The 164,675-nt window shown below is 40.2% G+C and carries 160 protein-coding genes, 5 tRNA genes and 1 pseudogene; 114 read left to right on the top strand and 52 right to left on the bottom strand.

Features of this window, described 5'->3' with window-relative positions; all coding sequences use genetic code 11:
• The coding region (locus ORQ98_RS10555) for a group II intron maturase-specific domain-containing protein (protein WP_274688761.1) at positions 1 to 727 on the top strand (727 nt) is incomplete at its 5' end.
• A 126-nt stretch (positions 728 to 853) separates the two neighbouring features.
• On the opposite strand, the gene ORQ98_RS10550 is transcribed toward ORQ98_RS10555, so the two are convergent.
• Positions 854 to 1,300 (bottom strand): phnA protein, encoded by a 447-nt coding sequence (locus ORQ98_RS10550; protein WP_274688760.1) that lies wholly within the window; start codon positions 1,298 to 1,300, stop codon positions 854 to 856.
• 9 nt (positions 1,301 to 1,309) lie between these two features.
• Positions 1,310 to 2,383: an ABC transporter ATP-binding protein gene (locus ORQ98_RS10545; protein WP_274688759.1), complete on the bottom strand. Its 1,074-nt coding sequence runs from the start codon at positions 2,381 to 2,383 to the stop codon at positions 1,310 to 1,312.
• A 14-nt stretch (positions 2,384 to 2,397) separates the two neighbouring features.
• On the opposite strand from ORQ98_RS10545, the gene ORQ98_RS10540 reads away from it, so the two are divergent.
• The 12 genes from ORQ98_RS10540 (at position 2,398) to ORQ98_RS10485 (ending at position 16,471) form a co-directional block, all read left to right on the top strand.
• Complete coding sequence (locus tag ORQ98_RS10540; RefSeq protein ID WP_274688758.1) at positions 2,398 to 4,038, top strand: hydantoinase B/oxoprolinase family protein; 1,641 nt, start codon at positions 2,398 to 2,400, stop codon at positions 4,036 to 4,038.
• A gap of 102 nt (positions 4,039 to 4,140) precedes the next feature.
• Positions 4,141 to 4,488, top strand: coding sequence for a Grx4 family monothiol glutaredoxin (gene grxD, locus ORQ98_RS10535; RefSeq protein ID WP_274688757.1), 348 nt, complete (start codon positions 4,141 to 4,143; stop codon positions 4,486 to 4,488).
• A 201-nt stretch (positions 4,489 to 4,689) separates the two neighbouring features.
• Positions 4,690 to 5,517 (top strand): SDR family oxidoreductase, encoded by an 828-nt coding sequence (locus tag ORQ98_RS10530; protein ID WP_274688756.1) that lies wholly within the window; start codon positions 4,690 to 4,692, stop codon positions 5,515 to 5,517.
• A gap of 225 nt (positions 5,518 to 5,742) precedes the next feature.
• Positions 5,743 to 6,621, top strand: a complete 879-nt coding sequence (locus tag ORQ98_RS10525) for an SDR family oxidoreductase (RefSeq protein ID WP_274688755.1) — start codon at positions 5,743 to 5,745, stop codon at positions 6,619 to 6,621.
• 5 nt (positions 6,622 to 6,626) lie between these two features.
• Positions 6,627 to 8,243 (top strand): acyl-CoA carboxylase subunit beta, encoded by a 1,617-nt coding sequence (locus ORQ98_RS10520; protein ID WP_274688754.1) that lies wholly within the window; start codon positions 6,627 to 6,629, stop codon positions 8,241 to 8,243.
• 241 nt (positions 8,244 to 8,484) lie between these two features.
• Positions 8,485 to 9,639 (top strand): acyl-CoA dehydrogenase family protein, encoded by a 1,155-nt coding sequence (locus ORQ98_RS10515; protein ID WP_274688753.1) that lies wholly within the window; start codon positions 8,485 to 8,487, stop codon positions 9,637 to 9,639.
• A gap of 5 nt (positions 9,640 to 9,644) precedes the next feature.
• Positions 9,645 to 11,618 carry an acetyl/propionyl/methylcrotonyl-CoA carboxylase subunit alpha gene (locus ORQ98_RS10510; protein ID WP_274688752.1) on the top strand — a complete coding sequence of 658 codons (1,974 nt, stop codon included), beginning with the start codon at positions 9,645 to 9,647 and terminating at the stop codon, positions 11,616 to 11,618.
• 255 nt (positions 11,619 to 11,873) lie between these two features.
• Positions 11,874 to 12,743: a beta-keto acid cleavage family enzyme gene (locus ORQ98_RS10505; protein WP_274688751.1), complete on the top strand. Its 870-nt coding sequence runs from the start codon at positions 11,874 to 11,876 to the stop codon at positions 12,741 to 12,743.
• Between the two features lie 172 nt (positions 12,744 to 12,915).
• On the top strand, positions 12,916 to 13,314 hold the full coding sequence (locus tag ORQ98_RS10500; protein ID WP_342455195.1) for a transporter substrate-binding domain-containing protein: 399 nt from the start codon (positions 12,916 to 12,918) through the stop codon (positions 13,312 to 13,314).
• Between the two features lie 42 nt (positions 13,315 to 13,356).
• Positions 13,357 to 14,112 carry a substrate-binding periplasmic protein gene (locus tag ORQ98_RS10495; protein ID WP_274688750.1) on the top strand — a complete coding sequence of 252 codons (756 nt, stop codon included), beginning with the start codon at positions 13,357 to 13,359 and terminating at the stop codon, positions 14,110 to 14,112.
• A gap of 481 nt (positions 14,113 to 14,593) precedes the next feature.
• A complete protein-coding gene (locus tag ORQ98_RS10490) occupies positions 14,594 to 15,634 on the top strand; it encodes a beta/gamma crystallin family protein (RefSeq protein ID WP_274688749.1) in 1,041 nt (346 codons plus the stop codon).
• A 516-nt stretch (positions 15,635 to 16,150) separates the two neighbouring features.
• Positions 16,151 to 16,471 carry a hypothetical protein gene (locus ORQ98_RS10485; RefSeq protein WP_274688748.1) on the top strand — a complete coding sequence of 107 codons (321 nt, stop codon included), beginning with the start codon at positions 16,151 to 16,153 and terminating at the stop codon, positions 16,469 to 16,471.
• Between the two features lie 156 nt (positions 16,472 to 16,627).
• Here ORQ98_RS10485 and ORQ98_RS10480 read toward each other — a convergent pair whose 3' ends face one another.
• The 4 genes from ORQ98_RS10480 to ORQ98_RS10465 all read right to left on the bottom strand — a co-directional run bounded on the left by ORQ98_RS10480 (position 16,628) and on the right by ORQ98_RS10465 (position 20,109).
• A complete protein-coding gene (locus tag ORQ98_RS10480; protein WP_274688747.1) occupies positions 16,628 to 17,539 on the bottom strand; it encodes a LysR family transcriptional regulator in 912 nt (303 codons plus the stop codon).
• Positions 17,540 to 17,856: 317 nt separating this feature from the next.
• The gene (locus ORQ98_RS10475) at positions 17,857 to 18,495 is read right to left on the bottom strand and encodes a response regulator transcription factor (protein ID WP_274688746.1); all 639 of its coding nucleotides are present in this window, start codon (positions 18,493 to 18,495) and stop codon (positions 17,857 to 17,859) included.
• A gap of 561 nt (positions 18,496 to 19,056) precedes the next feature.
• Positions 19,057 to 19,539, bottom strand: a complete 483-nt coding sequence (gene bfr, locus ORQ98_RS10470) for a bacterioferritin (protein WP_274688745.1) — start codon at positions 19,537 to 19,539, stop codon at positions 19,057 to 19,059.
• Between the two features lie 366 nt (positions 19,540 to 19,905).
• Positions 19,906 to 20,109, bottom strand: coding sequence for a bacterioferritin-associated ferredoxin (locus tag ORQ98_RS10465; protein WP_274688744.1), 204 nt, complete (start codon positions 20,107 to 20,109; stop codon positions 19,906 to 19,908).
• Positions 20,110 to 20,670: 561 nt separating this feature from the next.
• On the opposite strand from ORQ98_RS10465, the gene ORQ98_RS10460 reads away from it, so the two are divergent.
• The gene (locus ORQ98_RS10460; protein WP_274688743.1) at positions 20,671 to 21,273 is read left to right on the top strand and encodes a peroxiredoxin; all 603 of its coding nucleotides are present in this window, start codon (positions 20,671 to 20,673) and stop codon (positions 21,271 to 21,273) included.
• A gap of 57 nt (positions 21,274 to 21,330) precedes the next feature.
• Here the strand turns inward: ORQ98_RS10460 and rnt are convergent, their stop codons facing one another.
• Together rnt and pyrC are read right to left on the bottom strand one after the other, a co-directional pair.
• Positions 21,331 to 21,969 carry a ribonuclease T gene (gene rnt / locus ORQ98_RS10455; protein WP_274688768.1) on the bottom strand — a complete coding sequence of 213 codons (639 nt, stop codon included), beginning with the start codon at positions 21,967 to 21,969 and terminating at the stop codon, positions 21,331 to 21,333.
• Positions 21,970 to 22,018: 49 nt separating this feature from the next.
• A complete protein-coding gene (pyrC, locus tag ORQ98_RS10450) occupies positions 22,019 to 23,059 on the bottom strand; it encodes a dihydroorotase (protein ID WP_274688742.1) in 1,041 nt (346 codons plus the stop codon).
• A 188-nt stretch (positions 23,060 to 23,247) separates the two neighbouring features.
• Between pyrC and ORQ98_RS10445 the strand changes: the two genes are divergently transcribed.
• Positions 23,248 to 24,210: a flagellar protein MotY gene (locus ORQ98_RS10445; protein WP_274688741.1), complete on the top strand. Its 963-nt coding sequence runs from the start codon at positions 23,248 to 23,250 to the stop codon at positions 24,208 to 24,210.
• A gap of 51 nt (positions 24,211 to 24,261) precedes the next feature.
• Here the strand turns inward: ORQ98_RS10445 and ORQ98_RS10440 are convergent, their stop codons facing one another.
• Positions 24,262 to 24,708, bottom strand: coding sequence for a hypothetical protein (locus ORQ98_RS10440; protein WP_274688740.1), 447 nt, complete (start codon positions 24,706 to 24,708; stop codon positions 24,262 to 24,264).
• A gap of 448 nt (positions 24,709 to 25,156) precedes the next feature.
• On the opposite strand from ORQ98_RS10440, the gene ORQ98_RS10435 reads away from it, so the two are divergent.
• The gene (locus tag ORQ98_RS10435; protein ID WP_274688739.1) at positions 25,157 to 26,371 is read left to right on the top strand and encodes an argininosuccinate synthase; all 1,215 of its coding nucleotides are present in this window, start codon (positions 25,157 to 25,159) and stop codon (positions 26,369 to 26,371) included.
• A 48-nt stretch (positions 26,372 to 26,419) separates the two neighbouring features.
• Here the strand turns inward: ORQ98_RS10435 and gloA are convergent, their stop codons facing one another.
• The 5 genes from gloA to purM all read right to left on the bottom strand — a co-directional run bounded on the left by gloA (position 26,420) and on the right by purM (position 30,622).
• Entirely contained in the window at positions 26,420 to 26,827 is a 408-nt protein-coding gene (gloA, locus tag ORQ98_RS10430) for a lactoylglutathione lyase (protein ID WP_274688738.1), read from the bottom strand.
• Between the two features lie 24 nt (positions 26,828 to 26,851).
• Positions 26,852 to 27,736 carry a protease HtpX gene (gene htpX / locus ORQ98_RS10425; protein WP_274688737.1) on the bottom strand — a complete coding sequence of 295 codons (885 nt, stop codon included), beginning with the start codon at positions 27,734 to 27,736 and terminating at the stop codon, positions 26,852 to 26,854.
• A gap of 268 nt (positions 27,737 to 28,004) precedes the next feature.
• Positions 28,005 to 28,733, bottom strand: a complete 729-nt coding sequence (locus ORQ98_RS10420; protein WP_274688736.1) for a DUF3108 domain-containing protein — start codon at positions 28,731 to 28,733, stop codon at positions 28,005 to 28,007.
• A gap of 17 nt (positions 28,734 to 28,750) precedes the next feature.
• Positions 28,751 to 29,431 (bottom strand): phosphoribosylglycinamide formyltransferase, encoded by a 681-nt coding sequence (gene purN / locus ORQ98_RS10415; protein ID WP_274688735.1) that lies wholly within the window; start codon positions 29,429 to 29,431, stop codon positions 28,751 to 28,753.
• Between the two features lie 132 nt (positions 29,432 to 29,563).
• A complete protein-coding gene (gene purM / locus ORQ98_RS10410; protein ID WP_274688734.1) occupies positions 29,564 to 30,622 on the bottom strand; it encodes a phosphoribosylformylglycinamidine cyclo-ligase in 1,059 nt (352 codons plus the stop codon).
• Positions 30,623 to 30,944: 322 nt separating this feature from the next.
• On the opposite strand from purM, the gene ORQ98_RS10405 reads away from it, so the two are divergent.
• From ORQ98_RS10405 to hda, 4 genes are all read left to right on the top strand, one after another.
• Positions 30,945 to 32,042 carry a DUF2066 domain-containing protein gene (locus ORQ98_RS10405; RefSeq protein ID WP_274688733.1) on the top strand — a complete coding sequence of 366 codons (1,098 nt, stop codon included), beginning with the start codon at positions 30,945 to 30,947 and terminating at the stop codon, positions 32,040 to 32,042.
• 231 nt (positions 32,043 to 32,273) lie between these two features.
• The gene (locus ORQ98_RS10400; RefSeq protein ID WP_274688732.1) at positions 32,274 to 32,843 is read left to right on the top strand and encodes a CDP-alcohol phosphatidyltransferase family protein; all 570 of its coding nucleotides are present in this window, start codon (positions 32,274 to 32,276) and stop codon (positions 32,841 to 32,843) included.
• Positions 32,840 to 33,922, top strand: coding sequence for an AI-2E family transporter (locus ORQ98_RS10395; protein ID WP_342455194.1), 1,083 nt, complete (start codon positions 32,840 to 32,842; stop codon positions 33,920 to 33,922). The genes ORQ98_RS10400 and ORQ98_RS10395 overlap by 4 nt, the downstream gene beginning before the upstream one ends.
• A gap of 8 nt (positions 33,923 to 33,930) precedes the next feature.
• Positions 33,931 to 34,635 carry a DnaA regulatory inactivator Hda gene (gene hda / locus ORQ98_RS10390; RefSeq protein WP_274688731.1) on the top strand — a complete coding sequence of 235 codons (705 nt, stop codon included), beginning with the start codon at positions 33,931 to 33,933 and terminating at the stop codon, positions 34,633 to 34,635.
• Between the two features lie 128 nt (positions 34,636 to 34,763).
• Here the strand turns inward: hda and ORQ98_RS10385 are convergent, their stop codons facing one another.
• The 7 genes from ORQ98_RS10385 to arsC form a co-directional block, all read right to left on the bottom strand.
• Positions 34,764 to 35,435 (bottom strand): DUF3299 domain-containing protein, encoded by a 672-nt coding sequence (locus ORQ98_RS10385; RefSeq protein WP_274688730.1) that lies wholly within the window; start codon positions 35,433 to 35,435, stop codon positions 34,764 to 34,766.
• Between the two features lies 1 nt (position 35,436).
• Positions 35,437 to 36,699, bottom strand: coding sequence for an ABC transporter permease (locus ORQ98_RS10380; RefSeq protein ID WP_274688729.1), 1,263 nt, complete (start codon positions 36,697 to 36,699; stop codon positions 35,437 to 35,439).
• Positions 36,700 to 36,701: 2 nt separating this feature from the next.
• Positions 36,702 to 37,415, bottom strand: a complete 714-nt coding sequence (locus ORQ98_RS10375; protein WP_274688728.1) for an ATP-binding cassette domain-containing protein — start codon at positions 37,413 to 37,415, stop codon at positions 36,702 to 36,704.
• A gap of 97 nt (positions 37,416 to 37,512) precedes the next feature.
• Complete coding sequence (gene zrgA / locus ORQ98_RS10370; RefSeq protein WP_274688727.1) at positions 37,513 to 38,142, bottom strand: zinc uptake protein ZrgA; 630 nt, start codon at positions 38,140 to 38,142, stop codon at positions 37,513 to 37,515.
• A gap of 434 nt (positions 38,143 to 38,576) precedes the next feature.
• Positions 38,577 to 38,951 carry a DUF2069 domain-containing protein gene (locus tag ORQ98_RS10365; RefSeq protein WP_274688726.1) on the bottom strand — a complete coding sequence of 125 codons (375 nt, stop codon included), beginning with the start codon at positions 38,949 to 38,951 and terminating at the stop codon, positions 38,577 to 38,579.
• A gap of 54 nt (positions 38,952 to 39,005) precedes the next feature.
• On the bottom strand, positions 39,006 to 39,614 hold the full coding sequence (gene wrbA / locus ORQ98_RS10360) for an NAD(P)H:quinone oxidoreductase (RefSeq protein ID WP_274688725.1): 609 nt from the start codon (positions 39,612 to 39,614) through the stop codon (positions 39,006 to 39,008).
• A 2-nt stretch (positions 39,615 to 39,616) separates the two neighbouring features.
• Entirely contained in the window at positions 39,617 to 39,967 is a 351-nt protein-coding gene (gene arsC, locus ORQ98_RS10355) for an arsenate reductase (glutaredoxin) (RefSeq protein ID WP_274688724.1), read from the bottom strand.
• 61 nt (positions 39,968 to 40,028) lie between these two features.
• Between arsC and ORQ98_RS10350 the strand changes: the two genes are divergently transcribed.
• Positions 40,029 to 41,288 carry a virulence factor BrkB family protein gene (locus ORQ98_RS10350; protein ID WP_274688723.1) on the top strand — a complete coding sequence of 420 codons (1,260 nt, stop codon included), beginning with the start codon at positions 40,029 to 40,031 and terminating at the stop codon, positions 41,286 to 41,288.
• On the opposite strand, the gene ORQ98_RS10345 is transcribed toward ORQ98_RS10350, so the two are convergent.
• Positions 41,269 to 42,804, bottom strand: coding sequence for a hypothetical protein (locus tag ORQ98_RS10345; RefSeq protein ID WP_274688722.1), 1,536 nt, complete (start codon positions 42,802 to 42,804; stop codon positions 41,269 to 41,271). The genes ORQ98_RS10350 and ORQ98_RS10345 overlap by 20 nt on opposite strands.
• Positions 42,805 to 43,000: 196 nt before the next feature.
• On the opposite strand from ORQ98_RS10345, the gene ORQ98_RS10340 reads away from it, so the two are divergent.
• Together ORQ98_RS10340 and ORQ98_RS10335 are read left to right on the top strand one after the other, a co-directional pair.
• Positions 43,001 to 43,444, top strand: coding sequence for a TlpA family protein disulfide reductase (locus ORQ98_RS10340; protein WP_274688721.1), 444 nt, complete (start codon positions 43,001 to 43,003; stop codon positions 43,442 to 43,444).
• Positions 43,445 to 43,484: 40 nt separating this feature from the next.
• Positions 43,485 to 43,757: an acylphosphatase gene (locus tag ORQ98_RS10335; RefSeq protein WP_274688720.1), complete on the top strand. Its 273-nt coding sequence runs from the start codon at positions 43,485 to 43,487 to the stop codon at positions 43,755 to 43,757.
• Positions 43,758 to 43,795: 38 nt separating this feature from the next.
• On the opposite strand, the gene ORQ98_RS10330 is transcribed toward ORQ98_RS10335, so the two are convergent.
• Together ORQ98_RS10330 and ORQ98_RS10325 are read right to left on the bottom strand one after the other, a co-directional pair.
• Positions 43,796 to 44,416, bottom strand: a complete 621-nt coding sequence (locus tag ORQ98_RS10330; RefSeq protein ID WP_274688719.1) for a lytic transglycosylase domain-containing protein — start codon at positions 44,414 to 44,416, stop codon at positions 43,796 to 43,798.
• A 52-nt stretch (positions 44,417 to 44,468) separates the two neighbouring features.
• A complete protein-coding gene (locus ORQ98_RS10325) occupies positions 44,469 to 46,202 on the bottom strand; it encodes a proline--tRNA ligase (RefSeq protein WP_274688718.1) in 1,734 nt (577 codons plus the stop codon).
• Between the two features lie 261 nt (positions 46,203 to 46,463).
• On the opposite strand from ORQ98_RS10325, the gene ORQ98_RS10320 reads away from it, so the two are divergent.
• Both ORQ98_RS10320 and ORQ98_RS10315 read left to right on the top strand, forming a co-directional pair.
• Complete coding sequence (locus tag ORQ98_RS10320) at positions 46,464 to 46,895, top strand: HIT domain-containing protein (RefSeq protein WP_274688717.1); 432 nt, start codon at positions 46,464 to 46,466, stop codon at positions 46,893 to 46,895.
• Entirely contained in the window at positions 46,888 to 47,106 is a 219-nt protein-coding gene (locus ORQ98_RS10315; protein ID WP_274688716.1) for a SlyX family protein, read from the top strand. Before ORQ98_RS10320 ends, ORQ98_RS10315 begins: the two co-directional genes overlap by 8 nt.
• Positions 47,107 to 47,116: 10 nt before the next feature.
• Here ORQ98_RS10315 and ORQ98_RS10310 read toward each other — a convergent pair whose 3' ends face one another.
• Complete coding sequence (locus ORQ98_RS10310) at positions 47,117 to 47,758, bottom strand: cold-shock protein (protein WP_274688715.1); 642 nt, start codon at positions 47,756 to 47,758, stop codon at positions 47,117 to 47,119.
• Between the two features lie 845 nt (positions 47,759 to 48,603).
• On the opposite strand from ORQ98_RS10310, the gene ORQ98_RS10305 reads away from it, so the two are divergent.
• Positions 48,604 to 48,939 (top strand): HU family DNA-binding protein, encoded by a 336-nt coding sequence (locus ORQ98_RS10305; RefSeq protein WP_274688714.1) that lies wholly within the window; start codon positions 48,604 to 48,606, stop codon positions 48,937 to 48,939.
• A gap of 113 nt (positions 48,940 to 49,052) precedes the next feature.
• On the opposite strand, the gene ORQ98_RS10300 is transcribed toward ORQ98_RS10305, so the two are convergent.
• The 3 genes from ORQ98_RS10300 to ORQ98_RS10290 form a co-directional block, all read right to left on the bottom strand.
• Positions 49,053 to 50,333, bottom strand: coding sequence for an OprD family outer membrane porin (locus ORQ98_RS10300; protein ID WP_274688713.1), 1,281 nt, complete (start codon positions 50,331 to 50,333; stop codon positions 49,053 to 49,055).
• 267 nt (positions 50,334 to 50,600) lie between these two features.
• Positions 50,601 to 51,884 (bottom strand): OprD family outer membrane porin, encoded by a 1,284-nt coding sequence (locus ORQ98_RS10295; RefSeq protein ID WP_274688712.1) that lies wholly within the window; start codon positions 51,882 to 51,884, stop codon positions 50,601 to 50,603.
• Between the two features lie 884 nt (positions 51,885 to 52,768).
• Entirely contained in the window at positions 52,769 to 54,028 is a 1,260-nt protein-coding gene (locus tag ORQ98_RS10290) for an OprD family outer membrane porin (RefSeq protein ID WP_274688711.1), read from the bottom strand.
• A 704-nt stretch (positions 54,029 to 54,732) separates the two neighbouring features.
• Between ORQ98_RS10290 and ORQ98_RS10285 the strand changes: the two genes are divergently transcribed.
• From ORQ98_RS10285 to ORQ98_RS10275, 3 genes are all read left to right on the top strand, one after another.
• Positions 54,733 to 55,011, top strand: coding sequence for an FmdB family zinc ribbon protein (locus tag ORQ98_RS10285; protein ID WP_274688710.1), 279 nt, complete (start codon positions 54,733 to 54,735; stop codon positions 55,009 to 55,011).
• Between the two features lie 149 nt (positions 55,012 to 55,160).
• A complete protein-coding gene (gene aspS / locus ORQ98_RS10280; protein ID WP_274688766.1) occupies positions 55,161 to 56,933 on the top strand; it encodes an aspartate--tRNA ligase in 1,773 nt (590 codons plus the stop codon).
• A 134-nt stretch (positions 56,934 to 57,067) separates the two neighbouring features.
• Positions 57,068 to 57,805, top strand: coding sequence for a YebC/PmpR family DNA-binding transcriptional regulator (locus tag ORQ98_RS10275; protein WP_274688709.1), 738 nt, complete (start codon positions 57,068 to 57,070; stop codon positions 57,803 to 57,805).
• 118 nt (positions 57,806 to 57,923) lie between these two features.
• Here ORQ98_RS10275 and ORQ98_RS10270 read toward each other — a convergent pair whose 3' ends face one another.
• Entirely contained in the window at positions 57,924 to 58,199 is a 276-nt protein-coding gene (locus ORQ98_RS10270; protein ID WP_274688708.1) for a hypothetical protein, read from the bottom strand.
• Positions 58,200 to 58,249: 50 nt separating this feature from the next.
• On the opposite strand from ORQ98_RS10270, the gene ruvC reads away from it, so the two are divergent.
• The 14 genes from ruvC to nadA all read left to right on the top strand — a co-directional run bounded on the left by ruvC (position 58,250) and on the right by nadA (position 69,489).
• On the top strand, positions 58,250 to 58,768 hold the full coding sequence (gene ruvC / locus ORQ98_RS10265; protein WP_274688707.1) for a crossover junction endodeoxyribonuclease RuvC: 519 nt from the start codon (positions 58,250 to 58,252) through the stop codon (positions 58,766 to 58,768).
• Between the two features lie 56 nt (positions 58,769 to 58,824).
• Positions 58,825 to 59,427, top strand: a complete 603-nt coding sequence (gene ruvA / locus ORQ98_RS10260) for a Holliday junction branch migration protein RuvA (protein WP_274688706.1) — start codon at positions 58,825 to 58,827, stop codon at positions 59,425 to 59,427.
• 135 nt (positions 59,428 to 59,562) lie between these two features.
• Positions 59,563 to 60,570 carry a Holliday junction branch migration DNA helicase RuvB gene (ruvB, locus tag ORQ98_RS10255; protein WP_274688705.1) on the top strand — a complete coding sequence of 336 codons (1,008 nt, stop codon included), beginning with the start codon at positions 59,563 to 59,565 and terminating at the stop codon, positions 60,568 to 60,570.
• A gap of 88 nt (positions 60,571 to 60,658) precedes the next feature.
• Positions 60,659 to 61,063 carry a tol-pal system-associated acyl-CoA thioesterase gene (ybgC, locus tag ORQ98_RS10250; protein ID WP_274688704.1) on the top strand — a complete coding sequence of 135 codons (405 nt, stop codon included), beginning with the start codon at positions 60,659 to 60,661 and terminating at the stop codon, positions 61,061 to 61,063.
• A gap of 158 nt (positions 61,064 to 61,221) precedes the next feature.
• Positions 61,222 to 61,899: a protein TolQ gene (tolQ, locus tag ORQ98_RS10245; protein WP_274688765.1), complete on the top strand. Its 678-nt coding sequence runs from the start codon at positions 61,222 to 61,224 to the stop codon at positions 61,897 to 61,899.
• A gap of 5 nt (positions 61,900 to 61,904) precedes the next feature.
• Positions 61,905 to 62,339, top strand: coding sequence for a protein TolR (tolR, locus tag ORQ98_RS10240; RefSeq protein WP_274688703.1), 435 nt, complete (start codon positions 61,905 to 61,907; stop codon positions 62,337 to 62,339).
• A gap of 15 nt (positions 62,340 to 62,354) precedes the next feature.
• Positions 62,355 to 63,287, top strand: coding sequence for a cell envelope integrity protein TolA (gene tolA / locus ORQ98_RS10235; RefSeq protein WP_274688702.1), 933 nt, complete (start codon positions 62,355 to 62,357; stop codon positions 63,285 to 63,287).
• Positions 63,284 to 64,576 carry a Tol-Pal system beta propeller repeat protein TolB gene (tolB, locus tag ORQ98_RS10230; protein WP_274688701.1) on the top strand — a complete coding sequence of 431 codons (1,293 nt, stop codon included), beginning with the start codon at positions 63,284 to 63,286 and terminating at the stop codon, positions 64,574 to 64,576. Before tolA ends, tolB begins: the two co-directional genes overlap by 4 nt.
• 67 nt (positions 64,577 to 64,643) lie before the next feature.
• The gene (gene pal, locus ORQ98_RS10225) at positions 64,644 to 65,153 is read left to right on the top strand and encodes a peptidoglycan-associated lipoprotein Pal (RefSeq protein WP_274688700.1); all 510 of its coding nucleotides are present in this window, start codon (positions 64,644 to 64,646) and stop codon (positions 65,151 to 65,153) included.
• Between the two features lie 287 nt (positions 65,154 to 65,440).
• Positions 65,441 to 66,223: a tol-pal system protein YbgF gene (ybgF, locus tag ORQ98_RS10220; RefSeq protein ID WP_274688699.1), complete on the top strand. Its 783-nt coding sequence runs from the start codon at positions 65,441 to 65,443 to the stop codon at positions 66,221 to 66,223.
• A gap of 332 nt (positions 66,224 to 66,555) precedes the next feature.
• Positions 66,556 to 67,206, top strand: coding sequence for a 7-carboxy-7-deazaguanine synthase QueE (gene queE / locus ORQ98_RS10215; protein ID WP_274688698.1), 651 nt, complete (start codon positions 66,556 to 66,558; stop codon positions 67,204 to 67,206).
• Positions 67,207 to 67,433: 227 nt separating this feature from the next.
• The gene (queC, locus tag ORQ98_RS10210; RefSeq protein WP_274688697.1) at positions 67,434 to 68,147 is read left to right on the top strand and encodes a 7-cyano-7-deazaguanine synthase QueC; all 714 of its coding nucleotides are present in this window, start codon (positions 67,434 to 67,436) and stop codon (positions 68,145 to 68,147) included.
• An 82-nt stretch (positions 68,148 to 68,229) separates the two neighbouring features.
• Positions 68,230 to 68,305 (top strand) — tRNA-Lys (locus ORQ98_RS10205).
• A gap of 122 nt (positions 68,306 to 68,427) precedes the next feature.
• Positions 68,428 to 69,489 (top strand): quinolinate synthase NadA, encoded by a 1,062-nt coding sequence (gene nadA, locus ORQ98_RS10200; protein ID WP_274688696.1) that lies wholly within the window; start codon positions 68,428 to 68,430, stop codon positions 69,487 to 69,489.
• A gap of 93 nt (positions 69,490 to 69,582) precedes the next feature.
• Here the strand turns inward: nadA and ORQ98_RS10195 are convergent, their stop codons facing one another.
• Complete coding sequence (locus tag ORQ98_RS10195; protein WP_274688695.1) at positions 69,583 to 71,034, bottom strand: M48 family metalloprotease; 1,452 nt, start codon at positions 71,032 to 71,034, stop codon at positions 69,583 to 69,585.
• Positions 71,035 to 71,657: 623 nt separating this feature from the next.
• Here ORQ98_RS10195 and ORQ98_RS10190 point away from each other — a divergent pair.
• On the top strand, positions 71,658 to 71,888 hold the full coding sequence (locus ORQ98_RS10190; RefSeq protein WP_274688694.1) for a sulfurtransferase TusA family protein: 231 nt from the start codon (positions 71,658 to 71,660) through the stop codon (positions 71,886 to 71,888).
• A 9-nt stretch (positions 71,889 to 71,897) separates the two neighbouring features.
• Positions 71,898 to 72,986: an AI-2E family transporter gene (locus tag ORQ98_RS10185; protein WP_274688693.1), complete on the top strand. Its 1,089-nt coding sequence runs from the start codon at positions 71,898 to 71,900 to the stop codon at positions 72,984 to 72,986.
• Positions 72,987 to 73,112: 126 nt separating this feature from the next.
• Here the strand turns inward: ORQ98_RS10185 and ORQ98_RS10180 are convergent, their stop codons facing one another.
• Positions 73,113 to 73,592 (bottom strand): peroxiredoxin, encoded by a 480-nt coding sequence (locus ORQ98_RS10180; protein WP_274688692.1) that lies wholly within the window; start codon positions 73,590 to 73,592, stop codon positions 73,113 to 73,115.
• A 333-nt stretch (positions 73,593 to 73,925) separates the two neighbouring features.
• Between ORQ98_RS10180 and dapA the strand changes: the two genes are divergently transcribed.
• From dapA to ORQ98_RS10160, 4 genes are all read left to right on the top strand, one after another.
• Positions 73,926 to 74,816 carry a 4-hydroxy-tetrahydrodipicolinate synthase gene (gene dapA / locus ORQ98_RS10175; RefSeq protein WP_274688691.1) on the top strand — a complete coding sequence of 297 codons (891 nt, stop codon included), beginning with the start codon at positions 73,926 to 73,928 and terminating at the stop codon, positions 74,814 to 74,816.
• A 17-nt stretch (positions 74,817 to 74,833) separates the two neighbouring features.
• Entirely contained in the window at positions 74,834 to 75,976 is a 1,143-nt protein-coding gene (gene bamC, locus ORQ98_RS10170; RefSeq protein WP_274688690.1) for an outer membrane protein assembly factor BamC, read from the top strand.
• Between the two features lie 160 nt (positions 75,977 to 76,136).
• Positions 76,137 to 76,850 carry a phosphoribosylaminoimidazolesuccinocarboxamide synthase gene (purC, locus tag ORQ98_RS10165; RefSeq protein ID WP_274688689.1) on the top strand — a complete coding sequence of 238 codons (714 nt, stop codon included), beginning with the start codon at positions 76,137 to 76,139 and terminating at the stop codon, positions 76,848 to 76,850.
• Between the two features lie 466 nt (positions 76,851 to 77,316).
• A complete protein-coding gene (locus tag ORQ98_RS10160) occupies positions 77,317 to 78,171 on the top strand; it encodes a tetratricopeptide repeat protein (RefSeq protein ID WP_274688688.1) in 855 nt (284 codons plus the stop codon).
• Positions 78,172 to 78,235: 64 nt separating this feature from the next.
• On the opposite strand, the gene rdgC is transcribed toward ORQ98_RS10160, so the two are convergent.
• The gene (rdgC, locus tag ORQ98_RS10155) at positions 78,236 to 79,165 is read right to left on the bottom strand and encodes a recombination-associated protein RdgC (protein WP_274688687.1); all 930 of its coding nucleotides are present in this window, start codon (positions 79,163 to 79,165) and stop codon (positions 78,236 to 78,238) included.
• A 207-nt stretch (positions 79,166 to 79,372) separates the two neighbouring features.
• Here rdgC and ORQ98_RS10150 point away from each other — a divergent pair.
• Together ORQ98_RS10150 and ORQ98_RS10145 are read left to right on the top strand one after the other, a co-directional pair.
• Positions 79,373 to 79,448 (top strand) — tRNA-Val (locus ORQ98_RS10150).
• 59 nt (positions 79,449 to 79,507) lie between these two features.
• Positions 79,508 to 79,584 (top strand) — tRNA-Asp (locus ORQ98_RS10145).
• A gap of 101 nt (positions 79,585 to 79,685) precedes the next feature.
• Here the strand turns inward: ORQ98_RS10145 and ORQ98_RS10140 are convergent.
• Positions 79,686 to 79,907, bottom strand: coding sequence for a hypothetical protein (locus ORQ98_RS10140; RefSeq protein WP_274688686.1), 222 nt, complete (start codon positions 79,905 to 79,907; stop codon positions 79,686 to 79,688).
• Positions 79,908 to 80,042: 135 nt separating this feature from the next.
• Here ORQ98_RS10140 and ORQ98_RS10135 point away from each other — a divergent pair.
• The 3 genes from ORQ98_RS10135 (at position 80,043) to ORQ98_RS10125 (ending at position 81,127) form a co-directional block, all read left to right on the top strand.
• Positions 80,043 to 80,118 (top strand) — tRNA-Val (locus tag ORQ98_RS10135).
• A gap of 59 nt (positions 80,119 to 80,177) precedes the next feature.
• Positions 80,178 to 80,254: transfer RNA gene (locus ORQ98_RS10130), tRNA-Asp, on the top strand.
• A gap of 81 nt (positions 80,255 to 80,335) precedes the next feature.
• The gene (locus tag ORQ98_RS10125; RefSeq protein WP_274688685.1) at positions 80,336 to 81,127 is read left to right on the top strand and encodes a 5'-3' exonuclease H3TH domain-containing protein; all 792 of its coding nucleotides are present in this window, start codon (positions 80,336 to 80,338) and stop codon (positions 81,125 to 81,127) included.
• A gap of 67 nt (positions 81,128 to 81,194) precedes the next feature.
• On the opposite strand, the gene ORQ98_RS10120 is transcribed toward ORQ98_RS10125, so the two are convergent.
• From ORQ98_RS10120 to minC, 7 genes are all read right to left on the bottom strand, one after another.
• The gene (locus ORQ98_RS10120; RefSeq protein WP_274688684.1) at positions 81,195 to 83,303 is read right to left on the bottom strand and encodes a carboxy terminal-processing peptidase; all 2,109 of its coding nucleotides are present in this window, start codon (positions 83,301 to 83,303) and stop codon (positions 81,195 to 81,197) included.
• Positions 83,304 to 83,568: 265 nt separating this feature from the next.
• Entirely contained in the window at positions 83,569 to 83,736 is a 168-nt protein-coding gene (locus tag ORQ98_RS10115) for a hypothetical protein (RefSeq protein WP_180569591.1), read from the bottom strand.
• A 426-nt stretch (positions 83,737 to 84,162) separates the two neighbouring features.
• On the bottom strand, positions 84,163 to 85,473 hold the full coding sequence (locus ORQ98_RS10110) for a M18 family aminopeptidase (RefSeq protein ID WP_342455193.1): 1,311 nt from the start codon (positions 85,471 to 85,473) through the stop codon (positions 84,163 to 84,165).
• A gap of 77 nt (positions 85,474 to 85,550) precedes the next feature.
• Positions 85,551 to 86,177, bottom strand: a complete 627-nt coding sequence (locus ORQ98_RS10105) for a pseudouridine synthase (RefSeq protein ID WP_274688683.1) — start codon at positions 86,175 to 86,177, stop codon at positions 85,551 to 85,553.
• 104 nt (positions 86,178 to 86,281) lie between these two features.
• The gene (gene minE / locus ORQ98_RS10100; RefSeq protein ID WP_180569660.1) at positions 86,282 to 86,530 is read right to left on the bottom strand and encodes a cell division topological specificity factor MinE; all 249 of its coding nucleotides are present in this window, start codon (positions 86,528 to 86,530) and stop codon (positions 86,282 to 86,284) included.
• A gap of 5 nt (positions 86,531 to 86,535) precedes the next feature.
• Positions 86,536 to 87,345 carry a septum site-determining protein MinD gene (gene minD, locus ORQ98_RS10095; protein ID WP_274688682.1) on the bottom strand — a complete coding sequence of 270 codons (810 nt, stop codon included), beginning with the start codon at positions 87,343 to 87,345 and terminating at the stop codon, positions 86,536 to 86,538.
• A 70-nt stretch (positions 87,346 to 87,415) separates the two neighbouring features.
• Positions 87,416 to 88,210, bottom strand: a complete 795-nt coding sequence (minC, locus tag ORQ98_RS10090; RefSeq protein WP_274688681.1) for a septum site-determining protein MinC — start codon at positions 88,208 to 88,210, stop codon at positions 87,416 to 87,418.
• A gap of 358 nt (positions 88,211 to 88,568) precedes the next feature.
• On the opposite strand from minC, the gene lpxL reads away from it, so the two are divergent.
• Positions 88,569 to 89,486: an LpxL/LpxP family Kdo(2)-lipid IV(A) lauroyl/palmitoleoyl acyltransferase gene (gene lpxL, locus ORQ98_RS10085; RefSeq protein ID WP_274688680.1), complete on the top strand. Its 918-nt coding sequence runs from the start codon at positions 88,569 to 88,571 to the stop codon at positions 89,484 to 89,486.
• 58 nt (positions 89,487 to 89,544) lie between these two features.
• On the opposite strand, the gene rapA is transcribed toward lpxL, so the two are convergent.
• A complete protein-coding gene (rapA, locus tag ORQ98_RS10080) occupies positions 89,545 to 92,424 on the bottom strand; it encodes an RNA polymerase-associated protein RapA (RefSeq protein ID WP_274688679.1) in 2,880 nt (959 codons plus the stop codon).
• 273 nt (positions 92,425 to 92,697) lie between these two features.
• Positions 92,698 to 92,985, bottom strand: a complete 288-nt coding sequence (locus tag ORQ98_RS10075) for a YebG family protein (RefSeq protein ID WP_274688678.1) — start codon at positions 92,983 to 92,985, stop codon at positions 92,698 to 92,700.
• A 373-nt stretch (positions 92,986 to 93,358) separates the two neighbouring features.
• Here ORQ98_RS10075 and ccoM point away from each other — a divergent pair, with 373 nt between their 5' ends.
• From ccoM to ORQ98_RS10055, 5 genes are all read left to right on the top strand, one after another.
• Positions 93,359 to 93,469, top strand: coding sequence for a cytochrome c oxidase subunit CcoM (gene ccoM, locus ORQ98_RS29585; protein ID WP_425347679.1), 111 nt, complete (start codon positions 93,359 to 93,361; stop codon positions 93,467 to 93,469).
• 339 nt (positions 93,470 to 93,808) lie between these two features.
• The gene (locus ORQ98_RS10070; RefSeq protein WP_274688677.1) at positions 93,809 to 94,117 is read left to right on the top strand and encodes a BolA family protein; all 309 of its coding nucleotides are present in this window, start codon (positions 93,809 to 93,811) and stop codon (positions 94,115 to 94,117) included.
• Between the two features lie 12 nt (positions 94,118 to 94,129).
• Positions 94,130 to 94,600: a hypothetical protein gene (locus ORQ98_RS10065; protein ID WP_274688676.1), complete on the top strand. Its 471-nt coding sequence runs from the start codon at positions 94,130 to 94,132 to the stop codon at positions 94,598 to 94,600.
• Between the two features lie 111 nt (positions 94,601 to 94,711).
• A complete protein-coding gene (trhO, locus tag ORQ98_RS10060) occupies positions 94,712 to 95,635 on the top strand; it encodes an oxygen-dependent tRNA uridine(34) hydroxylase TrhO (protein ID WP_274688675.1) in 924 nt (307 codons plus the stop codon).
• 12 nt (positions 95,636 to 95,647) lie between these two features.
• Positions 95,648 to 96,259 (top strand): DsbA family protein, encoded by a 612-nt coding sequence (locus ORQ98_RS10055; RefSeq protein ID WP_274688674.1) that lies wholly within the window; start codon positions 95,648 to 95,650, stop codon positions 96,257 to 96,259.
• A gap of 113 nt (positions 96,260 to 96,372) precedes the next feature.
• On the opposite strand, the gene ORQ98_RS10050 is transcribed toward ORQ98_RS10055, so the two are convergent.
• Positions 96,373 to 96,774 (bottom strand): YbaN family protein, encoded by a 402-nt coding sequence (locus ORQ98_RS10050; RefSeq protein WP_274688673.1) that lies wholly within the window; start codon positions 96,772 to 96,774, stop codon positions 96,373 to 96,375.
• Positions 96,775 to 96,866: 92 nt separating this feature from the next.
• Here ORQ98_RS10050 and ORQ98_RS10045 point away from each other — a divergent pair, with 92 nt between their 5' ends.
• Entirely contained in the window at positions 96,867 to 97,892 is a 1,026-nt protein-coding gene (locus ORQ98_RS10045; protein WP_274688672.1) for a DUF2804 domain-containing protein, read from the top strand.
• Positions 97,893 to 97,930: 38 nt separating this feature from the next.
• Complete coding sequence (locus ORQ98_RS10040; protein WP_274688671.1) at positions 97,931 to 98,590, top strand: ion channel; 660 nt, start codon at positions 97,931 to 97,933, stop codon at positions 98,588 to 98,590.
• A gap of 13 nt (positions 98,591 to 98,603) precedes the next feature.
• Here ORQ98_RS10040 and ORQ98_RS10035 read toward each other — a convergent pair whose 3' ends face one another.
• The gene (locus ORQ98_RS10035; RefSeq protein WP_342455192.1) at positions 98,604 to 99,248 is read right to left on the bottom strand and encodes an O-methyltransferase; all 645 of its coding nucleotides are present in this window, start codon (positions 99,246 to 99,248) and stop codon (positions 98,604 to 98,606) included.
• 120 nt (positions 99,249 to 99,368) lie between these two features.
• On the opposite strand from ORQ98_RS10035, the gene ORQ98_RS10030 reads away from it, so the two are divergent.
• The gene (locus tag ORQ98_RS10030) at positions 99,369 to 99,644 is read left to right on the top strand and encodes an Rdx family protein (protein WP_274688670.1); all 276 of its coding nucleotides are present in this window, start codon (positions 99,369 to 99,371) and stop codon (positions 99,642 to 99,644) included.
• An 8-nt stretch (positions 99,645 to 99,652) separates the two neighbouring features.
• On the opposite strand, the gene ORQ98_RS10025 is transcribed toward ORQ98_RS10030, so the two are convergent.
• The gene (locus ORQ98_RS10025; protein WP_274688669.1) at positions 99,653 to 99,955 is read right to left on the bottom strand and encodes a YciI family protein; all 303 of its coding nucleotides are present in this window, start codon (positions 99,953 to 99,955) and stop codon (positions 99,653 to 99,655) included.
• Positions 99,956 to 99,979: 24 nt separating this feature from the next.
• Positions 99,980 to 100,576 carry a septation protein A gene (locus tag ORQ98_RS10020; RefSeq protein WP_274688668.1) on the bottom strand — a complete coding sequence of 199 codons (597 nt, stop codon included), beginning with the start codon at positions 100,574 to 100,576 and terminating at the stop codon, positions 99,980 to 99,982.
• 298 nt (positions 100,577 to 100,874) lie between these two features.
• Here ORQ98_RS10020 and ORQ98_RS10015 point away from each other — a divergent pair, with 298 nt between their 5' ends.
• The 5 genes from ORQ98_RS10015 (at position 100,875) to rluB (ending at position 106,058) form a co-directional block, all read left to right on the top strand.
• Positions 100,875 to 101,747: a PHP domain-containing protein gene (locus ORQ98_RS10015; protein ID WP_274688667.1), complete on the top strand. Its 873-nt coding sequence runs from the start codon at positions 100,875 to 100,877 to the stop codon at positions 101,745 to 101,747.
• Between the two features lie 105 nt (positions 101,748 to 101,852).
• Entirely contained in the window at positions 101,853 to 102,488 is a 636-nt protein-coding gene (locus ORQ98_RS10010; RefSeq protein ID WP_274688666.1) for an L-threonylcarbamoyladenylate synthase, read from the top strand.
• Between the two features lie 137 nt (positions 102,489 to 102,625).
• Positions 102,626 to 103,600 (top strand): segregation and condensation protein A, encoded by a 975-nt coding sequence (locus ORQ98_RS10005; RefSeq protein ID WP_274688665.1) that lies wholly within the window; start codon positions 102,626 to 102,628, stop codon positions 103,598 to 103,600.
• On the top strand, positions 103,575 to 105,137 hold the full coding sequence (gene scpB / locus ORQ98_RS10000; protein WP_274688664.1) for an SMC-Scp complex subunit ScpB: 1,563 nt from the start codon (positions 103,575 to 103,577) through the stop codon (positions 105,135 to 105,137). The genes ORQ98_RS10005 and scpB overlap by 26 nt, the downstream gene beginning before the upstream one ends.
• Before the next feature lie 21 nt (positions 105,138 to 105,158).
• Entirely contained in the window at positions 105,159 to 106,058 is a 900-nt protein-coding gene (rluB, locus tag ORQ98_RS09995) for a 23S rRNA pseudouridine(2605) synthase RluB (RefSeq protein WP_274688663.1), read from the top strand.
• 58 nt (positions 106,059 to 106,116) lie between these two features.
• Here the strand turns inward: rluB and ORQ98_RS09990 are convergent, their stop codons facing one another.
• The 5 genes from ORQ98_RS09990 to ORQ98_RS09970 all read right to left on the bottom strand — a co-directional run bounded on the left by ORQ98_RS09990 (position 106,117) and on the right by ORQ98_RS09970 (position 111,010).
• Positions 106,117 to 107,040: a GGDEF domain-containing protein gene (locus tag ORQ98_RS09990; RefSeq protein WP_274688662.1), complete on the bottom strand. Its 924-nt coding sequence runs from the start codon at positions 107,038 to 107,040 to the stop codon at positions 106,117 to 106,119.
• 410 nt (positions 107,041 to 107,450) lie between these two features.
• On the bottom strand, positions 107,451 to 108,191 hold the full coding sequence (locus tag ORQ98_RS09985; protein WP_274688661.1) for a YciK family oxidoreductase: 741 nt from the start codon (positions 108,189 to 108,191) through the stop codon (positions 107,451 to 107,453).
• A gap of 8 nt (positions 108,192 to 108,199) precedes the next feature.
• Positions 108,200 to 108,889 carry an HAD-IA family hydrolase gene (locus ORQ98_RS09980; protein ID WP_274688660.1) on the bottom strand — a complete coding sequence of 230 codons (690 nt, stop codon included), beginning with the start codon at positions 108,887 to 108,889 and terminating at the stop codon, positions 108,200 to 108,202.
• Between the two features lie 48 nt (positions 108,890 to 108,937).
• Positions 108,938 to 109,651, bottom strand: a complete 714-nt coding sequence (gene ubiG / locus ORQ98_RS09975; RefSeq protein WP_274688659.1) for a bifunctional 2-polyprenyl-6-hydroxyphenol methylase/3-demethylubiquinol 3-O-methyltransferase UbiG — start codon at positions 109,649 to 109,651, stop codon at positions 108,938 to 108,940.
• A 24-nt stretch (positions 109,652 to 109,675) separates the two neighbouring features.
• Positions 109,676 to 111,010, bottom strand: coding sequence for a TRZ/ATZ family hydrolase (locus ORQ98_RS09970; protein ID WP_274688658.1), 1,335 nt, complete (start codon positions 111,008 to 111,010; stop codon positions 109,676 to 109,678).
• A 145-nt stretch (positions 111,011 to 111,155) separates the two neighbouring features.
• On the opposite strand from ORQ98_RS09970, the gene mtnA reads away from it, so the two are divergent.
• From mtnA to ORQ98_RS09760, 43 genes and pseudogenes are all read left to right on the top strand, one after another.
• Positions 111,156 to 112,181: an S-methyl-5-thioribose-1-phosphate isomerase gene (gene mtnA / locus ORQ98_RS09965; protein WP_274688657.1), complete on the top strand. Its 1,026-nt coding sequence runs from the start codon at positions 111,156 to 111,158 to the stop codon at positions 112,179 to 112,181.
• A 261-nt stretch (positions 112,182 to 112,442) separates the two neighbouring features.
• A complete protein-coding gene (gene gyrA / locus ORQ98_RS09960; protein WP_274688656.1) occupies positions 112,443 to 115,073 on the top strand; it encodes a DNA gyrase subunit A in 2,631 nt (876 codons plus the stop codon).
• 123 nt (positions 115,074 to 115,196) lie between these two features.
• The gene (gene serC, locus ORQ98_RS09955) at positions 115,197 to 116,279 is read left to right on the top strand and encodes a 3-phosphoserine/phosphohydroxythreonine transaminase (protein ID WP_274688655.1); all 1,083 of its coding nucleotides are present in this window, start codon (positions 115,197 to 115,199) and stop codon (positions 116,277 to 116,279) included.
• A gap of 5 nt (positions 116,280 to 116,284) precedes the next feature.
• Positions 116,285 to 117,379: a prephenate dehydratase gene (gene pheA / locus ORQ98_RS09950; RefSeq protein WP_274688654.1), complete on the top strand. Its 1,095-nt coding sequence runs from the start codon at positions 116,285 to 116,287 to the stop codon at positions 117,377 to 117,379.
• A gap of 51 nt (positions 117,380 to 117,430) precedes the next feature.
• A complete protein-coding gene (gene hisC / locus ORQ98_RS09945) occupies positions 117,431 to 118,540 on the top strand; it encodes a histidinol-phosphate transaminase (protein ID WP_274688653.1) in 1,110 nt (369 codons plus the stop codon).
• A gap of 84 nt (positions 118,541 to 118,624) precedes the next feature.
• A complete protein-coding gene (locus tag ORQ98_RS09940; protein ID WP_274688652.1) occupies positions 118,625 to 120,847 on the top strand; it encodes a bifunctional prephenate dehydrogenase/3-phosphoshikimate 1-carboxyvinyltransferase in 2,223 nt (740 codons plus the stop codon).
• 3 nt (positions 120,848 to 120,850) lie between these two features.
• Positions 120,851 to 121,546: a (d)CMP kinase gene (gene cmk / locus ORQ98_RS09935; protein WP_274688651.1), complete on the top strand. Its 696-nt coding sequence runs from the start codon at positions 120,851 to 120,853 to the stop codon at positions 121,544 to 121,546.
• Between the two features lie 181 nt (positions 121,547 to 121,727).
• On the top strand, positions 121,728 to 123,410 hold the full coding sequence (rpsA, locus tag ORQ98_RS09930; protein WP_274688650.1) for a 30S ribosomal protein S1: 1,683 nt from the start codon (positions 121,728 to 121,730) through the stop codon (positions 123,408 to 123,410).
• Between the two features lie 299 nt (positions 123,411 to 123,709).
• Positions 123,710 to 124,018, top strand: a complete 309-nt coding sequence (locus ORQ98_RS09925) for a LapA family protein (protein ID WP_274688649.1) — start codon at positions 123,710 to 123,712, stop codon at positions 124,016 to 124,018.
• Positions 124,019 to 124,028: 10 nt separating this feature from the next.
• Positions 124,029 to 125,216 carry a lipopolysaccharide assembly protein LapB gene (gene lapB / locus ORQ98_RS09920; protein ID WP_274688648.1) on the top strand — a complete coding sequence of 396 codons (1,188 nt, stop codon included), beginning with the start codon at positions 124,029 to 124,031 and terminating at the stop codon, positions 125,214 to 125,216.
• A 373-nt stretch (positions 125,217 to 125,589) separates the two neighbouring features.
• Entirely contained in the window at positions 125,590 to 126,651 is a 1,062-nt protein-coding gene (locus ORQ98_RS09915; RefSeq protein WP_274688647.1) for a Wzz/FepE/Etk N-terminal domain-containing protein, read from the top strand.
• A 50-nt stretch (positions 126,652 to 126,701) separates the two neighbouring features.
• Positions 126,702 to 127,706: a UDP-N-acetylglucosamine 4,6-dehydratase (inverting) gene (gene pseB / locus ORQ98_RS09910; RefSeq protein WP_274688646.1), complete on the top strand. Its 1,005-nt coding sequence runs from the start codon at positions 126,702 to 126,704 to the stop codon at positions 127,704 to 127,706.
• A gap of 27 nt (positions 127,707 to 127,733) precedes the next feature.
• Positions 127,734 to 128,891 (top strand): UDP-4-amino-4,6-dideoxy-N-acetyl-beta-L-altrosamine transaminase, encoded by a 1,158-nt coding sequence (gene pseC, locus ORQ98_RS09905; RefSeq protein ID WP_274688645.1) that lies wholly within the window; start codon positions 127,734 to 127,736, stop codon positions 128,889 to 128,891.
• Positions 128,888 to 129,577 (top strand): pseudaminic acid cytidylyltransferase, encoded by a 690-nt coding sequence (pseF, locus tag ORQ98_RS09900; protein ID WP_274688644.1) that lies wholly within the window; start codon positions 128,888 to 128,890, stop codon positions 129,575 to 129,577. The genes pseC and pseF overlap by 4 nt, the downstream gene beginning before the upstream one ends.
• Positions 129,578 to 129,599: 22 nt before the next feature.
• A complete protein-coding gene (locus ORQ98_RS09895) occupies positions 129,600 to 130,226 on the top strand; it encodes a pseudaminic acid biosynthesis-associated methylase (protein WP_274688643.1) in 627 nt (208 codons plus the stop codon).
• 2 nt (positions 130,227 to 130,228) lie between these two features.
• Complete coding sequence (locus ORQ98_RS09890; RefSeq protein ID WP_274688762.1) at positions 130,229 to 131,371, top strand: N-acetyl sugar amidotransferase; 1,143 nt, start codon at positions 130,229 to 130,231, stop codon at positions 131,369 to 131,371.
• Positions 131,368 to 131,994, top strand: coding sequence for an imidazole glycerol phosphate synthase subunit HisH (hisH, locus tag ORQ98_RS09885; RefSeq protein WP_274688642.1), 627 nt, complete (start codon positions 131,368 to 131,370; stop codon positions 131,992 to 131,994). The genes ORQ98_RS09890 and hisH overlap by 4 nt, the downstream gene beginning before the upstream one ends.
• A 3-nt stretch (positions 131,995 to 131,997) precedes the next feature.
• The gene (gene hisF / locus ORQ98_RS09880) at positions 131,998 to 132,753 is read left to right on the top strand and encodes an imidazole glycerol phosphate synthase subunit HisF (protein WP_274688641.1); all 756 of its coding nucleotides are present in this window, start codon (positions 131,998 to 132,000) and stop codon (positions 132,751 to 132,753) included.
• The gene (gene pseG / locus ORQ98_RS09875; protein WP_274688640.1) at positions 132,750 to 134,354 is read left to right on the top strand and encodes a UDP-2,4-diacetamido-2,4,6-trideoxy-beta-L-altropyranose hydrolase; all 1,605 of its coding nucleotides are present in this window, start codon (positions 132,750 to 132,752) and stop codon (positions 134,352 to 134,354) included. The genes hisF and pseG overlap by 4 nt, the downstream gene beginning before the upstream one ends.
• 10 nt (positions 134,355 to 134,364) lie before the next feature.
• Positions 134,365 to 135,429 carry a pseudaminic acid synthase gene (gene pseI, locus ORQ98_RS09870; RefSeq protein ID WP_274688639.1) on the top strand — a complete coding sequence of 355 codons (1,065 nt, stop codon included), beginning with the start codon at positions 134,365 to 134,367 and terminating at the stop codon, positions 135,427 to 135,429.
• A gap of 368 nt (positions 135,430 to 135,797) precedes the next feature.
• On the top strand, positions 135,798 to 136,616 hold the full coding sequence (locus ORQ98_RS09865; RefSeq protein ID WP_274688638.1) for a hypothetical protein: 819 nt from the start codon (positions 135,798 to 135,800) through the stop codon (positions 136,614 to 136,616).
• A gap of 399 nt (positions 136,617 to 137,015) precedes the next feature.
• Positions 137,016 to 137,285: a radical SAM protein gene (locus ORQ98_RS09860; protein WP_274688637.1), complete on the top strand. Its 270-nt coding sequence runs from the start codon at positions 137,016 to 137,018 to the stop codon at positions 137,283 to 137,285.
• 339 nt (positions 137,286 to 137,624) lie between these two features.
• On the top strand, positions 137,625 to 137,786 hold the full coding sequence (locus tag ORQ98_RS29580) for an SPASM domain-containing protein (RefSeq protein WP_425347680.1): 162 nt from the start codon (positions 137,625 to 137,627) through the stop codon (positions 137,784 to 137,786).
• A gap of 316 nt (positions 137,787 to 138,102) precedes the next feature.
• Entirely contained in the window at positions 138,103 to 139,281 is a 1,179-nt protein-coding gene (locus tag ORQ98_RS09855) for a hypothetical protein (protein ID WP_274688636.1), read from the top strand.
• 176 nt (positions 139,282 to 139,457) lie between these two features.
• Positions 139,458 to 140,219, top strand: a complete 762-nt coding sequence (locus ORQ98_RS09850) for a phytanoyl-CoA dioxygenase family protein (protein WP_274688635.1) — start codon at positions 139,458 to 139,460, stop codon at positions 140,217 to 140,219.
• A 21-nt stretch (positions 140,220 to 140,240) separates the two neighbouring features.
• A pseudogene (locus tag ORQ98_RS09845) lies at positions 140,241 to 140,378 on the top strand (IS481 family transposase); the annotation flags it as partial.
• 59 nt (positions 140,379 to 140,437) lie between these two features.
• Positions 140,438 to 141,670: a hypothetical protein gene (locus ORQ98_RS09840; RefSeq protein ID WP_274688634.1), complete on the top strand. Its 1,233-nt coding sequence runs from the start codon at positions 140,438 to 140,440 to the stop codon at positions 141,668 to 141,670.
• Complete coding sequence (locus ORQ98_RS09835; RefSeq protein WP_274688633.1) at positions 141,667 to 142,278, top strand: class I SAM-dependent methyltransferase; 612 nt, start codon at positions 141,667 to 141,669, stop codon at positions 142,276 to 142,278. The genes ORQ98_RS09840 and ORQ98_RS09835 overlap by 4 nt, the downstream gene beginning before the upstream one ends.
• Before the next feature lie 112 nt (positions 142,279 to 142,390).
• Complete coding sequence (locus tag ORQ98_RS09830; protein ID WP_274688632.1) at positions 142,391 to 143,416, top strand: hypothetical protein; 1,026 nt, start codon at positions 142,391 to 142,393, stop codon at positions 143,414 to 143,416.
• A gap of 42 nt (positions 143,417 to 143,458) precedes the next feature.
• Positions 143,459 to 144,460, top strand: a complete 1,002-nt coding sequence (locus ORQ98_RS09825; RefSeq protein WP_274688631.1) for a glycosyltransferase family 2 protein — start codon at positions 143,459 to 143,461, stop codon at positions 144,458 to 144,460.
• Between the two features lie 12 nt (positions 144,461 to 144,472).
• Complete coding sequence (locus tag ORQ98_RS09820; RefSeq protein ID WP_274688630.1) at positions 144,473 to 145,192, top strand: class I SAM-dependent methyltransferase; 720 nt, start codon at positions 144,473 to 144,475, stop codon at positions 145,190 to 145,192.
• 34 nt (positions 145,193 to 145,226) lie between these two features.
• Positions 145,227 to 145,997 carry a glucose-1-phosphate cytidylyltransferase gene (gene rfbF, locus ORQ98_RS09815; protein ID WP_274688629.1) on the top strand — a complete coding sequence of 257 codons (771 nt, stop codon included), beginning with the start codon at positions 145,227 to 145,229 and terminating at the stop codon, positions 145,995 to 145,997.
• Positions 145,982 to 147,061, top strand: a complete 1,080-nt coding sequence (gene rfbG / locus ORQ98_RS09810; protein WP_274688628.1) for a CDP-glucose 4,6-dehydratase — start codon at positions 145,982 to 145,984, stop codon at positions 147,059 to 147,061. Before rfbF ends, rfbG begins: the two co-directional genes overlap by 16 nt.
• A 9-nt stretch (positions 147,062 to 147,070) precedes the next feature.
• The gene (locus ORQ98_RS09805; RefSeq protein ID WP_274688627.1) at positions 147,071 to 148,306 is read left to right on the top strand and encodes a class I SAM-dependent methyltransferase; all 1,236 of its coding nucleotides are present in this window, start codon (positions 147,071 to 147,073) and stop codon (positions 148,304 to 148,306) included.
• Positions 148,307 to 148,315: 9 nt separating this feature from the next.
• Positions 148,316 to 149,512 (top strand): Gfo/Idh/MocA family oxidoreductase, encoded by a 1,197-nt coding sequence (locus tag ORQ98_RS09800; protein WP_274688626.1) that lies wholly within the window; start codon positions 148,316 to 148,318, stop codon positions 149,510 to 149,512.
• Between the two features lie 20 nt (positions 149,513 to 149,532).
• On the top strand, positions 149,533 to 149,913 hold the full coding sequence (locus tag ORQ98_RS09795; RefSeq protein ID WP_274688625.1) for a GtrA family protein: 381 nt from the start codon (positions 149,533 to 149,535) through the stop codon (positions 149,911 to 149,913).
• 69 nt (positions 149,914 to 149,982) lie between these two features.
• Positions 149,983 to 151,992 carry a hypothetical protein gene (locus ORQ98_RS09790; RefSeq protein WP_274688624.1) on the top strand — a complete coding sequence of 670 codons (2,010 nt, stop codon included), beginning with the start codon at positions 149,983 to 149,985 and terminating at the stop codon, positions 151,990 to 151,992.
• A gap of 124 nt (positions 151,993 to 152,116) precedes the next feature.
• Positions 152,117 to 154,186 (top strand): hypothetical protein, encoded by a 2,070-nt coding sequence (locus ORQ98_RS09785; protein WP_274688623.1) that lies wholly within the window; start codon positions 152,117 to 152,119, stop codon positions 154,184 to 154,186.
• 49 nt (positions 154,187 to 154,235) lie between these two features.
• Positions 154,236 to 156,545, top strand: a complete 2,310-nt coding sequence (locus ORQ98_RS09780) for a hypothetical protein (protein WP_274688622.1) — start codon at positions 154,236 to 154,238, stop codon at positions 156,543 to 156,545.
• Between the two features lie 74 nt (positions 156,546 to 156,619).
• Positions 156,620 to 157,852, top strand: a complete 1,233-nt coding sequence (locus ORQ98_RS09775) for a glycosyltransferase family 4 protein (protein ID WP_274688621.1) — start codon at positions 156,620 to 156,622, stop codon at positions 157,850 to 157,852.
• Entirely contained in the window at positions 157,836 to 158,426 is a 591-nt protein-coding gene (locus tag ORQ98_RS09770; RefSeq protein WP_274688620.1) for a sugar transferase, read from the top strand. Before ORQ98_RS09775 ends, ORQ98_RS09770 begins: the two co-directional genes overlap by 17 nt.
• On the top strand, positions 158,427 to 159,050 hold the full coding sequence (locus tag ORQ98_RS09765; RefSeq protein ID WP_274688619.1) for a NeuD/PglB/VioB family sugar acetyltransferase: 624 nt from the start codon (positions 158,427 to 158,429) through the stop codon (positions 159,048 to 159,050).
• A 22-nt stretch (positions 159,051 to 159,072) separates the two neighbouring features.
• The gene (locus ORQ98_RS09760) at positions 159,073 to 160,248 is read left to right on the top strand and encodes a DegT/DnrJ/EryC1/StrS family aminotransferase (protein WP_274688618.1); all 1,176 of its coding nucleotides are present in this window, start codon (positions 159,073 to 159,075) and stop codon (positions 160,246 to 160,248) included.
• Between the two features lie 2 nt (positions 160,249 to 160,250).
• Here the strand turns inward: ORQ98_RS09760 and ORQ98_RS09755 are convergent, their stop codons facing one another.
• A complete protein-coding gene (locus ORQ98_RS09755; protein ID WP_274688617.1) occupies positions 160,251 to 160,856 on the bottom strand; it encodes a sugar transferase in 606 nt (201 codons plus the stop codon).
• Between the two features lie 902 nt (positions 160,857 to 161,758).
• On the opposite strand from ORQ98_RS09755, the gene rfbB reads away from it, so the two are divergent.
• From rfbB to rfbD, 3 genes are read left to right on the top strand one after another with little or no spacing between them, the layout of a single operon-like run.
• Positions 161,759 to 162,826, top strand: a complete 1,068-nt coding sequence (rfbB, locus tag ORQ98_RS09750) for a dTDP-glucose 4,6-dehydratase (protein WP_274688616.1) — start codon at positions 161,759 to 161,761, stop codon at positions 162,824 to 162,826.
• 3 nt (positions 162,827 to 162,829) lie between these two features.
• A complete protein-coding gene (gene rfbA / locus ORQ98_RS09745; RefSeq protein WP_274688615.1) occupies positions 162,830 to 163,693 on the top strand; it encodes a glucose-1-phosphate thymidylyltransferase RfbA in 864 nt (287 codons plus the stop codon).
• Between the two features lie 22 nt (positions 163,694 to 163,715).
• Positions 163,716 to 164,594, top strand: a complete 879-nt coding sequence (rfbD, locus tag ORQ98_RS09740; protein ID WP_274688614.1) for a dTDP-4-dehydrorhamnose reductase — start codon at positions 163,716 to 163,718, stop codon at positions 164,592 to 164,594.
• The last annotated feature ends 81 nt before the right edge of the window (positions 164,595 to 164,675 follow it).

Here is a 164,675-nt window from a genome sequence, read left to right as displayed (position 1 = left end):
ACTGGAAAAGCAAGTTAAACAAGCTGCTCCGAAGAAAGCTGACAAAATCAACTTTATTTCCTATGCAGATGATTTTGTCATTACTGGTGCCTCACAAGAGTTGCTAGAAAGCAAGATAAAACCACTAGTAAGGGAGTTTCTCAAGGAACGGGGGTTAGAGCTTTCGGAAGAGAAAACGAAAATAACTCACATCGGAACAGGGTTTGATTTCCTGGGTTTTAATATTAGAAAGTACAAAGAAAAGCTGCTGATTAAACCAGCGAAGCAAAATGTACTCTCGTTTGTGAACAATATTAAAGCCATTATTAAGAAGCATCCCACTATGGCAGCAGGTGATTTAATTAGAATCCTCAACCCGAAAATAATTGGCTGGGGAAACTATTACAAACACGCTGTTGCCAAACGAACCTTTGGATATATCGACAACCAAATTTTCAAGTCGCTGTATAAATGGTCCAAGAGAAGACACCCAAATAAAAACACCGAATGGATAATACGGAAATATTATGGTGTTCAAGGTTATCCTAAATGGATATTTCAAGGAAAGACGTTAATAAATAACCAAATAACGTGTCTCTATTTGGCCAAAATGTCCAAAATCCCAATTAAACGCCACATCAAAATTAAGGGAAACGCTAATCCATTTGATCCTGTTTATGCAGAAAGGCGTAGTAACAGGAAAAACTGGAGAAATACATGGGCTAAAATGCCCATGGCAGCGCTTTAAGGAGAAGTAGCCGGGTAACACGGAATGCCTTTGAGAGGCTTGAGCTGTATGCAGTGAAAGTTGCACGTACAGTTCTTAGGAGGGCGGCAGCTGGTAACAGGTGCCGCCTATCCGACTTGTGCTAGCTTACTTTTTCTCATTAATTGAGGCCTGGTCAACCTGTTCTGCTATTTCTGGCTCCAGATAAGCTTGTTCTAGTAGTTCTGCAGCCCAATCAGCTCGCTCGGCTAAGAACTTTAACATTCTAATGGCAATAATTTGGGCTGCAGGCAAACTGCTCCACATGGTTTTAGTGAGACAGCGCCAGTGATCAACTTGAATAGACTTGGGTCGATTTAGCTGCTCAAAACAGGTTTGACAAAGTAGCAGACATTGATCAACTTCAGGCTCAATAGGAACAGGTGGTACTTCATAAATAGTTAACTTTACACCACTTGCTTCGCATAGTTCGCAGCAAGATTTTGCACGACGGGTAAGGTTTTTCCCTAGTAAGTTAAGATCGCTTAAGCGAGCATGATAGTTGTCGTATCCTTTGGCCATTTTCTCACCTGATAGAGTTGACGTTGCTTCCACTAATACACTTTATAGTGGTACTGATGGGTTGTTGCCATCAGTTGGGGATGAAAAGGCAACTAAATGATCTGCTTCTACTTTAATACCAATTTGCTCACCCACTTCATAGTTGTGGTGGCTGGGAATTAATGACTCAACAATGCTGCCAGTAGGCAAACGTAAATGATAGTGGGTCATGGCACCTTTAAATATTTTTTGTACAACTTCTGCTTTGATCGGGCTATTTGGTGCTTCGATTACATCATCTGGGCGCAGCAATACTTCAATGGGGGTGCCAACCACCCAGTTGTAAGAACGGTTGCCTGTTAACTCACCCAGTTCCGTTGCGACACTTTCCGGGCTAATGGCATTGCCACGAATAAAATGCCCCTGGCCAATAAAGTTAGCAACAAAGTGTGAGCGTGGCTCGTGATATAAATTGTAAGGAGTATCCCATTGAAGTAACTTGCCGTCTTTCATGACACCAACTTTGTCAGAAAAGCTAAATGCTTCTTCCTGGTCGTGGGTTACTAAAATAGCGCTGATACCTTGGCTTTTTAGTATCTCTCGCACTTCTTCGCTAAGGCGACGGCGCAGGTCAACATCCAGGTTTGAAAAAGGCTCATCCATTAATAACAGCTTGGGGGCTGGAGCTAGTGCACGAGCCAGGGCAATCCGCTGTTGTTGACCACCAGATAGCTCGTGGGGGTAGCGTTCTTCATAACCAGTTAAATTAACCAGTTTTAGTAGTTTTTCAATGGTTGCTGCTTTATTTGCCTGTTTAGGTAGCCCAAAGGCGATATTTTTAGCAACGGTTAAGTGGGGAAACAAGGCATAGTCTTGAAACACCATACCAATTTTACGCTGCTCTGGTGGTATGCTTTTTTTAGGGCTTGATAGTAGGGTGTCCGCTAATGTAATCGAACCCTGGCTCACGGATTCAAAGCCTGCAATTGCTCTTAGGGTAGTGGTTTTTCCGCAACCACTAGGACCTAACAGACTACAAATGTCGCCCGAATTAATATGAAAGCTAATCTGGTGAACTATGGTATGGTGATTATAGCCACTGTGGACATCATCTAATGCAAGTAATGGTGGTTCCATCTTTAAAGATATAAATGCTTAAGTGTCGTGGGTTGGAGTTGAGTTATGGTAGAGCTGATCAGGCTACGTTTGCAACTGAAAAAGGTAAATTAATGAATGCAGTAGAGCTGGGTGTATTTGCCAATCGTTTGAGTGCTGTTTGTGATGAGATGGGAGCTGTTTTAAAGCGCTCTGCGTTTTCGCCTAATATTAAAGATCGATTGGACTTCTCTTGTGCTGTTTTTTCTAAGGCAGGTGAGTTGGCTGCTCAAGCTGCTCATATTCCTGTGCACTTGGGGAGTATGGCGTATGCTATGCAACAAATTGTAGAGTCTGTCCAGTGGTTGCCTGGTGATATGGTGGTTGTCAATGATCCTTTCTTGGGGGGAACCCACTTGCCAGATGTAACGATCATAACACCAGTATTTATTAATAATCAGCTTGCAGCATTTGTTGCTAATCGGGCTCATCACGCCAATATCGGTGCTGCTACCCCAGGCTCAATGCCTGTTTCTTCTCGGTTGGAAGAAGAGGGTGAAGTGATTCCTCCTACTAAAATTTATCAACAAGGAAACTTGGTGAAGCCGGTGTTTTCACGCCTAGCCAAATCAGATCAGGTGGAGCAGGCAGGTGATTTTTATGCGCAAATCAGTGCTTGTCAGCTAGGTAGTGAGCGGCTAATGGCACTGTTAAGTCATTATGGATTGGACACCTTTGATAGCTTATTACAATCGTTAAATGATTATGGTGAGCGTCTGGCACGTCAAACCATTCAGCAAATACCCGATGGGACTTATTGCTTTGACGATGTCATGGATGATGATGGGCAGGGGAACAGTGATATTGTCATTAATATGAGTCTGCACATTAGAGGGGACTCAGTACAGGTTGATTTTACCGGTACGGCCCAACAGGTTGCGGGGAATATCAATTGTCCTTTATCGGTTACTGCCGCTGCTGTTTATTATGGTTTTCGGTGTTTGATGCCAGATGTAACACCGGCCTGTGCCGGTAGTTTTAAGCCTATTCAATTGCAGGCACCACTGGGTAGCCTGGTTAATGCCCAGCGGCCTGCTGCAGTAGCTGCTGGTAATGTAGAAACTTCATCACGCATTGTTGATGTAGTGTTAGGCGCTTTAGCCAAAGCCATTCCGGAGAGAATTCCTGCCGCTAGCCAAGGTACTATGAATAATATTGCAATGGGCTGGCCTGCAGAGGGTAGTCGGCCTGGTTGGGATTATTATGAAACTATTGCTGGTGGTATGGGGGCGAGTCAGGCTGGCCCAGGTTTGACAGCGGTGCATAGTCACATGACAAATACCTTGAATACACCTGTCGAAAGTTTAGAAATGCACTATCCGCTACGGATAAAGCGGTATGCCATTCGTTATGGCTCTGGTGGGCAAGGAAAAAACCCTGGCGGAGACGGAGTTGTCAGAGAGTTTGAGTTTTTACAACCGACGCAAGTCACGCTGCTTACTGAACGACGAGTCAATGAGCCTTGGGGAGTAGCAGCAGGTGGAAATGGCATGGCAGGGTTGAATGGTCTGAATTATCGAGATATTGGTGGTAAGTGCAGCTTTATTGCCAAACCTGGGGATGTACTTACAATTAATACCCCAGGCGGTGGTGGTTATGGAAATGGCGTAAGGATTCCTCAGGTATTACGGACATAGCTTAGACACACAACTACAAAGAAATTTATAGAAGCAATTTTGTTAGGGCTTAGGTAAAATAGTGGCAGTGTTTAATGAGCTGATATGTGATGAGGTAATCGAATGGACATCATGGCGCAGATTGAAGAGCAAATAAAATCCAACCCAATTTTGTTGTATATGAAAGGGTCTCCTAAGTTGCCTCAATGTGGCTTTTCTTCTCGTGCAGCACAAGTGATGATGGCTTGTGGCGAAAAGTTTGCTTATGTTGATATCTTGCAAAACCCTGAAATTCGTGCCAGCCTGCCTCAATATGCTAACTGGCCAACGTTTCCTCAATTGTGGGTTAATGGTGAGTTGGTGGGTGGAAGTGACATCTTGATGGAGATGTATGAAAGTGGCGAACTGCAAAAGCTGGTAAAAGCTGCTGTGGCAGACGTTACCCAAGAAGACGAGAAACCAGCTGAATAGTTAACACGGCTATTGGCGTTTGATCGTCTTGTTTGAAAAGGTCGCGTAAGCGGCCTTTTTTATAGTCTTAATAAAAACACAAATACATGGCTAAAGGGCACCCTAAAGACTAAATAGTCGGACATTTTTATTTTATTTAGGGTTAAGATCGATTTACCTTCAAGGAAGAATCATTCAATTGAAGAGTAAAAGGAATAGGCTGTGAGCTTATCAGGTAGAACCCTTTTTATTTCTGGTGCGAGTCGTGGAATCGGTAAAGCCATTGCGCTAAGAGCGGCTCGAGATGGTGCCAATATTGTGATTGCTGCCAAAACAGCAGAGCCTCATCCCAAACTGCCGGGTACTATTTATACGGCAGCTGAAGAAATTGAGGCAGCAGGAGGTAAAGCACTCCCTTGTATTGTTGATATTCGTTTTGAAGATCAAGTGGAAAGTGCGGTAAAAAAAGCAGCGCAAACCTTTGGTGGTATTGATATCTTAGTCAATAACGCTTCAGCTATTAGCCTAACCAAAACCACTGATACTGAAATGAAGCGTTATGATTTAATGCATCAGATTAACACTCGCGGCACATTTCTTTGTTCAAAAACCTGTATTCCTTTTTTAAAAGAAAGTGATAACCCTCATGTGCTTAATTTATCACCACCATTAAATATGGAACCCCGTTGGTTTGGCCCGCATGTAGCGTATACCATGGCTAAATATGGGATGAGTATGTGTGTGTTAGGTATGGCGGAAGAATTTAAAAAAGAAGGCATTGCTTTTAACGCGCTATGGCCAAAAACAGTTATTGAAACGGCTGCAGTGCGTAATTTATTGGGGGGAGAGGCTGTTTGCTCGAAAGCCAGAACACCAGAGATTATGGCTGATGCAGCTTATGCCATTTTAAATAAAAATTGTCGGGAATATACCGGTAATTTTTTTATTGATGAAGACGTATTGAGGGAGTCAGGGGTTACTGATTTTTCACAGTATAAGGTTAATCCAGAGTTGTCAGATAAAGAGTTATTGCCGGACTTTTTTATTTAATACGTTTTAATGGCTGAAAAAATACTAATAACTTCTGTCTTCTTTTGAGAAAAAATTAGAACATATAACCAAAGTCCCTTTTTGCATGAAAGGGAGGATTAGAATTCTAGCACTATCCAACCTCCCCCTTTAGAGGGTGTCGCAAAAGCACCACAAATCAAGTCCCTTCTCCCCTGTGGGGGAGAAGGTTACTGACTACAAAAAACAAAACTAAGAATAATAACAATGCCATATCAATCAGTATTTCGACCTAATTTATTTCAAAATAAAACCATGGTGGTGACGGGGGGCGGTAGTGGTATTGGTCGTTGTACTGCTCATGAGTTAGCTGCGTTGGGTGCTACGGTTGTGCTTATTGGACGAAATGAAGATAAGCTAACAAAAACGGTTGATGAAATTCAAACTGATGGTGGCACTGCTAATTATTTTTGTTGCGATATAAGACAAGAAGCGTCCGTTAAAGAGACAGTTGAAAATATCGTTAAACAACATACTGTCATTGATGGGTTGGTGAATAATGCTGGAGGGCAGTTTCCAGCGCCTTTATCGCAGATCTCACAAAAGGGGTTTGAAACCGTTGTTAGGACCAACTTGGTGGGTGGCTTTTTAATGGCCCGTGAGGTGTTCACCCAATCAATGGCTAAAAAGGGCGGCGCTATTGTTAATATTGTCGCTGATATGTGGAAAGGGATGCCAATAATGGGGCATTCGGGGGCAGCTCGGGCTGGCATGGTGAACTTGACAAAAACCGCTGCAGTCGAGTGGGCTAGGTCTGGTGTCAGAGTGAATGCGGTAGCTCCAGGCTGGATTGCCTCTAGTGGATTTGATCACTATGAGAATAGCTTTAAAACATTATTACCTAAATTGAGTCAGGCAGTGCCGTTACAGCGATTTGGTACGGAATCTGAAGTGAGTGCCGCTATTGTATTTTTGCTGAGTGATGCGGCGGCTTTTATTAACGGTGAAACAATCCAGGTAGATGGTGCCGCACCTTTGTCTACAGTGATGTGGCCTATGCATGGCCATCAACGGTCAACGCCATATAATGGTTTTCATCGGGCAAAACTGCCTGAAGTATTAATGCCTCAGGATGAGGCGGAATAATCAATATGCCAGTGATTGAAACGGCTGTTAATTGTGATACACCGGAATTCAAAACGCACTATCAGCAAAATGAAACACTCATTACAGCCTTTCGTGCTATCGAAAATAAAATTCGGCAAAACTCGCAAAAACGCGAAACGGTATTTCGGCGACGTAATCAATTATTACCAAGAGAACGATTAGATTATTTATTAGACCCGGCAAGTCCTTTTATTGAACTGTCCACTTTGGCTGGTTATCAGATGCATGATGATGACGGTGATGAAAATGCAGCGGGAGGGGGTGTGATTACTGGCATTGGCTGGGTGTCAGGCGTGCGTTGTGTCGTATTTGTCCATGACTCGGCCATTAAGGGCGGTGCGGTGGCGCCAATGGGGCTGCAAAAAAGCCTGAGAGCACAGGAAATCGCCTTGCGACATAAACTGCCGATGGTGATTTTGGCAGAAAGTGCTGGGGCAAACTTGTTGTATCAAGCCGAAATTTTTGTTGATGGTGGGCGTTTATTTGCCAATATGGCTCGTTTATCAGCAGCGGGTATTCCACAGATTACCGTAGTACATGGCTCTTCTACGGCAGGAGGCGCCTACTTACCAGGTATGTCAGATTATGTGGTGATGGTGCGTGATAAAAGTAAAGTGTTTTTGGCTGGCCCGCCGTTGGTGAAAGCTGCATTAGGTGAAGAGGCTACCGATGAAGAATTAGGTGGGGCTGTTATGCATGTGACTTGTGCTGGTACCGCAGAATATTTAGCTGAGGATGACCAGCACGGGATTCAAATTGCACGGGATTTACTGGCGAAGCTTCCCTGGCAGACAAGTGAATATTATCAAGCAACGAGAGTTTTGGAACCCCATTATCCTATAGATGACCTGTTAGGTATTGTTCCTCCTGATTATAAAACCCCTTATGATGTACGAGAGGTAATTAGTCGGTTAGTCGATGACTCTGATTTTTTACAGTTTAAACCTTTATTTGGTAAAGAGCTGATATGTGGTCATGCCAAAATGAGCGGGTTTGCCTGTGGCATTATCGGCAATAATGGGCCTATCTATCCAGAAGGTTCTATGAAGGCAGCTCAATTTATTCAGTTGTGTTGTCAAAGCGCCGTGCCGTTGATTTTTTTACACAACACCACCGGATATATGGTAGGAAAGCAGGCTGAAGCCATGGGGGCAATTAAACATGGCTCTAAAATGATTCAAGCAGTCACTAATGCGGATGTACCTAAAATATCGTTAATGATTGGAGGCTCTTTTGGGGCTGGAAACTATGGGATGTGTGGTCGGGCGTTTGATCCGAATTTTTGTTTTAGCTGGCCTAATAGCCAAATTTCAGTGATGGGGGGTGCACAAGCGGCAAAAGTAATGGAGCTAGTGACCATTGAAAAATACAAAAAACAGGGTAAACCGATTCCCGCTGAAGTATTGGCTGGTATGACAGATAAAATTAAGCAGCAGTTTAAAGAACAATCAACAGCTTTATATGCCACTGCCAGGCTTTGGGATGATGGCATTATCGATCCTAGGGATAGCCGACGAGTGCTGTCTGAATGCTTAGCCATCTGTGCAGAGGCAGAAAAACGACAGTTAAAGTTAAATAGTTTTGGTGTAGCAAGAATGTGATTTTTTGCTTCAGTGGTTTTCGCAAAAGTTAGTGGATGTGGGGTAACAGGGTATTCTGTAGCGGCGACATGGATGTCGCTTTAGTTCTTGATGGGCCAAGGATGGCACTTCAAGAGCGGTGGAAGAATATTCTGTTGCTCCATATCGAACATAAGTTAATTGGTATTTCCTTTTAGTTGTAGCTTTAAATAGGTTTTAAAGCTTAGGGTATATTTAGCGCTAAATATAATAAGGACAAGGAATGTTATTTACAGAACAGCACATAATCCTGCGGGATCAAGTACGTAAATTTATCGAAAATGAAATTAATCCTTTTGTTGATGAGTGGGAAGAAAAAGAACAGTTTCCTGCTCATGAACTGTTTGCAAAGGCGGGTAAATTGGGATTTTTAGGCGTCAATAAACCTGAGCAATATGGTGGCATGGGGTTGGATTACTCCTATGCATTGCTGATGGCTGAGGAATGGGGACGAATCAACTGTGGTGGCGTGCCCATGGCAATAGGCGTACAAAGTGATATGTGTATGCCTGCTCTGGCACGATTTGGTTCAGAAGAATTAAAACGTAATTTTTTGGCCCCTTCTATTCAAGGTGAATTAGTGGGTTGTATTGGCGTGAGTGAGCCCTCGGCAGGTTCTGATGTGGCTTCGGTTAAAACCACTGCCCGTAAAGTGGGTGATGATTATGTCATTAATGGCACAAAAATGTGGATTACCAACGGGTTGCAAGCAGACTGGATGTGTTGTTTGGCTAATACTGGTGATGGGCCTGTCCATAAAAATAAATCACTCATTGTAGTGCCACTGCATGAAAAAGGGATTACTCGCCAAAAACTAAAAAAATTGGGGATGGCTTCTTCAGATACCGCACAATTATTTTTTGATGATGTGAAAGTACCTCAGCGTTATGTTATCGGAGCAGAAAATCAAGGCTTTACCCTACAAATGATGCAGTTTCAAGAAGAACGTATGTGGGGAGCTGCCAATGTGCTAACAATGCTGGAAAGCGCTATTAAGGATACGATCGAATACACTCAAACCCGCCAAACCTTTGGTAAACCGATTATTGATAATCAATATGTGCACTTTACCTTAGGTGAGTTAGCCACGGAGGTAGAAGCGTTAAGAGCGTTAGTATACCGAGCAGCGCAAGATTATATTGATGGGCAGGATGTAACACGCCTAGCCAGTATGGCGAAATTAAAAGCCGGGCGGCTATGCCGAGAAGTGGTAGATAAATGTCTGCAGTTTTGGGGAGGCATGGGGTATATGTGGGAGACCCGAATTTCTCGTCAGTTTAGAGATGGCAGGCTAATGTCGATAGGGGCTGGGGCTGATGAAATTATGCTAGGGATTATTTGTAAATTAAATGGTATTTACCCCTCAAAACAGAAATAAGTCAGATGATGAATAAAATACTGGTTGCCAACCGAGGTGAAATTGCGGTTCGAGTGATTAACGCAGCCCATCAGTTAGGCTATCAAACAGTTGCAGTATTTAGTGAAGCAGACCGGGCTGCATTACATGTTTCACTGGCTGACCAAGCGGTATTTATTGGTGCTGCAAATAGCAGGGATTCGTATTTGAATATTTCTGTTGTGATCAATGCAGCCAAAAAAGTAGAGGCTGATGCAATTCACCCTGGCTATGGTTTTTTAGCAGAAAATGCTGACTTTGCGAAAGCCTGTGAAGAGGCGGGTTTAATTTTTATTGGTCCTTCCTCTGAAGCCATTCACATGATGGGGAATAAAGCACAGGCAAAAGATTGTATGGAAGTGGCTGGTGTGCCTTGCATTCCCGGCTACCGTGGTAATGACCAGCAGCTGAGTACTCTCCAGCAACAAGCAGCAGCTATTGGTTTTCCTGTTTATATCAAAGCGGCTTTAGGGGGCGGTGGCAGGGGAATGCGGCAAGTGATGTTTACAGAAGAGCTGCCTGCTGCTATTGAGTCTGCAAAATCAGAAGCCAAGTCAGCCGTTGGCGATGATCAACTGATTCTGGAAAAAGCCATTACTAATGGCCGTCATATAGAGTTTCAAGTTTTAGCTGATCGGCAGGGGCATACTATCCACTTGGGAGAGCGTGATTGCTCATTACAGCGACGTCATCAAAAAGTGATAGAAGAAACTCCTTCACCTGCGGTGAATGACATATTGCGCCAGCGAATGGGTAAAGTCGCTGTAGAAGCTGCAAAGGCCATTGGTTACATAGGTGCTGGAACTGTCGAATTTTTATTGGCAGAAAGTGGTGAGTTTTATTTTCTGGAAATGAATACTCGGTTGCAGGTTGAACACCCGGTTACGGAAATGGTAACGGGAATCGATCTGGTTAAGTGGCAATTAAAAATAGCTGATGGTCAATCATTAACTATTCAACAGCAAGATATCCTCATGACAGGTCATGCGATTGAAGCGCGATTGTATGCTGAAGACCCTGACCAACAATTTTTACCTCAAACCGGTGATATTAAACTCTGCCAATTTCCTAAAATTGAAGGGGTGCGGTACGATCGAGGAGTGAAAACGGGGCAAACAGTATCCGCGTATTATGATCCAATGCTGGCCAAAATCATTGGTACAGGCGAGACGCGAGAAGAAGCCAGGCGTCGTTTAATACGTGCCTTACAACAGACAGTATTATTAGGTCCTATCACCAACCGACAATTTTTAGTTGAATTGTTGCAGTCATCTGTATTCATTGCAGGTAAGGCTCATTGTCAATTTATTGAGCAGCAATTTTTTAATAAAACTGAGCCGGTTAGTGAAAGAGATAAAATAGGTAATAGTCAACTCATTGCGTTAGCGGCTATCAGCGTGACCTTGTTAATGAATAATAACTATTCTCATCAGCATCAGGGGTGGCGTAATAGTGGACTGGCTAGTGGGTATTGTCGTTTGAAAGCAGATAATAACAGCGTGTTTAGTTGCAAATTGCAGAAACTATCTCACCCGTTTTACCAAGTGGTTATTGATGATATGCCAGCCATTGATTTGAACATTGTGAGTATTGATGATCATCAATGGCGTTACAGTATTGAAGGAATTGTTAATACGGCTTATGTTTTGGTTGAGCAAGGTCAGGTTTTTATTTCTAATCAAGCTCAGCAGATTCGTTTGACACAACTAGGTTTTGAATCAGTTCAGGAGTTAGAACAAGCTCATAATAATGTATCAGCACCTATTTCTGGCTGTGTGGTAAAAGTGTTAGTTGATACGAATCAAACAGTGGCTAAAGGCGATAAGTTAGTTGTTATAGAAGCAATGAAAATGGAGCACGTGGTTGTTGCTCCTCTTTCGGGTACTATTGATAAGGTGTATGTTGCATCAGGGCAGCAGGTGTCGGCAGGTACCTTATTAATTGATATACACCCATCATGATATACCCTTCACGAATGACTTCTAGGTTTTGTTATGACCACTATGGAGGGTGGGAATGCAGTTTATGCATAGTGGTATGGGTACCACTAATTAGAGCAATGCAGGAGCAATTGCCGAGGAGCATTTAACTGTCTTCATTCCTCGCCTCAATCACCTATTATTATAGGCTCATGGGGCCATCGTCACTTGATGGCCGCACCTAAAAACCATTCGTATTGGGTATAAAAAAATTATAAGAGTTTAAGGGCTTAAGTAATGGATAAAGCAATTATTACCTGTGCGGTTACTGGTGTATTAACCGATCCTCAAAAATACCCTGTGCCAGTTACCGTAGAGGAAATGGCTGAAGCTTGTAAAGGTGCCCATAATGCCGGTGCTGCTATTATGCATGTACACTTTCGTTGTCAGCAATCAGGTAAAGGCCATCTACCTAGTTGGGAGCCTGAAGTGGCTGCAGATATTGTTGCGGCTATTCGCCAAGCTTGCCCTGAAGTGATTATTAATATGAGTACAGGTGTCGTGGGTAGTGATGTGAGTGGCCCTATTAATTGTTTAAAAAAAGTAAAACCAGAAATTGCAGCATGTAATGCAGGTACCTTAAATTATCTAAAAACCCGCAAAGATGGTAGCTGGGCCTGGCCACCAATGGTATTTGATAACCCAGTGAAAAAGGTTCAGCAAATGCTAGTGGCAATGGCTGAAACGAATACCATACCTGAGTTTGAGTGCTTTGATGTGGGTATTGTTCGGTCTATTGGTTTATATGTCGAAAATGGAATGGCACCTGCCAAGCCTGATTATAATTTTGTTATGGGGGTTGCGTCTGGAATGCCGACGGACCCTGAACTATTGCAATTATTAGTGAAGTATCGAATTCCAGATACATGTTGGCAGGTTACGGCAATTGGGCGGAAAGAGGTATGGCCTCTTCATCAACGGGCAGCTGAGTTAGGGGGAGCATTAAGAACAGGGCTTGAGGATACGTTCTATTTACCTAATGGGGAAAAAGCACGGAGTAATGCAGAATTAATTGAGAAGTTAGTTACTTGCGCTCGGTTAGCAGGCAGAGACATTGCTTCACCAACGGAAGTGCGTGAAATGATGAAGTTAACGGCTTTTGATTAATCAGTTTCTTTCTCGTTGCTTAAATTCGATCTAGCTATCGGTTTCACTGTTATACTTTAGGGCACCTCTAATAGTTGTTCAAGACCCCATCAGCTTGCGCGGAGGCCATAAGTAATTATTAGAAGTACCCTAAAGTTCAAATCTACTTATATTTCATATAGCTGGGTAGTAAATGATGAAATATAAATGTATCCAGATATTTCTCATAGCAATTTACACTATACTGTTACCTCGTGAAAGCCCCTTTGTCTGTGCTAAAGATAATTATATTGTGGGATATGGTGAATTTTTCCCCTTTATGTATACAGGTAAAAATGCTGAAGCAGTAGGGTTAGATATTCAGTTAGTTAAAACGGTTTTTGAGCAAGCGGGTTGTACGGTCCATTTCGTTGATATGCCTTGGTCAAGAATGGTTAAAGGAATGAAGCATGGGATGCCTGTTATGTTTAGTAAAAAAACAACGCCAAGAGAAGATTTAGCCATGATTAATCAAAAACTTCAGGCATTTAAGAAAACAGAATTATACCGGACATTGTATGGGGGAATGAAGTTTCATATTCGTGAAGATTAATAAACATGCAGTTTAGTTAAATCTTTCACGTGTGGTATTGCTATGAAAAATTTTATAAGTGGGTGTTGGTTTATTGTTCTATGCTTTGCTGCTGGAGTAGCACTAGCTGATATTAATAACCGTAAAATTATTTTTAATATGGGAGATAAAGAATACCCACCCTATATGTTGTTTGATGAAAATGGCGAGGCAAAAGGGATTATGTATGATGTTTTACAGGAAATTGCTAATAAGCAAGGTTATAAGGTGGTTGCTGTTAAAATGTCAAAAAAACGGGTTAGGGTTAGTTTAGAACATGGTAAGTTGGATGCAACACCTAGAGCAATAGAATGGGAAGCTAACCCTAATCGCTATGTATTTACCAGTCCCATTATACTGCAAAGAGATGTTCTTTTTTCACTGTTATCACAACCTATTGAATTCAACCGGATTGAGGAGCTGAAAATACATGCTGTTATTTTACGTAAAGGCTATGTTTATCCAACCTTAGCTGGTTTAATTGATAATAAATTAATACAGGTTGTGTATACTAATAGCGAAGAGAATATGCTGAATATGTTGCGTTATAGAAGAGCTGAGGCCGCTGTTATTTCAGAGTTTGTTGGCTTATGGCTTATCAAACAGCAAAAAGCGAAGGGTATATTCTATGTTTCAAAAGGTGCTATTGATGAGGTGGCGTATCGGATAATGTTTACAAAGCCTTGGGCTGGGTTTGTTCAATTGTTTAATAATGAACTGACAGTTATGAAAAAGACTGGGGCAATTAAAGATATAGTAAATAAGTATATAGAAAACTAATAGCTGTATTATAGAAAGAGGTATTTTGTAATTCATAAGCTGGTTTCAAATAAAAATCGACATTATAGACGGCAATAAAAAAATTCTTTAAATAAGTCAATAATAATTTGTTTAAAATATCTATAACTAATACGAATGGCTTTTAAGTGCGGCCATCGAGTGACGAGGAATGAAGACAGTTAAATGCTCCTCGGCAATTGCTCCTGCATTGCTCTAATTAGTGGTATCCATACTACCATGCATAAACTGCATTCCCACCCTCCATGTTAGTCATAACAAAATCTAGAAATCATTCGTGAAGGGTATATAAGTGTAAACCCTTAATCAGGGGAGATAGTAATGTTATGCTTGATATAAATTTTTGAGCGTATCTAACTTAAGTGAATAGAATTGGTTTGTAAAGTTTACACTATTATGACAATTAGTTTGTTGGTGTTTGTTAGCATGTTGGGCCATTTCATTTGGATAATGAAGGCAGTACATGAAAAGTTTATTCATATCATTTAGCACAACTATATTGTTGATTTCTTTTGCCGCTAAGGCTTCTGCATTTGACTGTAATCGATCACTTGCCTCCATTATTGATGAAGGTAGTATTAGCGATTATAGAGCTCAGTTACAGCAGGGCTACTTTAGCGGCTTAAGTAGTGAGTGTAAAGCAAATACGAGATTGTTTCTTTCTGAGTTTGGTTTCAGTAATAAACAGGAAGTAAATAAGTCTTTAAATTTCCTCCGCTATATCTATTTGAACGATAGAAGCCAAGCTGGCTTTTTTAAAGAAATGTTAATTTCGCTAAAAGAAAAGGTACGGCGTTCTAGTGCCTATGATAAAGAGACTAGTTTAAGATATATTGATAAAGAATTATCGACTCATAATTTTTCGAGTAATAGTAGATCTCCAAAGAGGAGTTTAAGTAATAAACAGAGTATTAATCAAGCTACTACTAATGTCAGGTATATAAAAGATAAAATTGAGCAATTTGAGAGAAATATTAATATATATGATAAATATAATGGTAATGAAATTAATCGTTATATTAGCCTTTTGGCAGATCTGTATGTAAAAGATAAAAGCCAATATGGGTATGTAGTAGGTAAACTACAAAATTTAAAAAATGAGATGCAATATTCTAACTCATATAGCAAAAATGTCATCCTAAATAAGGTTGACTTGACCTTATCTCTTTTGGAGCCAGAAAAAGAAAGAGATGACTATAAAAGCTATATGTGGGGTAAGTCTAGAAAAAATAACTACACGAGCAATGCAGCAGTAGTTTATCAGCACTGTAACTATGATGGTTATTCCGTAAGCTTAGAACCCGGTTATTACAAGCTATATCAGCTAAGAGAGCTTGGAGTAAAAAATGATGATTTATCATCAGTTAAAGTGCCCGCTGGTTTAACGGTTACGCTTTATGAACATGATAATTTTGGTGGACGTTCCTGGTTGCTTAATTCAAATGAAAGCTGTTTAGTTAGAAGAGGGGCTAATGACCAAGTATCATCGATTGTGGTTAAATAAATTGGTGGCGGCTGATATCTATAGATGAAAGCATCAATCAGTACACTTTTAATAAATATAGTACGAATGTTTTAATTACTGTCTTGAGTTTTGCCTAGCAAGGTACCATCGTGTTTAAGGAAACTAAACCTTGGTACTATTATTACTTGCCTATGTGTTGCTTTTCTCACAAAAGTGTAAAATTTGTTGGGCATTTTATGGCGTAAGGGCAATTTATAGGATACCCTTTGCTAGTGATTTTTAGGGCTTGTAATCGTTATCCTTCTCACTCTAATGACGTTATTATTTATCGTATTATTGAGGTAAAGTCTGATACTGTATAATTTGCAACCGTCACTTTATTCTATATAAGAATGTTTGTTGGAATCTACTGCTCACGGCTGATTTAATATTTTTTATTACGTTGGTGCTATTAGCGCAGATTTTACAGTAGTACTGCTAGCCTCTAAAAAATCACCAATATTGGATATGTAGTTGTATCTGCTTTTTTTGGTTTTTATTGAAAGGAACTGTTAGGTGCAGTCTAAATTGTTTGTTTGTAAGCTTGCTGCCTGTGTTTTAAGTACTATAGTTATGGGGTGTAAAAAACAGGAGCTAATTACAGTTTTTCCTGAAGCAAGGAATATTAAGGCTGTTTTTAAAAAGCCAGATTGTACTTTTATTGATAGTCACATAATTACTGATGCTCATCCAGATAATATAGCGCGTGAACTTAAAAATATTGCATATCAAAAAGGTGCAAATAGATACTATATCTCAAAAGTATTATCTGATACTGACAAACCAAGGCCTACTTCAGTAATGGCCCAACTATATCGCTGTGATGAACATGAATAAAGGATTAACCCCCTAATACCCAGTATACCTTTAGTGAAAGCGCTTTAAGGCCTCTTATTATTTGAATAAATAAATTCATTATTTTACTGTCAGGGAAGACGCACAGATAACTTTTACTGGAAAACTATCTGTGTTTGGAGCAATTCCTATATAACATTAAGCCCATGGAATAGGCGTAAGCTCATTGCGCAAAAATTGTAGAAACTTCATTGTACGTGCACATCGTGTCGTTTGATCAGAGTTGAGTAGCGCAACAATATCTGCATTAGGTAAATTATAGTCCTCTAATGCTGTTTCTAAGAGCCCTTTATTAATTTCTTGAATAACGTCCCACTCTGATCTAACTATGAGGCCATGGCCTTCAAGTGCCCATTGTTTAACGACTTGAGCTGTATTACTGATTAGATGGGGGGTTATTCTAATCGACTCAACATTATCATTTTGCTTTGATCTGAAGCGCCACATTGTGACATCTTCAAGGTTTTCTTTTAGAACAATGCAGTCATGGTTACGAATGTCTGATGGGCAGGTGGGCTTGCCATGTGTTTTGAAATACTTAGGTGAGGCACAAAGAATTCTTCGGTTTGGTGCAAGCACAGCCAGCTTCATAGAGGTATCTGATAATTCGCCTATATGAATGATGATATCCCAGCTTTTGCGTGCTGTTTTCTGAGCCGGTTTGTCTGATAGCATCAGGTCGATTTCTAATCCAGGGTATTTCCACTTAAACTTTGAGGCGATAGGAGCAATGTATTCACTGCCAAAACCAAATGGAGCTAATATTTTTAACTTGCCTCGAACATCATTTTTACAGTTTAAGATGTTTTCTTCTAAGGCATTTAGTTGCTCTAAAACGGTTTTTGCTCCTTCTGATAAGAGTTTACCCTCATCCGTTAACATAATTGCCCGCGGGTGGCGATTGACTAATTTAACCTTGAGTTTATTCTCTATTGCCTGCAAGCGTTGGGTGACAGTTGGAGGAGTGACATTCAGTTCTCTAGAGGCTGCTGCTAAAGATGAGCTATTGGTAATAACTAGAAAAAAGCGTAAGTCATCATTAGATAGCACTATTCAACCCTCTTATCTGTACTTATAAGTATGAACATGATGATAGCAGGCTTCTATCACACAGGGTTGATTTTAATCAACTCTCTCTATTTAGTTTAATACTTTATAGCTAATAATTTGAAATTTTACATGACAGTGACATTTCCGCTTAAATAAAAGCGTAAGGGTGAGTTAGAAAGAGTGGAGAATTAGGCTGGTATAGCTTATGTTAGCTTTATGGTTGGTCAGTATAAGATTGAGCCTGATATTTTTTATGAGAGGTGGTTCTATAAAATATTGAATAAAAATTATATGTTTTTTGGCTAGATAATGTTGTGCTACTTTATTAGTTTATATCCTCCGCCTCTTATGGTTTCTATTTGAAGTACAGGTATTTTTTTGCGTAAGCTGAGAATATGGTTGTCAACTGTTCTTGTTGAAGGTAATGATTTATATCCCCATACCTTTTTTAATATTTCATCCCTACTACATAGACGGTTCGGATGACTGACAAAAAATGCTAATAGTTTTATTTCTTTTTGAGATAGATTAATTTTTTCCTCTAAATAAAATGCTGTGTTGCTAGAAAGGCTTATTTTTATATCACCATAAATGATCTCACTTTCACCAAGGGGGCGAAGTTGAGCAGCTATTCTTACAAGTAGCTCATTTTCGCAGAATGGTTTAGCCAGATAATCTCTAATACCTGCACGATAGCTGGCAATGCGATCTTCAACACTGTTTTTATGGGAGGTTATTATAATTGGGATCGCTTTGGTGCTAAGTAGACGAGGAATTAGCCCTAAACTGTCTTCTTCAGGTAAATCTCGACTGATTACAGCAATATCCGTATCTAACCACTGTTTTTCAATAGCAATAAGGCTATTTGTATAGGTGCAGATATAATTGTTTTGGTTTAAAAAACTATATAGCTTTCTCCCTAAGTTTTTATTGCTTTCAACTAATAATACCTTCATATGTTTTATCGGTTAGTGTGTTTTTGAGTCAACTTATCTATCACTTGATTTTATAAGTTGTACCTTTTTACTTGAAGGTCCTGGAATGGGGTATGTATATACAAATCGCTTAATGATTAAGAGACTATAGATATGTGAACCTTCAATTAAAGCCGAGGTATTAAACAACAGTTTTAATTGAAGTTAAATTTATTTTATCTAACTGTGTAATTAGATTGTCACCTAATGTTATAACTTGATTTCAAATACTAAATAGCCACAAGTTATATTGCTGTGTAGAGTGATAGGAATAGTTTGGTTTTGAGGTTCTAGTACTTTTGTCCAGCTATTTGTAGAAGAGATATTTGTGGTGGAGAGTCTTTAACGAGGCAATTATCCATAAAAACACTGGTCTTGTTTGTTATGTTATATTATTGCATAAAATAGAATTAATGGCTTACGAAACAATATTATTATAATGTCGTAATAATAGAAAAGTGATTTTACAAACTTGTCAAACTTATATAGCTACGTAATAAAGCCACACCCTTGCTTAAGCAGGTAAGGGTGTGGAAAAAGTTATTATGAATCAATTGACCCCATGGCAGTTTGCAAGTAATTTTCCATACCCACTTTGCCAATAAGATCTAGTTGAGTTTCGAGCCAATCGATATGTTCTTCTTCAGATTCTAGAATTTTTTCGAATAATTCTCTGCTTATGTAATCTTGTACTGACTCGCAATAAGCAATGGCTTCTCTTAATAAAGGAACAGCCTGCTTAGTTTCTAATTCCAGGTCACACTCCAACATTTCTTTAGTATTTTCACCTATTTTTAATCGGCCCAGGTCTTGAAGATTGGGTAAGCCTTCTAGAAATAGGATACGCTCGATAAGCCAATCAGCATGTTTCATTTCATCGATTGACTCATGGTATTCCTTTTCACCGAGTTCTTTAAGTCCCCAATCTTTGTACATGCGAGCATGTAGAAAGTACTGATTGATGGCAACCAGCTCATTACCTAAGGCCTTATTTAGGTATTCAATAACTTTAGGGTCGCCTTTCATGTGGAGTTCCTCATCAGGTTTTTAGTGATATTTGTTTGATGTTGTTCGGCTATGACAGATGGTGCCCTAACATGGGCATTACATTTATAAAAGTATGGCGCTGCTGAATGCTGCTGTCAAATGTAACTTATTGATTTTAAAAGGAAAATATAATGATAATCAGTTGTTTTTGATAAGCGTTATCAGTTGTATTTCGGTTAGGGTTTGGGGGGATGAGTTTGTGTTTGATAGAGGAGGCTGGAATGTTCCATCGCTCTGATTTTGGGTGGACGTTAATGGTATATACGGAGGGGCAATTTAACAAGGCGGGCGAATAGCCAAGGGTGACTTGGCTTGAAAAGGTTAGGGGAGATACTGAGGAAAAGGTTAAACAGCAACAGCAGTAATCATATTGAGAGCTTGGTTATCAACCAGGGTTTCTTTGATAACCTGTTTGGCATCTTTGACACATTTTCCACACTGAGTGCCTACACAGAGCTCTTGACGGACATCTTTTAAAGAGTTAGCACCATTGTAAACCGCATTACGAATTTGATGGCAGGTAACATTCTTGCAAATGCATACATACATGGTGAGTCTACCCCTGGTGGTTAGCAAAAGGTGTTAAGCAACTTTATATCATTAAGGCTAATGTTAATGAGAATAGTTGTCAATACGATTATAGCTGGAGTGGCGAAATTTGGCTTGAATTGGTCTTTGTTGGTGTTGTGGGCAAAGCGGTGCTAGCCATGAATGCATGTTGTTTGTCGTTGCCAGGGCAGTATGTGAAACATAGAAGGGGAAGAGGTAATCTATCTATTTGGCAAGGTTTTAGCTAGCTAATAAATTTTACCTATTAAGCTGTAAAAAAAAATCAATCATAAAAGCGGTGGGCTCAGTTTAGAATGCGGGTTATTATGGGCGCCAAAATTGTCATGTGAAAGACAATTGGCTAACTGAAAAGTAACAATTTAGTTAAGACACACAGCCTAAGTCGTATATCAGTTATAAAGTAAGCTGAATTATATAGGTACATCTTAATATGGAGTACCTCATAAATTTGTTGTTTATTACGGGGCCTCTGGTCGTTGTACATTTGCTGTGGTCTTAATGTGATTGATTAAATAACTGCATACATAAATGGAGAAAAACATGGGCGTATTAGTAGGCAAGCGTGCTCCTGACTTTACTGTACCGGCGGTACTGGGAAATGGTGAGATTGTTGATAGCTACACCCTGTCTGATGCTATTAAAGGCAAATATGGATTAGTATTTTTCTATCCTTTGGACTTTACTTTTGTTTGTCCTTCAGAGCTTATTGCGCTTGACCACCGGATGGATGCTTTTAAAGAGCGTAATGTAGAAGTTATTGGTGTTTCTATTGACTCACACTTTTCTCATAATGCATGGCGTAATACGTCTGTTGATAATGGTGGTATTGGTCCCGTTAAATACACCTTGGCTGCTGACATGAAGCATGAAATTGCTCAAGCTTATGATGTTGAATCTGAAGGTGGTGTGGCGTTCCGTGGTGCGTTCTTGATTGATAAAGAAGGCGTTGTTCGTTCTCAAATCATTAATGATTTGCCACTAGGCCGTAATATGGATGAGCTGATCCGTTTAGTAGACGCACTACAGTTCCATGAAGAGCATGGAGAAGTGTGCCCAGCTGGCTGGAAAAAAGGTGACAAAGGTATGCAAGCTTCTCCAGAAGGTGTAGCTAAGTACCTTAGTGAAAGTGCTGAAGGGCTGTAATCCTTTTTAGTTGAATGCTACAAAAAAACCTGCCAATCTGGCAGGTTTTTTTATTTTTTAATCATTAACTGATGATAATGGCCATCCACCCAGCTGTTTCCATTGATTAACAATACAGCAAAATAGCTCAGCTGTTTTTCTGGCATCATATGCCGCAGAGTGAGCAGACTGATTACTAAACTCAATACCCGCTAACTGACAGGCTCTAGCTAATACCGTATGGCCAAATGCAAGCCCGGCTAAAGTAGCTGTATCGAAGCAGGAGAATGGATGAAACGGATTACGCTTAATTCCATTGCGCGCCGTTGCTTCATTAATAAAACTTAAGTCAAAAGTGGCATTATGGCCGACTAAAACGGCACGGGTGCATTCCTGGTACTTGAGCTCTTGGCGTATGGCTTTGAATATTTCCTTAAGGCAGTCAGCTTCTGCAACGGCTTTGCGCTCTGGAGCAAAAGGCTCAATTCCAGTAAATTCCAACGCAGATAACTCAATATTAGCGCCTAAAAAAGGTGCTACCTGAAAGCTGATTTCTTTCCCTGGTTGTAAGTAGCCCTGCTCATTCATTTTGATGAGTACTGCTGCAACCTCTAGTAATGCATCCGTTTTTGCGTTAAATCCACCTGTTTCTACATCAATAATTACAGGTAAAAAACCCCTAAAGCGGGTACTGATTAAGGGGTGTTGTTCAATCATTTCTGTCACTATACAGCCTTAATTATATGGTAGTAGCTATGGTCCATAACTACTTTGCAATAACTTGCCATTGAATGGTTTCATTTGCTCGTAATGGAATCAATGGCTGGTCTCCGAGCATGAGTTGTTCTGGTGCTTGCCAAGGTGTTTTGGCTAGGGTAATGGTGTCTTGGTTACGCGGTAGACCATAAAAGTCTGGACCATACCAGCTAGCAAAGGGTTCCAATTTTTCTAATGCATTGAGTTGTTCAAAGGCTTCTGCATAAAGCTCAATGGCAGCATAAGCGGTATAACAACCGGCACAACCACAACTACTTTCTTTAGCTGATTGAGTGTGAGGGGCTGAGTCAGTGCCTAAGAAAAACTTGGGGTTGCCACTGGTTGCTGCAGCTTGCAGTGCTTGCTGGTGAGTTTGGCGCTTAAGAATAGGTAAACAATAGTAGTGTGGTTTTATTCCACCCACTAGCATGTGGTTGCGGTTATACAACAGGTGGTGAGCAGTAATCGTGGCGGCAACATGATCAGAAGCTTCTTGGACAAAACTGACAGCATCTGCCGTAGTAATATGCTCAAGTACAACTTTAAGGGTAGGAAATTGCTTGACGATTTCACTCAGGTAGCGGTCAATAAATACTTTTTCCCGGTCAAATACATCAATATTATCATCTGTCACTTCACCATGGACGAGTAGCGGCATACCCGTTGCAGCCATTGCTTCTAATGCCGGATAGATTTTTTTTATGTCAGTAACACCGGAGTCGGAGTTAGTTGTTGCCCCTGCCGGATAAAGCTTAGCGGCATAGATATGCCCTGTCGTTTTTGCCTCATAGATCGTGTCAGGTGAGGTATTGTCAGTAAGATAGAGAGTCATTAACGGTTGCCAGACACGCTGGTCAGGCACTGCCGCTATAATTCGTTGCCGATAAGCTAAGGCTTGTGCAGGAGTGGTTACTGGAGGAACCAGATTAGGCATCACAATGACGCGTCCAAAATAGCAGCTGGCATCATTCACGGTCGTTTGTAACGCAGCACTGTCGCGTAAATGAATATGCCAGTCATCAGGCCGGGTAATGGTTAATGTGGTTGTCATCTGGGCTTTCCAGGTTGTTGGGTCTGTGATCAGGGAGGCATCTTACCCAAAGGGGCTTCACCTGGCTACTAACAACTTAATCAGGTAGTTATTTCAAGATTACTAGCAGCTAGCCGATATGCATAGTGGTACCTCTTTATTTTAAGAGGTGTCATTCGCATGAGCATAACTTTGTCAAAGGGGTTGTTATGTTGTTGGGGAAACAATGGCGAATCCTTGGCTTGATGGCATGGTGGTTATTAGCTGAGTGGGCAGTTTGGAACAGTAGCCAAGTGTTTGCGGCAACCTTTCGGGCTCCTTTAGATAATACCCAGTGGCAGTTAGAAGCGTCGATCTTTGAATGCACCTTAATTCAGGATATTCCTCGCTATGGTAAGGCTGTTTTTCGCCATCGTGCAGGGGAGCGGGTAGGCTTTAAGTTACTGAGCTGGAGCCGCCCCATGCAGCAAGGCAGTGCTGACCTTGGTGTGAGTGCACCTGCCTGGCGATTTGACCAAGGGGCAAAAGCCAAAGGCAAAGTAGCAGTATCAGGCAGTAAAGAACCTGTTGTGCTAGCAGGTGATTTGCCTAGCTGGATGATTAGTCAGCTAGCTCAGGGGATGTACCCTTCTTTTACCAATATGTCTTGGTATGGTGGAAACTTAGCAGAAAAAATTACGGTAGAAATTTCAGCGGTTAATTTCCAGCAGGTTTATACTAAGTACATCAACTGTCTTGCCAGTTTATTACCCGTTAATTTTGATCAAATACGGCGCTCAGCCATATTCTTTGGTACTAATGAAACTAAAGTACCCCGTGATGCAAAGCAGTTGCTGAATAATATTGCTATTTATATTAAAGCTGATCCCTCAGTCAAAGCGATGTACATTGATGGTCATACTGACTCATTGGGACGCCGCCTGTCCAATCGGGAGCTCTCGAAACAGCGGGCAGAATCAGTACGAAGCTATCTGCAAAAAAAAGGTATACCTGATGAAATGGTTGTCATGCGCTTTCATGGTGAGCGTTATCCTGTAGCAAAAAATAATACCGCTGAGAATCGAGCCCGAAATCGTCGGGTAACTATTAGGCTTGATAAAGAGCCCTTAAAAACACAAGTGGAAAACAGTGAGCAATCTGATGAAGCAAATGATCAGGAGGAGAAATCCTAGTCAGAGAGTCTTTAATATCTGATGAAATATTCGGGCTAGTGCAGCCCTTGGTTAGGCTGCAATGTGTAAGTTGGGTACCAGACGCCTGCTGACTTCTTGTTGGCTGTAGTAATCATGCTGTATGGCATACAGTGATGAGGTGACAATCTGATGACTGAACTCCCATCGAATAACTGCAATTTCATTATTAGCCAAGTATTGATTTGAAGGGCGAAACGCGCACTCAATAAAACTGGTTGGCTCTACATAAGGAGCAATAGGTACCAATAAGTCATCTATATCACCTTCAGGTGTGCTGATTAGCTCAATCTTATTTAGGTTGCCTGCCTGGTTAAAGGTGACAGCAAAATTGAAGCTACTAAACTCTGTCATGACAAAGGCATAAATATTATCAGGCGATATATCCTGGGGGTGATAGCAAAGTGCTTCTAGCAGTGGCTGAAACTGCTTTTTATTGACTAGAAACTGTGCACGATAATGCCACAGTGTTTCCCCCATTGCTTGCTTCTCCTCTATTCTATTCTTTCTAGGCAAAAGTAGTCGTTGTGTCTTTGGTTGCTTGCTTAATGACCTTTGCTATGAAAGGCGTTATCTACTGTCTAGCCTACTTTTACGACAGTTGCTGAATTATATTAATTTATCAGAAGGTTTTTCAAAGAAGACAACAGTAGTTACATAAGATTGAATTTGTGTTAATTAGTTCCCAATAAAAATATGACAAAACACAATTTGCTAGTCGTTAACGACTCAATCGGCCTGCTGAATTGAAACTGTATTTATTTACAGTATTTTAGCCAGAATTAGTTGACAGGTCATTACTTATTTTACGCATACACCACTAGGCTTAAGTCAGTTGCCGGTATAATATAGCGGGCTTGTAATATTGTATTACTAATACCGCTGCATTTTATAATCGCGCTTGGGGAATTGGTCGGAGCATTTTTGAATGAAGCAAGTGAATAAAGTCGTTTTAGCCTATTCTGGAGGGCTGGATACTTCCGTCATTGCTAAGTGGCTGGAAGAAACATACCGCTGTGAAGTGGTGACTTTTACGGCTGACTTAGGTCAAGGTGAAGAAGTAGAACCAGCTAGAGCCAAAGCGGAAGCCCTGGGGATAAAAGAAATCTTTATTGAAGATTTACGGGAAGAGTTTACCCGAGATTATGTGTTTCCGATGTTTCGAGCAAACACTATCTATGAAGGGGAATACCTGCTGGGTACTTCCATCGCTCGTCCATTAATAGCCAAGCGATTGGTTGAAATTGCCAATGAAACCGGAGCTGATGCTATTTCTCACGGAGCGACTGGTAAAGGTAATGACCAGGTGCGCTTTGAGCTGGGCGCTTATGCACTGAAACCAGGTATTCAAGTGATTGCTCCATGGCGTGAGTGGGATTTAAACTCACGGGAAAGCCTGTTAGCTTATTGTGAAAAGCATAATATTGTCGTAGAAAAGAAAAAGGGTAAATCACCTTATTCGATGGACGCTAATTTGCTCCATATTTCTTATGAAGGTGGCATTTTAGAAGACCCTTGGGCTGAAGCAGAAGAAGACATGTGGCGTTGGTCCGTCTCCCCAGAGCAAGCGCCGGATCAGCCTACCTATATTGAGTTGAGCTATCAAAAGGGCGATATTGTTGCAATTGATGACCAGCCTATGACTCCTGCTGCAGTATTGGCTTATTTAAATAAAGTCGGTGGTGATAATGGTATTGGTCGTCTGGATATCGTTGAAAACCGCTATGTGGGCATGAAATCCCGTGGTTGTTATGAAACGCCAGGCGGTACCATTATGTTAAAAGCCCACCGTGCGATAGAGTCAATTACCTTAGACCGGGAAGTGGCTCATTTAAAAGATGAGCTAATGCCTCGTTATGCCAAATTAATTTATAATGGCTACTGGTGGTCACCTGAGCGTGAAATGCTTCAGCAAATGATTGATCGGTCTCAGCTGCCAGTTAACGGTAAAGTAAGACTGAAGCTGTATAAAGGTAATGTAACAGTTGTGGGTCGTCAATCTGATAACAGCCTATTTGATGAAAATATCGCTACTTTTGAAGATGACGCAGGGGCTTATGACCAGGCCGATGCGGCAGGCTTTATCAAGTTAAATGCATTACGACTGAAAATTGCTGCTAATAAAGGGCGCAACCTGTTGTAATTCTATTAACCCCGTTGCTAATCAATGATTAGCAACGGGGTTATTTTTTTATCCTTCTAACCCTTTACCTGCCTGTTTCTTGTTAATTAATTCCAGTAGATAACCATCTGGGTCTTTAACAAAAGCAATTTCAGTTGTACCTCCTTTCACTGGCCCTGGCTCACGAGTAATTGTACCCCCAGCTTCCCGAATTTTGTCGCAAGTGTTGTATAAGTCTTCTGTTTCAATAGCAATATGACCAAAGGCATTACCTAAATCATACTGGTTAGTATCCCAGTTGTAGGTAAGTTCGATTACAGCACCTTCGGTTTCGTCTTGATAGCCAACAAAGGCCAGGGTATAGCGATATTGCTGGTTTTCAGACTTTCGTAAAAGCTTCATCCCCATTACTTGGGTATAAAAGTTTATCGCACGGTCTAAATCAGCAACCCGCAACATAGTGTGTAGAATTCTCATAGGCTATTTTCCTGCTTTTTAGTTTTATTTGAGTGATGACATTTGCTGCAGTGCTGCGATACGTTTTTCCAGTGGTGGATGGCTAGCAAACAATGCTTGTACACGTCCCGCATTAATTGCAAAAGCAGCCATTTCATCAGGCATAGCAGGTGCTCCCTGAGCTGATTGCAGACGTTGAAGGGCATTAATCATCTTATTTCTGCCCGCGAGTGAAGCGCCTCCAGCATCAGCTCGAAACTCACGCCAACGAGAAAACCACATCACAATTGTCATTGCTAAAATGCCCAGGACAATTTCTGCGACAATTGAAACAACCCAAAAGGCAGGCCCATGCCCCCGCTCAACTTTGAACACGAGTCTGTCCACCAAAAAGCCAATGACCCGTGACAGAAATACGACAAATGTATTCATTACCCCTTGGATAAGGGCTAGGGTGACCATATCCCCATTGGCTACATGGCTGACTTCATGGCCTAGCACTGCCTCCACTTCATCTTGGCTCATATGTTCCAGTAAGCCAGTGCTGACTGCTACCAGTGCTGCATTTTTATTCCAGCCAGTAGCAAAAGCATTAGGAGAAGGGTGGTTAAAGATACCCACTTCAGGCATTCCGATACCGGCACGGTCGGCTTGTTGCTGTACAGTTTTTAACAGCCATTGTTCTGCTGAGTTGCTAGGCTGGTCTATCACTTGTACTCCCATACTTCTCTTTGCCAGCGTTTTAGACAGAAATAATGAGATAAAAGAGCCTGCAAAACCAATGACAGCTGAGTAGATAAGCAAGGCAGTCAGATTTAAATCAACCCCATTTTGCTGAAGTAAGCTTTCAATCCCAAGGAGTTGGAAGGTAATACTGAGCAAGACCAAAATAGCTAAATTTGTACCAATAAACAAAGCTATCCTCAACATAGTGGCCTCCACAAAGAGTGACTAAATATCATCATTTATTGTACCTTTTACTGCTATTTTCAAGGTGGCTTGAGTAATTGCTTAGACACTAAAAGGGCTTGGAGTTTTATCTTTTATTTGGTGCACCCTTTGTCAGCTATCCATTAAGGATACTGTTGAAAAATCTGGAAAATAGGAAGAAGTGATAGGGGCTTGGGTAGGGGGTGTTTTAATGGATGGGTAACAGCCAGCGACTGCAAAGAGTTGAGTAATCGCTGGCCCTTATATATTAATTTGTTTTTAACTGCTGACCTTCAATTGAAGCGCTTTTTAAGAAAATGTCATAGCGTTTGCTATCTTCAATTTGCTGGAGTCGAACCATTAAGTAGTCCCAGTCTTTAGCAAACCAAATCAGTGTTTGGCGGTCTGAGTCACCTTCCCGAATCCGTTCCACTTTAACTGCTTTTACTGGGCCGATGGGGGTCTCTATAGTTTCTTCTCCAACACGGTTGAACTTGTAGGTTTTAAGCTCATCATCGTCTGCAATGGTGTAATGCAGCTCTTTTTTGTCATTGATGAGGTCTTGGCGAAGTTGAAATTGATAGCTGATTTTGTCGAGGGTTCCTGACGGTATAGCAAAAGGCTTTACATTATCATCAGCAATGTTTTGAGCTTGCTTGTTATTCCAATCAAACTTAAGGCTAATTTCTTTGTTTTTAGCTAAGCCGCCGCGTCTGAAGTGATAGCTGATAGGCTTAACCTGTTGTTTCTCATCAAGAGTGAAGGCAGAGCTTTCGTTAAGGTTTACCAGTACGATGTCTGCATTAAAGCTGAGTTGATAAGTACCATCTTTACTCAGGCTTAGTTCACGGGTTGCACTACCTTTTACTGGAATGCTTGAGGCTTTGGCTCCATAGGATGCTTTAAAAGGTTTGATTGCGGCAGCGCTTACCCCACTAGCTGCACTCACTAGGTATAAAACACTCGCTGCGATTGCTAGAACGCCTTTTTTAATCATAAGCGATAGTAATCCATTTAATTGTTAGCTTGTTTAGTTCCAGCCAAACTACTGTCGTTTGGCAGTCGCTTGCCTGTAGGAGGTAACATTTCCCCCATCAGGAACGCCTTATTGTGCTCCATTTTTAAATTGCCTTCCGCGAACCAGGCAACTGCTTGAGGGTAAATTTTGTGTTCTTTTTCTTGAACTTTTTCCATCAAGCTAGCTTCTGTGTCTGAGTCAGCAACAGGAACAATGGCCTGAATCACATTTGGACCACCATCAAGTTCTTCTGTTACAAAGTGTACAGTAGCACCATGCTCTTTATCGCCAGCTTCCAGCGCTCGCTTATGAGTATGCAAACCACGGTATTTGGGCAGCAATGAAGGATGAATATTGAGCATACGACCAGTATAGTGCTTGGTAAGCGCTGGAGTAAGAATTCGCATAAAGCCTGCTAGAACAACTAAGTCTGGTTGGTAGCTATCGATAGCAACCATTAATGCTGTATCAAATGCTGTTCGATCTGAAAACTGAGTATGGTCAACAACTTGGGTAGGAATGTTGGCCTGAGCCGCACGGGTTAATCCATAGGCAGAAGCAATATTACTAATGACACCCGTGATATTAATATTAATTGCTGCAGCCTGATCAATGAGTGTTTGTAAGTTGCTACCACTGCCAGAGATGACAACAACAACATTAATAGGCTTTTTCATTCGCGTAAGATTCCTGGTAACTTTTTGTTTACAGTAAAAACGCTTTTACTATGCAGATAAAAGCGTTGGTCGAGGCTATAAGTTAATAACCAATTACAGTGCCCTTAGTTTAAGGGAAGGCTCTACTCACCTTTATATAACAACGGCAGGTGAGTCGCTGCTAGCTTTTTCGCTAACGGTGCCCAGTTGCCAGGCCGTTTCACCGGCTTGCTGCAGCAGGCTAATGGCTGTTTCTGCTTCAGTAGCTGGTACGCAAATAACCATGCCTACACCACAGTTGAAGGTACGGTACATTTCAGCTTGATCAATATTGCCCGCTTGCTGTAGCCAGTTGAATACGGCAGGTATGGTCCAGCTGTCGGCATCAATATTGGCTTGCAAGTGTTCAGGTAATACGCGAGGGATATTTTCAGTAAAGCCACCCCCGGTAATATGGGAAAGTGCATGTACAGGTACTTTCTTCATTAATTCGAGCAGGGGTTTAACATAAATTCGGGTCGGGGCAAGTAGTGCTTCAGCTAAACTAATATCACCAATGGTCTGGTTTAGGTCCGCATCAGCAACCTCAAGAATTTTACGAATTAATGAATAACCATTTGAGTGGGGGCCAGAAGATGCGAGGCCAATTAATACATCACCTGCAGCAACTTTGCTGCCATCAATAATGCCGCTTTTTTCTACGACACCTACACAAAAACCTGCCAAGTCATAATCTTCACCTTCATACATGCCTGGCATCTCAGCGGTTTCACCACCCACTAAGGCACAGCCGGATAACTCACAACCTTGGCCAATACCAGCAACGACATCTGCAGCAACATCTACATTTAGCTTGCCTGTGGCGTAATAATCTAAAAAGAATAAAGGCTCAGCTCCAGCAACAACCAGATCATTGACACACATTGCAACCAAGTCAATACCAATGGTGTCGTGTTTGTTGAGGTCCATTGCTAGTCTGAGTTTGGTGCCCACACCATCGGTTCCAGAAACCAGCACAGGCTCTTGATAACCCTTGGGTAGCTCAAACAGGGCACCAAAGCCACCAAGACCTGCCAAAACCCCAGGGCGGCTGGTTCGTTTGGCTACAGACTTTATGCGTTCAACCAGTGCGTTGCCTGCATCAATATCGACACCAGCATCTTTGTAGCTGAGGGATTTTGCTTGGTCTGAGGAAGCGTTGTGTTGGGTCATGGGTATCCCTAACTTGTAGTAAACAGTTGATTCCACTGCAATCAGGGTAGTATTTCCGGAGTGAAACCGTTAATTTATTGGCCTGATACAGAGGGTAAACAGTCAATACATAATTTTAAACTGGATTATCAAAATCGGGGTTATGAAGAACAAAGTGGCTAAAACATCGTCTGAAGAATAGCCTGCTTTTTTCATGGCCCTGTTTCGAGCTGCGGTATTCTAGCAGTTGTTAACCTATCAGGCCATGGTTGTAAGTGGGTGTAGATAGGGGGGATGTTAATCGGTTAATTTACAGGTCGTTACTTAAGGCAAGGACCATTAGATGAGACTTATAAAACAGTTGCTTTTAAGTTGCATGGTAAGCGCCTGCTTGATCCAACAAGGTGTAGCAGAAGTGGACCGGCAGTTTTATGAAACAGTAGCTCCGCTTGCAGATGAAACAGAAGCGGCTCAACAGCAAGCGATTCAAACTGCATTTAAACAAGTGGTTACAATGGTAACCGGCAGTGAAGAGGTGTTAAGCCATCCTGAGATTCAAGCAGCAGTGGCTGAAGCCAGTCGTTATGTGGTGAAGTATGGTGAGCAACGTCAGGCTAGTGAAGGGGAACAAGCATCATTAAAACAATTAGCGGTGAGCTTTGATCCAACTGCTGTACGACAGTTGTTGAAAAAAAATGGTTTTAATGCTTGGGATCAACAACGGGAAGAAACGTTGGTCTGGTTGATTGAAGAAAAACCAGGTGGTAAAAGGCAGATTTTCTCTTCAGAAGATGAAGAGGAAGCCACCATTGATGCTCTAAAAGTTCAGGCAAAGCAGCACCATATTCCGCTTATTCTTCCTATAATGGATTTTGAAGACAGTAGTTCCCTTTCAGAAGTGGATGCCTGGGGACTGTTTTCAGATGCAATCAACAAAGCATCAACCCGTTATCAGGCAAAATCAGTGTTGGCGGGGCGAATTTATGCTACATCCGCTAATCAATACAGTGGGCGCTGGGTATTACTACTGCAAGGAAATCAATATGTTGAAGACCTGTCTAAAGTGGCTATGCAAGACTTTATGCAAGCGGGGATTAAACTGGTAGCAAGCAAACTATCTGGTGCATATGCAAAGCAACAAGTAGATCAAGCTGGTCCTGCAACTACGACAGGTGGACTTCAACTGACTGTACAGGGAGTGCAAGGGCTGACGGCATATGCATCAGTGAGTCAGTTTTTGGAGAAACTCGCTGTTGTTGAAGAAGTGAGTTTGCTGGAAGTAACTGACTCCCAAGCAAGTTTTGAGCTAGTGATAAAAGGGGATGTGAGTGCTTTACAAGGCGAGTTGGAAGCTAGTGGTTATATGCAATTAATTGATGCACCACAAGACAGTATTGAAGGTACACCACAACAGTTGGTGTATCAATGGGTGAAAGAATAACGCGAATCAAAATAGCGGTAACAAAGTAGTAAGGGGGCTAAGTGAAAGAATAAACACAGAGAATAATAAGTAAACAGTGATTCTAGATCTCTGTGTTGAATTTCACAAAAACGCCCTTATAGTAGCTAATGCTACGACTTATAAGTATGTGGCACTAGTTATCCTAACAGTCATTGTAGATATTCAGTGGGGCATAATCACATTTATAATGCACCACAGGTCTACTGTTTCATGAGTCCTGCTTTGAGTTTAAGTTACATTCCAAACGTGCTTACAGTGATCCGTCTGCTGTTGGTTATACCAGTAGCCTTAGCGCTATGGTGGCGAGCATATCAGCTAGCGTTTGTTTTGTTTATTGTGGCGGGGTTGTCTGATGGCTTGGATGGCTTTCTTGCTCGGCGTTTTAATTGGCACTCACGATTTGGGGCAATGGTTGATCCTCTGGCGGATAAACTACTGCTAGTTGTTACCTATATTATGCTGACACTCACAGGCATTATTCCCTGGTGGTTAATGGCTGTTATTTTGGGTAGGGATCTTATTATTGTGAGTGGTGCTGTTGCTTATCATCACTTAGTGGGCCCTTACGAGTTTAAACCGACCTTGCTTGGTAAACTCAGTACCTTTTGCCAAATTATCCTGGCAGTTTTGCTAATCATTAATCTAGCCTTGATTGTGAGTATTCCTGTTTGGTTAGTTGATGGACTAATGCTACTGACGTTAACAGTTACTATTTTAAGCGGCGCTGACTATGTTTGGGTATGGGGGCGACAGTATTTAAGGGAACGGGCAAAAGTATGATTACCGACTCACAGCGCTGGTTTATTTTAGGGGTTTTGCTGATAGTAATAGCCCTCATTTATTTATTAAAACCCATTCTTCCCCCATTTTTAGTCGGTATGGTATTAGCTTATTTAGGAGACCCGATTGCTGATAAGCTAGAAGCAAAAGGAATGAGTCGAACCTGGGCAGTAACAATAGTATTTACCGCATTATCGTTAGTGGGCTCTTTGTTACTGTTAATCATGTTGCCACAATTGATTATACAAATAAAAAATCTGATTCAATATTTACCTATCTGGCAGGAATGGCTGCAAGTGAATGTTATTCCTGTATTACACTCTCAGTTAGGTATTGATCCAGGTGCATTTAAGTTAGACACCATTACCCAACATATTACGGCTACTTGGCGAGATGCTGGCAGTTTTTTAACCCCTATTATCAAATCAGCGACAGCATCTGGTGTCGCAATAGTGACAGCCTTAGCGAACTTGTTTTTAGTGCCGGTTGTAACATTCTATTTGCTTCGAGACTGGGACATCATGATGGCAAAGATCAGCAGTCTATTGCCTCGTAGTATTGAGCCTGTAGTCAAGCAGTTGGCTAGTGAATGTGATGAGGTGTTAGGCGCTTTCTTGAAAGGTCAGCTTATAGTCATGCTGTGTTTGGGGTTAATATACTCAACTGGCCTTTGGGTCGTTGGCTTACAGTTTGCCGTAATCATTGGGCTGATTGCAGGACTAGCGAGTATAGTGCCGTATATGGGGTTTGCTATTGGTATTGGCGCTGCATTAATTGCAGCAGCATTTCAGTTTGATAGTATGCTGCCTTTTGTTGGGGTAGTGGTTGTTTTTATAGTAGGTCAAATTTTGGAAGGGATGGTATTAACTCCCTTATTAGTAGGCGATCGGATTGGTTTACATCCAGTAGCGGTTATTTTCGCTATTTTAGCCGGTGGTCAGCTATTTGGGTTTGTTGGTATTTTGATTGCTCTTCCTGTGGCGGCGATTATTATGGTGTTGTTGCGCCATCTTCATGACATTTATAAGTTGAGTGATTTATACCATACTGCGCCGGAGCCTACACAACAAGATGATTGAACAACAGTATGAGTTTGCCTATACAACTCCCGCTGGGCATTTATTTACGGGATGATGCGACGTTTGCCAACTTTTACGCGGTTGGTAATGAAGCAGTCGTCGCGGCAATAGATCTAGAGCAAACGAGCCTGGACAATATAGAGCCCGTTGTGTTTCTGTATGGTCCTGATGGAGTTGGTTGCACCCACTTACTTCAAGCGGCCTGCCACCAGGCAGATAGTGTTAAAATGAGTAGCGTTTATCTACCAATGTCAGAGCTGCTCGATTGTGATACGGCATTACTTGAAGGTTTGGAAGCCCTTGATCTGACTTGTATTGATGAGCTAGAAGCTATTGCTGGAAATTCTGTCTGGGAAGAAGCGCTATTTCACTTATTTAATCGTATTCGGCAAACCGGCAATCGTCTTATTGTTGGCGCTAGCCAATCACCCAATCACTTACCTATTCAGTTAGCGGATTTTAAGTCTCGGCTTAACTGGGGGCTTGTGTTAAAAATTAATGGATTATCTGATAAGGATAAAGTGGGAGTGTTGATGTTGAGGGCCCAACAACGTGGGCTTGAATTAACGGAAGAAGTGGCTCGCTATATTATCTATCGCTCTCCCCGTGAAATGGTTAAATTGTTTGATGTATTAAACCAGCTTGACTCCGCTTCGCTCTCTGCCAAAAGAAAGTTAACTATTCCTTTTGTAAAAGCCACCATGGGGTGGTAGCACTCACTTTTTAGCATTTATGATAGGTTGTAACTGTTGCTTGGCTGTAGTAAGGGAGTGCAGTTAAGGAAAGTGTAGCCAAGGGCAATGAGTGGTATCACATATAATAACGATACCACTAAGTAGCATTAACCCGCTTTCTTGTCACTCTCTGGTTTTTCAGATGTGGTAGTAGTATTTTTCTGTTTAGCTGGCTCAGTCTGATCCTGGCTTTGAGTTCCTTGCTCTTCTTTTGGTTTTTCTTGTGGCACTTTGGCTGGTGGTTGCTCTTCAGCTGGTTCGGTATATAGCTCAACCTGCTTGGCTTTCATCGTATAACCTGCTTGAGCCAGCTCGGTTTCAATACCTGTGATGCTTAGAGTACCTGTTACCCAAAAGGGATCATACAGTGCATCTGGGTTAAGGCCTTTTTCATGAATAACATGAACAACCTGGTTAGGTGGTGGGGGGGGAACATGGATACAGGCACCAAAGTAAGGCACTAATAAAAACTCAGTAATTGAGCCATCGTCTTTCATGTTAAGTGGCACAATGTAGCCTGGTAGTTTTACTTCTTTTTTATCTAAAGCAATCACCACAGGAGCAGAGGCAGTGCCTTTGGTTTTTTCCTGAGCTTGTTTGGTTAGCGCTTCAGCCAGGGCGTTAATGTCTTTTGGGGCTTGCTCTTCCAAAAAGGCTTTACGTATATCTTCTGGTACTAAATCTTCCCACTGAAGCGTTTTTACATCTGCTAGTGTGAGTGTGGATGAAAATAATAACACTGCGCTTATCAGGGCAGCTTTAACATCTAATTTAGCCATGCTAAGTCCTAATTGTCATTCCGTCGGTTAATGAGTTTTTATAAGCACGCCAGGCTGGGAAGATGCCCATAAAAAAGCCACTTATAATAACAATACTTAGTAGCATTATTTCGTGCTGAGTGAGAAAACTAATTTGAATATGAATGCCATAAAGCTCCATAAAAACGGGCTGGGCAACAGCCATTAAGCCATATAAAAAACTAATACCGGTTAGACAACCTAAAATAGCAATGAGTCCAGCCTCACTGATCATTAAACTAAAAATGTGAAAAGGCCTGGCGCCTACTGAGCGGAGAATAGCCATCTCACGACGGCGCTCACTGAGCGATGTTAAAATAGTAGTCAGCATACCAATTAAACCAGTAACTACCACAAAGGCAGAAATAACCAACAGTGCTTTTTCTGCGGTACCGATTAACTGCCAAAGCTGAGTAATAGCAACACCCGGTATGATAGCCAGCAAGGGCTCTTGTTCAAACTTATTCACTTCCCGCTGCAATACAAAGGTACCGATTTTACTTTTTAATCCTAATAAAAAAGCAGTAATGGTTTTTGGTTGTAAGTCCAGCTGCCGGGCTTGGTCTGGGGTAATGGATTTAGCCAGCGCAGAGGGAGTGCCACGTTCCCAGCCCAAGTGGATTGCTTCAATGGCTTCTAGTGAAACATGAATGGTTTGGTCAACTGGTGTACCAGTGGGAGCTAAAATGCCAGCAATTTGAAAAGGCTGATTATCGTGCTTCACAAAGCTGGTTTTACCGGCACCATGGGCTAAAACAACCTGATCACCTAACTGGTAGCCCAGTTTTTTGGCTACCTCAGCACCGATCACTGCATCATACAAATCAGTAAATCGTTTACCTTGAGCCAGTATTAAGGGTTGCTTGTTTCCATAGCGGTAATGCTCAAAATAAGTCTGGTTAGTGCCCAGAACTCGGTAGCCTTTATGAGAATCACCAAGGGCAAACGGAATACTCCACTTCACCATTTTATGATTCGCAAAGTGCTGGTAGTTTTCCCAGGAAATATTATTGGTGGCATCACCAATACGAAAAACAGAGTACAACAGCAGTTGCACAGGCCCCGTTCGGGCACCCACAATTAAGTCTGTGCCAGAAATGGTGCTGATAAAACCACGTTTTGCTTCATGGCGAATTTTTTCAACGCCTAGCAATAAAGTGACACTAAGACCTATTGCCAGAACGGTCAGGCAAACCGTTACTTTTCGGTTTAGTAGACTATGCCAAGCAAGACTCATGACAGCCATTGTTAAGCAACCTCGCTGGTAGTCACTTGGCTAGCTTTGTTAATCAGGCGCATATCCAAAGTGTTGGAAAATAAGTGTTCAAGCGTGCCATCGTGGCTCACAAACAGCAGGGTAGCACCAGCTTTTTCACATACATCAAATAGCAATTTAAGAAAACCCTCTCGAGCATCGGTATCAAGTGCAGAAGTTGGCTCGTCGGCAATAATCAACTCGGGGTGGCCGATCAAGGCTCGGGCTGCAGCAACCCGTTGTTGTTGGCCGATACTCAGCTCAGTGACTTTACGCTGGTGTAAGTCAGTTTGGTTTAAACCTAGCTGTGCCAGCAGTGACATAGCCGCTTTCGGTAAGCTGGCATATTCTGCCAACGCTTTTTGTTTGCGCTGTTTTGAAAAACGGCAGGGCAGAATAATATTGTCAACTACTGATAGATAAGGCAGCAAATTAAACATTTGGAAAATAAAACCAATATGTTCGCTACGGAAATGATCTCGCTGAATGCTGGATAGTTTGGCAACATCAGTACCCAATAAATTAATGCTACCTTGGTTAGGCAACATGATGCCACCTAATAAGCCAAGTAAGGTCGTTTTGCCGCAGCCACTGGGCCCTTTGATAAATACTCTGGAATGACGCTCGATGACCAGCTCAGGAATATCAATAGTGAGCTGGCCGGGTTGCCAGCTGTATTGCACGTCAGTTAAGTGGATATGTTCCATGTTGAATATTCGACTACTAATACCTTCATGTTTTGCTCGCGGCTGATTGTAGAAGCTCGCTAGCAGCTGTTCAGTGAATAAAGCAGAAAAACCACTATTAAGGTAGATTAAAAACTGAAACTTTAGGGGTTAACTCAAATCCTTGTTGGCCTTTATCACTAATATATTGAGTGCGTATTTCTTCAATGCCTTTAAAGGTTTCAAATAGGCGTACCTGCAACTGGTGAAACTGCTTTGGCTGACTGCAGTTAAAACTGTATTCTACTTCGAATTCACTGTGGCTTTCTTCTTCATGTTCATCATGATGCTCTTCTTCGTGGTGTTTTTCGGCCTTATCATGATGCTTTTTTTCTTCATGGTGGTCTTTTTCATGATGGTCGTCGTCATGGTCACCATGCGCCTCCATCAATTCTGTTTCTACTTTAGCGCTGGCGAGTTTACACCCGGCTTTTTTAGGGAATCCAAATAAAGCACTGCCATTTTCCAGCTGCTTAATCGCTTGTTTGACCTGTGCTTCTTGTTCTTCTGTTTTAGGGTGGTGCTCAAACCCTACAATATTCATCGCAGGGGAAATAAACTGCATGGTGACGGTGCTGCCTTCTTGAGCAATATTTAATTGGGCATGGCCATGCTCATGAGCATCATGCTGCTGATGGCCTTCTTTAGCGTAGGTGGTATTAAATAGGGTAGAGGCAAGTACAGCGGTAACCAGGTATTTTGACTTCATGTTAGCTCCTAAACTTTTTTGATACAGCACTAACTAGTGCTAAAGCGACTGTTTATAGTCCATGGCATCAGTAACGTAAAAACTGTAATGTTATATTATTACATATTGATTGAGTCAAGGGGCGAGCGCCTAAAATTTGTGTTTGGGGAGAAGTGTAGACTAGAAGAGAAAAAGCTTTTTTTCTAGAAATAACTGGAAAGCTAATGGGTATGGGATAACAGGCGTATTATCAGACAGTAGACAGTTAGGTGAGGGGGCTAGATAAACAATACTGAACTCGCAACTAGTCCGTCCATTCCTGGATGCTCGAGTCGGCGTCCCTGCCTCATAAGGTTCAGCATTGTTTATCTAGCCCTATATGGTTACGCAGGTTTTTTTCTAACTTTTATTAGAAACAATTAGCAGGTAGGTAAGTTGCCCTACACTTGTTTTACTTATGACTTAGTCCCATTAAGCCGATAGTAACAACGAACATACATCATTGCTGTAATAAACAAACTTATACAAAGCGTGAGTTTGATCCAACCATATAGCTCACTTGGCGACTCATAGGTGTTTAGCACTGCAGAGGTAAAATACAACAAAATAATAAAACACAACCAGGCAAAACTTCTTGGATTACCTTTTAATACTCCCGGAATAATGATAGCAATCGGCACAATTTGCACCAGCCAGATAATATAAGGTCGGTCCACGCTGGGGGGATTTATCACAAAAATCCAGAGCGTTAAGGTGGCTAATAACAACGTAAGCAAAAGTACGTTAATTTGATAAAGTCGGCTAACAGTAGGGTGGTTAAATTCAGGCATATAAAATACTAGCTAAATAAAAGCAGCTTAAACAGGCTGCTATTGTGGTGAAGATTATTTTTGTAGGGGAGACAGCTGTAAAGCCAGCTCTGCAACACGCTTTCCTGTTGCCAGGCATAACTGCGATTCACTGTCTGATATTTCCCAGTCATTATCAGGGCCAGCCGTATGGCTCACGCCATAGGGCGTACCACCTGTTGTAGTCGCTAATAATGCAGGTTCGCTGTAAGGAATACCACAATACACCATGCCATGGTGTAATAAAGGCAATAACATGCTTAATAGAGTAGTTTCTTGCCCGCCATGAAGGCTGGCTGTTGAAGTAAATGCTGTAGCAGGCTTATTAATTAATGCGCCTGATAGCCATAAAGCACTGGTGCCATCTAAAAAATATTTAAGTGGGGCGGCCATATTACCAAACCGGGTTGGACTACCGATGGCTAAGCCGGTGCAATAACGTAAATCATCTTCAGTACAATAAATAGCGCCTTGATCAGGAATGCTATCAGCGGTTGCTTCGCATACGGTAGAAACTGCTGGCACTGTCCGCAGCTGTGCTTCGATTCCTGACACTTGTTCTACACCGCGAGCAATTAACTGAGCCAGCTGTTGAGTCGCACCATGCCGACTGTAATAAAGTACTAAAATATAAGGACTGGCCATTGTTAAAGAATCTCATCAACATTTTCAGGTGGGCGACCTAATACTGCTTTACCATTAGCAATCACAATGGGGCGCTGAATTAGCTTTGGGTGTTGGGTCATAGCAGTAATCAGTTGCGCTTCGGTTGCTGAATCGAGGTCTAAGGCTAACGCCTTGTATTCAGCCTCACCTGTGCGGATAAGTGCTTTAGCAGGCATACCCAACAGTTTAAGGATGTTCTTAAGCTCCGCTTCAGAAGGCGGTGTTTCCAGGTAACGGATGATTTCAGGCGCAATATTTTTTTCCTCAATTAGCTGCAAAGTTTGTCTGGACTTTGAGCAGCGAGGGTTATGATAAATAGTGACGTCGTTCATATGGATTGTTACCTTATTGGATAAGTAGTTGGTGGATGATTATACCAAAAGGGGGAAAACAATGAATTGGTGGCTGACGGTTAAGCGCTTATTAGTGCATATTGGTCAACGCTTTGCTGCTGATGGCTGTTTGAATAGTGCTGCTGCACTCACTTATACCACGTTATTTGCTGTTGTCCCCTTAATGACGGTGACTTACAGTATGTTTGCTGCCATTCCATCTTTTCAGGATGTGGGTGGGCAAATTCAATCATTTATTTTTAGTAATTTTTTGCCCAATACAGGTAATAAAGTACAACAGTACTTAACCCAGTTTTCTGAACAAGCAAGAAGCCTAACTGCAGTGGGGGTGATCTTCTTAATTATCACTGCCTTTATGATGCTTAGAACCATTGAAGGGGCGTTAAACTCAATCTGGCATGTTAAACAAAGCCGACGAGGCTTGGCGAGCTTTTTATTGTATTGGGCCATTTTAAGTTTAGGGCCGTTATTGTTAGGCGCAGGCTTTCTCCTTAGTTCTTATTTAACGTCATTAAAACTGTTTAGTGATGCCACCTCTTTGTTAGGGGGGGAGCGAATCATTTTCAGAGTGGCGCCTTTGCTGTTAAGTACAGCGGCATTTTGCTTAATTTATATGGCAGTGCCTAATCGCCCGGTCAGATTTAAACATGCTTTAATTGGCAGTGCTATTGTTGCTTTACTGTTTGAAATCGCTAAACAAGGATTTGCCTACTTTGTTACGTTAACACCGACTTATCAGCTTATTTATGGTGCTTTTGCTGCTGTACCCATTTTTCTATTATGGATTTATTTATCCTGGGTTATTGTATTATTAGGTGCGGAGCTGATTCGTGCCTTGGGGGTATTGGAAGAAGTTACCCGTCAACAACCTATACCTAGAACTGTTGGGATGTTAATGGTGTTAGCCACATTCTGGCAGCAGTTTCAGCATGGCAGGCCAACAGAGTTAAAGGATGTCCGATCAATGGGGTGGGGTATGGCCCTGGAAGACTGGGAGCAATACACTAATTACCTACTGATCGAGGGAATTGTGACTAAAAATGAAAGTAACGAGCTGATACTCGCCCGTGATTTGGCTGAAATACCGCTTTGCTCATTTATCCAAGGATTACCATGGTCGCTGCCTAGTAGTGACGAGTTGGCTTTACTTAAACCTGGTCAACTGCCTCCCTGGGCCAAGCAGCTGGTTGAAAAACTGAATAATACTAACCAGGCAGCGGCTAAACAGCTATCTGGTAGTGTCGTCTCGTTAATTGCTCAGCAAGGCGACAATGAGCTTGTTAAGCTGCATAAGCCTTAAAAGAGTATTGCTCTACAAGAGGGGTATGATTTAGCAAGTGGTTGGTTTGAATTTCATAGCCTTTTTGTTTCTGTGGCACCATAAGCTGAAGCTCTTTGCCCAGGGCTAAGGTGCCGGCTGAAGCAAGTAATGAGTGCTGTTGTTTGCCATCATTCTCTTGGCTAGTCAACATTAAGCCGGCTAACGTTTGCTTTTTAGACAGCTTTTGGATGGGGTGTAAGGTTACGGGGCGTACGTGCCCTTTTAAATATTGAATACCAACTAAGCTGTTACCGGTTCGGGGTAATTGTTGTTGCCAACGAACAAACCCTAATAGCCAGCGTGGGTGAGACTGTCTATCACTGCGCATAGCAATGATTTGGCCATTATAAAACTCGTTCATCAGTGCTTGATTTATTTTTAAGCAATAGCCTCCTGGGCTCTCATTCACCATTTTTCCAGTAGCGCGATGTTGGCCATTGGCCTGAATGGGTAGGTTATCACTGGGGATTAATAGCTCGTGAATAGTGTCTACACCCCAGGCCACCGCAGTAAATGAGTCGCAAGGTAGCCGCAGCCCTTGGCGGTGTTTTAAATGTTGCCACTGACGCTCGATGATCATTAATAATTCAATAGCCCGCTTATTATTGTTGCTATTGGGAATGCCAATTTCAGCAGGTCGGTGGCCCCCTCGCAAGGTATTAATATGCTGTTCAATGAGAGCAATAAGCCGATCGGGTGTGAGATAGCGAAAGCTATGTTGATCAGGTTGTGGGGGGGCAAAAATTTGGTGGGGGCAGCGTTGGCTGTCTAAATCTAATAAAAAATACTCAGAGTGATTCAGGTACTGAGGCTCATTCAGTAACTTCACATGTTTAACCCAGTGACCCAAATAACTATACACTTGCCAGCTTTCGCCAGGGCTTAGTTGATAGGGGTTAGCAAGCTCTACTAACAATATTTGTTTAAAGTAGTCTTCTATGGTGTTGGCAGCAGGTAAAGAAAAAGCTCTGCCAATGGTTACTCGATGCACTTGGTAGCGCTCTGCGAAACTATAGAGCTGGTTTATTTCATACCAAAGATCGTTATTTGGTAGCGTGTAATTATCATAACACTGCATAATGCTGTGGCCTAGATAATACATCGCCATATAAATAATTTCTGCTATGGGCTTATGGGTAAGGTCATTTCGGGCAATGGCTTCCAATAAAATGGTTTTGTAACCGTAAGCCATTTCTTGCTTTAGTTCAGCCAGTTTGTCTTTTTCTTTATTAGTACTATGAAGCAGCGCTTGAGGATTGCGTAAATGATAATGCTCATCAAGGTTGCGAAAAGCATAGTCAAAGCATTGCATAATGCCTAAACGCTTATTGTCATTAATTTGGGTGCGATTAATGAGTGCTAATAGTGCACAGGTTTGTCGCAGGGTATACGGCATATCCTGGATAGGTAAGTCTTTTAATTCTTGCTTGATTGCCTGCGGTGTGCAATTGATAACAATGTTTCTGGTAATTTGTTGCTTTGGAACTGATAACATGACTACTGCCTGATACATTAGCAACCAACTTATACAATAACTGCTGTTAGCCTGTTGTTATACCTAGATTCGAATGGATGTTAGAGGTTGTTATCGTCGCTAAACATCATTCGCTTTGGTTATACTTCTGAGGGCAAAAAACTGTGTTAATGAAAGTGCCCATAAAAAAGTAATTAATAATCGAAGGAACCCCTCTATGTTTAGGATAGTGACTGTTTGCCTGCTTTGCTTAAGTTTATTTGGCTGTAGTAATGGGGTTTTTTATGATCACAATAATAACACAGTTGACTTAGAGTCGTATAAAGGGCAGTGGCTACTTATCAATTATTGGGCTGCCTGGTGTTCCCCTTGTCGTAAAGAAGTGCCTGAACTCAACCAGCTTGACCAACAAAATAATAATATCAAAGTACTTGGAGTGAACTTTGATTTGCCTGATCAGGTAGCGCTAAATAAACAAATGCAAGATTTGGCCATAACATTTTCGGTGTTGCAGCAAGACCCTAGAGAATATTACCAATTTAGTAGGCCCAATGTGTTGCCTTTTACTGTATTAATCAGTCCAACTGGTAAGCTGGTGAAAACATTGTTAGGACCGCAAACGGCAGAGTCAATCCACCAAGTGATAAGCTTATATAAATAAGGGCACCTTTTATAGCTATCCTCAAGATAAGGTAACAAACATGAGTAAGGTATATAAAAAAGCCTGGGTATCTGGAAAGGTACAAGGCGTCTGGTTTCGTGCTTCAACTAAACAGCAGGCTGATCGACTAGGTATTTGTGGCTATGCAAAAAACCTTGACGATGGTCGGGTTGAAGTGTTGATGTGTGGTAGTGAGGCATCAGTGACTAAACTGCTTGAGTGGTTGGAAGAAGGGCCGCCGATGGCTGTGGTTAATGAACTTAAGGTAACTGATACTGAAAGTGAAGCTAGCGATGGTTTTATGACTTGTTAGTGTGTCATGCACAAAATAAGTGAGCAACTAAAAGGACGCTAACGAGCCTGCCAAAAACGATTCCAGGCAGTAAATACGCGGCTGGGGTACCACGTTTTTCCTAAGCTGCCATTATATCTAGCCAGTGCTCGGGTGAGGTTGCCTTTTTCTTTTTTCAAGTAGTAGCTAAGAATTGTGCAGCCATAGCGAATATTAGTGGCAATATCAGTTAAGTTATCATTAGGTCTGCCAATTTCTTTTTTCCAAAAGGGCATTACTTGCATGAGTCCTTGAGCACCGACACGAGAAATGGCAAAACGATTAAATAAACTTTCCACATGAATGACAGACAGCACTAGCTCTGGTTGTAAGTCAGCTCGGGATGCCTCTTTGTGGACAAGCCGAAGAATCTCCAAGCGCTTTTTAGGGTCTTTGATATAGCGCTTTAGTCGGCCAGACATATCCACTAACCACACTTCTGCATCAAAGCGATCATGAAAGCTATCTGCTTTAGCAATAGTACTTTTTAAATAGGCCCGCATTTCCGCATCTGGCAGTTGTTGTGCACTTGCTACAACATTCGTGCTATTAATGAAGCCAAGCAAACAGAGTAGTAGTTTAATTGCTTTCCACTGCGAGAAGTGGAAAGCATTGTAGGATAGCTGACCAAAGCGAAACATAGCTGATAATTAGATGATGTCTCAGGTTTTAGTTGTTATTTGATAGAAACGCTTATTTTATAGAAACCTTGCCTGATAAAAACGTCATTAACTCATCCAGTGGCACTTCAATCTTTTCATCGCAGGCTCGGTGCTTGTATTCGATAATGCCTTTTTCTAAGCCACGATCACCTATTACAAGGCGATGGGGGATACCCACAAGTTCCATATCAGCAAACTTAACACCAGGGCTGGTTTTTCGATCTCGGTCGTCCAATAATACATCGTACCCAGCCTGCTGTAGCTGTTGATATAACTGCTCAGCGGTATTTTTGACCGCTTCAGAGCGATCCATATTTAGTGGAATTAAACCCAGTTGAAAAGGTGCGATAGCATCTGGCCAGATAATACCGTTTTCATCATGATTTTGCTCAATAGCCGCTGCAACAACACGAGATACACCAATACCATAGCAGCCCATCTTCATCGCAACTGCTTTACCGTTTTCATTTAAAACAGTAGCACCCATGGATTCACTGTATTTGTCGCCTAACTGGAATATATGACCAACTTCAATTCCGCGCTTAATAATTAAATGGCCTTTGCCACAAGGGCTTGGGTCACCTTCAATAACATTACGCAAGTCGGCAGTTTGGGTATACTGGCAGTCTCTTTTCCAGTTAGCTCCTGTTAAGTGAAATCCATTTTCATTAGCACCACAAATAAAGTCAGCTAAGTGAGCCGCACTATAATCAACAATTACAGGAATAGTTAAACCAATAGGACCAAGTGAGCCTGGTTCACAACCAACTACTTGCTTTATTTGCTCATCAGTTGCAAAAGTAAGAGGGCTGGCAACGTCAGGTAAGTGAGACGCTTTAATTTCATTAAGCTCATGATCACCTCGAATAACGAGGGCAACGAGTTTTAATGGCTCTTTTTCTTCTGTCTGACCAACTACGATTAAGGTTTTTAAGGTTTGGCTGGCTTCAACCGATAAAAATTGGCAAAGCTGGTCAATAGTGTGTACCTCAGGAGTAGCAACTTTTTCCAGGCTTTGATTGGCTGCAGGGTGGTCACCCGTGGGTGGTAAGGTTTCTGCTTTTTCTATATTGGCGGCATATTCACTACTATCGCTAAATGCAATGGCATCTTCTCCTGACTTTGCCAAAACATGAAACTCATGAGATGCACTACCACCAATACTGCCTGTGTCGGCTAATACCGCGCGATAATCTAAACCCAAGCGGTCAAAAATACGACTATAAGTGTCGTGCATTACTTGGTAGGTTGCCTGTAATGATTCGCTACTAATATGAAATGAATAGGCATCCTTCATTAAAAACTCACGGGCACGCATGACACCGAACCGAGGCCGAATTTCATCGCGAAACTTGGTTTGAATTTGATAAAAATTCATGGGTAGCTGTTTGTAGCTGTTTAATTCATTTCGGGCAATGTCAGTGATAACTTCTTCATGAGTTGGGCCAACACAGAAGTCGCGTTGGTGACGATCTTGAATTCTTAACAGCTCGGGGCCAAACTGATCCCAGCGAGCAGTTTCTTGCCATAATTCAGCTGGCTGGACAGCAGGCATCAGCACTTCTTGAGCACCTGAACGATCCATTTCTTCGCGGACAATACGCTCTACTTTGCGTAAGGTTCTTAACCCTAACGGTAGCCAGGTATATAAGCCTGAGGCTAACTTACGAATCATACCGGCGCGCAGCATTAGCTGATGACTAATAACTACTGCATCTGTTGGGTTTTCTTTTAGTGTTGGAGCTAAGTATTGGCTTAATCGCATAATTGTAGGCTAACCAGTACCTGATTGAAAAAAGATTGCCATTCTACGCTGTGAGCGTAGGGTTTGTCACCCTAAAAGCCTTTAACTGTTGCGTATACCCAAATGTAGTATAAATTGTCAGAATCTGAGATAGTTTGATCAGAACCAGTGCTATGCTTTGATTGTCTCCAACTACAGCACCAGAATACCCTGTTACTCTCAGTGTTTTAGCGCCTAAAGCAAATGAAGTAAACAAACCAGTGAATAAATTTTTGGAGGTTTATGGATACTTTTCAACTAGATGCTCAATTAGCTGCTGACACCTGTTTAATCGGTGATTTTAAACTTTCACAGCTATTGCTCATGAATGATGCTAATTACCCCTGGTTTATTTTAGTGCCGCGAGTACCTGAAGTTCAGGAGCTATTTCAGTTGTCGGAAGCAGATCAGCAGCAATTGATGTGGGAAATCAATTATGTGGCAGAAAAACTTAAAGACTTATTTTCGGCAACTAAAATGAATGTAGCTGCTTTAGGTAATCAAGTAAGACAACTACATGTTCATGTGATTGCCCGAAGTGAAGGTGATGCTGCTTGGCCACAGCCTGTGTGGGGAAAAGTAGCAACGAAGCCTTATGATGATGCGACGATTGTACAGATAAAAGACAAGCTACGTACGTTATTTACTACCTATTTGCAGTATGCTGATGACTGAGCAAATCTTACAAGATAAATTAATTGATTTGGAAACTAAGCTGGCTTTTCAAGATGATACGATTGATCAGTTGAACCAAGTGGTAACCAAGCAACAACAACAAATAGATCGGTTAACTGATCAAGTGAGCTTATTGAAGCAAGCTATTGCGGCGATTATGAATGACCCTGGTAGTAGTATCAGTGGTCAGGAAAAGCCCCCTCATTATTGAGGGGGAGTATTTATCCTTCTGTTCTGGCGGGTATTACATCTTCAGCTTGTAATCCTTTGTCTCGAGTTGTCACTAAAAATTCAACCCGCTGGCCTTCCACTAAAGCACGGTGGCCTTCACCTCGGATAGCTTTAAAGTGCACAAAAACATCGTCGCCATTATCTTGTGAAATAAAGCCAAAGCCTTTAGACACATTAAACCACTTAACTGAACCAGCTTTTCGGTTGGATGCATCAAGTACTGGAAAGCTGGACTTTAATAAATGTATGCGCGGCAAAAAGTGGAAAAGCATTGCTAAAATAGCTAACCACCACGCCCACAGTTGGCTGCTTAGCTGGTTGGCTGTTGAATGTTGCCACCAATACAACAGTACTGTGAGGTTGGCAATTATAAAACAGCTACAGCCTATTAGCTGAAGTTGCTCCATTCTTCGATTGGCTGGGACTGTTAAGTGCAAGCCAAGAATCAGGCTAATTAAACCGATGGCTAGCAGGCTGATAACCCCTGGTAAGCTATACAAATCTGCTGTGCTATAGTTAGCGTATACCTCGCTAAATCGACTTTGATAGACTGCTGGGCTAGTTAAAAATGCCACCAAGCTAATTAAGCCCGTCCACAGGTGGACACATTTTGTGTATTTCGATAGTTTCATCGTTTGTTATTTTAGTTTGTTGATAGGATGATTTTGGCCCTTCTTATATTGCTGCAAACGTAGGACCGCCAAAAAGATGACTAGTACGATTCAGCCTGTTGTTTTAGGCTGAGCTGCTACCTTGCTAACCTGTTTTAATAGGAGAAACAGCGAAGGCTTGGGTTATCACTGATAACAATTACAACACTGCTTATCTGAAAATTATAATTAAGATAAAGCATGAGCTTTATTTTAGCTCATAACAAACTGTTATTGTATGGTTATTGTAATATATCCTTTTAACTCAGCACTTTCATTGGCATAGGCTAGTCACGATTCATTTTTAGGTGTTAACAAAATAGCAAATATACTCATACCAATAATGGCTAGAGGAAGCTAACCCAGCGAGGTTAAAGGCCTTTGAAAGTGCTGCATAATGTACCTGTGTCTGCTTAGTCAGAATGCCTTTAAAACTAGGCAATCAGGTAAACAATTTGGGCTCGTGAGTGTCGTAAGAAAATACGGCTCTGGCAGGGTATGCTGTGACAGACAGCTAAAAACAAAAAAAAATAGAGAAAGTGCGTGCGTACCCCTAATACTTATATTATAGTGCCTTGCGAGAGTTGCTTGTTTATCCTACTTTTATTGTAGGCTTATTCGTGCAGCTATAAATGATACGTATAACGTCTAGCGTAAAACTGGTTGCCGTATATTTTGCAAAGCATTTACTCTTGAGTTGTGGCGTGCAAAATGGCTGGAAGGGGCTTTATCAAGAAGCGCCTTTATCCTAAAGGTTTGCACATCTTTAGGATAAATCACTATATGCTACTTAAACTGATGCATGTTTTTACTGGAGTATATTAGCAATGACAGGAAAAAAATTGACCGCTATTAAAGAAAAGTACACTAAAACCCAAATCCTAACGGAGTTGGCTGAGAACACTGGATTAACTAAAAAAGACGTATCAGCTGTATTGGACGAGCTGTCTGATCTGATTGAAAGACATATTAAAAAGCGTGGCTGTGGCGAGTTCACTCTGCCTGGCTTACTGAAGGTGTCGACTAAGAAAAAACCTGCAGTTAAGGCTCGTAAAGGGGTTAACCCATTTACTGGTGAAGAAATGATGTTTAAAGCTAAGCCTGCTACTGTTCAGGTTAAAGTACGTCCTTTGAAAAAGCTCAAGGACTTTGCTTTAAGCTAATTGAGCCATGTCACTGTTTTACTACTGGTAAAAACAGTTTTTAGCAAGAGTAGCTGTGTAACTACTCTTGCTGTTTTGTAGTTCAACTCTAGACTCTAAAGAAATCGAACAAATTAAAGTAAATCAAATATATGATTGATAATGAGTCGAATTTCATCTCGATCGCTGTCATCATAGTTAGTACGTAATGAGGCTAGCCTAAGCCTAACGCTCATGTCTTTTAAAGAGCCTTCTTGAAAGGTGTATTTTGCTTCTATATCTCGCTCCCATTCTTCTCCTCGGCTTGAGACTCCGCTAATACCAAGTGCTGCACCAGATAACTTGGAGTCTAAATCAATATTGTCACCTTTCACGTAACGAATCATAAAGTGTAAGCCAGGTATTCCTACATCGCTAAAATCATAGTCAAAACGTAGCTGCCAGCTTCTTTCATCTTCATAATTAAAGTCATAAAGCTGTAAAGAATTTGCTAGAAATATTGAGTCAGAGTCTAAAACATAGTCATAAATGTAGTCGCCAGTGATGGTTTGATAAGCGGTTTTAATGCTGGCGCCTCCTTTGCTCAGCTGTAAACTGATACTGCTGGCTTTGTTATCTCTGTCTGTATAATTGGTATCAGTAGGCTCGCCATCATTAATTGTACGGTAATGCACTAAGTCCAGGTTAAGATTGATAGTATCGGTTAATGTAAAGCTGTGGTTGTAATTGAAGTAAAACTGTTTCCAAATATCTTCATACAAGGAAGAATGAAAGCTTAAACTTGGCCCATTATCAAAATTATAATCGAAGCCTAAGTAATAAAATTCGTCAGCTCTACCTTCAAATCCGTACTCGGTATTAGGGAGGCTTTCAAAGTTTGAGCTGGCTTTCAATTTGGTTTGGGTAAATCGCCCGCCACTGATAGTAAGGTTATTGATATCAGTTGATTTGATATTTAGCCCTTTAAATGCTTGGGGTTGGGCTCTGGAGTCTCCATAATAGAAAAGGGGAGAGGTAGTCAACTGACGCCCCCATTTTATTTCTGTTTGTGCATATTTGGCTTTTAATAGTGCAACCCCCAGCGCTGAGTAACTTTCTGCATCACCATCATCTGTTACTACCAATAAGCCAGTGTTGGTTGTCCCCCTTCCACTATCCAGCTTAAGGGTGCTGTAGATAGAGGCATCTATTCCAATAAGGTCTGCCCAATAACCCGACTCATAATTCACCATGGCCGTTTGTGTCCACTCTTCTCGATAGCTCTGTCCTCCCTGGTTGTGTCTGAAGTCGCGGTTAAAGTAGTAGTTGCGTAAGTGCAGGTTTGCTGCTGAGTCATCGATAAAAGGTGTTGCAATTGAAGTAGTGCTGGCAAATAGAGGGCTAAAAAATACCGCTGCCCATAATTGCTTATTCATCCCCGTATCCTTTATTATTTATTAATATTTTCTAAATAACCCTCTTAAATCTAGCAGTTAGTTACTGGATGTGTAGTAAATGAGGATGTTACAAAGGGAGGATGAATAACCTGCTACCCAATATCAGCTAGCTTCGGTGTTAGTCTCATATAGAAAGGGTATGGGGGCTATTAAAAATAAATAAAGAAGAGGTTTTTTCTTTTAACATGCTGGATAAAAAAACGCCACAGTTGTGGCGTTTTTTAGATAGTCTAGATGTCGCTCAAATTAGAATAAAGCGATATCGTAGATTAGTTTCAGGCGATGAGAATCAGTATCTCCACCTGGACCATTATAATCCCAGTGCTGATATTGGACTGATAGGTCTTTTAATGCACCGCTCTGGAATCTATAAGTAATGTCTTGGGAGAACTCTCTTGCGGTATCATCTGAGTCATTTCTCCGGTGGATATTATCACTGTTAGCATAAGTTAAACCAGCAGTTAGCCCTGGGATGCCTGCATCGGCAAAGTCATACCCTGCTGTTATAACCCAAGCTTCTTCGCCTTCACGCAAGAAGTCTTCCCATAATGATAATGATGAGTTGGTTGTTCCATGGTCTTGATCGAAATAGCCTGATACCCAATCTCCATCTTTAGTTCTGTTATAACCAACTCCAATTGAGGCTGCACCTACGTTCAATGTGGCATTTGCGTTATAGTAACGACTTTCATAGTCGTCATTTTTATATGCATTTGCTCCTTTAAATTTGTCAAACTTGTTGCCATTTTCTTCCGCTTTACCATAACGAGCATCTAAGTCGACACTCATATCGTTACCTAGATCTATAGTGTAATAGACTTTAGCAAATCTCTTCTTGATATAGTCGTCTGACTTTCCATGCTCAACAACAAAGCCTAAGCCATTATCAAACTCATAACCAGCACCGATGATATCGACTTGATCGATTTCTTCTCCGGAGCGATTTTTTAAGTCTTCAGAGAAAAAGCTCTGGTTACGTTGTCTTGTTTCTGTGAAGCGAGCTCCATAAAGCTTGAATCCACTAGCATGTCCCTCAACGTAAGCACCAAATACTGAGCTGGGTAAAACGCGGGAGCCTGACGTGCCAAACGTTTCAGTGCCTTGTTGCATTAAACCATACTTACCGTTAACGCCAAGATTTTCATCACCAAATTTAGCTTTTATATAAGCTTGGGTGGTGCCAGCAATGTCGTTAACATCTGAGCTGCTGCTTTTATCGCTTGGCAGGTTAGTGGAAGAAAAGCCCTTTTCATTTGAAGGGTTGTCTAGCTTGAACGCGGCGCCTGCTGAATAGTCAAACCCAATAGTGTCAAACAAATAGCCAGACTGAAAGTCAAAGCGAAAGCCTTGTACCCATTCACGGCGGTCAAATTCAGCGCCATTTTTTCCTGATTCATTAAAGTAATAGTTGCGAATGCTTAGCTTACCCGTGCTGTCTTCAATAAAACCTTCAGCTTGGGCTGTGCTGATTGAGGCGGCAGATGCAGCAACAACTGCAGCAGCCAGTGTGGAAAATTTAAACGTTTTCATTATGTGACCTACTCCTAACTACTCCTAAGGTGTTGTGTGTAATGAGCGATATAAAAGACATATCAATCTCCTTACTCACGACTGTCTTACAGGTTGCTGTTTGCGGCTGAACAGAACGTATTTGGGTTGTTAAAATTCTGCTCAACCGAATGCGTTTCACCATCCTGTTAGAAGCTGTTGCAAAACTACTACGCTTGCAAATACTGCGTTTAAAACTGGCTCAAAGTACTCATTTATAAGCTATAAACTCTGTCTTTTCGCCAATTGTTGCCTTGTTTTTGCTTCGCTCATAACCTTTTGCTACATCTTCAAGTAGACATCAAAAGTTAATTAATAATTTGCCCACCATGGGGAACAAAAAACTACTTTAGAATTTGATGCCTTTATTTGACAGATCCTACTGTTTGTTCTGAGAAAGAACTAACGCATTATGCCGTTTTTAATAAAAAATCAAAAGTATTGCAATATTAAATGTTGATGCCTTTACAAAAACGTAAAAGAAATAGTCATGTGATTTATACTAAAGAATTATGTAAGTTTGGTGAACTAAAAGCAATTAAATGACTACATGACATTGTTTAAAAGTCAAAGCGGTTGGCATATAAAGCTGTATTCTTTATATGCCTTATATTAAATTTGTTTACTGATATAAGGCACTGCTAAAGTAGTATTTGTTTAATAAAATAGCTTTGATTGAAAATTGTTCAGATGTAAGTAATAAAACAACAAGTTTAGTATATTCTAAATTAAAGGTTGGTTGTTGGTGAGGTTGGATTTTTGAGTGATCAATAAAAAACGCCACTTGCTTTACAGTTTAGTGGCGTTTTTTACTTAGCCTTACTGGCATTGGGAGGCTAGCTAGTCCTAGGGTTGCAGCTGCTATCCTATAAAAGGTCTATTTTGTAGTCGATATAAATACGGTTACCGTTAGTGTCGCCGACTAGCGTGTTTCCTCTGTAGGTCCAATTGTTCCAGCGAACTGATAGGCCTTTTAACATGGTGTCTTGGAAGGAGTACTTGATATTAGAGCCGCGCTCCCATTCGGAGTCACGTCTTGTATTACCTCGATCATCTATATCATAACCATAGGTATACGCGGTATCGAGTGACAGCCCTGGTATTCCTAAATCTGAAAAGTCATAAGAGAAAGCAACTTGCCAGGTTTTTTCATCTTCAAAGTTGAAGTCAGACCAGTTTCGTGAAGTCCAGGCACTGATGGGACCATAATCTTTATCACCATCCCAACTATATTGGAAGTCATCACCGCCTATTCTTGAGTGAGATAAGGAAATAGTGATAGGCCCACCTGATAACTGAGCATTGTAGTTTGTATAGCTGGAATCATACTCGTCAGCCATGTTATGAGTAGGATGATTATTGCCATCCTCTTCAGACCATTGCTTATTGGCTTCTATGTATAATGTTGTGTCATTACCTAGATCATAGGTGTAGTATATTTTAGCAAAAGTTTGTTCAAGAAAGCCGTCAGAGCTACCATGATCCAGGGCAAAGCCTAACCCATTATCTAACTCATAACTGCCGCCGAAGGTATTTACATAGTCTACATCATTGCCAAAATCATCGAAGCTTGAACCATCCCGTTCAGAGATTTCTGTTACTCGATTGACATAAAATTTTGCTCCATAAAGATTTGCCTCAATCATGCCACCCTTAAAGGAGCTGGGTAGTAAACGAGAACCAGATGTCATTAATAAGTTGGTTCCCATATCTACTCGCCCATAAATACCATTCAGGTTCATATTGTCATCGCCTACTTTGGCTTTAACAAAAGCGCGGGCAATTTTACTGATGCTGTCTATGCCATCTTGTTCTGAATCCCGTTGAGAAAAATTGGTAAAGTTTGTGCCGGGGTCATCAAGTTTGACGCCGCCAAAATAAGACATATCAAACCCAATAATATCGGCAAAATAACCAGAGGAATAATTGAGCATAACGCCTTGTCCCCACTCCCGGTTATCAAATCGATTCTGGCTGGTTCGACCATCGCGGTTAAAATAAACATTCCTGAGGTGTAACTGCAAAGAGCTATCGTCAATAAAGCTCTCAGCTTGAACAGGTGTTGTATATGAGGTGGTTGCAGCAACTATCGCAGCAGTTAATGCAGAAAGCTTAAGTGTTTTCATTGTTGAACCTACTCCTAAGGTATTTATGATTACCTATTCCTAAGGTTTTTCTCTGACGCCATTTACTGAGTTGGCGGCAGATTAGCTTAAATGGCTAGCGCACAAGGTATTTACTTGCATTTAAATGAAATGCTTTGAGTGAGTAATATAGGGATCGCTCATGATTTAGTATGTATTAATATAGCTTAAAAAATAAACAGTCTGACTTAATTAAATAGCTTAGTTTTCAAGCAATATTATTAAAAATTTATTAAATTGGGTGCAAGTTGTTTTAATGTTTATATCTTTAATTCATAGCATGTATGTAAAATTTTATTTTGTTAGGGTTGGACAGGCTATATGAGGGTAGTCAAATAAAACTAGAAAGCGTTTGCTTCAATAGCAGAAAGTAAACACTTAAGGGCAGTGAGCCAGGGTTGATATTTTAGGGCGCCTCTATTAATTGTTTTTGGTCTCTGCGCTGCCTGATAGGCCTTCTGGTAAACCCGCGCTCGGTGTTGTTGCTTTTTATCAGCATGCCTTCAAATCAACACCTTGATTGCGAATTCACCAGAAGGCCAGAGACAGCAAACAATTATTAGCGGTGCCCCTTACTAAGGCTGCCCATTTCCTCTCTAGTTAGGCTATAATGGCGCTCTTTTATTGAGTTGATTTGTAAAGCAGGTTAATAGGTTAAGTAGTAATGATAGAGAAGGTGATAGTCCATGCCTATTTATGAGTATCTTTGTGGCCAGTGTGAACATACCCATGAGGTAATTCAGAAAATTAGCGATGATCCGCTAACTACATGCCCACAGTGTGGGGTAGATGCACTCAAAAAGCTACTTTCAGCCCCTGCTTTCCGGTTAAAAGGCTCTGGTTGGTATGAAACAGACTTTAAAACTGGTGCAAAAAAGAATTTAGTTGATTCAGGTGAAAGCAAAAGCAAGCCTGCAACTGAAAAAAAAGCAACATCAACTCCAGCAGCAACTGGGAGTAATTAAGAACAAGCAGTAATTGCTTGCTATTGATTAGTGTTGGAAGCAGGCATTAAGCAAGAAAATCTATTAAGGCCGTTTGTTAGTGCATTGTTGCTAGTAGATGCACTATTCTTGCTAATCCTATGAATAAAATTGCAGATAGGGTATTACCAATGCGCAGCCATTATTGTGGCGAACTGAACACCTCGTTTATTGACCAAGAAGTAACTTTATGCGGCTGGGTCCATCGCCGTCGTGACCATGGTGGTGTTATCTTCCTTGACTTGCGTGATCGTAATGGAATTGCACAAGTTGTGTTTGATCCAGATACGCAAGACGCCTTTAATTTAGCTGATAAAGTGCGTAATGAGTATGTTATTCAAGTAACTGGCCGGGTCAGACATCGCCCAGAGGGCACGGTTAATTCTGAGATGAAAACCGGTGAGGTAGAGGTGTTGGGCAGTGCATTAGAAATCCTAAATACTGCAGCTACACCTCCATTTCAGTTGGATGAACATGTTCAGGTGGGTGAGGATATCCGTTTAAAATACCGCTATTTGGATTTGCGCCGCCCAGAAATGTTTGAAAAGCTGCAAGTTAGGGCGAAGCTGACGTCTATTATACGACAATATCTTGAGTCAAACGACTTTATGGATATTGAAACACCCATTTTAACTCGTGCTACCCCAGAAGGAGCAAGAGATTATTTGGTTCCTAGTCGTACCCATTCAGGTGAGTTTTTTGCTTTGCCTCAGTCTCCCCAATTATTTAAGCAATTGCTGATGATGGCAGGGGTGGATCGCTATTATCAAATTGCCAAGTGTTTCCGTGACGAAGACTTAAGAGCAGACCGCCAGCCAGAGTTTACTCAGGTTGATATTGAAACCTCCTTTATGGATGAATACGCCATTATGGGTATGGCTGAAGGGTTAGTCCGCCAGGTGTTTGATGACTTGTTAGGCGTACAGCTCGGTGAGTTTCCAAGAATGACTTATCGAGAAGCGATGCAACGCTTTGGTAGTGATAAGCCTGACCTACGTATTCCTTTAGAGTTGGTTGATATTGACCACCTAGTTAAAGATGCTGAATTTAAAGTATTTAAAGGGCCTGCTAATGATTCCAAAGGCCGGGTAGCGGCACTGCGTTTACCTAATGGAGCTAACCTGCTGACCCGTAAGCAAATTGATGATTATGGAAAATTTGTAGGTATTTATGGGGCTAAAGGGTTGGCTTGGATTAAAGTCAATGATCTTAGCCAAGGTGTTGAAGGGTTGCAGTCACCTATTGTGAAACATATCGAGTCACAAGTAATGGCGGTAATGGAAGCTGTGGGTGCTGAAAACGGTGACATTATCTTCTTTGGTGCAGATAGAGCCAGAGTAGTCAACGAAGCCCTGGGAGCTCTCCGGATTAAGCTAGGTGAAGACTTACACCTTTATAAGAATGAGTGGGCTCCTTTGTGGGTAGTTGACTTCCCAATGTTTGAAGATGCCAGCGAAGGTAATTTAACCCCACTCCATCACCCATTTACTGCGCCTGCATGTAGTGTAGAAGCACTTAAGCAAAACCCTGAAGAAGCCCTTTCCAGAGCCTATGATATGGTGCTGAATGGTTGTGAGTTGGGTGGCGGCTCTATTCGTATTCATCAGCAAGATATGCAGCAAGTGGTGTTTAATATTCTGGGTATTGATGAAGTGGAAGCAGAAGAAAAGTTTGGCTTTTTATTATCAGCCCTCAAATATGGTTGTCCTCCTCATGGTGGTTTAGCATTTGGTTTAGATCGTTTGGTAATGTTACTCACTGGAGCTAGCTCAATTCGTGAGGTGATTGCCTTCCCTAAAACCCAGAGAGCAGCCTGTTTGTTAACAGATGCGCCAGGGGAGGTAGACAATAAGCAGCTTCGAGAACTAAATATCAGACTCCGCAAGCCAAATGCTGCAGAGTAATTAGATTATCTCTGAAGGGTTAGCCGTGATCGGCTAACCCTTTTTTGTCTTATTTGCTTTTAACTTAAGGGGCATCTTTAAAAATGTCCTTAACAGGTTATCTCTCTTTGATTTTATCTTAGCGAGGAAGATTTATGGCAGGTCATAGTAAGTGGGCCAACATTAAACATCGCAAGGCAGCTCAAGATGCCAAGCGAGGAAAAGTTTTTACCAAAATCATTCGGGAGCTTGTTGTTGCAGCCAAGCAGGGCGGCCCTTTACCGGAAGATAATCCACGGCTGCGGGCAACAATGGATAAAGCGCTGGCAGCCAACATGACCAGAGACACCATTGACCGGGCGATTGCTCGGGGTGCTGGTACCAATGATGCGGACAACATGGAAGAACTCACTTATGAAGGGTATGCGTCTGGTGGTGTAGCGGTGTTAGTTGAAGTAATGACAGACAACCGCAATAGAACGGTTGCTGAAGTACGTCATGCATTTAGTAAGCATGGTGGTAATTTAGGTACTGATGGTTCAGTAGCCTATCTGTTTTCTAAAAAAGGCCAATTAAGCTTTGCTCCGGGTGAAGATGAAGAAAAATTAATGGATGTGGGTCTTGAGTCAGGAGCAGAAGATGTAGTGACAAATGATGACGACTCTATTGATGTTATTACCGATCCAGCAGATTTTGGTCAAGTTAAAGATGCTTTAGTAGCGGCTGGTTTGGAGCCGGCTAATGCAGAAGTGACCATGATTGCATCAACAGTGGTGGCACTTGATGAAGATCAGGCAGAAAAGGTAATCAAGTTGATAGATCGCCTGGAAGACTTGGATGATGTGCAAAACGTTTACACCAATGCGGATTTTCCTGCTGAAGCATTAGAGTAACCAGTACACCTTTATCTGTTGTACATAACACTGAGAATACCATTCCAACCATAACTATTGTTCTCATTAGGCCATAAATGACATGAGTATGGCCTAATGGACTTGCTAGGCAAGTAAGTTAAAACTGCTTTTTTGAATACTCAACTAAGCGACTAGCCACCAGCCCAGTAGCATCAGCAAAAAAAGTAGACCAATAGTGGCCGATATTTTGAGTAGTAGCCAGGGTGATTCCATCGTTTTTACTTTTTATTAGTTTTACTGTAAGCCTACGCCCAAAAGAGCGTTTAAAGTACAGGTTTTTAGTAACAAACGTTGCTACTTTGTAACTGACAGCTGTTTTCCACTCATATAAAAAATCATGCTGTAAAAACAAGCTCAAAAATAAAATTGGCATCAAGTTATGTATATGTGTACAGTATTATTAACCTGACTTTATAGTTTTATATGAGCCTTATCCTTGGTATTGACCCAGGCTCAAGAGTGACTGGGTATGGCATAATTAATCAACTTGGAAACCGCTGTGAGTATGTAACCAGTGGTTGTATTCGTACTAATACTGATTCACTTCCAGATCGGTTGGCCCAAATTTTTCAGGGTGTTTCCACCATTATTGAACAGTTTTCACCTCAGCAAGTGGGAGTGGAGCAAGTATTTATGGCACGCAATGCTGATTCTGCATTGAAGTTGGGGCAAGCAAGAGGTGCTGCCATAGTTGCTGCAGTTAATCATGGCTTGCCAGTATCTGAATATTCAGCCAGGCAAATAAAGCAGTCAGTGGTTGGTAAAGGAAGCGCTGAAAAAAGCCAGGTACAGCATATGGTACAACAACTGTTGCACTTGAACCGATGTCCACCCAGTGATGCCGCTGACGCACTGGCTGTCGCTTTATGTCATGCCCATACCCAGCAGAGTCTGATAAAAATTGCCGGCACGAGAAGTGTTCGCCGGCGGAGAATTCGCTAGTTAAAATACTTGCAGCTAAATATGAAGCAACTGTCAATGAACGAGAATATTGAGTCATGATTGGTCGAATTAAAGGGGTTTTATTAGAAAAACAACCACCTCATTTGCTAATTGATGTTCAGGGGGTGGCCTATGAGGTGGATGCGCCCATGACCACTTTTTATCAGTTGCCAGAAACAGGGCAGACTGTCGTGTTATACACACACTTTGTGGTAAGAGAAGATGCTCAACAGTTATATGGGTTTGCTGCTAAGCAAGAACGAGAGCTATTTCGGGTGCTTATTAAAGTCAATGGAGTAGGCCCAAAGCTGGCACTCACCATTCTGTCGGGTATGAGTTCTGATAGTTTTGTGCGCACGGTTCAGGATAATGACGTGGCTAGTCTAGTGAAGCTGCCAGGGGTCGGGAAAAAAACAGCTGAAAGGTTATTGGTAGAAATGCGTGATAAGTTAACCAGTTGGTTACCCATTGATTCAGACTCAACCACAAGTGTTACTGAACAGGTCATTGCTCCTGAAAATTACTTAGACGACGCTATCAGTGCATTAGTATCTCTTGGTTATAAACCACAGCAGGCAACTAAGGCAATTAAAGCACTGCCTGATCAGAAATTACCCAGCGAAGAGTTGATCCGCCAAGCGTTAAAAGCAATGGTGTAACTGAAAGCATAGGCTTGTTGCAATAATAAGGGTACTAGAAAATAAGGTTAGTGCCTGTTATTCCGTATCCATTACTTTTGCAATGTCCTCAAATTAGTGGGGAGTGAGTTAGATAAAACAGGTGATCTATAAACGATGATTGAAACGGATCGTTTAATTGCAGCAACTGCAACGCCCGTAGAGGAAAGCCAAGACCGAGCGATTCGGCCAAAGCGTTTGGCTGACTATATTGGTCAGGCTTCTGTACGTGAGCAAATGACTATTTTTATTGAGGCGGCGAAGCGACGCAGCGAAGCCTTAGATCATACCTTGATATTTGGTCCGCCTGGTTTAGGTAAAACCACATTAGCGAATATTTTGGCTTATGAAATGGGGGGGCAAATTAAAACCACCTCAGGACCTGTGTTAGAAAAAGCCGGCGATCTGGCTGCAATGCTAACTAATTTGGAAGCGGGTGATGTACTGTTTGTTGATGAAATTCACCGCTTAAGCCCCGTGGTAGAAGAGGTTTTATATCCCGCTATGGAAGACTACCAGTTGGATATTATGATTGGTGAGGGTCCAGCAGCACGTTCCATTAAACTGGATCTGCCGCCTTTTACCCTAGTAGGAGCAACCACCCGGGCTGGTTTGCTAACTTCGCCACTGAGAGATCGTTTTGGTATTGTTCAGCGACTGGAATTTTACTCAGTTGAGCATTTAGCTACGATTGTGCAGCGCTCTGCAAATATACTAGGTGTGTCTTTAGACGAAGAGGGGGCTGTAGAGGTTGCTAAACGTTCACGAGGAACGCCCCGAATAGCCAACCGCCTACTAAGGCGAGTAAGAGACTTTGCAGAGGTAAAAGGTTCAGGAATTATTACCCAAACGGTTGCTGATCAGGCACTTAGTATGCTGGATGTAGATCACCAGGGGTTTGATCAGATGGATAGACGACTACTGTTGGCCATGATTGAGAAATTTGCAGGGGGGCCTGTGGGTGTCGATAGCTTGGCTGCAGCCATCAGCGAAGAGCGTGATACCATTGAAGATGTATTGGAACCCTATTTAATTCAGCAGGGCTTTATCATGCGAACACCCAGAGGCCGGGTTGTTACTGAGCGGGCCTATCTCCACTTTGGCTTATCTATGCCTGAGTCTTGACCCAAAACTCTATCAACTTTAGCGTATTAAGAATTTTTTGTACCACTTTTTGGTGCTTGTTTTTTTATTTTGTTTGAGGAAACAGTGAGTGGATAACTTTGAGATTCGCTGCCGCGTATATTTTGAAGACACCGATGCGGGTGGGATTGTTTACTATGTAAACTATTTGAAGTATATGGAGCGGTCAAGAACGGATTTATTACGTAGTCTAGGGATTGAACAGCATTCGCTTCTCGAACAAAATGTGATGTTTGTTGTCCATAGTTCATCAATTAACTATCGTAGTCCAGCCAGGCTGGATGATGAATTAAAAGTGACAGCAATAGTTAAGAAATTGACAAAAGTAGCTATTATTTTTATACAACAAGTGGTTAATTGTCGGACAAATGTTTTATGTTGCGAGGCTGAAGTAAAAGTGGCTTGTGTGTCGTCTATTAATATGAGGCCAACAATGATTCCAACCAGTTTGCAACAAAAAATACAATTACTCTAGGTAATTTCACGAAAACGGGAAAAGAGAGGTGGTATGATCGGCCTTTCGCCTGCTGAGGCTGTGTCACCTTTTATGTTGTATTACCCAGGATGTAATGCAGCTTAATATATAAGTGTCACCTTACATAAAATAGCTTGAGGGTAAGTATTGTGGCAGAAATGTCAATTTGGTCCTTAATTGCCGGCGCTAGCTGGATTGTACAGCTGGTGATGCTGATATTACTGTTGGCATCCATTGTGTCATGGGTAATGATTTTGCAACGTGGTTTTTTATTATCTAATACCAAACGGAGTGCTATTACATTTGAAGATCGGTTTTGGTCGGGAATGGATTTAAGTAAATTATTCCGCCAAGTCACCAGTGAGCCTGATCCTGATAATGGGATGGAGCATTTATTTAGAGCGGGTTTCAAAGAGTTTACCCGGCTAAGGCAAGACTCCAATGCAGACCCAGATGCAGTGATGGAGGGGACTCAACGAGCAATGCGAGTGGCTTTGGCGAGGGAGCAAGAACGTTTAGAGCAAAACTTACCCTTTCTTGCTACGGTGGGTTCAATCAGTCCTTACATCGGTCTGTTTGGTACGGTTATTGGCATTATGAATTCATTCCGAGGGCTTGCTAATCAAACTCAGGCAACCTTGGCTACTGTTGCTCCTGGTATTTCCGAAGCACTGGTTGCAACAGCAATGGGGCTATTGGCTGCAATTCCTGCTGTGGTGGCTTACAACAAATACTCTGCAAAGGTTGATCAACTATTAAATAGTTACGATACCTTTTCTGATGAGTTTTCCAGTATTTTACACCGTAAGGTACATACACGAGTTAAGCAGGGATAAGCAGCATGGCTACTAAACGTATTCGGCGTAAGCCAATGTCAGAAATCAACGTGGTGCCATACATTGATGTGATGCTGGTGCTGTTGATTGTGTTTATGGTAGCCGCTCCGATGTTAACCCAAGGGGTTAATGTTGATTTACCAAATACTGATGCAAAGCCACTTGATGTTAAAGAGGATGAAGAGGCCATTATTGTTTCAGTAAAACCTGATGGCACGTATTACATCAATATTGGTAAGGATCAAGAGCAAGCTGTTCCCCTAGAAAAAATACAGGAGCAGGTTTCTAAAATAATGAAGGTTAAACCTAACCGCTTAGTGTTAATCAAGGGGGATCAACAGGTTGACTATGGCACAGTTGTTCAGGCAATGGCTGCCTTGCAAGCAGCCGGTGTACCCAATGTTGGCTTGATTACCGATCCACAGGAACAAACAGGTTAATAAGAAGTTATTGTTGTGAGATTGCCTAACGGTTATACCTTACCTGCTACGATAGCAATAGTCCTACATATCACTGCTATATTGGCAGTGGCCAATATTTGGCAGAAGGAACATCAGTTTCCTGTTAAAGCGACCCCTGATCACGTTAAGGCAAAACTGATTGCCTTAAAACCGGCTACTAATAAACCTGCCGTAGCTAAAAAGCCACCTGCACAAAAGCCACGTTCACAACCAGATAAAGACAAACTGGCTGAACAAAAAGCAAAAGAAGCAGCCAAAAGAAAAGCGGAAGCAGAAAAGCAAAAGCGTATTCAGCAAGAAAAAGCACGCAAAGCACAGCAAGCTAAGCTGAAAAAGCAAAAGGAAGAGCAGGCTCGCAAAGTACGTGAAGCTAAATTAAAACAGGAAAAACTGAAAAAGCAAAAAGAAGAGCAAGCCCGTAAAGAAAAACTAAGACAAGAGAAGTTAAAAAAACAGCGTGCAGAAAAAGTACGCCGTGAACGGGAAGCTAAGTTAAAGCGGGAGCGTGAAGAAAAACTCCGTAAACAGCGAGAAGCAGCTAAAAAAGCCCAAGAAGCAGAACTTGCGGCGCTGTTAGCTGAGGAAGAGGAGGCAGAAGAAAATGCCCGTATTGCTGCAACTCAAGCTGAGAAAGTTTCAGCAATTGTTGGAGTGATAACTCAAACAGTACAAAACTACTGGAGTCGCCCACCTACCGCTAGAAGAGGAATGCAGGTTGTTCTGCAAATTCAGATGGTGCCAACAGGTGAGGTGATTAATGTCACAGTAACTCAGTCCAGTGGTGATAGCGCCTTTGATCGTGCAGCTGTTCGTGCAGTAGAGAAAGCAGAGCGTTTTCCTGAAGTGCGACAGATAAATTCTGTAACCTTTGAAAGAGACTTTCGTAGTATGAGATTTGTTTTTAGACCGGAGGATTTAGCAGGGTGATAGGACGACATATAAAAGCTGTTTTTACAGCACTGTTATTAGTATTTATGGCCCAATCTGCCTGGGCCGGCTTAACCATTGAAATCACTAAGGGCAATGATAGTGCAGTACCTATTGCGGTGGTGCCTTTTGGAGGAGATACCCCTCCTCATGATGTGGCTGAAATAATTGGTGCTGATTTAAAACGAAGTGGCTTATTTGAGCCCTTTGCCCCTGGCAATATGTTGAGCTTGCCACAAACCAAAGAAGATGTGGTGTACAGCGACTGGCGTAAGTCAGGTGTCGATTATCTGGTTATTGGTAATGTTAAAAAAGAAGGTAACCGCTATAAGGCAACCTTTGTTTTATATGATGTGATTAAACAACAACAGTTGTTAGAACACAGCTATGCTAGCTCTAATCATAGAAAAGTTGCCCACAATATTAGTGATGATATTTATGAGAAGCTAACAGGTAAACCTGGTGCATTTGATACCAAAATTCTCTATGTCACTTCTACCCGAGCAGCCGCCAATAAGATTAGATATAAGTTGAACTATGCTGACTCCGATGGGTTTGGTGCCAAAACCATACTAAATTCTTCAGAGCCTATTCTTTCACCATCCTGGTCACCTGATGCAAAAAAGGTGGCATATGTTAATTTCAGTAAAGGCCGGCCTGGTATTTATATTCAGGATATTTATCAAGGTAAACGCCTACGAATGACAGCGTTTAAAGGATTAAATAGTGCTCCAGCCTGGTCACCAGATGGTCGTAAGTTAGCGATGGTGCTGTCGAAAGGTGGAAACCCTGATATTTATATTATGGATGTTGCCACTCGTCAGTTACGGCAGATAACACGACACTTTGCAATTGATACTGAACCCAGCTGGATGCCTGATGGACAACACCTGGTGTTTACCTCTAACCGTGGTGGTGCGCCACAAATATACCAGGCCAATGTGCAGACAGGCAAAGTTAAGCGATTAACTTTTGAAGGTAAGTACAATGCCAGAGCCAGGGTTTTCCCTGATGGAAAATCGATTGCCATGGTTCATAAAGGCGAAGGTATTGCCCAATTTAATATTGCCGTTTTGGAGCTGGATTCTGGGCGGTTACGATTATTAACCTCAACACCACTCGATGAGTCACCAAGTGTTGCACCTAATGGCTCTATGTTAATTTATGCCACCCAGCAACGAGGTCGAGGAGTATTGGCTGCGGTTTCTGCGGATGGCGCTGTGAAGTTAACCCTGCCATCATCCGAGGGAGATGTAAGAGAGCCAGCCTGGTCGCCCATTAATAAATAAGCGTGAAAGTGCTGGTAATTTCTGATATTTTACGTCGCCAATAAAAGATATAAAACAGGAGTTGGATATGCAATTGGTTAAACTTGGTAAGGTTGTTCTGCTTGCTTCTTCTGTCGTGTGGCTAGCAGCTTGTAGCTCTACCGGTGGTAAGGGTACAGGTACTACTGATACAGTGGAAGATGACTCTACCGCAAGCATTACGACTGACAGCATTGATGGTGGAGTAGATTCATCTTCAGCTGCATTATTGGATAAGAAAATCTTCCTTTTTGAGTTTGATGATTCCAAAATTAGCCCGGATGACTATGCGGCACTTGATGCACATGCGAGTGCATTAGTTGCTAATAGTAATAAGTCAATTACTATTCAAGGTCATACAGATGAGCGTGGTACTCGCGAATATAATTTAGCGTTGGGTGAGCGTCGGGCGAATGCAATTAAAAAGTACCTGGTTATTAAGGGTGTTGCACCTTCACAAATAGAAGCAACTAGCTATGGTGAAGAACAACCAGTTGCTTTTGGTCATGACGAAGCTTCATGGTCGCAAAACCGTCGTGCAATTATTATTACCAACTAAGGGTACCTTATAATTAACTTGTATTTTATCCCCAATTTATCCAGCTGACTTTTTGCAATAATGTAGTGTAGGCCTGTAAAGTCTACACTATTTGTTTCTTGTCAGCGGACTCTGGGTCAGAAAGTTTCAAGTTATTATTTAAGTGATCCTAAAAATTGGTTGCCGATAAAAAATACAGGAGTTTTTAATCCTGTATTTTTGATTTTAAGTGAGTCTTTTTGAGGTACCAGTTAAGACTCTCTTATACTTAAATATAAGTTCAGTGGGTTGAGGGGATAGTGATCGTTATGGCAAAAGTAAATCGCTTAACCACAAAAGCTTGTTTGCTTGGAGTCGCGTTAGTATGTGGTGTTTCCTCTATTACATATGCTGAGGTGCCAGTGGTTAGCTCAACGCCTCTTGGTAAGCAGCAAGGTAGTCAACGTGGTGCCAGCCAAAATACTACAGCTGGACTGTTATTTCAGTTAGAGTCTTTACAGCAGGAAGTGCAAACACTACGTGGTTTAGTGGAAGAACAAAACTACACCATCGAACGAATGCGCCGAGAGCAGAAGGATCGTTACCTGGACCTTGATCGCCGTATTTCGCAGCTATCAGGTGGTGGTGCTACTTCGGCAGCTGGATTACCAACAGCAAATCCTGATCTCACTCAAAACCCTTCCAGTAGTGCTTCAAGCCAGTCGAGTGGTCAACCAAATGTTGAAAAACAAGCTTATAAAGACGCTTTTAACTTAGTACGACAAAAGCAGTATGATAAAGCAAAAGTTGCTTTTACAGCTTTATTAAAGCAATTTCCCAAGGGAAAGTATGCGGCAAATGCTCACTATTGGTTAGGTGAGATTTATTTTACCAGTCAGTCTCTAGATCAAGCTAAGGCTGAGTTTGAGCAAGTAATTAACCAGTTTCCTTCCAGCCGCAAAGTACCTGATGCCATCTATAAGTTAGGTCGGGTGCTGTATCAACAAGGCCAAACTGATCAGGCAAAGTCAATGCTAAATCGAGTGACTAAAGATTACCCCAACTCATCAGCTGCCAGGTTATCTAGCGCTCTGTTGCAGACTATTCGCTAATATTCTTAATTTTCTTAATGCAGGGTTGTTAGTTGGTAAAGCTGCTAATTAATGACCCAGTGTTTAGTCTCTTTGCTACGCACTTGATGCTGTTATCGGCGCTCTTCATATTTATTCTCCATACCTCTTTTACGGTTGCCTTCTATAGCGTGAGAGTGATGACTTAACTGCTTTCACTTACAATACAAACTGAAACGACTGTTTTTGCTTGCTGGGCAATACTGCTATCAGTTATGATTGGCCGCTTTGTCAATCCAGAGTTGGCTAGTCAGGTATTTTGAGGGTTTCCTGCACATACTTGGTCTAGTGAGTGAGGTCAAATAGCTGGCAGTATGAGCGAGCTCAAGGTACGCATTTCTGAAATTTTTTATTCACTTCAAGGTGAGACCAAAACCATTGGTTTACCAACAGTATTTGTTAGGTTGACTGGTTGTCCTTTACGCTGTGGCTATTGTGATACTGCCTATGCCTTTAATGGTGGTGAAGTAGTGACAGTGGCTAGTGTCCTGGCAGAAGTGGCAAAGTACAATCCTCGTTATGTGACAGTAACGGGGGGGGAGCCATTGGCGCAACGAAATTGCATTAATTTGTTGGCAGAGCTGGCAGAGCAGGGCTACGAAGTTTCGCTGGAAACTAGTGGTGCGCTTGATGTTTCCCCGGTTGACCCACGGATTGTTAAAGTAATGGATTTGAAAGCACCCAGTTCTGGTGAAGTGCATCGTAATCGGTATGGCAATATTCAGTGGCTGCTCCCCCATGACCAAGTGAAGTTTGTGGTTGCCAATCGAACTGATTTTGAGTGGGCAGCGTTTAAACTGGCAGAGTATGATTTGTCAGCTAAAGTATCTGAGGTGTTATTTTCCCCTGTTTATGGCGAGTTAAATCCAACTGAACTGGCAGAGTGGATTTTGGCGGATAACCTGCCAGTCCGAATGCAAATTCAGCTACATAAATATCTTTGGAATGATGAGCCTGGCCACTAAATAGCTCTGTATGGCCAAGGAGCTTTACTTCGTTTTTTGTTTTTTTAATCTCCTAGTGATATAAGCCTTTTTTCTGCATCGCTATGTAAGTTATTCTTTCTCTGTCTTGAGGGTGTCGTAAAAAGTATTGAAGAAAAATGTAGTTAAGTGCGGCAGCCTCTTTTGGGAAAAGAACATATTTGATTAATCAGCCAGGATTTTTGATTAAGGTTTTACCCGGTAATAATATGGAACAGTCAAAACAAACAGAATCCGTTAAAAGCTCTACACAGCCTAAAAAAGCAGTTGTTTTATTGTCAGGTGGTTTAGATTCAACCACAGTATTGGCGATGGCAAAAGCACAAGGTTATGCCTGTTATGCTATGAGCTTTGATTATGGACAGCGTCATCAGGCTGAACTACTAGCAGCCAAGCGAATAGCAAGTGCCTTGGGTGCTGAAGAACACCGCATAATGACATTAAATTTTGGTGAGCTAGGTGGTTCTGCACTCACTGATACATCTATTGATGTGCCTGAAGAATTATCAGAAGGAATTCCTGTCACCTATGTGCCAGCACGAAATACGGTGTTTTTATCCTTAGCATTAGGGTGGGCTGAAATAGTTGGTGCTTATGACATCTTTATTGGGGTGAATGCCATCGACTATTCCGGTTATCCTGATTGTCGCCCTGAGTTTATAGAAGCATTTGAAAAGCTTGCAAACTTAGCCACTAAAGTAGGCGTAGAAGGGCAGTCATTTACAATTCAAACCCCGCTGAAGGATATGACCAAGGCTGACATCGTTCGTCATGGCTCAGAGCTAGGCGTTGATTATCGAATGACAGTTTCCTGCTATCAGGCGGACTCTAACGGTCAAGCTTGTGGTGTTTGTGATAGCTGCCGTCTACGGACCAAAGGCTTTGCAGATGCTGGCCTGGATGATGCTACCGTTTATCAATAGCTATTAAACTAACTGAGTTGTTATTAATTGCTAAAAAAACTTGATGTAGCAGCTCAGTTCTGTATCATACCCAGCCTTCAAAGGGTCGTTAGCTCAGTTGGTAGAGCAGTTGGCTTTTAACCAATTGGTCGCTGGTTCGAGTCCAGCACGACCCACCATTTAAATCTCATTTATTATTCTCTTCTTTTCTTACAGTAAGCTCCTTTCTTTCAACAAAGATTCTCGCTAAATTGCGCATGTGGTAAAATTGCTCCACGAGATCGATCATTAGTAAACTGAGATGACTGTGATAAATAGCCGTGAATTAGTCCAGCAACACTTAGCTAACGAAGCAAGTCAGGCAGAGTTGAGTGATGCAGAAAAAAGCCATTATATAAGCAAAATAAAACAACTACTTAAGCAACAAGATGCTGTACTGGTGGCTCATTATTACACTGATGAGGTTATTCAGGCTTTGGCAGAAGAAACGGGTGGCTGTGTAGCTGACTCTCTGGAAATGGCTCGTTTTGGTAATCAGCACTCAGCGTCGACGCTGGTTGTTGCTGGGGTGCGTTTTATGGGGGAAACAGCAAAAATTCTTACCCCAGAAAAACGGGTGATAATGCCTACTCTAGAAGCAACCTGTTCACTGGATATTGGCTGTCCGATTGATGCGTTTTCTGCTTTTTGTGATCAATACCCTGACCGTAAAGTAGTGGTTTATGCAAATACATCAGCAGCAGTGAAAGCGCGAGCAGATTGGGTGGTGACCTCAAGTATTGCCTTGGAAATCGTTGAGCATTTAATTGATGAAGATGAAAAGCTCATTTGGGCGCCTGATAAACATCTTGGTGGTTATATTCAGAAACAAACAGGTGCCGATATGTTGATGTGGGATAGTGCCTGTATTGTTCATGAAGAATTTAAAGCGAAAGGTATTGTAGACTTAAAACAGTTGTATCCTGATGCGGCTGTTTTGGTTCACCCAGAGTCGCCAGCCAGTGTAGTTGAGATGGCTGATGTTGTTGGCTCAACCAGTCAGCTAATCAAAGCCTCTCAAAGCCTCTCAAATCCTGTTTTTATTGTGGCAACTGATCGTGGCATTTTTTACAAAATGCGTCAGTTGACGCCTCATAAAGAGTTTATTGAAGCACCGACGGCTGGTTCGGGCGCAACATGTCGTAGTTGTGCTCATTGCCCATGGATGGCAATGAATCAATTAGAAAATTTGGCGACAGCACTTGAGCAAGGTACTAATACCATTGAAGTAGATTCGGCTTTAGCTGAAAAGGCCATGATTCCATTAAGGCGTATGCTAGACTTTGCTGCTGAGCTGAAATTGAAGGTTAAAGGTAACGCTTAAAAGTAAAACAGCATTGCTTGTGGCTATCTGTTTATCTTTTTCGAATAATAATCAAGATAGAAAACAAGCAATGTATATCGAAAGCGAAGTGGACTAGAGTTTAAAATTTAAGTTTTTATAGTCTTGCATATCTTTTATTCGCTGTTTCAATTTCGCTGTGGTTGCAAAGCTTTTCTGGCTTAATTTCAATGCATATTCTAAGTGTTCAATGGCTTTATCAATAGCGCCATTTAAGAAGAAATATTCTGCTCTCGATTGATGTAAACCGGCAATATTTTTGGCTAATCCTTGGGTCTCAGCTAATAAATACCAAATATCTGGGTCAGTTGGACGTTGCTTAGTAAGTTTTCTTAATACTTTTTCAGCAGACTGATATTGTTTCCCTCCCATAAATGCTTCTGCTTGAGTATAACTCAGGGCAAAGTCGTTAACATGGTAGCGTAGTGCTGCCGCTAGTTGTTGTTGAGCCTGCTTGTATTGCTGACCAGTTATCGCAATATTACTTTTTAATAAGACATAGTGTGGGTTATCTGACTGTTGTTTCAAGAGTGGGGCGAGTGCTGCAGTAGCTTTTTGTGTATCGCCTGCCTTGTTATAAGCCAGTGCTAAGCCATATTGATAAGCAAATGATAAATGTGAGTTACCACTTTTAATTTTTGCATTAAAGCGCTTGGCCGCGAGCTGTGGTGTTTGCGCATAATGAAGCTCAACTTTGGTCCGCATCAAGTGATAGCTGAGACTATCCTTTACTGACCGCTTTGGATATTGCTCAGCTCGGCTTTTAGTATCAGCAATTCGGCTCTCAGTAACTGGGTGAGTCAGTAAGAATTCGGGTGGTTTGCGCCCTGCAAAACGTTGGGCGCGATTCATTTGCTCAAACATCGCAGCCATTGAGCGAGGATCCATTCCTGCCTTAACAAGATTTTGAATGCCTATACGATCTGCTTCCTGTTCATGCTGACGACTATAGCTTAGCTGGTTTTGTAGTGCTGCAGCATGAGTCGAGGCTATTGCGGCAAGACCAGCATCACCACCACCTGCAGCCAATAACACCACACTGGCCAAGGTGGCCGCTAACATAGGCGCCCGTTGTCGCTTAGCAGCCTCAATGCTGCGGGCAAAGTGACGCTGGCTCAAGTGAGCAAGCTCGTGAGCCAGTACAGAAGCAAACTGCTGCTCTGTTTCTGCATATAAAAATAAGCCAGCATTGATACCAATGATGCCTCCTGGAACAGCAAAGGCATTAAGTTCTGGACTATCAACAATAACGACTTCTAAGCGGCGGTCTTGCACTTGGCTGGTTTCAACCAAGCGGTAAATCAAGTTTTCTACATAAGCCTTTAATTCGGGGTCGCTAATCGTTTTTACTTGGCTGCGTAAATTTTGCAGCCACGCCCTGCCAAGCAGGTGTTCTTTTTCAGGAGATACCACGCTAGAGGTGGAGTCCCCCAAGCTAGGTAGGCCATTATCTGCATAGCTGGTAGATATATGGCTGAATAAAAAGGTAAAACAATAAACAAGAATAAGGAGTCTGCGCATAGACATAGCTATTTTCTTTGGATTAGAAGGAAACCGAAAATAAAATACTAAGGTACCCTTATTGTTAATAGTGCATTTTGCAACAATTTACTGTGCCAGCCTGGCTGGTTAATCTGTTTCATTCGTAAGCAGCTGAAGATGGTTTTATTACCTTTAGCTACATTTTTAGCTTATTTGGAGTAACATTTGCCACACCGAATAAAACTATCCTCATTTTGAGGGTTTACCATCCGCCATTATTAACGAGCAACTACTATTGCGCAAATGGTTAATTCTCTAAATAATGACATGGGCACCTCTAATAATTATTTATGGTCTCTGTGCAACCTGACGGGTTCTTGCACAAGGCGGCTTACGAAGTGTAAGGCTGTTGCCTTTCCAAGCAAGCCAATACAGTGTAAGAGCTAGTCAGGCAGCACCTTTCAGGCCCTTCTGGTAAACCCACATTCGGTGTTGTTGCTTTTCGACAGGCCTCCAGCATGCCTTCAAAACAACGCCTCGATTGTGAATTTACCAGAAGGCCAGAGATAGCAAACAATTATTAGAGGTGTCCTTTTTCTCTTGTAATTTTATTGGGCACAAAAAGTGCCTGAAGAGTTCCATGCCAATCTAACGAGGATAGTTGATTAATGGTAACTATTGATCGTGAACTCAATGCGACTGGGCTACGTTGCCCATTACCACTTCTTAAAGCCAAGCAGCTATTAGCTAGTATGGAAAGTGGACAAGTATTGTGTGTTAAAGCAACAGACCAGGGCTCAGTTGCTGACTTTAAAGCTTACTGTGAACTAAGTGGTCATCAGTTGCTTTCATCAACTCAAGAAGCAGATGTTTATATCCATATCTTGCAAAAAGCTTAGGGGTAATACATGTTAAATGTTTTTAAAGGCTGGCTGGCACGTTATTTTTCTGACGAAGAAGCCATTCTGTTGACCCTGCTGCTAGTGATTGGCTTTGCAATTATTTTAACAATGGGCAGTATCTTAGCTCCTGTATTAGCAAGTGCTGTATTGGCTTTTTTGCTACAAGGTTTAGTTGCTTTCCTAGAGCGCAAATCAGTTAGGCATATCTGGTCGGTTAATATTGTTTTCTTAATATTTCTCACTCTTTTCATTGTTATTTTATTTGTGTTATTTCCTCTGGTATGGGAGCAGGTGACTAACCTAGTGGATGAGCTGCCAAGGATGCTACAAAAAGGGCGTAAGTTGCTCCTGTTGTTGCCCCAACGATATCCTGATTTTATTTCTCCTGAACAAGTGGGTCTGTGGATTGGTGAAGCAAGTGAGCAGCTCGGAGGGCTAGGCCAAAAGGTACTGTCTTTCTCTTTAACTTTGCTGCCTAACTTTGTTGGACTGCTGATTTACCTTGTTTTAGTACCTATTTTGGTGTTCTTTTTCTTGAAAGACCGAGAGTTAATGCTTAACTGGTTTACCTCGTTGCTGCCTAGAAATCGCCCACTGATGAAGCAAGTGGCGGATGAAATGAATGACCAAATTGCCAATTATGTGAGAGGTAAGGTAATTGAGATCTTTATTGTTGGAGCGGTGACATATATTGTATTTGCTTTTTTAGGGGTGAATTATGCTGCTTTACTGGGCTTGCTGGTAGGGCTTTCAGTCATTGTTCCTTATATTGGTGCGGCTGTTGTGACAATTCCAGTGGCTCTGATCGGCTTCTTCCAGTGGGGGTGGGGTAATGACTTTATTATTCTGATGGTTGCTTACGGTATTATTCAAGCACTTGATGGTAACGTATTAGTGCCGCTGCTGTTTTCGGAAGCAGTTAATTTACATCCTGTAGCGATAATTGTTGCTGTGTTAGTGTTTGGTGGTTTATGGGGGTTCTGGGGTGTGTTTTTTGCTATACCGCTGGCTACATTGCTCAAAGCAATAATGTCTGCCTGGCCCCGACATCAAGACCAAAATAATCATAATGAAGAAAAAATAGATACCGCCTAAGTACTAATTATATTGAAGTTCGATTGGATCCAGAAATAGGGCTAATCAACTTGACCCAGAAAGGTGCTAACAATGATTGCTAGCACCTTTTTATTATTCAATTAGGCTCGCCACTATAAGTTGGGCCTAGTCCTGAATTTGATTGAGTGTATTCACTACATTCAGTACTTCTTGCACATGGCCAGCAACAGAAACTTTGCGCCATTCTTTATGAAGGTTCCCTTTTTTATCAATGATAAATGTACTTCGCTCAATACCTAGTACTTGTTTCCCATACATATTTTTGAGTTTGATTACATCAAATAACTGACATAGTGCTTCGTCAGGGTCTGAAATAAGCTCAAAAGGAAAGCTTTGTTTAGCTTTAAAGTTTTCATGGGATTTCAGACTGTCTCTAGACACACCAAAGATAATCGTCTTGGCAGCTTTAAATGCGTCGTAATGGTCTCGAAAGTCTTGTCCTTCAGTGGTGCAACCAGGTGTGCTGTCTTTAGGGTAAAAATACAAGACCACATTGTAACCTTGTAGTGCAGATAGCAGCACATCTTTATTGCTAGTAGCGGCGGCTTTAAAATCTGGAACGGGTTGTCCTAAAGCAACTGTCATAACAAGTCCTTATCTTGTTGGTCGATTCAGTTGTATAAATAGTTAGTCGTGGGTGCAGTTGCCGTGTGCTAAAGAGGCTGCTGCAGTCACTTGAGCGATGAAATTCGTTAATATTGCTGAAGCTTATCAATAAACTATTCTGGCCAGTTTATTTATTATTGCTTGCAGCATACACTGAGCCTGTCGTTTTATACAGCTTCCAAGTGAAACTTTTCTCATTCTACTTTAAATAAACGGAGCAAGTTATTTTTTCTTGAAGGAAATGGCTTAATCCCTTGTACTTGGTTGTTGTGGTCAGTAACATTAGCCCAGTTTAAACCACGGAGTCACCCAATGATTACAGGCAGCATTGTTGCTTTGGTTACCCCAATGTATCCCAATGGCGAACTAGATTGGGAAGCACTGGATCAGCTTGTTGAGTTTCATTTAGCTGAGGGTACTGATGCTATTGTGGCAGTTGGTACCTCAGGTGAGTCGGCTACTTTATCAGTTGCTGAACACTGTCAGGTGATTAAACGGGTGGTTGCTCAAGTGAAAGGGAAGATCCCTGTTATTGCTGGTACTGGGGCAAACTCTACGACAGAGGCTATCGTCCTGACCCAAGAGGCAAAAGAGGCTGGAGCCGATGCCTGTTTATTGGTAACGCCGTACTATAACAAGCCAACTCAAGAAGGGCTGTACCAGCACTTTGCGCATGTTGCTAAAGCGGTTGATATTCCTCAACTGCTGTATAATGTACCTGGCCGTACTGCAGTGGATATGTTACCAGAGACTGTTGCCAGGCTTGCTGATTTAGCAAATATTATTGGTATTAAAGAAGCTACTGGTGATCTGGTAAGAGCAAAACAGATCTTAGATCAGTGCCCAGATGACTTTGTACTGCTTTCAGGTGATGATGAAACAGCAGTGGAGTTAATTCTACTGGGTGGAAAAGGTAATATCTCTGTTACTGCAAATGTAGCCCCTAAGCAAATGGCTGAACTTTGTCAGCTGGCTAATACAGGTAAAACCGATCAAGCAAGAGCATTAAATAAGCAACTGATGCCATTGCACCAAGCCTTGTTTTTAGAGTCTAACCCTATTCCTGTGAAATGGGTGTTGGCTGAGCTTGGTAGAATACAATCAGGTATTCGATTGCCATTAACTGAGCTTTCCCCGGAATTTCACCAGCCATTGAAAGCCGCTATGGAACATGTTGGCTTAGTGAGTAAATCAAGACTGTAGGGGGAGGCTGATTGTTAATGACCAGAGTATATCAAGGAATAACCAAACCATTGGCATTGCTGTTGGCAGCAGCAACGCTGTCTGCTTGTGGTGTTGTAGGAGAAGGCGGTTATATTCGTGACCGATCTAATGATTACTTAAAGGCAAAATCTTACCCTCGTCTTAATATTCCAGAAGAGCTAGATGGCAAGTCAACTGAAGAGGTTATGGTGGTACCCGCAATCAGAGGGTCAGTACAGCCGCCTAAAGAGTTTATTTTGCCAAGACCTGAACGGGTGGTTGTTCGGGCAGAAACCAATGAGTTTCGTGTTGAAAAGTCAGGTCAGTTGCGCTGGCTAGTGACGAATAAATCAAAACAAGAAGTTTGGCCATTATTAGTTGAGTTTTGGAAAGATAATAAGGTGCCATTGGTAACAGCTGATCAATCGTCAGGGGTTATTGAGACTGATTGGATTCGCCCAAAATCCTATAGTGAGCAAGATGTTATCGGTCAGTTTATTTTGGGTGTTATTGGAGATGAAGACGACGAGCTGGCAACAGATAAATTTAAGCTGACCATCGTTGATAGTGAAGTGCCAGGAGAGACCCGATATTTTCTTCAACATGTACGCGAAGCTCATGAAGCAGTTGAAGAAGGCAAGCAAGTACCTTGGGAAAAGCTGGCTAAACGCACTGACTCCCTTTCAGCAGGCATGCTAAATGAACTGCTGCTTTATTTAACCCGGGCTGCAAAAACATCCGTTGGTTTGGTTGATCAAAACCTCCCTGTCACTGATCGAGCCTTTATTGAGCAGGATGGTAATGGTAATCCGATTTTATTACTTAAAACTGGCTTTGGCTTGGCTTGGACTTCAGTTGCTGATGCACTTAAAGCAGCCAATGTTAGAGTTACAGATAAAAACCGGACCGCAGGTCTGTTTTATATTGCACTAGATGCAGAGCAGCAGCCAGTTCCAGAAAAGCAAGAAGAAGGCTTTTTCTCTGGCATTTTGGGGGGTGATGAAGAAGAGGCTGTCACTGAAGGGCAAGAAACCTATCAGATTCGTCTAACACCATTTAATGATGAGGTTCAAGTATCCGTGGAGCGGAATATTAATACCATTGCCCCGACCAGTGTTAGTCAGCAACTGTTGCAGCTGATCAAAGAGCATCTTGGCTAGCTAACTTATCTAATCTTCAACTCCGGCTTTTGCCGGAGTTTTTGTTTGTTGTTGAAAACTTAATAATGTATCTGTCTACTAGCGCTATACATTAGCTAATAGTATTAAGGTGCACTATAATCCATAGGTTTTTTTAGGGTTTAAATGGGTGGAGTTGATAATGGAAAAGCGTGAAGAGTTGTATAAAGGCAAGGCTAAATCTGTTTATACAACTGATGACCCTGATCGTTTAATTCTTTATTTTCGTAATGATACCTCTGCATTTGATGGTAAAAAAACGGCACAGCTAGACCGTAAAGGGATGGTTAATAATAAGTTTAATGCCTATATTATGCAGAAGCTGGAAGAAGCTGGTATTCCAACTCAAATGGATCGACTCTTGTCAGACCAGGAGTCACTGGTTAAGCGCTTGGATATGGTGCCAGTTGAATGTGTGGTACGTAATATCTCAGCAGGCAGCATTTGTCGTAGACTGGGTGTGCAAGAAGGGCTAGACCTAAACCCGCCAACGTTTGAATTTTTCCTGAAAAATGATGATTTAGGCGACCCAATGATCAATGAATACCATATTGAATCATTTGGCTGGGCTAAAGCAGAGTATATTGAAGTAATGAAGGAACTGACCTTTAAAGTAAATGATGTATTAAAGGCATTATTTGCTGAGGCTGGTTTGCTCTTGGTTGATTACAAGCTGGAATTTGGTATATATAAAGGACGAGTCGTATTAGGTGATGAATTTACACCAGACGGTTGCCGGTTGTGGGATAAAGATACCCGTGAAAAACTGGATAAAGACCGCTTTAGACAGGGGCTAGGTGGTGTTGTTGAAGCCTATGAAGCTGTTGGTCAGCGCTTGGGTGTCAACTTTGATTAATACCTAAGCGGTTGTCAAAAGTGAAAACTGACCAAAAAGCCAGCAATTGCTGGCTTTTTGGTATTTGATGGATTGATTATGAAAAGTAAAACTTTTGCTAAATGCTGTGTATAAGTCTACTGAATTAGTGTAGCCAATAAATGACTTAGAATGCTTGGCTGAGTGCTTGTTGAACAGTTAAAGTTTTGCTTAGCTAAAAAGAGTAAACTATTGAAAATTAAGTACAAATATTGTTGTGCTGAAAAAGTATGCAAACTGTTAAAGAGATAGTATAGACAAGCTATAGCGCTGGATCTTAGTCAGTGATCCACAAGGTTATCCACAGATTCTGTGGGTAAAGATGACAATTTTATGATTTAACGAAAGTTTGATGACGAAAGCCCTAGTTGTTTAAGAAGGCTGATAGTCGCTTGCTTTTTCATTAGAATAGTAGCCAGTGCTATAACTAAAATTTAAGGTGAAAGGTATGTCTGATAATCCTCATATTTTTGAGGTCACAACCCAGACTTTTCAGTCTGACGTTTTGGAAAAATCCCAGGAAGTACCTGTATTAATTGATGTGTGGGCAGATTGGTGTCAGCCATGTAAAGCTCAACTCCCTATTTTGGAAAAACTGGCTGCTGAATACCAAGGTAAATTTGTTGTTGCCAAAATAGATGCAGATAGAGAGCCTGCTCTTGCACAGCATCTAGGGGTGCGTAGTCTTCCATCTCTCAAGCTTATTTTTCAAGGCCAATTGGTTAACGATTTTACAGGTCTCCAGCAAGAGAGCGAGTTACGTAAAGTACTGGATGAAGTGACTATGAGTCCTGCTGATCGGATTAAACTGCAAGTTGATCAGTTAGTTGAAGCCGGTGAAATACAACAAGCGCTGGACCTTTTACAGCAACTTTTACAACAAGAGCCGAATAATCACAGCTTGCGGGTGATGATGACAAATATTCTATTGCGTCAAGGACGAATTGATGATGCTAAGCAAGTCATGGCAACTATTCCAGAAGATACGCCAGGAATTGCTCAGCCAAAGGCAAAGCTGGGTTTTTATGAGCTAGCGGCAGAATTACCCAAGCGAGGAGAGTTAGAGGAGTTGCTGAGTAAGGATCAAGATAATTTAAGCTTAATTTATCAGCTAGCTATACATCAGGTGCTGGATGATGAATTTGAGTCTGCATTAACAGCGTTGATGGCAATTTTACGTAAAGATAAGCAGTTTGATGAAGGTGCTGCCCAAAAACTAATGATTCAGGTATTTGATTTGTTGGGGGCTGGAAGTCCTATAGCCAAGCAATTTAGGCGGCAGTTGTTTAGCTTTTTGCATTAATGGCTAATGGAAATGCTGTTATTAAAGGGGGTAAACCCCCTTTGAGCTGATCAAGAGCTAGCCTTTAAACTGCTACACCTGTCTTGGTAATGGAGGGATCTTCACCGCCTAACGCATTAGTGAGGTCTTTGATTAAGCTAACCAATGATTCTGACATCAGCATAAAATCAGCATCAAATTGCAAAGCTTTGTCTTCATGATCTTCTGATTGTTCCATTAATAATTCAGTATACTTGATGCGCTTGACAGTTAAATCATCACTGAGTACAAAATGGATTTGATCTTGCCAGGTAAGGGCAAGCTTATTAACTTTTTTGCCTGTATTTAGGTGGCCTTCAACTTCATTGCTGGTGAGGTCAAGCTGTTTGCAGCGGATAATCCCACCGTCTTCAGTTGGTTCTCTTAGCTCACACTCATCACCTATAGTAAAACCAGCAGGGCAGCTTTCTGAAAGAGTAAGCCAGGCGGTCATTTGGTCTGCCGGGTTGTTTTTAGCAGTATAAGGGGAAATAGGTAGACTACCCAGGCAGTGACGTAAGTGACTGGTAAATTCTTCGGCTTTTTTGCTGCTTCCAGCATTAATAATCAACAGCTTTTGGGCTGTTGAAAGAAAGCCAAAGCTATGGCTGGACCGGGTAAATGCTTTAGGTAATAGTTCTGCGATAGTGTCGTCTTTTATAGACTCACGCTCTTTACGAGTCACTTTGCGGCTTTGTTCTTCTTCAATGGCTTCAACTTTTTCAGCCACAAATTCATTAATAACAGCAGCAGGCAGTAGGCGTTCTTCTTTTTTTAGTGAGAGTAAGTAGTTTCCCTGGCTGATATGGGCTAATTGATCACCCTGCTTACCTAATGGTGCTGCCCAGCCTAGGCTGAAAGGCTGCATTTTGCCACAAGGTTTAAAGATGCCTTGCTCAAGAAGTGCCTCTAGTTTCGACTCGTCAATTGAAAAGTCATCAGACAACCGATAAATAAATAGATTTTTAAACCACATTATAAGCTCGATCAATATTGGAGGGGGGGCTATCTTAGCAAAGAGATAAAAAACCGCCTAGGCAAGACCAGTGTTAAAAGGAAAAGTAACCGTGATGATAAAAAACTATCAACCTGTTGGGTAAAAAGTACTCGATAAGAAAAAATTAAAATAACGGTTGCATTTGGTGTAAAAGGGCTCTTATAATTCGCCTCGTTCTGACGCGGTGGGCAGATAGCTCAGCTGGGAGAGCATCGCCCTTACAAGGCGAGGGTCGGGGGTTCGAACCCCTCTCTGCCCACCATTTATTTACATGGTTAGGTAAAACAGATCAGCGTAAATTGCATCGGAATGTTCTAGTTTGGAGCGGTAGTTCAGTTGGTTAGAATACCGGCCTGTCACGCCGGGGGTCGCGGGTTCGAGTCCCGTCCGCTCCGCCATCTATTAAATCCCCCTCGTATCTATTTAATTATTTAGGTAATTATATTTTCTCTACTTTTTCTTAGTCACGATAGAGTGCTTTCAGCATTTGGTTCGTCTTTCAGTGTTCAATCCGCTGCTGGGATTGAGAGCCATGCTTTCGACTTTGGTTGTAGGCTACCACGCCATACCCTGTTATCTCTTTTTTCTCCAACCCCCTTTGCCCTCTAACTGGAAACAGGTTGTCGTAAAAGCTAGCAGATATGGGGTGGCAGGGTGCTCTGTAGCTGCGGCAAGTGTCTGGTTTTGTCCATGGTTGAATCACTAACTTAAGTCTATCCATTGTACCTGCCTTCAATCCTGGCTTTGTAAGAAGTTCTTATTTTGTGTAATGAAAGCGCGCTTTAATTGTTTGTTAAGAAAAAGGCTTGCATCCTTAACAAAAGGTTGCTTATAATGCGCCCCGTTCTGACGCGGTGGGCAGATAGCTCAGCTGGGAGAGCATCGCCCTTACAAGGCGAGGGTCGGGGGTTCGAACCCCTCTCTGCCCACCATTTATTTACATGGTTAGGTAAAACAGATCAGCGTAAATTGCATCGGAATGTTCTAGTTTGGAGCGGTAGTTCAGTTGGTTAGAATACCGGCCTGTCACGCCGGGGGTCGCGGGTTCGAGTCCCGTCCGCTCCGCCATCATCGATGCCTCATGATTATTTTTCTCGTATATTTCTCTGATAGAATCAAGCCAGTTTTGAAATATAGAAGAGAATTCCATTGAAACTAATAAATCTACTGCTGATTGATGGCTTAAATCTGATTCGGCGGATTTATGCTGTGCAGCCAGATATAGAGCAAAGCTTACAGTTGGTCGCTCAATCTTTAAGAAGGGCTTTAAGAGATACTCAACCTACCCATGGACTGGTTGTATTGGAAGGAAAAGGCCCTAATTGGCGCAAGCAGCTTTACCCAGACTACAAAGCCAATCGAGCAGAAGCGCCTCAACTCCTTTCTGAAAACTTACCTCGCTTTGTTCAGTTATTTGCTGAGCATGGAATTAACAGTTTTCAGCTTGATCACTATGAGGCTGATGATGTTATCGCTTCTATTACTAGTAAGGCTAAAAGGTTGGTAAAAGAAGTGACGGTATTATCTACGGATAAGCTTTTTTGCCAGCTAATATCTGGATCAGTCACAATTCGCGACCATTTTGCTAAGCAAAACCGTGATGCGCAATATGTAATGGAAAAGTATGGTGTTCGGGTGGAGCAGCTTGTTGATTATTGGACCCTGGTAGGTGATAGCACAAATCATATTCCAGGGATTAAAGGAGTAGGGCCTAAAACCGCAAAGCAGCTGCTAAATGATTATGGCTCAATAAATGCCATGATTAATAATCCTTTAGAAGCGCAAAGTGTTGGTCAAGATAGTGCCAGTCAAAATAAAACCATCTCACTGTTGAAGGAAAGCCAGGAGCAATTAAGTTTATTCCGCCAATTAGTGCAATTAAAAGAAGATGTTAGTTTAGGTATTAACTTGCAGGATTTACGATTAACCAGGGCGATTTAAAATAAAAGCCTGACTTTTATAGTGTAAGAGTCAGGCTTTATTTGTTGTGGGCTATTATGTAAATGCGTTAATTATTAGTTGTTGCAGCAAGGCGGTGCTGGATATTGATATAGTCTGCCAGAATATTGCCTGTTTCTGCTAATAATGGATCCTCTTCAACAGGCACCTGCTTATTGCTGCGAGCCAGGTTTTTCTCTTTGGTCTCAAGTTCTTCCAGTGAGGCATAAGGTTTTTCACCTTTGGCTTTGCGGCGTTTGTTTTCTATATTTAGACGCTTTTCATCAATGAGTTCATTATTGGTTTTACGTTGTTTTTCGTTTAAAGAAAGAACAGTGATTTGTTGGATGTCCTTTTGTAGCCTCAAGTAGTCAGCATAGTAAATAAAATCAGGATTATTTTTAGTTCGTACTCGGTAGCTTCTTTCAAGCTGGTTTAGATAGGGGGTGATTTCTTGGTAAGTCGCGTACTTACCTGGCTTGATTCGATCCCAGGGGAGGGCATCAGGTAATGAGCTTTCTCCTACTTTATCTACATCATAAAGGGCAGGAAATTGAATGTCAGGAATAACACCCTGGTTTTGGGTGCTTTCACCAGATACGCGATAAAACTTAGCTAAAGTCAGCTTCAGCTCGCCATGGTTAATGGGCTGAATTGCCTGGACAGTGCCTTTACCAAAAGTCCGGCCACCTATCACAATGGCTCGTTGATAATCCTGCATCGCACCGGCAAAAATTTCAGAAGCAGAAGCGCTTAAACGATTAACCAGTACAGCCATGGGGCCCTTATAAGCAACCCGGTTGTCGCTGTCTACTTTGGGGGTCACTCGGCCTAAATGATTTTTAACTAAAACAGTTGGGCCGCTAGGGATAAACAGACCAGTCAGCTCATTGGCTTCTTGGAGTGATCCGCCACCGTTATTGCGTAAGTCGATGACAAGGCCATCAATACCTTCATTTTCAAGCTCGCTGATCAGCTTTTTTACATCGCGGGTAGTACTTTTGTAGTTTGGATCACCTTGTTGGGCGGCTTTAAAGTCAATGTAAAAAGCAGGTACTTGAATAACACCTACTTTTAAAGGAGAACCATTGTGCTTTAGCTCAATAATCTGTTTCTGTGCTGCTTGCTCTTCCAATTTCACTTTATCGCGAACGATACTGTACGTTTTCGTTTTATCGCCTGTTTCACTTGAGGGAATGACTTCCAAGCGAACCACAGTTTTTTTCGGGCCGCGAATTAGTTTTACGACATCATCAAGTCGCCAGCCAACAACATCAACCATTTCTCCTTTTTTGCCTTGACCAACCCCAACAATCTTATCAGCGGGTTGGAGCTGGCCAGCTTTTTCAGCAGGGCCTTTGGCAATTAATCTGACAACTTTGGTATAACGCTCATCTTGTTCTAATAATGCACCGATCCCCTCTAAAGAAAGGCTCATGTTGATATTAAAGTTTTCTGCCTTTGTAGGAGATAGGTATTGGGTATGGGGATCGTAGATTTGGGTGAACGCATTAAGGAATTCTGAAAAGGCATCTTCGTTATTGCTCTGGTTTAACCGGTGAAGCTGGTTTTGGTAGCGCTTAGCCAGTTTTTTGCCAATTTCAGCAGTCGATTCACCGCTTAGCTTAAGCCGTAATACCTGGTCTTTGAGGAATTTTCGCCATAAATCTTGCTGGGACTGTGTGTCTTTTGGCCAGGGAGCATGCTCTCGATCGACCTCAATGGTTTCGCTTTTGTTAAAGTCAAGCTTCTTCAGGTCAGACGTAATAAAGTCGATTTTATACTTTAAATATTCGCGAATGCGCTGTTGATATACGTTATAGATTTCAAAGGCGGGTTTGATATTGCCTGTTTTCAGTTGATTATCAAACTTGTAACGATACTGATTAAACTTATCAATATCTTGCTTTAAAAAGTAGAGACGATTGGGGTCTAGTCTTTCTAAGTAGCGGTGATAGATTTTTTCAGATGTCACATCATTTAACGGTATTTGCTCATAGTGATTGCGCAGATTACGCACCGCAGTGACTGCTGCAATTTTTTGTTCTCGGGTTGGTTTAAGCAGAGGGAAGTCTTCATTTGTACTGCTTGTTTGGGCTTGAGCAGACAGGGAGAGCCATACTGCCAGGATTGAAACAACAGGGCGGACAAAAACCCCTTTGTCAAATTTTAATACCATTGGATGCAACTCAGCTAATTATGGGCACCTATTTAAGGTGCCTTTTCATGTTATCTTGAAACGCTAGGTTTACTGCTGTTACAAGAGTTTGAGAATAGTCTTGCAAACTAAGTTCCACTGACGTTGTGATTCAAGATAAGTTAGTACCACAGGAGTGGCTTAGGGTAAAGTTTAGCGTAAGTTGGATGGGGAAATGGTTGAAGAAAGACAGGGTTTTGAAGATAGGCGGTAATTTTAATAAACTACCGCCTAATAATAATTCGGTTTAGTTATAACCTAATACGAAACTACAGTCTTGGTCAGAGCGTTTTGTGGTAATAAACTGAGACTTGAGGAGCGGGTTTACAATCGCGTTAACTGGCTTCTCTGCTTTTTTGCTAAAACGTTGACAAGCGATATGATCTGCAAAGCTGTTTTTTTGTGTTCTAGGCATAGCTAAAGCTCCAATAATAAAGCGCTGTTTTTGCGGTAATTTGCTTTATACCCCTTACTTTTAAGCGCTTCCTTGTTTCTGACAGGGTTAGTCTAGCAACAATTGATCAACGAATAATCCGTATCTATACGTAATTTAACGAGTTAAGTGTGAAGCTTTCCTTAATTTATTGAGGGGTAGTCAACTTTTTTGGATGCTTATGAACAAGACTTGAAAGATGTAAGCTGTTTTGACAGTAGGCTGCTGGGTACTCTCGCTCATACTACTGCTCCTAGAGGGGCAAAAGCTAGGAAATAGGGAGCGATAGGGTGTTCTCGAACTGCTGTCAGAATCAGTTAGAGCTATAAAGGCCGGGGATGGCCTTTATAGAGCAGTGGAAGCCCTATTACTTCATATTTATTCTCCCGCCTCCTTTCGCGACAGCTTCTATTGGTGAGGTAATTGCTGAAGCTGCATAAAATAACTAAGCGCTTTACAAAGCGAATAAGCATCTTGTGAGCCGGCCAGCTCTCGAATGGAGTGCATAGCAAAAGTGGGAGCACCGACATCCAGTGTCCTGACACCCACCTCACCTGATGTAATTGGACCTATGGTGCTACCACAGGCCATATCAGCTCGTGACACAAATGTTTGTACTGGCACATTGACCTCATCGCACACCCAGCGAAATAGCGCACTGGTTTCGCTGGTGGTTGCATAACGCTGGTTAGCATTAATTTTAATCACTGGCCCTTCATTGAGCTTAGGTCCATGGTTACTTTCATGTTTGTCTGCATAGTTCGGGTGAATACCATGGGCATTGTCAGCAGAGATCATTAAGCTGTTTTCCAAGCAAACGGTAAGAGGTTCTCCTGTGCCAACTATGCGCTCTAATGTTGACTTTAAAAAGGGACCATTGGCACCACAAGCGGACAGACTGCCTACTTCTTCATGGTCATTACACACTAGCAACATAGGTTGCTGTTGATCTTGTTGGTAGGCAGTAATGAGTGCTGCCATGCTGGTATAGCAGCTGAGCAGATTATCTAAGCGGGCACTGGCGATAAACTCTTGATTAAGTCCAATATAGCCAGGTAACTGGGTGTCATAGCAGACCATGTCATAGTCAAGTACCTTAACTGCATCCTCAGCCCCTTGCTGGTGGAGCTGTTCTAGCAATAGCTGACGAAAGCTAGTTTTATCCTTTGGTCGTTGCCCAAGAATAACTGGTATGTCCTTTTGGGGGTTGATGGAGCGGTTATTATTTGCTTCGCGATCAAGATGAATAGCCAGGCTCGGAATGATCCCAACTGGCCTTTCAAAATTGATCAGCTTGCTCTTCAACTTGCCGGATTTGCTGGTGTAGCTTACTCGCCCTGCCAGAGATAAGTCTCGATCAAACCAGGGGGCTAATAGCACGCCGCCATAAACTTCTAAACCTAACTGGAAGTAGCCTTGCTGAAAACGTTCTGCATTGGGCATGACCTTTAGGCAGGGGCTGTCGGTGTGAGCACCGACCATGCGAAAACCTTGCTGGGTGTAGCTTTCGTTGCCTGTGGTAAAGGCAATGATTGATGAGTCGTTGCGCGTAACAAAATATCCCTGCTGTGGCTTAAGCTGCCAGGTTTCATTTTCAAAAAGCTGGTTAAAACCAGCGGCTTTGAGTGCGCTTGCCATCTCAGTAGTTGCATGGAAGGGGGTTGGTGATTGAGCTAAAAAGCTAAGCAGGTTTTGGTTAAAGGCTTCAAGTGACATCATTTGCTTTGTTTTACCGGTACACAGTGAGGATTATGTTGTTATCTAGCCGAGTATATCAAGAATCGTGAATGACAGCCTCAAAATGGAATAGGGGAGGCAAATTCCAGTGGTGCACTAGTCTTGGGGTGGTAGAGTTTGAGGATGTGAGCGTGCAGTAGCATCCGAGATGATTGTGCATGAATGCTAGCTGGGGCATACCATTCATCGCCCAAAATAGGAGTGCCTAGTGCTTTAAGGTGTAATCGCAGCTGATGAGAGCGACCAGTTACCGGCTTTAATTCTACCCGGCTTTTTTGGCCATCATATTCTAGGACTTTCCAGCGAGTATCAGCGTTGCGGCCCATGCGATAATCAATGCGCTGCTTGGGGCGGTTGGGCCAGTCAACACAAAGTGGCAACGTAATCCGGCCTTGGGGCTGGGGTAATTTGCCTGCGACGACAGCTTGATAGGTTTTATCAACCACGCGCATTTCAAATTGCTTACTGAGATGGCGCAGGCTGTCTAAATGCATTGCCATCACAATTAAACCAGAGGTTTGCCAGTCAAGCCGGTGAACAATCCTCGCGGTAGGGAAAACTCGGGCTACGCGAGTAGCAAGGCTGTCATTCAGCTCAGGACGGTTGCTGGGTACAGACAGTAACTTTGCGGGCTTATCGAAAACCGCTAGATCATCATCATAATAAATACAGTCGAGATACTGCATAAAAGAATTTGAGCCTCAAATAAAAGCACTATTCATGGGGAGATAAATTGTAGTAACAAGGAGAAATTTTAACAAGAAAGGGAAATGACTAGCCGTAAAAGCGGCTAGCCAGGAAGGGTGACATTGAGTTCTAGAATGGAACAGTTGTCGGCGTTATCTACACTTACGGTTACTTGGTCATTTTCGATCTCAATATATTTTCTGACTACAGCTAAAATATCCTGCTGTAATTTAGGTAAATAATCAGGGCCATCACGAGTGGCTCTTTCATGAGCCACAATGATCTGTAAGCGCTCTTTAGCAACACTGGCACTTGGTTGCTTTTTTTGTCTAAACATTTCCAGCAAACTCATCATTATTAGCCTCCAAACATCCTTTTTAGCAGGCTTTTACGTTGTACCTCTAAGAAACGGTGGGGTAAATCTTCACCTTTAAAACGACAAACTGCATCGTTGTATGCCTGGCCTGCATCACTTTCGAGGTCGTGGATTACCGGAACCCCTTGGTTAGAAGCTTTAAGTACAGCTTTTGATTCAGGTATAACGCCAAGTAGAGGAATTGCCAAGATATCTTCAACATCGGCTACACTCAGCATTTCGCCGCGATTAACCCGGTCAGGATCATAGCGGGTAAGTAATAAATGCTCTTTGATTGGCTCTTTATTTTCTTCAGCTCGTTTGGATTTGCTGTGAAGAATACCTAGAATTCGATCAGAGTCACGCACTGATGACACTTCAGGGTTGGTAACGATTAATGCCTCGTCTGCAAAATACAGTGACATTTGTGCGCCTTTTTCAATCCCTGCTGGAGAGTCGCATACAATATAATCAAATTCTTTTCTCAGTTCGCTCAATACGGCTTCCACCCCTTCCATTGTCAGGGCATCTTTATCGCGCGTTTGAGAGGCAGGTAAAATATATAAATTTTCAACCCGTTTATCTTTAATCAAGGTTTGGTGAATAGTCGCTTCTTTATTAATGACATTAACAAAGTCGTACACCACCCGTCGTTCACAACCCATCACTAAATCCAGGTTGCGTAAACCAATGTCAAAATCGATGACAACTGTCTTATGCCCTTTTAGCGCGAGGCCAGTGGCAAAGGCAGCACTTGTTGTTGTCTTACCAACACCTCCTTTTCCGGAGGTCACCACAATAATTGTTGCCAAAATAGGACCCTTAAAAATTCTATTGCTGATTTATTAAGCGATTCTTAATTATTAATTAGCACACTCTGATTCAGAGTGCGATAATTTGCAACTCTTCATTTGATAATACGACTTGTACTGGCTGTTGCCATTGATCTCTAGAAATACCATTATCGACTTGATAACAGCCGGCAATGGCTATTAACTCAGGCTCAAAGCGCTGACAAAAAATTCGTGCCTCACGATTGCCATTAATACCCGCTAAGGCACGACCACGTAATGGCCCATATACATGAATATGGCCAGCGGCTAATAATTCAGCCCCGGCGCTGACCGGTGCCACCACCACCAAATCACCTTCAGGCGCTAATAACTGTTGTCCAGAGCGCACTGGATGAGTAATGAATTTGGTTGCTACCTGTTGCTTTGAGGGTAATTCAGGCTGCAAAGTTCCTTTTGTGCAGGCTTCACTTGTTGTGGAACTAGTTGAAGTATGTGCTGTTACGTTGTCAGCTTGATGATGATTTGATGAATGCTGTGTCACTGTTGCTTTTTCTTCAGGGAGCCAGGCTAGTCCTACGCTGCTAGCGGCCTGGCGAATATAAATATTATCAGAGCGAAAAGCCACCACTTGTAGTCCATGATTTGCGCACTGCTGTCTTAGTTCTAGCAGGTCCAGATTATGGTTATTAATGCATTTTGCTAAATTAATAATCACTGGTGTTTGCTTAAAAAAATTGGGTGCTTGCTCTACTTTTTCAGAGAGTGCGGCAACAAATTTTTCTGGCTGATACCGGTATAAGTCAATTGAAGTCAAGTTGACGCGACTGGTTTTTAATTGAAAACAGCTGTCTTCCTTTGAAGCAAAAGTTGCATTGGTTGTCATAGTCGTTGCTGCGTTGGCTGCTTTATAAGCTCATAGGTTAAACGATAATACTCGGACATTCACAAATAAAAAAACTAATATTGTGAGCGAGCAAACCGAAAACATCGGAATGTTCACACTGTTATTAGGACCCAAGTCAATACCTACTCGTTAGGTAAGTCCCTCTATGATCAATGGGGTAAATTGCGTACAATGGCGCGCTTTTAATTATGATATAGACATTTAAAAGATAGCACTTTTTGGATGTCTGTGTGGATTTGAAATTAAATAAGAAGCCATTAGTCAATGTTATGCGCGCCCTTAGTAGTAGGTTGTAGCTCTGCATTGTTGTGGCTTTCTGGAGTTGGTAGTTAAAGGTATGCTGGAACCCAATCGCTTTAAGGCGAAATTCCTCAACCCAAGATACTGGCTGACCTGGTTGTGGCTAGGTATAGCTTGGCTAATCAGTTGGTTACCTTATTCATGCCTAATGTGGCTAGGCCGAGCCATTGGCAAATTGATGTACCGTTTGGCCGGTCGCCGGAAACAGATTGCAAAAACAAACATCGCTCTGTGCTTTCCGGAGCTTACCTCAGATGAGCAAGAGCGAATGCTCAAAAATAACTTTATCTCAATGGGGATGAGCTTACTGGAAGTAGGGATGGCTTGGTGGTGGCCTAAATGGCGGCTGGCTAAATTGTCAACAATTGATGGCCTGGAGCATTTACAGCAACAGGAAGGTGAGGGGACTCTATTACTAGCCATGCATTTTTCAACGCTGGAAATTGGTGCTGCATTATTAGGTAGGGAAATGCCAATTGATGGTATGTATCGTAAACATAAAAACCCTGTTTTTGATTATATTCAGCGTCAAGGCAGGGAAAATTACCATCCCTCATCACAAACAATTCCGCGCAAGGAAGTACGAACCATGCTGAAAGCCTTACGGCAAGGTAGAACCGTATGGTATGCACCTGATCAGGATTATGGGCCAAAGCAAAGTATTTTTGTGCCATTTTTTGGGGTGACTGCCGCAACCGTGACAGCAACCGCTAAATTTGCAAAATTAGGTAAGGCGAAAGTTGTGCCTTTTGTTCAACATCGTCGAGAAGATGGAAAAGGCTATCATGTGCAGGTATTACCTCCGTTGGAAAATTTCCCTACTGACGATGAAGAAGCGGATGCAGTGACAGTCAACAAGCTCATTGAGATGGAAATCCGGAAGCGGCCGGATCAGTATATGTGGTTGCATAGACGCTTTAAAACCCGACCTGAAGGGGAGGCAAAAATATACTAAGCCTGAAAGCTTCATCCAAAAAGTAACAGCACCTCTAGTAAGGTGCTGTTACTACAGTTTAACCAGCAAACATAATACGAATGCTGTCTAACCTTAAGTTAGCTTGCTGCAACGCTGTTACCCCTTGAGCTGCTAAAGTACGCCACTGCTCAATTTCTGCCTCACGAATATTCGGATTGACTTTTTGTAGCGCTTCCAGTCGATTTATTTCCTCTCCTAATTTAGCCAGTAATTGCTCAGTAGCTGTTTGTACGATGGTTGTCACCTGTTCATTGGCTTTTTCTTCAGCAATTTTTAAGGTTTCAGAAATAGGCTCTGATTGTGCCTTGATCAGTTTTCTGGCAGTTTTTTTCTTGATGGGGTGTAATTGAGCATCCAGGGTTTCAAAGGCGACTTTATCTGCCAGGTTATTACCTTGAGGATCAATTAACGTACGGATACTAGCAGGTACCATTAGCCGCTTTAGTTGAGGTTGCTGTTGAACAGGGGCTTCAACGATAAAAATAGCTTCTACTAACATAGTGCCTGGTTTTAATGCTTTATTTTTTAATAAAGCAACCGCCGTATTACCTAATTCAGTATCCAGCATTTGTTCCATGCCATAACGAACTAGAGGATGTTCCCAGGTTAAAAACTGCATATCCTCGCGACTTAATGCCTGCTCACGAGAAAAAGTCATAGTGGTTCCATCTTCTGGCAACCCTGGAAAACTAGGTAATAACATTTGCTCTCCGGGACGAGCAATAATGGCATGCTCTGAATGGTCTTCAGAGTCAATGCCAAAACAGTCGAATAAAGCCTCTAAATACTTTTTCAAAGGTTTGGTTTCGTTGGCAGACTGAATAGCATCAATTAATTCGCTGGTGTCGTTAAGGCCTTGTGAGTGTAACTCCAGCAAGCGGTCACGCCCGGCTTGCAGGTTAGATCGCAGCTGTTGATTGAGCGTTTTAGCTTCCTCAATAAAAGCATCAATGTCCTGTTGTTCATTAATTGCTGTAGTTAATAAGGCTTCTAGAGAAGGTTTTAATTGCTGGTAAACACTATCACCAGTGGTACAAATTTGCTCAAACGCGTTAAGGCTATGGTGATACCACTGAAATAAAACGGCTTGTGATGAGTTTTCAAAATACGGCACATGTACTTTAATCGTTTCAGTCTGGCCAATCCGATCCAGGCGACCGATTCGTTGCTCAAGTAAATCAGGCAGTACAGGTAAGTCAAACAATACTAAGTGATGGGCAAACTGAAAATTACGACCTTCACTGCCAATTTCGGAGCAAATTAAAGTTTGGCAACCATATTCTTCATCAGCAAAATAAGCAGCAGCACGATCTCGCTCAATGATGCTCATGCCTTCATGAAAAATAGAGCTGGCAATACCAGAGCGAACTCGTAATGCTTCGTCTAGCTCCATACAGGTTTCGGCATGGGCACAAATAATTAATACTTTCTGGCTTTTAAGTAGCTTTAATAGGTTGATGAGCCAGTCTACTCTGGGGTCAAAGCGCCACCATGGGTCTTTATCTTCAACCAGAATTTCTTTTTCATAAGTGCGTTCAGGAAATAAACCTGCATAAGGGTTACCACCATTTTCTAGAGCAAGCTGGTAAAGCTCGGGTAAGGCTTGAGGATAAGCTTGCATTACACGGCCAGGAAAGCCAGAAACCGCTGACCGCGTATTTCGATAAAGTACCCGACTGGTGCCGTGACGATCTAGTAAATGAGATAACAGTTGTTGTTTAGCTTGCTGCTTGATGTCATCTGCTTGATCACTATTGATAATAGTGGCTAGCTGGTTGGCTTCGTCTCCTAAATAGCTAGTCAGTCGACCGATTGTGGGTTCTGATAAAACCTGACTATCAATTAGCTCTTCCGCCATTTCAGCCACAGCTTGATATTGTTGTGACTGGCTTTCAAAGTCTGCTAGGGAGTGAAATTTATCTGGGTCCAGCAATCGTAAATGGGCAAAGTGGCTGCTGTGTCCGCACTGTTCTGGGGTGGCTGTCAGTAATAAAACACCTGCCGTTTTTTCTGCCAGCTGCTCAATAGCAGAATATTCATCGCTTGCTACTTCAGGTGTCCAGCTTAGGTGGTGAGCTTCATCTACCACTAATAAGTCCCACTCAGCGGCCAGCGCATCGTCAAGGTGCTGAGCATGTGTCAACTCATTTAGGCTAATGAGTACCAGTTGCTCACTTTCAAAGGGGTTGCCAGTATCTGCGGCTTTTGCGTGTACTAACCGTTCGCGATCAAACAAACTAAAGTGCAGGTTAAAGCGCCTTAGCATTTCTACCAGCCATTGATGTAACAGACTTTCAGGAACCACAATCAGTACCCGTTGGGCACGACCGCTGAGTAACTGCTGATACATGATCAGGCCTGCCTCAATGGTTTTACCTAGTCCTACTTCATCTGCTAATAAAACGCGAGGTGCCTGGCGCTTACCCACTTCATCAGCAATATGTAGCTGGTGGGGGATTAGGCTGGTACGAGCACCACATAAGCCTAATAAAGGCGATTGGTAGAGGTTTCTGGCTTGTTCCCAGGTTTTATAACGCAGGCTAAAGTGATTATTTTGGTCAACCTGGCCTGCTAGCAAGCGCTCTTTTGGCTTTTGAAATTGAATAAAGTTGCCCAGGCAGGACTCAGGAAGTTCTGTCGACTCTCCATTCGGTAGCTTGCCCTGGTAAGTAATAAGCCCATCTTCTTCTACTGCATCGGTGACTACTATGCTCCAGCCTTCGTGGCTTTCGATAGTATCGCCAGCAACAAAGCGAATGCGGGTAAGCGGAGAGTTTTTTACTGCATAAAGTCGAGTTTGCCCATTAGAGGGAAACAGTAATGTGACCATTCGTTGATCCAAGGATAAAACAGTGCCTAGGCCTAGCTCTGTTTCTGTATCACTAATCCAACGTTGTCCTGGAACAAATGTCGTCATTCTGTACGCCTATCTACCTCAGAAAAAGGCGATATGGTAGCGAATATATTTTGAATAACAATAGTCGATTTGCCTAATTTTAGGCAGAGATTGTAAGTGCAGAGGATGAAATGGCTTACTAGCCTGAATACATTGACTCTTTTATAGTCAATGTAGTGTTTGAGTAAAAGAGATAGTGGTACATGCATAAGGTTGTGGTACATGCATAAGGTTAAGGAATTAACTTGTTACCTTAATTATTTGACGCATGCACCACTGGTACAAAATGGTTAATTACTCGTTAGTATTTTCTTCTGCAGGCTGTTCAGCAGCAGACTCTTTACCAATCTCTAATACTAATTCAGGCTTTCCTTTAATAGCTTTTGCCAAGGTTTCTTTATGTTTGGCGAATAATAAGCCAATATCTTCAGCGATTTTGTCATCGATATTATCAAAGGTTTGCTCTAGCAACATGGTGATATTTGCAGCTAGCTCAAGCATTTTATCGTGTTCTTCGGCGGCTTTTTTATCTGAGAACATACTACCGTCCCTATCGCATTTCCACATGGGTATAACGGCCATTCGCTCACCTCTTGCATGGACCAATTTAATTTAGGCCTTAGACCAAGTACATCATAAGACCTTGTTATTTAAAGCAGATGCTATTTAAAACTGATATTGCTTAACACCAGCAGTACTGATAGCTGATAATTATGGTGATACTGTATAAAAATACAGTAAATTTGTCCATAGGGGCTGTATTGTATCCAATAAGGTTGTCAAGGAACAATCCAAATTTGTCCTGAATAAGGAAAACAACTTGCTTTAAATCAATAAAAAACAGCAACTAAGCCGTTATTAGCCTGGACTGATTGATTTTAATCAATAAAAGCGAGTTGAGTAGCTGTTACTGTAGCTTTGCGTTTAAGAGGCAGTAGCCAACAGGAGGTAAGCGATGTATTTCGATGAAACAATTTTAGCTTCGCTGATTACAATTGGTTTGATTATTGGTTTTTTTGTTGGTGTGGGCCTGCTAATTCGTAAGGATATTAACAATCACCGTTAAGCATACAGTTTTTTACAGTTTTGGCGAGTAGCTCAGGCTGCTGGCCAAAAGTCAGGTCGCTAAGATCTGAACGTTTGAGGCTAGACAGACGTAAGGAATGCTCTATTTGCGTAGAGCTTTTTAAGGTAAGTGTGGTGGGTTACTTAGTTTTGTCAGGTTTTATGTAACCTATCGCCTTGCCTGTTTTTTGTATTAGCCTGTGCATCGTTTCTCTAATTCACTTCTCTTTCTCTTTGCTTAATTCCTCCTGTTAGTACTTTCTTTCACTTGTGCTTACCTTTTCGCATGGCTGGTTTCAGGTTAAGATTAACCTAGTCGGTTAAGCATGGGAGACAGGTGATGAGTGTACAAACTGAAATTGAACAAAAATTGACTAAAGCTTTAAAGCCTGCCTACTTAGCTGTTACCAATGAGAGCCATATGCACAATGTGCCTCCAGGCTCAGAATCACACTTTAAAGTCGTGGTTGTATCTGCTGATTTCTCAGGAAAAATGCCTGTAAAAAGACATCAGTTGATTTATTGCTTATTAGCAGAAGAAGTGCAACATAAGATTCATGCATTAGCATTGCATACTTATACGCCAGATGAATGGAAAAAGCAGGCTGAGTCAGCACCTGACTCTCCTAATTGTGCGAATAAAAGATAAGTTTTTATTACTATGTGTGGCGGTGCTGAGTTTGTACAAAACAGCGAGCGTTATCGAGTATTTTTTCCTAACCCGAAGGCAAGGTTACCAGTATTGCAAAAGGATGGCAGTATTGTCATGGTTCCCTGGGGCAGGCGAGAAAACCAGCCAGGTAATACACCTCAGGGTGGCTGGGCCAGGTTAGAGTCTATCCAGCGAGGTGCTTGGCAACAATTTAACCCCAAGCCAGTGAAAATTGTTGTCACCTCTTTTATGGAAAAAGATGAGGCTGAGCAAAGCCGCTGGTTTCCATTAGAAAGCCATGAAATTATCCAAGGTTTATTGGCTACTGATGGTAGTTTTCAACGAGTCTATGTGGTGACTGAACCTCATCCCCAATCCACTCATGACAGTGGTCGCTGGCCGCGGGTTATCTCTCTGGAGACTGCTGTTGATAAAGGGGAGTCGACGTTAGATGAGCCTGAGCAAACCTCATTAATTTAAAAGAACTCTTTCTAAAACTAGTCTTGCTTTAACTAAATCACTAAAATAAGACGTTTTAATCAATTTGGTTATGCCAGCAGATTTGCGATCTGCCAAGGTAGAGGAATTAAGATGTCTCCGTTTGTTATTGCTGCCCTTTATAAATTTACTCGATTACCAGAATTTGAGGCAATGCGTCAGCCTTTATTGGATAAGATGCTTGCCTTTGATGTGAAAGGTACCTTGCTATTAGCTGCTGAAGGAATTAATGGTACGGTTGCAGGGAGTCGAGAAGGAGTTGATCAGTTATTAAGTTACTTAAAGTCCCATGAACCATTGGCAGGTTTAACCCATAAAGAGTCCTACGATAACAAGCAGCCTTTTTATCGCACCAAAGTCAAACTGAAAAAAGAGATTGTGACTATGGGTGTGCCTGGTATTGATCCTAACCATGTAGTGGGCACTTATGTGAAGCCAGCGGAGTGGAACCAGCTGATCAGTGACCCTGAAGTGCTTTTGATTGATACCCGCAATGATTATGAATATCAGGTAGGGACTTTTGAAGGGGCAGTTAACCCAAAAACTGAAAGTTTTCGGGAGTTTCCTGACTATGTGGCGCAGCAGCTTGATCCAGACAAACATAAGAAAGTAGCTATGTTCTGCACGGGTGGTATCCGCTGTGAAAAGTCTACCGCGCTATTAAAAGAACAGGGTTTTGAAGAAGTGTACCATCTGGAAGGTGGCATTTTAAAATACCTGGAAGAAGTGCCTGCTACAGAAACTAAATGGGAAGGTGAGTGCTTTGTGTTTGATAACCGAGTAACGGTGGATCATCAGTTAAATAAAGGCAGCTATGATATGTGCTTTGGCTGTCGGATGCCGATTTCTGACCAAGATAAACAGTCTGAGCAGTATAAAGAAGGCGTGTATTGCCCTCACTGCTTTAACTCTCAGGATACTAAAACTCGGCAACGAGCAGAGTCTCGACAAAAACAAATTGAACTAGCCAAGCAGCGAAACCAGCCTCACCCAGTGGGCTTAAAAATGAAAAGTTAGCCATAGTCTTCAATGGAAGTCACCTATCTATTTGACCCCATGTGCTCCTGGTGCTGGGGTTTTGCGCCAGTCATTGACAAACTGTCTACAATGCTTGAGGGAAGAGGGCAGCTATGCTATCGAGTAGGCGGGTTGCGAGCAGGGCAGCGTCAACCTCTTACACCACCTCTAAAGCAGTATATTCTCAATCACTGGCAGCAAGTGTCCGAGGCCACTGGTCAGCCATTTAACTTTGCAGGCGCACTCCCAGAGGGATTTATCTACGATACAGAGCCAGCCTGTAGAGCAGTGGTGGTAGCAAGGCAGCATTTTTCTGATCATCTGAAAGCGTTAGTCGAGGCGTTACAACGAAGTTTTTATATGGATCAGCTGGATATCACTACCCCTCATGGGATTAAGCAAGCAGCTATTCAAGCGCAGTTGCCTGTAGACACATTCATGGAGGCGTTTTTCGCTGATGAAATAAAAGCGTTAACTCAGCAGGATTTTGATTTGGCTTATAATTTAGGCATTCAGGGCTTTCCTACACTGCTTTACTTTGATCAGCAGCAATGGCATGTATTGGTGAATGGTTATATGGGGTGGGAGCAGCTACAGCCTTTAATTGAAGAATTATTAACCTAATAAGAGAGTGTCGCAGCAACAGAATACCCTCTCACTCCATATCGACTAGCTTTTTGCGACAACCTGATAAAGGGGGGTAAAAGTGGCCATTACTAACGTGTTTTACAAAAGAGTTAATCTGCTTGTTGAGATGACACTGCTGAAAAGGGTTTAGCTTTTAACGTAGGCACTTTAACGACAATATAATAACTGACGCAACAGGCGATAGTTAGTAATACCCCTTTTAGTAACCAACTGCTCACTAGCCAACAGCTAAATAGCATACAAGGCCAAAGTAATAATAAAGTATAGGTTTTGGCCTTGGCAGGCATGCCCTCACCAGAAAGATAATAACAAATATAATTGCCTAATTGGGGATGGTTAATCAGCCACTGATGAAATTTATCTGAGCCTTTTGCATAGCAGCCTGCTGCGAGTAGTAAAAATGGAGTAGTAGGTAATAGAGGCAAAAAAATGCCGACAACACCAAGCCCTACAGCTAAATGTCCAACCACAATATAAACCCAGCGCCACATAATCGTGTGTTCCTAAAGCAGGCTTTCTTTAAGCATAATTTCTAGCATAGAATACTGCCTACATTACTCCGCCAGACAAATAATAACAATATATGACAGCACAACTGCTTATCCAGTCTAATGGTGAACCCTTATTTGGCATTTTTGATCACCCCATTAGCAAAATCAATGTCAGTGACTTTCAGCTCTTAACCCCTTTTGGCAAACCGGCCAATCGTTGGCAGCAATGGTTTGGTTTTAATCAATTTCAGTATTTTGGGGTTATTTCCGATGAGTTAATTCTAGGCTGTGCTATTGCTGATACTAAACTGGTGGGTGCTGCTTTTTGCTATTTGTATCGACCTCAAACGGGCGAAATGCTGGCTTACTCATTAAAGTCACCTTTTGCCCATGCTTGCCAGTTTGCTGTTAGTCCTGATACAGGCAATACAACCTTTGTGCAAGGTAAGCAGCGGATTGATATGATTAATCAGCCTCAGCCTAAAAGTCGGTATTTAGAGGTATCTCTGCCTAAACATGGGTTAAAAATTAATTGCCACTTTAGTGAGCGCGACAGTTTTGCTCCTATGCGGATCTGTACTAAAACGGGTGTGAATGGTTGGGTCTATGCCCAAAAAGCGGCTGGAATACCAGTGGAAGGCACAATTGAATGTCAGTGGGGCACATTTGATTTGGCTGCACTCGGTGCTTGTGCTCATCATGATTATTCCAGTGGTTACATGCGTCGCGAAACGTTTTGGAATTGGGGGTGTTTATCAGGCCGTACGAACAATGGTCAGCTAATTGGGCTTAATGTGTCTTGCGGTGTCAATGAAACTGGTTTTACAGAAAACTGTTTTTGGCTGAATGGCCAGTTACATAAAGTAGATACAGTTGCCTTTAACTATCAAAAACAGGATTTATTTCAGCCCTGGCGCCTTCAATCTTATGATGGCAAAGTTGATTTGACGTTTACACCCCTGGGCAAGCATGCAGAGTGTCTTAACTTATGGTTGATGGCTTCTAATTTTCATCAACTCTTTGGGCATTTTAATGGTCATTTGGAAACAGTGGGAGGTGAAAAAGTAGCCATTAATAATATGCTGGGGTTTGTAGAAGATCACTATGCAAAGTGGTAATTAATAACGGTTAAACAACATAAGCCAGATGTTCATTTATGATTAATTTTCCTCGTTATAGTTTTGCCAGTTTATTTATCTGTCTGATTTTTGTTGGTATTGTGTACCCTTTTATACCTAAGCTGGTAACGCAAAACATTTTGTTGAAAGCCAGCTTTAGTATCCTATTGGTCTCTTCGGTTTATATTTTCAGTCATAACAAGAAAGCACTGGTTATATGCTTACTATTAGCGATTCCTACGGCTATCTCTTCATGGCTAGCCATTATTAGAGATGTGCCTGAAATTGTACTCATTTTAGATAATGCGACCAATGTGGTGTTTTTTCTTTATGTGATCTTTGAGTTGATCAAAATTATTTTCAGTGCCTCTGTTGTAACACGTAATATTATCTATGGCGCAATGAGTATTTACTTATTGCTGGGTATTATGTGGGCATTTGTTTATGCGCTACTTGACTTATTAATAATTGATGCCTTTGGTGGGAGTAGTTACCAGAGCGCTCACGACTTAAGCCAGTTTATTTATTTTAGCTATGTAACCCTCACCACTTTAGGGTATGGTGATATGATGCCACTGGCTGGGCCAGTGCAATCCATAGCGGCAATGGAAGCAATTACTGGCCAGTTTTTCCTGACGATTTTAGTGGCAAGACTGGTAGGCATGCACATCAGTCAAACGACGAATGGCAACGGCTGAATAATGGTGTGACTTATTTTTTTCGTACTAAATTAACCCCATCTCGTACGCTGAGAAACACATTTTCCAGTTGCGGGTTGGTGGCAATATGCTGGTTAAGCTCAACAATAGCCTGGTCTCGCTCATCATTTGGGTTAAGCACATTGCCTTGCCAAAGGGCATTATCAATGACAAATAGCCCGCCTGAACGCACTAGGGGGACAGTGGCTTTCAGGTAGTTAAAGTAGTTCTTTTTGTCTGCATCCACAAATACCATATCAAACTGCTTATCTTGTAGAGTATTAATGGTATCCAGGGCTTTGCCAAAGCGAACTTCTATTTTATGGCCATGGGGGCTGCGATCAAAAAATGATTGAGCAAACTCAATGGCTCTTGGGTTCGTTTCACAGCAAATAACTCTGCCGTCTTCTGGTAAGGCTTCGGCAATCGACAGGGCTGAATAGCCAGTAAACATACCAATTTCTAGCACAGTTTTAGTTTGGCTTAATTGAGTGATAAGTTTGAGCAGGCGACCAATAATCCGACCAGATAATTTCACCGGGTAGCCCATCTGCTCATTAGTTGTATCAATGAGTTCTTGTAATAAAGGGGGTTCCGGAGTTGTTTGGTCAAAGCAATACTGATCAATGGCTGGGTGTACTAGGAAGTCTTTCATCATCTTTTTCTACAGCGAAATGATGGCCAATTGTAGTGATCTTTGGTCATACTGCAAGTTTGAAGAAAGTGGTTATCACTATCGGTGCCACTATCAATAAGTGTCATGGCTCAGGATTAAAGTATGGGTAAACCAAGAATCACCATTGAATATTGTACTCAATGCCAATGGTTGTTGCGTTCGGCCTGGTTAGCCCAGGAGTTGTTAAATACGTTTGGCACTGACCTGGGGGAGGTGGCATTAATACCTGGTACTGGAGGCATATTTAAAATTCAGGTGGCTGGCCAATTGGTTTGGGAGCGAGTGAAAGACGGTGGGTTTCCTGAGGCAAAAGCGCTAAAGCGAAGAGTCAGGGACATTATTGCCCCTGATCAGGATCTAGGTCATATCGACCGGTAGTGAATGGCTTAGTTGGGAAATACTTGTTTAAAGGGCTTAACGGTCACATGCTCATAGACCCCTGCAGCAAGATAAGGGTCTTCACTGGCCCAAGTTTCAGCATCTGCCAGAGAGGCAAACTCAGCCACAATTAAACTACCAGTGAAGCCTGCAGGGCCTGGGTCGTTATTATCAATAGCAGGGAAAGGGCCTGCCAGCACCAGGCGGCCTTGTTGCTGTAGAGTGTCTAAACGAGCCAAATGGTCTGGGCGCGCAGACTGGCGCTTGGCTAAGCTGTCAGGTACATCCTGACAGGTAATCGCAAACAGCATAAAAATCCTTAATAGTGATAAACGCTAATCTTTTGTTTGTTGGCTGATTGACTGGCTGTTTTTCTCAGGTTCACTCATATAGCGGGAAAGAGACATGACGATTCCAACCATATAAACCATGGTTAAAGCGGTTAAGCCAAATAGTTTAAAGTTAACCCAAGTGTCTTCAGAAAATTGATAGGCAATATAAAGATTCAGGATGCCAATAAAAAACAGGAAGCCACAGGTAAACCAGTTTAGCTTTTCCCACATTTTTGCCGGCACATCCGTCATCATAATGTTGGAGGTTTTGAGCATCCCTTCCAGGGCTCGCTGGGTAAGGTTTTTATGGGTAACAAAATGGCTAATGAGGAGTGCCGCAGCAAGAACCCAATAAAGGATCGTTGGTTTCCATTGAATAAAGGCTTTATCTTCAAACAGTAATGTCAGACCGCCTAAAAAGACCACTAACACCATTGAAATAACATGGATTTTCTCAATCTTTTTATGCTTCAGCCAGGTATAAGCCATTTGAAAAATTGTGGTTACAATAATTGTAGCTGTGGCAATCAGGATATCGCCGGTATACTTATAAACACCGAAGAAGGCAATGACGGGTAACAGGTCAAAGAAAAATTTCATAATAGGCTAAATTTTGTCCGCTTTTAGATGAAGGCTATGATATACGATTTTCGACTGAGCAGGTAGTTTCCCTTATTGCATAAGAATAGGATAATTCGCAATAGATAAGCAGGTTTGTTTGCAAACAAACTCAAAAAGAGGGTGTCGCAAAAGGTTATGAGCGAAGCAAAGACAAGGCAAAAATCGGCGAAAAAGCGGAGTTTATACAGAATAAATGAGTATTTTGAGTCGATTTTTAACGCAGTATTTCCAAGCGCAGTAGTTTTGTGACAGCCTCAATAGTAGTAAGGAAAGTTGGTTGAAAATAGATTTACATTGTCACTCTACCGCATCAGATGGCGTTCTATCCCCTTTAGCGCTAGTGCAAAGAGCAATTGAACAAAAAGTAGAGGTGCTGTCATTAACTGATCACGATACTGTGGCAGGTTATCAGCACTTGCAAGGGCAGGCAGCGCTCTCACAGCTTTATTTAATACCAGGCATTGAGCTATCGGCCGTTTGGTCGGGGGTGACCATTCATGTGGTTGGGTTGGGCTTTTCGCTGGATGATCCATTATTGGCTGGCTATTTGGACCAGCAGCAGCAGGCCAGACAACAGCGTGCAGAGAAAATCGCGGCTAAGCTGGCTAAACGAGGCTTTGCAAATACACTGGAAGGTGCGCTTGCTGTTGCTCAAGGTCAATCTGACTTGCCGGCAGCTGATGTCCAAATTGGCCGACCTCATTTTGCTAAGTACTTGGTGAGTGAAGGCTATGTGCCTGATATGGCGACAGCATTTAATCGTTATTTAGGGGCAGGAAAAGTAGGGGATGTCAAAAGCCAGTGGCCTTCATTGGCTCAAGTGGTTGATTGGATTACCTCTATGAAAGGAGTGGCAATACTGGCTCATCCTCTCAAGTATAAAATGACCAATACCAAACTGAGGGCCTTGATTAAGGCATTCAAAGCGGCGGGTGGAGAAGGAATTGAAGTGGCCCTAGCTGGGCAGCCTCAAGATGCAACCCACTTTTTAGCAGAACTATCCTGTCAGTTTGAATTGCTGGCTTCAGTTGCCAGTGACTTTCATGGCCCATTTAATCGTTGGATTGAACTCGGTGGTGCGCCCCCATTACCTAAGCAATGTAAACCACTGTGGGAAAATTGGATGCTGGAAAAGATGCGGTTCTGTTGACACTTCCTGAAGGATAAAAAATAGGTTTACTGCTAGATTAATGATATATTTAGATTATTCGCACATTCCTTGTCGAGATGACAACTAACCCAGAGCAGGTGTTTTGTGAGTCAATTTTTTCAAATTCATCCAGAAAATCCACAACAGCGCCTTATCAATCAAGCAGCCGATATTATTAGTGATGGTGGGGTTGTTATTTTCCCTACAGATTCCGCCTATGCAATTGGCTGTCATATTGGTGAAAAAAAAGCCATTGACCGCATCCGTCGTATACGGCAAATCGATTCTCGGCATAATTTTACCTTAATGTGTCGTGATTTAGCTGAGATATCTACGTACGCTAAAGTTGACAACTCAGCTTATCGACTGCTTAAAACTTATACGCCAGATGCATACACGTTTATTTTGCAAGCGACTAGAGAAGTACCCAGGCGCTTCTTACACCCTAAGCGTCGTACAATTGGTTTACGCGTACCAGACTGCCGGGTGACGCAAGCATTATTGGAAACATTAGGTTCGCCAATGATGAGCGTCACCATGATTTTACCGGGTGATAAAGAACCAATGATTGATCCCTATGAAATGCGGCAAATGCTGGAGCAGCAGGTCGATTTGATTATTGATGGCGGCTACTGTGGTATGGAAGCAACAACCGTTATCTCAATGCTGGATGATGTGCCAGAGATATTGCGTGAAGGCAAGGGTGATCCATCGCCTTTTAAGGAGCCCTCAGCTGCTTAGTTTGTTTGAAAGCCCTCAGCTGCACTGTATATGAAGAGATTGGGTAGCCTAGCTAATAAAATGTTCAATTTTTTGCTCCTACAATATTTTAATGGTTTGGTCGTTTGGGTTTGGTTGTTTGATAGTAGAACCGTCTGATGAATAAACAGGTTGATCTTTCTACAGCTGATGGAACAGTAGACGAGTCGGTTACTGTTGTTGATGCAGATGAAACAGTGGTTGCAGCAGAGCAAGCCGAAGCGGTTGTTGATACTGACGCAACAGACGAGGAAGGCATTAAGCGTCGGTTTCGTCAGCACAGCCAACAACAAGAGCTACCTTTTGCTGTTATACAAGGTAAACCTGTTACTGAAATACCACAGGACTTGTATATTCCACCTGATGCTTTGGAAGTTTTTTTGGAAGCATTTGAGGGGCCGCTGGATTTATTGTTGTACCTGATAAAACGGCAGAACATGGATGTGTTGGAAATCTGTGTGGCGGATATTACCCGGCAGTACATGGATTATGTGGAGTTAATGAAAGCAGTCCAGTTTGAGTTAGCAGCAGAATATCTTGTGATGGCAGCAATGCTGGCTGAAATTAAGTCCAGAATGCTATTGCCACGCACTGAAACAGCAGAGGAAGAAGAGGAAGCAGATCCTCGCGCAGAATTAATTCGTCGTTTATTAGAGTACGAACGGTTTAAAAAAGCAGCAGAAGATTTAGATAACTTGCCAAGAGAAGGGCGAGATTATTATTCAGTGTCTGCTGCCCCGCCAACCATTGTGGCTGAAAAACAACACCCTGATGTTGACCTTAAAGAAATATTGCTTGCACTGTCTGGTGTGCTAAAGCGGGCAGAGCTATCTGAAAATCACCAAATAGAGCAGGAAGCCCTCTCAACCCGTGAGCGAATGACCCAAGTACTGAGTATGTTGTCAGCAGATTCATTTACGCCTTTTGTTTCCTTGTTCAAAGTTGAAGAAGGCAAGCTAGGGGTAGTAGTGACATTTTTAGCGGTAATGGAGCTAATCAAAGAGTCTCTTGTAGAGATTGTTCAAACCGAGCCATTTGCTCCCATTCATGTTAAAGCGAAGGCAGTCCATGATGACGGAACAACCAGCGATTAAATTAGCCAATATTATTGAAGCGGCATTGCTGGCTTCTAATAAGCCATTAAACCTTGACCAAATGCGACAGTTGTTTCCCGAAGACGCCGGGCCAAGCAAAGAAGAAATTCAGCAGGCACTGGCAGATATAACTACTGCCTGTGAAGGGCGGGGCTTTGAATTAAAAGAAGTGGCTAGTGGTTATCGTTTTCAGATACGTCAGGAAATGGCGCCCTGGGTAGGCAAACTGTGGGAGGAAAAACCACAGCGATATACCCGCGCTTTATTAGAAACACTAGCCCTGGTTGCTTATCGACAGCCTGTGACCCGTGCAGAAATCGAAGAAATTCGTGGTGTCAGTGTTAGTTCTTCTATTGTGAAAACGCTGTTGGAGCGGGAGTGGGTGCGTATTGTGGGGTATCGTGATGTACCCGGCAGACCTGCTATGTATGCGACTACACGACAGTTTTTAGACTATTTTAGTTTAACCAATTTAGATGAACTGCCTCCACTTTCTGAGTTACAGGATATTGAAAAAGCCAACCAAGAATTGGCACTTGAAGAAGGTGAAGAGGCTGTGGCCAGTGTGATCCCCGACACTTCAAGCTCAACGGATTCGCCAGTCGAAGCTGGGGCTGAATCGGTAGAAGCAGAGGCTGAAGAGGTAGATGAAGAAGCGCTTTTCCAAGAAATTGAGGAAATGCAAAAAGATCTACCAGAAGACTTTATTGATCCAGCCAAGCTCGAGCCAGAAGAACTGGCTGCTCTAGAAGAAAAGCAGCAATCAGACTCTGAAGAGGTCTCAAAAGAAGCAGAAGAAGTGGCTCTTTCTCCTGTCGATGCTGAACAGATTGAAACTGCTGAAGACACTGAAACGGATGATACATCACTGATCCAGGCAGGCATACAACAAGAAGCGTATGAAGAAGCAGAGGTTGCAGGCATTGTTGTTACCGATTCCAACAATGATGAGTCAGCCACAAATAAAGAAGAGCTTGCTATCAATAGTGATGTGCAAGCTGGTGATGATGTAACTGTGGACACTATTGAAGCCGATGCAGTCGAAGATGTTGAAATGGATGAGCTAACATCACTGTTTGATGATGTGTCTACTGACTCCCCAGAACCAGTTGTCAGTGAGCTAGAACCAATTGTCCGTGAGCTAGAAGCAATGGATGAGCAGGAGGGAGGGCTGGTTGTTGAGCCTGATGCTGATGAATTCAATGATATTCAAACGAGTAACAACACGACTAATGTAAGTAATGGCACTGATAATGGTAGTGCAACCCAGTTATCGCAAGATACTGATCTAGTAGAGCAAGCAATTTTCATGGCTGATGAAGAGGAAGATAGTGGTACAGCTGAAGTTGTTACAACTATCACTAGTACAGATTCAGAACCTGCTGATCATATGGCGGCAGATGTGTTGGCAACTGAACTACTGACACGTTCGGCAGACACGGTTATTCCCTCTATATTTCAGGATGAGACTGAAACTGACCATACTCCGTCAGATGAGTCGCCAGTTGCTCGCTCTTCTGATTCCCAAGACTCCTAAGTTAACTTAAGAATTACCTTGATGACCACTGATACAACCCAATCTGAGCGTATCCAAAAAGCTTTATCCCGAGCAGGGGTTGGCTCACGCCGCCAAATTGAAAAATGGATAGCCGAGCAACGTATAACGGTAAATGGTGTGCTGGCTGAGCTGGGCCAACGGATATCACCCAAGGATGATGTGAAGCTGGATGGCCGGCAGGTGAAAGTACTACCTGAACAAGCGGGTTTGCGCCGAGTATTGATGTATAACAAGCCTGAAGGTGTGGTTTGTTCCCGGCATGATCCTGAAGGTCGCCCTACGGTGTTTGATCGCCTACCTCCACTAAAAGGGGAGCGCTGGATTGCGATTGGCCGACTGGATATTAATACCTCTGGTTTGCTGTTGTTTGCTACAGATGGTGAGCTAGCGAATCGATTGATGCACCCCTCTCATCAAGTGGAGCGTGAATATGCAGTACGCGTCATGGGAGAAGTCACTCAAGAGACAACTACGCAACTATTTAATGGGGTTGAGCTGGAAGATGGGTTTGCTCGGTTTACAGATATTGTTGACTCTGGGGGTGAAGGCATTAACCACTGGTTCCATGTTGTCATTATGGAAGGTAGAAACCGCGAAGTTCGCCGTTTGTGGGAATCCCAAGGGCTGCAAGTGAGTCGATTAAAGCGAGTACGCTATGGCTCTGTCATTATGCCAAGTAATTTGCGGCTGGGGCGCTGGGAGTCTTTAGACCAACAGGCAGTAGATAAACTAGCTGATGCAGTTGGGTTATCACCGAAACCGGTGGCACCACTCAACCCAAAACAGCAAGAGCAAGGCAAACGACTACAGCGGAAACGTCTAAAGCCAGAGGGTCGACCTAATACTAATAAAAAAGATACAAAGCCTAAAGCTAAGCATAAAACTGCTCATAAGCGCTAAGCACCTTTTAGCTAATTAGCAGAGAATAGACTGGGCCTTGTTTTCTTAGGCTATTTTCTTAGGCAATGGCGCAAACTTTATTTCTGCCTTGGTTTTTTGCTTGATAGAGTGCTTTATCAGCGCGTTCTAGCAAGCAGAAAACACTGTCCCCCTTTCCAAACATCGCCGTGCCAATACTAATCGTGACTGGAATAGACTGGCCATTGTAATGGCACTGCATCGCTGCAATATTTTGTCGTAGCCGTTCAGCGACGAGTTCTGCTCTGATAAGGTCTGTTTTGGAAAGCAAAACGACAAACTCTTCTCCGCCAAACCGAAATGTCATATCAATATTTCTTAGTGAGTATTGGAGGCAATCAACGGTTTTTTTCAAAATATAATCGCCAGCTGGGTGGCCATAGCTATCGTTGATATTTTTAAAGTGGTCAATATCGATCATGAGTAATGATAACGGCTGTTTTTCTCGACGGCAGATGTTCAGTTCCCGCTTAATAGCATTATCAAAGGCAACTCGATTACCTGCCCCAGTTAATGCATCTTTTAATGCAGTGGCAACCGCCAGTTGATACTGAAGGGCGTTACGTAAAGGGTAAACCAAGCAGCCTAATAATGACTCAATATGAGCGAGTTCTTCTTCTTGAAATCGTTGTTGGCGACGAAATGTAATTTCACCAACAGCTTCATTATCGGTAATCAGTCGATAGTTACAGCTGTGATGGCTTTGCTCACCTACTGATACATTGATATTCAGCTCACTGTGAATGTAGTTAAGCCCATGAATAGTGACATGGGTTTGAACTTCATGGAAAAAAACAGTGAGCACCCGCTCAATCTCAAGGCTGTTTTGCAGTCGATTCATCAGCCTGATTTTGAGTAGAAGCTGGCTTTCGGTGGAGTTTGGGTGTTTCCCTTTGGTTGGCAGGGGAGTGATTAATTTAATGTTGCTGCTATTTGACTTATCTGCTGCTGACATTGACTGCATTCGCGAACCCTTTGTGTAAAGCTTGTTTCCTTTTGATGTTATGTTGAAGTCTCTGCGATAACTGTGCCAAGCGCTCTATAGTTTTGATAAATAATGTAAAAACAAGAACTTGTACTAAGTACCTAAAACAACTGTTAGATTGAGAAGGGAGATATTTTGACTGGTGTCAATTCTGTGGCTGAGAAAAATATTGAAATTATCGATCTTGCCAATCTTTTGGCATAACTGAGGCAAATAGTTGCCCCTCCCTCTATCTATTGCAGTACCTTGTTAGGAGAGCTTTCTACTATTTTGTAGAGCAATAGTCCAATATTAATCAATCTAATAAAGAAAGTAATGATGTATTAACCCCGCTGAAGATCAAGAGAAAGTCATATCAGGGGGTTAAGCTAAGTAGTTAATGCAGAAAATTATTGAGCGTCAAACGCCTGACCAGTCACTTTTTGACTATCTGGTCCAAGTAGATACAAATAGACATTCATAATGTCTTCAGGGGCTGGCAATTGCTCGGGGTTTTCGGCTGGGTAAGCCTGGGCTCGCATATGAGTTCGAGTAGCTCCTGGGTTGATAGTGTTAACCCGTACAGGGCCAATCCCTTCCTCTTCATCGGCTAGTGTTTGCATCATGCCTTCGGTAGCAAATTTTGATACGGCATAAGCTCCCCAATGGGCTCTGCCTTTTCGACCTACTGATGAGGAGGTGAAAACAATAGAAGCATCTGAAGAATGATGCAGTAAAGGCAGTAACGCCTGAGTCATTAAAAAAGGTGCATTTAGGTTGACCTGCATCACTTTATACCAAATTTCAACATCATACTGGCTAAGGGGGCTCAGGTTACCCAGTAAGCTGGCATTGTGCAGCAGGCCATCTAAGCGACCAAACTCTTTTTCGATGGTGCTGGCCAAGTCATCGTAGTCTTTAGGGCTGGCACCTTCTAGATTCATAGGGTAAATCGCAGGCTGAGGGCCACCTGCGGCTTCAATCTGGTCATAAACATCTTCTAACTTCTTGGTTGTACGGCCTAGTAAAATAACGGTTGCACCGTGTTTAGCAAAGCTAATGGCAGCCGCCTTACCAATGCCATCGCCGGCGCCAGTGACTAAAATAATGCGGTCTTTTAACAGGTTGTCAGGTGCTTGATAGTCAAACATATATTTTGTTAAGGCTCTTGGGTTCGTTGCCAGTTAAGTTCTTCCAGCCAGGCTAGCAGTAAATCGGCACTGCTAATGGCGTGATCCGCTTGCCATTGGGCAATGTCATGGTCTGCTGTTACATAGCCATAGCTGGCGGCCACTGTCAGCATACCTGCGGAGTTGCCAGCAGAAATGTCTCTTTGATGGTCTCCGACATACACTACGTGATATGGGTCAACCTTTAGCTTATGGCAGGCTAATAATAATGGCTCTGGGTCTGGTTTGGTATTTTTTACGTGCTCGGGGCAAATAGTCACACTGGTTCGAGATGACAGCGCCATATTTTCCAGTAGTCGCTCAGTGAGGTACCAAGGCTTATTTGTCACCACGCCCCAGGGGATGGATTTTTGTTCAAGGGTATCAAGCAACTTGGAAATACCAGGAAATAGTTGAGCTTTTTTCCCGATTGTTTGGTAGTACAGCTCAAGTAACTCACTTCTTGCTTGAGTGAATTCAGGGTGGTCTTCACTTAGCGAAAGAGCTAGCTGAACCAGTGCTTTTGCTCCATTAGACACTTGGTTACGGATAGCTAGTTCAGTAAGTGCTGGTAAGCCACCTTGTGCTCTCAACTGGTTAATGGGCTGCACAAAATCAGGGGCAGTATCTACCAGGGTGCCATCAAGATCAAAAAGTATTGCAGCAAGTGGGTATGGCATAGACAACTCTCCCCTAAGTAACACCCAGAACTTATATAATGAAAAGACTTAATGTTGGTCTTTGGTGACATGGACTAAATAGTTGACATCCACATCATCACTTAATTTAAAAATTTTAGTAATAGGGTTGTAGACCATTCCTTTAATGTGATTGACTGTTAATCCACACTTTCTGGCCCAGCCAGCCAGCTCCGATGGCTTGATAAATTTATCATAGTCATGAGTTCCTTTTGGTAGCATCTTGAGGATGTACTCGGCACCAATTACCGCTAAAGCATAGGCTTTGGGGTTGCGATTAATTGTTGAGAAAAACAGATGGCCACCAGGTTTAACGAGTTGACTGCAAGCTTCTATCACTGAGATGGGGTGGGGGACATGCTCAAGCATTTCCATACAGGTCACCACATCAAAAGTGCCAGGTTGTTGAGCAGCCAAGCCTTCAGCGGTTATCTGCTGGTAATCAACTTTTACCCCAGACTCTAGCCCGTGGAGCTTGGCAACAGTCAAGGGCTCTTCCCCCATATCAATGCCTGTTACTTGTGCACCACGAAGGGCCATTGCCTCGGACAAAATGCCACCACCACAACCAATATCGACCACTTTTTGTTCTGCCAAGTTAATAAACTGCTCGATGAAGCTAAGGCGTAGCGGGTTTATGTCATGTAATGGTTTAAACTCGCTAGACTTATCCCACCAGCGGTGAGCCAGTGCCTTGAATTTGGCAATTTCTTGAGGGTCGACATTAGTGTGTTCGGTGGCCATAGATACAATCTTAGTTTGGTTAAATTAGGCTTGAGCAGAGAGAATACGGGACTTCCAGTCAACAACCAGCTGCTTGATTTCATCAATATCTAAGGTGGTCAGTTCTCTGTTATCCAGTACCAGTTTACCATTGACCCATACATGAGAGACTTGGCGACTACTAGCAGTATAAACAAGTTGTGAAACTGGGTTATATAAAGGTAGATTTTCTAAGTCATCTAAGCGAACGGCTGCAATATCTGCTGCCTTACCTGGCTCCAAACTACCAGTAGTATCATCAATACCTAATGCTTTGGCGCCATTGATAGTAGCCATTTTAAGTGCTTCGTAAGCTGAGACTGCTTCTGCATCCTGGTGTACAGCTTTGGCTAAAATTGCGGCAGTACGCATTTCACCAATCATATCTAAGTCGTTATTACTGGCAGCACCATCAGTACCTAAGGCGACATTAACCCCTGCTTTTCGTAATTTATCAATCGGGCTAAAGCCACTGGCTAACTTTAAGTTGGACTCAGGACAGTGAACAATATGACTGCCATATTGCTGCAGCAGCTCAATGTCACTGTCATCAATCTGGGTCATATGCACACACTGCAGTCTTGAACTGAGCAATCCTAAGTCAGCAAGGCGCTGCATAGGTCGCTTACCATGAAGCTTGATGCCTTCTTCAACCTCATGAGCCGTTTCATGAATATGCATTTGTACCATTGCGTTCATGTCGGCAGAGAGCTGAGCAATTTTTTCAATGGGTGCATCAGATACGGTATAGGGCGCATGGGGGCCAAAAGCAATATCTACCAGTTCGGCTTGTTTAAACTGCTCGTATACAGCCAGTCCCTTACTAAAGTACTCATCATGGTTTTGTGCCCAGCTGGTGGGAAAGTCCATGATAGGGAAGGTAATTTGTGCGCGGATATTAGCATCAATAGCTACTTGTGCTGCGGTATCAGGAAAGAAATACATGTCACTGTAAGTAGTGGTGCCGCAGCGTAGCATTTCAGCAATAGCCAGTTTAGTGCCATCACGAACAAAATCATCACACACACAGGCTGCTTCAGCAGGCCAAATGTGATCGTTGAGCCAGGTCATTAATGCCAGGTCATCAGCTTTTCCCCTGAATAAGGTCATGGCAGCATGACCATGGGCATTGATCAGTCCTGGAATGACTGCGTGAGCCGTTAAGTCATGATTATGCTTGGCCTGTAGCTGTTGTTTGGCTTCAGTGGTTGGCATAATGGCGGTGATTTTACCATTGGTAATGGCCACTGAGTGATCTTCCAGAATATCTTGGCTAGCATTGACGGGAATAACCCAGCCAGCATGAATGAGGGTGTCGACCTGTTGAGTTGACTCAGACATAAATCACTTATTACCTTTCCTTAAAGTTATTTGGCGAGTATATAACGAATGATAAATGCTTTTCGAGGTTAGGTAGATAATTAATAAAAACCGGCGGGTTCTGTACTGTTAATCCCCATAACAACCAGTAAAGAAAGGAGCATTTGTGTACGATGTGATTAAGTGGTGTGGAGACCACTTACAGTTATTGGATCAGCGGAAGCTACCTGTCCAACAAGAATATTATTTATGCTATCGAGTGACTGATGTCATTGAGGCTATCAAATTAATGGTCGTCAGAGGGGCTCCTGCTATTGGCATTACTGCAGCCTATGGCGCTGTGCTGGCTGCAAGGCAATATAATGCAGCTGAATTGTTAAGCTCTCTAGATTTACTCGCGCAAGCCAGACCAACCGCTATTAATTTGCATTGGGCCGTTGAGCGAATAAAAAAGCGGGTTATTGATCACCAGGGAAGTCAATTAGATGAATGTTTGCTTGCAGAGGCAAACGAAATTTTTCAGCAAGAAATCACTGCTAACGAGCAAATGGCTGCTTATGGTGCTGAATTGATAGCCCAGTCTAATGCACCTTGTAATATTCTGACCCATTGTAATACTGGCCGCCTGGCCACAGGAGGAAGTGGTACCGCATTAGGGGTGATTTGTCGTGCTTATCAGCAAGGATTGATTAATCAATTGTTTGTTGATGAAACCCGTCCTTGGCTGCAAGGCTCTCGACTTACTTGTTGGGAGTTACAGCAAGCAGATATTCCTTTTCAGCTTAATGTTGATGGTGCTGCTGCACATTTAATCAAAACAGAAAAGGTAAGCTGGGTAATAGTTGGAGCCGATCGTATAACAGCCAATGGCGATGTAGCTAATAAAATTGGTACTTATAGTTTGGCTGTGCTGGCACGTTATCATCAGGCTAAGTTGATGGTGGTTGCCCCATTGTCAACCTGTGACTTATCCATGGCGAGTGGTAGTGATATCCCATTAGAATATCGAGAAGCAACTGAGTTATGTTATTTAGCTGAACGGCAGTTGGCGCCAGATAGCGTGGCTGTCAATAACCCCGTTTTTGATATTACCCCGGCTGAACTGGTGGACTTTATTGTGACTGAACAAGGTGTTGTGGCTAATCCAACAGTAGAAAAATTGAAAAAGTTGTTTGAGGCTCGTGCTGTTTAAAATTATTACTGGCCAGTCACTTCTGAAGAAACGATAAAAAGTCTGCAAATCATAGAGTTAGCCCGCTGCTATTGAATATACAGCGGCTACGATTTGAGGTATACTTGGCGTCCATTTCTTATTGTTGAAAAACCGTTTTGTCATTTATCAAGCCAAGACTTTTTATACTTATTTCTAAACAGTGCCGATGCCTGATCCTTATGTCGTTACAGGCGCAGTTGGCTTTTAGCTTGTATTCAAAATTAAGGAACGTATTCCATAATGGGTGAAATTGCCAAAGAAGTCCTTCCAGTCAATATCGAAGATGAACTGAAGCAGTCCTATTTGGATTATGCGATGAGTGTAATTGTGGGGCGTGCCTTACCAGATGTTCGGGATGGCTTGAAGCCGGTTCATCGCCGTGTGTTATTTGCCATGGGCGAGCTAAGCAATGACTGGAACAAACCGTATAAAAAATCTGCTCGGGTGGTGGGTGATGTCATTGGTAAATACCACCCTCATGGTGACTCTGCTGTATACGACACGATTGTCCGATTAGCGCAGCCTTTTTCAATGCGCTACACCCTGGTGGATGGGCAAGGGAACTTTGGTTCTGTTGATGGTGACTCGGCAGCAGCCATGCGTTATACCGAAATTCGCATGGAAAAAATCTCCCATGACATCATGGCGGATCTTGAAAAAGAAACCGTTGATTTTGTACCTAACTATGACGGTTCTGAGCAGATTCCAGTTGTAATGCCTACTCGGATTCCTAACCTGTTGGTTAATGGTTCGTCAGGTATTGCTGTAGGTATGGCGACCAATATTCCACCTCATAACCTCAATGAAGTGGTTAATGCCTGCCTAGCGCTAATAGAAAACCCAGAGCTAGATATTGATGGCTTAATGGAGTATGTCCCTGGCCCAGACTTTCCTACGGGAGCCACCATTAATGGCCGTGCGGGCATTTTACAGGCTTACCGTACGGGGCGGGGGCGTATTTATGTACGGGCTAAAGCTGATATTGAAGTTGATGAAAAGAAAAATAAACAAACCATTATCATCACTGAAATTCCTTACCAATTAAATAAAGCCCGACTGATTGAGCGCATAGCAGAGTTAGTTAAAGAGAAAAAAATTGAAGGTATCACCGAAATCCGTGATGAGTCGGATAAAGATGGTATGCGAGTAGTTATTGAGCTGCGTCGTGGTGAAGTAGGTGAGGTAATCTTAAATAATCTATATGCCCAAACCCAGCTTGAGTCGGTATTTGGGATAAATATGGTAGCGCTGGTTGATGGCCAGCCGAAGCTGTTAAACCTGAAAGAAATTCTAGAAGCCTTTGTTCGTCATCGTCGAGAAGTTGTTACTCGTCGTACAGTCTATGAGCTGCGTAAAGCCAGAGAGCGCGGCCACATCTTAGAAGGACAAGCGGTTGCGCTATCCAATATTGATCCGGTTATTCAACTTATAAAAGAGTCCCCTACACCAGCAGAGGCCAAAGAGAAATTAATTAATACGCCTTGGCAGGCAGGATTGGTATTGTCCATGTTGGATAAGGCTGGAGCTGACTCCTGTCGTCCGGATGAACTACCAGCTCAATACGGCTTGCGTGATGGACATTATTACTTATCACCTGTTCAAGCCCAAGCTATTTTAGACCTTCGTTTGCACAAGTTGACGGGTCTTGAGCATGATAAGCTGCTGGAAGAGTACAAGCAGTTGCTGGATAAGATTGCTGAACTTGGTTTGATTCTGGCCAGTCCTGAGCGCTTGTTGGAAGTCATTCGTGAAGAGTTGGAAGTGATCAAGGAAAATTATGGTGATGAGCGCCGGACGGTGATCACTAGCTCTCGCCAGGATTTAACCGTTGAGGATTTAATCACCGAAGAAGACATGGTGGTGACAATTTCTCATGGTGGTTACGCTAAAACCACACCACTAGACACTTATCAAGCACAGCGACGGGGTGGTCGAGGTAAATCTGCCAGTGGGGTTAAAGATGAAGACTTTATTGAGCACTTGTTAGTGGCTAACACCCATACCCAAATTCTGTGCTTCTCAACCAGAGGAAAAGTCTACTGGCTGAAAGTGTATGAAATTCCTCAAGCAACCCGTACTTCCCGTGGTCGTCCAGTTAATAATATTTTGCCGCTAGAAGAAGGTGAACGGATTTCTACTATTTTGCCAGTTGAAGAGTATAACGATGGCCACTTTGTCTTTATGGCAACCTCTAAAGGTACAGTGAAGAAAACGCCATTGGAGCAGTTCAGTCGCCCTCGCTCTTCAGGGTTAATTGCAGTAGACCTAGATGATGATGACCATCTAGTGGCAGCTGCTATTACTGATGGTGAAAGAGATGCCATGTTATTCAGTAGTGCGGGTAAAGCCATTCGCTTTAAAGAAGCTGATGTGCGAGCAATGGGCAGAACTGCCCGTGGTGTGCGTGGAATTAAACTGCAAGAAGGCCAGCAAGTTATTTCATTGATTATTCCTGGCGAGACTGGCCAAGTACTAACGGCCAGTGAAAATGGTTATGGTAAACGTACCCGCCTGGAAGACTTCCCTGTTTATGGTAGAGGTGGTCAGGGCGTTATTGCCATGCAAAGCAATGAGCGGAATGGCTTGCTAGTGGGTGCCACGTTGGTCGATGACGGTGATGAAATGATGCTGATCTCTGATCAAGGCACTTTAGTGAGAACCCGAGTAGATGAAATTTCGATTTTAAGTCGAAATACTCAGGGTGTTCGCTTAATTAAACTAGCGGGTGATGAGCACTTGGTGGGTATTGAGCGAGTCGCTGAGCCTGGAGAAGTGATTGAGGATGATGAAGCCGCTGATGATGTGATTGATGCTGATACGACTGATGAAGCGGCAAGCCCTGAAGATGACTTGCCAGCAGTCGATGAATAACTGCTAACTACGATTAAATAAAGGGCCAGGCATTCTGGCCCTTTATATTTGAGTTGACCATAAGTTAATTGGGTAATAACAAAAAAGTGCTTGGGTGTTTACCTGCTGAGGAGTAATACGTTTATGAGCCGTGCTTTTAATTTTTGCTCAGGTCCAGCCACGATGCCTGAGGCAGTTTTGGCGCAGGCACAACAGGAACTGTTGGATTGGCAGGGAAGAGGGGTTTCAGTGATGGAGGTGAGCCATCGCAGCCCTGAGTTTGTTACTGTGGTCGAAGAAGCAGAGCAAGACTTGCGTGAGTTAATGGCAATACCTGATGACTATGCGGTTTTATTCATGCAAGGTGGAGCAACAGCTCAGTTTGCAACGATTCCAATGAATTTACTGGGTAGCAAGCAGCAAATGGATTATGTGGACACTGGCGTGTGGTCGCAAAAAGCGAGTAAAGAAGCTGCTCGTTATGGAAAGGTAAATATTGTTGCTTCTGCTAAAGAAAATAACTACAGCAAAATCCCTGAAATGGCTGAGTGGCAACTTCACCCGCAAGCAGCTTACCTCCACTATACCCCTAACGAGACTATTAATGGTGTTGAATTTGCCTGGGTACCAGAAACAGGTGAAGTACCCTTAGTAGCGGATATGTCATCCTCTATCCTTTCTAGGCCCATTGATGTTAATCGATTTGGCTTAATTTATGCCGGAGCACAGAAAAATATTGGGCCTGCGGGTTTAGTGGTTGTTATTGTCAAAAAATCCCTGCTTGGTAATGCATTGCCTATTACACCTTCGATAATGAATTATGAGCAAGTTGCCAAGCAACAGTCTATGTTAAATACGCCGCCGAGCTTTGCAATTTATTTGGCAGGATTAGTATTTAAATGGCTGAAACAGCAAGGGGGGGTAGCTGCAATGGAAGCACTTAATCAGCGTAAAGCAGAAAAGCTTTATCAATTTATTGATCAAAGCAGTTTTTATCAGAACCCCGTAGACGTCAGCTGCCGCTCTTGGATGAATATTCCATTTACCCTGGCTGATGATAAGCTGGATAAACAGTTTTTAGTCGAAGCAGAAGCAAACCAGTTATTAAATTTAAAAGGCCACCGACTGGTAGGCGGAATGCGCGCTAGCCTTTATAATGCAATCCCTGAGCAGGCTGTTGATGCCCTCATTGAGTTTATGAAAGACTTTGAGCAACGTTGTGGTTAACCATTATGTCTGAAGAATCAGCAAAAAATTTAAAAGCATTGCGTGAAAAAATAGATGATATTGATCATAAAATCTTAACTTTGATTAGTGAGCGTGCTAATTGTGCTCAGCAAGTGGCTGAGGTTAAGAAGACATTTGATGCGGATGCTTTTTTTTACCGACCAGAACGGGAGGCTCAAGTATTACGCAGTGTAATGGATAGTAACCAGGGGCCATTAAATGATGAAGAAATGGCTCGGTTATTTCGTGAAATTATGTCTGCCTGTTTGGCTTTGGAGCAACCAGTTAAAGTGGCTTATTTAGGTCCTGAAGGCACCTTTACTCAAGCCGCTGCCCTAAAGCATTTTGGTCACTCGGCTATTAGTATTCCAATGTCTGCTATTGATGAAGTATTTCGAGAAGTAGAAGCGGGTGCCGTTAATTATGGTGTAGTGCCGGTTGAAAACTCCACTGAAGGGGTGATAAATCACACACTAGACAGCTTTATTGACTCACCTTTGCAAATATGTGGTGAAGTTGAATTAAGAATTCATCATCATTTACTTATTTCTGATACGACGAAAAAAGACAAGATCTCTCGTATTTATTCTCATGCTCAGTCATTTGCCCAGTGTCGTAAGTGGTTGGATTCTCATTATCCTCATGCAGAGCGAATAGCGGTTAACAGTAATGCAGAAGCAGCTAAGCGAATTAAGTCGGAGTGGCACTCTGCTGCAATTGCTGGAGATATGGCGGCAGAATTATATGGTTTGGAAAAAATTTCAGAAAAAATAGAAGATCGCCCAGATAACTCAACTCGGTTTTTAATTATTGGTAACCAAGCAGTACCTGCCAGCGGTGATGATAAAACCTCTATTGTAGTCGCTATGCGTAATCAGCCAGGAGCACTTCATGCCTTGCTTGAGCCATTCCATACCCATAATGTGGATTTAACTCGAGTGGAAACTCGTCCTTCAACCAGTGGCACTTGGAATTACGTCTTTTTTATCGACTTTATTGGGCATGTTGATAATGATGATGTAAGTAAAGTATTGACTGAGGTAGGTAGCCGAGCATCTGAGCTGAAGGTGTTAGGGGCTTATCCAAAAGGAGTTTTATAAAACAGATATACCCTTCACCTAGCGTATAAACATAATTAAGGAAGTGAACTCATGGTATGTGATGTGGAAGTGTTAACCAGATTGGGGGTGCGTGCGATTCAACCCTACCAGCCAGGCAAGCCCATTGATGAGTTAGCTCGTGAGCTTGGCTTAGAGTCTGCCAATATTATTAAACTGGCCAGTAATGAAAACCCATTAGGTCCATCGCCAAAAGTATTGGTGGCAATTGAATCTGCAGCTACAGAACTGAGCCGTTACCCTGATGGTAATGGCTTTGTTTTAAAGCATGCTCTCGCTGAAAAATATGGTATTCAACAAGAGCAAGTTACACTGGGTAATGGTTCTAATGATGTGTTGGAGCTGATTGCTCGGGCATTTGCAGGGCCGGGCGATGAAGTAATTTTTTCTGAGTATGCCTTTGTGGTTTACCCTCATGCAACCAAAGCAGTAGAGGCTACACCTGTAGTTGTTCCTGCTGTTAACTGGGGGCACGACTTAACAGCCATGGCCAATGCAGTGACGGATAAAACCAAACTAGTTTTTGTTGCTAACCCTAATAATCCAACGGGCACTTGGTTTAGTAAAGAAGCGCTTGAGGCTTTTTTAGGTATGATTCCAAACCAGGTGATTGTAGTACTGGATGAAGCCTACATAGAGTATGTTGAGGATCCTAATTTTCCAAATGGATTGGATTACTTGAGCCAGTATCCTAATTTGGTGGTTACCCGTACTTTCTCAAAAGCCTATGGTTTAGCAGGATTAAGGGTGGGTTACAGCCTTTCATCACCAGCTATTGCTGATATTTTGAACCGTCTTCGTCAAGCATTTAATGTAAATAGCCTGGCACTTGTCGCAGCCGTGGCTGCGCTATCTGACCATCAGTACTTGGTTGACTCAATTGCTATTAACCAGCAAGGTATGGCGCAACTAGAGTCTGGTTTTTCTGAACTGGGGTTAAACTATATCCCGTCAAAAGGCAATTTTATTGCGGTGGAAGTGGGAACACAAAGCCAGACTATTTATCAGCAGTTGTTGGCTGCGGGAGTTATCGTTCGCCCAGTAGCAAATTATCAGATGCCCAACCATTTAAGAGTGAGTATTGGCTTGCCTGAGGAAAACCAGCGGCTGTTAACGGTGCTTAAGCAGCTGGTTGCTGCTTGACATCTGTTTTTGTTGGTTCTTTTACTGATTTAGTAAGTTTAACTTTAGTTATCAGCCAAAGCGCTGGCTTTATCCCTTTATTTTATGAATAAATCCGTAACTCTATCAGAGTCAGTTGTACTCATTGTTGGTTTGGGCCTGATTGGTGGCTCGGTTGCCAAAGCCGCTAAAGCTAATCAAATATGCCGCCAGGTGATTGCTTATGACTGTGATGATCAAGCACTGAAATTAGCCAAAGCAAAAGATATTATTGACGACTACTGTCTTGATTTGTCAGTGGCAGTTGCACAAGCTGACTTGATTGTGTTGGCTGTGCCTATTTTGAGTATGGAAAGTATTTTTGTAGCCATTAAAGACTGTGATCTTGCTGATAAAATAATCACCGATGTCGGTAGTGTTAAAAATAATGTGTTGACTGCGATGATGCAGGTTTTTGGTGAGCTGCTTCCTCAATATATTCCTGGGCATCCCATTGCGGGGTCGGAGCAAAGTGGGGTGATGGCGGCTAAAGCAGATTTATTTGCAGATCATAAAGTCATTTTAACGCCCCATGCTTTTTCAAATAAGCAAGCAATGGCAGTTGTTTCTTCACTGTGGGAAAGGATGGGGGCAGAAGTTTTATTGATGGATGTTCAGCGACATGATGAAGTGCTAGCAGTGACTAGTCATCTTCCTCATTTGTTGGCATTTTCCCTGGTTGATACCTTGGCTACTGAGCGAGATAATCAGGAAATTTTTCGTTATGCGGCAGGTGGCTTCAGAGATTTTACTCGCATTGCTGCCAGTGATCCCACTATGTGGCATGATATTTTTGTAGCCAATAAAACAGCCGTTCTCCAAGCACTCAATGATTTCACTGACGGCCTTGAAAAACTGAAAGTGGCCGTTCAAACAGGAAACAGCCAATATATGAAAGGTGTTTTTACTCGAGCTAAAGTGGCCCGAGAGCATTTTTCTAAAGTGTTGGCACGAAAAGCATATCTAGAACCTATGAAGCAACAAAGTCTCGTTTATTGTTCAAAGCCAGCTAATTGTGTAACTGGCACTATCCGTGTACCTGGAGACAAGTCCATTTCCCACCGCTCGATTATTTTGGGCTCACTTGCAGAGGGAACAACTCAAGTCAGTGGTTTTTTAGAAGGCGAAGATAGCCTTGCTACTTTGCAAGCATTTCGTGATATGGGAGTAGTGATAGAAGGTCCGCATCAAGGTAAGGTGACGATTAATGGGGTGGGGCTTCATGGCTTGAAGCCTGCGCCAGGCCCTCTGTATTTAGGGAATTCTGGAACGGCCATGCGACTGTTTGCTGGTTTAATGGCAGCGCAGCCTTTTAATGTCACCTTGACAGGGGATGAGTCTTTATCAAAACGGCCAATGGAGCGAGTGGGTAAGCCACTCAGATCAATGGGGGCAGTGATTAATACAGAGGCGGGTGGCACCCCACCGTTAAAAATCAGTGGTGGCCAGCAGCTAAAAGGTATTAAGTATGATATGCCAATGGCCAGTGCCCAGGTTAAGTCCTGTTTGCTATTGGCTGGTATGTATGCTGACGGTGTGACAGAAGTGACTGAGCCTGCACCGACTCGAGACCATACTGAGCGTATGCTGCAAGGTTTTGGCTACCCAGTGGAAGTGGCGGGCGACAGCATTCGTATATCAGGTGGAGGCAAGCTGTGTGCGGCAGATATTGAAGTGCCTTCTGATATTTCTTCAGCTGCGTTTTTTATGGTAGCTGCTTCCATAACACCGGATTCAGACTTACTGCTTGAACATGTTGGAATCAACCCAACTCGAATTGGTGTAATTAATATTTTAAAAGCTATGGGGGCTGATTTAACCCTGAAAAATGAACGGATGGTGGGTGGTGAGCCTGTTGCAGATATTCAAGTGAAATATGCAAAACTTAAGGGAATTGAAATACCCCAAGATCAGGTACCACTCGCAATTGATGAGTTCCCAGTATTGTTTGTTGCTGCTGCTTGTGCAGATGGAACAACCATACTGCGTGGCGCTGAAGAGCTAAGAGTCAAAGAAAGTGATCGAATTCAAGCAATGGCTGATGGTTTGCAAGCCTTAGGGGTAAACGCCACAACACTGCCTGATGGTATTGAAATTGTTGGAGGAACAATTAGTGGTGGTGAGGTGAATAGCTTGGGTGATCATCGGATTGCAATGGCATTTGCTGTGGCTGGACTGGTTGCACAAGATGCAATCATGATAAAAGATTGTGCAAATGTGGCTACCTCTTTTCCAAACTTTATTGAGTTGGCCCAAACATCTGGTTTTAACCTGACTGTTGAAGGCTAACTAATGACAGATATGTTTTTTACCAAAGTGCCTGTCATAACGATAGATGGGCCCAGTGGCTCAGGAAAAGGCACAATAGCTTCACTGTTAGCTAATCAACTTGGTTGGCACTTATTAGATAGTGGTTCTTTATACCGTTTAACTGCATTGGCTGCTCAAATTCATGGAGTAGACCTTGCAGACGAGGATAACTTAAAGGTGTTGGCTGCACATTTGGATGTGCAATTTGTTGCTGCTACAGAAAGTGAGCCTGCAAAAATTATCTTAGAAGGTGAGCGGGTTGAGCGGGCAATACGCGCTGAAGATATTAGCCTGTTGGCATCACAAGTTGCGGCAATTACGCAAGTTAGACAAGCACTATTGGAGCGTCAACGGGCTTTTGCTGAAGCACCAGGCTTGGTCTCTGATGGGCGCGATATGGGTACAGTTGTATTTCCCAAGGCGCCGTTAAAAATTTATCTCACCGCATCAGCCGAGGTTCGTGCTGAAAGGCGCTTTAAGCAATTGAAAGAGTCTGGTTTTAGTGCTAACATTGATCAGATTTTAGAAGATATTTGTGCTCGAGATGAGCGCGATATGAAGCGAGTATCTGCTCCATTAAAGCCTGCAGAAGACGCTATTATAATTGATACGTCGCGGCTGACTGTTACTGAAGTTGTAACAAAAGTGATGGCTGAAGTGGAAGCGAGGGGCTTGTAAAGGTTTATACAATAGCTTTACCGGGGGCGGTAGTAAGGATTCCAGCAATACTTACTACCGCCTTATATTTTTAATTACCCCGTATTAGCTGGAAATGCGGTTTGTCATCCAGTTTATCTAACCATTTTTTTGTGCTGGGAGATACAGATGACATTATCAATTGATCTATGTAGGAATGAGTATGAGCGAAAGCTTTGCCGAACTATTTGAAGAAAGTTTAAAAGAATTAGACATGAAACCAGGTTCCATTATCAGTGGAATCGTGGTTGATATTGATAGCGACTGGGTAACAGTCCATGCTGGCTTGAAGTCTGAAGGTGTTATTCCTAAAGAGCAGTTTCTTAATGAAAGCGGTGAGTTAGCCATTCAGGTAGGTGATGAAGTCCAAGTGGCTTTAGACACTGTAGAAGATGGATTTGGTGAGACTCGATTATCCCGTGAAAAAGCCAAGCGAGCAGAAGCCTGGACTGAGCTGGAAGCAGCTTACGAAGCAGAAAATATTGTTAAAGGTATTATTAACGGCAAAGTTAAAGGCGGCTTTACGGTTGACATTAATACCATTCGCGCCTTCCTACCTGGCTCATTAGTTGATGTTAGACCTGTCCGTGATACAGCTCACCTTGAAGGCAAAGAGCTTGATTTCAAGGTGATCAAGCTGGACCAGAAGCGCAACAATGTTGTTGTTTCTCGCCGTAGTGTTCTGGAAGCAGAAAACAGTGCTGAGCGTGAAGCATTACTTGAGTCTTTACAAGAAGGCCAAGAAGTTAAAGGTATTGTTAAGAACCTGACTGACTACGGTGCTTTCGTTGACCTAGGTGGTGTTGATGGCTTATTACATATCACTGATATGGCTTGGAAGCGCATTAAGCATCCTAGCGAAATCGTCAACGTGGGTGACGAAATCCTGGTTAAAGTATTGAAATTCGACCGTGATCGCAACCGTGTTTCACTAGGTCTTAAGCAGCTGGGTGAAGATCCATGGGTTGCTGTTAAGAATCGTTTCCCAGAAGGTGCTCGTACCTCTGGCCGCGTAACTAACTTAACAGACTACGGTTGTTTCGTTGAACTTGAAGAAGGTGTTGAAGGTTTAGTTCACGTATCAGAAATGGACTGGACTAACAAAAACATCCACCCATCAAAAGTAGTTCAATTGGGTGATGAAGTTGAAGTTCAAGTACTAGATATCGACGAAGAGCGTCGTCGTATTTCCTTGGGTATCAAGCAGTGTAAAGTTAACCCATGGGAAGAGTTTTCTACCAAGAACAACAAAGGTGACAAAGTTAAAGGTAACATTAAGTCAATCACTGACTTTGGTATCTTTATTGGTCTTGAAGGTGCAATTGATGGTTTGGTGCACTTGTCTGATATTTCTTGGAGCGAGCCAGGTGAAGAAGCCGTTCGTAAGTACAAGAAAGGTGAAGAAATTGAGACTGTTATCCTGTCTATCGATCCAGAGCGTGAGCGTATTTCCTTAGGTGTCAAGCAACTTGAAGAAGATCCATTTGCTTCTTATGCAAGCCTGCATGAAAAAGGCTCTATCGTAAAAGGTGTGATTAAAGAAGTGACTGCTAAAGCAGCGGTTATCACTTTAGCTAATGAAGTAGAAGGTACTCTGAAAGCTTCTGAAATTAGCCGTGATCGAATTGAAGATGCGACTAATGTCTTAAAAGAAGGTGAAGAGCTTGATGCTAAAATCATTAGCATTGACCGTAAAAACCGTGTAATCAGTCTGTCAATTAAGGCAAAAGATGAAGCGGATGAAAAAGCGGCATTAAAAGAGTTGCGTAAACAAGAGTTGGAAGCTTCAGGTCCAACTACAATTGGTGACTTGATTAAAGCTCAAATGGATGGTGGCAAAGAATAATAACTCCTTGCTACGATAAAAAAGGCGACCAATAGGTCGCCTTTTTTGTTTGTGACACTATTATATCTTCTTAATAATCAGGAGCTTACTTGCTAATCAAGAACTGGTTAGCTATTTTTAGTCCGATGGCAGTAAATGGCTAAAAAAATTGAGCAAACTCATTTTTATGTAATCTATAAAGACAAGTGGCATATTAGTAAACACAGGCTATGATAAATACGGCATTTGTCATTTTACTGCTACCTATTTGCCATTATAATTCTGACTAATAATGTGGTCTTATGTGGGTCAAGAGCTAAATGTTGGTTAAATTACTAAATTACTTGAAGTGGGCTGGCTGGCTAGTGTTATTTGTTATTTTATTGCTAGCGGGGGTCGAGTTTATTGGCGCTAACCAACAAGAAATCAGCATCAGCTTTTTGGGTTATTCGTTAGAGCAGATCAAGCTGTCAGTAATACTGATAGTCGTATTTATTGTTGGTGCGGTGATGGGACTAATCTCAGCGGCTGTATTGCTTATTGTACTACAACTGAAAAACAAGCAGTTAAAGTCAAAGTTGAAGCGTAGAGATGATGAAATTCAAAAGCTTCGCACCAGCTCGCTATAAAGGTTAATCTTTGAACGATACGGTTTATTTGGTTGGTTTTTTTTGCGCAATTGCCATTGGGTTTTGGTTAGGGCGTCGAGATAAGCGCAAAAAAGTTAGAAAGTCAAAGGAGCGGCTGTCTAAAGAGTATTTTATTGGCTTAAATTACTTGTTGAATGAGCAAACTAATGAAGCAATTGATACTTTTATTAAAGCACTAGAAACCAATCCAGATAGCCAAGAAACATTCGACACTTGCATTGCATTAGGGAGGTTGTTTTGTAAGCGAGGTGAAGTTGATCGAGCAATTAGGGTTCATCAAAGTCTATTAGCACGGCCAAGCCTCACTAAAAAGCAGTCCTTAATGGTTCAGTTGGAGCTATCACGAGACTATTACTCGGCTGGATTGTTGGACAGATCTGAGGGTTTGCTGACACAACTGGTTGAAGTCAATGCCGGTTTTCAAGTCGAAGCGCTAGAGTTATTACTTGCAATTTATCAGCAAGAAAAAGAATGGCTTTTAGCTATTGAAATTGGGAAGAAATTATTAAAGAATAATGTGGTCAGCTACTCAAATTTGGTCGCTCACTTTTATTGTGAGTTAGCTGAAGAGCAAGTAGCTAAGTCTAATACAACTGAAGGTAGGGAATACTTAAAACAAGCGTTGAAGTATAACAAACAGTGTGTACGAGCAAGCTTAGTTTTAGGAAAGCTTGAATACAGTCAAGGGAATTTAAAAGAATCATTAAAGGCATTACAAAAAATATATAATCAGGACCCAAATTATATATCAGAGTCTGTTCCACTTTTAGAAGAGTTACGCTTAGAACAGTCAGGCTCTGTACAAAAGTCTGTAAATAGTTACTTGCAGAAGTGTTTAAAGGATTACCCGTCAGTAGCTATAGTTTTATCACTAGCAAAAGAAATAGAAATGAAACAGGGTGCTAAAGATGCTGGCAAGTTTATAGCAGAACAACTTGCAAGACGCCCTTCATTAAGAGGCTTAAATCAGCTAATTGATATCCATATTGGTATCGCTGAGGGAAAGTCAAAAAAGAATCTAGGATTGTTAAGGGAACTAACAAGGAAACTCTCCGATGGAAAGCCACTCTACCGCTGCATTAACTGCGGCTTCTCAGGTCAAGAACTACATTGGCAATGTCCGAGCTGTCAACACTGGGGTGAAGTTAAACCCATTCATGGTGTTGAGGGGCAGTGAATTTACAGTCTTCTAAAGTAATACAGAGATATCTTGTAAATTATGATATCGCTGTACTCGCAATGAGTAAAAAAATTTAGAGTAATAAATATAAGACTATATTTTGATTCATAGTTGATCATTTGAAGTATGTATTAACTACAACAAGAAACATAGACTTATATTTTAGTGAAAATAAATAGTAGCTGATGTAGAGATAGTTGAAGATTAAATAAAAGATCAAAGCTATATTCACATCACAAGTTACTTTTAATAGAGAAGTTTCATTAATTTTTCATTCTAATTGCCTGTTTTTAATGTTGTTAAAACCAAAAATAACTTCGGGAGGAAAGTTATTGTGGCGGTAGCGTGGAAAATTGGTTAAAGGTGAAAGATGAGTGTACCAAGTTATTTGCATCAAAAGAAAGAAGTTGATCTTATAGAATTGATCGGAGTATTTTATAAGTATAAATATACAGTATTTATATCAATAGCAGTTTCTTTATTATTTGGTTTAGTGTATATATCATTTAGAACTCCTATATATAAAGCAGAAGTAATTATTAGTGAGCCACTAAAATCACAAATAATAGAGTTAGAAATAGAAAATATATATAAAGTAACAGCAGAAGATGTATTCTTGTCACTAAAAAATGCATTAAAAAATAATAAATATTTATTGGAATTTTATACAATAAATGAGAGTGTATTTAATGGGTATAAAATAGATTCAGAAAATAATATTGAGTTTGAGTTGATAAAAATAGCAAGAAAATGGAAATTGATTAATGAAGTTGACAATAATAATGAGCCAAATCGAATAGTTAATTATATCATTAAATATCCTAAAGGGGTAGAAGGACATATATTGTTAAATAATTATATTAACTTTGTTGCGAATAAAGAAAGAGAAATAGTTATTGATGAGTTTGATAAAATGCTAGAAGTCGAGATAGATAAAATTTCTGGAAAAATAAAATCAAACAAAATTGCATATGATATAAAAAAACAATTAAATATGGGGCATTTAAGCGAAGCAATTATAATAGCGAAGAAAATTGGAATAGATAAGCCTTATTTTCTAAATAATAAATCTGAAGTAGGAACTGGCAATATTCTAAAAGCTGAAATAAATAATAACAACCCATTATATTATAGAGGGTATGATGCATTAGAAGCAGAAAAAAAAGTATTGATGGAAAGAAAGAATGAAAAGAAATTTTTTCCAAAAATCATTGAATTAGAGAGCAAGTTGTCATTATTAAAAAATAAAAAAATCAATACTGACAAGATTCAAGTAGTTAATTGGATACAGAAAGCATATAGATCAAATGAAGAGCTACAGCCAAATAAAATAACATTGATTCTATTGTTTGTTGGGGTTGGAGTAATAATTGGTTTATTTATTGTTTTAGTTAAATTCATGATTGTAATAGAAAAAACAAAAAATAGATAATAATAAATATACTTTGCTATAAGTAATGTTAGTACAATTGTGAGAATAATATGTTTAATGATAAAGATATACTTATCACTGGGGGAACCGGTTCATTTGGAAAAAAATATGTTAAAACAATTATTGAACGTTATCAACCTAACAGGCTAATTGTTTTTTCAAGAGATGAGCTTAAACAGTATGAGATGGAGCAGCAGTATAATGATCCCTGTATGCGTTATTTTATTGGAGATGTCCGTGACAAAGAACGCTTAAAGCAAGCAATGAGGGGAGTCAATTTTGTGATCCATGCAGCAGCGTTAAAACAAGTCCCCGCAGCAGAATATAACCCGGTTGAGTGTATAAAAACAAATATTCATGGGGCTGAAAATGTAATTAATGCTGTTCTAGAAAATAATGTTGAAAAAGTAATAGCACTTTCAACGGATAAAGCTGCTCATCCTATCAACCTATATGGTGCAACAAAACTTGCTTCTGATAAATTATTTGTAGCAGCAAATAATATGGCAGGTAGACATAAAACACGATTCAGTGTAGTTAGATATGGGAATGTAGTTGGGTCTCGAGGATCTGTAGTTCCATTGTTTAAGAAGTTAATACAACAAGAGGTAAAAGCACTTCCAATTACTGACCATAGAATGACTAGATTTTGGATTACGTTACAACAAGGTGTTGATTTTGTTTTAAAGAATTTTGAACGAATGAATGGTGGTGAGATTTTTGTACCAAAAATTCCTTCTATACGGATTAGTGATTTAGCCAAAGCAATGGCACCAAATATAGAGCATAAAATTATTGGGGTCAGACCAGGTGAAAAATTACATGAAATTATGTGTCCTGCTGATGATTCTCATTTAACACTTGAATTTGAAGACCATTACGTATTACGCCCTACAATAAAATTCACAGGAAGAGTAAATGGATTTAAAATTAATGAGTGTGGTGAAAAAGGACTTCCTGTGAAACAAGGCTTTGAGTATAACTCTGGAACAAATGAAAAATTTTTATCTATAGAAGAAATAATAGAGTTTAATAAAATGGCGGGGATATACTAAGGGTATAATCACGATAAAAGGGCTAATATGATACCTTATGGTAAACAGACTATTAATCAAAGTGATATTGACTCTGTAGTTAAAGTACTAAAATCTGATTTTCTTACGCAGGGGCCAATGGTTCCTTTATTTGAATGTGCTATTGCAGAGAAAGTAGATGTAAATCACGCTGTTGCTGTAAATAGCGCTACTTCTGCATTACATTTAGCATGTTTAGCTTTAAATGTTGGAAAAGGAGATGTTGTCTGGACATCACCCATTACTTTTGTAGCATCAGCAAACTGTGCTTTGTATTGTGGTGCATCAGTTGACTTCATTGATATTGATCCAAAAACATTTAATATATGTCATATAAAATTAGAAAAAAAACTACAAGAGGCTGAGTTAGAGGGGAAAATTCCAAAGGTTATAATTCCTGTTCATATGTGCGGTACATCTTGTGATATGGAGGTAATTTACCAATTAAGTAAACGGTTTGGTTTTCATATTGTTGAGGATGCTTCACATGCCATTGGGGGGTATTATCAAGGAAACCCTATAGGAAGTTGTAAATACAGTGATATTACAATATTTAGCTTTCATCCAGTTAAAATTATTACTACGGCTGAAGGTGGCATGGCAGTAACAGCTTGCTCAGATCTAGCCGAGAAAATGATTTTACTACGAAATCATGGAATTACTCGTGATACAGAACAGATGACACACGAGTCTGATGGGCCATGGTATTACCAACAAATATCACTTGGTTTTAACTATAGGATGACAGATATACAAGCTGCACTTGGTTTAAGTCAGTTAGGTCGACTAGATGAATTTGTGGAAGATAGGAATAAGCTAGCAACAAGATATAAAGTTATGTTAGATTCGTTGCCAGTTTCACCACAATATATACTAAAAAATAATTACTCTAGTTTTCATTTATACGTTATTCGTATAGAGCTAAATAAAACGGATCTAACCTATCGAGAAATATTTGAAAGGCTTCGAGTGAAAGGTATTGGAGTTAATGTTCACTATATACCGATTCACACACAGCCTTTTTATAAAATGAAGGGGTTTAAGAAAGGTGACTTTCCCTCTGCTGAAGCATATTACGAAAACGCAATTAGTTTACCTATTTTTCACTATATGAGTCAAGAACAGCAAAATAAGGTTGTAAAAACATTACAGGACATTTTAGATTGAATATTGCAATCATTCCAGCCAGAGGTGGTAGTAAACGTATAAAAAATAAAAATATAAAAATATTTTGTGGGAAGCCAATAATTGCCTATTCAATTGAAGCAGCACAAGTAAGTAACTGTTTTGAAAAAGTGATTGTTTCAACTGACAGTGAAGAAATAGCAAATGTGGCGCGAGCTGCAGGAGCTGAAATACCATTTGCAAGGCCGGAATATATTTCAGATGATTATGCAGACACAATTTCAGTGATTAAGCATGCAGTAGAATTTTATAAAGAAAAAAATCAGTTTTTTGATAATGTGTGCTGTATATATGCAACAGCTCCTTTTGTTACTGGTGAAATAATATATAAAGGTTTAATAAATTTAAAAAATAGTAACAGTGATTATGCAATAACAGTTACAGATTTTTCGTTTCCTATTCAACGGGCAATAAAAATTACTGAACAAGGTCGAATTAAAATGATTCAACCAGATCATTACCAAACGCGTTCACAGGATCTGATAAAGACATATCATGATGCTGGGCAACTCTATTGGGGGAAAAGTGATGCTTTTTTAGAAAAAAAACCAATTTTTTCTGAATCTACAGTCCCTATAATATTACCAAGAAATCAGGTTCAAGACATTGATACAGAAGATGACTGGGTTGAAGCTGAATTTAAATATAAATTGATAAATAATGTATAATTTATAGTTTATGTAGGTAGCCATGACAGCATTTAAGACAGAACAAGAAGATTTTTGGTTTGGTGAGTTTGGTGATAAATATATTACTAGAAATGATGAAAATAAATATTTATCAAGTAATATTTCATTGTTTTCAAAAATTTTAAGTAAAACTAAGCAAGTTACATCTGTAGTTGAGTTCGGCTGTAATATAGGTTTGAATTTAAAAGCTATAGATCAACTAACCAATAATATTAGATTAATAGGAATAGAAATAAATCACTCGGCAGTTGAAAAATTAAAATCTTGGAAGAAAGCTGAAGTTTTAGAAGGGTCAATTTTAGACTATGAAAGTAAGGAAAAGTTTGATTTTTGCCTTACAAAAGGTGTTCTGATACATATGAACCCAGAATATTTAAGTAAAGTGTACGATAAGTTATACTATTTTAGTAAAAAATATATATGCATTTGTGAATACTATAATCCTACTCCAGTCTCATTATCTTATAGAGGTCATAATGAAAGACTTTTTAAAAGAGATTTTGCTAGTGAAATGTTGGATCGTTTTTCAGATCTAGAGTTAGTGGATTATGGTTTTTGCTACCATAGAGATAGTAATTATCCTCAGGACGATATAACTTGGTTTTTGCTAAAAAAACATGAGATTTGAAAGTGATAAAATATTGTACAAAGTGCTTAATGCCAGATACAAAACCTGATTTGTTATTCAATGAAGGAATATGCAATGCGTGCATTAACTATGATACCCGTGAAAGAATAGATTGGGATCAAAGAAAGAAAGAGTTAATACAAATTATTGATAAATACAAAAATAATAACAAATGGGATTGTATTATACCTGTAAGTGGTGGAAAAGATAGTACTTATCAGGTAATTCAGTTACTTAAACTAGGAGTTAATCCTCTTTGTGTAACATCGACTACCTGTGATTTATCAGACATTGGTAGACGTAATATTGAAAATATCAAAAATCTTGGTGTTGATTATGTTGAGTTTTCACCTAATCCTATTATTAGAAGAAAATTAAATCATATAGGTTTAACTCAAGTAGGTGATATTTCATGGCCAGAACATGTAGGTATTTTTACAATACCTGTAAGAGCAGCTGTACAATATAATGTCCCTCTGATAATTTGGGGCGAGAATTCACAAAATGAATACGGTGGACCCGCTTCTGCTGTTGAGAATAATACACTGGATAGAAGCTGGTTGGAAGAGTTTGGTGGACTTCTAGGATTAAGGGTTAGTGATGTTGTAGGTATAGATGGAATAGAACAAAAACACTTGGTTGCTTATACCTATCCAAGTAACGAAGAGCTAACAGCAGTAGGTGTGACAGGACTATTTCTCGGATATTACATCCCATGGGATGGATATAGTAATGCTTTATTGGCTCAAGCATATGGTTTTGAAACACTTCACCAGGTTGTTGAAGGTTCCGTTGTGAACTATGAAAATCTTGATAATTATCAAACAGGTATTCATGATTATTTTAAATATTTGAAATTTGGTTTTGGACGAGCAACAGATATAATATGTTTACATATAAGACGAGGAAGAGTTAGTAGAGAAGATGGACTTCAGATTGTCCAAAAAAATGATGGTAAATTTCCTTGGACTTATCTAGGTAAGTCACTTGAAGATATACTAAAACCATTAAATATATCGCTTGATCAATTTATTGAAATTTGTGATCAGTTTACAAATAAAAAAATATTTAAAATAGATAGAAGAGGTATCTTAGTAAAAGATAATGAGGGCAATTTAATAAAAATGAATTATGATAATATATGAAACCTATGATCATAGACTATGGGGTTGGAAATCTGACCTCAGTCAAGTCTGCTATAGAAAGATGTGGTTATGAAATTTTTATTTCTAATGACGTATCTGATCTTTTAAAAGCATCCCATGTAATATTACCTGGCGTTGGGGCATTTTCTGTAGCAATGATCAGTTTAAAAGAAAATGGTTGGGTTGAAGCTTTAGAAGATGAAGTCATTAAATATCAAGTTCCTTTGCTAGGAATTTGTTTAGGCATGCAACTACTTGCTTCAACAAGTGAAGAAGGAGTGCTTGAAGATAAAATAAAAGGTTTGGATTATATACCTGGAGAAGTAAAAAAATTAAAGCCGAAGTGTAATAAAGAAAGAGTTCCCCATGTAGGTTGGAGTGAAGTCCAGTTTGCTAGTAAATCAGATATTTTTTCAAATATTAAAAATAATACAGACTTCTATTTTGTTCATAGCTATCATTTTGAACCTGAGTCAGAAAAGCATATAGTGTCCACTACAGAGTATTGTGGGGGCTTTTGTTCAGCAGTCAGTAAAGATAATGTTTACGGAGTTCAATTTCATCCAGAAAAGAGCTCAAAAAATGGAATTAATATATTAACTAATTTTTTGGAGATAAAATAAGTTGTGCTAAAAGTTCGTATTATGCCAACTTTGTTATGGAAAGACTTTAGTTTAGTTAAAGGAATTTCTTTTAACTCAAACAGAAGAGTTGGGGCATTACTTCCTTCAATAAAAGTGTATTCAGTAAGAGATGTAGATGAATTAATTTTTTTAGATATTACTGCAACAGAACAGAATCGATTAGCTGATGTAGAAACTATTAAAGATATTTCAAAGGAAGTATTTGTTCCTTTTACAGTTGGGGGAGGAATAAAAAAAGCAGTAGATATAAAAAATATTCTGTTAGCTGGTGCAGATAAAGTTACTATTAATACAGAAAATTATAAAAATAATAATATAATAGAAGAAGGAGCTAAAATATTTGGCTCTCAGTGTATTGTAGCAAGCATTGATTTTAAACGAGTAAATGGCAAACCCCTTTGTGTCAGTCATGCTGGTACTAAAATTGAGCCTATTGAGGTTACACAATGGGCAAAAACTGTTGAAAATATGGGTGCTGGAGAAATACTATTAACCTCTGTTGATAAAGATGGAAGGATGGATGGTTTTGATTATGAGATTGTTAGTGAAGTAACTAGTTTAGTAAATATACCAGTCATTGCTTCTGGTGGCGCGGGTTGTGCTCAAGATATATATGAGGTAATAAAAAAAGGAGAGGCTTCAGCTATTGCTGCTGCGAGTATTTTTCATTTTACAGAACAAACACCTCAAGAAATAAAAGAGTATTTATATACTAAAGGAATAAATGTAAGAAGGTGAACGTAGTATTTCGTGCTGATGCATCCAACAAAATTGGATTTGGACATATTATGAGATGTTTGACATTGGCTAGACATTTCGAAGAACTAGGGGCTAGTATATATTTTTTTTGTCGAGTTATTCCCGATAACCTAACAAAAAAAATTATACAAAAAGGCTATCACTTAAAGTTAATTACAACAAAATTAAGTATTAGCTACATTGAGAGCTTTTCAAAAAGAAAAATAAAAAATGCTAAGATGGTATCGTTTCCGTATAACGAATGGTTAGATATATCTTGGAAGCAAGATTTTAATAGTAGTATTCTATATTTAAAAGATATTGGTGACGTTGAAATTGTTGTTGTTGACTCATATAGTATTGACTTTCGTTGGGAGAAAATGATATCTCAGCATGTTAATTATTTGGTAGTAATTGATGATCTTGCTAATAGAACTCACTATTGTAATTTACTTATAGATCAAACATTAGGTTGTACAGAAAAAAAATATTTAAATTTGGTTCCTAAAACTTGTTCCTTCCTTTTAGGAAGTGACTATGTGATTTTACGTTCCGAATTTATAGATTATAGAGAAAAGTCAATAAAAAGACGTAGATCTAAAGATAGTATTAACAATATTCTAATTAATTTTGGAGGAGTTGATCCTGACTTTATTACGAGAAAAATACTAGAACTCCTGGGTAAAATTGAAGATACAACGATAAAGAGTATAGATATAGTTATAGGTCGGGATTCAAAATCTTATAAAAAAATTAAACAACTAAGTCAATCGCTTCCTTATAATATAAATATATATTCTGATATAGGTAATATGGCTGAAATTATGTCAAATGCTGACTTAGCAATAGGAGGAGTTGGTAGTTCTGCATGGGAGCGCTGTTGTTTAGGTATACCATCAATACTAGTAGTTTGTGCTGAAAATCAATTGAATAATGCTAAAAAATTGGTTTCTATAGATGCCGCTGATATTTTATCATATTCTACAGAAATATCTGATTTTCATAAAGATGAATTATATAAACTTATAAGCGACGTATCAAAGTTGAAGGAAAATGGGTTAATTGCATCAAAACTATGTGATGGAATTGGGGTAAGTAGAATAATAAATTTTTTGCTACCTAGAAAATCGAAAGATAATAAATATATTAAGATACGACCAGTCACAATAAAGGATAAAGAACTAATCTATAGCTGGCAAACATTACCGAGTACAAGAAAATATTCTCGTAATCCAGATATACCAGACTATGAAGAGCATTCTATTTGGTTTGAAAATAAGATAAAAGAAACAAATAATTATTTTTACATTATTCTACATAAAGAAACGCCATCAGGTGTAGTCAGATTAGATTCCATTGAAAAAACTGAATATTTAAATATTGATATAAAAAATCAATTATATGAGATATCTGTTTATGTTAGTGATGATCAATATGGTAAAGGATTAGCTAGTATCGCAATTTCTAAGATTGAAAGCTTAATTCCAAAATCAACAATCATGGCATATGTATCAAAAAAAAATATAGCTTCTCAAAAATTATTTGAAAAATCAGGGTATAAAAAGATTCGAGAATCAATGTATATAAAATACACAATATAATAAATATATTATGAAAAATAAAAATCCATATATTTGTATTAATAATAGAAAAATAGGAAGAGACTATTTACCCTATATAATTGCAGAGTTGTCTGCAAATCACAATGGTAAAATTGAAAATGCATTTAAAATAATTGAAGCAGCAAAATATTCTGGCGCTGACGCAGTAAAACTACAAAGCTATACAGCCGATACCATTACTTTGAATTGTGATTCAGAAGATTTTATTATTAAAGATGGGCTATGGGCAGGCCAGACTTTGTATGAATTATATAAATCAGCTCATATGCCATGGGATTGGCATAAGCCGCTGTTTGAACATGCCAGTGATTTAGGAATAACGATATTCAGCTCTCCATTTGATCAGAGTGCTGTTGACTTATTAGAGGACTTGAATACACCCGCATATAAAATAGCTTCTTTTGAAGTCATTGATTTAGCATTAGTAAAGTATATTGCTGGTACTGGAAAACCAATGATAATTTCAACTGGTATGGCAAATATAAATGAAATACAAGAAGCTATTACTACCGCTTACGAAGGTGGTTGTAAAGAACTTGCTATTTTACATTGTGTAAGTGGATATCCTGCACCAGCAGAAGATTATAATTTATCGGTTGTTCCGGATATGATTAATAAATTTGGATTGGTGACGGGCTTATCAGATCATACTTCTGATAGTATTACTGCAATTGCTAGTATTGCAATGGGAGCATCAATAGTAGAAAAGCATGTTACGCTTGATCGTAATGGAGGTGGGCCTGATGATAGTTTTTCAATTGAACCTGAAGAGTTAGCAGAACTCTGTATGAACACTAAAAAGGCTTGGAATTCTATAGGTTGTGTTGACTACAGTATAAAACATAGTGAGCAAGATAATATCAAATTTAGGCGATCTATTTATTTTGTAAAGGAAATGAGAAAAGGAGATAAAATAACACCTGACAGTATTCGTTGTGTACGACCAGGTTATGGATTAGCCCCTAAGTTTTTCAGTAAGATTATTGGCAAAAAAGTTGCTTGTGATATAGAAAAAAATACACCAGCAACTAAAAATAGAGTTATATTTGAATAATTTTAATGGTTTATTTAAATAATTATTCTAGATTTTTTATAGTAATATTGTTTATAAATATACTGTATATATTTTCTAGTTATCTTGATATAGAAACAGGCCATCCCTATTATACATCAGAAAAGGAAGTATGGTCAGTAATCGAAATCATCATCATAATCCTTCTATATGTAACATTAAGCTGGTTTTTTTTTAAAATTATTCCTAATTTTTATAGAATAAAAATCGTAAAAAGAAATCATATTAGATATATATTGCTATCAGCAATAGTGATTAACATAATATATATTCTGACTATAAGTAAAAATATTAGATATTTAGAAGGAGGTGTTCATAATAATATATTGTTATTCATTCTATATAATATAGTGAATTATTTATATGGCTTAATAGCAATTAAAGAAAAGTATAAAATAGAGAGCAATGATTGCTATCATAATAAATTTATATTTTATGTATGGATTGCCTCTTGGGTTTTAACTATAGATGGACTAGCATCAGCACTGACAATATTTTGCTTTATAGTAGTAATTAAAGGTAAGAAAGCATTGTTCTTTACAGCTATGATCTCTTTAATACTGCTTGTTTATGCATTGGCAGTTAAATTTGGAAATATAAAAAATATTAATTTATATACATTTGCTTTATGGGTGATAGGTAGATTTTTAATTAGTACAGAGCAACTATTTACTGCAATAATGGAACCCAATAAACTTGGAGGAATAGTTGAAAATTGGAATATTATTTATGATCAAGCAAATTATGTATTAAATAAACTATTAAATATAGATAGTAATTGGGAATACAAGTCCTACTCTGAGTATTTGTATTATAAGCTGTACGGAGAAAAAGGTGGAGGAGCAAGCCCCGGGGTGATTTTATCTGGATATTTGTTAGGTGGGATAATCTTTGGTCCTATCATTGTTTTTCTATCATTTTTACCAGCATATTTGTATATTCAGTCGTTAGAAAAAAAAGTTGGATATATAAAATGTTTGGTTTTGGTTTTTATTATGAAACCAGCAATAAGTGATTTACCAGGAGTACTATCGATTTTATCAATAGCATTATTATACTATTTATTAGTATGTATTGTAGGTATTATTGATTTTAAATATGAAGTGAGTCGCTCACGCACTTCGTTTATTACTCCTACTCTATCAAAAAAATTAGTATCTCCTAGTTAAAGTTAGTAACCCAAAAAAAAGATCTCAAAAGATAGTTAGATGAATCATCTCTTCAGAAGATAGAAAAAGAAAAACTACGTCGCTGAATGGAGAATATATGCTATTGGAGTCCGATTGAGTTAGCTTGATGTAACAACTATAAATTTATGGTAAATGGGACAAATAGTCAATTACTTGGAATATTTGCTTCGAGCACTTCGATATCATTATTCCAGTGATAATTATCAATTAATACTTCTTTCAATACTCTATATTTTATAGTGTTTGGAAGGAATATTATAAATTGATATCGGATGAATATTTTGTAATCAAGGATTGGGTTATGATAGTTGACAATAAGGAGAATATTCCTTTTCCGCGTGTATTGAGAGTAGAGCCTGCAAGTCAGTGTAACTTGGCATGCATACATTGCCCACAACAACAGTAGACATTCAACGTGGATTAATGAGCGATAAGGTATTTGATAGGGTATTAGAAGAACTACGAGTGCATAAAAATTTAATTAAGGTTATAGTTTTATATCATGGTGGCGAACCACTATTGAATCGAAATTTTCATAAAATGGTTTCTGAAATAAGAGCTAGTGATGATTTCTTTTTTATTAAGACAGTTTCTAATGGGATGGTGTTAACAAAAAAACTCCGAGGAAATGATTGGCAGAGTGATTGATATTATTGAGTTTTCGTTAAGCGGAATTTCAACTATAGAGACTCAGCTTATTCGAAAAAAAGTAATACTCGTTGTGTTATTAACAATATTTACTTGAATTAAAATCAATTTGCTTAACAACAAGACTAGAAGTATATATTGCTACGATCAAATTTTAAGAGAGCTTGGTCAAGTTACCAATAATGATGCTGGGCCCGTACCGGACTCTATTAAAAAAGAATTTGATGGCCTCGGTTTAGATGGTTTTAAACCAATGTATGCTGTTCAATGGCCTCATATAAAAAGTACTAAATATGACATATTAAAAACGAGTGACCTGATTTAGATGAATGTGGTCATATTATTAATACCATTATAGTTCTAGCAGATGGTGCAGTTGTCCCTTGTTACTATGATCTTAGCAGTAACCAGGTGATGGATAATATTAAGGACCTACCACTGGCTAATATATGGAATAGTCAAAAGTATAAAAATTTACAACATTCAATAATGACAAGATAATACATTTCAGTTTGTTCGAACTGTGCAGTTGTGATACCAAAAAAATACTTAATTCCTAAATGGAAAATGGTCAGGGAAACTGCATTATAAGCAGTGAATATCATAACCTTTTTTCCCTATATATCAGTCAATCTAGATATATAATGATCAATTACTAGAATTCTAAAGAGTATCCACTTTAAAATTTTCGAGTTAAATTATTTTGTATTGTTATTTTTCTTAAATTTAAATAAAATATCTATGTTGATGCATTGTGAAATATATGAGTAGGATTCTCAAAATAACTGTTAATAAATTTATTGTGTAAGTACTATAAATGAATAAATATTTTTATGCCTATAAAAAATATGCTTCAGAACCAGCATATTTTCCCTATCGATCTGATTGGAACTCCGGATCGACGGTGTATTTGTTTATTAAGTCATTATTTAAATTATCATATTTTTTGTTAAAAGAATATTATCATTATTTAAACTCAGCACCAATGGAGATGAACAAATATTCCGCACTTGTTGGAACGAAAAACAATCAGCGATCATTTAGTCTACTCAAGTCAACGATTACTAGTATCGAGCCTATCGGATTTCATAACTACAAAGCCAATAAACAAATTAGTTTTTACAAGTGTTATGTAACTGGGCTAAAATCATTGGGTACAGCTTTTTATTATTGCTTTGTAAAACGCGGGAAATATAGAGCAATGGTAGCAAAAACGCTAAATTTTTTTATTATTGCTAATGGGCGATTTGATATTGATGTTACTGCTATTCCAAAGAAAAAATATTTGTTTATTTTTAGTGAGTACTCAGTTTATATAAACAAAATAGTTGAAGCTATGAAAAAACAAGGTTTTACGATAGTATATTTACCACACTCTAGAATGCCTAAGCAACATAGGCCATTTTTTTCGGATATTGTTTTTTTAGATTCGTCCGATAGAGGTAATGCTATTTACAATGGTTGTAATATCTATTTCATTGATAAACTTAATGAGATTTTAATATGTGGCTGTGAAACTAGTGGTATATTGCGTCCACCATCAGTATTGATCTGCTTGAATGTTCTTGATTCATTAAAAACTTCGTCCTCAGTAATCAGATTTGTTAGTAATATTTTTACAAATAAGATAGTAACAGTTAGGTTTCATCCCTCTGAAAAATTTCGTACGTTTAAGAGATTTTTGCTACGAATTATAAGTCGGAAAAAATTTAGTATTGACACTTCAACTCTATCCGAAAGCTTATCGTTAGGGACTTTAGTGATTGCTGGCAAGAGTGGTGTGTTGGTTGATGCACTATCTCGAGGATTGAAGGTGTACAGCTGGATTTCTACTGAAGAAATTTGTGGTTATTTTTCATTACAGCCGGAAAGTGTTTTACCATTAGAAGCATTAAGTATTAATCATCTTGAAGAGCTGGACAATATATTATTAACAGACCCTTTCGTGGATAATTCAGGACTTAAGAAAAAGCTCAAGAGTTTAGCAATTATCTAATTTCTAAGCTAGTAGGTAAATTAGGTCCTTTAATAACAATTACAACCCAATGTTTTTTAGGGCTATTTTTTTTAAGAGCGATAAGAAAGTGATTGCTATCTGTTTAATCAATGAATAACTTAATATTCGATGACAGATTTTTTCATATTTAGTGTAGGGCCGTTGGAGTGGAAATTATGTTTGGCACAATATCTCATTTGATTAAGGAGATGCTAGAGTCTGTGAGACGCTCTGTTTTACGCGCCAAAATCAAACCATCAACAAAGGCAGCTGCCATACAAGAGCATTTGCGGTGTGCTGGTTACTATGTCATTAATGATTATTGGTCACAAGAGAAATGCGCTGAAGCTAGAACAGAGATAGATGCTCTTTTGCTTGATGCAAAGACAACAAAAAAATGGACAGATGATCACCAATCTGACACACGTTTTTTTTATGCGGAACAAATGGGTGGAGTGTTCTTAGACTTTCTTAATGATGAGTTAATTGAGGAGGTACGACTTTGTCATTCTGGGAGAGTAAATAGTGAGAAAGTGATAATGGCTGCGAAACTAGTTCATCGAGAAGGAAATCACGGTTCCGGTGGTGGCTGGCACAGAGATTCACCCCATACTCCACAATTCAAGGCATTGATGTATCTTACTGATGTCAACAAAGATAATGGCCCATTTGAATATATTACAGGGAGTCAGAAGAGTTCTCAGTCTATCATGGATCTAATTAAAGGCTATGCACGCCCTAATCAATATAGATTTACTAACTCTGAAATTAGTGGCATCAAAAACACTGTCACTCTACCTAAAGTCTTCACTGGTAAGGCTGGAACATTGGTTATATTTGATTCTAAAGGTGTTCATAGAGGGGTCCCAATTGAAGCTGGCAAACGATATGCAATCACTCTTTATTGCAGTGATGGCGGGCCTCTCTTGTTGCACTAAACAATAGTACATGATGTTGTAAAAATTTACTTGGCCACGATAGTAAACGATATTGATCACACCAAGATAAAAGCAAGATTACCACAAAGCAACGGCATCTGTGAGCGGTTCCATAAAATGATCTTAACGGAGTTCTATCAAGTTATTTTTAGAAAAAAATCTACACTACTCTTGACAAACTACACACAACACCAAACCTCATACTGGATTAGTTGTATATGAATAAAGTCCGGTTGTCGCCCTCGATCATATTATTATTTGGGCGCGTAACTTTTGTTGGATTGAAACCACTTTCATTAATTCTCTCAGTACATATTGCGTCACCCACAGAGATAGTGTTATTTACTTTTATCCTTGCTTCTCTCCCAATGGTTACGGCACTAGCATCAATTCCTGTACATAAGGATCTTTATAGCTCACCAAATGGACAGAAAGACAGTTCCTCGAAAGTTTTTTTGAACTATTTATCAGCAATTTTAGTTCTTTTGCTCATGCTTTGTATTTTGTTGGGTTCGATATCGGTTCTCTACTGCTACCAATCGGGAATTAATATGAACCTTTCAGTGGTGATGGTTATTCTTTGCATGATGGATAAAATACTCGATGAAATTATGCGCTGGTGTGAATTTACCAAGCAATTCAAAAATTGGTTTTTGTGGGGCATCATTAGGAACTGTTGGTGTTTACTATTTGTCTTTTCGCTCTTGCTCCTTTCAGCTGAAGAGGCGCTAGTCGTTTCAATTATTATTGGATTCATGATTTTTACCTTGTCTGTATGGCAATGCTTTGGCTTTAGTGTTGCAGGTATCAACCTGATTAAAGGTATTAGTTTGATTTCTAGATCAAAAGACTATTATGTCGCTAGTTTTTTTACTGGGGCAGTAAAGAATTCAGACAAATTATTGGCCAGCCTACTTCTCCCTAGTGTATCCCCCTATCTTGTTTCCACATCAATGATTGTTGGAGGCGGATATTTGTTGTTTGATGCATTGATTATCGCTCCTAGACGAAAGTTACTAGCTAATCGGCCCGTGATATTTGTTAGAGTTATTTTTAAGCAGTTTAGATTTAAAATGTTATTAGCACTATGCGTAAGTTTGTTGTGCTTTATGATGACATTCGTCCTTAGCCCAGAAATTGGAGTATGGGCCAGAGTTGTGCTTTTAGTGACGTTTAGTGTTCTTGCCGGAACCTGTTTAAGCCTTTTTCAAGATGCCTTTTTTTGGAAAGAATCATACAGGCGATTTAAGGCCTTCTATTTTAAGCAAGTTCTATATTTTATTATAATAGTTGCTAGTGGATATGTTTCATTTTATGCTTTGGAAATAGAGTTTTATTATCCATTTTTTGTCTCTATTTTGTCATCATTAGTATGTTTGTTTAGTTTTTTTCCAATTTTTAACTTAAAGGTTAACGACCAATTGGTAAAACCATATGGGGCTTCAGGATGAATTTTGCACAATATAATTACTACATCTGGCTTGATCAAATTTGCAGTTGGTTTGGTGCTGATAACAAGCAGATTAATAAGGCCCTTGATATTGGGTCTGGAAATGGGGCTTTTTTGTCGGGCTTAGTGCAAAAAGGTCTAATCGAGCATGGCTACGGTGTAGATATGAAAACAGTCACGCCTCAATACGAATCATTGAAATATTTTTCTAGAGACCTAACGTCTCCAAGTTTTTCTGAGGGAATCCCTGTATGTGAAGTCGTGTTTTTTATGAACATGTTTCACTTGCTGTCAGATATAACTGAGGTTCAGAAATATTTAGGCGCGTGTGATTCCGAGAATCTTATAATGGCAATCCCAACCAAGCCGGCACTGGATATGTTTGAAAACAGACACCCAAACATAAACTCACCTGATCGTGACGTCAATGAATTTCTCGAAACAACGGGCTATGGAGTGTATAAATCCTGCGAACTTGTTTCACACTACTACTTAAAAAATCCATTAAAAGTCCTTATCGGTGGTAAGGCAGAGTTTTTGGCCAAAAAAATTGAAGGCATGAGCAAGAAAAAGTATTACATCTTGATCTGGTCAAAAAAAAGCACCTAACATTACCTTTAAAATTTAAATCTTTGATTGAGTTTTAACTGTGTCAACACAACCGAAACTTGAGGCCTCTTATAAAGGCTTGGTCCCCATCCTTCAAACGGAGATCACTTTATTGGCACAAAAAGCCAACAAACTCGTCAAGCTCAATCTTAGAACTGGCAATGTTGTACCCGTCACAACCATACCAGGCTCCCTAAAAACAAAAATATTTAGAACCAACTACTTTACAAGATCCATGTTCAGAAGAAGTGTTTTATGGGGAAATATCACTGATGATGGAGCAACAATATTTAGTACTAGAGATGGGATATTTCGCCTGAATGATGACAACAACTGTATATGTGAACTTGACTATGAACCAAAAAAATATTTTTTGGATACAACTATATGTAAAAACGTAAAGGGTTTTGAAAATGCTATATATGCAGGTGATTATTTTTCAAACCCGGACATGAAACCTGTTTCAATTTGGCGAAGAATGTCTGGAAACTGGGAAATTGTTCATACATTTCCCGAGAAAATCATGAATCACATACACGCGATTGTACCAGACAATTATAACCATTGTGTATGGATTCTGACAGGAGACTTTGATAATGGCCCGACGATTTGGAAAGCTGAAGAAAATTTTTCCAAAGTTACTCAATTCTTTTCTCCTGAGCAGAAGTATAGAGCTTGCTGGTTAAAATATTCCTACGACAAAATAATTTGGGCAACAGACACTCAATTATCAAAGAATGCGGTTTATCGCTGTGTTGACTTGCAGGGTAGTAAAGACGAGGAATTAATTGTAGAAATTCCTGGCAGTAGTATATATTTTTCAAAAATAAATGGTTATCATTTTTTTTCCACCACCCTTGAGCCGGAAAGAGCAAGTAGAAAGAATCTATTAGCATGGTTTGATACTAAACCTGCACCAGTCTTAGCTAAAGATGGAGCTGGCATATATGTGCTTTGTTCAGACGACTCAGTCGTAGAAATTTTAAGAACCGAGTGTGGAGGATTACCTCTACGTATTTTTGAATACCCAACATTTAAATTTCCAAATGTAGTTGGTAAAGCTGATTTCTTGTGTGCATATGGAAGAAATGTAAAGCACTTCAATGACAGTCTTATAATTTATAAGTTGCCTAACTGAATTATCTAAATTTTTTGTCATATTTTGAAATAAGGAGGGGAAATGGATTTTACCCGAAGTGATAGATTTAGAAGAAAAGAGCTGATATCAGTTATCATACCTGTTTATAACGAAGAGAATAATATTGAGAGAGCTTACTTAGCAGTTTGTAAGGTTTTTACTGATGATCTTAATAATAATTATGATTTTGAGATTATTTTTACTGACAATCATAGTACTGATGCAACCTATGAAAAAATAAAAAATATAACCGCTACAGATAAAAGAGTTCGTGTTGCTCGTTTTACAAAAAACTTTGGTTTTAATAAGTCCCTTTTGACGGGATACAGACTAGCAAAGGGAGATGCAGCAATACAGTTAGACTGTGATCTTCAAGATCCACCAGCATTATTCGTGCAATTAATAGAATACTGGAAAAAGGGGCATGATGTTGTAGTTGGTATTAGAACAAAGAGACCTGAGGGACGTATATTACAGGGTGCAAGGAAAATTTTTTACCGTTTTCTTATGCAAATTTCTGAAGATAACCTCATTGCAGATGGTGGTGACTTTCGTCTGATTTCTCGAGAAATTCTCGATCAACTAGTCACTATTCATGATGCTACGCCTTATGTGAGAGGGTTAATTTCGTCAATTGCTGCCAATCAAATTGGTATTCCCTATACTCGAAAATCAAGAGAGCACGATAAAAGTAAATTCCCTCTAGTAAAATTATTTTCATTGGCTATTGATGGTGTTGTCAACCACTCTACCGTTCCTTTGAGGCTAGCATCATACTTGGGCTTCTTTGTTGCTATTGTAACGGCTTGTTTAGCATCAATCTACTTGCTGGGACGAATAGCTTTTGGTTTCAACTGGCCTTCTGGTTTTGCCACGGAAGTGATATTAATCCTTTTTGGCATTTCATTAAATGCAATTTTTTTGGGGATTATTGGTGAATATATTAGTCGTATATACCAACAGCTCAAACAAAGGCCTATAACGATTATTGAGTCAGCTATAAATTTAAATGCCTTGCCAACAGCTAGAAGCCTAGAGGAATAATGGGAGAAAGGTATGGGTGGGACAAAAAATTATAATGATAAAGCAGAATTTGATGCATATAAAGACACTTACTCAAAGGATATAAATGAAGCAATTTCATTTATTGGTCAGGGGCAGGATTTTTTTACAAAAGTAAAAGCGGATTACTTACTGGACATTATTGATAATATACAAAATAGAGAGTCGCCTTTTAAGGTACTAGATGTTGGATGTGGACATGGCCTGATTCATCCGTATTTAAAATCCCGTAATACACTGATTAAGCTTCATGGAGTTGATATTGCTGGAGAAGTTATTGATATTGCACGTACTAATAACAATGATGTGATGTATAAAACTTATGACGGAAATACACTTCCTTATAAAGATAATGATTTTGATTTAGTCTTTGCAATTTGTGTTGTCCATCATGTACCTCCTTCTGAAAGAGAAACTTTTTTTTGTGAACTGAAAAGGGTGCTTAAGCCCGGAGGAGTACTTGTTATATTTGAGCATAACCCACTTAATCCAATTACATTAAAAGTCGTAAATAGTTGTGAGATGGATCGCGATGCAGTTTTGGTAAGACAGAGTAGTCTAAAAAAGCTATTACTCCGATGTGGTTATAAGTCATCATTTGGAATGTTCATATTGTTTACGCCATTTTCATCCTATTTCTTTCGTTGGTTGGATAAATTATTAGCCCGAATTCCATTCGGTGCTCAGTATTATGTTGTAGCTAAAAAAAGCTGATTTTTGAGGTTGTTAATCTAATAAAGGAGGGGGAATGAAGGCGGTTATATTAGCTGGTGGTTATGGTACTAGAATTAGCGAAGAATCTGAGTTTAGACCAAAACCGATGATTATGATCGGTGGAAAACCAATCCTTTGGCATATCATGAAAATTTATTCATCATATGAAATAAATGATTTTATTGTTTGTTGTGGTTATAAGGGATTTGTGGTTAAGGAGTACTTTGCAAATTATTTTCTTCATATGTCTGATGTCACATTCCGAATGGATGGCAATCAAATGGATGTGCATTACAAGCGTGCTGAACCATGGACAGTTACATTAGTTGACACTGGTGAAAATACAATGACTGGTGGACGTTTAAAAAGGGTTAGATCCTATTTGGAGGATGATGAAGCATTTTGCTTTACATATGGTGATGGTCTTAGTGATGTCAATATCAAAAAACTAATAGAGTTTCATAAATTACAGCAGACAATGGCAACGTTGACAGCGGTCTATCCTCCAGGGCGATTTGGAGCACTTGATATGTACGGTGGTAAAGTGAGAAGTTTTAAAGAAAAGCCTAAAGGTGATGGAAGTATGATCAATGGTGGCTTTTTTGTTCTATCTCCAAAGGTTTTAGGACTGATTGAAGGGGATGAGACTGTATGGGAAGAATATCCAATGGAGATTTTAGCACAACAAGGAGAAATGTCTGCCTATGAGCATCATGGTTTCTGGCAGCCAATGGACACATTGAGAGATAAAAAATACTTAGAAAATCTCTGGGATGGCGGCCAGGCGCCATGGAAATTATGGTAGATAAAGCGTTTTGGAATGGTAAGAAAGTATTAATCACAGGACATACGGGCTTCAAAGGCAGTTGGTTGACAGTTTGGCTTAAACACTATGGTGCAGAAATAATTGGCGTATCGCTAGGTATTCCAACAACTCCTTCTTTTTATGAAAAAGCCAAACTAGATGATGGAATAGTAAATATCTTTGCAGATATTAGAGATACTCAAAAAATTAAAGATATATTTAGTGAATTCAAACCTGAAATTGTTTTTCATCTAGCTGCTCAGTCTATAGTGAGACGTTCATACATAGATCCTGTTGATACTTATGGAACTAACGTAATGGGAACCTTAAGTGTTTTAGAAGGAATTCGTTGTATAAATACTGTTCGCTCTGCCATTATGGTGACAACAGACAAATGTTATGAGAATCAAGAATGGGCTTGGGGCTATCGGGAAATAGATCAGCTTGGTGGGTATGATCCCTATAGTAGTAGTAAGGGTGCAGCCGAGTTGTTAATAAGCTCTTATAGAAATAGTTTCTTTCCTAAAACACAGTATGATTCTCATCAGACAGGAATCGCTTCAGTACGGGCGGGTAATGTTATTGGTGGTGGAGACTGGGCTGAAGATAGGTTAATACCTGATATCATTTGTTCTTTGAGGAAAAATAGAGATATTATTTTGCGTAATCCATATGCCATTCGTCCTTGGCAACATGTTTTGGAGCCTCTTTCAGGTTATTTACTACTGGCAGAGAAACTATTTACTGAGGGAAATGATTTTTCAGAAGCATGGAATTTTGGCCCAAGAGATCAAGAAGCAAAAGAAGTACAATGGATTGTAGAAGCAATGGTAAAAATTTGGGATGAGCGAATTACTTGGTCAATAGATGCTGATAATCAACCTCATGAAGCATTTTATCTCAAATTAGATTGTTCAAAGGCTTTCTCTAAGCTGGGATGGGAGCCACAATGGAAGTTATTTGATGCAATTAAAAAAACAGTTGAATGGTATCAAGTTGAAGTTGAAGATGGTGATTTAAATTCTATAACACTTCAACAAATTAATGATTATATTAATCTTTAGGTGTGTCTAATGTTAGAAATTAGTAAGTGCGAAGTGTGTGGAAATAAAAATTTAGAATCTGTACTCGATTTGGGTGAACACCCGATGTGTGATGATTTGGTAAATGTTGGTGAAGATCGTCAGTGTGTGAATTATCCAATTGAAATAATGTTTTGTAATATTTGTCAAACGGCTCATCAGCGATTTCAGGTACCTAAGGCAAAACTTTTTCCTAGTAATTATCATTACCGTTCTCGGTTTACCGCTGATGTGCTTTCTGGAATGGTCAATCTTGTTGATGAGTGTGAACAGCGCTTTGGTGAATTGAAGAAAAAAGTAGTTTTAGATATTGGTTGTAATGATGGAAGCTTACTGAACTTTTTTAGAGACAAGGGAGGAATCACCGTTGGGGTTGAACCAACCGATGCCTGTTTGGATGCTATAGAACAAGGCCATTGTGCCTATAATCAATATCTTTCTGAGAAACTATCAGAGGAGATTTTGTTAAAACACGGATTTCCGAGTATTATTGTTTTTACTAATGTTTTTGCACATATAGAGAATTTGGCTGAGGTCATTTCATCATTGAAGAAGTTAGTGGGGCCTGAGACGACAATAGTGATTGAAAACCATTACTTAGGATCTGTCTTGAAAGGAAAGCAATTTGATACCTTCTACCATGAGCATCCGCGTACTTATAGTTATAGTTCATTCGTTTACATAGCAAAGTTACTTGGTATGGAGCTTGTTGATGTTGATTTTCCTGCTCGTTATGGCGGTAATATTAGAGTATATTTTAGTGTAGTAAGCGGACAAAAACCTGCTGTTTCTCCTGCTTGCATCGAAGTAAAAGAACAAGAGAAACATTTTTTTAGTAGCTTTACATTATTAAGCAGTAACATTGAAAACTGGCGTCAGAAAAAAAGAAATGAGATAGTAGATCTTGTAGGAAAATTTGGGAAATTAAAAGCTAAGGCTTTCCCTGGACGTGCAGCAATTTTGGTTAAATTATTAGAGCTAGATGATAACCATATATCCGCTGTGTATGAAAAGCCTGGTTCAATGAAAATTGGTACTTACTTGCCTGGTACCCGTATACCTATCCTGTCAGATAATGAGCTTTTTGATAGGTTAGAGTCTAGCACTCCAGTTTTAAACCTTGCCTGGCATATCTCTGCAGAAATACGTGAATATTTACTGGAGCATGGTTATTCGGGTCAAGTTATCGATATTTTAAGTGAAGAGGATTTTCAAGTACTGGATTAATAACTGCTAATGTCAAATATTATTCTTTCCTCAAGTTCGTTTCCTGAAAGTGTTGCGGTTATTGGAGGTGGGAGGTGGGCTAGAGTAATTTTAGGTGAGTTATGTAAATTAACTGCTAGTGATACCAATATATCTATTCATACACAACATAATACACTCAATGTAAAAAAGTGGCTAAGAGAAAAAAAATTAGAAAAACGAGTAAAACTATGTTCAAAATGGCCAACTTTTAATACTTCTCCAAGTGTAATGATTGTTGCGAATGCAGCTCGTGATCATTATTGCTCGGTGGAATACGCACTTTTATCAGGGGTTCCTGTGCTAGTTGAAAAGCCTGTGTCAAAAAGTGCTAACAAAGTGAAAAGCCTTATAAAGCTTGCTCAAAATTCTACAAGGACACTTGCTGCAGCACAGGTATTCTTATTTGCAAATTATATCCATAGATTTTGTAATAGGGTTAGTCATTTGGGTAAACCTGAGGGGTTGGAATTTCATTGGGTTGATCCAAAGAATGAAGAGCGATTTGGTGAAAATAAGCATTATGATAGAGGAGTTCCCGTTTTTGTTGACTGGATTCCACATATATTGCCAATTATAAAACTTTTTTTTCCAAAAGGAAAAGTTGATTTAACCGATTTAAAGGTACGTAAAGGAGGTGCTAAACTGACGTTGGGTTTGATGGCTGATGGTAGGCGCTGCTTAGTAAAGCTTGAAAGGAATGGACAAAAAAGGAAGCGCTATTTGAGCCTAGATATAGGTCAGGAAAAAGTTGAGCTTGATTTTTCCGAGGAGCCAGGCACGGTTACCTGGAGGGGAGAGCAGGTGTCCGCAGATCCTACTTGGAATTTTACTAAGAAACCATTATCCGCGATGCTGACAGCTTTCCTTCAAGCATCTACAACAGGCATTTTTGATGAACGATTAAATATAGAATCTGCTCTCCAAAGTTATGTGTTAATAGACTCTGTTAGGGATAAGTATTATCACCAGCTTTTTCCATGGGTTGAAAAAAAAATAACTGGTAATCAATCTGAAAATGATGAGGTTGATTATTCGCTTACTGAACTAGTCTCTGTGATGGAACCTATATATAATCAGGAACTTAAAAGTAGGATTTTAGCATTGAAGAGTATGGTGCTTGAATATGGGCTTGAGGTATCTTTAAAAAAACTTGGATTATTCGATGCTCTGCTTTGTTTAGACTAATTTTTTTCTTTACATTGGTTATGTTATTTGATTCAGTCAAATATTCAAAAGAATTAATAGTATTTGGTCTTGTTGGTTTGCTAAATACCTTTGGTTATTTTGTTTTATTTATAATATTAACTCTGTTGATTGAAGTTCCTCCAATTTATAGTGGTGTGATTTCATATTTAATTGCGGTGCTTATCTCTTATAAACTTCATGCAAGCTTGACTTTTAAGGGGAAAAGAAGTGAACGTACACCAGCTAGATTTGTTGTTACCAATATCATTATGTTAGTTCTTATATCACTGGTTAATCAGTCTGCAGGGCTTGAAGAACATCCTGTTATGGCAGCTTTGATTGTTTGTATTTTAATACCATTGGTTAGTTATATTTTGTTAAAGTTCTGGGCTTTTTCCTAAAATATAATGGGTATTTTACCAAAAGTGACAGGTATATTTCGATAATTGATTATTTAAAGGAGTAGCAAGGTGTTTTTTCGAAGTGCAGATAAAAATGATTTTTGCGTATTAGTTTTCTTCTTGGCTTTTTCTTCCAGCATTATATATTTATCACTTCAGGTTAGAAATACGTATGAAATGCGGGAGCTGGAGTGGTTTTACATTGTTAATTTTCTTTACCTGTCATTTGTTTTGGGTCAGCTCTCGTTACATATCTTTTCAAATAGTGTTTTATCTTTTATTGAAAAAAAAGTTTTTCCTTTACTTTTACTATTTTTACTATTACTGCCTGCCAGAGTATTTGACATATTGGGAGGGTGGTTCTTATGGGTTGATGATATATTGCTTTTAGGGTATTTTATTACGGTCGTTGCTTTTTTTATTAGTAATTTATTAAAAAATAGAGAGTTGATTTTTATTGCCCCTCTTCACTGTATATTTTCCTATTTATTAGCAATGGTATTCTTTGTTCTATTTAATAGGTATATGAGTGCTAATCTATTTGGGGCTGAGTATCTTGATCTTGGCTATTTACAGCATGATCCTTTAATGTTTTCTGCTTTATCAACGATGGTAGCAAAGTTCAATGTATCTTCATTAGGAATTGATGCTTTTGCGCCAATTAGTTATCATTTTTTTGCTTTAGCACTTATAGGAAAAATCTCACATTTATCTGAAGTTAGGTCTATATATGGTCTTTTTGTCACAACACAGGTCTTTTTCTTCCCTGTTTTCTTATTTGCACTAGTTGCTGTTTCAAGATACGTTTGTAAATACCTTTCTGCGGATATTTTTTGGTTGAAAAAAGGAGGAGCTGGATTATCATTACTATGGATTGCGGTTGCTTTTATTATTTTATCTTTAGTGGATTATATGGATCCATGGAAATCTTATATATCATCTGAAACAGCATATGTTGGTATTAGCCTTGCTTTTTTTTCTGTATTTGTAATGATTCACAATATAAAGAAACTTGCTGAAGATAAAATAATTCTATTATTTCTATTTATATCTGTTTTTATGGTGGTATTGACTAAACCACCCGTAGGTGTTTTTTTATTATTTTTTATTTCTTATCTGTATGCAAGATTATCTTATGGGCAAGCAAGATGGTTGGTAGCTAATGTTAAGGTTTTTGGAATTGGTTTTCTTGCTATTATTCTTGCATATCCTTTAGTAAATAACCCTTTTCAGTCACTGCAAGTGAGTCTGTTGAAGATGTTTAATTCTACAGCAACATATCCTGCAGTTGCCTTTGCTTTAAAAATGCTTCTTGGGCTATCACTTATATTTTTGGTTGTTTTTCTAAATCGTAATAGACTTGGCAAGTTGTTTATCGTTTGTGAATGTTTGATGCTTTTATCTATTTTATCCATTGCGATACCTTTAGTTGTAGATGTTGCTGGTGGTAGTGGGTATTATATTTTTCAACCTATATTGATGACTTCCGCGTTAGTGATGCTTTCTTCGTTGACTTTTTTGATGTTAAAACATTTTTCAGCTTCTTTGAATGGAATTAAATTGAACTTTGTTTTGCATACTACAGCATCTGTAATGCTTCTTATGACATTTTGGCTATTTTCATATCAGGTAGGCTATCAATATGACTTATTAAATCGCTATGCCAGTGGGCTTATTAATTCCATTGGAAATAGTGGAACAGATGGTTACACTGGTAATAATATAAATGTATACGTAGAAAGTACTAACCAGGGACGTTGGATAAAAAGTCTCCGAGAATTTTTACAGGATAATAATGTTGGATTGTCTAACACTATAACAGGGGTTTTTGTCGAGAAAGATTCCAATATCTTTTGGAAGTACGCTCCCAGCTGTAAGCTCGCACCTCTTTTTTTACCTGGGCTAGTTGGGCTTCCATTAGTTGGTGCTAGAGAGGATGCTGATCGTTGTTGGTATTGGCCAGAATATTATACAAAGTCCTTTGATGGGGATGATGTGTGTCAATTAATAGAAGGAGGGCCCCTTAAGCAGATAATCAGTGTTAGTGATAATTCTTTTTCAATTAAGGATTGTACCTAACTTAAAGGTGGTAAAGTTTACTGTGGTAATATCTACTGTTTTTATAATTTAAAAAGGAACTTGCTTGGCTTATATCCTTTGCATTGGGGGTTACTATAATTATGTTCAGGAATAATAGAATAAAATGATTGACCGCAATCAAATGGTTGTATCCGGTTCATTCTTTCAAATTACTACTTCTATGATTATATGTTTGTTAGTAATCTTTATGATTGCTATTTTTTTGAATGTATTTCAAAATCATATTTTTGATGAAATTGAAATACGTCAATTAAGAAAAAGCCTTCTACCAATGTATAGGATGCCCCTCAAACCCGAGCCTCAAGAGCGATTAGCATTTTTAATAGGTGTTTTTTTAGCTATTCCCTTAGGAATTGCAGCTGTTTTTTATACGAAAAAGCAAATTTTAAATAGAAGGCTAGAAAATTTATATTCTGTGTTAATTGGAGTTTTTTCTCTTTTTACTTTCACTGTTATTATATCTAATCATGTTATTCAAATACCACTCGATGAAAAACACTACTTTGGTTTATATGATGTTAAACAGATTCCTTTGATAATTGCTGTTTTTATTGTTTTGCTGATAGCAGTAAAATTAAATATGAGGTATTTTGATAGCGATATAAAAAATAGCTTAACAAAAAAAATTATAAATATCGTAGCATTTACTCTAGTGTCTGTATTCATTATTATTAATAATATTGCTTTGAATGTGAGACAAGCATATATGCTTGAAGCTGACATTCACTTTGAAGCTATTTTTTACTCAGTTTCTCAAGTGATGAACGGTAAGAACGTATTAGTCCACTTTGCATCTCAATATGGACTGTTTGCTGAGCTATTAAAGCCCCTTTTTTCTATATTTAATAATCCGATAGTCTCATTTAGTGTTGTAATGTGTATTATGCAGTTGATTGCTTCATTTTTATTATTTAGTATTGTTAATTCATCACTTAAGTCTACTTCCATAAAATGTTTTGCATTTATAGCGTTAGCTTGGTTTATGGGCTCTAATTTTTACTTTGAGGAGTACTATCAAATTTTTCCAATTCGATTTTTCTTTCCTGTATTAGGGCTGTTTTTGTTTTATACATTATGGAAGTATGAGCAAGACTTGTTTAGAACTATAGTAATCGGGTTAGTAGTCGCTACAGGATTAATTTGGAATCTTGAATCTGGTATTGCACTTTTTGGTGCTTATATGGTCACTATTTCAATGCGATTTTTTTTCCCACTTCTAATACTAAAAACGTTCAACAAACGAGAACTTAATAAAATTTGTATCTCGTTGTTATCTATCATTTTATATGTTCTTTTAATTGTATTTATTATATACAGAGATTCAATAGTTAATGTAAACTTTTTAGATCTTATTAAGTATCACAAGATTTTTTACATGATGGGGTTTGGTATGTTGCAAATGCCAACTTATCCCCATTTATGGATGGTTGTAATATGCATTTACTTTACTTCTATCATTGTAGGAATGAGAGGACATATAGTTGGAAAAGTAACTCGTTATACAGAGTTACAGTTATTTCTGGGAATTTTAGGAATTGGTCTTTTTGCTTATTATCAGGGTCGCTCACATGATGTGGTGCTTTCTTTTGTTATTTGGCCAGCGATTGTTGCTGGTTTTATATTAACTGATAAAATTTTCAGGGCCGTTAGATCAAACACAATAAATAAAGTTTACTTGTGGTTACCTGTTTCTGCTATTGGATTTTCCTTATTAGTTTCAATATCACTAATTGCCTCTATTCCTCAAACATGGAAAATAGCGCAGGAGCGTATTGCAGGTGCTTTAAGCCCAGTTATTTCTTCAAGAATTCAGCAAAATATAGATTTTATTAAAAAAGCAACTGGTGAAAAAACATCAGCGGTTATTCTCACTAAAGGACAATCAATCTATTACGCGATGGCAAATTTATCATCTAGTATTTCTGGTCAAGGCTTAGCTGAAACTATATTATTAGCTGACTTTGAAAAAATAATGTCAGAAATATATAACAAGGATGTTGGTGATTTATTTATTGCCAAACAAGAATTGACGTATCTTCCTATTGATTATGATCGCATTAAAGAAAAATATGATTTAGTAAACACAAATAAAAATGGTTTGAGTCATTTTGTGTGGAAAGTAGACCGAAATCTAATTAAAACTGACATGACTTATTCAAAGAAAAGCGATTAGTTAATTAAATTTTAATATTTATATTTTCATTAATAAGGCTAATTAAAAAATGGCTTTTAATTATAATACAGCGAAAGTTGCTAATTGTACTCACTTATCTATACTTCAAAGCATTACCCAAAATCGACTGACTCTGGCAGATGTATTGGCCTTAATTGTTGGCTCAGTCTATATTCTGTATATAAATCATCCATTTTATTTGTTCGCTGATGCATCTGTGATTGGGTGGTACGACGAGTTTGACCTAGGTATTGTTCATGAAATGCTCTATTTAAAATCTGGAGCACTTGATTTTAATCATCAAATGGCAGGAGGTGCTTCTTTAGCATCTTCTAACTTCCATGCAAATGGTCTCAATATTTATCACTATCTATGTCAGGCTATTGGTTTGAAGTGGGGAACGATTACGTTTCGGTTAGCTGGGCAGTGGCTGTTTTTTATTACTTTATATTTTTGGATTCGCTCTCTTTGTCAGACTCAACAACTGAAGTTTCAGCAGTCATCAACAATATTTTTGATTCCTGCACTGAGTTGTATTGGTAGTCTACTAGCTGCGTACAGCCAACCCTATGTTTATGGATGGGCTTTAGCTGGATATGGTTACACTTTTATTTCTCTGTCGCTATTTGCATTGATTGTATTGTCAGGCAATCTAACATTTTATTCAAAGTTAACCGTACTGTTATTCTTGGCGCTGCTTCAATCTTCATTATTTAGTATGGTAGTTGTATTTGCCTTTCAACTACCATCTTTTTTATTATTGGCAGCATTATTAATGAAAGATAATAGGAAGTTGAATTATCGCCAAATAATTTTCTTCTGCATTATTGCTGAAGCTGCTGTCATGTTATTTTCTATCTCAGAGGTATCAAGTATTCTCGCTATAGCTGATGAGTCTGCTCGTCTCAACAGATTTGATAATTTTAACGCACTATTTAATCGAAATGGTTTATCGATTTCAGAGGCTTTCATGAAAGGTGTAGAAAATTTCACGAATGCCTATTACTCTGGATTATTTAGCCTTGGGAAAATTGAACAGCCAGGTTTGTTTCCCAACCCTACCGGGCTTCTACTTATTTTAGGTTGTATTATTGTAATTCACGTAGCTATTTTTAAAAAATTAACAGCTATTTTTCTTTTTGTTCTCTTCTTTATAGTTAGCTATGGTCATTCACTGCTCTCTGTTTTTCCCTTCTTCTCTACCTATCGCTGGGATCAGATAGCTATATTTAATCATCAGTTTTTTGTGCTTTTAGCCATTCCATTGTTAGTAAATATTTATCAATGGCCTGCCAGCGGTGAAAAAAATATTATATTATTGAATTATTTTGGTAAAATTATTCCTGTGATATGTTGTATGCTATTTTCATATCACCTTTATGTTTCATCATATAATATGCTGTTTAGAACCTATGCTGAGTTAAAATCAGGGAATACCTGGGCGACATCAAAAGCAATTACCCTATCTGCCGAGCAATACACAAATCATCGCTCTTTCTCTTATTCAACCTATAACCCGAAACCAGAATTTGGTATTTTTTGGGGATTGAATATGCTAGATGGTGTACGCCCGTCATTTAGCTGGAGGAGGACTGCTTTTTGGTTTCACACATTAAGTAAAACGGAGAAATCAAACTGGCATACACATAGGCAAACAAATTTTTCTCTTAATGGTACCCATTTTCCAGCGTTGTCAATGGGAAGTGTGCGATATGTTATTAGTTCTGTAAAATTACCCCAGTTTAGCAATGAGAAACAATTGATTAAGAGTAAGTCTGTTTGTGAGTATACTGTACTTTGCTCAGTATTCGATTATGTTAATTCAAAACTCAAACCTATTTCTGCAGTTAAGGACGTTTACATGTATGAATTAGAGCATCCTTGGGAAATGGCTTTCTATCCTTCAAATATAATAATATCAGACTTTTCAGATACTACACCTGAATATTTTAATCAGCTTAAACACTTAGAAAAACATAATGTATTGTTTCCTACAGAACTTTCTCAATGGATTAATAAGAAAGTTCATAATAAAAGAAGTTCAAAGCCCGATATTACTTTTTCGTCAAATGGTTATATCCTGTCAAATATTCTAGATTCGTCGTTGGTCATTCTAAATCAGGAGTATTCTCAAAATTGGACAGCATACTGTGATACTGGTAAGGCACAGGATGTTGTTAGGGCGGAGATAGTACCAGTTAATGGTATAATGATGGCAATCAAAATTCCAAATAAATGTAAAAGCCTACGTGTAACCTATAATAACAAAAGCTTATTATATGGTATATTGGGCTTAATTAAGCCTGATTTGTTAGTTGCAGAATCAGATAATTATATATCAACGGTTGCTTCTATGTAAGCAAGGGTTGATGTAACTAAAAAATTATTTAACCATATTATTTCTTTATAAAAATATACAATAATATCTGTATTATGAGAATTTTATATTTTCATCAACACTTTTCAACACCCAAAGGATCAACTGGTATTCGATCATATGAAATGGCACGTCGTTTAATATACCACGGTCATGAGGTTACTATGGTCTGTGGCAGTTATGGTGGTGCAGAAACAGGACTAAAAGCTTCCTTTAAAAATGGTTGTCGAAAGGGAGTAGTGGATGATATTCATATAATTGAGTTTGATCTTGCTTATTCCAATAGTGATGGGTTTTTAAAGCGAACAGCTTCTTTTATTAAGTTTGCTCTACGAAGTATTAGCCTTGTATTTAGCGAAAAATATGATGTGGTTTTTGCTACATCGACTCCATTGACTGCAGGGATACCCGGAATATTCGCTCGTTGGATACGAGGCAAAACGTTTATTTTTGAAGTACGTGACCTTTGGCCAGAATTACCAAAAGAAATGGGCGTTATTAAAAACCCTTTAGTCTTGGGGTTAATGTCTATATTAGAGTGGATTTCATATCGATCGGCGCATCGATGTATTGGACTGTCTCCTGGAATTATGGATGGGATTGTGAAATGTGGTGTAGCTAAGTCAAGAATTGCACTTGTTCCAAATGGTTGCGATTTGGAAATATTTGGTAAAGTAGTTGAAAGTTGGCGTCCTGAGGGTGTTAATGAAAATGACTTCATAGCTATCTTTACTGGCACACATGGTATTGCTAATGGTCTTGATGCTGCTTTGCATGCAGCAAAAGAGTTAAAGAAACGGGGGCGTGATGATATTAAATTAGTTCTGGTTGGTCAGGGTAAACTAAAGCATCAGTTACAGCAGTTTGTTAATCAAGAAAAATTAGATAATGTTATATTTCATCCTCCTGTTGATAAGGAAGCGCTTTCAGGATTAATGGCAAGTGCTGATATAGGAATGCAATTGTTAGCTAATGTGCCTGCATTTTATTATGGTACTTCTCCAAATAAGTTTTTTGATTATATATCAGCAGGATTACCTGTATTGAATAATTATCCTGGTTGGTTAGCAGGCATGATTAAAAAACAACAATGTGGGTTTGCTATTCCTCCTGATGACCCATCAGCTTTTGCTGATGCGTTAGAGAAAGCTTCAGCAAATAAAGATCAGCTAATGACAATGGGGCATAATGCTAGAATCCTTGCGGAAAAATCGTTTAATCGTCAAAAACTTGCAGATCAATGGGTAGATTGGGTAACTAAAGAGGTATTCCATGAAGCGACTATTTGACGTTGTTATGGCTTTTATTGCTATTATTTTTTTATTTCCTATTCTGTTGTTTATCATGTTAGTCGTTCGTATTAAATTAGGTTCCCCTATTTTTTTTCAACAAGTTAGGCCTGGATTAAATAAAGCCTCTTTTAAATTAATTAAGTTTCGATCAATGTTAAATAAAGTTGATGATGAAGGGTATCTTTTACCAGATGAAAAACGACTCACCGACTTTGGTAAATGGCTTCGTGCTACAAGCCTTGATGAATTACCAGAATTGTGGAACGTACTAAAAGGAGATATGAGTATAGTGGGGCCGAGACCTCTTTTGATGGAATATTTACCTTTATATTCAAAAGAACAAGCTCGTCGTCACTCCGTCAAGCCAGGTATAACTGGTTGGGCTCAAGTGAATGGTAGGAATGCGATTAGCTGGGATGATAAGTTCAAATTAGATGTTTGGTATGTTGATAATAACAGCTTATGGTTAGATATAAAAATTATTTTTTTAACTATTAAAAAGGTTTTTAGTAGAGCAGATATCAATCAGGATGGAGAAGCTACAATGTCAAAATTTACTAATAATAATTAAATGAAGAAACTTGCTATTATAGGAGCAAGTGGCCACGGTAAAGTAATTGCTGATGCTGCCCAATTATCAGGCCAATGGTCAGACATTGATTTTTTCGATGATAATTTTCCTGGGATTAAATCAATTGAACCTTGGCGAGTTGTAGGGAGTACATTTGATTTTCTTGAAAAAAGTAAATTGTATGAGGGTGTTATCGTTGGTATAGGTGATAACCATAGTCGCTTAAATAAACAAAACTCCCTTAAAGAAGTTGGGGTAATTTTAACAACAATAATACACCCTAAAGCAGTAGTAAGTCCTTTAGCTACTTTAGGGGAGGGAGTCGTGGTCATGGCTGGGGCTGTTGTTAATGCTGGTGCAATAACTGGGGATGCATGTATTATTAACTCAAATGCAGTTGTTGAACATGACTGTATATTAGATGTTGGTGTACATTTAAGTCCTGGTGCCTGCTTGGCAGGTGGTTGCCAAATTGGACGATGTTCTTGGTTAGGTATTGGCTGTTCAGTTAGGCAACTTACTACTATTACGGATGATGTGGTAGTTGGTGCTGGGACAGTTGTAGTTAAAAATATTGTTAAAGCTGGAGTATACGTAGGTAACCCTGCATATAGATTAAATTAGCATCTTTCATGGAAGAAAGTTTATGTTGAATACGCAGTTTTCCCCGTGGCCAGCCTACAGTCAGGAAGAGGCAGAAGCGGTTAAGAATATTTTATTATCAAATAAAGTGAACTATTGGACTGGCAATGAAGGGAAAGCATTTGAAAAGGAGTTTGCTGCTTGGGTAGGCAGTGAATATGCAATTGCCGTGAGTAATGGTACGGTTGCATTAGAGCTCTCATTGGCTGCCTTAGCTATAGTGCCAGGTGATGAAGTAATTGTTACTCCTCGTACTTTCTTTGCTACTGTAAGTAGTATTGTTAATATTGGTGCAAGGCCTGTGTTTGCTGATGTAGATATAAACTCGCAGAATATTACCGTTGACTCAATTAAACAAGTACTTTCATCTAAGACAAAAGCCATAATTTGCGTTCATCTGGCAGGTTGGCCTTGTGATATGGACCCTATAATGGAGTTAGCAGAGCAACACCACTTATATGTTATTGAAGACTGTGCTCAAGCCCATGGAGCAAAATACAAAGGCAGGTCCGTTGGGAGTATTGGGCATATTGGAGCATGGTCATTCTGTCAAGATAAAATTATTACGACAGGTGGAGAAGGAGGGATGGTAACCACCAGCGACCAAGCACTGTGGCTGAAAATGTGGAGTTTAAAGGATCATGGTAAAAGCTGGAAAGCTGTTTATGAACAACAACATCCTCCCGGATTCAGATGGCTACACGAAGGTTTTGGCACAAACTGGCGTATGACAGAAATGCAAGCGGCAGTTGGACGAATCCAGTTAAAACAGATGAGTGAGTGGGTGAAAAAGCGTCAATTGTTTGCTGAGAGAATTAATAACGCCTGCGAAAAATACGACTGTATAAGAGTTACCAGGCCCCCTAGCAGTATCCAGCATGTATATTATAAATGTTATGTTTTTGTCAAACCTGAAAAACTGCCTAACAACTGGTCAAGAAACAGGATTATTGAAGAAATAACAAAAAGGGGAGTCCCTTGTTACCAGGGAACATGTTCTGAAGTCTATTTAGAAAAAGCATTTGATAAAACTCAATTTCGCCCAACCAAGCGCTTACCTATTGCTAAGCAGTTGGGTGAAACTAGTTTAATGTTTTTAGTACACCCTAGCTTGACAGAAGGGGAGCTAGAAAAAATGTGCTTTACAATTAATGAAGTGTTGTCTCTTGTAGAATCGTAGGATCAAACTGTAGTTTCAAGTTGCTCTGAGTTTGAGTCATGTTGACTACATGCCGTTGAGCTATGTATCTTATCCCCTTGGCCACTACCTGTAATGGTCTTAAATATCAGGTGAAAATATAAGCTGAGGTTAAGCTGTTTGACCATTAATGTATCAACTTTGGCAAGTTTCTTGGGGGTTGACATGTCGATATTATTGACTTGTGCAAGGCCTGTAATACCAGGTCTGCAATTGTATACTCCCCTTCTGGTTCTCTCTTGAATAAGCTCAGTTTGGTTTAATAAACAAGGTCTTGGTCCAACAAGACTCATTTGACCAAGCAAGACATTGATGAGTTGAGGTAATTCATCCAGTTTAGTTTTTCGTAAAAAATTACCTAGAGGCGTAACAGCCTTTGCATCTACTAGATGTGTTCCCAGTGATGCGGTTTCAGGATGCATTGTTCGAAATTTAACTAGTTTGAACGGCTGGTTATTTTTACCTATACGCTGTTGTATAAATAGTGGTTTACCCGTATCAAAATAACCTACCAGCGTTAAAATAAGCAGTACCGGCCAAAATATTAACAAACCAACTAACGCTGCAACAAAATCAATTACTCTAAGCATACCGCCCAGCTTACTTACCAATCACAAACAAAAATCGTATGGAGCGAGTCAATAAGCTGCAATTATACTTCATTGGCTGAGATAAAACGAGCCCTAAAAACAAGTGTTTTTCAGTAAGCTTGTTAAGCTTTAATTAATCCTATCCTACCTCTCTTCAATATCTTGTCCCCCCCTTAATCATCCCTTACTTCTCTTTGTTTTCACTCATCAAACAAATCAAAACTTGTGGTGTACAAAAAAACACTCACTCTCTAAAAGTAAGGGTTAGTGTTAAACAATAAGAAAGTTAAGGGTTAGTGTTAAACAATAAGGTGGTGTTAATCAGAGTGAACTCTCTAGACTATTACCAACCGGCTCTTAATTGGCAGAATCTATTAATAATAAGCACTTTTATTATATAATTGTGCTTTTGTAACTCTTGGTCAGAGTTGTAGCCTGATAAGCAATTGGAGTAGAAGTATGCAATGCCATTCACAGCTTTCTATCTATAGCTCATATATTGATGCTATCTATAGCTCCGATCCCCTTACCCTACATACTTTTTCTGCTCAGTTAAATTTATCTGTTCAAAAAATGACCTTCAAGATGTTGGTGTAAGCACTTAGATGAGAATGCTTATCAAAAAACCTCTATAACAAAGTTTCTAGAGGTTGTCATTACGTTTATGGCTAGCGCCGTAATGAAGAGAAAGAAATAACTGAATATCGCAAGGCCATACAAAAAACAAATGGGCCTTTTTATAAAGTTCTCAGGAAAATAACTGTAAATCCTGGGGCGGTAGCGTGCTTAAAAATTATCGTTTATTAAAATGGCTAGGTTAGGTTACATACATTAAAGAGCGTAGGCACAAGTTTTTATATATTGATATTAAATCTAATTGTATGCTAGGTGGTTAATTTATAATGAAAATTTTAGTAACAGGAGGAGCTGGATTTATAGGCTCGGCTGTTGTTCGGCATATCATAAATAAAACAAATGATAGAGTTATTAATGTAGATAAGCTGACTTATGCAGGAAATCTTGAGTCGCTGAAAAGCGTAACTAATAACGATAAATATGTATTTGAACAAATTGATATTTGTGATCATTTCTTATTGAAGAAAGCTTTTACTACACACAAGCCTGATGTAGTAATGCATTTAGCAGCAGAGAGTCATGTAGACCGTTCCATTGATGGCCCAGCAGCGTTTATTGAAACCAATATTGTAGGTACCTATACATTACTTGAGGTAGCTAGGGAATATTGGAATAATCTAAGTGATGAGAAAAAAACAATATTTCGTTTTCACCATATTTCTACTGATGAAGTATATGGCGACCTGGGAGATAGCAAAGCGCTATTTTTAGAAACGACATCATACTCGCCTAGCAGCCCATACTCTGCTTCTAAAGCTTCAAGCGACCATCTTGTGCGTGCATGGCATCGTACTTATGACATGCCAGTTTTAATCACCAACTGCTCGAATAATTATGGTCCTTACCATTTCCCTGAGAAATTAATTCCATTAATAATTTTAAATGCATTAGAAGGTAAAGCTTTACCTGTTTATGGTGATGGTAAACAAGTACGTGATTGGCTGTATGTAGAAGATCATGCAGCTGCACTTTATAAGGTTGCCACTGCTGGAAAAGTGGGAGAAACCTATAATATAGGTGGTCATAATGAAAAGACAAATATAGAAGTAGTCAAAACAATTTGTGCTTTATTAGAAGAGTTAGTCCCCAATAAACCTAACGATATTAGCCAATATCAAGACTTAATTACTTATGTTCAAGACCGTCCAGGTCATGATTTACGGTATGCAATTGATGCCACGAAAATTGAACTGGAATTAGGCTGGAAACCAATAGAAACATTTGAATCAGGGATTCGCAAAACAGTTCAATGGTATTTAAATAATCAAGAGTGGTGGAGCCGAGTACTCGACGGATCTTATAGTCGAGAGCGTTTAGGAGTGGAGGCAAATTAGAATATGAAAGGTATTATATTAGCAGGAGGCTCGGGTACACGATTGTACCCAATTACTCGAGGCGTATCTAAGCAGTTATTGCCTGTTTATGATAAACCAATGATTTACTATCCCCTTTCAACCCTCATGTTAGCAGGTATTCGGGACATCTTAATTATTACAACACCTGAAGATAATGAAAGTTTTAAACGTCTTCTTGGGGATGGTTCTGACTTTGGGATTAACCTTGAATATGCTATTCAGGAAAGCCCTGATGGTTTGGCACAGGCATTTATTATTGCTGAAGAGTTTATTGGAAAGAATACCTGCTGTCTTGTATTAGGTGATAATATCTTCTACGGTCAATCTTTTAGTAGTATGCTGAAAAAAGCAGCTACCCGAGAGTTCGGTGCAACTGTGTTTGGTTATCAGGTGAAAGATCCAGAGCGTTTTGGTGTCGTTGAATTTAACAGTGACATGAAGGCTATTTCCATTGAAGAGAAGCCAACAGCACCAAAGTCTAACTATGCTGTAACGGGCTTATACTTCTACGATAATCGAGTTGTTGAATTTGCAAGGTCTGTGAAACCTTCTGCTCGTGGTGAATTGGAAATTACCAGCATTAACCAAATGTATCTCGAAGATGGATCTTTGCATGTAGAGCAATTGGGGCGTGGATTTGCTTGGTTAGATACAGGTACTCATGAAAGCTTACACGAAGCATCGTCATTTGTTCAGACCATAGAGCATCGACAAGGTTTAAAAATAGCTTGTCTTGAAGAAATTGCGTGGCGTAATGGCTGGCTCACAGATATAGAATTGCTACACATAGCCAGCTCTATGATGAAAAATGAATATGGTGTTTATTTAAAATCTTTACTCTATTAACCAAGGCTATTTAAGTAAAGTAATGAAAGTATTAGTTACGGGTTGTAGAGGTCAAGTAGGTACTTACCTTAAGAAGCAACTAAAATATAAGGATGAAGTTGAGGTTATAGCTGTAGGTCATGAAGAATTGGACATCACAAATGGATCAGCAGTTATTAACCTTGTAACAAACTTTCAACCAGATTTTATAATTAATGCGGCGGCTTTTACTGCTGTAGATAAAGCTGAGGTTGATAGAGAACTTGCATATAAAGTTAATAGAGATGGAGCTCTCTTTTTGGCCAAAGCAGCTGAGTTAGTCAATGCAGTTGTATTACATATATCTACAGATTATGTATTTGATGGTGCGCTCAATAGAAGTTATATAGAAACAGATGAGCCATCGCCAAACAATGTTTATGGAGCAAGTAAACTTGCTGGTGAAAAAGCAGTTATTAAATATTGCTCAAAGTATATAATTCTCCGTACAGCTTGGGTATTTGGTGAATATGGTAATAACTTTGTAAAAACAATGCTTAAACTGGGGCAGGAAAAAAAGGAGCTTTCTATTGTTGGTGACCAGTATGGAGGTCCTACATATGCTGGTGATATTGCTTCAACTTTAATAAGCATTGCAGAAAAAATAAATAATAGTAATGACGTTCAGTATGGTGTTTACCATTATTCTGGGGGGGCATATGTAAGTTGGTATGACTTTTCAGTTGAAATTTTTAAGTCGGCTACTGAAAGACTAGTTCTTGACAGAGCACCTATATTGAATTCAATACCTACCGCAGATTATCTCACTCCGGCTGAGCGTCCCGCGAACTCATGCCTAAACTGCCAAAAAATAGAAACACAATTTGGTATTAAACCAAGTAATTGGCAGCAAGCATTAAATAACATTCAAGCTTACATATAATTTTACCTAATTATCACTATACCTAAGCCATTAGCTGCTGTATATTTGAACAGTATGGCAATTTGATTGAGAAGGTATAAA

This window comes from Spartinivicinus poritis, from assembly GCF_028858535.1.
Classification (GTDB): domain Bacteria; phylum Pseudomonadota; class Gammaproteobacteria; order Pseudomonadales; family Zooshikellaceae; genus Spartinivicinus; species Spartinivicinus poritis.
Note: the sequence above shows the minus strand (reverse complement) of the source record. Positions and strands in the feature narration are given on the sequence as shown.

Coding starts and splice junctions, on each gene's coding strand:
- ORQ98_RS10035 (WP_342455192.1), bottom strand. CDS start 99,248: ATGATGAAAGACTTCCTAGTACACCCAGCCATTGATCAGTATTGCTTT.
- ORQ98_RS10460 (WP_274688743.1), top strand. CDS start 20,671: ATGGGCGTATTAGTAGGCAAGCGTGCTCCTGACTTTACTGTACCGGCG.
- ORQ98_RS10040 (WP_274688671.1), top strand. CDS start 97,931: ATGATTAATTTTCCTCGTTATAGTTTTGCCAGTTTATTTATCTGTCTG.
- aspS (WP_274688766.1), top strand. CDS start 55,161: ATGCGCAGCCATTATTGTGGCGAACTGAACACCTCGTTTATTGACCAA.
- purM (WP_274688734.1), bottom strand. CDS start 30,622: ATGACCCAACACAACGCTTCCTCAGACCAAGCAAAATCCCTCAGCTAC.
- ORQ98_RS10160 (WP_274688688.1), top strand. CDS start 77,317: ATGTCTGATAATCCTCATATTTTTGAGGTCACAACCCAGACTTTTCAG.
- bamC (WP_274688690.1), top strand. CDS start 74,834: ATGACCAGAGTATATCAAGGAATAACCAAACCATTGGCATTGCTGTTG.
- ORQ98_RS09795 (WP_274688625.1), top strand. CDS start 149,533: ATGTTATTTGATTCAGTCAAATATTCAAAAGAATTAATAGTATTTGGT.
- pseI (WP_274688639.1), top strand. CDS start 134,365: ATGAAAAATAAAAATCCATATATTTGTATTAATAATAGAAAAATAGGA.
- ORQ98_RS09820 (WP_274688630.1), top strand. CDS start 144,473: ATGGGTGGGACAAAAAATTATAATGATAAAGCAGAATTTGATGCATAT.
- rfbD (WP_274688614.1), top strand. CDS start 163,716: ATGAAAGTATTAGTTACGGGTTGTAGAGGTCAAGTAGGTACTTACCTT.
- ORQ98_RS10275 (WP_274688709.1), top strand. CDS start 57,068: ATGGCAGGTCATAGTAAGTGGGCCAACATTAAACATCGCAAGGCAGCT.
- ORQ98_RS10385 (WP_274688730.1), bottom strand. CDS start 35,435: ATGGCTAAATTAGATGTTAAAGCTGCCCTGATAAGCGCAGTGTTATTA.
- ORQ98_RS10395 (WP_342455194.1), top strand. CDS start 32,840: ATGATTACCGACTCACAGCGCTGGTTTATTTTAGGGGTTTTGCTGATA.
- ORQ98_RS10030 (WP_274688670.1), top strand. CDS start 99,369: ATGGGTAAACCAAGAATCACCATTGAATATTGTACTCAATGCCAATGG.
- pheA (WP_274688654.1), top strand. CDS start 116,285: ATGTCTGAAGAATCAGCAAAAAATTTAAAAGCATTGCGTGAAAAAATA.
- ORQ98_RS09940 (WP_274688652.1), top strand. CDS start 118,625: ATGAATAAATCCGTAACTCTATCAGAGTCAGTTGTACTCATTGTTGGT.
- ORQ98_RS10475 (WP_274688746.1), bottom strand. CDS start 18,495: ATGAAGGTATTATTAGTTGAAAGCAATAAAAACTTAGGGAGAAAGCTA.
- ORQ98_RS10400 (WP_274688732.1), top strand. CDS start 32,274: ATGAGTCCTGCTTTGAGTTTAAGTTACATTCCAAACGTGCTTACAGTG.
- ORQ98_RS10055 (WP_274688674.1), top strand. CDS start 95,648: ATGGAAGTCACCTATCTATTTGACCCCATGTGCTCCTGGTGCTGGGGT.
- ORQ98_RS10540 (WP_274688758.1), top strand. CDS start 2,398: ATGCTTAAGTGTCGTGGGTTGGAGTTGAGTTATGGTAGAGCTGATCAG.
- ORQ98_RS09765 (WP_274688619.1), top strand. CDS start 158,427: ATGAAGAAACTTGCTATTATAGGAGCAAGTGGCCACGGTAAAGTAATT.
- ORQ98_RS10525 (WP_274688755.1), top strand. CDS start 5,743: ATGCCATATCAATCAGTATTTCGACCTAATTTATTTCAAAATAAAACC.
- ORQ98_RS09860 (WP_274688637.1), top strand. CDS start 137,016: ATGCATACATTGCCCACAACAACAGTAGACATTCAACGTGGATTAATG.
- ORQ98_RS10420 (WP_274688736.1), bottom strand. CDS start 28,733: ATGATTAAAAAAGGCGTTCTAGCAATCGCAGCGAGTGTTTTATACCTA.
- ORQ98_RS09835 (WP_274688633.1), top strand. CDS start 141,667: ATGAATTTTGCACAATATAATTACTACATCTGGCTTGATCAAATTTGC.
- trhO (WP_274688675.1), top strand. CDS start 94,712: ATGTCTCCGTTTGTTATTGCTGCCCTTTATAAATTTACTCGATTACCA.
- ORQ98_RS10050 (WP_274688673.1), bottom strand. CDS start 96,774: ATGTGGCGCTGGGTTTATATTGTGGTTGGACATTTAGCTGTAGGGCTT.
- ORQ98_RS10115 (WP_180569591.1), bottom strand. CDS start 83,736: ATGCCTAGAACACAAAAAAACAGCTTTGCAGATCATATCGCTTGTCAA.
- purC (WP_274688689.1), top strand. CDS start 76,137: ATGGAAAAGCGTGAAGAGTTGTATAAAGGCAAGGCTAAATCTGTTTAT.
- ORQ98_RS10025 (WP_274688669.1), bottom strand. CDS start 99,955: ATGCTGTTTGCGATTACCTGTCAGGATGTACCTGACAGCTTAGCCAAG.
- ORQ98_RS10495 (WP_274688750.1), top strand. CDS start 13,357: ATGAAAAATTTTATAAGTGGGTGTTGGTTTATTGTTCTATGCTTTGCT.
- zrgA (WP_274688727.1), bottom strand. CDS start 38,142: ATGAAGTCAAAATACCTGGTTACCGCTGTACTTGCCTCTACCCTATTT.
- ORQ98_RS10335 (WP_274688720.1), top strand. CDS start 43,485: ATGAGTAAGGTATATAAAAAAGCCTGGGTATCTGGAAAGGTACAAGGC.
- ORQ98_RS10500 (WP_342455195.1), top strand. CDS start 12,916: ATGATGAAATATAAATGTATCCAGATATTTCTCATAGCAATTTACACT.
- ubiG (WP_274688659.1), bottom strand. CDS start 109,651: ATGGCCACCGAACACACTAATGTCGACCCTCAAGAAATTGCCAAATTC.
- ORQ98_RS09855 (WP_274688636.1), top strand. CDS start 138,103: ATGAATAAATATTTTTATGCCTATAAAAAATATGCTTCAGAACCAGCA.
- ORQ98_RS10375 (WP_274688728.1), bottom strand. CDS start 37,415: ATGGAACATATCCACTTAACTGACGTGCAATACAGCTGGCAACCCGGC.
- ORQ98_RS09785 (WP_274688623.1), top strand. CDS start 152,117: ATGATTGACCGCAATCAAATGGTTGTATCCGGTTCATTCTTTCAAATT.
- ORQ98_RS09895 (WP_274688643.1), top strand. CDS start 129,600: ATGACAGCATTTAAGACAGAACAAGAAGATTTTTGGTTTGGTGAGTTT.
- ORQ98_RS10440 (WP_274688740.1), bottom strand. CDS start 24,708: ATGGGGGAAACACTGTGGCATTATCGTGCACAGTTTCTAGTCAATAAA.
- rpsA (WP_274688650.1), top strand. CDS start 121,728: ATGAGCGAAAGCTTTGCCGAACTATTTGAAGAAAGTTTAAAAGAATTA.
- ORQ98_RS09755 (WP_274688617.1), bottom strand. CDS start 160,856: ATGCTTAGAGTAATTGATTTTGTTGCAGCGTTAGTTGGTTTGTTAATA.
- ORQ98_RS10105 (WP_274688683.1), bottom strand. CDS start 86,177: ATGCAGTATCTCGACTGTATTTATTATGATGATGATCTAGCGGTTTTC.
- ORQ98_RS10140 (WP_274688686.1), bottom strand. CDS start 79,907: ATGGATAGACTTAAGTTAGTGATTCAACCATGGACAAAACCAGACACT.
- ORQ98_RS10445 (WP_274688741.1), top strand. CDS start 23,248: ATGTTGTTGGGGAAACAATGGCGAATCCTTGGCTTGATGGCATGGTGG.
- ORQ98_RS09850 (WP_274688635.1), top strand. CDS start 139,458: ATGTTTGGCACAATATCTCATTTGATTAAGGAGATGCTAGAGTCTGTG.
- rdgC (WP_274688687.1), bottom strand. CDS start 79,165: ATGTGGTTTAAAAATCTATTTATTTATCGGTTGTCTGATGACTTTTCA.
- serC (WP_274688655.1), top strand. CDS start 115,197: ATGAGCCGTGCTTTTAATTTTTGCTCAGGTCCAGCCACGATGCCTGAG.
- ORQ98_RS10305 (WP_274688714.1), top strand. CDS start 48,604: ATGACAGGAAAAAAATTGACCGCTATTAAAGAAAAGTACACTAAAACC.
- ruvB (WP_274688705.1), top strand. CDS start 59,563: ATGATTGAAACGGATCGTTTAATTGCAGCAACTGCAACGCCCGTAGAG.
- ORQ98_RS10065 (WP_274688676.1), top strand. CDS start 94,130: ATGTGTGGCGGTGCTGAGTTTGTACAAAACAGCGAGCGTTATCGAGTA.
- rfbG (WP_274688628.1), top strand. CDS start 145,982: ATGGAAATTATGGTAGATAAAGCGTTTTGGAATGGTAAGAAAGTATTA.
- ORQ98_RS09840 (WP_274688634.1), top strand. CDS start 140,438: ATGAATAAAGTCCGGTTGTCGCCCTCGATCATATTATTATTTGGGCGC.
- gyrA (WP_274688656.1), top strand. CDS start 112,443: ATGGGTGAAATTGCCAAAGAAGTCCTTCCAGTCAATATCGAAGATGAA.
- ORQ98_RS10330 (WP_274688719.1), bottom strand. CDS start 44,416: ATGTTTCGCTTTGGTCAGCTATCCTACAATGCTTTCCACTTCTCGCAG.
- ORQ98_RS10290 (WP_274688711.1), bottom strand. CDS start 54,028: ATGAAAACACTTAAGCTTTCTGCATTAACTGCTGCGATAGTTGCTGCA.
- ORQ98_RS10515 (WP_274688753.1), top strand. CDS start 8,485: ATGTTATTTACAGAACAGCACATAATCCTGCGGGATCAAGTACGTAAA.
- minE (WP_180569660.1), bottom strand. CDS start 86,530: ATGAGTTTGCTGGAAATGTTTAGACAAAAAAAGCAACCAAGTGCCAGT.
- ORQ98_RS10270 (WP_274688708.1), bottom strand. CDS start 58,199: ATGCCAATTTTATTTTTGAGCTTGTTTTTACAGCATGATTTTTTATAT.
- ORQ98_RS09980 (WP_274688660.1), bottom strand. CDS start 108,889: ATGCCATACCCACTTGCTGCAATACTTTTTGATCTTGATGGCACCCTG.
- dapA (WP_274688691.1), top strand. CDS start 73,926: ATGATTACAGGCAGCATTGTTGCTTTGGTTACCCCAATGTATCCCAAT.
- ORQ98_RS09825 (WP_274688631.1), top strand. CDS start 143,459: ATGGATTTTACCCGAAGTGATAGATTTAGAAGAAAAGAGCTGATATCA.
- ORQ98_RS10020 (WP_274688668.1), bottom strand. CDS start 100,576: ATGAAATTTTTCTTTGACCTGTTACCCGTCATTGCCTTCTTCGGTGTT.
- queE (WP_274688698.1), top strand. CDS start 66,556: ATGAGCGAGCTCAAGGTACGCATTTCTGAAATTTTTTATTCACTTCAA.
- pal (WP_274688700.1), top strand. CDS start 64,644: ATGCAATTGGTTAAACTTGGTAAGGTTGTTCTGCTTGCTTCTTCTGTC.
- ORQ98_RS10365 (WP_274688726.1), bottom strand. CDS start 38,951: ATGCCTGAATTTAACCACCCTACTGTTAGCCGACTTTATCAAATTAAC.
- pseC (WP_274688645.1), top strand. CDS start 127,734: ATGATACCTTATGGTAAACAGACTATTAATCAAAGTGATATTGACTCT.
- cmk (WP_274688651.1), top strand. CDS start 120,851: ATGACAGATATGTTTTTTACCAAAGTGCCTGTCATAACGATAGATGGG.
- scpB (WP_274688664.1), top strand. CDS start 103,575: ATGATGACGGAACAACCAGCGATTAAATTAGCCAATATTATTGAAGCG.
- arsC (WP_274688724.1), bottom strand. CDS start 39,967: ATGAACGACGTCACTATTTATCATAACCCTCGCTGCTCAAAGTCCAGA.
- ruvC (WP_274688707.1), top strand. CDS start 58,250: ATGAGCCTTATCCTTGGTATTGACCCAGGCTCAAGAGTGACTGGGTAT.
- ORQ98_RS09990 (WP_274688662.1), bottom strand. CDS start 107,040: ATGCAGTCAATGTCAGCAGCAGATAAGTCAAATAGCAGCAACATTAAA.
- wrbA (WP_274688725.1), bottom strand. CDS start 39,614: ATGGCCAGTCCTTATATTTTAGTACTTTATTACAGTCGGCATGGTGCG.
- ORQ98_RS10110 (WP_342455193.1), bottom strand. CDS start 85,473: ATGATGTCACTTGAAGCCTTTAACCAAAACCTGCTTAGCTTTTTAGCT.
- ORQ98_RS09805 (WP_274688627.1), top strand. CDS start 147,071: ATGTTAGAAATTAGTAAGTGCGAAGTGTGTGGAAATAAAAATTTAGAA.
- ORQ98_RS10435 (WP_274688739.1), top strand. CDS start 25,157: ATGAAGCAAGTGAATAAAGTCGTTTTAGCCTATTCTGGAGGGCTGGAT.
- ORQ98_RS09780 (WP_274688622.1), top strand. CDS start 154,236: ATGGCTTTTAATTATAATACAGCGAAAGTTGCTAATTGTACTCACTTA.
- purN (WP_274688735.1), bottom strand. CDS start 29,431: ATGAAAAAGCCTATTAATGTTGTTGTTGTCATCTCTGGCAGTGGTAGC.
- nadA (WP_274688696.1), top strand. CDS start 68,428: ATGACTGTGATAAATAGCCGTGAATTAGTCCAGCAACACTTAGCTAAC.
- ORQ98_RS10350 (WP_274688723.1), top strand. CDS start 40,029: ATGAATTGGTGGCTGACGGTTAAGCGCTTATTAGTGCATATTGGTCAA.
- ORQ98_RS09915 (WP_274688647.1), top strand. CDS start 125,590: ATGAGTGTACCAAGTTATTTGCATCAAAAGAAAGAAGTTGATCTTATA.
- ccoM (WP_425347679.1), top strand. CDS start 93,359: ATGTATTTCGATGAAACAATTTTAGCTTCGCTGATTACAATTGGTTTG.
- pseB (WP_274688646.1), top strand. CDS start 126,702: ATGTTTAATGATAAAGATATACTTATCACTGGGGGAACCGGTTCATTT.
- rfbA (WP_274688615.1), top strand. CDS start 162,830: ATGAAAGGTATTATATTAGCAGGAGGCTCGGGTACACGATTGTACCCA.
- minC (WP_274688681.1), bottom strand. CDS start 88,210: ATGACAACCAATGCAACTTTTGCTTCAAAGGAAGACAGCTGTTTTCAA.
- tolR (WP_274688703.1), top strand. CDS start 61,905: ATGGCTACTAAACGTATTCGGCGTAAGCCAATGTCAGAAATCAACGTG.
- hisC (WP_274688653.1), top strand. CDS start 117,431: ATGGTATGTGATGTGGAAGTGTTAACCAGATTGGGGGTGCGTGCGATT.
- ORQ98_RS09970 (WP_274688658.1), bottom strand. CDS start 111,010: ATGTCTGAGTCAACTCAACAGGTCGACACCCTCATTCATGCTGGCTGG.
- rfbF (WP_274688629.1), top strand. CDS start 145,227: ATGAAGGCGGTTATATTAGCTGGTGGTTATGGTACTAGAATTAGCGAA.
- ORQ98_RS09800 (WP_274688626.1), top strand. CDS start 148,316: ATGTCAAATATTATTCTTTCCTCAAGTTCGTTTCCTGAAAGTGTTGCG.
- queC (WP_274688697.1), top strand. CDS start 67,434: ATGGAACAGTCAAAACAAACAGAATCCGTTAAAAGCTCTACACAGCCT.
- ORQ98_RS10545 (WP_274688759.1), bottom strand. CDS start 2,383: ATGGAACCACCATTACTTGCATTAGATGATGTCCACAGTGGCTATAAT.
- ORQ98_RS10185 (WP_274688693.1), top strand. CDS start 71,898: ATGTTAAATGTTTTTAAAGGCTGGCTGGCACGTTATTTTTCTGACGAA.
- ORQ98_RS10315 (WP_274688716.1), top strand. CDS start 46,888: ATGACTGAGCAAATCTTACAAGATAAATTAATTGATTTGGAAACTAAG.
- ORQ98_RS10190 (WP_274688694.1), top strand. CDS start 71,658: ATGGTAACTATTGATCGTGAACTCAATGCGACTGGGCTACGTTGCCCA.
- ORQ98_RS10295 (WP_274688712.1), bottom strand. CDS start 51,884: ATGAAAACGTTTAAATTTTCCACACTGGCTGCTGCAGTTGTTGCTGCA.
- pyrC (WP_274688742.1), bottom strand. CDS start 23,059: ATGACAACCACATTAACCATTACCCGGCCTGATGACTGGCATATTCAT.
- ybgF (WP_274688699.1), top strand. CDS start 65,441: ATGGCAAAAGTAAATCGCTTAACCACAAAAGCTTGTTTGCTTGGAGTC.
- rnt (WP_274688768.1), bottom strand. CDS start 21,969: ATGATTGAACAACACCCCTTAATCAGTACCCGCTTTAGGGGTTTTTTA.
- gloA (WP_274688738.1), bottom strand. CDS start 26,827: ATGAGAATTCTACACACTATGTTGCGGGTTGCTGATTTAGACCGTGCG.
- ORQ98_RS09760 (WP_274688618.1), top strand. CDS start 159,073: ATGTTGAATACGCAGTTTTCCCCGTGGCCAGCCTACAGTCAGGAAGAG.
- ORQ98_RS10380 (WP_274688729.1), bottom strand. CDS start 36,699: ATGGCTGTCATGAGTCTTGCTTGGCATAGTCTACTAAACCGAAAAGTA.
- ORQ98_RS10340 (WP_274688721.1), top strand. CDS start 43,001: ATGTTTAGGATAGTGACTGTTTGCCTGCTTTGCTTAAGTTTATTTGGC.
- ORQ98_RS09925 (WP_274688649.1), top strand. CDS start 123,710: ATGTTGGTTAAATTACTAAATTACTTGAAGTGGGCTGGCTGGCTAGTG.
- ORQ98_RS10300 (WP_274688713.1), bottom strand. CDS start 50,333: ATGAATAAGCAATTATGGGCAGCGGTATTTTTTAGCCCTCTATTTGCC.
- ORQ98_RS10045 (WP_274688672.1), top strand. CDS start 96,867: ATGACAGCACAACTGCTTATCCAGTCTAATGGTGAACCCTTATTTGGC.
- ORQ98_RS10520 (WP_274688754.1), top strand. CDS start 6,627: ATGCCAGTGATTGAAACGGCTGTTAATTGTGATACACCGGAATTCAAA.
- ruvA (WP_274688706.1), top strand. CDS start 58,825: ATGATTGGTCGAATTAAAGGGGTTTTATTAGAAAAACAACCACCTCAT.
- ORQ98_RS10505 (WP_274688751.1), top strand. CDS start 11,874: ATGGATAAAGCAATTATTACCTGTGCGGTTACTGGTGTATTAACCGAT.
- ORQ98_RS10005 (WP_274688665.1), top strand. CDS start 102,626: ATGAATAAACAGGTTGATCTTTCTACAGCTGATGGAACAGTAGACGAG.
- ORQ98_RS09770 (WP_274688620.1), top strand. CDS start 157,836: ATGAAGCGACTATTTGACGTTGTTATGGCTTTTATTGCTATTATTTTT.
- ORQ98_RS10075 (WP_274688678.1), bottom strand. CDS start 92,985: ATGGCCGTTATACCCATGTGGAAATGCGATAGGGACGGTAGTATGTTC.
- ORQ98_RS10310 (WP_274688715.1), bottom strand. CDS start 47,758: ATGAAACTATCGAAATACACAAAATGTGTCCACCTGTGGACGGGCTTA.
- ORQ98_RS10345 (WP_274688722.1), bottom strand. CDS start 42,804: ATGTTATCAGTTCCAAAGCAACAAATTACCAGAAACATTGTTATCAAT.
- ORQ98_RS10510 (WP_274688752.1), top strand. CDS start 9,645: ATGATGAATAAAATACTGGTTGCCAACCGAGGTGAAATTGCGGTTCGA.
- ORQ98_RS10490 (WP_274688749.1), top strand. CDS start 14,594: ATGAAAAGTTTATTCATATCATTTAGCACAACTATATTGTTGATTTCT.
- ORQ98_RS09985 (WP_274688661.1), bottom strand. CDS start 108,191: ATGTTTGACTATCAAGCACCTGACAACCTGTTAAAAGACCGCATTATT.
- ORQ98_RS10120 (WP_274688684.1), bottom strand. CDS start 83,303: ATGGTATTAAAATTTGACAAAGGGGTTTTTGTCCGCCCTGTTGTTTCA.
- ORQ98_RS10180 (WP_274688692.1), bottom strand. CDS start 73,592: ATGACAGTTGCTTTAGGACAACCCGTTCCAGATTTTAAAGCCGCCGCT.
- rfbB (WP_274688616.1), top strand. CDS start 161,759: ATGAAAATTTTAGTAACAGGAGGAGCTGGATTTATAGGCTCGGCTGTT.
- htpX (WP_274688737.1), bottom strand. CDS start 27,736: ATGTTGAGGATAGCTTTGTTTATTGGTACAAATTTAGCTATTTTGGTC.
- rluB (WP_274688663.1), top strand. CDS start 105,159: ATGACCACTGATACAACCCAATCTGAGCGTATCCAAAAAGCTTTATCC.
- bfr (WP_274688745.1), bottom strand. CDS start 19,539: ATGAAAGGCGACCCTAAAGTTATTGAATACCTAAATAAGGCCTTAGGT.
- lpxL (WP_274688680.1), top strand. CDS start 88,569: ATGCTGGAACCCAATCGCTTTAAGGCGAAATTCCTCAACCCAAGATAC.
- ORQ98_RS10285 (WP_274688710.1), top strand. CDS start 54,733: ATGCCTATTTATGAGTATCTTTGTGGCCAGTGTGAACATACCCATGAG.
- grxD (WP_274688757.1), top strand. CDS start 4,141: ATGGACATCATGGCGCAGATTGAAGAGCAAATAAAATCCAACCCAATT.
- ORQ98_RS10465 (WP_274688744.1), bottom strand. CDS start 20,109: ATGTATGTATGCATTTGCAAGAATGTTACCTGCCATCAAATTCGTAAT.
- ORQ98_RS10320 (WP_274688717.1), top strand. CDS start 46,464: ATGGATACTTTTCAACTAGATGCTCAATTAGCTGCTGACACCTGTTTA.
- hisH (WP_274688642.1), top strand. CDS start 131,368: ATGAAACCTATGATCATAGACTATGGGGTTGGAAATCTGACCTCAGTC.
- ORQ98_RS10405 (WP_274688733.1), top strand. CDS start 30,945: ATGAGACTTATAAAACAGTTGCTTTTAAGTTGCATGGTAAGCGCCTGC.
- ORQ98_RS10325 (WP_274688718.1), bottom strand. CDS start 46,202: ATGCGATTAAGCCAATACTTAGCTCCAACACTAAAAGAAAACCCAACA.
- ORQ98_RS09775 (WP_274688621.1), top strand. CDS start 156,620: ATGAGAATTTTATATTTTCATCAACACTTTTCAACACCCAAAGGATCA.
- rapA (WP_274688679.1), bottom strand. CDS start 92,424: ATGACGACATTTGTTCCAGGACAACGTTGGATTAGTGATACAGAAACA.
- hda (WP_274688731.1), top strand. CDS start 33,931: ATGAGTTTGCCTATACAACTCCCGCTGGGCATTTATTTACGGGATGAT.
- tolQ (WP_274688765.1), top strand. CDS start 61,222: ATGTCAATTTGGTCCTTAATTGCCGGCGCTAGCTGGATTGTACAGCTG.
- ORQ98_RS10195 (WP_274688695.1), bottom strand. CDS start 71,034: ATGTCTATGCGCAGACTCCTTATTCTTGTTTATTGTTTTACCTTTTTA.
- ORQ98_RS10070 (WP_274688677.1), top strand. CDS start 93,809: ATGAGTGTACAAACTGAAATTGAACAAAAATTGACTAAAGCTTTAAAG.